Raw genomic sequence first — 230,686 nt, forward strand, 5'->3', positions numbered from 1 at the left:
ATCAACGTGAACGGTGGCGCGATCGCCATCGGCCACCCGATCGGCGCGTCCGGCTGCCGTATCCTGGTCACGCTGCTGCACGAGATGGCACGGCGCGACGCCAAGAAGGGCATCGCCTCCCTGTGCATCGGCGGCGGCATGGGCGTGGCGCTGACGATCGAGCGCTAAGCAGCTCCAGCCCCTCGGCTGATCAACCCAGTTCGAGGACCACCGGTTGGTGGTCCGACAGCTGGGTTTTTTCATCCACCATGAGTTGGCGCACGCGCGGTGCCAGGTCCTCGCTCAGGTAGAAAAAGTCGCAGCTGATCGGCTCCGGCCCGTAGCGCCGGTCGAACACCCGGAAGGTCGGCGCATGCGCGTCGCCGGCATGGGCCACGGTCCACGCATCGACCAGCCGCGTCGTGTCGTGCGGCCCCGCGGCCTGCAGCACGCGGTATTCCTCGTCCACCGTCTCGAAGTTGAAGTCGCCGCACAGCACGGCGCTGGCCGTGTGGCGCTTGTTCTGGAACGGGCCACCACTCTCGTCGTCCAGCGGCGGCTGCGCGGCATGGCCGCAGGCCTGGCGGTGCAGATCTACCAGCGCATGGGCCTGGGCCATGCGCTGGCGCTTCGAATAGAACTCCAGGTGCGTGGTCATGATGCGCACCGGGCCGAATGGCGCGGATACCGTCACGCTGGTGCACATGCGCGGCATGGAGCGCACGCCGCCATCGGCCGGCCAGGGCAGGGCGTGGTGCTGCACCTGCTCCACCTGCAATCGCGTGGCGACCAGGTTGCCAAAGCGCTGGCGCTGGCCGTCGCGGCCTCGCTCGTCGACCGCGGCGCCAAAGAACACCGCGAAGCCCGGCAGCAACGCGCGCACGCGCGCCACCTGGTCGAAGCCGGCATTGCCGGTCAGCCCCGCGTAGTCGATGGCCACCTCCTGCAGGCACAGCACGTCGGCATCGCACCAGGCTTGCGCATGCCGGATCACGCGGTCCACGTCGACCACGTCGTCCAGGCCGCAGAACCATTGCACGTTCCAGGTCAGGATCTTCATCGCGGCTCCATGGGTGGGCGCGCCAGTGTCGCATGCCACCGCCGGCCTCATGCTCGTCATGGGCGCGAAGCGATGCGTGCCAACTTCTCTGGATTGCGCACTGCATAGATCGCGACGATGCGCTCGCCATCCGACACGAACGCCTGGGCGGATTCCAGCACGCCGTCGACGTAGCGCAGCAGGCCGGGCTCGCCATTGACGGTGGCCGCTCGGTAGACCAGCCCATCGCCGAAGCGCCGCGTGCCCGCGAAGAACAGGTTGGCGATGCGGAACGCGCCGCGCAGCACCTTGCCGAACGAGGGCACCCGGCCGCCGCCGTCACCGACCAGTTCGGCGTTCTCGGCCAGCAGAGCCTGCATGGCATCGCGCTGGCCGCTGCGCGCGGCGGCGATGAAGCGTTCGAGCACGCGCCGGTGCGCCTCCCGCGGCACGGCAAAGCGCGGCTGCTCGCGCCGCACGCGCTCGGCGGCCCGGTGCACCAGCTGGCGGCAGGCCGCCTCGCTCTTGCCCAGCGTGGCGGCGATGTCGGCGTAGTCCTGGTCGAACACCTCGCGCAGCAGGTAGGCGGCGCGCTCCTCAGGTGCCAGGCGCTCCAGCACCCACATCAGCGCCACCGACAGCTCGCCAGCCTGCTCAGCCGCAGCCTCGGGCGTGTGCTCGTCCAGCTGCACCAGCGGCTCGGGCAGCCAGAAGCCCACGTAGGCCTCGCGCTCGACCTTGGCCGCGCGCAGCCGGTCGATCGCCAGCCGCGTGGCCACGGTGACGAGCCAGGCTTCGGCCGATGCCAGCGTGCCGTGTTCGGCCGCTTGCCAGCGCAGCCAGGTGTCCTGCACCAGGTCGTCGGCATCGGCGCGCGTGCCCAGCATGCGGTAGCCGATCGCGAACAGGCGCGGGCGCAGTGTGGTGAAGAGGTCGTCCGTGGCAATTGCCGTGTCGGCTGGGTCGGCGGGCAAGGGCTCAGTCCTCGTCGCGGTGCGTGGTGGCGATCACGTTGAAGTCGTCTGCCACGGCCACGAAGGCGTCCACGATGTCGGGATCAAAGTGCTTGCCCCGGCCCTCCACGACGATGCGGCATGACTCCTCGTGGCTGAAGGCCGGCTTGTACACGCGCTTGCTGATCAGCGCGTCGTAGACGTCGGCCAACGCCATGAGCCGCGCCGCGACCGGGATCGCGTCGCCGGCCAGGCCCAGCGGGTAGCCCGAGCCGTCCCATTTTTCCTGATGGCTGTACGCGATCTCCTTGGCCAGCGTCAGGAAGTCCACCCTCATGCCCAGGCGCTTCTCGGCGTCCTCGATCGCCGCACGCCCCAGCGTGGTGTGGCTCTTCATGATCTCGAATTCTTCGGGCGTGAGCTTGCCGGGTTTGAGCAGGATGTTGTCCGGGATGCCGACCTTGCCGATGTCGTGCAGCGGTGCCGACTTGTAGAGCAGCTCGATGCAGCGCTCGGTCAGGAACTTGGAGAAGCGGGCATGCGTGCGCAGTTGCTCGGCCAGCCGCCGCACGTAGAGCTGCGTGCGGCGGATGTGCGCGCCGGTCTCGTTGTCGCGCGTCTCGGCCAGCGAGGCCATGGCCATGATGGTCACGTCCTGCACCGCCTGCACCTCGGCCGTGCGCTTGGCGACCTCGCTCTCCAGGTAGGCGCTCTTGTCGCGCAGGAAGTCGGCGTTGGCCTTGAGCGTCAGGTGGGCATGCACGCGGGCCAGCACGATGGGCGGGCTGATCGGTTTGGTGATGTAGTCGGCCGCGCCCAGCTCCAGACCGCGCGTTTCGTCCTCCACCTCGGAGCGCGCGGTCAGGAAGATCACCGGGATATCGCGCGTGCGCGGCTCGGCCTTCAGCCGACGGCAGACCTCGTAACCGTCGATGTCCGGCATCATGATGTCCAGCAGGATCAGGTCGGGCGGAGTTTCTGAATTGGCGATGCGCAGGCCGCGCTCGCCGTGGTTGGCCACCTTGACCTTGTAGTGGTCCTTGAGCAGCGCGCTCATGAGCGACAGGTTGTCCGGCGTGTCGTCCACCACCAGCACGGTGGCCAATTTGGGCGGTTCGATCCAAGCGTCCATCATGCAGCTCCAGCGGTTTCGGCGTTGCGTGAGGTCCAGGCGATCACACGATTGCGCCCGGTCTTCTTCGCATGGTAGAGCGCCTGGTCCGCCAGGTCGATCAGGGCCGAGGGATCGGCCAGGTCGGGCGCGATCTCGGCCACGCCGAAACTCATGGTCACGCGCACGTCCGCATGCTCGCGCAGCGCGCTGCCCAGGTTGGCCTCCACGTCCTCGCGCAGGCGCTCGGCCACTTCACGCGCCTGCTCCAGTGTGCCGCCCGGCAGCACCACGCAGAACTCCTCGCCGCCGTAGCGGCCCACGAAGTCGTTCAGCCGCAGCCCGCGCAGCAGGGCTTTGGCCGCACCCTGGATCACGCGGTCGCCGCCGGCATGGCCGTAGCGGTCGTTGACCGACTTGAAGTGGTCGATGTCGCACATGATGCAGCTGATGGGCGTGCCCGCGGCGCGCGCCTCTGCAAAGCGCAGCTCGGCCTGCTGCATGAGCGAGCGGCGATTGAAGATGCCGGTCAGCGCGTCCCGCGTGGCCAGCAGCGTCAGCTCTTCGTTCTTGCGCTCGATCTCCGACTGCGAGGCCGATATTTCCTGCAGCGCCGCATGCAGCCGCTCGGTGCGCTCCTGCAGCTCCGTCACGTCCGAGAAGCTGGCCAGGCAGCCGCGCACGCGCCCTTCGTCACTGATCGGTGCGCAGTTCATGACCAGTTGGCGTTCGCGCTGCCCGGCGATGCGCGGGTCGCCGGCCAGCCGCAAGGGTACCTGCAGCACGGGCTGCTTGAGCTGCGCGGCGCGGCGCCAGGGCGGCGGCTGGCGTTGGTCCTCAGGCAGTGCAGCCAGCAACCAGGGCAGGCTGGCGGCATCGCGCCCCACCAGGGCCTGGGGCGCCTCGTTGTGCAGCAGGCTGAACGCCTGGTTGGCCAGCATCACGCGGCCTGCCGGGTCCAGCACCAGCACGCCTTCGGTCAACGTGTCGAACGCGGCACGCACGCGCTCGGGCACGGCGGCATTGGGATCTAGGTGGCGCAGCACGCGGCGCAGGTACAGCAGGTAGACCAGCAGGCCCATGCCCGCAAGGAACGCCAGCCAGCGCAGAAACGGCTGCTGCAGCCAGCCGGCCAGCGTGTGCGGCGCGATCGGCACGAAGGCCAGCTGCACCTCGCCCCAGGGCTGGTCGTTGAGCATCAGCGGCACGCGGATGTTGTCCACGGTGGAGGGCGCACCGGGCTCCAGACGCCACTGCGCCGCGTGCGCGCCCACCTGCCCCAGCGCGCGGCCCTGCGCGTCCAGCACGCGGGCCGACAGCAGCCGCGGCTCGCGTTGCTGCGTGTCGGCCAGCACGCGCTGCACCGTGGCGGCGCCCTCGGGGCCCGCGTTCAGGCCCGTAGCCAGCTGCTGGCCCAACGAGCGTGCCAGCTGCGCGTTGTAGCGGCGCACCAGGTCGCCGCGGTCCGTCGGGTAGCCCGTGAACATCTCGCCGACCAGAACCAGGGTCACGGTCAGCGACACCAGCCCCAGTGCGATGCGCACCGCCGGACTGGGCCTCCAGCGCCAGAACTTGTTCATGCTCGTCCTTCCATTACAGCGCGCCGTCAGCCGAGCGTGGCGCATCGCTGCCCTGCGTGTCCTTGCCATCATCGACCAAGGCCGGCGCCGTGTGTGGCTCACCGCGCACCCGCTGCCTGCGACGCGTGAGCACCGGCAGCGGATCGAAGGGCCTCCAGGCTGGCGAAGCGGCCAGCAGGCTGGCCACCAACGCACTGCCGCGGCTGGCCCAGAACACCGCGCCCAGCGAGATCACCAGCCCGCCAACCAGCACGTTGTCGACGTCGATGGCAGCACGCACCGCGCTGTCGCTGCTGCCGACCGGCTCGGCTGCCGTGATTCTCGCGCGCAGATGGCTGCCGTTGCCGACCACCGATGCCAGGCCCGCCGCGTCCGCAGCATCGCGCAGCAGCATTGCGAGCACGTCGTCGGCCCGCTCGTGCTGCAGCCGGCTGCTGTGCACGCTGGCCCAGTCCATGCGCTGCACGCGGGAGGCGCGCAGCGCGGCGTCGAAGGTCGAGCCGGCCAGCACCGCCGGGGCCGGCACCGTGCCCGGCGCGCGGTCTTGCAGGGCCCAGGCGCCGGTGCTGTCCGTGCCGTCGACGCCACCCGCTTTTTCAGGGCGACCGGTTCCACCGGCGCCACCGGTCCCGTCCAGCTCCGTGGCCCCGCCACCGCTGCCCAGGAGGGCCGGCAGCCGCACCGGGCCCAGCGGGCTGCCGGGCGCCACCGCGAGGGGCACGATGGTGACCGGCGCAATGGGGTCCGGCGGCAGGCCCGGCCCCAACGAGTCCCCGGGTTCCGCGATGACGGGGGGCAGCACCTGCACGTACACCATCTGCGTGGCGAACAGTGTGCCGTTGCTGGCGCGCACCAGCACCTCGTACCGGTTGTCGCGCCCTGCGTCGCGCGGCAGGTCGTAGCGTGGCGGGGCTGTGAAGCGCAGCGCGCCCGTTGCCGCGTCGATCTCGAACTGCGCGGCGTCGGCACCCCCGGCGATGCTGTAGGCCAGCGTGCGGCCCATCGGATCGGTGGCGGCCACGGTCGTGATCGGCACCTGCTCTTGCGCCACGTCCACGGTGCTGCTGTCCGCGGCGAACACCGGCGGCAGGTCGACGGGGTCCTGCCGCAGGCGCACGGCCACGCTGCGCACCAGCGTGCTCGCCGAGCCATCGGCGCTCGTGGCCTGGATGACGATGCCATGGCTGGCGGCCACGCGGCCGTCCAGCAGCCGGCCATCGGCCACGGTCACCACGCCGGTCGTGGCGTCGATGGTGAAGCGGCCACCGGCATCGTCCAGGAGCGTGTAGCGCACCGTGTTGTTCGTGCCGTCCGGGTCCACGGCATGGGCCGTGATGCCCACCGGCGTGCCGGTGGCGGCGCCCTCGGGCACGGTGTCGGCTGCCGGGTCCACGTCTGCCACCGGCCCGATCGCATGCTCGTTCGTGTCGGCCAGCACGATGGTGAAGCCGGCAGTGGAGAACGAGCCGTCGGCCGAGTCGGCGCGCACGGTGATCTGGTGGCTGGAGGCTGCCTCGTAGTCCAGCCGGCTGCCATCGGCCACCGTCACCACGCCGCTCACCGGGTCGATGGTGAAGCGGCCACCGGCATCGTCGTTCAGCGTGTAGCGCACGGTGCTGTTGGTGCCATCGGGGTCGACCGCATGCGCCGTGATGCCCACGGGCGTGCCGTTCGCTGGATGCTCGGCCACCGGCAGCCCGTTGCCGTTGTTGGTGCCCACCGTGCCGTAGACGCGGTTGCCCAGCAGGGCATTGCCCCGGGCGGCGCTGTCCTCGACCTGGATGCCGCTGGCGCCGCTGCCGCCCTGGTTGCTGAAGGCGACGAGGTTGCCCTCGCCCGCGCCGGTGCCGCCGATGAGGTTGTTGCTGCTGGCGCCCGACAAGCGGATGCCGTAGGTCTGCGCGCCCCAGTTGAGCGTTCCCGCCGCGTCGGTGCCGATGGTGTTGCCCTGCACGGTGTTGCCGCTGGACGCGATCAGGATGAGGCCCGTAGCGCCCGCGCCCGCGATGCGGTTGCCGGCGGCCGCCGTGCCGATGGTGTTGTTGTCGCTCTGCTCGACCCGGATGCCGCTGGACACCGTGCCGATGCGTGTCGTGCCGTCGCCACTCAGGCCCACCCAGTTGCCCAGCACCTGGTTGCCCGAGGCCGACGCCGAGACGAACGCGATCTCGATGCCGTAGAAGGTCCCGGCCACCACGTTGCGGTCGGCGGCCGCCGTGCCGCCGATGGTGTTGCTGGCGCCCTCGACCAGGATGCCGGTGTCCTCGATGGTGGTGGTGCCCACGCCGCCGCCGGGTGCGAGCCGGCCCACGTAGTTCCCGGCGATGGTGTTGCCGTTGGAGCCTGGCTGGATCCAGATGCCGCTGCTCAGCCCGTTGGTGATGACCAGGCCGCGGATGGTGCTGCCGCTGGCGCCGGGGGTCAGCGTCAGGATCTGGTTGTCCATGCCGTTGCCGTTGAGCACGATGGCCGGCCGGCTGCCGTTGGCGGCGAAGCTGTCGTCCGTGCTGCCGTCGATGACGACCGGGCGGGCGATCTCCGGCAGGGGCGAGCCGAGCGTGATCGTGTGGGTTCCCGTGCCGCTGATGCCGAACTCGATGCGCAACGCCTGCGCGCCCGCCGCCGTGTTGTTCACCGCGATGAGCGCCTCGCGCAGCGAGATGCGTCCGTCGCTGCCCTTGCTGTCGAGCAGCGCGAACACGCTGCTGGTGTCGCCATTGACCGTGTCCGCATTGGTGTCCACCACAAGGACCGCGCTGGTGGTCACGCGGCTGAGCGAGAACTCCGAGGTGTCGGTGAAGCTGGTGTAGCCGGCCACCGAGCGCGTGGCCGTGGCCGAGATCACATGGCCGACCGGCACGGCCGTGCCGGTCAGCACGGCCGAGAAGCTGGCGTTGCCCGAGCCGTCGGTGGCGACGTCCACGTAGCCCAGGTAGGTCTGACCCTCGCCGTAGCCGCTGGGGTCGGCCGCGGGCGAGGAGAAGAACTCCAGCCTGTAAAAACCGTTGGCATTGGTGTTCAGCGTGCCGGCCACCTGCACCAGACCGGCGCCGTCCGTGCGGGCCTGCGTCAACACCGGGTGGTTCTGCAGGTTGTTGGCGCCACTGTCACCGTCACCGGTGTCGTTGGCCGTGACGCCGTTGGTGCCCAGGTCGATGCCCAGCCCCCCGCTGCCGTAGATGCGGTTCGCGGAGAAGGTGTTGCGCACGACGCCCGCGTCGGAGGCGTTGATGCCGTCCGAGGAGGTGACGCTCTGCCCGCTGAAGGCGATCACGTTGCCTTCCACACGCGTGTCGGTCGCTGCCCCGGAGCCGGGGTCTTCCAGCAGCACGCCGTTTCCGAGCATGCCCCAGTTCGCCGTGCCGGCCAGGTCGGTGCCGATGCGGTTGCCCTGGATCAGCGTGCCGGTGGAGGGGCCGTCCACCTCGATGCCGGTGGAGGCGTTGGCGATCCAGTTGCCGGCGCCCGCACCGAGGCCGCCGATGACGTTGTTGTCCCCGCCGCCCAGTACGCCGATGCCGGTGGAGCCAGTGCCCGGCGCCGTCGTGCCGTCGGGCAGGACGCCGATCCAGTTGCCGCGCACGACATTGTTGTCGGCCGCCTCGAAGGTCATGCGGATCGCCGTGGAGCCCGCGTTGGTGATGACGTTGCGGTCCGCCAGGGTGTTGCCGCCGATGGTGTTGGACGACCCTTCGATCCAGATGCCGGACGCGCCCACGCCGGTGGCCAGCGCGGCGCCGTTGGCGCCCACGCCGCCGATGAAGTTGCCCGCGATGGTGTTGCTGTCCGATCCGGCCTGGATCAGGATGCCGCTTTGCTGGAAGTTGGTGATGACCAGGCCGCGGATGGTGCTGCCATCGGCCGTGCTGGAGAGCGTGAGGCCGTTGGCGTTGAGGTTGTTGCCATTGAGCACGATGGCCGGCCGGTTGCCGTTGGCAGCAAAGCTGTCGTCGGTGGTGGCGTCGAGGGTCACCCGGTCGGTGATGGTCGGCAGCGCGCTGGACAGGTTGATGGTGTGCACCCCCGTGCCCGGGATGTTGAAGGCGATGGTGTCGTCGACCGTGGTGGTGGCGTTGGAATCCAGGATCGCCTGGCGCAGCGAGCCGGCGCCGCTGTCGGCCGTGTTGGTCACGGTGTAGGTGGCCAGCAGCCCCTGCCATTGCGCCTGGGTCTGCAGGCCGAAGGCGAGCCGTGCCTCGATGGCGCCGGTCTGCATTTCCAGCGTCCAGTTGCCGCCCAGCGCGGCGGCGCCCGTCGCATCCTCGCTGGCTGCCACGTCGGCGCCCGTCAGCGCGGCCAGGCCCCGCACGAGCTCGCGCCCGTCGTCGGTGGATGCCACGTCGCAGCCATACAGCAGGATGTCGGCATCGCGGCCCAGACGGAGTCCCCAGGCCGCGATCTCGTCGGCGCGCTGCAGCAGCGCCGGCGAGTCGAGCGCCTGCCGCCCCAGCAGCAGCTGGCCGGCACCGCCATGGCTGACCAGGTGCAGCGCGGCCACGTCGTCGCGGCCGGCCAGCGCGGTGCCGATCGCAGTGATGGCGTCTTCGTCCGCGCCGATGCGGATGGTGTCGATCGTCCGCCCGTCGCCGGCCTGCGCCGCGAAGGCGGCGGCCAGCGCGTCTGCGTCCTGCACGCGCTCGTCGATGAACACCAGCTCGGTAGCGGCGCGCGGGTCCTGCGGGACCATCTGGTCGTGCTCGCGCTCCTCGGCCTGGTGCAGCAGGGGGGCAGCCAGCACCGCGCCCGGCGTATCAGCCGAGTAAAGGATGCGTCGCTCGATATCTTCTAGTTCTGGGCGCTGACGGGGGCTGTTCCTCTTCATGGACGGTGGCAGCGCGCTAGCGGGTCGCGGTGCCGGTGGGCGTGAGCGTGGCGGGCGCGGCGGCGCGCAGGCCTAGATCGACCTTGCAGCGCAGGCCGGCGGGCAGTGCATGGTCGGCGTTGGGCAGGTCCAGCCGCAGGCGGAAGGTGTTGCTGGCCGGGTCCAGCACCTGGTCGATCTGCGCGATGCGCGCGCTGCGCGGCGTGGTGCCGGCCAGCTCGGGCACCACCTGCACCTGCTGGCCCTGGCGCAGCTGGCCGAACAGCGTCGTGGGCGCGACCACTTCCACGCGCAGGTGGGCGATGGCGGCGATCTTCACCAGGGGCTTGTCCTCGAAACGCTCGCCCAGGTTGGCGTAGCGCTCGACGATCACGCCATCGAAGGGCGCGCGCAGCACGCGCTGGTCGGTCTGCGCGCTGGAGACGACCAGCTCGCGCGCCGCGGTGCGCAACGCGTCGCGGGCCTGGGCCAGGCGCTCGTTGGCCACCTTGTATTCCGCGTGGGCCTGCTCCACGGCCTGGGTGGAGACGAAGTTCTCTTCCTTCAACGAGCGTGCCCGATCCAGCCGCAACTGGGCCAGCTCGCGGCCGGCCTCGGCGCCGCGCAGCTCGGCCTCGCTCTGCGCGCGCGAGCGCACCAGGTCGGCGTTGGCGCGTTCCACGTCGGAGCGCAGCCGCGCGAGGATCTGGCCCTTGCGCACGGCGTCGCCGCGCTCGACCTCGAGTGTCTCGACCACGCCGATCACGGCGCTGCCGACATCGGCCACCTGCGAGGGCAGGATCAGGCAGGCCAGCGCCTGCATGGGGGGCGACGTGGCGGGCTGCTGCTGCGCGTCCACGGCCCAGGGCGCGGCGGCCAGCACCGCGCTGGCCAGGACGAGAGGGCGGCGCCGTGCGGCCGGTTCGTGCGGGCGCAGCGGAGGATGGGTGTGCATGGTGTCGACCTTCCTAACGCGAAGGGTTGAAGCTCAGGCTCGCGTCCATGGCGAGGTCCTGCTTGAACAGCTGGCGGCGCAGGCCGGACTGGCGCCGCTCGGCGAGGCGCTGGGCCAGGCGCAGCATGGCCAGCGCGAGGCGGGGCGACAGGGCCAGGCGGCCGCTGGCGTCGGGAGCGGGCGCCAGCACGCGCGCGGCGACGGCCAGGCCGGCCAGCAAGCGGCTGTCGGCGCCCGGGGTATGCAGCGCGAGCCAGACCTCGTGGCTGCCGGGCTGGCCCTGGCGCGCAGCGCGGCCCGCGAGCTGGCGGTCCAGCCGCTTGGAATCGTTGAGCTGGCAGCTCAGCACGTGCAGGCCGCCGGCGGCTTCGGCCGCCGCGTCCAGGCGGATGTCGGTGCCGCGGCCGGCCATGTTGGTGGCCACCGTGACCTGCGCGGCCCGGCCCGCGCAGGCCACGATGGCGGCCTCCTGCGCGTCCTGCCGCGCGTTGAGCACCTGGTGCGCGATGCCGGCCGCCTGCAGTGCCTCGGCCATGGCGAGCGAGCTCTCGACCGAGTCGCAGCCGATCAGCACGGGCCGGCCGGCGGCCACCAGCGCGGCCACGCGCGGCACGGCGGCGGCGCGGCGCGCGGCGTCGTCAGCGTAGACGCGCGTGGGCCAGGCGCTGGCCTGGCTGGGCAGGCGCAGGGGCACGCGCACCATGGCGCAGCCGTACAGCGCGCGCAGCTCGGCGCGGGCCTCGTACAGCGTGCCGCTCATGCCGCCCAGGCGGTGGTAGCGGCGAAAGAAGCGCTGGAAGGTGATCTGCGACAGCGTCTCGGTCTGCTTCTGGTGCGGCAAGCCCTCCTTGAGCGCGACCAGGGCATGCAGGCCGCGCGACCACTTGCGGCCGTCGGCGATGCGGCCGGTCAGCGCGTCGACGATGGCGATGTCGGCCGGGCGCTCGGTGGCGGGATCGGCCGGCTGCACCACGTAGTCGCGGTCGCGCTGCAGCAGGTGCTGCGCGGTCAGCGCCAGCGTGACGGTCTCGTCGCGGTGGCGCTCGTTCTTCCACAGCGGGCCGAGCGTGGTGGCCAGCCGCGTGAGGCGCGCGCGGCCGGCGGAGGTGAGCGCGATGCGGCGCGGCGTGCCGGTGATGGTGAAGTCGTGCCGCTGCGCGAGCCGGCCGGCCAGCGCGCGGGCCTGCCACAGGAAGGCGCGGGCGGCGCCGTCGTTCACCTCGCGCGAGAGGATCAAGGGCATCAGCGCTTCGTCGACCAGCACGCTGTCGGCCTCGTCGATCACTGCCATGCACAGGCCGCGCAGCACGGGCCGGCTTTCGGCGGGTGCGCTGAGTGCCAGCGCGCGGCGCTGCAGCGGCGCGCGCGCCGTGCCGTGGCTCAGGCGGTCGCGCAGGTAGTCGAACGCAGCCTCGCGCGCGGTGACGTAGACGACCGGTGCGGCGTAGGCGGCGCGGCGCGCGGGCTCCTTGTGCGAGCCGATCACGAAGGCCACGGCCAGGCCCAGGCGCGCATAGAGCGGGGCGAAGAGCTCGGCGTCGCGCTGCACCAGGTAGTCGTTGGAGGTGAGCACGTGCACCGGGATACCGGCCAGCGCGCCGACGCCGGCGGCCAGCGCGGCGGCCAGCGACTTGCCCTCGCCGGTGGCCATCTCGACCAGCTGGCCGTCCAGGATGGCCAACGCGGCCATGAGCTGCGTGGCGTAGGCCTGGCGGCCCAGCGTGCGCCGCCCGGCCTCGGCCACGTAGGCACAAGCCTGGTCGCGCGCGGCGCGCGCGAAGCCGCTGGCCAGCAGGGCGTCCTGCACCGAACCCAGCAGCGCGGAGAAGGCGCCATCGCTCAGGGCCTGCCACGCGGCGGCCTGGCGCCACATGGCGCCGGCCCGGCGCGGCAGGGCGCCGGGGCGCAGCGGCACCAGCGGTGCGCTGCGGCGCCAGCGCTTGCCACCCACGGGCTCGCTGCGCTCGGGGTAGCTGCCCCAGCGCAGGCCGGGGACGGGCAGGGTGGCAGAGGGCATGATCATGTCAGTGGCCCATGGCGCGACGCGCCGCCCGCAGCCCACGCACCTGCTCGCACGCAAAGACTCCCACGGCCGCGGAGCAGGCCATGCCAGCGGCCGCCGCGGAACGGGCTCCGCCCGGCCGCTGGCGGCGCCGCTGGAGGGGGATGGGATGGCGACACGAAGTGCGCCAGCCAAACGGAGTGGTCGTCATGTCGTTGGTGAGAAATGCCCGAGCAGCAGCTGCTGCAGGCCGCGCAGCGCCTGGCTGGCGATGGGGGCGGTGCCGTGGTCGAAGCGCACCAGCGCGCGCGCGCCGAAGCGTTCGCCGGCTGGCTGGTCCAGCGCGATGTCCATCACCACCACGGGCTGGCGCGGCGTGACGCCGTCCTTGTCGCCCGGGTCGGTGGGGATGTCGCCCCCGGCGAAGTCGCCCAGCGCCGCGCTCGGCAGGCGCGCCAGCGTGCCGGGCACCTGCAGCGCGATGCGGCCGGCATGCTCGCTGCGGTCGTCTTCCATCAGGCGCACGTGGATGTCGCCCTGGCGCGAGCGCACCAGGTCGGCCTGGCGCTGCGGCAGCGCCACGCGCACCACCTGCGCGGCCTCGGTGAGCAGGTAGCCGATGGACTCGCCGCGCTTGCGAAACTGGCCCAGGATTTCCTCGCCCGGCGGCAGCACCAGCACGCCGTCGGCCTGGGCGCGCACCTCGCGCAGCGCGAGTTTTTCGTCCACGCGGGCCAGCTCGGCCTGGCTGTAGGCCAGCTTCTCGCGCAGGTCGGGTGCCTCCTCGGGCGCGCTGGCGATGGCGTGGTACAGGCGCACGTCGGTTTCGGCCAGATCGCCGGCCAGGCTGGCGCGGCGCGCGACCAGGTGCTCGTCCTGCAGCACGGCGATCAGCGCGCCGGCCTGCACGCGCTGGCCGTCGGTGGCGGCCAGGCGCACAACGAAGCCCTCGGTGCCGGCGCGGATCTGCGCGTGCTCGGGCAGCCAGACGACGCCCTGGGCGACGCTCGTGAACGGCACGGGCAGCCAGGCCAGCAGCGCGAGCAACGCCAGGCCGACGCCGGCCACGCGCGCGTAGGCGCGGCCGCGTGCCTGCCCGTCCTGCAGGCCCCCGCGCATGGCCAGCAGCATGCGGCGCATCGGGAAGATGGTGTTGGCCGCCAGCATGAGGCCGCCCACGAAGACGCCCATCAGCGTGGAGATGCTGCCGATCCACAGCGCCACGACGATGCTCAGCACCAGCCGGTAGACCCAGGACGCAGGCGCGTACACGCGCAGCCACCAGCGTTCGCCGGGCAGCGGCTCGACGGGCACGCGCGCCGGCACGCCGAACAGCCGCCGGTTCAGGCCCTCGGCCCAGTAGCGGCCGCTGCGCGTGGCCAGGTTGCGCAGGTCCAGCAGGTCGCACAGCACGAAGTAGCCGTCGTAGCGCAGCAGCGGGTTGCCATTGGTCAGCAGCGTGGACAGGCCCGCCGTCAGCAGCACGATGAACGCCATGTCGCGCACCAGCCCGGGCTGCACGGCCAGCCACAGGGCCAGCGCGATGGCGGCGATCAGCAGCTCGGCCATGATGCCGGCCGCGCTGATCAGCGCGCGCTGGTAGCGGCTGCGCAGGCCGTCGGCGGCCGAGGCGTCGACGAACGGCACCGGGTTCAGCACGATCAGCGTGATGCCCGCGCTGTGCACGCGCCCGCCGTAGCGCATGAGCGCCAGGCCGTGCGCGGCCTCGTGCAACACTTTGATGAAGGGGTAGCTGAGCCAGCCCAGCAGCAGGTAGCCGGGCGAGTACAGCACCTTGTCGGCATAGGGCACGAGCGCATCCCAGTGCATGGCGGTGCCCAGCAGGCCGGCGCCCACGGCCAGCAGCCACAGCGCAAAGCCCAAGGGCGAGAACAGCACCGGCGCGAAGCGCCGCAGCGGCTCCAGCAGCCAGGACGGGTCGCCCAGCGGCAGGCGAAAGGCCATGGGGTTCACGCCGGTCAGGCGGCGCTTGCGGCGGCGCTTGTTCTGCGCGTGGAACAGGGCCTCGACATCGGGCGGAACGTCGAACTGCATGAGCCCGCGGCCGTGCAGCGCGACCAGCAGCTCGATGGCCTCGGTCTGCGACATGGCCTCCTCGGGATGGGCCTGCAGCACGGCGTCCCAGATCTGCTGCACCGTGGCCTGGCCGTCGCAGCGGCCCACGAAGGCATAGGCCGCGGTGTTCAGGCGCTGGGCGTTGTCGTTGGTCAGGTCGCGCAGCACGTAAAAGGGGGTACCGCGCTGCACCTGCAGATCGATCTGGACATGGCCGCGCAGTTGCGGCTTGAGCCCGGCCACGCGGTGCCAGCGCGGATTGAACAGCGAGGCCGGCGCGTCGGGCGTGCCGCGTTCGGCCGGGCGTGCGGGCCAGAGCTTCACAGCCAGCTCCACACGGCCAGGCGCAACCAGTCGGTCGCGCGGTGGAACCACACCCAGGCCAGCGGCGCCTGTCCGACGCCGATCTTGGCCACGCCCTGCAGGCCGGGGCGGATGCGCGCCGGGTCGGCCTGGATGTCGGCCTGCACATCGAACACGTTGCGGCCCTCGACGGCCTGCGCCATGGGCGTGATGCGCGTGACCGTGATCGGCAGCGCGTCCCAGGGCAGGGCCGACAGGGCCAGCGTGCCGGCCTGGCCGAGCCTGAGGTAGCGGATGTCGCGCTCGTCCACCTGCACCATCACGCGAAAGCGCTCGGGCGGCGTCAGCAGCAGCAGCGGCTTGCCGCGCTCCAGCGGTGCGCCCAGGGACTGCGTGAGGTCGCCCTCGACGACAAGGCCGGCGAACGGCGCGGTGATGCGCGTGCGCGCCAGCTCCGAGGAGACGAGGCCCAGGTGGGCGCGGGCCTCGTCGGCGCGCGCTAGGGCGATGACCATGGCCGAGCGGTCGGCACGCGCCAGCGCGGCGGCATAGGCGTTCTCCTGCTGGCTCAGGTCGCTGCTCCACTTGCGCTGCTGCAGCAGCAGGTCCTGGTCGGCCAGCTCGAGCAGCAACTGGCCGGCCTCGACCCGGTCGCCGGGCCGCACGTGCACGGCCTTGAGGAAGCCATCGGCCGGGGCCACCAGCGCGCGCTGCTCCTGGCCCTCGATGCGCGCCTGGCCGCCCACGCGGTGTTCCACCGGCACGGCCAGCACGCCGACGAGCGCCAGGGCGCCCACGCCCAGGCCCCAGGCCAGCCGAAGGTCATGGCCGTCGCGCAGGCGGCGCAGGCGGCGGCGCCAGGCGTCGCGCAACCGCCAGTGCAGCGGCGCGTCGCGCCGGTACATGAGGTGCAGCACCGGGCCGGCCAGGCTGACGTGGTTCTCCAGCTCCTCCACGATCGCGGCCAGGTGCTCGGGCGGCGTGGTCCATTCGCAGCACACGGCGCCCACGCACTGGCCCAGATGCACGATGGGCAGCGTGGCGACGGCGCCGCCACGCTCGCCGAGCAGGCGGCGGTGCGACTGGCGCAGCGCGGGCGGGCCGTCGGCCGGCCAGTGGATGGCCAGGCCTTGCTGCACGGCCTCGTCCATCGCGGCGGTCAGGTTGTTGTAGGCGGGCTGGTGCAGCTCGTCGTTGCTGCCGTGCGAGACCGCCACCAGCCGCACCAGATGGTTGTGCACGAAACCCACGCTGACCCGCGCACAGCCGCGCGCGTTGGCCAGCTCGCCGGCGAAGGCGGTGGCCGCTTCGTCCAGGCGTGCATGGGCCAGCACTGTCGCCTGAAGCGAAAGCGCCAGCGCTTGTGGATCGGCGATCCAGGACTTCATGCGGTGGCCTGTGTCGGTCAGCTGCCGGCACCGCCTGCGCTCGAGAGCGCCGCGCGGTCTTCGGCAAAAACTTCAGGCGAATCGGTGCGGGAACCCATGCAAAGCTCGCAACAGTGGGAAAAGCTTACAACGAACGCGCATATTCGGCTAGAAAAGGTGCCAATGTGGAGCGGCGGCCGCGCGATTTTTGATGATTTTTAGTGGGGGCCAGGCCGAGAAAAAGTGGGTGGCTTCCCTTCTGATGCGCGCACCACCGCCTGGACATTCGTTCGCAAGTAAGCAATGATTTCCCGACATAACCGTTCATAGGATGCGCGCATGCACGGACTCCGACACCTCAGGCTGTCAGCACGGTTGTCTGTGTTGATCGGCATCTTTGCGCTGGGCTTCATCGTCTCGGGCGCATGGGCGTTCAAGACGCTGGACACGCTGAAGGTGAACGGGCCGATCTACGAGCGCATCGTGCAGGGCAAGGACCTGATCGCCGACGTGCTGCCCCCGCCCGAGTACATCATCGAGTCCTACCTGGTGGCGCTGCAGCTGGCGCGTACGGCCGACGGGGCGCAGCAGGGCGCGCTGGCCGGCCGCATGCGCGCGCTCCAGGCCGATTTCGACGCGCGCAACGCGTTCTGGCAGAAGCAGGATCTCGATGCCCAGACGGCGCGCCTGCTTTTGACGGATGCGCACGCGCCGGCCCAGGCTTTCTACCGCGTGGCGCAAGAGCGGCTGCTGCCCGCCGTGCAGGCCGGCGATGCCCAGGCCGTGGGCGCGGCCTTGGCCCAGCTCGACGCGGCCTACGAGGCGCACCGCAAGGCCATCGACCAGCTGGTGGTGCTGGCCACGAAGCGCATCGCGCAGGACGAGCGCGAGGCCGCCGCCCTGATCCAGCGCGACAGCCTGCTGCTGCTGGCCCTCATGGCCGGGGCGCTGGCCGGTGCCGTGGTCGTGGCGCTGCTGGTGGCGCGCAGCATCACGGTGCCCCTGCGCGATGCCGTGCGCGTGGCGCAGGTCGTGGCCTCGGGCGTGCTGAACAGCCGCATCCACGTGCGCTACCCCGACGAGCCGGACCAGTTGCTGCAGGCCCTGAAGGACATGAACGGCAGCCTGCAGCGCATCGTGGGCGAGGTGTGCTCGGGGGTGGACAACATCGCCGCGGCGTCCAGCCAGATCGCGCAGGGCAACGACGACCTGTCGGCGCGCACCGAGCGCCAGGCCAGCGCGCTGCAGCAGACGGCCGCGGCCATGGAGCAGCTGACCAGCACGGTGCGCCAGAACGGCGACAACGCGCGCCACGCCAACCAGCTTGCGCAGTCGGCCTCGCAGGTGGCGCAGCGCGGCGGCCAGGTGGTCTCCGAAGTGGTCAGCACCATGGAGTCGATCAATGGCTCGTCCAGGAAGATCGTGGAGATCATCGGCACCATCGACGGCATCGCGTTCCAGACCAACATCCTGGCACTGAACGCGGCCGTGGAGGCGGCGCGCGCGGGCGAGCAGGGCCGGGGTTTCGCGGTCGTGGCGTCCGAGGTCCGCAGCCTGGCCCAGCGCTCGGCGCAGGCGGCCAAGGAGATCAAGACGCTGATCGGCGACTCGGTGCACAAGGTGGAGGCCGGCAGCGCGCTGGTGGCGCGGGCCGGCAGCACCATGGGCGAGATCGTGCAGAGCGTGCGGCGTGTCACCGACATCATGGGCGCCATCACGGCGGCCAGCGCCGAGCAGATCGCCGGGCTGGAGCAGATCAACACCGCCATCATGGAAATGGACGGCACCACGCAGCAGAACGCGGCGCTGGTGGAGCAGGCCGCCGCGGCGGCTGCGTCGCTGCGCACCGAGGCCCACAAGCAGGCCCGGGTGGTCAGCGTCTTCCAGCTCGACGACTCGGCCGGCGCGGCAGGCCCGGGTCTGCTGCTGCCGCATCCCGCATGACATCGTGACGCCAGGCGGCAGCGTTTCCGTGGGTCGCGCCGACCCGGCGCCGGGCGCGGGCGTCGACCGCCCTGCGCAGCGGCTCCCGCGCGCTGCCGGCCGCTGGGCGGCGGCGCTGGGCTGCCTGCTGCTGGGCCTGGTGGTGGCCGCGCTGCACCACCGCCATGTGCTGCAGGGCCTGCAGGCCGGGCTGCAACGCGACGCGCAGGTGCTGGCCGAGCAGGTGGAGAACCTCAGCACCGACGGCAAGGTCATGGGCAGCGCCATCCTGATGGGGCTGGTGGACCAGGAGATCAAGAAGCTGCTGGCTGGCGAGCGCGCACCCGACGACGCGGCGCTGAACGCGGCCTTTCAAGCCGTGATCGGCGAGTACCAGGCCGACAACGTGCTGGTGCTGGACGCCAAGGGCCGCACGCAGGCCTACGTGTCACGCGACCCCGGCGTGCGCGGGCTGGGGCGCGACCTGTCGGTGCGGCCGTATTTCCAGCGCGCGATCGCCGGCGAGGCCAACCTGTATCCGGCCGTGGGCAAGAACAGCGGCGAGCGCGGCATCTACCTGGCCGCGCCCGTGCGCGCGCGGCCCGATCCGCAGGCCGCCGTCGTCGGCGTGGTGGTCGTGAAGATCGGCCTGGAGCGGCTGGACACGATGCTGGCGCGCTACCCGCACGCGGCGCTGCTGGTCTCGCCCGACGGTGTGGTGTTCGGTGGCAACCGCCGGCCGTGGCTGCTGCAGCTGGCCGAGCCCATGGGCCCGGGCGCGCAGGACGCGCTGGTGCGCTCCGAGCAGTTCGGCGACCTCTTCACGCAGGGCACGCCGCAGCAGCTGCCGCTGCAATGGACCGGCGATGGCGCGCAGGGCATGGGCACGCAGTTCACGCTGGCTGAGGAGCCGCTGAACTGGCCGGGCACCGGTAAGGGCTGGCGGCTGTTGCTGCTGCGCGAGCGCACGCTGGCCGATGCCTGGCTGGCCAGCGCCGCGCTGGGGCTGGCCACCTTCGCGCTGGCCATGGCGTTCGGCACCTATGCGCTGCGCCGCCAGTCGCGCCGCCTGCGCAGGGCCCTGCAGCGCCGCGCCGATGTGGCACGCCTGCGCGGCATGCTGGAGGCCATGCCGCAGGGCGTGGCCGTGCTGGACGTGGACGGCGCCATCCTGTATGCCAACTCGGCGCTGGAGCGGCTGGCCGGCGCGCCCGCACAGGGCCTGGTCGGCATGCGGCTTCCGCAGCTGTTGGCGCTCGACGCCACGCCCGAGCAGCTGCTGGCCGACTGCCACGCTGCACCCGACCAGCTGGTAGAGACGCGGCTGCAGCCGATGGCCGGGCCGCCCGTGCCCGTGGGGCTGGCCGTGGCCAGCTTCGACGAGGGCGGCGAGCGCCACCTCGTGGCTTCGCTGCGCGACATCTCGGCGCGGCGCCGTGCACAGGACGCCGTGGCGCGCGAGCTCGCGTTCCAGCAGCGGCTGATCGACACGCTGCCCAACCCGCTGTTCCTCAAGGACGTGCAGGGCCGCTACACGCGGGTGAACCGGGCCTTCGAGCAGGCTTACGGCATGCGGCGCGAGGACCTGGTCGGCCGCACGGTGCTGGAACTGACGTCGCTGGACGCGGCCACGCGCGAGGCCATGCACCGGCAGGACATGCAGACCATCACGCAGGGCGACCTGTTCCATGGTCAGTTCACGAACCACTGGGCCGACGGGCAGCTGCACCAGACGCTGTTCTGGGGCCAGGGCATGACGGACGTGGACGGCCAGCCGGACGGCATGGTGGGCGTGGTCCTGGACATCACCGAGCAGGCCGAGGCGCGCGCCGCACTGGCCGAGCGCGAGCACCAGCTGCGCGACCTGCTGGAGTCGGCGCCCGGCACCGTCATCGTGACCGACGCATCGGGCCAGGTGCTGTTCCACAACCAGCATGCGTTGCAGATGTTCGGCATGGACGCGCAGGCGCTGACCACGCAGGGCATGGTCATGCGCTATGTCGACGTCGCGCAGCGTCGCGCGCTGCTGGAGCGGCTGGCGCGCGAAGGCCATGTGCGGGCCGCCGACGCCCAGATGCTGCGCGGCGACGGCACGCCGTTCTGGGCACAGCTCTCGCTGAGCCGCGGCACCTTCGGGCAGGTGCGCGGCGCGACCTTCGGCTGGGCCGTGGACGTCACCGAGCGCCGGCGCACGACCGAGATGCTGCAGATGGCCAAGGACGCGGCCGAGGCCGCCACGGCCGCCAAGTCGGGCTTTCTGGCCAACATGAGCCACGAGATCCGCACGCCCATGAACGCCATCATCGGCCTTGCCCACCTGGCGCTGCAGACCCGGCTGACGGAGCGGCAGCGCGACTACGTGCAGAAGGTGCACGAGGCAGCGCGCGCGCTGCTGGGCATCGTCAACGACATCCTGGACTTCTCCAAGATCGAGGCCGGCAAGCTGGTGATCGAGCAGGCCGACTTCGACCTGGACGCGCTGATGGCCCAGCTGGCCACGCTGACCGGCGAGAAGGCCGGCGACAAGCAGCTGGAGCTGCTGTTCGACATCGGCGAGGCGGTGCCGCGCCAGCTGCGTGGCGATGCGCTGCGCCTGGGCCAGGTGCTGACCAACCTGGTGACCAATGCCGTGAAGTTCACGGCCAGGGGCGAGATCGTGCTGCGCTGCCGGCACCGGGTGCTGGCCGGCGGCGCGCTGGTGCTGGACTTCAGCGTGCGCGACACCGGCATCGGCATGAAGCCCGAGCAGGTGGCGCGCCTGTTCGTGCCGTTCAGCCAGGCCGACGAGTCGACCACGCGCCGCTTCGGCGGCACCGGGCTGGGCCTGTCGATCTGCAAGCGGCTGATCGACGCCGCAGGCGGGCACATCGACGTGCAGAGCACGCTGGAGCAGGGCGCGCAGTTTTCATTCACCTGGCCCTGTGCGCCGGGCGGTGGCCCGCCGCCCGCGCTGCCCGTGGCCGGGCAGGGCCTGCGCGCGCTGGTGGTGGACGACCATGCCGCGGCCGGCGCCATCCTGGCCGGCGCGCTGGCGCGCAGGGGGATGCAGGTGGAGCGGGCCGCCGACGCGCAGGCGGCGCTGGCCGTGCTGCGCGGCGCACCCCTTGGCCTGGTGTTCACCGACCTGCACATGCCGGGCCTGGACGGGCTGGCGCTCACGCGCCAGATCAGGGCCGGTGGCGCGGCCGCGCCCAAGGTGGTGCTGGTGGCCGCGCAGGGCGACGACGCGCTGCGCCGTGCGGCCGCTGCCGCCGGGGCCAGCGCCGTGCTGCTCAAGCCCGTGACCGGTGCGGCGCTGGCGGCCGTGCTGGCGCCGCTGCTGGGCGAGGACGCCGGGCCGCTGCCCGCCGCGGCCCACGCGCCCGAGGCCGTGCCGCGGCTGGACGGGCTGCGCGTGCTGCTGGCCGAGGACAACGCGATCAACCAGCAGATCGCGGTGGAGCTCCTGCGCGCGGCCGGCGTCGCGGTCGAGGTGGTGGGCGATGGCCGCGCCTGCGTGCAGCGGCTGCTGGCGGCTGGGCCGCGCGCCTTCGACGTGGTGCTGATGGACCTGCAGATGCCGGTCATGGACGGCCACGGCGCGAACGCGTTGATCCGCGCCCAGGGCCGCTTCGATGCGCTGCCCATCGTCGCCATGACAGCGCACGCCATGGTCGAGGAACGCCAGCGCTGCCTGGACGAAGGCATGAACGACCACATCGCCAAACCCATCGACCCGGCGCAGCTGTACCGCACGCTGGCGCAGTGGGCGCCGCGCACGCCGCAACCGGCCACGCTGCCCGCCGCGGCGCTGCCGCCTGCTCCGGCTGCGGCACCGAGCGCCTGGCAGCAGCAGCTGGTGCAGCACGTGCCGGGCCTGGACGCCGCGGGCGCCCTGCGCCGCGTGCTGGGCCGCCAGCCCCTGTACGCGCAGCTGCTGCAGCACTACCTGGACACGCAGGGCCAGGCAGCCGAGGCCATCGACGCCGCGCTGGCGCAGGGCGACTGGGCCCAGGCCGAGCTGCTGGCCCACACGCTCAAGGGCGTGTCGGCCAACATCGGTGCCGACCGGGTCGCGGCCGAGGCTGGGCAGCTGGAGCAGGCGCTGCGCGCGCGGGCCGGCACCGACACCGCCGCCCTGGCCGCCGCGCTCGCGCCCGTGCTGCAGGGCCTGCGCCGCTTCCTGGGTGGTGCCGCGCAGGCGGCGCCGGCACTGGCGGCGGCCGGCCCGTCCGACGCGCAGGCCCGCGCCGGGCTGCAGCGCCTGTGCGAGATGCTCGAGAACATGGAGAGCGAGGCCCGCGAGCAACTCGAGCGCATGGAGCCCTGGCTGCGCGAGCAGCTCACGGCAGCCGAGATGCAGGCACTGTGGCGCCATGTGCGCCAGTACGACCTGGACGAGGCTCTGGCCCTGCTGCACGGGGCGCCCGGGCTCGCGCGCTGGCAGACCGGCGCGCAGGGCGTGGCAACGGCCGGGGCGCCCGGAAGCCCGTGAGCATGGCCCGCTCTGGTGCGCTGCCGGCGCCATCGGCCGATGGGGCGCAGCGTGGGCGCCGCGCGGCCTGGCTGCTGGCCCTGACTTGGCTGGCCCTGGTGGCCGCCTTCGTGTACTGGGCCTCGCAGCGCATCGTGCGCACCCATGTGGAGGTGGCGGCCGCCAGCGCCATGCACGATGCCGCCGCCACGGCCCGCGTGCTCGACCGCCTGTTCACCGAGATGGCCGGCGTGGCCGGCATGGTCTCGCGCCAGGCCGACGTGCACCAGGTGGCCGGCGGCAGCAGCGCGGCCGCGGCGCGCAAAGCGGGCGAGGACGCCACGGCGCGTGCGCTGGCGCTGCTGCGCGACGCGCAGGTGCGCGAGCTCAGCTTCTACCTGGACCGCGTGGCCGGCGATCTGCACTACGCGCGCATCTACGTGCTGGACCGCACGGGGCTGGCCGTGGCGGCGAGCAACTGGGGCCATGACAACAGCATGATCGGCGTCGACTACGGCGACCGCGCCTACTTCCAGGACGCCATGCGCGACGGCCTGGGCCGCCAGTTCGTGACCGGGCGCTCCAACGGCACGCCGGGCTTCGTGGTGGCCAGCCGGATCGCCCAGGCCGAGGGCGCCATGCCCGGCGTGGTGGCCGTCAAGTTCGATGCGGCGGACGTGGCGGCGTTCCTGGACACGCAGCAGGTCTCGCTGGTCGTGGACCGGCAAGGCCGCGTGGTCACCGCCTCGCACGCGGCCTGGGTCGATCGGCAGATCACGGCGCTGCTGCCCGCCACGGGGCCGTCCGATGCCGGCGCGCTGCCGAGCGGGCAGGGCGCATCGGCGCCGCTGCAGGCCAGCCGGCCGGCCTGGCCCGTGCATGCCGACCATTGGCAGATCGACGGCGCAGCCCATTTGGTGCGTGTGCAGGCGCTGGCCGAGCCGCACTACCGGCTGGTGACGCTGACGTCGCTGGAGCGGCTGCCCGGCATGCGGCGCCTGCATGCGCTGGTGGCTGCGCTGCTGGCGGTGTTCGGCCTGGCGGTCATGGCCGTGGCGACGCGCGTGCAGGCGCGGCGCCGGCTGCGCAGGCGCACGCGCGACCGGGCGGCGCAGTACCAGTCGGCCTTCATGCAGGCGCTCATCGACCGCATTCCGAACCCGATCTTCTACAAGGACGCGCGCGGTGCCTTCTCGGGCTGCAACAAGGCCTACGAGGAGGCTTTCGGCGTGACCTCGCAGGAACTGATCGGCAAGACCGTGCTCGACCTGGACTACGTGCCCGCAGCCCTGCGCGCCGACCTGCATGCCGAGCAGATGGCGCTGCTGGACAACGACGGCCGGCTCAGCCGCGAGGCGCAGTTCATGTATGCCGATGGCCGGCTGCGGACCACGCTGTTCTCGGTCAGCGCGATCCGCATGGGCGATGGCACCAGTGCCGGCCTCGTCGGCGCGATCGTGGACATCACGGCGCTGAAGGACGCGCAGCGTGACGTGCGCGACGCGACCGAGCGCCTGCAGGTGGCGCAGGATGCCGGCGGCATCGGCCTGTACGACCTGGACCTGGCCACCGGCACCGGCTACTGGACGCACGAGTTCGAGCGCCTGTACGGGCTGCCCGAGGGTGGCTTCGACGGCACGCTGGCGCACTGGATCTCGCTCCTGCATCCCGAGGACCAGGCCGCCACCGCCGACGCGGCAGCCGCCGTGCTGGCCGACCCGCAGCAAGGTGGCTACCACCTGGAGTTCCGCCGGCTGGAGCCGGACGGCGCGGTGCGCCATCTGCAGAGCATCGGCCGCGTGGCGCGCGCGCCCGACGGCACGGCGCTGCGCGTGATCGGTGTGAACATGGATGTGACGGCGCTGGTGGTCGCGCGCGACGCGGCCGGCGCGGCGAGCCAGGCCAAGAGCGACTTCCTGGCCAACATGAGCCACGAGATCCGCACGCCCATGAACGCGATCATCGGTATGTCGCACCTGGCGCTGCGCACCACGCTGACCGCGCAGCAGCGCGACTACCTGGCCAAGATCCAGCAGTCGGGCCAGCACCTGATGGGCATCCTCAACGACATCTTGGATTTCTCCAAGGTCGAGGCCGGCAAGCTGACGGTGGAGAGCATCCCGTTTGAACTGGATCGCGTGCTCGAGACCGTGGCCGGCGTGGTGGCCGACCGCGCCACGGCCAAGCGGCTGGAGCTGGTCTGCGACGTGGCGCCCGACGTGCCGCAGAACCTGCGCGGCGACCCGTTGCGGCTGGGGCAGATTCTCATCAACTACGTGAACAACGCGATCAAGTTCACCGAGGCCGGCGAGATCGGCATCGTGGTGCGCGTGGCTGCCTTCGACGCGGCCCCGCCGGGGGCAGGGGCCAGCGGCCACGAAGTGGTGCTGCGCTTCGAGGTTCGGGACACCGGCATCGGCGTGTCGCCCGAGCAGATGCAGCGCCTGTTCACGAGCTTCGAGCAGGCCGATACCTCCACCACGCGCCAGTACGGCGGCACCGGCTTGGGCCTGGCCATCAGCAAGCGGCTGGCCGCGCTCATGGGCGGCGAGGTCGGCGTGCACAGCCAGCCGGGCCAGGGCTCGACCTTCTGGTTCACGGCCAGGCTGGGCCTGGGCGAGCGGCGCGGCCGGCCGGTGCTGCCGCAGATCGACCTGCTCGGGCGGCGCGTGCTGGTCGTGGACGACAACCTGCATGCGGCCCAGGTGCTGGGCGAGCTGCTGGTCGCGCAGGCTTTCGAGGTGGGCATGGTGCACAGCGGCGCCGAGGCCGTGGCGCTGGTGCGCGATGCCGCGTCGGCCGGCGCACCCTACGACATCGTGATGCTGGACTGGCAGATGCCGGGCCTGGACGGCCTGCAGACCGCGGCCGGCATCCGCGCGCTGGGGCTGGCCGCGGTGCCGCAGATGGTGATCGTGACGGCCTACGGGCGCGAGGAGGTGATCCGCGGCGCGCAGGCGGCCGGCATCGACCACGTGATGCTCAAGCCGGTCAGCGCCTCGGTGCTGGTCGACACGCTGATGCGCGTGCTGGGCCAGGCGCAGCCCGCGGCAGCCGTTCCCGTGAGCGCCGACCCGGCGCGGCGCACGCAGGCCCTGCATGCGCTGGACCCGCTGCGCGGCGCGCGCATCCTGGTGGTGGAGGACAACGAGCTGAACCAGCAGGTGGCCTGCGAGCTGCTGCGCGACGCGGGCTTCGTGGTCGACCTGGCTGCCGACGGGCGCGAGGCCGTGGAGCGCGTGCGGGCCACGGTCGGCGCCATGCCTTACGACGTGGTGCTCATGGACATGCAGATGCCGGTCATGGACGGCCTGGGCGCCACGCGCGCGATCCGGCGCGACGGCCGCCATGCCGCGCTGCCCATCCTGGCCATGACGGCGAACGCCATGCAGGCGGACCGCCAGCGCTGCCAGGAGGCCGGCATGCAGGACTTCGTGGCCAAGCCGATCGAGCCCGACGCGCTGTGGCGCGCGCTGGCTACCTGGATCCGGCCGCGCCCCGGCCTGGGCGGGCCGATGGCAGACGCGGCGCCCGTGCCGGCCGACGGCGCCGGCCCGTTGCTGGCGCAGCCGGTGCCGGGACTGGACACGGCCGCAGGCCTGCGCCGCGTGATGGGCAAGCAGGCGCTGTACCTGGGGCTGCTCGGCAAGTTCCGCAGTGGGCAGCGCGACACGCCGGCCGCCGTGCGCCAGGCCCTGGCCACGGGCGACCGGGCAACGGCCGAGCGGCTGGCCCACACGCTCAAGGGCGTCGCCGGCAACATCGGCGCCGAGCCGCTGCAGCGCAGCGCTGGCGCACTGGAGGAGGCGCTGCGCGAAGGGGCGGGCAAGGCGCAGGTCGAGGCGCTGCTGGACGCCACAGCCGCGCTGCTGCAGGCCCTGCTTGCCCACCTGGACGCCCTGCCCGGGCTGGGCGACGCGGCGCCCGTCGGTGATGGGCAGGCGCTGGACCCGGCGGAAGAACGCGCGCTGCTGCTGCGTGTGGACGCCCTGCTGCGCGACAGCGATGCCGATGTGCAGGCCCTGGTGAGCAGCGAGGCGGCGGCGTTGCGACACGGCCTGGGTGGCGACTACGCCAGCCTGCGCGAAGCCGTCGACAACTATGAATTCGAGGCCGCAGCCGCGCTGGTGCGCGCCCGGCTGGACGCAATCTGATGCCGAAGTCGGCTTGCCTGGCGAGAGGGGCGATTCCTACACCGGCGAGGCTGGCGCGGGCTCAAGATCGAACTTCGATGCATCCCGACAAGGTGCTTTCTGGGAAGCGGATGCATCGTTTGGGCTGCCTATGGGCAGCCCTTTTTACGGCGTCACGGGACCGGCCGGCAAAACAGGCAGACGAGGACGATGGCGCTGATGGCGAGGATGACTTCCATGGCGTTCTCCTTCCTGGTGGGTGGGCAGGGCGGCAAGCATTGCAGCCCCTGACTTCAGCATAGGCCATGGGCCGCGCCCGGCTGTCGGACGGCGACCGCACGCCATGCCGTCTGCGGCGCTCTCTCAGCGAGCGCCGCAGACGGGGCAATGCGGCTGCCTGGCCACGCGCAGTGGCGTCCACTCCATCCCGCGCGCATCGAGCATCAGCAGCCTGCCCACCAGCGCCGAGCCCATGCCGGCCAGCAGCTTGATCGCCTCGGCCGCCTGCAAGCTGCCGACGATGCCCACCAGCGGCGCCAGCACGCCAAAGGTGGCGCAGCGGGTTTCCTCGAACTGGCTGTCGGGCGGGAACAGGCAGGCGTAGCAGGGCGAGGCGGCGTCGCGCGTGTCGAACACCGCGATCTGGCCGTCCAGACGGATGGCCGCGCCCGAGACCAGCGGCTTGCCGTGCTGCACGCAGGCCGCGTTCACGGCCTGGCGTGTGGCGAAGTTGTCGCAGCAGTCCAGCACCAGATCGGCGCCGGCCACCAGATCGGCCAGCAGGGCCGCGTCGGCGCGCTGCGTCACGGTGCGGACCACGACCTCGGGATTGATGGCCGCGATGGCGGCTTGCGCCGATTCCGTCTTGGGCTGGCCGACCCGTTCCATGTTGTGCGCGATCTGGCGCTGCAGGTTGGTCACGTCCACGCGGTCGTCGTCCACCAGCGTGATGCGCCCGACGCCGGCACCGGCCAGGTACAGCGCCACGGGCGAGCCCAGGCCGCCGGCGCCGACGATGAGCGCGTGGGCCGCCAGCAGGCGCTCCTGGCCTTCGATGCCGATCTCGTCGAGCAGGATGTGGCGCGAATAGCGCAGGAGCTGGTCGTCGGTCATGGGGCGATTGTGGAGCGCCCAAGAAAAAGCCCCGCGGTGCGGGGCTTGGTCTGGGGTAGCCTTGGCGGCTTAGTTTTCCTTCTTTTCCTCGGGCGGGCGCTCGACCTGGGTCTTGCTGATCAGCACCGGGCCGCCCTTGAGCCGGCTGATGGCCTGGGCAAGCTGGAAGTCCTTGTCGGAGCCGAATTCCGGCGGCCGGCGGTCGGCGTTGGGCTTCTTGGCCTCCTCTTCCAGGCGCTTGCGGGCCTCCTCCCGCGCGGCCTCGCGGGCAGGGTCCTTCTTTTCCTCGCCCTGGCCGCTCTGCAGGTGCTTTTCCAGGTCGGCCTCGCGCACGCGCAACGCGGCAAACGGGCTGCCTTCGGCCGTCTCGTCCACCATCACGTCGGGCACGATGCCCTTGGCCTGGATGGAGTTGCCGCTCGGCGTGTAGTAGCGGGCCGTGGTCAGCTTCAGGCCCGTGTCGGGGCCCAGCGGGCGCACGGTCTGCACCGAGCCCTTTCCGAAGGTCTGGCTGCCCATGATGGTGGCGCGCTTGTGGTCCTGCAGCGCGCCGGCCACGATCTCGCTGGCGGACGCCGAGCCTTCGTTGACCAGCACCACGATGGGCACGCTCTTCAGGGCTGCGGGCAGGCGCTTGAGCGGGTCGCTGCCGCCGCGGCGCAGGTAGTACTCGGGCGCGGCCTTGTAGGTGAACTTGCTGTCGGCCAGCTGGCCGTTGGTGGAGACGACGGTCACGTTCTCGGGCAGGAACGCGGCAGAGACGGCGACGGCCGCGTCGAGCAGGCCGCCCGGGTCGTTGCGCAGGTCCAGCACCAGGCCCTTGAGGTTGGGCTCCTGCTTGTAGATCTCGTCGACCTTGCGCGCGAAGTCGTCGACCGTGCGGTCCTGGAACTGGCTCAGGCGGATCCAGGCATAACCAGGCTCGACCACCTTGCCACGCACCGATTGGGTGCGGATTTCCTCGCGCGTGATGGTCACGGGGAAGGTGCGGCCCTCGTCCTTGCGGAAGATCGTGAGGTCGACCTTGGTGTTGGGCTCGCCGCGCATGCGCTTGACGGCGTCGTTCAGCGACAGGCCCTTGACGGCCGTGTCGTCGATCTTGGTGATCAGGTCGTTGGGCTTCAAGCCGGCGCGGAAGGCGGGCGAGCCTTCGATCGGCGAGACGACCTTGACCAGGCCGTCTTCCTGCGTGATCTCGATGCCCACGCCGACGAAGCGGCCGGTCGTGCCTTCGCGGAATTCCTTGAAGGACTTCTTGTCGAAGTACTGGGAATGCGGGTCCAGGCTGGCGACCATGCCGGAGATGGCGTCGCTGATGAGCTTTTTCTCGTCCACGGGCTCGACGTAGTCGCTCTTGACCATGCCGAACACGGCGGCGAGCTGCTGCAACTCTTCGAGCGGCAAGGGCGCCATGGCTCCACGGGCCACGGTCTGCAAGGACACCGTGGTCATGGCGCCGGCCAGGGCACCGGCAGCGACCCAGCCTGCGATCTTCAGTTTTTGACCCATTTCAACAATCCCTTGACCGTTTTCCAGATAGATGCGCATTGGAACCCGGCGGCGCGCGCCGGTTCCGTCCGATGAAGCAAATAAAAGACCAGCAGTTGCGGGCTTAGCCGGCTTTCTGGCCTTGTGCCGCCACGGCCGCCGCAGCGCGCGCTGCCGCCTCGGCGTCGCCCAGATAGTAGTGGCGGATGGGCTTGAGGTCGTCATCTAGCTCGTAAACCAGCGGAATTCCGTTGGGAATGTTCAGGCCCACGATGTCGCTGTCGGAGATGCCGTCCAGGTACTTGACCAGGGCGCGGATGGAATTGCCGTGCGCGGCCACGACCACGCGGCGGCCGGACTTGATGGCCGGGGCGATGGATTCGTTCCAGAACGGCATCACGCGCGCGACCGTGTCCTTCAGGCATTCGGTCAGCGGCACCTGCTCGGCCGGCAGCTTGGCGTAGCGGATGTCGCCGCGCTCGCTGCGTTCGTCGCTCGCTAGCAGTGCCGGCGGCGGCGTGTCGTAGCTGCGGCGCCAGACCAGGACCTGGTCGTCGCCGTACTGCTTGGCCGTCTCGGCCTTGTTCAAACCTTGCAGCGCACCGTAGTGGCGCTCGTTCAGGCGCCAGCTGTGCACCACGGGCAGCCAGGTGCGGTCCATCTCGTCCAGCACATGCCACAACGTGCGCGTGGCGCGCTTGAGCACGCTGGTGTAGGCCACGTCGAACTCGTAGCCTTCGGTGCGCAGCAGCTGGCCGGCATTCTTGGCCTGCGCGATGCCGGTGTCGGTCAGGTCCACGTCGGTCCAGCCGGTGAAGCGGTTTTCGAGGTTCCAGGTCGATTCGCCGTGGCGGATCAGGACAAGTTTGTGCATGGTGGTGGTCGGGTGAGGCGGCTGGCTGCGCATGCGCAGGGCCGTGGACAGGTGGCGGATAGGGGCTTGGCGGACCGCGCGAACGGCCGCACCGGGCGGCATTTTAAAATCCGCGCGCGCCGGGCCAGCCGGCCGGCGCCAACAACCCAAAGGCTTAGATGAATTTCGTGATCGACAACTGGATGCTGTTTGCCGTGGCACTGGTCTCCGGCGGCATGCTGCTGTGGCCCATGGTGTCCGGCGCGGCGGGTGCCTCGGCCCTGACGGCCAACGGCGCGGTGCAACTGATCAACCGCGAAAAGGCTGTGGTGGTGGACGTGCGCGAGGCCGAGGAATTCGCTGGTGGCCACATCGTCGGTGCCAAGAACGTGCCCGTGGCCCAACTCGAAGAGCGCCTGCCCGCAGTGGTGAAGAACAAGGGCCTGCCGCTGCTGCTGGTCTGCCCGACCGGCGCGCGCGCTAACAAGGCCGTCGCCGTCGCCAGGAAGCTGGGCTATGAGAAGGCCCAGGCCATCGGCGGTGGCATGAAGGGCTGGCGCGACGCCGGCCTGCCACTGGAGAAAGCATGATGCAGAACGTTCGCATGTACACCACGGCCGTGTGCCCCTATTGCATCCGCGCCAAGCAGATCCTCAAGAGCAAGGGCGTGGCGCAGATCGAAGAGATCCGCATCGACACCGACCCAGCGCAGCGCCAGCAGATGATGGAGATGACCGGCCGGCGCACCGTCCCGCAGATCTACATCGGCGACACGCATGTCGGCGGCTGCGACGACCTGATCGCGCTGGACGGGCGCGGCGGCCTCGTGCCCCTGCTGCAGGCGGCCTGACGGGTCACCCGCCAAGGCGATAATCGCCGGCTGACTTCCCCGCCCGCCGTGGACGATCCCGGCGGGCTTTGTTTTGACACCCGAAAGCATTCCATGGCCGAGACCCAAGACCCCGTGTTCCAGATCCAGCGCGTCTACCTGAAGGAGGTTTCGCTGGAGCAGCCCAATTCCCCGACCATCCTGCTGCAGCAGGAACAGCCATCGGTGGACATCCAGCTGGGCGTGGATGGCACCAACGTCGCCGATGGCATCTTCGAAGTGACCGTGACGGCCACCGTTCATACCCGCGTGGGCGACAAGACCATGTTCCTGGTCGAAGCCAAGCAGGCTGGCATCTTCGAGATCCGCAACCTGCCGCAGGAGCAGATGGGCCCCATCATGGGCATCGCCTGCCCGCAGATCGTCTACCCCTACCTGCGCGGCAACGTGGCCGACCTGATCCAGCGCGCCGGTTTCCCGCAGGTGCACCTGGCCGAGATCAATTTCCAGGCCATGTACGAGCAGCAGCAGGCACAGCAGGCCGCCGCCTCCAACGGCGCTGCGCCGGCCGCCATCCAGTAAGTCTTGGCCGCGGCCCAGTCCCCCGCGATGAAGATCGCCGTCCTGGGCGCCGGCGCCTGGGGCACGGCGCTGGCGGTCAATGCCAGCCGCCACCACCAGGTCACGCTGTGGGCGCGTGACGCAGCCCAGGTGGCGCAGCTGCGCACCGAGCGCGTGAATGCGCGCTACCTGCCGGGCACGGTGCTGCCGCCGTCGCTGGCGCTGCAGGACGGTGCATTGCCCGCCCTGTGCCAGGGCCAGGATCTGCTGGTCATCGCCACGCCCATGGCCGCGCTGCGCGCGATGCTGGGCACGCTGGTGCCCACCGGCGTGCCGCTGGCCTGGCTCTGCAAGGGGTTCGAGGCCGACGCCGGCCTGCTGGGCCATGAAATCCACCACGCTGTGGCCGCCGCGGGCCACGCCGGCTTCGGCGTGCTGAGCGGCCCCAGCTTCGCCCAGGAAGTCGCCGCCGGACAACCCACGGCATTGGTTGCAGCCAGCGCCGACGCGGCCGTGCGCGACCTGCTCGTGCGCGCTTTCCACGGGCCGGCCTTGCGTGTCTACAGCAGCGATGACGTTGTGGGCGTGGAGGTCGGCGGTGCCGTCAAGAACGTGCTGGCCATCGCCACCGGCCTGTGCGACGGCCTGGCGCTGGGCCTGAATGCGCGGGCCGCGCTGGTCACGCGCGGCCTGGCCGAGATGACGCGGCTCGGCGTGGCGCTGGGCGCGCGTGCCGAGACCTTCATGGGCTTGTCGGGACTGGGCGACCTGGTGCTGACGGCGACGGGCGACCTGAGCCGCAACCGCAAGGTCGGCCTGCTGCTGGCCCAGGGCCAGAGCCTGGCGCAGGCCGTGGCCTCGCTGGGCCATGTGGCCGAGGGCGTGTACAGCGCACGCACCGTGGTGCAGCGCGCGCGCGCACTCGGCGTGGCCATGCCGATCGCCGAGGGTGTGCTGGCCCTGCTGGACGGGCAGATGCGGCCCGACCAGGCCGTCGCCGCGCTGATGGGCCGCGAGCCAGCGGCCGACGGGATCTAGGGCCGCCTAGGCTGGCGTGTAGGCCAGGCGCACGTAGATCGGTGCGAAAGCCTCGGCCTGCACGATCTCGACCAGCGTTTCCTTGGCCAGCTCCAGCAGTGCGATGAAGGTCACCACCAGCACCGCCCCACCCTTGGCCGGGTTGAACAGCTCCTCGAACTCCACGAACTTGCGGCCTTGCAGGGTTTTGAGCACCTGGCTCATGTATTCGCGCACCGAGAGCTCCTCGCGCGTGATCTTGTGGTGCTGCACGAGCTTGGCCCGCTTCATGATGTCGCGCCACGCCTCCTGCAGGTCCGCCAGGTGCACCTCGGGAAAGCGGGGCTGCAGCGACTGCTCGATGGTGACCTGGGCCTTGAGGAAATCGCGGCCGAACTGCGGCAGCGCATTGAGCCGCGCGCCGGCCAGTTTCATCTGCTCGTATTCCAGCAGGCGCCGCACCAGTTCGGCGCGTGGGTCTTCGGGTTCCTCGCCCTCGGCCACCTTCTTGGGCGGCAGCAGCATGCGCGACTTGATCTCGATCAGCATCGCCGCCATGAGCAGGTATTCGGCCGCCAGCTCCAGGTTGCGGGTGCGGATCTCCTCCACATAGACCAGGTACTGGCGCGTGACGCCAGCCATGGGAATGTCGAGGATGTTGAAGTTCTGCTTGCGGATCAGGTAGAGCAGCAGGTCCAGCGGGCCTTCGAACGCTTCGAGGAAGACTTCCAGCGCGTCCGGCGGGATGTACAGGTCCTGCGGCATGGCGAACAGCGGTTCGCCGTACAGGCGTGCCAGGGCCACCTGGTCGACCACGTCGGGCATGGACGCACCCCGGCCCTCGGCCTGCAGCAGTTCGGAACTCACCCGGCCAGGCCCAGGCTCAGCTGTTGTCGGTCTGGTAGACGTAGGGCTTCTGGGGGACTTGCGCGCTGCGGTACTGCGACCAGGCGCTGCGGTCGACCGCCTTGTCCCACAGCAGGGCGCGGCCAGCGCGCTGGCGCGCTTCCATGTCCGGATGCTGCGACTTGAGCTGGTCGATGAACTGGGTGGCGTCGGACTGGTAGTCGGGGCGGCGGAAGATGGACATAGACTGGAACCTCTTGAATGCGCGAATTTTACGGGGGTGGCATGGTGCCTGGTTTTGGAAAGATGACGGCGCTGGCCAGCGCCCTGGTAGCGGCCCTGGTCTTGGCCGCCTGCGACCCGCAGCGCATCGACGCGCTGGAGGAGGGCGTGGCCACCGAGGCCGACGTGCGCAAGCAGTTCGGCGATCCCGAGAAAATCTGGGACGCCCCCGCCGGCGCCCGCACCTTCGAGTACAGCCGCCAGCCTGCCGGCCACCGCAACTACATGATCACCATCGGCCCCGACGGCAAGATGAGCGCGCTGCGCCAGGTGCTCACGCCGGAGAACTTCGCCAAGGTGCAGCCCGGCATGATGATGGAAGACGTGCGCAAGCTGCTGGGCAAGCCGATGAAGATCACGCCCTACGACCTCAAGCGCGAGGTGGTCTACGACTGGCGCTACCTGGATGCGCCCAACACCTCCATGGTGTTCAGCGTGGTGTTCAACAACGACTACCGCGTGCTGCGCACAGGCTCGGTGCTCGATCCGCAGGCGCCCGAGAACAGGGTGCATTAAGCCTCAGATCTCGGCCGAAGGGCGCTGCTGAGCCACCTCTTGGGCAAACCCCGAGCGCTCGAACACCTCGCGCGGCTGCGGCTGCAGCGCTTCCACGCGCAGCGTGCCGCCGCGGAGCAGCACGGCCTTGTGCAACTGGCGCAGCGCGTCCAGGCCCGAGGTGTCCAGCGACACGAGCTGCAGTGCATCCAGCACCACGGTGATGCCGCGCGGGCCGGACTCCACCTCCTGCACGGTGCGATCGATCTGCGCGACGGCACCGAAGAAGAGAGCGCCGAACAGCCGGTAGGTCACGACATCGCCCTCGTGCGACACCTGCTCGACGCGGAACAGCCCGCTCATGCGACGGATGAACAGGCCGCAGGCCAGCAGCAGGCCCACCTGCACGGCCACCGTCAGGTCGAACACCACGGTGAGGAAGAAGGTGCCCAGCATGAGCAGCTGGTAGTGGTGGCTGTAGCGCCGCAGGTGGGTGAACTCGCGCCACTCGCCCATGTTCCAGGCCACGTACAGCAGGATGCCGGCCAGCACCGCCAGCGGCACGTACAGCGCCAGCGGCGCGGCCACCAGGACCACGGCCAGCAGGGTCAGAGCGTGCACGATGCCGGCCACGGGCGAGGTGCCGCCCGAGCGCACGTTGGTGACCGTGCGCGCAATCGTGCCCGTGGCCGGCATGCCGCCGAAGAAGGGCGCGACCATGTTGGCCACGCCCTGGGCCATCAGCTCCTGGTTCGGATCGTGCCGCGGCAGGCCGGACATCTGGTCGGCCACGCGCGCGCACAGCAGCGACTCGATGGCGCCCAGCAACGCAATCGTCAGCGTTGGCGCCAGCAGCAGCTTGACCGTCTCCCACGAGAACGCCGGTAGCGCAAAGGCCGGTGCGCCCTGCGGAATGCTGCCGAAGCGCGAGCCGATGGTCTCCACCGGCAGCCGCAGCGCCCAGGCCAAAACGGTCAGCGACACCAGCGCGATGATGGGGCCGGGCATGCGCGAGGCCATGGTCAGCGCGCGCTGCTCCACCTTGGTGCTGGCCACGCTGTGCAGCACGGTGTGCACGGCGTGGTGCAGCCGCGAACGCTCGCGGAACAGCAGTGGCCAGACGAAAAGGCCCAGCAGGCATGTCGCGCCCAGGCCCAACGCGTACAGGTTCAGGCTGCCTGCATGCGTGCCGATGGCGTGGATCTGCGCGAAGAAGTCGGCCGGCATCCGGGCAATCGACAGGCCCAGCAGGTCCTTGATCTGCGACAAGGCAATCAGCACCGCGATGCCGTTCGTAAAGCCCACGACGATGCTGACCGGCACGTAGCGCACCAGCCGGCCCAGCCGGAACAGCCCCATCAGGAACAGCAGCACGCCGGCGCAGGCCGTGGAGATCAGCAGGTTGGCCAGCCCGTAGCGCTCCACGATGCCGTAGACGATCACGATGAAGGCACCCGCCGGCCCGCCGATCTGCACGTTGGAGCCGCCTAGCAGCGAGATCAGGAAGCCCGCGATGATGGCCGTCCAGATGCCGGCCTCCGGCTTGAGCCCCGAGGCAATCGCGAACGCCATGGCCAGCGGCAGCGCGACGATGCCCACCGTGACGCCGGCGCCCGCGTCCTTGACCAGCCGCTCGCGCGTGTAGCCCTTCAGCGCATCGATGGAACGGGGGTGGAAGCGCGCAAGCTGGATCGGTGGCTGCATGGGTGAATTGTGGACCCTGCCTGCTGGCCTCCTAGAAGGTGCGCCAGTACAAGCTCGCCGTGACAACGGTCACGCGCCAGACCTGTACCTATTGCTCGGGCGGCTGCGGCATCCTGATGTATTCGCTGGGCGATGGCTCCAAGAACGCCAAGCCCTCGGTCATCCACGTCGAGGGCGATCCGGATTACCCGGTGAACCGCGGCACGCTGTGCCCCAAGGGCGCGAGCCTGCTGGACTTCATCAACAGCCCGAACCGGCTGCGCAGGCCCCAGCTGCGCACGCCCGGCGCCAGCGCGTGGACCGACATCTCCTGGGACGACGCGCTGGACCGCATCGCCCCCTGATGAAGGACGACCGCGACGCCAACTTCGTCGAGCGCACGGCCGACGGCAAGCTGGTCAACCGCTGGACCAGCACCGGCATGCTGGCAGCCTCGGCCTGCAGCAGCGGAGCCGGTGACATCACCCACAAAGTGGCCCATAGCTGGGGCCTGCTCGCATTCGACAACCAGGCACGTGTTTGACACGGCCCGACGGTGGCAGGTCTTGCCCCGACGTTTGGCCGTGGAGCGATAACCAACCATTGGCTCGACATCAAGAATGCGGATGTGATTTTGATCATGGGCGGCAATGCCGGAGGCCCACCCCTGCGGCTTCAAATGGGTCACCGAAGCCAAGGCGCACGACAAGGCGCATTTCATGGTGGTGGACCCACGCTTCGACCGCGCGGCCTCGGTCGCGGATTTCTATGCGCCGATCCGCTCCGGCAGCGACATCGGTTTCCTGGGTGGGGTCATGCACTACCTGCTCAGCAACGACAAGATCCACCACGACTACGTGCGCAATGAGACGGACATCAGCTTCGTGTTGCGCGACGGCTTCAAGTTCGAGGACGGCTTCTACTCCGGCTACGACGCCGACAAGCGCACCTACGAGAAGACCAGTTGGGACCATGAGCTGGGCGCCGATGGCTTCGTGGTGACCGATGCCACGCTGGCACACCCGCGCTGCGTCTACCAGCTCATGAAGGCGCACTACAGCCGCTACACGCCCGAGGTCGTGGAGCGCATCTGCGGCACGCCCAAGGCCAAGTTCCTGCATGTGTGCGAGAGGCTCGCCAGCACGCCCGTGCCGGGCCGCCACCATCCTGTACGCGCTGGGCTGGACGCAGCATTCCACCGGCGCGCAGATGCTGCGCATCGGTGCCATGGTGCAACTGCTGCTGGGCATCATCAGCGTGGCTGGCGGCGGCATGAACGCGCTGCGCGGCCACTCCAACATCCAGGGCCTCACCGACCTGGGCCTGCTCTCGGCCAGCCTGCCCGGCTACCTGCCTGCGTGAAAACCTGCCCGACGGGCGCCATTGTGTTCGGCACCAAGCAGGCCATGAAGGACCATGCGGCCGAGCGCATCGAAGACCTGAAGGAGCGCGGCTTCGAACATGCCGGCCTGTACGACCCGGCCGGCGTGGGCGGCACGCACGTGATGTACGTGCTGCACCATGCGCACAAGCCTTCGCTGTACGCCGGCCTGCCCGACGCGCCGAAGATCAGCCCCATGGTGGCGGTGTGGAAGGGTCTGGACAAGCCCATCGCGCTGGCCGGCATCGCGCTCACGGCGCTGGCCGGCTTCTTCCACTATTCTGGCCTTCCTGGGGCTGGTGATCCGGTTCTGGCACCACAACTTCTTGGACATCACCGTTGGGCGATGGATGCGCCGGATGGGCGACGTGCTGCACAACCGCGAAGAGCGCCTGCCGCCCGTGGGCCGTTACAACGCCGGGCAGAAGCTGCTGTTCTGGGTGCTGCTCTTGAGCATGGCCGGCCAGCTGCTGACCGGCCTGGTGATGTGGCGCGCCTACTTCAGCCACCTGTTCCCCATCGGCATGCTGCATCTGGCTTCGCTGTTGCATGCCTTCTTCGGCTTCGTGCTCGTGTGCTCGATCATCGTGCACGTCTACGCCGCCACTGGATCAAGGTCTCGATGAAGGCCATGACGCAGGGAACGGTGAGCTACGCCTGGGCGCACAAGCACCACTCGGCCTGGCACCACGAGGTGGTCGAGCGCGAGCGCACACTGGCACGCGACGGCCGCGCGCCTTCGGCCTGAGCATTTTTCCTTCCCGATCGGCCATCCACTTGCAACGCATCCTCCAGCCCAGCGAGATCGAAGCACCCGACCGCACCAGCTTTCCGCGCGTGCTGCTGTCCGGCACCTTGCTGACGACCGCAGCGCTGATCGGCTGCGGCCAGCGCAACGACACGCCCGGGCCAGCCACACCAGCGTGCCGGCGCCGACGGCTGCAGCCTCGGCCGCGCCACCGGCCCACGACCCCAGCAACTTGAAGCCGCATCCGTCGGCGCCCGAGCCGGCAATGTGTCAGGGTGCCGGGGTGCTGTCTGGCAGCACGGCGTCGGCAGCGGCGCCCACGGCCTTGCCCGCGATGCGCACCGTGCCCACGGCCGCGTCTGCAGCCAGGCCGACGGCACCGACCCCCACGCTGACGACCGTGGACGCCAAGGTCACCACCGCGCAGCCGGTGAGCGCGCCAGCCGCGAAGAGCGTGACGCACAAGCGTGCGGCGCGGGCCGATGCCGTGCCTGGCCGGTGCGGCGACGAGGGGCGCAGGGCCATCAGTCCACCTGCGCGCCCGAAGCCTTCACGACCTTCTCGTACTTGGCCAATTCGGCCTTCATGAACGCGCCGAACTCGGCGGGCGTGTTGGCCACGGGCTCGGCCATCAGGCTGCCGAAGCGCTGACGCGTCTCGGGCGACTGCAGCGCCGCCACGAAGGCCTGGTTCAGCCGCGCGAGCACGTCGGGCGGCGTGCTGGCCGGCGCGACCAGGCCCCACCAGGTGTCGATCGCGAAGCCCTTGAGCGTGTCGGCCACGGGCGGCACGTCGGGCAGCGCGGGCGAGCGGGCGAGCGTCGTCACGGCGATCGCCTTGAGCTTGCCCGAGCGGATGTTGGGTGCGGCCGTTGCCAGGTTGTCGAAGTTGAAGTCGACCTGGCCCGACAGCAGCGCCAACTGCGCGGGGTTGCCGCCGTTGTAGGGGATGTGCAGCGCGAAGATGCCGGCCTGGGCCTTGAACATCTCGCCCGCCAGATGCCCCGCGCTGCCGTTGCCGCCCGAGGCGTAGTTCAGCTTGCCAGGGTTGGCCTTGGCGTAGGCGATGAGGTCGGCCAGGCTGTTGATCTGCAGACGCTGCGCCGTGTCGGCGTTCATGACCAGCACGTTGGGTACGCGCAGCATCTGCGTGACGGGCGCGAAGTCTCGGGCCGCGTCGTAGGGCATCTTGCGGTACAGCCAGGGGTTCACGGCGTGCGTGGCGGTCGCCGCGATGCCGATCGTCAGCCCGTCGGGCGCGGCCTTGGCCACCATGTCGGCGCCGATGTTGCCGCCCGCGCCCGGCTTGTTGTCGATGATCACCGTGCCGAGCTGGTCCTTCACGCGCTCGGCCAGCACGCGGGCCGTCACGTCGATGGGGCCGCCTGCTGCGTAGGGCACGATCAGGCGGATCGGCTTTTGCTGCGCAAGAGCGGGCAGGGCGGCCAGCGCGAGCGTGGCCAGCACGGTGGCGCGGCGCAGGGTGTCGGTCATGGCTGTGCCTTGTCGGCTTCGGTCGTGAACGCGTCGGCGAAGAATTCGTCCAGCGGCAGGCCGGCCTGGGCGGTGTAGGCGGCACGCGCCGAGTCCACCACGATGGGCGCGCCGCAGGCATAGACCTGGTAGCCCGACAGGTCGGCGATGTCGTCCAGCACGGCCTGGTGCACGAAGCCGGTGCGGCCCGTCCAGTTGTCCTCGGGCACGGCGTTGGAGACCACGGGTACGTAGCGCAGATTGGGCATGGCGGCCAGTTGCGCGCGCATCCAGTCGTCCATGTACAGGTCGCTGGGACGGCGGCCGCCCCAGTAGACCGTGGCCGGGCGAGCGATGTTCTTGAATTGCATCTGCTCGATCACGGCCTTGATGGGCGCGAAGCCCGTGCCCGAGGCCAGCAGCACCATGGGCTTGGTGGAGTCCTCGCGCAGGAAGAAGCTGCCGTAGGGGCCTTCGATGCGCAGGATCTCCTTCTCCTTCATGGCGCTGAACACGTGGTCCGTGAACTTGCCGCCCGGCATGTGGCGGATGTGCAGCTCCACGCTGGGGCCCACCGGCGGCGTGGCCGCGGGCTGGCCGCCCGCCAGGTGCGGCGCGTTGGCCATGGAGTAGCTGCGGCGCGCGCCGTCGCGCAGGATGAACTCGATGTACTGGCCCGCGTGGTAGCGCATGGCGTCGTTGGCCGGCAGCTGCAGGCGAACCAGCATCACGTCCTGCGATTTCTTCTCCAGGCTGATCACGCGCGAGGGCATGCGCTTGATCGGGTACGCGCTCTCGTCCGTCACCTGGCGCGATTCGAGCACCACGTCGGACAGCGGCACGCCGCAGCAGGTGAGGATGAGGCCGGCGGCTTCTTCCTCGGCCGACAGCGCCTTGCTCTGGTGCGGGCCATGCGCCACGCGGCCTTCGAGCATCTTGCATTTGCACGAGCCGCAGGCGCCATCCTTGCAGCCATAGGGCAGGCCAATGCCCTGGCGGATGCCGGCCGCCAGGATGGCCTCGCCGGCGGCAGCCTGGAAGGCGCGGCCGCTGGGCTGCACGGTGATCTGGAACTCCGGCGCGGCGGCCGTTGTGCTGTTCATCTTTGGGTATCCTCGAGGGCTTCTTGCCGCTTGTGGACCGGGATTTTGCCTTCAAACCAATCACCTCTCGGCGCGCTGCCTGCGCGGTTCCGCCGTGCCCGCCTGCTGATCGTGGGCTGTGGCGACGTCGGCCAGCGGGTGGCTGCCCGGCTGCCAGCGCATGTGCGCGTGCTGGCGCTGTCCTCGTCGGCAGATCGGCGCACGAGCCTGCGCGCGCAGGGCATGGTGCCGCTGCTCGGCAACCTGGACCACCCGGCCTCGCTGCGCCGCCTGGCCGGCCTGGCCGACCGCGTGCTGCACCTGGCGCCACCGCCCGGCGAGGGCCGCGACGACCCGCGCACGCGCGCGCTGGTCCAGGCCCTGCGCCGGCGCACACGTCCCCTGGCGCTGGTCTATGGCTCGACCAGCGGCGTCTATGGCGATTGCAGCGGTGAGCTGGTCGCCGAGACGCGGCTGCCCGCGCCGTGCACCGAGCGCGCGCACCGCCGCGTCGATGCCGAGGCGGCCGTGCGTTTCCTGGGCCGCGCCGGCGGCGTGCGGGCCAGCGTGCTGCGCATTCCGGGCATCTACGCGCCCGATCGCGAAGGCGGCACGCCACGCGAACGCCTGCTGCGCGGCACGCCCGTGCTGGCGGCGCCAGACGACGTCTACACCAACCACATCCACGCCAACGACCTGGCCAGGGCCTGCATCGCCGCACTGTGGCGCGGCAAGGCCCAGCGCGCGGTCAATGTCAGCGACGACACGGTGCTCAAGATGGGCGACTACTTCGACCTGGCCGCCGACTTGTACGGCCTGGCGCGGCCCCCGCGCGTGGCGCGCGATGCGGCGCGGGGCCAGCTGCCGCTGGGCGTGCTGAGCTTTATGTCGGAGTCGCGTCGGCTGGACAACGGTCGCATGAAGCGCGAGCTGCGGCTGGCGCTGCGCCATCCCACGGTGCGCGAGGGCCTGGCGCCCTGAAGCTCAAATCCCCGCGGGCTTGCGCATGGTGCTCATGCGGTCGACGGGCTTGACGGTGATGGCCTTGATTTCGGCGCCCTGCAGCACGGTCAGCTGCACTTCGGCGGTCGGGTCGGCGCGGTCCCAGAGCTTCTTGTAGAAGCCTTCCAGCGTTGTGACCTTGGTGCCGTCCACGGCCAGCACCACATCGCCGGCCTGCAGCCCGGCGGCCAGCGCCGGGCTCTGCTTGCTCACGCGCACCACCTGCACACGGCCGGATTGCTCGGCCGAGTTCAAGCCCAGCCACGGGCGGCGGCTCAGCGACGTGCTGCCCGTGCGCTGCAGTTCTGCAAGGATGGGCTTGAGCAGGTCGATCGGCACGAACATGTTGCCCGGCAGCTGGCGGTTCTCCCCCATGGCGTCCATGACGAACAGGCTGCCGATGCCCACCAGTTCGCCCTTCTGGTTGAACAGCGGCGCGCCGGAATGGTTGGCAATGGGCGGGCTCGTGAAGAGCGCGGCGTCGATGAAGTACTCCCAATACCCCGAGAACGCGCGCTTGCTCACGAGCTGGGTCATGGCGACGTCGGCCTCGGTGCCGCCGGCTGCGCCGGTGGCGGTCATCAACACGGTACCGGGCTCGATGTCGCGGTAGTTGCCCAGGGGGACGGCGGCGACGCCACGCAAGGGCAGCAGCGGCTGCAGCAGGCCGAAGCCCGTGGCCAGGTCATAGGCCACCGCCTTGGCCGGCAGCGTGCGCCCGTCCTGCGTCACGACCTGGATGTTCTCGGCCTCCAGCATCAGGTAGCCGATGGTCAGGATCAAGCCGTCCGGGCCGATCACCACGCCCGAGCCCTGGCGCTGCCGGCCCAAGGTCTCGACGGAGCTGCCGTCCGCGGACGCGTTGACCTGAATGCCGACGACGGCCGCGTTGGCGCGGCTCAGCGCGTCGATGGTCTGCTGCGCCGGTGGCGGTGCGGGAGTGGCCGCCCAGGCGATGCCGACGGCGAGCGCCCATGCCCCGATCAGGAGCGAGCGTGAGAAGGCTGTGATGTTGCGCACGATGGACTCCCGATGGTTGGAGGAGCAGACGTACGCAAAGAATGCGCCCGAAAGAAAGGCCCTGCAAGTGCCAGGGCCCTGGTCGAAAGCGATGCCGTGCGGCACCGCGGATCGTCAGCTCTTGAGCTGCAGGTACTTGCCGTAGGCGAACACGGAGTTCGGTGCGCTGACCACCGACGGACGCGCCTTGGGCTGCACCGCCGCGCGGCGGCGGCTGGGGCCGGCCTCGATCGAGACGCCCTTGGCGCGCTGCTCATCGGCCAGCTGACGCAGCGAAATGCCCTGCATGTAGTCCAGCATGCAGGCGCTCAGGCTGTCCCACAGTTCGCTGGCCATCTTCTGGTCTTCGTCCAGGCCGACCTGGTGCACGCCCTGGGCATCCTGGGCGGCCTGGTCGTCCACGGCCAGGATGATGTCCGCCACGCTCACGGCACTGGCTTTGCGCGCCAGCGTGTAGCCGCCGCCCGGGCCACGTGCGCTCTCGACCAGACCACAGCGGCGCAGCCGGCTGAACATCTGCTCCAGGTACGACAGAGAAATCTTTTGCCGCGCGCCGATGGCGGACAGCGTCACTGGTCCCAGATGTTCCCGCAATGCGACATCGATCATGGCGTTCACAGCGAAACGGCTCTTGGTAGTCAGTCGCATGGTGGGCTCCTTCTTGGTAGTGAAATTCTGGAAACAGAGGCTGACTCTAAACGCGATGACACTTCGCGTATATTCGTATTTAAGACAAAAATACTTCGATAAAAGCGATGGAACTTACAGATCGGTTGACCCAGCTGGCGGCTGGAGGTTCCATGAATTTCAAGCATTTGCGGTATTTCTGGGTCGTGGCGAAAGCCGGTGGCGTCATGCGCGCTGGCGAGCAGTTGCACACCACGCCGCAGACCTTGTCGGGCCAGATCAAGCTGTTCGAGGACTGGATCGGCCACAAGTTGTTTCGCAAGGTCGGCCGCCGGCTGGAGCTGACCGAGCAAGGTCGTGTCGCGCTCGACTACGCCGAGGAAATCTTCGCTTTGGGCGCGGCACTGGAGACGGCGGTGCGCCACAAGCGCGGCGAGCGGCGCACGCTGGACTTCCGTGTCGGCGTGGCCGATTCGGTGGCCAAGTCGGTGGTCTACCAGCTGCTGGAGCCGGCGCTGGACGGCCCGGAGCCGGTGCGCATGATCTGCCACGAAGGCAAGCACGACGAGCTGCTGGCGCAACTGGCCTTGCACCGCCTGGACCTGGTGATCGCCGACGAGCGCGTGTCCAGCAAGGTCAGCGTGCGCGCGTTCAACCATTCGCTGGGCCGCAGCCCGATGACCTTCTTTTGCTCCACGGCGCTGCGCGGCCGGCTGGAGGGCGCATTTCCGCAGTGCCTGGATGGCGCGCCGCTTCTGGTGCAGGGCTCGACGTCGTCCGTGCGGCGCCAGCTGGACCCCTGGCTGGTGCGGCACCGGTTGCGCCCGCGCATCGTGGGCGAATTCGACGACACGGCGCTCATGAACGCGTTCGGCCGGGAGGGGCGTGGCGTGTTCATGTCGCCCTCGGTGCTGGAGGCGCAGATCGCCGCCCAATACGGCGTCGAAGTGCTGGGCCGCAGCGATGAATTGGTCGAAGAGTTCTTCGCGATTTCGGTGGAGCGCCGGATCAGTCACCCGAGCGTGGCGGCCATCACGCGCGTCGCGCGCTCCAAGCTGTTCCACGCTTGAACTTGTCACTGTCGCGCCGCGTTGCGCTTGCGCGTGGCAGCAGCCTTTTTGGCCGATGCCGAGCGCTCTTCGGCCGACCGCGCAGCCGATGCACTGCCGCCGGCCTCGCCACCCTTGCGGGCCGGCGACTTGTCGACGGGATGACCGCGGCCCGATCCGCTCTTCTTGCCGCCGCCGGTCTCCTTGTTCACGGTCGCCCATGCGCGGCGCTCGGCTTCTTCGCTCGAGAGACCGCGCGCTTCATAGCCGCGCTCGATATGTTCGGCCTGGCGTTTTTGCTTGTCGGTGTACGAGGACTTGTCGCCGCGTGGCATGGCACTCTCCTGGATCATGGCTGCCAAGAGGTTAAAAGGCTCGCGCCTCGCGCCTGTAGGAAACGCATGACCCTGTGCGTAGGCATGCGTCCGCAATGCCGCGCTGCATCCCAAAACAAAAACGCCGACAGCTGTCAAGAACTGTCGGCGTCGTATCTGGTGCCCGGGGCCGGAATCGAACCGGCACACCTTTCGGTGGGGGATTTTGAGTCCCCTGCGTCTACCAATTTCACCACCCGGGCGGCGCGCAAAGCGAGCCGGAAATTATGGCACAGTCAAGCCCATGCAATACCCAACGATAGAAGACGCCATCGGACGTACGCCGCTCGTGGCGTTGCAGCGGATCGGTGCCGCCGACAACCAGGCGCGCGGCAATGTACTGCTGGGCAAACTGGAGGGCAACAACCCCGCGGGCTCGGTGAAGGACCGGCCTGCCGTCTCCATGATCCGGCGTGCCGAGGAGCGCGGGGAAATCAAGCCGGGCGACACGCTGATCGAGGCCACATCGGGCAACACCGGTATTGCGCTGGCCATGGCGGCGGCGATCAAGGGTTACCGCATGCTGCTGATCATGCCGGAGGATCTGTCGATCGAACGGGCCCAGACCATGAAGGCCTTCGGCGCAGAACTGCTGCTGACGCCCAAGAGCGGCGGCATGGAATACGCGCGCGACCTGGCCGAGCAAATGCAGCGTGACGGCAAGGGGCGCGTGCTCGACCAGTTCGCCAATGCCGACAACCCGCGCGTCCACTACGAGACCACGGGGCCGGAACTGTGGGCCGACACCAAGGGGCGCATCACCCATTTCGTGAGCGCCATGGGCACGACCGGCACCATCACCGGCGTCTCGCGCTTCCTGAAGGAGAAGAACCCGGCCATCCGCGTCATCGGCGCCCAGCCCAGCGAGGGCTCGCGCATCCCCGGCATCCGCAAGTGGCCGCAGGAATACATGCCCCGCATCTACGACGCCTCGATGGTCGACGAGACCGTGTCCGTCGGCCAGGACGATGCCGAGGAAATGTGCCGCCGCCTGGCGCGCGAAGAGGGCATCTTCGCGGGCATCTCCGCCGCCGGTGCCTGCTGGGTCGCGCAGCAGGTCGCGCAACGCGAGAAGAACGCGACAATCGTCTTCGTGGTCTGCGACCGGGGCGATCGCTATCTCTCCACGGGCGTGTTCCCTGCATGAGCGCGCCAGACTTCAAGTTCTGCCCGCATTGCGCGACTCCGCTGGCCTGGATCAGCCGGCTCGAAGACAGCGGCGAGACCGAGCGCCTGCGCTGCCCTGCCTGCAACTACACGCACTGGAACAATCCCACGCCCGTGCTGGCCGCGGTCATCGAATACGGCGGCCAGATTCTGCTGGCGCGCAACGCCGCCTGGCCCGGCAAGATGTACGCGCTGATCACCGGCTTCATGGAGGCCGGCGAGACGCCGCAGGAGGGCATCGCGCGCGAGATCAAGGAGGAGACGGCACTCGACGTGACGGCGCTGAACCTGATCGGCGTCTACGACTTCCAGCGCATGAACCAGGTCATCATCGCCTACCACGCCCAGGCCCAAGGCGAGGTGCGCCTGTCGCCCGAGCTCGTGGACTACCGGCTGTATGCGCCCGAAGATGTGCGCTGCTGGCCGGGTGGCACCGGTCAGGCCATGGCCGACTGGCTGCGTTCGCGTGGGCACACCCCCCAATATCTGAGCCGCTGAGCGAAACCTAGAATCGCGCGACCTGCAAGGAACACCATGGACATCCACAAAGAAATCGACACCCGCGGCCTGAACTGCCCGCTGCCCATCCTGAAGGCCAAGAAGGCCCTGGGCGAATTGCAAAGCGGCCAGTTGCTCAAGGTGGTGGCCACCGATGCCGGCTCGGTGCGCGACTTCCAGGCCTTCGCCAAGCAGACGGGCAACGAGCTCGTGGAGCAGCAGACCGCAGGCGCGGAATTCATCCACGTACTGCGCCGACGCTGAACGAGGCGGCGCCCAGAATGAAAAAAGCCGGGTCACCCCGGCTTTCGTGTCTCTGGCGCTGCGCGCTCAGATCTTCAGCGTCGACAGGTACTCGCGGAAGCCCTTGCTGACTTCGGGGTGCTGCAACGCAAGCTCCACGGTCGCTTCCAGAAAACCGTGCTTGCTGCCGCAGTCGAAGCGCTTGCCTTCGTACTGGTAGGCGTGGACGATTTCGGTGTTCAGCAGGCCGGCGATGCCATCGGTCAGCTGGATCTCGCCACCGGCGCCGCGCGGCTGATTGCGGATGTGGCCGAACACGGCCGGCGTCAGGATGTAGCGGCCAGCCACGCCCATGCGCGATGGCGCGGCTTCGGGCGCGGGCTTTTCCACCATATGGTTCACGCGCGTGAGCCGGCCGTCCTCGATGTCCTTGACCACTTCACCGGCAACGATGCCGTAGCGGCGCACCTGCTCCAGCGGCACTTCCTGCACGGCGATCATCGAGGTGCCCAGGCGGCTGAAGGCATCTGTCATCTGCGCCAGCACGGGCTTGCCGCCCTTGGGGCCGATCATCAAGTCGTCGGCCAGCAGCACGCCGAACGGCTCGTCGCCGACCAGGTGCTCGGCACACAGCACGGCGTGGCCCAGGCCCAGCGAACGCGGCTGGCGCACGAACGAGCAGAACATGTCGTCCGGCGACACGGACCGCACCAGGTCCAGCAGCTCTTTCTTGCCGGCGGTTTCCAGTTCGCTCTCCAGTTCGTAGGCCGTGTCGAAGTGGTCTTCGATCGCGCGCTTGTTACGCCCCGTCACGAAAATCATCTGCCGGATACCCGCTGCATACGCCTCTTCGACGGCGTACTGGATCAGCGGCTTGTCCACCACCGGCAGCATTTCCTTGGGCTGCGCCTTCGTGGCGGGGAGGAAACGCGTGCCGAGGCCGGCAACGGGGAACACGGCTTTTCTAACGGTCTTCTGGTAGCTGGACATGGGTCTGGGACTCTCTCTTCAATCAAAAAAGGGGTGCTTTGGGGGAAAGGCGGCAGTCTGGCAGAGTTGTTGCAAAACGTGTGCCATCGATCCCGCTCTGGGGCTGTCAGCCCAATCGTACAAGCTGGTCGTGAAGCCTTTGTAACGTGGCCGTGTAGTCCGCGACGCGCTTGCGTTCCTGGTCGATGACGGCCGGCGGTGCCTTGGCAACGAAGGCCTCGTTGCCCAGTTTGCCGTTGGCTTTCGCGATCTCGCCCTGCAGCCGTGCGACTTCCTTGCCCAGACGCAGCTTCTCGGCCGCCACGTCGATCTCCACGTACAGCGCCATGCGGGCCTCACCCACCACGGCCACCGGTGCCGCCTGGGCCGCGGCCTGCCAAGCCGTCTCATCGTCGAACACCTTGACCTCGCTGAGCTTGGCCAAGGCCTGCAGCACGGGCGCCGCAGCGCGCATGAAGTCGGCATCGCCCAGCACATACAGCGGCAGCCGCGTGGCCGGCGACACGTTCATCTCGCCGCGCAGGTTGCGGCAGCTATCGACCAGCGACTTGAGCTTGGCGACATGGGCGATGGCCCCCTCGTCGATCTTGCTGGGCTGGGCTTCTGGGTACTTGGCCACGCTCACGGACGCGCCGGGCAAGCCAGCCACGGGCGCGACCTTCTGCCACAGCGCCTCGGTGATGAAGGGGATGATGGGGTGCGCCAGCCGCAGGATGGCCTCCAGCGTGCGGATCAGCGTGCGGCGCGTGGCGCGCTGCTCGGCCTCGCTGCCGGTCTGGATCTGCACCTTGGCGATCTCCAGGTACCAGTCGCAGAACTCGTTCCAGACGAAGTCGTAGAGCGCGTTCGCCACGTTGTCCAGCCGGTACTCGGCAAAGCCCTTGGCGATGTCGGCTTCCACCTTCTGCAGGGCCGAGCTGATCCAGCGGTCCGCCTGGGAAAAGCGCATGTAGCCGTGGAACTCGCCGCCAGGCTGGCACTGTTCCTTGGTGTGTTCCTTGAGGCCGCAGTCCTGGCCCTCGCAATGCATGAGCACGAAGCGCGTGGCGTTCCAGAGCTTGTTGCAGAAGTTGCGGTAGCCCTCGCAGCGCTTGCTGTCAAAGTTGATGCTGCGGCCCAGCGAGGCCAGCGCCGCGAAGGTGAAGCGCAGTGCGTCGGCGCCGTAGGCCGGGATGCCTTCGGGGAATTCCTTCTCGGTGTTCTTGCGCACCTGGGGCGCGGTCTCGGGCTTGCGCAGGCCGGTGGTGCGCTTGTCGAGCAGCGGGGGCAGGGCGATGCCATCGATCAGGTCCACCGGGTCCAGCACGTTGCCTTCGGACTTGCTCATCTTCTTGCCCTGCGCGTCGCGCACCAGGCCGTGGATGTAGACATGCCTGAACGGCACGCGGCCCGTGAAGTGCGTCGTCATCATGATCATCCGGGCCACCCAGAAGAAGATGATGTCGTAGCCCGTCACCAGCACGGTGGAGGGCAGGTAGAGGTTGTAGTCGTCGGTGGGCGCGTCGGTCTGTTCGGGCCAGCCCATGGTCGAGAAGGGGACCAGCGCGGACGAGTACCAGGTGTCCAGCACGTCCTCGTCGCGGCGGAGCAGCTTGCCGGGCGCCTTGGCCTGTGCATTGGCTTCGCTGCGCGCCACGATCACGTTGCCGTCCTCGTCGTACCAGGCCGGAATCTGGTGGCCCCACCAGAGCTGACGGCTGATGCACCAGTCCTGGATGTTGTTCATCCACTGGTCATACGTGTTGACCCAGTTCTCGGGCACGAAGCGCACCTCGCCGCTCTTCACGGCGTCGATGGCTTTGGTGGCGATGCTCTTGCCGGTCGGGTCTTGATCGGACACCTTGGTCATGGCGACGAACCATTGGTCCGTCAGCATGGGCTCGACCACCTCGCCGGTGCGCGTGCAGACCGGCACGGTCAGCTTGTGCTTCTTGATCTCGACCATGGCGCCGATGGCTTCCAGGTCGGCCACGATGGCCTTGCGCGCCACGAAGCGGTTCAGGCCGCGGTACTTCTCGGGCGCCTCGTCGTTGATGGTGGCCTGCAGCGTCAGCACGCAGATCATGGGCAGCTTGTGGCGCTGGCCCACGGCGTAGTCGTTCACGTCATGCGCGGGCGTGACCTTCACCACGCCGGTGCCGAAGGCCTTGTCCACGTAGTCGTCGGCGATCACCGGGATCTCGCGGCCCACCAGCGGCAGCGTGACGGTCTTGCCGATCAGGTGCTGGTAGCGCTCGTCCTCGGGGTGCACCATCACGGCCACGTCGCCGAGCATGGTCTCCGGGCGCGTGGTGGCCACCGTCAGGCTGCCCGAGCCGTCGGTCAGCGGGTAGGCGATGTGCCACAGCGAGCCGTCTTTCTCTTCGCTCTCGACCTCCAGGTCGGACACGGCGGATTGCAGCTTCGGGTCCCAGTTGACCAGGCGCTTGCCGCGGTAGATGAGGCCTTGCTCGTACAGCTTCACGAAGGTGTCGGTCACCACCTTGGACAGTTTGTCGTCCATGGTGAAGTACTCGCGACTCCAGTCCACGCTGTCGCCCATGCGGCGCATTTGCGTGGTGATGGTGTTGCCCGACTGCTGCTTCCACTCCCACACCTTGGCGACGAAGTTCTTGCGGCCCAGGTCGTGGCGGCTGAGCTTGTGGTCCTGCAGCTGGCGCTCCACCACGATTTGCGTGGCGATGCCGGCGTGGTCGGTGCCCGGCACCCAGGCCGTGTTGAACCCGCGCATGCGGTGGTAGCGCGTGAGCGCGTCCATGATGGTCTGGTTGAACGCGTGGCCCATGTGCAGCGTGCCCGTGACGTTGGGCGGCGGCAGCTGGATGGCGAACGAGGGGGCTGCCGCATCGGGCTGGCCCGTCCCGCGGACGCCTGCGGCGCCCAGGCCGCGGCGCTCCCACTCGGGGCCCCAGTAGGCCTCGATGGCGGCGGGTTCGAAGGATTTGGACAGTTCGGCCAGGCCGGGTTGCAGGGGGGTGTCGCTCATGGGGGAATCCAGACGGAAGGCGGCGCCGGTGGCGGCGCTGCGGGGCGAGAACGCGAAGCGGGCGATTTTAGGCGGTCCGTGCGGTACGGCGCCCTGGGTGGAGCGGGTGGCCCAGGGGCAGCGGATCAGCGCGTCTCGCGCTTCTCGCCCTTGCCCAGATAGAACTTCTGCAGCAGCCGCTGCAGCGTGGTGCGCTCGCGTTCGGTCAGCCGGCCGGCCAGCTCGCTCTCCATCTCCACCACGATCTTCTCGGTCTCCTGCGCCAGTGCATGCCCGGCGTCGGTGAGGTGCAGGCCCACGGCGCGGCCGTCGCGCGGGTGCGGGCGGCGCTCGATCAGGCCGCGGCGATCGAGCGCGGCGATCAGGCTCACAAAGTTGGGCGGCAGGATGTCCAGCGTGGCGCACAGCTGGCGCGAGGTGGCGCCGGGGTTGTGCGCCAGCAGGGCCAGCACCGAGAAGTCGGCCTGCTTCAGGCCATAGGGCGCCATGCGCTCGAAGAACTCGGCGCCGATGGCAATCGAGGCGCGCCGGGCGTTGTAGCCGACCAGGGCCTCGAGCACGCTGGTGTCCAGCTGCTCGGGGCCGGGCGTGGCGGGAGAGGGCGTTGTTGTGTTCTTGGATGCTCGGGCCATGCCCGATTGTTGTCGTTCAGGCGGCACCGGCCAAGGCCACGGCTTCGCTGGCGCGTTTGACCATGGCCAGGCGCATGTCGAACTCGGGCAGCACCCAGCGGCGCAAGGCGGCGGCCGGTTGCGCCCAGCGGGCACCGTCAGGCGCCTTGGCCTCGATGCGGGCCCAGGACCAGGCCAGCAGCGCCAGCGCGGTCACGCGCAGGAAATCGTCGGCCACCTCATAGGCCAAAGCGGGCTGCGCCTTGGCGGCCAGCGCCACGCCGGTGGCCAGGTAGCGCAGCTGCGCCAGCCGGCGCTGGGCGTCGGCATCGTGGTCGCGCGAGGCGTCGAGTTCACTGCGCAGCTCCACCAGCATGGCGCTGAAGTCGGCGCCACCGTCGGGCAGCACCTTGCGCACCAGGAGGTCGATGGCCTGGATCTCGTTCGTGCCCTCGTAGACCATGGCCACGCGCACGTCGCGCAGGTTCTGCTCGATGCCCCACTCGCGCACGTAGCCGTGACCACCGAACACCTGCAGGCAGGCGCTGGCGCCGTCGAAGCCCTGCTGCGTGCAGGCGGCCTTGAGGACGGGCGTCACGAGGGCGCACCAGCGTTGCGCGCTGGCGCGGGCCTTGGGGTTGGCGTCATGGCGCGCCACGTCCAGCATCAGGCCCGTGCGGTAGGCCAGCAGCCGCGCGCCATCGATCCAGGCGCGTTGGGTGGCGAGGATGCGTGCGATGGCAGGGTGCTCGGCGATCAGGCTGGGCTCGGCGCCGGTGTGGCCGGGTGCCTTCATCTGGCGGCGCTCGGCGGCATACGCATCGGCCTTTTGCCAGGCTGCGTCCAGCAGGCCGATGCCCTGCAGCGCCACGTGCAGCCGCGCTGAATTCATCATCACGAACATCGCATGGAGGCCACGCCCGGGCTCGCCGACCAGCCAGCCCTGGGCATCCTCGAAGCGCATCGCGCAGGTGGGGCTGGCGTGCAGGCCCATCTTGTCCTCGATGCGGTCGCAGAACGCGGCGTTGCGCTGGCCGTTCGGCAGCTGCTTGGGCACCAGCGCCAACGAAAGGCCCTTGGGCCCGGGCGGCGCATCGGGCAGCCGGCACAGCACCAGGTGCACGATGTTGTCCGTCAGGTCGTGCTCGCCGCCGGAGATGAAGATCTTGCTGCCGCTCACGCGCAGCGAGCCATCGGCCTGCGGCACGGCGCGCGTGCGCACCAGGCCCAGGTCGCTGCCGGCGTGGGCCTCGGTCAGGCACATGGTGGCCAGCCATTGGCCGGTGGCGATCTCGTGCAGATACGCGGCCTTGAGCTCCGGGCTGCCGTGGTGCTTCAAGCAGTCGTAGGCGCCATGCAGCAGGCCAGGCGCCATCGTGAAGCCCTGGTTCGCGGCCGACAGCCATTCGTACAGCACGGCCTCCAGCACGGCTGGCAGGCCCTGGCCGCCATGGGCCTGGTCGGCCGACAGCGCGGGCCAGCCGGCCTGCTGGAAGGCTTGGTAGGCATCGCGGAAGCCCGGCGGCGTGGTGACGGTGCCGGCCTCGAAGCTGCAGCCGATCTCGTCGCCGCTGCGGTTCAACGGCGCGATCACGTCGGCCACGAACTTGCCGGCCTCGTCCAGCACCTGGCCTGCCAACGCGTCGTCGACCTCGGCGAAGGCAGGCAGTGTGCGCAGCTGGTCGCCCGCGCCCAGCACGCCGAGCAGGAAGCGGATGTCGTCGGGGCGGGGGCGGTAGTCCATGGCGGTGTGTCGTTACTTGCAGCTGAAACTGGCGGCGCTTTCGATGTCGCCGGTGCCGTTGTAGCGCGCGACCTGCGGGTAGGGGCACAGCGGGCGGGTGCGGGTGGGCGACCAGGCGGCGGGCACGTCGGCGTTCACGCCACCGGCATTGCCGGCGCCGCGCGCGTTGGCGATCACGCGGTCGGGCGCCACGCCCTTTTCGACCCAGTCGACCAAAGCCGTGACCATGTCGAACTGGTCGGTGGCCGGGCCGGCGCTGCAGTGGTTCATGCCGGGCACCAGGTAGAGCCGCGCAAAGTTGGCGGCGTTACCGCCGTTGGCGTTGCGCAGGCCGTCGTACCAGGCCGCCGTGTCGTCGGAGGAGAACACGCCGTCGGACGTGCCGTGGTAGACCATCATCTTGGCGCCGCGGTCCTTCAGGGCCGACAGGTTGGTCGGGTTCGGCGGCGTCATGAAGCTCAGCGACGACTCGGTGTAGGTCGCGTTGGTCGCGGCGATCTTGGGCGCGTCCGTGTCCATGTTGAACGCCAGCGCGAAGGCCTTGGTGTCCGTCAGGATGCTGGTCGGCGCGGGCGGCACCTGGAAGATGAAGCCCACGGCCACCGGGTCGCGCGCGGCGCCGATGGAGGACTGGAACTTCCAGCTCGCCCAGTTGGCCGAGGTGATGCCGGCGTCCCACGGGAAGCTGGCATACAGCGCGGTGCCGGCGCTGTTGCGTGCGCCGCGGAAGATGTTGGACAGAGCCGTCTTTTGCGCCGTGCTGATGCAGCTGCCGTCGCGCGCGCCGGTGCAGCTCGGCACGTCGCGCTCCAGCGAGAAGGCGCTCTGGCAGGCCTTGATGTCCTGCACCAGCCCGTCGGTGGCGCCATCCAGCGCGTCGCATTTCTCCAGCACCTTGGCCGCCACCAGTGCACGTTCCGCGGGCGTGAAGGAGGTGGCGATGTCCGCCGGGTCGCTGGCCACGCTGTTCAACTGCTGCGCACCGTAGAGCTGGGCCACGGCCGCCTTGGGCAGGTTGAAGCCGGGGTTGCCGGCCAGGATGCCGTCGTACTGGTCGGCATAGCGCGACGCGCCCACCATGGCGTGGCGCCCGCCATTGGAGCAACCCACCAGGTACGAGCGGTCGGGCTGCTTGCCGTAGGCAGTCTGGATCAGCGACTTGGCCATGGGTGTGAGCTTGCCCACGGCCTGGTAGCCGTAGTCCAGCCGGGCCTGCGGGTCCAGGCCGAACAGCGGGTTCTGCGCGCCGCTGTGGCCGGCGTCCGAGCTCAGCACGGCGAAGCCGTCGCGCAGGCCGTTGCTCAGCGCGCCGCCGCCGCCCTTGCCGCCCGAGGCGGTGCCGATGTTGCCGTCCGTACCGCCGTTGACCTGGTGGAAGAAGCGGCCGTTCCAGTTGTTCGGCAGCCGCATCTCGAATCCGATGGCGTAGGTCTGGCCGTCGACGGCGCTCACGCGCTCGAACATGCGGCCGGTCACGCGGCAATGCTCGGGCACGGCCTGGCCGGCCACCGTGAGCGTGCCGGCCGGCACCACGGTGGTGGCGGTGATCTGCGTGTTGGCCAGCGCCAGGCGGCTCACGAGATCGGCGCAGGCCTGCAACGTGGCCGGCTTGGCCTCGGCCAGCTGCGGCAGGTCGTCGTCCGAGCCGCCGCAGGCGCCCAGCAGCAGGGCAGGGGCCAATGCGGCCAGGATCAGCGTGGGGGTGTTCTTTGCCATGGTGTGTCTCCTCCGGTTGAACGAATCAGGACTCTGCGGTGAAGCCGATCTGCTTGACCAGCGGCCCCCAGCGCTCGTACTCGGCCTTCTGGTCGGCCACCATTTCCTGCGCCGTGCTGCCGTGTGCCACCAGGCCGACGATGGCCAGTGCATCGATGACGGTCTTGTCTTTCAGCGCCGCGTTGATGGCGGCGTTGGCGGCGGCCAGTGTGGCGGGCGGCGTCTTGGCCGGCGCGTAGAAGCCGAACCATTCCTCCGAGGTCACATCCGGGTAGCCCAGCTCGGTGAAGGTGGGCACGTCGGGCAGGAACGGCGAGCGCTTCTTGCCCGAGGTGGCCAGCACGCGCACACGGCCGGTCTTCATGTATTGCAGGTAGTCGCCGCTGGGGTTCATGGCCGCGGCGATCTGGCCGCCGACCAGGTCGGTGATGCTGGGCACGGTGCCGCGGTAGGGCACGTGCTTGAGGTCTACGCCGGCGCGGATGCCGAGCAGCGCGCCCAGCAGGTGGGGCATGGAGCCGGCGCCCGGCGAGCCGTAGCTGGCCTGGTTCGGGTTCGCCTTGGCCCAGGCCAGAAAGTCCTTCAGCGTCTTGACCTCGGCCGGCACGGCAGGGCCGACCGCCAGGCCGTGGAACATGATGGCGCCGATGGAGACCGGGGTCACATCCTCCTGCTTGTATGTGAGCTTGGGGTAGATGTAGGGGTAGACGGCCAGGGCCGACACCGGCGCCAGCGTCAGCACCGAGCCGTCGGCCACGGCGACTTTGAGCGACTCCACCGCGATGCGGCCGCCGGCGCCGGGCTTGTTCTCCACATAGCCTGGGTTCTTGCTGTAGGGCGTGCCGCCCAGCTTCTCGGCCACGCGGCGGGCCACGCTGTCGCCCGCGCTGCCGGCCGGGAAGCCGTACATGACCTTGACCTGGTCCAGCGCCTGCGCGAGCACGCTGAGCGGCGAGAGGGCGCCGAGCGCAGCAGCGCTGCCCAGGGCCTGGATGAAATGACGACGGTGTTGCATGCGGTTGTCTCCTCGGGGTGGGTGGTTCAGCGCGGGGCCATGCGCAGCGCGCCATCCAGCCGGATGACTTCGCCGTTCAGGTGGTTGTTGGTCACGATGTGGCAGGCCAGCTCGGCGAACTCCGAGGGCTTGCCCAACCGCGACGGGAAGGGGATGGACGCGGCCAGCGACTGCTGCACCGGCTCGGGCAGCTCCAGCAACAGCGGCGTGGCGAAGATGCCGGGCGCCACCGTGCACACCCGGATGCCGTGCTGCGCCAGGTCGCGCGCCATCGGCAGCGTCATGCCGACCAGCCCGCCCTTGGACGCGCTGTAAGCCTGCTGGCCCACCTGGCCGTCGTAGGCCGCCACCGAGGCGGTGAACATCATCACGCCACGCGCGCCGTCCTCCAGCGCTTCGAGCTTGGCGCAGCGCGCGGCGAACAGGCGGCTGATGTTGTAGGTGCCGATCAGGTTCACGCCGATGACCTTGGCGAAGTCTTCCAGCGGCGCGGCGCGGCCGTCCTTGCCGACGATGCGCTTGGCACCACCGATGCCGGCCACGTTCATGAGGATGCGGGCCGGGCCGTGGGCGGCAGCGGCAGCGTCGAGCGCAGCCTCCACGCTCGCGGTGTCGGCGATGTCGCAGGCGTGCGCCGTGCCGCCGATGTCGGCCGCGACTTTTTGCGCCAGCTCGCTGTTGCGGTCCAGCACCGCGACCCTGGCGCCCAGGCGCGCCAGTTCGCGTGCGACGGCCTCGCCCAGGCCCGATGCGCCGCCCGTGACGAGTGCTGACGTTCCTTCGATTTGCATGACGGTCTCCTTTATTGCGGCTTGAGGGTGAAGGGCAGCGTGTCTGCGTGCAGCGCCTGCACGGCCGCGTCGCGGTGCTTCAGCACGGCGCGCTGGTTGATCGAGCCCTTGTCGGTGACTTCGCCCTTGTCGATGGACGGGGGCTCGGCCACGAGCACCGCGCGCGCGATGCGGTTGGCGCTGCCGGTGGAGTCGGTCGCGAGCTTGTTCAGCACGCGCTGGAAGTGCCCCTGCACGGCCGGGCTTTCCAGCACCTGCTGCCACGGCGCATCGGCCGGCAGCCGCGCCAGTTCGCGCACGGCCTGCGTGCAGAAGATCAGCGCGCCGACCTCCTTGAGGTTGATGCCGGTCAGCACCGCGTCCTGCACATAAGGCGCCCCGTAGGCGGTGATCCTGGCGCGCATCGGCCCCACGCTGACGAAGGTGCCTGTGGCCAGCTTGAAGTCTTCGGCAATGCGGCCGTCGAATCGCAGGCCCAGATGGATGTTCTGCGGGTCGATCCAGTCCACCGCGTCGCCGGTCATGAAGAAGCCCTCTTCGTCGAAGGACTCGTGCGTCACGTCCGGCAGGCGCCAGTAGCCCGGCGTGACGTTGGGGCCGCGGTAGCGGATCTCGGTCTTGCCATCGGTGGGCACGAGCTTGATCTCCATGCCGGCGGTGGGCAGCCCCAGGTCGCCGGTGGCCACCTCGGGCCGCGTGATGTACAGGCCGAACGGGCCGGACTCGGTCATGCCCAGGCCCGTGCCCATCACCAGGCGCTCGCCGATCTCGGCCTCCTGGATGGTGTGCAGCTTGTCCCACACGGCCTGCGGCAGCGCCGCGCCGGCGTAGAAGAACATGCGTGCGCGCGACAGCAGGTTCTTGCGCAGCACCGCGTCGGTCTCCATCGCGTCGGCGATGTATTCGAAGCCGGTCGGCACGTTGAAGTAGACCGTGGGTGCGATCTCGCGCAGGTTGCGCAGCGTCTCGGCGATGCCGGAAGGCGTGGGCTTGCCGTCGTCGATGTACAGCGTGCCGCCGTTGTCCAGCACGATCCCCACGTTGTGGTTGCCGCCGAAGGTGTGGTTCCAGGGCAGCCAGTCGACCAGCACCGGCGGCTCCTCGCCCAGCGCGGGGATGGAGCTGCGCAGCTGTTGCTGGTTCGCGCACCACATGCGGTGCGTGTTGATGACGGCCTTGGGGTTCTTGGTGGAGCCCGAGGTGAAGAGGAACTTGGTGATCGTGCCGGGGTGGATGTTGGCCATGGCGGCGTCCACGGCCGGCGTCACTTCGGTGGCCAGCAGCTCGGCCAGCGTGGTGCTGGCGCGGTCTTGCAGCCGGCCCTCGCCGAGCACGACCTCGGTGTCGGCCGGCACCACGGCGGCGATCGCCTTGGCATAGCGTGCGTCGGCGGCGAACACCAGGCCCGGCGTCAGCGTGGCCATCACGTGGCGCAGCTTCTCGTAGTCCTTGCTCACCAGCGCGTAAGGCGTGGAGACGGGGCAGTGCGGCACGCCGGCCAGCAGCGCGCCGAAGGCAATGAGCGCGTGGTCGATGCCGTTCTCGGCCAGGATCGCGACCGGCCGCTCGGGCGACAGGCCGCGCGTGAGCAGCGCCTGCGCGATGGCGCGCGCCTTGGCCAGCATCTCGCGGTACGTCATGTGCACCCAGTCGCCGCGGCTGCCATCGGCGTTGCGCGCGCGCTGGGCGATGAACGTGCGGTCGGGCGCCACTTCGGCCCAGTGCACCAGGCGGTCCGTCATGCGGTGGGCGTAGGGCGGCAGCGGCGTCTCGGCGCTGAGGTAGGCCACGCCGCCTTCGCCCTCGCGCAGCACGCCGCGCGTGATGCCGAAAGCCAGCGGTCGGTACTTGGGTGTTGTCTCCGTCATGTCGTTCTCCTGGTGGTCGCCGGGGGTCAGTTCTTGCTGACCTTGGGCGCCTTGCCTTCGAGGAAGGCGCGCACGCGCTCCTTGGCGTCGGGGGCGTCCTGCACGATGCCCGCCATCAGCGCCTCGGTGAAGAAGCCGTGGTCGGCCGGCTGCTCGGCGATGCGCGGCAGCGCGTGCATGAGCGCGTAGTTGGTCAGCGGGGCGTTGGTGGCGATGCGCTTGGCCAGCTCCACCGCCTTGTCGAACGCCGTGCCTTCGGCCACCAGGTACTGCGCGAAGCCGGCGCGCTCGCCGTCTTCGGCGTTGTAGACGCGGCCGGTCATCATCATGTCGGTCATGCGCGCCACGCCGATCAGCTTGGGGATGCGCACCGAGCCGCCGCCGCCCACGAAGATGCCGCGCGTGCCTTCGGGCAAGGCGTAGAAGGTGGTGCTGTCCGCCACGCGGATGTGGGCCGCGCTGGCCAGCTCCAGCCCGCCGCCGACGACCGCGCCGTGCAGCGCCGCGACCACGGGCACCGGGCCGTGCTGCACGCATTCCAGCGCCTGGTGCCACATGCGCGAATGCATCACGCCCTGGCCGGCGTTGCGCTCCTTCAATTCCGACAGGTCGAGCCCGGCGCAGAAGTGCGGGCCGGCGCCGTCGATGACGACCGCGCGCACGCTCTCGGGCAGGTTCTGGAAGGTGTCGCGCAGCGCCAGGATCAGCGCGTCGTTCAAGGCATTGCGCTTGGCCGCGCGTTCCAGTCGAACGATGGCGATGTCGCCCTGGGTTTCGAAAGTGAGGTCGGGGTGGGTCATGATTGCGTCCTTGGGTTGGATCGATTATGGTTATGAAAAATAACCAAATCAAGCGCTCTGAGCGCCTCCAAAACCCCGTACTTACCCTGAGAGGAGACCTGAGTGGACTGCACCAACCTGATCGCCATCGACACCCACACGCACGCCGAAATCAGCTGCTGGAACCCGTTCGACAACTACGGCGAGGAATACGACCGCGCCGCCGACAAGTACTTCCGCTCCAGCCGCCGGCCCACCATCCAGGAGAGCATCGACTACTACCGCGAGCGCAAGATCGGCTTCGTGATGTTCGGCGTGGACGCCGAGTCGCAACTGGGCCGCCGCCGCATCCCCAACGAAGAGATCGCCGAGGCCGCGCAGCAGAACCCGGACATCATGATCGCCTTCGCCAGCATCGACCCGCACAAGGGCAGGATGGGCGCGCGCGAGGCGCGCCGGCTGGTGGAGGAGCACGGCGTGAAGGGCTTCAAGTTCCACCCCACCGTGCAGGGCTTCCACCCCTACGACAAGATGGCCTGGCCCATCTACGAGGTGATCGCCGAACGCAAGCTGCCCGCCATCTTCCACACCGGGCACAGCGGCATCGGCTCGGGCATGCGCTGCGGCGGCGGGCTGCGGCTGGAGTACAGCAACCCCATGCACTTGGACGACGTGGCGATCGATTTCCCCGACATGCAGATCGTCATGGCCCACCCCAGCTTCCCGTGGCAGGACGAGGCGCTGTCGGTGGCCACGCACAAGCCCAACGTGTGGATTGACCTGTCGGGCTGGAGCCCCAAGTACTTTCCCAAGCAGCTCATCCAATACGCCAACACGATGCTGAAGGACCGCGTGCTGTTCGCCAGCGACTGGCCGCTGATCTCGCCGGACCGCTGGCTTAAGGATTCGGAAGAGGCCGGCTTCAAGCCCGAGGTGATGCCGGGCATCCTCAAGGGCAATGCAATGCGCCTGCTGGGCCTGGGTGCATGAAGCCGCTTCATCTGGCCGCGCGACAGGGTTGACGTCCGCCGGCGCTGCAGGGCGGCAACGCGGCGACCACAAGCAGGCCGCGACGACGGCCACCACCGCAGTTCCGAGGCCTTGGTGATCGTGCCGCGCTGAGGCCGGCTCTGCATATGCAAGACATATGCAGACCCGTTGTTTCAGATATTTGATCTGCGGGAGAGGGCGCCCTAGCATCCGCGCTCCAACGATTTCCCGGAGACATCCATGCCCCGCCCCCTCCTGCGCGCCCTGGCGCTGCCCGCGCTGCTCGCCTGCGCCGCAGCGGCCCAGGCCGATCCCGTCAGCGTGCTGTTCGTCGGCAACAGCTACACCTTCGGCCGCGTCGACCCGGTCATGAGCTACAACGCTGCCAATGTGCGCGACCTCACGGCGCCGATGGCAGCGGCCAACCCCACCGGCAGCAACAGCTTCGAGCCCCACCCCTGGGGCGGCGTGGCCGGCATCTTCAAACAGTTCACGACGCAGGCGGGCCTGGACTACCAGGTGGCGCTGTCTACGCGCAACGCCGCCTCGCTGCGCGGTCATTTCCTCAACAGCAACCCGGCCGACTGGAACCTGCGCGGCAACATCGCGAGCCAGACCTGGAGCAAAGTCGTGCTGCAGGAGCAGAGCGACGAGGCACTGCCCAAACAGACGGGCCTGGCGTCCAACCCCGCGTACTTCAACGCCTACGTGAATGTCATCGAGAACTACCTGCACCAGGGCAACGCGTTGTCGTACCGCGAGCGCGAGCTGATCGGCGGCACCAATGCCGAATGCGCGCGCATCACCGGCGCGTCCGCCGGCACCTGCGGGCTGCTGCGCAACATCGAGGCCAACCCGAACGCCAGCGCCGATACGCAGGTCTACCTCTACCAGACCTGGGCACGCCCGAACCTCGTGAATGCGCCGTTCACCACAGTGACCGACCCTGTCACGGGCGAGGTGAGCTTCACGACCACGCCCGCCACGTCGTTCTACGGCTCGCTGCAGGCCATGACCGAGGACCTGCGCGATGCCTATGCCAAGGCCGCGGCGGACGCCGGTGCCGACGGCAGCGGCGGCGTTGTCGACGTGGCACCGGTCGGTGAGGCCTTCATGCTGGCCCTGGCGATGGGCGTGGCCACGGCCAACCACTATGCGCCCGACGCCGTGACCGATGGCCTGGTGGACCTGTGGTGGGACGACGGCACGCACGCCAGCAAGTTCGGCTCCTACCTCAGCGCACTGACGTTGTTCGGCACGCTGACCGGCCTGGACCCGGCCAGCCTGGGCGCCGCCGAAATCGCGGCGCGCGACCTGGGCATCGCCGTACCCGAAGCCGTGCTGCTGCAGCGTGTGGCCAGCCTCACGCTGGGCTTCGACCCGCAGCAAGTGCCCGAGCCCTCGGTGCTGGCGCTGTGGTTCACCGCCGCTGCCGCCGGGCTGGCGCTGCGGCGACGCCGCTCTTCTCGCGCCTGACGGCGAGTGGCTGGCCGCAAAGGCCTGGGTGGGCGGTGGCCATGCGGCCTGCAACATAATTTGCGCCGCACTTCACCCGCCCCATGCTGTTCCTGATTTCACCTGCCAAATCCCTCGACTACGACACCCCGCTGGGGCCCGTGCCCCACACCAAGCCGCTGTTCCCCGAGCAGGCGGCCGAGCTGATCGCTGTGCTCAAGGGCAAGACGCCTCAGCAGATTGCCGAACTCATGGACCTGTCCGACAGCCTGGCTGCGCTGAACGTGGCGCGCTACCAGGCCTACAGCCCGCGCATGACGGCGCGCAATTCGCGCCAGGCCGCGCTGGCCTTCGACGGTGATGTCTACGGCGGGCTGGACGCGCGCAGCCTGCCACTGGACGATCTGCGCTGGGCCCAGCGCCACCTGCGCATCCTGTCGGGCCTGTACGGCGTGCTGCGCCCGCTGGACCGCATGCAGCCCTACCGGCTGGAGATGGGCACGGCGCTGGCCAACGCGCAGGGCGCCAACCTGTACCAGTTCTGGGGCAGCCGCATCGCCGAATACCTGAACGGCGAACTGGCCGGCAGCAAGACGCCCGTCGTCGTGAACCTGGCCTCGCAGGAGTATTTCAAGTCGGTGGACCGCCAGGCCTTGCGCGCGCGGGTGGTCGAATGCCAGTTCGAGGACTACAAGAACGGGCAGTACAAGATCATCAGTTTCTTCGCCAAGCGCGCGCGCGGCCTGATGGCCCGCTATGCGATCGAGCACCGCATCAAGACGCCGGCCGGGTTGAAGGGTTTCAACGTGGACGGCTACGCCTTCGACGCCAAGGCCTCGGCGCCGGATCGCCTGGTGTTCCGGCGCCGCGCGGACTGATCTCAGAAAGGAGCACCATGGCCGCCAACACATCGTCGCAAAGCATCACGCCGCAGCTGCGGCAGTGGATTGTCGAGCAGGCGCAAGCCGGCCACGCGGCCGACGTGGTGCTCCAATCCATGCGCGATGCGGGCTGGGACGAGGACGTGGCCATCGAGGCCATGGAAACCAGCCTGCGCGACCACCTGGAGCAAGCCGCCAAGGCCGCCAGCCTGCCGCCGGCCGTGCCCGTGCCCGAGCCCGACCTGGCCGATGCCCCGCTGTACCTGGATGCCGGCGACCGCCGCGTGCATGTGCTGAGCATGCAGCGCGAGCCGCGTGTCGTGGTGTTCGGCAACCTGCTCAGCGACGAAGAGTGCGAAGCGTTGATCGAAGAGGCCCGCCCGCGCATGGCGCGCTCGCGCACCGTGGCCACCAAGACCGGCGGCGAAGAGATCAACGTGGACCGCACCAGCGATGGCATGTTCTTCCAGCGCGCCGAAACGCCCTTGATCGCGCGCATCGAGGACCGCATCGCCCGCCTGCTGCGCTGGCCGCTGGAAAACGGCGAAGGCCTGCAGATCCTGCACTACGGCCCCGGCACCGAATACAAGCCGCACTACGACTATTTCGACCCCGGCGAGCCCGGCACGCCCACCATCCTGCGCCGCGGCGGCCAGCGTGTCGGCACGCTTGTGATGTACCTGGGCGAGCCCGAGCAGGGCGGCGCCACGGTGTTCCCCGACATCCAGCTCGAAGTGGCGCCCAAGCGCGGCAACGCCGTGTTCTTCAGCTACGAGCGGCCACACCCGAGCACGCGCACGCTGCATGGCGGCGCGCCCGTGCTGCAGGGCGAAAAATGGATCGCCACCAAATGGCTGCGTGAACGTGAATTCGCATGACATCCCCTGACCAATCCCCCCTGGGCAAGGCCTCGGCCTACGCCGACCGGTACGACGCCTCGCTGCTGTTCCCGATCCCGCGCGCCGACAAGCGCGCCGAGCTGGGCATCCAGGGCGCCAGCCCCTTCTTCGGGGCCGACCTGTGGACGGCGTATGAGCTGAGCTGGCTCAACACGCGCGGCAAGCCCCAGGTGGCGCTGGCGCATTTCACCGTGCCCTGCGAGACGCCCAACATCATCGAGAGCAAATCGCTCAAGCTGTACCTGGGCAGCTTTTCCAACACGCCGTTCGAGTCGGTGGACGCCGTGCGTGCGCACCTGCGCACCGACCTGTCCGAGGCTGTATGGCGCGGCAGCGACCAGCCGGCCACCATCGGCGTGCGCGTGCTCGGCCCGGAGTTGTTCGACCGCGAGCCCGTGCACGAGCTCGACGGCCTGAGCCTGGACCGGCTGGACCTGGAATGCACGCACTACCAGCCCGCGCCCGAGCTGCTCACGGCGGCGTTCGACGAGGCGCCAGTCACCGAAGTGCTGACCTCCAATTTGCTCAAGAGCAACTGCCTGGTCACCGGCCAGCCCGATTGGGGCGCGGTCCAGGTAAGCTACAGCGGCCCGCAGATCGACCAGGCCGGCCTGTTGCGCTACATCGTTTCGTTCCGCAACCACAACGAGTTCCACGAGCAGTGCGTCGAACGCATGTTCATGGACATCTGGCGCCGCTGCCGCCCGGTCAAGCTGACGGTCTACGCGCGTTACACGCGGCGCGGCGGGCTGGACATCAACCCTTGGCGCACCAGCCACCCGGGCGCGGTGCCGGCGAATGTACGCACGGCGCGCCAATAGCGCACACGGTACACGGCGCCGGCGCCGGCCTACATCAAATGATGTTGGCGGCGCGGTGCGGGGTGGCTAACATCCTTCGCCCTTGTCAACCATCCGCAGATCGGTGATACGTTCCTTGCCTCATCCCGCCTCCGAAGCCCAAGAAGGCCGAGACCCGGTGCACGCCTTGCGTGACGCCACCCGATCCCTGCACCACCTGCTCGACAGCCAGCTGCCGCTGGCACGCCCCGATGCGGGCGTTGCCGACTACCTGTCCCATTTGCGCGTGCTGCGCGGCTGGCTGCTGGCATTGGCGCCGTTGCTGCAGCCCACCGGCTGGGGCCAGGGCTACCTGCAGGCGCTGGATGCCGACCTAGCCCAGGCCGGCGCAGTGGCTGCGCCCGTAACCGCCGCGGCGCCGGCCGACGACCCGGCCTTCGCGCTGGGCGTGGCCTATGTGGTCGAGGGCTCGCAACTCGGTGGCCAGGTGTTGCTGCGCCGGTTGCGCCAGTCCGGCGTGGACCACGGCCTGCGCTATCTGCAAGGCCGTGGCGAGGCGACCGGCGCGCATTGGGGCGCCTTCCTGAAAGCACTGCGCGCGCGGCTGACGCAGCCCGCCGAAATCGCCGCCGCCTGCCGCGGCGCCTGCTGGGCTTTCGAGGACCTGCTGGCGCGCATGCGCCGCGCGGGGCTGCTGGCGTGAGCGCCGTGTTCAAGGCGCCAGTCGGCCTGGACAACTGCGACCACGAGCCGATCCACATCCCGGGCCGCATCCAGTCGCACGGCGTGCTGGTGGCTTTCGACCTCGCGCAGCGCGTGAGCCACCGCAGTGCCAACGCCGAGGCACTGCTCGGGGCGTTGGCGCCGGCACTGGGCCAGCCACTGCAGGAGACCTGCTTTGCGGCCGATGCCGACATGCTGGAGCTGCTGCAGGAATGCTTCGCCGCCGAGGCCGGCGACGTCCAGCCCGCCGCCACCGAAGTGGAACTGGCCGGCCAGACCTTCGAGATGATCGGCCACCGTGTGGGCGACACCGTGCTCGCTGAACTGGAACTGCTCGCCCCCGATGCCGCCGGCTTCGCAGACGACGCCTTCAAGGGCCACCGCGCCCTGACGCGCATCAAGCGCCAGCGCACCGTGGATGACCTGCTGGCTGCCGCGGCGCAGGAGGTGCGCACGCTGACCGGCTTCGACCGCGTCATGGCCTACCGCTTCCGCCACGACGACAGCGGCGATGTCGTGGTCGAGGCCAAGGCCGACGCGCTGGAGCCGCTGGCCGGCCGCCGTTACCCCGCCGGCGACATCCCGGCCCAGGCGCGCCGCCTCTACACGCTGAACACGCTGCGCATCATCGTCGCGGTGGGCAGTGCATCCGTCCCCGTCGAAGCCCGCGCCGACGCCGCCGCCATGCCGCTGGACATGAGCCACAGCGTGCTGCGCGCCGTCTCGCCCGTGCACATCGAGTACCTGACCAACATGGGCGTGCAGGCGTCCATGAGCATTTCCATCGTCGTGCACGGCAAGCTGTGGGGCATGCTGGCCTGCCACCACATGTCGCCGCGCCACGTGCCCTACCGCGTGCGCTCGGCCTGCGACGTGCTGGCCCACATCCTGGCGGCCAACGTGCAGAGCGCGCTCGCCCGCGCCAGCGCGCACCGGCTGGAGGCGGCGGCCTCCGTGCGCGCCCGCGCCATCGAGGACGTGCTGCATGCCGATGACGGCGTGTTTGCGCTGCTGCCGGCGGCCGAGGCGCTGTACGGCATGTTCGAGGCCCATGGCCTGGTGCTGGCAGAGCAGGGCCGTATCGCGTCCGTCGGCGTTCCGGCCGAGGCGGCGCGCGAGCTGGTGCCCTGGTTGCAGGCCCAGCCCCAGGCGGCCTCCGGCCTGTACAGCCGCGCCTCGCTGGCGGGCCTGCCCCCCGGCTTGCAGGACGCGCTGGGCATCTGGTGCGGCTTTCTCGCGCTGCGCTTTTCCAGCGCAACGGCTGGCTGGCTGGTGCTGCTGCGCAAGGAGCAGGTCGAGACCATCGCCTGGGGCGGCAAGCCCGACAAGCATTACGACCACGGCCCCATGGGGCCGCGCCTCACGCCGCGCGGCAGCTTCGACGTCTGGAAGGAAACGGTGCGCGGCCAGTGCGTGCCCTGGAGCGAGACCGACCTGGAGATCGCCCACGCGCTGGTAGCCGACCTCATGCGCGCCAGCGTGGCGCGCAACGCCGAGCTGGACCGGGCCCGCAGCCATCTGCTGTCCATGCTGAGCGCCGGCATGGGCACGCCGGAGCAGCTCCAGGCGGCCTCCGTGCAGCAGGCCGGCGGGCGCATGCAGCGCTTCGTGGCCCAGGTGCTCGACGCGGCGCTGCTGCAAAAGGGCGAGGGCCTGGCGCTCAATGTGCAGCCCGTCGACCTGGGCCAGCTGCTGCACCGCATGCTGGACGAGGAGGCGGCCGCCCATCCGGCGCTGCGCTTCGTGCGCGAGATCCCGCGTGCGCTGCCGTTCGCGGGTGACGTGGCGCGGCTGCGCCAGCTGCTGGCCTGCCTGATCGGCAACGCGCGCCGCCATGGCGCGCCGGACGAGTCCGTGGTCGTGCAGCTGCAGCAGCAGGGCGATCTGGTGGTGCTGGAGATCAGCAACGTCGGCGCTGAGGTCGAGCCCGTCGCCGCCGACGTCATGTTCGACCCCTTCCGCGCCACGCCCACCGGCATCCGCGCCACGGCCGATGGCCTGGGCCTGGGCCTGTACATCGCGCGCCACATCGCGCGGGCGCACGGCGGCGACCTGGAATACGCCTACGCCGATCCCTATGTGCTGTTCACGCTGACGCTGCGCGCGGAGCCCGGCGCGGCCACATGAAGCGGGCGGTGCGCTGCAGCGCCTACGCAGGGGCCCCGCTTGCCACGGACCCCAGGCGCTGGCGGCGTGCTGTAGTGACAGCGCGATGAAAGCCCCGGCGGTATAAACCGCCGATGCCTTTCGCCCGCACGCTTCCCAATCCCATCGCGCGCCTGCAGGCCGCGGCCCAACCCCTGCAGACGCCCTGTGGCGACGGCCACATCCAATGGCACCGCTGGGGGCCGGCCGATGCCGGCCCGCGCGGCCCTGTCGTGCTGCTGCACGGCGGCAGCGGCAGCTGGACGCACTGGGTGCGCAACATCGACGCGCTAGTGGCGGCAGGCCGCCAGGTGCTGGCGCCCGATCTGCCGGGCTTTGGCGATTCGGCGGTGCCGCCCGGCGGCGGTGATGCCGACGCCGTGGCACCTGCGCTGGAGCAGGGCCTGCAGTTGCTGCTGGGCGCACAGGCCTGCGACCTCGTGGGCTTCTCGTTCGGCGGCCTCACGGCCGGCCTGCTGCTGGCCGAGCACCCGGCGCGCGCCACGCGCCTGGTCCTCGTCGGCGCGCCCGCCATGGGCGTCTCCGACGCCGGCCAGATCGCGCTGCGCGGCTGGCGCCATCTGCCCGATGCAGCCGCGCGCGAGGCCGTGCACCGGCACAACCTGGCCGTGCTCATGCTGCACAAGCCCGAGGCCATCGACGCGCTCGCGCTGGCGCTGCACGGCGCCAACGTGGAACGCGACCGCATGCAGCGCCGCCGCCTGGCGCGCACCGAGGCCCTGAAGAACGCGCTGCAGCGCGTGGCCTGCCCGGTGCACGCGATCTATGGCAACGAGGACGTGCTGTACGCGGGCCGCATGGAGGCGCTGGCGAAGGCCTTTGCCGAGTCGCCGCACTTCCAGGGCCTGACCTTGGTCGACGAGGCCGGGCATTGGGTGCAATATGAGCGGCCGGATGCCTTCGACGCCGCATTGCGCCAGGTCCTGGCCTGACCCATCGGGACGCCTCGCCATGTCCAGACCGGCCTCCAGCCTCGTTGGCGCATGCAGGCATGCGCAAGCCGGGCAGGGCGCGGTCGGCACACCCTGGACGGTCAGAACAGCTCGCCGTTGGCCGCCTCGATGGGCGGCTCGGCCGCCAGTTCGGCGGCCTTGCGCAGCGCGCCCACGCGCACTCCCAGCAGCCGCAGCCGGCGCTCCAGCGGCACGCGCTTCAAGCACTGGCCGGCGGCCTGGCGGATGGCCTTGGCGTCGGCCGTGAAGGTGGCCACGGTCTGGTCGCGCGTGGCGATCTTGAAGTCGTCGAAGCGCAACTTGATGCCGATGGTCTTGCCCACGTAGCCCTTGCGCTGCAGGTCGTCGGCGACCTTCTCGCACAGGTGCGTGAAGATGGCCGACAGCTCGGCCCGGTCGCGCACGGCATGCAGGTCGCGGTCGAACGTGGTTTCGCGGCTCATGGAGACGGGCTCGCTCTCGGTCACCACCGGCCGGCTGTCGCGGCCCCAGGCAGCCTCGTGCATCCACGCGCCATAGGACCTGCCGAAATGCTCGACCAGCCAGGCGCGGTCCTTGGCGGCCAGGTCGCCGATGGTCGACAGGCCCAGTGCCGCCAGCCTGGCCTCGGCCTTGGGGCCGATGCCGTTGATCTTGCGCGCCGCCAGCGGCCAGATGCGCGTCTGCAGGTCGGCCTCGTGCACGATGGAAATGCCGTTGGGCTTGTTGAACTCGCTGGCCATCTTGGCGATCAGCTTGTTCGGCGCCACGCCCAGCGAGCACGTCAGCCCGGTGCGCTCGAAGATGGCCTTCTGGATCAGCCGCGCCAGCACGCGCCCGCCCTCGCGCTGGCCGCCGGGCACCTCGGTGAAATCGATGTAGACCTCGTCCACGCCGCGGTCCTCCATCAGCGGGGCGATCTCCAAAATGGTGCTTTTGAACAGCCGCGAGAAGTGGCGGTATTGGTCGAAGTCCACCGGCAGCAGGATGGCCTGCGGGCATAGCTTGGCGGCCTTCATGAGGCCCATGGCCGAGCCCACGCCGAAGGCGCGTGCCGCGTAGGTGGCGGTGGTGATCACGCCACGGCCCGCGTAGTCGGCCAGGCGCGGGAACTGGTCCAGCGGCAGGTTCTCGCGCTGGGCCAGCACGCTGTCGGCCTGTCGCCGCCCACCGCCGATCACGACCGGCAGGCCCTTCAATTGCGGATAGCGCAGCAGCTCGACCGACGCGTAGAACGCGTCCATGTCGAGGTGGGCGATGCGGCGGATCGGGGCGGGAGCTGGTGGCGCAGGCACAGCGCTGTACTCAAAACACTGCACTTTCGCACAGTCTGAGCTCCTTGCGGGGCGCACGCAGGGGCTGGCCCTGCCAAGCTGCCGGTGCGCCCCCTTGTCGCGTTGCAGAAAGAGGGGCGCGGCGCAGCCGCCCGAAGGGTTCTTACCCCGCGGCGTTGATTTTTTCAATGAGTTCGCGCAGCACCGGCGTGGCACGGTCGTTGGGCACCTGGCAGGTGCCGGCCGCATGGTGGCCGCCGCCGCCGTACTGCAGCATCAGCTCGCCGACGTTGCAGCGGCTGCTGCGGTCCAGGATCGACTTGCCCGTGGCGAACACGGTGTTCTGCTTCTGCACGCCCCACATCGCGTGGATGGAGACCTTCACCTGCGGGAACAGCGCATAGATCATGAAGCGGTTGGTGGCCCAGATGGTTTCCTCGTTGCGCAGGTCCAGCACCACGACGCGGTTGTAGACCGTGCTGCAGCGGTCGATCTGCGCGCGTGCCTTGTCGGCATGCTCGCGGTACAGGTCGACGCGCTCGCGCACGTCGGGCAGATCGAGGATCTGCTCGATCACGTGGTCTCGGCAGTAGCGGATCAAATCCATCATCAGCGCGTAGTTGCTGATGCGGAAGTCGCGGAAGCGGCCCAGGCCCGTGCGCGCGTCCATCAGGTAGTTCAGCAGCACCCAGCCCGTGGGGTTCAGGATCTCGTCGCGCACGTACTGCGCCGAGTCGGCCTTGTCCACGGCATCCATCATCTCCACCGAGATCTGTGGGAAGCGCGCCGCGCCGCCGAAATGGTCGTAGACCACGCGCGCGGCCGACGGCGCGCTGGCATCGATCACATGGTTGGCCAGGCCGCTCTTGTTGCGCAGCGTCTCCGACAGGTGGTGGTCGAAGGCCATGTACGCGCCCGGCACATAGGGCAGGTTGGTCGTGATGTCGCGGTCCGTGATCTCGATCTTGCCGTCCTGCATGTCCTTGGGGTGGACGAACTTGATCTCGTCGATCATGTCCAGGGCGTTGAGCAGCACGGCGCAGACCAGGCCGTCGAAATCGCTGCGGGTGACGAGGCGGTACTTGGGGGACGGCATGAAAAACCTCCGGCTGGACTGGGCGCGCCATTTGTGCTGTATGGCGCGCAGAAGATTGGTTGGATTCGTCACGATGATGACACAGGAGTGCGTCGCTATGATCGTCCGACCCCCCTCGTACGGAGACAAACGCATGGCTGAGCTGGACCTTGTTGAAACGGCGCGACACCTGCTGGAGCCGCTGCGTGCGCAGTTCGACGCCACCGTGCGGGCCGTGGCAGGGCGCTGCAGCGCCGGGGGGCGGCTCGACCCGCGCGCACTGGATGCGCGCCAGGGCGTGTCCTACGAGCTGGCCTGGGCCAGCGCCGAGCTGCTGGCCTGCACCACGGTGCTGGGCAAGGTGGCGCCCGGCGCGCTGGACCGCGCGCTGGCCTTGCTGTTCGCCACCGAGTCCATCGCCAGCGTGCTGGCCCGGCTCGAGGCCGTGGCCGTGGACGAGGCGCTGGACCTGGCCGCGCTGCGCGCGCTGGGCGACACGCCCGCCTGGGCCGCGCTGCGCCGCGCCGCCGCCGGCCCCGAGGCGCTGGCGCGCACGGCACGCGCGCTGGCCGCATCCGACGGCGAGATCGGCCCCGTGCGGCTCAGCGAGGATGTGGCCATGGCCCAGCAGGCGTTTCGCCGCTTCGGCGCCGAAGTCGTCGCTGCGCTGGCGGCCCACATCCACCAGCACGACCTGACCGTGCCCGAGACGCTGCTCGGCCCGCTGCGCGAGATGGGCGTGTTCGGCCTGTCGATCCCGCAGGAATACGGCGGCAGCGCGCCGGGCAACCACGACGACACGGCCATGATGATCGCCGTGACCGAGGCCTTGTCCGAGGCCTCGCTGGGCGCGGCCGGCAGCCTCATCACACGGCCCGAGATCCTGTCGCGCGCCTTGCTGGCCGGCGGCACCGCGGCGCAGAAGGAGCATTGGCTGCCCCGGCTCGCGGCGGGTGAGCCGCTGTGCGCCATCGCCATGACCGAGCCCGACCACGGCTCGGACGTGGCCAGCCTGGCGCTCAAGGCCACGCGCGTGGCAGGCGGCTGGCAGCTCAACGGCGCCAAGACCTGGTGCACCTTCGCCGGCAAGGCCGGCTTGCTGATGGTGGTGGCGCGCACCGACCCCGACAAGGCCGCGGGCTACAAGGGCCTGTCCATCCTGCTGGTCGAAAAGCCATCGGACGACGCCCACGCCTTCGACTTCCGCCAGGACGGCGGCGGCCGGCTGCGCGGCCAGGCCATCCCGACCATCGGCTACCGCGGCATGCATTCGTATGAGCTCGCGTTCGAGGACGTCTTCGTGCCCGACAGCCATGTGCTGGGCGGCGAGGCCGGCCTGGGCAAGGGCTTTTACTTCAACATGGCCGGCATGGTCGGCGGCCGCATGCAGACTGCCGCGCGCGCCTCGGGCGTGATGCGCGCCGCCCTGCGCGCCGCGCTGCGCTACACGCAGGACCGCAAGGTGTTCGGCCAGCCGCTGATCGACTTCCCGCTCACGCAGTCCAAGCTGGCGCGCATGGCGGCGCGCTTCGCCGCGTGCCGGCAGACGGCCTACGCCGTCGGCGAGCGGCTGGAGGAGGGCCAGGGCCGCGTCGAGGCCGCGCAGATCAAGCTGCTGGCCTGCCGCTCGGCCGAGCTCCTCACGCGCGAGGCGCTGCAGTTGCACGGCGGCATGGGCTACGCCGAGGAGACGCCGGTCAGCCGCTACTTCGTCGACGCGCGCGTGCTGTCGATCTTCGAGGGCGCCGAGGAGACGCTGGCCCTCAAGGTCATCGCGCGCGGGCTGTTCGAGCAGGTGCTGGCTGCGTAGCGCCATGACGGCGCCAGCACGCCGCGCTGAACGGCGCTACGCGGCCCTGACCTCATCGAGCAGGTCAGGATGCCGGTCCAGCACCTTGAGCAGCTTGACCAAGGCCAGTGGTGGCTTGGTCTTGCCGTTCTCATAGCGCGAGAACGCATTGGCGCCGCCGCCGAAGATCTCTGCGGCTTCGCGTTGGTCCAGCGCTAGTTTCTTGCGTACGCCCGCGATGAACGACGGGTCGACGATGGCCGCGTTGACCTGCTTTTGGAAGGCGCGCATCTCGCGCATGACGCGGTCGGATTCGCTGGCGTCGAGGATGGACTCCGCGCAAGCCGGGCAGAAATCGCCAGTGACCGCCGCGATGACCGTCGTCTCGCCCTTGTAGCTGTATGGCAAGTCGCGCGTGTCGCCGACCAGTTCTGCCGCGCCGCATACAGGACATTTCATGTTCACAGCTCCTTGAACGAGACGATCAGCACATCGTCGATGGCGGCCAGTGTCAGCTTGGCTTCCCGTCGCTCAGGAAGACGTCGGAAAGCTGCCCGGCAGCAAGATTCTGCTGTCCACGTTCTGCAGATTCGTATGGCCGCAAAAGGCCATGGTCACGTCCAGTTCCTTGTGGATCATCTGCAAGGCCTTGGTCACGCCGGCCTCACCCATCGCGCCCAGGCCGTAGGCCATGGCGCGGCCGATCATGGTGCCGCGCGCGCCCAGGGCCCAGGCCTTGAGCACGTCCTGGCCGCTGCGAATGCCGCCGTCCATCCAGACCTCCAGCCGGTTGCCCACCGCATCGACGATGGCGGGCAGCGCGGCGATGGAGCTGGGCGCGCCGTCGAGCTGGCGCCCGCCGTGGTTGCTCACCACGATGGCATCGGCGCCGACGTCGGCGGCCAGCACGGCGTCTTCCGCGACCATGATGCCCTTCAGGATCAGCTTGCCGCCCCATTGCTTCTTGACCCATTCGATGTCGGCCCACGACAGGCTGGGGTCGAACTGCTCGTTGGTCCAGGCCGACAGCGAGCTCATGTCCGACACCCCCTTCACATGGCCGACCAGGTTGCGGAAGGTGCGGCGCTGGGTGCCGGCCATGCCCAGGCACCAGCGGGGCTTGGTCATGAGGTTCAGGATGTTCTTGAGCGTGGGCTTGGGTGGCGCCGTCAGGCCGTTCTTGATGTCCTTGTGGCGCTGGCCGATGACCTGTAGGTCCAGCGTCAGCACCAGCGCGCTGCAACGGGCGGCGCGGGCGCGCTCGATCATGTTGGCCATGGCCTGGCGGTCGCGCATCATGTAGAGCTGGAACCAGAACGGCGCCTGCGTGTGCTCGGCGATGTCCTCGATCGAGCAGATGCTCATGGTCGACAGCGTGAACGGGATGCCGAACTTCTCGGCCGCGCGCGCCGCGTGGATCTCGCCGTCGGCATGCTGCATGCCCGTGAGGCCGACCGGCGCGATGGCCACCGGCATCTTGGCCACCTGGCCGACCATGGTGGTGGCGGTGGTGCGGCCTTCCATGTTCACGGCCACGCGCTGGCGCAGCTTGATCCTCTGGAAATCGGCCTCGTTGGCCTTGTAGGTGCTCTCGGTCCAGGAGCCCGAATCGGCGTAGTCGTAGAACATGCGCGGCACGCGGCGCTCGGCCAGCACGCGCAGGTCTTCGACGGTCGTGATGATGGGCATCCTGCTTCTCCTGGGGGCTTCTTTTCGGGCCGCCATCCTAGCCCGCTTTGCCGTGCGGCAAGCTGAGCGTTTTTTGCGGCCGCTGCAATCGCGCTCACGCGCCACGGCAGGGGCGCTCACAGGCGGGCCGGCAGGGTCTCCAGCAGTTCGGCGGCGCGGTCCAGGTCGAACATCGCCAGGGCCGATTCCACCTGCGCGGCCTGCGCGGCCAGGCCCAGGCCGCGGAGCAGGTGCAACAGCTCAGGCAGCGTGGCGTCCGGATGGTCGCCGCTGCGCAGCGCGTGGATGGCCTGGCGCACCGACTCGGGCAGGGCCAGCGGCGCGGCGGCCCGGTCGAGCCGGTGCGGCCGTGGCTCCGGCTCCGCGGCCACGGCCTGCAGTGGGGCGGCCGCTGGCCGCAGCGCCTGCGCCGGCTGTGCATGGGCGGCGGGCGCCAGCGGCACGAGCACGCGGAAGCTGCTGCCCACGCCCGGTGTGCTCTGCACGCCCAGGCTGCCGCCCATGTGCCGCACCAGTTGCTGCGCGATCGTGATGCCCAGGCCCACGCCGCCGTAGCGCCGGCTCATCGACGGGTCGGCCTGCGTGAAGGCTTCGAAGATGCAGTCCTGCCGGTCGGGGGCGATGCCGATGCCGGTGTCGTGCACGGCCAGCAGCAGGCGGCCGTCCTGCGTCCCCAGCTGCAGGCGCACCGAGCCGCGCTCGGTGAACTTGACGGCGTTGTCCAGCAGCTTGTCCAGCACCTGGCGCAGGCGCGGCGCGTCGCCATGGAACCACTGCGGCAGCGACCGGTCGATGTCCAGCTGCAGCGCCAGGCCCCTTCTGTCCGCCAGCGGCCGCAGCGTCTGCACGGCATCGTGCGCCAACTCGTGCAGCGAGAAATCGCCGGCAGCCAGCGTCAACTGGCCGCGTTCGAGCTTGGCCATGTCCAGCACGTCGTTGACCAGCTTGAGCAAGGCCCGCGCGGCCTGGCGCACCTTGTAGACATGCTCGCGCTGCAACGCGTCCAGCGAAGTCTTCAGCACGATCTCGGAAAAGCCGATGATCGCGTTCAGCGGCGTGCGCACTTCGTGGCCCATGTTGGCCAGGAACAGGGTTTTGGACGCCGCCGCTTCCTCGGCCTGCTCCTTGGCATCGCGCAGCGCGATTTCCATGGCCTTGCGCTCGCTGATGTCGATGATCACGCCGTCCAGCCACACCACTTCGCCACTGGCGTTGCGCACGGCATTGCCCTGCTCCCAGGCCCAGAACTGCCGCCCGTCGCGGTGCACGGCGCGGTACTCCAGCGTGTAGCCCTGGCCCTGGGCGATCGTGTCCTGGATGCGCCGGTGCACCATGGCCTGGTCCTCCGCATGGATGAACTCGCGCAACAGCGTGGCCGAGGCCTGGTAGTCCGCCGGCCGCCAGCCCGACAGCTGCTCGATCACGTCGCTGATGAAGATCACGGTCCAGTTCTCGTCCGGCGTGCAACGGTAGGCCGCGCCGCGGATGCTGGCGATCAGCGAGCTGTACAGGTGCTCGCGCTCGTACAGCTGGTGCTCCAGCGCCTTGCGCTCGTCGATGCTCAGGAACGCGCCTTCGATGAAGACCCGGCCATCGTGCGTGCGGCGCAGGTCGCTGTGGCCGTGCACCCAGAAGCAGCGGCCGTCGCGGTGCAGCACCCGGCATTCGAAGCGCAGGCCAGTGCCCTCGCCGAGCGCCTGCCGCAGGCGGCCGCGCAGCGCATCCAGGTCCTCGGGGTGGACGATGTCGTCCAGCAGCTTGCCCTGTGCCGTGAACGCCTCGGCCGGCCAGCCGCACAGCTGCTCGATGGCGTCGCCGACGAACAGCACCGGGCCACCGACCCTGGCCTCGCAGCGGTAGGGCACGAGCGGCGATTTGTGCACTGCCGTGGCCAGCAGCTCGTGCCGGTCCTGCAGCTGCCTGAACTGGGCCCGCAGCGTGCTGGCCTCTTCGCGCGCACGGCGCAGGCGGCTGCGCTGGCTCCACCACAACCACGTGGTGACCAGCAATGCCGCAGCGATCAGCAGCGCGCCCCACAGCACAGCAGGGGCAAGCGCCGACCACTGCACAAGCGTGTCGGGCGACAAGGGCATGGGCAACCGGGGCGCTCGCTTAGGCGCAGCTGACGCTAATGGCGACCTGTATTGGTACGGAACACTATACAAATCCAGCAGTCTGGAAGCGAGGCGTATTTTTTGCGCGAAGCGATAAATATTTCACGTTTTGGACGCGCCCGCCGGCCGTCGCGCTGCGCGGGCGACGCCTTGCGCGATGGCGCCATCGGTCTCCGTCTATTGCTCTTGGGCGCCGTGGGTCACGGGCTGGGCCGCATGGTGGGCGGTGCCTCCATGCGCATCCAATGAAATTGAGGACTGGCTTCATGCCGTCCCGGTTGAGTATTCGCAGAGCGGTCAGCGCGCCTTGACGCCGGCCCCGCGCACTTCGATGCGAACCTGGTCCAGCACCGCGCCGCGCGCATCGACCAGCTGCAGCTGGTGCCGGCCCGGCCAGGGCAGCCAGGCGAGTTCTGCGCCCCGGCCCAGCGGCTTTCCGTCCAGGCGCCAGCGCGCGTCCGCCCCCTGCGCGCGCAGGCGCAGGCGCTGGTGGGTGGGCGGGATGTCCGGGTCCAGCGCCACGATGCTGCCGTCGACCGGCGCCAGGATGCGCGGGGTGGCGGCCCTGTCGGCGGCCTTGGCGGCCAGCGCGAACAGCGGCTGCGCGGTGCCGGCCAGGAACCATTCGCTGCGCGCGGCCTCCAGGTCGTCGCCGAAGCGCACGGCGGTTTGCTGCAGGCCGGGCGGCGCAGCCGGCGCGCGGCTGGGCTGCTGGCGGTGCAGGTGGTGCATGAGCGCGGCCCAGACCGGCGCTGCGCCGCTGGTGCCGCTCACATCGTGCATGGGCGCGCCGCCCGCGTTGCCGACCCACACGCCCACCGTGTAGCGCTGCGACCAGCCCACGGCCCAGTTGTCGCGCATGTCCTTGCTGGTGCCGGTTTTCACGGCTGTCCAGATGCGCGTGGCCAGCACGCTGTCGGTGCCGAACGTGGGCGCGCGCGCGTTGGGGTCGGACAGGATGTCGCCGACGATGAAGGCGGCGCGCGGGTCGATGCCGGGGGTGCCGATGGGCGGCTGGGCGCCGGTGCGCAGTGTGGTCGCGCCGTAGCGGCCTCCGTTGGCCAGCGTGCGGTAGGCGTTCGTCAGCGCCAGCAGCGAGACCTCGGCGCTGCCCAGCGCCAGGCTGAAGCCATAGTGGTCGCCGGCCCTGGCCAGCGGCAGGCCCAGCGCGCCCAGCTGGCGCGCGAACGCATCGGGCGAGACCATGACGAGTGTGCGCACGGCCGGCACGTTCAGCGAGGCCGCCAGCGCCGTGCGCACCGAGACCGGGCCCTTGAAGCGCCGGTCGTAGTTCTGCGGGATGTACAGGCCGCTGGCCGTGGGGATGTGGGTGGGTGCGTCGTCCAGCAGCGAGGCAGCGGTCAGGCGCCGCTCGGCGATGGCCTGGGCGTACAGGAAGGGCTTGAGCGTGGAGCCGGGCTGGCGCTGCGCCAGCACGCCATCGACCTCGGCCGCGCGGCTCAGTGCGCCGGACGAGCCGACCCAGGCGAGCACCTCGCCGCTGGCGTTGTCGAGCACGACGAGCGCGCCGTCTTCGACGTGGCGGCCATGCAGCTCGCGCAGGTGCTGCGACAGTGTCTGCACGGCGAAGCGCTGCAGGCCGGCGTCCAGGCTGCTGGTGACGCTCGGGCCGCCGGCGCCCTCCTTCAGCACCTGGCGCGCGGCATGCGGCGCGATGCCTTCGCTGGGTGCATGGGCGCGGCGCTGCAACGCGCCCAGCGTGAACAGCTCCAGGCCCTGGCAGTCACGCGCTTCGGTGCTGGCGCGCAGCACCTCGCAGGCCCGGCGCGCGACGACGCCGGGCGCCGCGTTCGGCCCGCGCACGAGCGCCGCGGCGACGGCCGCTTCGCGCGCATCCAGCCCATGCGCGGCCTTGCCGAACAGCGTGCGCGACAGCGCATCCAGCCCCACGATCTCGCCGCGGAACGGCACCAGGTTCAGGTAGGCCTCCAGGATCTGGTCCTTGCGCCAGTGGCGCTCCAGCCGCTGCGCGGCCACGGCCTGGCCCAGCTTCTGCGTGACCGTGCGCCCGCCCGGGCCCTGGCGCCAGTCCTCGTCCAGCAGGCCGGCCAGCTGCATGGTCAGCGTGGACGCGCCGCGCGTCCTGCTGTTCCACAGGTTGGCCCAGGCCGCAGCCGACACGGCGCGCCAGTCCACGCCGCTGTGCTGCCAGAACAGCCGGTCCTCGCTCATGACCATGGCCGTGCGCAGGGCGGGGGAGATGTCGGCCAGCGGCACCCAGGGGCCGCGGCGCACGGTGGCGTCTGTCCGCACGCGCTGCAGCAGCTCGCCGTCGCGCGCCAATACCAGGGTGTCGGAGGGGCGGTGGTCGGCGCGGACTTCGTGGTAGGTAGGCAGGGCGGCGGCGTGGGTGGAGGTCGCGCTGAGCACGATCACGACGTGAATCAGTCGCTGCCGAACATCCATCAGGCGTACCCGGCCTCTTGTTTGACGTCGCATCAGATGGTAGATAGCATGAGGCATACCATGCTCCTCGGGAGATCGACCATGCAACAGACAGCCAAGGTATTTGTGACCGGCCGCAGCCAGGCGGTGCGCTTGCCACGTGAGTTTCGGTTTGCGGAATCCGAAGTGTTCATTCGCCGCGACCCGTTGACGGGCGATGTCGTCCTGTCACGCAAGCCGGCGGATTGGCAGGGATTTCTGGATGCCGTCGCGCAGACGCCGGATGTGGACGACTTCCTCGCTGAACGCACGCAGACGCGCACACAGCGGGATCCTTTCGAGGGCTGGGCTGAATGAGCGCCATTCCCTCGGGCGGGTTGTACCTGTTGGACACCAACATCGTCAGCCATGTCATTCGAGCAAAGGACGCCAGCCTGCTGACTCGCCTTGGGCAGACGCCGATAGGCAGGGTCGCCATCTCCAGCGTGAGCTTGGCAGAACTGGAATACGGCTGGCAGCGCGTCGGGCGCCCGCAAGGGCTGCGCCGTCGCATCGACGAGTTCTTGCTGCGGGCCGACGTGCTGGTGTGGAACGACGGCGTTGCGAGGTGCTATGGCGAGGTCCGTGCCGCGTGGGAGGCACGGGGCGTGAGCCTCGCGGATCTGGACATGATGATCGCGGCGCACGCTGTGGCAACAGCCTCCGTTCTGGTGAGCCGAGACCGGGCCTTTCGACATGTGCCGGATCGACTGACCGTAGAGATTTGGTAGCGCGCCTTCAGAGGGCCCACGCCCCAACCTTCCAGAAGATGCAGCAGTTTTCACCATGTTTTGCGCCATCTCCAGATCACGATGAAAAGCGTCGAGGAACAACGCACTTCCTACCGCGCCTCCACCTTCACACGCGCATTCGGCAGCGCCCCGAACATCTCCGGCGCATACAAGGCCTCGACCCGCGTCGGCGGCAGCGCGAAGTCGCCCACGTTGTTGAGCCGCAGCGTGTAGACGGCCTTCATCGTGCCGCGTGGCAGGAAGTCGTAGTAGCCCCGGTAGGCCTCGAAGCTGCGTTCCTCGAACGCCGGCCAGCCGGCCGCGCCCTGGCGCTCGCCCTGGGTGGCGATGGCCGAGTCGCGGCCCAGGCCGCTGCCCAGGATGGTGGCGCCGCCGGGGATGGGGTCGCTCAGCACCACCCAGGTCATGTCGCTCGCGGCCGTGACTTCCAGCGTGACGCGCAGCACGTCGCCACGGCTGTACCTGCCCGCGACGGCCTGCTCGACGGGGGTGATGGTCTTGGCGATGCGGTACCCCGCGTCGAACGGCGCTTTCAGCGGCACGGCCGCCAGCGATTGCAGCGTGAGCCAGGGCTTGCCCGTGCCCTGCTGCGCCACCTCCACCGTGCCCATGCCGCCCGTGGGCCAGGGCAGGAAGGCGGTGTTGCCGCGCAGGGCGCCCGGCGCGGCTGGCGCGCCGAAGCCACCGGCCTGGTGCGGCGCGCCGCTGGCGTCCGTGCTCTGCACGCGCTCGACCTTGGCCCAGTCCACGCTGGCCGCGGCATCGCCCAGGCGCGCAGTCGTGACGCCCGCAACCGGCGTGGTTTCGAACTTCGCGGAGAACTTCTCCAGCGCCAGCCCGCCCCACAAGTTGGCCGTGGTGGTCTGCCAGGCGCCGCGTTGCTGGCGCGCGATGAAGCCGGCCGCCAGGCGGCCCATGTCGTCCTTCCACGCGGCGTCGTCCATCACGGCCAGCAGCAGGCGCGCGGCGTTCACGTCGCCGTTGACCATGAGCCACCACCACTGGTCGTCGCGCTCGGTGCTGAAGACCATCTTGGTGCCGCTGGTCGCGATGCGCGCGCGCAGCACCTGCTGGGCCTCGGCCAGCCGCTGCTCGCGCTGCGGCGCGTCGGCCACGCGCTTGAGGACGCTGAGCCAGTCGATCACGGCATGCGTGGGCCATTGGTTGGGCGCGACGGTGATGCTGGCCAGCATGCGGCCCTGGGCCCGGCCGCTACGCGACAGGGCTTCGAGCGCGGCCAGCTTGCGCACGTCGAGGTCGGCGCGCGGGCTCCAGAACTCGCGCTGCAAACGGCCTTCGACGAAGGCGACCAGGCCGTTCTCCATCTGCGTGCGCAAGGCCTCGGGCAGGGCGAAGGCCGGCTGCAGCGTTGAAGCTTCATGCGTGGCCGCCAGCAGGTAGGCCGTCAGCGTGTCGCTGCCGCGGTTGGCGCTGCCGTCTCGCGGTGGGAAGTAGTGCGCCAGGCCATCGCCGTCCAGATAGGTCGGCATCTGCGCGACCACGCCCTGCCAGCGCTTGGCATCGCGCAGGCCGATGGCCTTGCTGGTCTGCTGCTCCAGGCAGGAGTACGGGTAGTTGGCGAACCAGTCGCGCACGCCCGGCAGGCCTTCGGCCAGGCGCGGCTGCAGCGCGAGCTGCAGGCCGCCGCGTGCGCGGCCTTCGTTCGCCAGCGCGTCGGCCGGGGGCTGCACGGGCAGGCTGAACGGGCCGTCGAGCTGCACCAGCGTGGCCTGCTGCACGGTTAGCGGCACGGCGGGCAGGATGCGCTGGCTGGCCTTGAGCGCATCGCGGGCGCCGCTCGCCTGGTCCTTGGCCTCGATCTCCCACAGGATGGCCTCGGCGCGCGTCTGCGCGAGCTGCGCCGGGGCTGTCACGTCCCAGACCACTTCACGCGCTTCGCCGGCGGGAATGTCCACGGTCTGCGCGGGCAGCGTCAGCAGCGTGGCGCGTGGCGCCACGTCCACCTTCATGGCCTTGGTTGTCGTGTTGCGCAGGGTCAGCTGCGCGCGAAACTTGTCGTCCTCGCGCACCAGCGGCGGCAGGCCGCTGATGATCTGCAGGTCCTGCGTGGTGCGGATGCTGGCCTGGCCGGTGCCGAACAAGGCCGTGCCCGCATCGGCCACGGCGACGATCTTGAAGGTGGTCAGCGCGTCGTTGAGCGGCACGGTTACCACGGCTTGGCCGTTCGCATCCAGCACCACGCGCGGGTTCCACAGCAGCAGCGTGTCCAGCAGCTCGCGCGTCGCGCCGCGGCCACCGCCGCCGCCGGCCGGCACGGCTTTGCGGCCATAGTGCCGGCGGCCGATGATTTCCATCTGCGCCGTGGACGTCTCCACGCCCCAGGCGCGGCGCTGCAGCATGGCGGCAAGCAGGTTCCAGCTGTCGTTGGGCATCAGCTCCAGCAGCGCCTGGTCCACGGCGGCCAGCGCCACCTCGGCGTTGGCAGCGGGCTTGCCGTCGGGCAACGTGGCCTGGATCGTCACGCGGGCCTGGCCGCGCACCTGGTAGGTGGGCTGGTCGGCCGCGACCTTCACGTCGATCTGGTGCGCGCGCGTGCCCACGCGCAGCTCGGCCACGCCCAGGCGGAACGCGGGCTTGGACAGATCGACCAACGCGCTCGGCGCCACGTACTCGCGGCCCTCATGCCAGAACGCCGTCCACCACTCGCGCGGCGCCTTGTAGCCCCAGGTGAACAGCGAATACCAGGGCACCTCGCGCAGCCGGCCGCGCAGCACGAGCGCGCTCACGTAGACGTTCGGCCCCCAGCCTTCCTCGATCTTGAGTTCCAGCGTCGGGTCCTGCCCGTTCAGCTGCACCACGCGGTGCGACAGCACGCCTTCGCGCTCCACCGTGACCAGCGCGGTCGCGTAGCGGAACGGCATGCGCAGCTGCAGCCTGGCGGTCTCGCCCGGCGCATAGTCCTTCTTCTCGGGCAAGAGGTCGATGCGGTCGTGGTTCTCACCGCCGAACCACAGCTCGCCCTGGCGCGTGACGTAGACCGAGCTGGCCGCCTGCACGGCGAGGCCGGCGGCGTCCTTGGCCGTCACGACCAACTCGACCTCGCCGGCCTCGGCGAGTTTGGCCTCGCACAGCAGCAGGCCGCGCGCGTCGCTCTTGCCGCTGCACACGCTGCCCAGGTCCTTGCCCTCGCTCTTGTTGTCGTAGGTGTAGAAGCCGCCGACCATGCGCTTGCGGCTGGTGGTCACGATGCGCGCGATGGCCGTCACCTCCAGCGCCACGCCGGCCTGCGGCTTGCCGGCCAGGTCGAGCGCCAGCGCCTGGAAGCGGATCTTCTGCGCGCTGGAGACCCAGCCCTCGGTCTTGATGCCGGCTACCACGCCGGCCGGCCACACGGTGGCGGTGCTACGCAGCGTCTGCACCTCGCCGTTCGGGTCGGCGTAGGTCGCCTCCAGCAGCAGCTCCTGCGCGCGCGGCGCGGCGGGGATCTTGTCGATGGTCAGCTTGCCGGCGCCGCTGGCGTCCAGGTTCAGCGCCAGCTTGTCGGCGATGACGCGCGGGCCGCTCGTGGCCTCGGGCTCTTCCTCGTCTTCGTTCGAAGGGTTGGCGGCGCGGTCACGCGGCGGCGTGAAGCTGAACGCGTCGAAGCCGTCGAAGTGCAGCGCGCGGTCGCGCAGCAAGGCCGACACGCGCACCGGCAGGTTGGCCGCGCCGCCGCCCGACACATAGTTCACCTGCACGTTCGTCGGCACGCTTTCGGGCTTGACCAGCGGCCTGGCGTCTGCCGGCGCGATGCGGCCCTCCAGCACCGGCAGGCGGAATTCCTCGACGCGGAACTGGCCGGACGGCAGGCTGCGCGCGTCTCGTTCGCCGCCCTGCAGCAGCGCCACCTCGTAGGCGCCCAGCTTGGCAGCCGGCGGCAGCGCGAACTGGCTCTCGGCGCTCTGGCCGCCGGTGGCGGTCTTGCGCCAGGCCAGCGGCTGCGTGAACTGCTGGCCGCTGCCCACGTGCGTGATCTGCAGCCGCGTGGGGAACTGCTCGGGCAGGGCCAGGCCCTTGGCCGTCTCGGTGCGCAGCAGGTGCTTCATCGCCACCGTCTCGCCGGCGCGCAGCAGCGTGCGGTCGAAGATGGTGTGGGCGCGCAGGTCGGGGTTCGGATCCTGGCTGGTGGGCACGTCGAAGCGCCAGGGCTCGATGCCACGGTTCCAGTCGCTGAACGTGAAGGCCATGTCGTCCACGCCTTTCGCGTCGCGCGCGCGGGCCGTGACGAACCAGGATGGCGCGGTGTAGTCGTCGTCCCGGTCGTTGCAGGCGGGCGGCTGGGGCGACAGGCCGGCCAGCTGCACCACGCCCTGCGCGTCGGTCGTGCCGCTGGCCACCGGCTTGCCACGGCAGTCCGACACGGCCACGCGCGCGCCGGCCACGGGCTGGCCCTTGTCCAGCGTGGTCACCCAGGCGAGCGCGTTCTCGCGGCCCAGCTTGAAATGCACGCCCAAATTGGTCACCAGGGCCGAGCTGCGCACGACCATGGTCCGCTGCGGGCCGTAGCGCTCGTCCAGCAGCGCGGCGCCCAGGCGTTTGGAGCTGATCTCCAGCACGTGGAAGCCGGGCGTGAGCGGGATGCCCACCACCTCGAACAAGCGCGGGTCGGAGGTCGCGGGCTTGGGCAGGTCCATCGCCCGCACGCCGGCCTGGCCGGCCAGCAACGACAGCATGCGCGTCTGCACCCACTCGCGCTGATCGCTGTCGACGATGCGCGGCAGCGGTGTCGTGAGTTCGGCCGCGGCGCGCTTGCGCAGCACGGTGGCGTTGTCATAGCGCTGCAGTTTGCGGAACCAGGCCAGGATCTCGGCGTCGCTCTCGGGCCGCAGGTTGGCCACGCGCGCATCGGCCGCGATCGCCTTGGCGGCCAGCGGCAGTTGCGCTTCGACGTTGCGCAGCGTCACGGGCAGCATGGGCGGGCTGTCGGGCTCGGCGAAGCGCTCGACGATGCCGAAGGGCGCGGCGGCGAACTTGGCCAGCGGCGGCATCGCGCCCGTGGCCACCTGCAGCGGGTAGCTGTCGGCATTGGCCAGTGCGCGGCCGGCGTCGTCCTTGAAGTTGGCTGGCAGCACGATGCTGTGGTTGGCGCTCTCGGCAAACGGCGGGGCGAACTGCACGCCGGTGACCTGGGCGTCCTTGTCCTGCGCCTCGAACGTGGGCGCGACGGACTGGCTGCCCGTCTTGAGCCGTATCGCCTCGGCCAGCGCGCGCGGCACGGGCGCGTTGAACTGCAGCCGCAGCGGCCGGATCGGCAGGCAGGCCGCGTTCGCGTTCTCGCGCTCGCACGAGAAGCTGGCCGTGAACGGCTCGCGCACCTTGAAGTTGAAGCGCTTCTCCACGTTGTTGGCGATGCCGCTGGGCGTGGCCACGCCGGTGCCGAACACCAGCTGCACCTCGGCCGATGGCGGCAGGCGACGGTTGCAGGCCAGCGTCTGCACGGCCAGCGGTGCCTTGGCGGCTTCCTCGTCCAGGCGCCGGGCTTTTAGCAGCGCGGCGCGCTCGGCGCCCTCGACCAGCTTCACCGGCACGCGCTCGCCCAGTCCCTCGACCTGGCACCACACGTTGGCCTGCACGCTCGCCAGCGTGGCCGGGCCGTTGAGCCGCAGCACGAAATACTGCTCTTCGTCGATGGCGCCGCCATAGGGCCGGGTGTTGCGCACGAAAGGCCCGCCGGTGTTGAACGCAAAGCTGGTGTGCCCGGTGAGCGCCTGGTTCTGCGGCGACTGGAAGCCGGGGGCGGCGGCGATCGTGCAGCGCACGCCGGGCGGCAGGTCGTCCTGGAACTGCCAGACCCACTCGCGCGCGCTGTTCCAGCGGCCCGTGCCGCGGCCGGCGGCGTTGTCGCTGCAGCTGACGGTGGCGGGCGGCTTGGCGGCCGCATCGCCGGAGCGCACGGCGTCGGCATCGAAGCGCAGCACGACCTGGCGCACCTGGGCGACCTCGCCTTGCGGCGAGGCGTTGGTGATCTGCAGGGCCTGGGCGGCACTGGCCGCCGTGAGGGCCAGGACGGCGGTAAGAAAAAAAGAGGGGAAGGCCACGCGGGAGTCCTTTGCTGGACCCCGCAGGTTAGCCGACGCCGGGCGGCTCAGCCGGTCGTGCGCTTGCGCCCGCGCGCCTTCGCGGCCGGCTGGGCTTCACGCGCATCCGAGCTCGCCGCGATCAGCTGGTCGAGCATGATGTCCTGGTCGGTGCTGAGCTTGTGCGGGAACACGGGCACGATGGTGACGACCTGGTCGCCGCGCGCGCCGCGCCGCTCCTTCGGAAAGCCCTGGCCCTGCAGCAGATAGGTCTGCAGGTCGCGGTTCAATTGCAGCGTCTGCGCGCCGGCCAGCGTGGGCACCTGCACGGTGCGGTTGGCGATCCAGGCGAAGCCGTTCACGCGCACCTCGCAGCGCACCGTGCCGTCGTCGTGCAGCTGGAACAGCGCATGCGGCGCGATCTGCACCTGGATCTCCAGGTCGGCCGGGGCGCTGCCGGCGCGGGCGCGCCGCGCGTCCACGTGCAGCAGGTCGCCATCGCGCACGCCATGCGGGATGCGCACCTGCACCTCGTAGCTGACCTCGCACTTGCAGGCGCCATCGCAGGTGGGGCAGGTGCGCCGCGCGATGCCGCCGCCCAGGCAGGCTTCGCACTCGATGCGCACGCTGGGCCAGCCGAACCAGGCGGAGCGCTGCTGGATGGCGCCGGAGCCGCCGCAGCTGGCGCAGTTGCCGCCCAGCACCTGGTGGCCCGCGCCGTCGCAGGTGGTGCAGGTCTCGGTGAGCTTGCCGCGCACCGGCTTGATGCAGCCGGCAGCGGCCTCCTCCAGCGTCAGCTTGATCTTGCGGCGGATCGGCGGGCGCTGCGGGCCCGGGTCGGCCGCTGGCGGGGCGGCCGGCTCGGGTTCGGGCGCCACCGGCTCGGCCATGGCCTCTGGCTGCTGCCGTGCGCGGCGGATGGCTTCGAAGGCCTGGTTGATGCGCTGCACCTTGGCGACTGCGGCAGCGCTGGCGTTGCGGTCGGGGTGCCATTGCGACACCAGGCGCCGCCAGGCGGCCTTGACTTCTTGTTCGCTCGCATCGACGGGCAGGCCCAGTTCGGCAAAAGCGTGGTCGGTGATCAAAAAGGCGCTCCCTCGTGGCCAGCCACGCCGTGCAAGATGGCATCTCGTCGAGCGCCGGGCTGTGGGGCCAGATGGTAGTCGAAGCCTCCTTCGCCAAGCTGACGGCGAGCGCCCCTGGCCTGCGGCGCCGGCGGTGCGGCGGGAGGGGAATTGGGGTGGATTCCAGCGCTTTTTCAGCGCATCGCGCCGCGAGGTTGGCGGGCCTAATCACGGCTCGTTACATCAAGCAACATTCAGGGAACCTCCGATGCGAACCACAGCCGCACCGCTCAGCACCACACCGCCGGCCATCACCCGGGGCCAGCTCATCCGCGAACTCGCCGTCTTCGCCACGCCGCGCAACACGAGCGGCCTGCTGCTGCTGGCGCGCGACATGGCGCTGTACTGGGGCCTTTGGGCCGCCGTGCTGTTCGCGCCCGTGCTGGGCTTGAAGATCCTGGCCAGCGTGCTGCTGGGCGTGCGGCTCACGTCCATGTACACGCTGGCGCACGACGCCGCGCACCGCACGCTGTGCGCGAACGCCCGCCTGAACTGGGTCTGCGCGCTGCTGCTGGGCACGCCCTCGCTGCAGAACTACCGCATGTGGACGCATGACCACAACCACCTGCACCACCCGCTGACCAACGGCGAGCAGTACGACTTCTTCCGGCCGTACGCCAAGGCCGAATTCGACGCACTGCCCTGGCACGGCCGCCTGATGGAGCGCGTCTACCGCTCCTCGGGCATCGCCGGCCCGTTCCTGTACTGGACGCTGCGCTGGATCCCCACGCGCGTGTGGCCCAACGGCCGCACGCCAGTGGCGCACCGCGGCACGTCGATGCGCTACTCGGCGCTGCTGTTCAGCTTCCACGCCGGCATGGTGTCCTTCCTCGCGCTCGTGGCACCGCAGATCGCGCCGATCCAGGCCGGCACTGCCGTGCTGCTGGGCTGGGCCGTGCCGCTGGTCACGCATTTCTGGATCAGTAGCGTGACGCTGTACCTCATGCACACGCACCCCAACATCCCGTGGTTCAAGGGCGACTTCAAGCGCACCGGCGACTTCGCGCCCGAGCTGTGCTCCACCGTGCTGACCACGCCCGACTGGTTCAGCAAGATGGTCAACAACGTCTACTGCCACGCCGCCCACCATGCGCACCACGGCATTCCGAGCTACATGCTGCTGCCGGCGCAAAAGCGCATGAACGAACTGCTGGGCAACCGCCTGGTGGTGGAGCCGCTGTCGCTGTTCAAGGCCATGCGCACGATGAAGGCCTGCAAGCTGTACGACTTCGAGCGCCACCAGTGGCAGGACTTCGCGGGCCGCCCCACGGCCCGGCCCATCAACCTGTCGGCGCGCAATGCCACGCCCGAGCCGACCAGCGCGGCCCAGCCGCGCCGGCCCGCGCGCGGCGCCGTCACGGCGTAACAGGCTGCCCGCACCCGGCGGGCTTGTACACCCGCGTGGCCGAGGGCGGGAACTTGGCCAGCTTGCCAGCCGGGCGCCGCGGCCGCGCCACCAGTTCGCCGCCGCAGTTGGGGCACAGGCCGGCCAGGCGCTGGCTGGCGCAGTCCTCGCAGAAGGTGCATTCGAAGCTGCAGATGCGCGCCTCTGGGCTGTCCGGTGGCAGGTCGCGGTTGCAGCATTCGCAGCCGGGGCGCAGTTCGAGCATGTCGGTTCCTCAGGATCAGGTGGCGCGCAGGCAGACCACCAGGCCGGCGATCGGCTGGCGCTGGTCTTCGCGCAGGATGGTCGGCTGCAGATGCTCCACGCGCAGGCCGTGGGCCTCAGCCAGCGTGCGCAGATAGGGCTCGGCATGCGCGTAGCGCAGGCTGGGCCGCAGCACGAAGCCCGCGCCATCGTGCGATTCCACCGAGAACGCGAACACGCCGCCTGGCTCCAACACGCGCTGCACGCCGGCGAACACCGGCGCCAGGTCGCCCACGTAGATGAACACATCGGTCGCCACGACCAGGCCGTGGCGGCGCGGCGTGTTGCGCAGGTGCTCGGCGATGTCGGCCTGCACCAGCGCGTCGTAGCAGTGCCGCGCCTCGGCCCGCGCCAGCATCGTGGGCGACAGGTCCACGCCTTCCAGGTGGGCCGCCAGCGGGCGCAGCAGCGGGCCGCACAGGCCGGTGCCGCAGCCCAGGTCCAGCGCGGACGCGAGCGGCGCCGCGCACAAGGGCGCGGCGGCCTGCACCACCGCCTCGTGCGCGCGGTAGTGCAGCACGTCCAGCAGATGCGGCTCGAAGTCGTCGGCATAGTGGTCGAACAGGCCACGCACATAGGCGTCGGGCGCGGCCGCTGGCGCATCGCGACCGTCCAGCGCGGCCAGGAAGTAAGCGTTGAGTGCCGCATCGGCCCCCGCCGCGATGGCGCGCTCGAAAGCGTGGCGTGCGGCCTCGCGCTGGCCGGCGTCCTTGTGCAGCTGGCCCAGCAGGCTCCAGGCTTCGCCCAACGCCTGATCGAGCGTGACCGCACGCTGGTAGGCCGGCAAGGCTTCGGCATGGCGCTCCAGCGACTGCAGCGTCTGGCCCTGCAGCTGCCAGGCCGGGGCCAGGCCGGGGTGCTGCGCCAGCAGCGTCTGCAGCGCGGCCAGTGCCGCGTCGTGGCGGCGCAGGCGGTTCAGGCTCAGCGCCTGCTGGAAGCGCGCCGCCGCATGGCCGGCGTCCACGGCCAGCGCGCGCTCGAAGCTGGCCAGCGCCTGTGCCTCGCGTTCCAGCGCGGCCAGCGCCAGGCCGCGGTGGCACCAGGTGTCGGGCTGGTCGGGCTCGGCGGCCACGGCCTCGTCCAGCGGCGCCAGCGCATCGGCCGGCCGGCCCAGGCGCAGCCGTGCCACGCCCAGGTTCACCAGCACCGAGGGCCGGCCCGGCGCCAGTTGCAGCGCAGCCTCGAACTGGGTCTCGGCCGCGTCGGCGCGGTCCGATTCGAGCAGCTCCACCCCCTGCAGGAACAGGGCGCGGGCGCGGGCGAGGGCATCGGCAGGCTGGTTCATGGCGGCGCAGCATACCTGCCGCGCCTTGCGCCGGGCGGCCGACCCGCGCGAGGCCGGCATGCAGCGACGCGCCAGCCAGCCTGGGCAGCCCTGCTATCTGCCTCGGACCATGGCCAGGATCTTGCCGGCGTCCAGTGTGCGTGCCTTTTCCTGCATGGCGGGCAGGTAGCGGCCCTGCAGGCCCTGGCCTTCCTGCACCACGCTGGCGTAGGTGTCCTTGAGCATCTGCGTGGACAGCGTGCGGCCGCCTGCGTAGTAGCGCTTGGCCACATGCCCCAGCGCATAGGTGGAAGCGAAGCTCATGCCAGAGCTCACGGCCTGCTTGCCCACGCCGCCCAGCATGCCGCCACCGATGCGGCCCAGCAGGCCTCCCAGCAGCTTGCGCCCGGCCTGTTCCAGGTATTGCGACGTGAGGCCCACGCCGGCCGTGGCCAGGAAGTCCTTCACATGGCCGCTGTCCAGCTCGTAGCCGTGCGCCTTGCCGATGCCGTAGACCAGCTTCATCTGCAGCGGGATGATCGCCATGGTGGACAGGCTTTCGGGCAACAGCTCCAGCGCGCCGTTCAGGATCGCCGCGTTCAGGATGGTCTTGTCCAGCGCCGCATCGTCCACCGCGGGCCGGCCCGGGGCGGTGGCTGCCGGCAGCTCGGTGCCGAACGCAGCCGCGCCGCCCACCGCCATGGGTGCAGCAGCCATGGCCTCGGCCTGCTCGACGAAGCGGTCGGCGGTGGCGGGCTGCAGCCCCAGGGCGGTCTTGGCCTCGTCGAGGAAACGTTGCTCGGCCTGCGAATGCACGCCATCGGCATCGCACACGCACACGGCCATCTCGTAGGCCAGGAGGCGCGCATCGGGCGTCGTCAGCGCGCTGGCGACGTCGGCCAGTGTGACGCGCTTCATGAGCACGTCCTGGTACAGCGAGGGCAGATTCACGCCATCGGCATGCGACAGGTTGTCGGCAATGCGCTTGATCTCGGTGCGCTCGCGGTCGTGCTTGTCCCCGTCCGCGAATGCGGCCAGCAAGGAGAGGGACACGATGGCCCGGGTTTCGTTGGAAGACATGGGTTTCCTTGGGGAACATGGCGGCGCGCCATCGCAGCGCGCCCAGCACGAAAGATTACGTCAGGCCGCCTTCAGCGCGCTCAAGGCCTTGGCGACTGGATGGTGATCCACCGGGCGCACCAGGCGCTCGACCTCCCGCCCGTCTTGCAGAAACACCAGCGTGGGCCACAGCTTCACGCCGAAGGATCGGCCCAGCGGGCGGCCTCGGCCGTCGGCGATCTTCAGGTGCGTGACCTCGGGCTGCTCTTGGAGCGCACGCTCGATGGCCGGCTGCGCGGCGCGGCAAAAACCGCAGAACGCGTCACCGAATTCCAGCAGCACGGGGCCGCGCATGGCATCCACCTCGCTGCGGCTGGGCTCCGCGCTGGTGTAGGGCTTGGAGGACATGCGGCTTCTCAGCGTTCAGGCGGCGTCTCGTCGTCCTGCACACGCTCTGCGGCGGCCCTGCGCTCGGCGCCCTTGTGCGACTTGTCGGCCTCGCCGGAGGATTCCCACACCGCGTCGGTGATGGCCTTGCCGAGCGATTCGAGCGCGTTGTCCTTGTGCTGCGGTGCGCCGGTCGGCGGGGTCTGGGTGTCGGTGGCGCCGGCATGGGGCTTGGTGGTCATGTCGTTCTCCTGTTCTGGGTGTGGCGCGATGATCGGGCGGCGCGGTCCCGCCTGCAAGCCGCGCCGCCCGCAAGCCGCTGTCAGGCGGCTCCTACGCCTCAGCCGATGCGCACCGGCACGAAGATCTTGTCCTCGCCGCGCTGGATCAGCAGCGCCACCGACTTGCTGGACTTGGCCACGGCCGCGCGCACCTGCTCCACGCTGCTCACCGGCGTGCCGTTCACGGCCAGCAGCACATCGCCGGACTCCACGCCCGCGCGGGCCGCCGGGCCGGCCACGTCCTGCACCACGACACCGGCCGTGCCGGCTGCCTGCTGCTCGTTCGGTGCCAGCGGGCGCAGCGACAGGCCCAGCTTGCCCTGGGCGACTTCCTCCCCCTTGCTCGCCGCCGTCGTGGCCGGGCCCTTGGCACCGCCCAGCTTGGCGTTGATCTCGCGCGGGGCGCCCTGGCGCCAGACGTCCAGCCGCACCGTGTCGCCCGGCGCCGACAGGCCGATGGCGGCCGGCAGGTCGCCCGAGGACACGATGGGCTTGCCGTCCAGGCTGCGGATCACGTCGCCAGGCTGCAGGCCGGCCTGGTCGGCCGGGCCGCCCTTGTCCACGCTGGAGACCAGCGCACCTTCGGGCTTGTCCAGCTTGAAGGAGTCGGCCAGCGTCTGGTTCACCTCCTGCACGGCCACGCCCAGGCGCGCATGCTCCACCTTGCCGTGCGCCACGATCTGGTCCTTGATGCGGCCGGCCAGGTCGATCGGGATCGCGAACGACACGCCCTGGTAGCCACCCGTGCGGCTGTAGATCTGCGAGTTGATGCCCACCACCTCGCCGCGCGTGTTGAACAGCGGCCCGCCCGAGTTGCCGGGGTTCACGGCCACGTCGGTCTGGATGAAGGACACCGAGCTGTCGTCGGGCAGCGAGCGGCCCTTGGCGCTCACGACGCCGGCCGTCACCGTGTTCTCGAAGCCGAAGGGCGAGCCGATGGCCAGCACCCATTCGCCCACGCGCAGGTCCTCCGTGCGGCCGATCTTGACCACGGGCAGGTTCTTCGCCTCGATCTTGAGCACCGCGATGTCGGTCTTCGGGTCCTGGCCCAGCACCTTGGCCACGTATTCGCGGCGGTCGGTCAGCTTGACCGTGACCTCCTTGGCGCCGCGCACCACATGGGCGTTGGTCAGCACGATGCCGTCGGCGCTCACGATGAAGCCCGAGCCCTGGCCGCGCACGACCGGTGCCTCGCGCGGCACGCTGCGGCCCTGGCCCTGCCCGGGCTGCTGGAAGCGGCGGAAGAACTCGAAGAACGGGTCGTTGCCGAACGGGTCTTCGCGCTGGCCGCGCTGCGCCGTGCGCTCGTCTTGATCTGCGTCATCTCGCGTGCCGGTCACGCTGATGTTCACGACCGCCGGGCCGTACTGCGTGGTGATCTGCGAGAAGTCGGGCAGGCCCATGGGCGCCGCCGTGGCGGCCATGGCGATGGGCGCGGCGGCCTGCACGTGGTTGGACTGCACCAGCGAGACACCGGCACCGCCGATGACGCCCGCGGTGGCCAGCGCCAACACCAGGCGGACTTTCTTCACGGATTGGCGACCTAATGGGGTGTTCATGGCAGGCTTCCTTCGTTTGCGGTTGGGATGTCCGAAATAGTGCCTCGCCAGACTTAGACAGGACTTAAACGGAACGTTGCAAAAGCGCCGTGCCTGTCATAACTGCCAGTTGCCACTGCATGCCGCCGGCTGGTGCAATCGAAGCCGCCAGTGGGAGCAGCCTTTTTCACAGCCCCTTGCATTGCCCAAGGGCAGGACATGAACGAACAAGATCTACTGGAATTCGTCGACGACGCCGAGTCCACCCCCCCCGCAGACCATCGCGACCTCGCCCCGTGGCGAATCCTCGTCGTGGAGGACGACGCCGACGTGCACGAGAGCACCCGCTTCGGCCTGCGCGGCATGGAGATCGAGGGCCGGCCACTGCAATTGCTGCATGCCTATTCCGGCGCCCAGGCGCTGGGCCTGTTGGGCCGCGAAACCGACATCGCGGTGATCCTGCTCGACGTGGTGATGGAGACCGAAGAGGCCGGCCTGCAGACCGTGGAGCGCATCCGCGGCGAACTGGGGCTGGCGCATGTGCGCATCGTGCTGCGTACCGGCCAGCCCGGCCACGCGCCCGAGATCGAGACCATTCGGCGCTACGACATCAACGACTACAAGTCCAAGAGCGAATTGACGCGTGTCAAGCTCTACACGGCGCTCACCGCCTCGATCCGTTCCTACGACCAGCTGCTGCGGCTGGACAGCAGCCGCCGCGGGCTGGAGAAGATCATCGAGGCCAGCCACCACTTCCTGGCCGAGCAGGGCCTGCACGCCTTCGCCGGGCGCGTGATCACGCAGATCGCCAGCCTGGTCGGCGTGCAGCCCGACGGCCTGGTCTGCGCGTCGCGCCCGTCCGCCCGCGGCGACACGGCGGACTGCACCGTGATCGCCGCCGCAGGGTCGTTCGCGGCCCTGATGGGCGGCGGCATCGGCGACATCGGCGACCCGGTGGTGGCCGCCAGCGTGCAGCGCGCACTGGGCGAGCGCCGCAACCTCATCGAGGCCGGCCACCTGACGCTGTTCTTCGCGGGCCACGACGGCCACGACTTCGCCGCGTTCGTGCACATGCCCAGGCCGCTGCGTTCCGTCGATGCGCGGCTGCTGCAGGTGCTCTGCACCAACATCGCGCTGAGCGCGTCCAACATCGACCTGCTGGTGCGGCTGCGCGAGTACGCATTCATGGACCGCCTGCTCGGCCTGCCGAACCGCGTCGCGCTGATCCAGCACATCGAGCAGGCGCTGGCCGCGCACGCAGCCGGCGGCCACGTGCTTGCGCTGCTGGACATCGACCAGTTCGCCGAGACCAACGACATGTTCGGCCATGTCTATGGCGACATGCTGCTGGCTGCCATCGCGCGCCGCCTGGGCGACCACCTGCCGGCGGCCTGCCTGCTGGCGCGTGTGGCCGGCGACACCTTCGCCGTCTGGGGCTCGGCCGGCGTGGTCGAGCCGGTGCGCCTGGCAGCCCTGCTGGAGCAGCCGTTCGAGGTCGATGGCGTGAAGCGGCCCGTGTCGCTGTCCATGGGCCTGGCGCGCTGCGATGCCGGCGTGGGATCGGCACAGGAGCTCTACAAGAACGCGGCCATCGCGCTCAAGCAGGCCAAGGGCGGCGGCCAGGGCGGCGCGCAGTACTACACGGCCGAGGTCGGCTCGGCCACGCGCGAGCGCACACGGCTGCTGCACGGCCTGCAGCAGGCTTTCGTCCGCGACAGGCTGTTCGTGGTCTACCAGCCGCAGCTGGCGCTGGGCACGGGCCGTGCGGTCGGTGCCGAGGCGCTGCTGCGCTGGCGCACCGACGAGGGCCGGTTCGTCCCGCCGGCCCAGTTCATTCCGGTGGCCGAGCAGTCCGGCCTGATCGTGCCGATCGGCCACTGGGTGCTGCGCACCGCGCTGCTTGCCGCCGCGGGGCTGCGCGCGGCTGGCACACCGCTGCGCGTGGCGGTCAACGTCTCGCCGCTGCAGTTCGCGCAGCCGCAGTTCCTGGCCGAGGTCGACCAGGCGCTGGCCGATGCCCGGCTGCCACCGGATTGCCTGGTTGGGCATGCAGGTGCTGGCCGAGGGCGTGGAGACCGAGGCCCAGGCCGCCGCGCTGCGCCAGCTGGGCTGCAACGAGGTGCAGGGCTATCTGTACGGCAGGCCCATGGCGCTGGACGCCTTCACGGCCTGGCTCGGCGCACAGGGGCCTGCCTGCTGATGCGGGCTGCGCCTGCGTCGACGCCGCGCGTCTGGAGCCTGCGCAGCCACCTCTCGGCGTTGTTGCTCGTGACCATCGGCGTGACCGTCACGGTCGTCGCCCTGGCTGCGCTGCTCTGGAAAGTGCCGCAGACCGAGCGTGACAGCGTGCGCCAGCTGCGGCGCGAAACCGAGGAAGTCTCCAGCCGTCTGTGGCTGCTGCTGCGTGCGCGCCAGGCCCGGCTGGAGCTGTTGGCCGGCCGCGTGCGCGGGCGCTCGGCGGCGGCTGCCGACGCGCTGCTGGTGGAGAGCGTGGGCGCGGAGCGCGAGTTCCAGGCCCTGTACCTGCTGGCGTCGGACGGGCGCGTGCAGGCCGCTGCGCTGGCCGACGTGCTGCAGCTGCGCGACACCGACCTCGTGCAGGCCGACCTCTCCGCCAACGCGCTGTTCCGCGCCGCCCAGCAGCGCCACAGCGTGGTGTGGAGCGGCACCTACCGCTCCGCCCTGTCGGGCCTGAACACCGTGGGCGTCGCGCTGCGCCTGGCCAGCAACCAGGTGCTGGTCGGCGAGATCGCGCAGGCCGAGTTGCTGCGCACGCTGCAGTCGGCCGCCGGCCGGCATGCGGCCTCGATCTGGGTCGTCGACCAGGCCGGCGAGGTGATGGCCGACACCGACGACAGCCGCCATGTCGGCAAGATCAACCTGTACAACTGGCCTGTGCTGCAGGGCGTGCGCGACGGCGCCACGGTGCAGACCGAGGCCAGCCTGCTGGGCCGCGAGCTGCAGCTGGTGGCCACGCGCGCGCCCAGCCTGGGCTGGCTGGTGGTCGGCAACGTGCCCTCCGGCTGGGGGCACCCGCTGATCCGCGAGCTCGTGTTCAATGTCGTGGCCGCCTTCGTCGGCTGCCTGTCCATCGGGCTGCTGATGGCGCCCTTCTGGGCACGGCGCATGGGCCAGGACCTGCGGGACATCGTGGCCCGCGCGGCGCTCACGACCTCGGGCCAGGCGCAGGGCCGCTCCTGGCCGCGCGGCAGCGTCGACGAGTTCAACACGCTGTCGGCCGACCTGGAACAGGTGGCCGCCACGCTGCAGGAGCGCGAGCAGAAGTTCCTGGCCATCTTCAACGCCACGCCGGTGCCCATGGTGGTGACCGATGTCGCCAACGCGCTGCGCATCGTCGATGCCAACGACGCCTACTGCGCCGCGGTCCGCATCCGGCGCGAGGATGCGATCGGTCGCAACGGCCTGGAGCTCGGCCTCTTCAGTGCCGAGGGCTTTGCCACGCTGCCGGACTTTCGCCAGAGCGACAGCCTCGCGGGCGCCATCGACCTGCGGCGCGCCGATGGGCAGGTGCTCAGGGCCCATGTGTTCGGCCGCCGCGCGCGCCTGGAAGACGCGGACTGGATGGTCTGGGCCGTGATCGACACCGGCCCCATGCATGCGCTCGAAGCCGAGCTGTGCGCCCTGAACGAACAGCTCGAAGCCCGCGTGGAGCGCCGCACGCAGGCCTTGTCCGCATCGAACGCGCAGCTCACGCAGACGGTGGCGCAGCTGCAGGTCGCGCAGGACGAGCTCGTGCGCTCCGACAAGCTGGCCGCACTCGGCGCGCTGGTGGCCGGCGTCGCGCACGAGCTGAACACGCCACTGGGCAATGGCGTGATGGCCGTGAGCGCCATGGCCGACGCCGCCGCGCGCTTCGAGGCCGGCATGGCCGGCGGGCTGCGCCGTGCCGACCTGCACCAGCTGCTCGAAGGCGTGGCCCAGGGCGTGGACATCGCGCAGCGCAACCTGCGCCGCACGGCCGACCTGGTGCAGAGCTTCAAGCAGGTCGCGGTGGACCAGACCAGCGCGCAGCGGCGCAGCTTCGAGCTGGCCGAAGTCGTGCACGAGATGGTGGTGAGTCTGCGGCCCAGCCTGCACCGCACGGCTTACCGCATCGTGGTCGACGTGCCGGCCACCGGCCTGCGGCTGGACAGCTACCCCGGCGCGCTGGGCCAGACCATCGGCAACCTGATCCAGAACGCCGTGCTGCACGGCTTCGACGGCCGCTCCCACGGCACGGTCACGCTCACCGGCCTGCGCGATGCCGACGGCCGCATCCGCCTGCGCGTGCAGGACGACGGGGCAGGCATCGCGCCCGAGAACATCGACCGCGTCTTCGAGCCCTTCATGACCACGCGGCAGGGCCGCGGCGGCAGCGGCCTGGGCCTGCACATCAGCCGCAACGCCGTGCAGAGCCTGCTGGGCGGGCAGCTGCTGGTGCAGAGCGCGCCAGGGCAGGGCACGGCGTTCACGCTGGTGCTGCCCGATGTGGCGCCGCGCGCCGAGGGCGACGGCGGCGGCGTGGCCGGCGCGCCATGGGAGAGGGTGTGACCGCGGCTGCGCCCCGCCGCCGCACCGTGCTGCAAGGCGCGCTGGGGCTTGCCGTGGCGGGCTGCGGTGCGCCACGCGCGGCGCTGCGCATCGGCTTTCTCGGCGGGCTGTCGGACCGCGATGCGCACTTCAGCCGCGAAGCGCGCGACGGCGCCTTGCTCGCGATCGAGCAGGCCAATGCGGCCGGTGGCGTGCGCGGCCGCGCGCTGCAGCTCGTGGTGCAGGACCACGGCGGCCCCTTGCACGAGGCTGCGGCCGCGCGGCGCCTGATCGATGCACAGGTGGATGCGGTGGTCGGCCCCTACACCAGTGCCGTGGCCCTGCGCCTGCTGCCGCTGTTCAATGCCGCCCGCGTGCTGCTGCTCAGCCCCACGCTGTCGGCCGACAGCCTCATGCGCCGCGCCGATTACCTGGTGTGCCTCAACAGCTCCACGCGCGAAAGCGCCCAGGCGCTGGCGCAGCTGCTGCTCGCGCGCCGCTGGCGCAGCCTGACCGTGCTGCGCGACATGCGCAACGCCGAAGCCACGCGGCCCTGGAGCGAGGCTTTTGCCCAGGTCTTCGCCGCGGGCGGCGGCACGGTGGCGCAGCAGGTGGACTTCGGCGCCGACGGCCCGCCGGTGTTCGGCGACCTGGCGCAGCGCGCCCTGGCCGTGCCGGTCGATGGCCTGCTGCTGCTGGCCAGCAGCGCCGACACGGCCCGGCTGGCGCAGCAGGTCGCCCAGCGGGCGCGCGGCCTGCCGCTGGCCTCGACCAGCTGGGCGGCCAACCCCGACCTGATCGAGCTGGGCGGCCGGTCGGTCGAGGGGCTGGTGCTGGTGCAGGCCTTCGACGAGGCCGACCGTTCGCCGCGCTACCGCGCGCTGCACGCCGACTACCTGGCGCGCTTCGGCCTGGCGCCCAGCTTCGCCGCCGCCTCGTCCTTCGACGCGGTCATGGTGCTGGCCGCCGCTCTGCAGCGCGCCGCGCCGGGCGAGTCCGTGCGCGACGCCGTGCTGCGCCACGGCCCCTACCAGGGCGTGCAGCAGCTCCTGACCATCGACCGGTTCGGCGACACCCGGCGCGCCGTGGTGGCCAGCATCGTGCGCAACGGCCGTTTCGCGCCCCTGTGATGCGCTGGCCCCGCACCACCTGGCCGCTGGCCAGCCACCTGCTCGCCCTGCTGGGCGTCGCCATGCTGCTGACCTTCACGGTGGTGGCCGGCACGCTCGTGGCCTGGCGCGTGCCCGCCATCGAGCAGGAGGACCGCGAGGCGCTGCAGCGCGAGGCCGAGGACGTGAGCCGGCGCCTGGAATCCCTGCTCGGCACGGCCGAATCGCGCATCAGCCTGGCGCAGATGGCACTGGACGATGCGCCGCGCGACCAGGCCAGCCGCGTGCTGGCGCAGGAGGTGCGCAACAGCCTGGTGCTGGGCGCGCTGTACAGCGTCTCGGCGGACGGCGTGGTCACGGCCGCGGGCGTGGCGCCGGCCCATGCCGCCCGGCAGGGCGACCTGCTCGGCATGGACCTGTTGCACAACCCGCTGGTGCGCGCCCTGTCGAGCCGGGTCGGCGCCGTCTGGGACGGCCGCTACCTGTCACCGCTGACCGCGCTGCGCACGGTCGGCATGGGCCTGCGCGACCCGCTGGGCCGCGTGCTGCTTGCCGAGATGGAGTACGACGCCTACCTGAAGCTCGTGCTGGCCGCGGCCGGCAGCGACGTGGCGGCGTTCTGGATCGTCGACCGCAGCGGCGAGGTGATCGTGGACTCGGACAGCGCCGCCGTGCGCGGCCACGTGAACCTGCGCGGCTGGCCCCTGCTGCAGGCCGCGCTGCAGCAAAAGGTGGCGCTGCAGGAGATCACGCTGGACGGGCAGGCCGTGCTGGCCGCCGCCACTTATTCGAGAGCGCTGGACTGGTATTTGGTGACGCGCCGGCCGACCGGGCTGGACCACCCGCAGGTGCGCAACCTGCTGTCCTCGGTGGCGCTGTCGCTGGGCGCCTGCCTGCTGACGGGCGTCTTCGTGGCCATGTTCTGGGCCCGGCGGCTCGCGCGCCCGCTGCAGGCCATCGTCGCGCGGGCGCGCGCCACCGCCCAGTCGCGCCTGCCGGGTGTGCCGCTGGCGCCGGGCTCGGTGGCCGAACTCAACGCCCTGGCGCGCGAGCTGGACACCATGGCCGGCGCGATGCGCAAGCGCGAGCAACGTTTCCTCGCCATCTTCAATGCCGCGCCGATCCCGATGAGCGTGGCCGACGTGGGCAATGCCCTGCGGCTGCTGGACGTCAACGAGGCCTGGTGCCGCGACCTCAAGCGCCAGCGCGAGGACGCGCTGGGCCGCACCGGCATCGAGATCGGCCTGTGGTCCCTGGCCGAGCGCGACCGCTTCATGGCCGAGCGCCAGGGCGACAAGCTGCAGGGCGAGGCGCGCATCCGGTGCGGCGACGGCACGGCGCTGCAGATGCAGGTGTTCGGCCAGCGCGTGCGCCTGCCCAGCCAGGAGCTGCTGGTGTGGGCCACGGTGGACATCGGCCCGCTGCGCGCGCGCCAGACCGCCTTGCGCGAGCTGAACCAGGCGCTGGAGACGCGTGTCGTGCAGCGCACCGAGGCCCTGGCCGAAATCAACGCCGTGCTCGCGCGCAACGTGGAGCAGCTGCGCGCCGCGCAGGACGAACTGGTGCGCTCGGGCACCATGGCCGCGCTGGGTGGCCTGGTCGCCGGCGTGGCCCATGAGCTCAACACGCCACTGGGCAACAGCCTGATGGCCATCAGCGCGCTGGCCAGCGTGCAGCAGCGGCTGGAGGCCGCCATGGCCGGCGGGCTGCGGCGCGCGGACTTGCAGACCTACCTCGCTGGCCTGCGCGAAGGCACGGACATCGCGCTGCGCAACCTGCGGCGCGCGGCCGAGCTGGTGCAGAGCTTCAAGCAGGTGGCCGTGGACCAGACCAGCGCCAAGCGCCGGCCCTTCGCGTTGCACGAGGTGGTGCACGAGCTGGTGGCCAGCCTGCGGCCCAGCTACGCGCGCACCCCGTACCGCATCGAGGTGCAGGTGCCGGCCAGCGGCCTGGCGATGGACAGCTACCCCGGCGCGCTGGGCCAGGCGCTGGCGCACCTGGTGCACAACGCCATGCTGCATGCGTTCGAAGGCTGCGACCACGGCACCGTGCGCATCGATGCACGCCTTGCCGCGGACGGCGCTATCGTGCTGCGGGTCTGCGACGATGGCCGGGGCATCGCGCCCGACCTGCTGGACCGCATCTTCGACCCCTTCGTCACCACGCGCATGGGCCGCGGCGGCACGGGCCTGGGCCTGCACATCAGCCACAACGCCGTGGCCCAGCTGCTGGGCGGCACGCTGACGGTGCAGAGCGCGCCGGGCGAGGGCACCTGCTTTGCGCTGCGCATGCCGGCCAAGGCCCCGCGCACGCCGCGCAGCACGGGCTTCGGCGCGTTCGAACCAAGCGTTCACGCGCGCGCGCCATGACGATGGCCCGCGCGCCCTGCCACCGACCGTGCCGGCGTGCGCAGCGCCGCGTGGCGCTGGCCTTGGCCGGCACGGGCAGCGTGAAGGCGCGCCTGCATGAGCGCGCATCCATGGGCCGGCCGATGTCGCCAGCCCCTGGCGAACCTTCCATCTGTCGACCGCGATCGCTGCTGGTGCCACGGGCGCGCCAGCATCACGTCCCACCACGCCAACCCCTGCCTCGCACGGGCCACCTATGAACGACCAAGACCTGCTGGAATTCGTCGATGACGACGACGCCACCCCCGCGACCACGCGACCTGCGCGCGCGCCCTGGCGCATCCTCGTGGTGGACGACGACGAGGATGTGCACGAGAGCACGCGCTTCGGCGTGCGCGGCCTGGAGATCGACGGCCGGCCGCTGGAGCTGTTGCACGCGCACTCGGGTGCACAGGCCCTGGCCGTGCTGGCGCGCGAGCCCGACATCGCCGTGATCCTGCTGGACGTGGTGATGGAGACCGACGAGGCCGGCCTGCACACCGTGGAGCGCATCCGCGGCGAGCTGGGCATGGCGCATGTGCGCATCGTGCTGCGCACCGGGCAGCCCGGCCACGCACCCGAGATCGAGACCATCCAGCGCTACGACATCAACGACTACAAGACCAAGAGCGATCTCACGCGCGTGAAGCTCTACACGGCGCTGACCTCGGCGGTGCGCTCGTACGAGCAGCTGCGCCGGCTCGAGGACAGCCGGCGCGGGCTGGAGAAGATCATCGAGGCCAGCAACCAGCTGCTGGCCGCGCAGGGCCTGCGCGGCTTCGCCGACGGCGTGGTCATTCAGGTCGCCAGCCTGATCGGCGTGCCGCCCGAGGGCCTGGTCTGCGCCGCGCAGCGCCAGGCGGCCGGAACCGGGACGGCCGATGGCGTGGTCATCGGCGCCGCCGGTGCGTTCACGGGCCTGGTGGACCGCAGCATCGACGCGCTGCCCGACCCGCAGGTCACCGCCCAGCTGCGCCGTGCCCTGGCCGAGCAGCGCCACCTGCTGGAGCCGGGCCAGCTCACGCTGTTCTTTGCCGGCCACGAGGGCCACGACTTTGCTGCCTTCGTGCGCGCGGATGCACCGCTGCGCGAGGTGGACGCACGCCTGCTCGAGGTCTTCTGCACGAACATCGCCTTGAGCGCGTCCAACCTGGACCTGCTCGCGCGGCTGCGCCAGCACGCCTTCGTCGACCGGCTGCTGGGCCTGCCCAACCGCACGGCGATGATCCGGCACGTGAGCGAGGCCGGCAGCGACGGCCATGCGGCCGACCATGTGCTGGCGCTGCTGGACATCGACCAGTTCGCCGAGACCAACGACATGTTCGGCCATGTCTACGGCGACCAGCTGCTGGAGGCCATCGCGCGGCGCCTGACCGACGGCCTGCCGGCCGCCTGCTTCCTGGCACGCGTGGCGGGCGACACCTTCGGCGTCTGGGGCAGCGCCGCGGCCGTGCAGCCGGCGCGGCTGGCCGCCCTGCTGCAGCAGCCCTTCGAAATCACGGGCGTGGCGCGGCCGGTGTCGTTCTCCATGGGCTTCGTGCGCTGGGAGCAGGACACCGCAGGCGGGCAGGAGCTCTACAAGAACGCCTCGATCGCGCTCAAGCAGGCCAAGGCCGGTGGCCAGGGCGGGGCGCAGTACTACACGGCCGAGGTCGGCTCGGCCACGCGCGAGCGCACGCGGCTGCTGCACGGCCTGCAGCAAGCCTTCAACCGCGACAGGCTGTTCGTGGTCTACCAGCCGCAGCTGGCGCTGGGCACGGGCCGTGCGGTCGGTGCCGAGGCGCTGCTGCGTTGGCGCACCGACGAGGGCCGGTTCGTCTCGCCGGCCCAGTTCATTCCCGTGGCCGAGCAGTCCGGCCTGATCGTGCCCATCGGCCAGTGGGTGCTGCGCACGGCGCTGCGCGCGGCGGCGCGCCTGCGCGACGCGGGCACGCCGCTGCGCATGGCGGTCAACGTCTCGCCGCTGCAGTTCGCGCAGCCGCAGTTCCTGGCCGAGGTCGACCAGGCGCTGGCCGATGCCCGGCTGCCACCGGATTGCCTGGNTGGCGGTCAACGTCTCGCCGCTGCAGTTCGCGCAGCCGCAGTTCCTGGCCGAGGTCGACCAGGCGCTGGCCGATGCCCGGCTGCCACCGGATTGCCTGGAGCTGGAGATCACCGAGTCCGTGGCCGTGATGGGCCTGGAGCGTGTGGGCGCGCTGCTGCGGCAGATCAAGGCACGCGGCATCGCSGTGGCGATCGACGACTTCGGCACGGGCTTTTCCTCGCTGTCCTACCTGGACCGGCTGCCGGCCGACCGGCTCAAGATCGACCGCGCCTTCGTGTCGGCRCTGGACTCGGGCGACGCCGSSGCGCGCATCGCCGAGATGATCGTGCCGCTGGGCCAYCGGYTGGGCATGCAGGTGCTGGCCGAGGGCGTGGAGACCGAGGCCCAGGCCGCCGCGCTGCGCCAGCTGGGCTGCAACGAGGTGCAGGGCTATCTGTACGGCAGGCCCATGNTGGGCATGCAGGTGCTGGCCGAGGGCGTGGAGACCGAGGCCCAGGCCGCCGCGCTGCGCCAGCTGGGCTGCAACGAGGTGCAGGGCTATCTGTACGGCAGGCCCATGCCGTTCGATGAGTTCGGCGCCTGGCTGGCCACGAACGGGGCCGTGTGATGCGGGGGCACTGCACACGCCGGCGCGCCTGCGCGGCGCTCGTGGTGGCCGGGCTGGGCCTGGCGGGCTGCGGCCGCACGGCGCCGATCCGCATCGGCTTTCTCGCCGAGCTGACGGGCCGCACGGCGCGCTTCGGCGAGGACGGACGCAACGGCGTGATGCTGGCCGTGGAGCAGCGCAACCTGGCCGGCGGCGTGGCCGGGCGCCAGCTCGAACTGGTGGTGCAGGACCACGGCGCGCAGCTGGCGCAGGCCCTGCAGGCCCTGCAGGCGCTGCAGGGCGCGGGCGTGCAGGCCGTGATCGGCCCGTTCTCCAGCGATGTCGCGGTGCAGCTGCTGCCGCAGGCCGACGCCGCCCGGCTGCTGCTGCTGAGCCCCGTGGTCACGGCGGTGTCGCTGGCGGGCAAGGACGACCACCTCGTCCGGTTGAACCGCTCCACGCGCGAGAACGCGCGCGACCTGGCGCAGCTGTTGCACCAGCGCGGCCAGCGCCGGCTGAGCCTGGCGACCGACCTGCGCAACCGCGCCTACCACGTGGCCTGGCGTGACGACTTCCACGCCGCATTCACGGCCCTGGGCGGCGTGGTCGCGGCCGACGCCGAGTTCGGGCAGGGCGGTGCCGTCTCCTACGACGAGGTGATGCGTGCCATGCTGGCCGGTCGGCCCGATGGACTGGTCGCCATCTGCGCCAGCGTGGACGCCGCGCTGATCGCACAGCAGGCCTTCAAGCACCGGGCCGTGCTGCCCATGGCCACGCTGACCGCCAGCGACGCCCTGCTGGAACTGGGCGGCGAGGCCATCGAGGGCATCGTGGTGGTCCAGTCGCACGACCGGGCCAGCACGGCACCGGCCTACCTGGCCTTCCACCAGGCCTACGAGGCGCGCTTCGGCCGCGAGCCCAGCTACAGCGCCGTGGCCTCGTACGACGCGGTGACGGTGCTGGCGCAGGCCCTGGCCCAGGCCGGGCGCGACGAGCCGCTGCGCGACGCGGTGCTGCGCCTGCAGCCCTACCCGGGCCTGCAGCAGCCGATCCGTTTCGACCGCTTCGGCGACAGCTCTCGGGCAGCGCACTTCAGCACCGTGCGCAATGGGCGTTTCGAGCCGCTGTGATGCGTGCGGCCGGTGGGTGGGGTGTGTGGTCCTTGCGCAGCCATCTGTCGGCGCTGCTGCTGGTCAGCATGCTGCTGATGCTGTGCGTGGTCGGCAGCACCGTGCTGGCCTACCGCATCCCGCGGATCGAGCGCGAGGCCCAGGCCAGCCTGCAGCGCGAGGTGGCCGAGACCGGCGCGCGCGTGGAGCTGCTGCTGAGCGCGCAGCAGGAGCGGCTGGCGCTGCTGGCGGCGCTGCTCGACACCACGCCCGCGTCGCGCGCCGATGCGGTGCTGGACAAGGCCGTGCGCCATGGCGACCCGATGCGGGCCGTGTACTGGGTCTCGCCGCAGGGCCGCATCGTGGCGGCGGGCCTGCCCGACGGCGGGCCGGCCCGGCGCGCCAGCCTGCTGGGCAGCGACCTGTCGGCCAACGGGCTGTTCCGTGCGGCGTCCGCCGGCGCCGGCGCGGCCTGGAGCGGCCGCTACCAGTCGGTGCTGGCCGGCGACGTCCTGGCCGGCGTCGCGCGGCGCGACCGACGCGGCGGCGTGCTGATCGCCGAGGTGCCGCTCGACCTGCTGCTGCAGACGGTCGAGGTGGCGGCGGGCGCCGGCGCCGCGTCGGTCTGGGTCGTCGACCGCAACGGCGAGATCATTGCCGACACGGACGACGGGCGCGACGTGGGCAAGTTCAACATCCGCAGCTGGCCGCTGATGCAGGCGCTGCTGCGCGGGCGCGAGATCGACGGGCGCCAGCACTTCCAGGGCGCGGACTTCCGTGTGGCCTCGGTGCATTCCGCGGCGCTGGACTGGTACTTCGTCGGCCATGTGCCGCTGGGCCTGGCCAACCCCGAGGTGCGCGGCATGGTGCTGGCCGTGCTGGCCTCGATCGCCGGCTGCCTGGCCATCGGCCTGCTGATCGCGCCGGCCTGGGCGCGCACCATGGCGCGGCCGCTGCAGGGCATCGTCGCCCGGGCCGCGCAGACCATGGGCGGTGCGGCATCGGTGCAGGCCTGGCCGCGCGGGCGCGTGGCGGAGTTCAACCACCTGTCGGACAAGCTGACCGAGATGGCCCAGGCCCTGCACGAGCGCGAGCAGAGGTTCTCGGACATCTTCAATGCCTCGCCGGTGCCGATGGCGGTCAGCGACCTGCGCAACGCGTCGCGGCTGCTCTATGCCAACGACGCCTGGTGCAGCACGCTGATGCACCGGCGCGAGGACGCGCTGGGCCGCACCGGCCTGGAACTGGGCCTGTTCAGCGAAGCACAGCGCGATGCGTTGCGCCGCCAGGCCCAGCACGGCGACATGAAGATCGAGTTCGCGATGCGGCGCGGCGACGGCGCGCTGCTGCAGACGCAGACCTTCGGCCGCCGTGTGGCCGTGGGCGGGGAGGACTGGCTGATCTGGGCCAACGTCGACATCGGCCCGCTGCGCCGCGTCGAGCAGGCCCAGCGCGAGCTGAACCAGCAGCTCGAAGCCCGCGTGCGCCAGCGCACGGACGCGCTGGCCGCGGCCCACGACGCCCTGTCGGCCACCGTGGCGCAGCTGCGCGCGGCGCAGGACGAACTCGTGCGCTCGGAGAAGATGGCCGCGCTGGGCCAGCTCGTGGCCGGCGTGGCGCACGAGCTCAACACGCCGCTGGGCAATGGCGTGATGGCCGTCAGCGCCATGGCCGATGCCACGCGCCGGTTCCAGTCGGCGATGCAGGCCGGACTCAAGCGCACCGACCTGCGCGCGCTGGTGGACGGCGTGCAGCAGGGCGTGGACATCGCCGGGCGCAACCTGCACCGCGCGGCCGACCTGGTGCACAGCTTCAAGCAGGTGGCGGTGGACCAGACCAGCGCGCAGCGGCGCCGCTTCGCGCTGGGCGAGGTGGTGCACGAGATGGTGGTGAGCCTGCAGCCCAGCTTTGCGCGCAAGCCCTGGCGCATCGACGTGGACGTGCCGGCCACCGGCCTGCAGATGGACAGCTACCCCGGCGCGCTGGGCCAGGCCGTCGGCAACCTGATCCAGAACGCCGTGCTGCACGGCTTCGACGGGCGCGCGCATGGCACGGTGCGCATCACGGCCGGGCCGGCGCAAGAGGGCTGGGTCTGGCTGCGCGTGGCCGACGACGGGCGCGGCATCGCGGCAGAGCACATCGGGCGCATCTTCGAGCCCTTCATGACGACCAGGATGGGCCGCGGCGGCACCGGCCTGGGCCTGCACATCAGCTACAACGCCGTGGTCGACCTGCTGGGCGGCACGCTGACGGTGCACAGCACCGAGGGCCAGGGCGCCACGTTCGAGATGCGGCTGCCCCGGCTCGCACCCCTGACCGCGCCCGCCGTGGCGCCCGGCGCCGCATGACGCCGGGGGCCTGGCGCCTGCGCAGCCACCTGGCGGCCCTGCTGCTGGCCACCATGGGGCTGAACGTCGCCGTCATCGTCGTCACGGGCCTGCTGTGGCGGCTGCCCCAGCTCGAACGCGACAGCCAGCGCCAGGTGCGCCTGCACACGCATGACGTGGCCGCGCGGCTGGAGCTGCTGCTGGGCGCGCGCCAATCGCAGCTGGCCCTGCTGGCCGACGCGCTGCCAGGCGATGACGCGGCGCGCGACGGCGCGCTGCTGCAGGACCAGGTCGATGCGGTGGCCGATGCGGGCCGGGCCTTCCAGGCGCTGTACCTGCTGTCGCCAGCCGGCCAGGTGCGCGCACTCGGCCTGCCGCAGCCGGACCAGGGGCTGGCCGGGCGCGACCTGTCGGGCAGCGCGCTGGTGCGCGCCGTGCAGGCTGGCGGCCCGCTGGCCTGGAGCGCCGACCACCCGGCGCTGCAGTCCGGCGCCGCCACCTTGGGCCTGGCGCATCGGCGGGCAGACGGCCAGGTGCTGATCGGCGAGCTGCCCGAGGGCTTTGCCCAGGCGCTGCTGCATTCCGTGCCCGGCGACCCCGCCGCCGAGGTCTGGGTCGTGGACGCGGCCGGCACCGTGCTGGCCGATGCCGCGCAGGGCCGCTGGGTCGGCCAGGTGCTGGCGGCCGACGCACCGCTGTTGCATCCCGTGCGCGACGGCGGCGTGGCCCCCGGCGAGATCGTGGTCGACGGGCGTCGCTACTGGGCCGCCGCGGTGCCCGCCGCGCCGCTAGGCTGGTTCGTCATCGGGCGCACGCCGGCCGGCCTGCGCCACCCCGCGGTGCGCGAGCTGCTGCCCCATGCCGCCTCGGTGCTGGCAGCCTGCCTGCTCATGGGCATCGGCATCGCGTGGCTCTGGGCGCGCGGCATGGGCCGGCCGCTGCACGACATCCTGGCGCGTGCGGCACGCACCACGGCCGGCGCGGCGGGCGGGCGGCGCTGGCCGCGCGGCAGCGTGCGCGAGTTCAACGCCGTGTCGCGCGACCTGGAGGGCATGGCCGCGGCGCTGCAGGAGCGCGAGCAGAAGTTCCACGCGATCTTCAACGCGCTGCCGGTGCCCATGGTCGTGACCGACGCAGACCGCGAAGGGCGGGCCGTGCATGTCAACGATGCCTGGTGCAGCGCCTTGGGCTACCGGCGCGAGGACGTGCTGCAGCGCACGGGTGTGGAGATGGGCCTGTTCACGTCGCAGCAGCACGAGTGCATGCTGGCCGAACTGCGCGAGGACGGCGCCGCCTTCGAATTCGAGATGCGGCGCAGCGATGGCCAGGCCATGCAGTTGCGCTGCTCGGCCCGGCGCGTGCGCCTGCCCGGTGCGCACTGGTGGATCCTGGCCAGCGTGGACGTGACGCCGCTGCGCGCGATCGAGCGCGAGCTGCGCGAGCTCAACCAGCAGCTGGAGCAGCGCGTGGCGCGGCGCACGCAGGCCCTGACCGAGGCCAACGCGCACCTGGCGGGCAAGGTGGAGCAGCTGCGCCTGGCGCAGAACGAGCTGGTGCAGTCGGAAAAGCTGGCGGCGCTGGGCGCGCTGGTTGCCGGCGTGGCGCACGAGCTCAACACGCCGCTGGGCAACGGCGTGATGGCCGTCAGCGCCATGGCCGACGCGGCGCAGCGCTTTCGCGGCGCGGTGCAGGGCGGCGTGCGCCGGGCCGACCTGCGCCAGCTCATCGACAGCATGCAGCAGGGCATCGACATCGCGCAGCGCAACCTGCGCCGCGCCGCCGACCTGGTGCACAGCTTCAAGCAGGTGGCGGCGGACCAGACCACCTCCCGGCGCCGCCGGTTCGAGCTGGCCGAGGTGGTGCACGAGATGGTCGTGAGCCTGCGCCCGAGCTTCAGCCGCACGCCCTACCGCATCGAGACCGACGTGCCCGAGACCGGCCTGCTGCTGGACAGCTACCCCGGCGCGCTGGGCCAGACCATTGCCAACCTGATCCAGAACGCCGTGCTGCACGGCTTCGACGGGCGCGACCACGGCACGGTGCGCGTGTCGGCCGGCGCGGGCGCGGACGGCCAGGTCTGGCTGCGCGTGGCCGACGACGGCCGTGGCATCGCGCCCGAGCACATCGGCCGCATCTTCGAGCCCTTCATGACGACCAAGATGGGCCGTGGCGGCACCGGCCTGGGCCTGCACATCAGCTACAACGCCGTGGTCAACGTGCTGGGCGGCACCCTGACCGTGCACAGCGTGCCCGGCGAGAGCAGCTGCTTCATGCTGCGCCTGCCGAGCGAGGCGCCGCAGTCCGGCCTGGGGCCGCTGGAGCGTGGTGAATGAGTACGGCCCGGTTGTCCAAAGGCGCTCGCACCGCAGGGCAGGCCGGCCGCCCCTTGAACGTGCATATCTGGGGCCTGGCGAACCATGTGCGCGGGCTGCTGCTGGTGGCCATGCTGTCGAGCTTCGCGCTGGCCTGCGGCGCGCTGGTGTTGCACCGGATCCCGCTGATCGAGCAGCAGGACCGCGCGGCGCTGCAGCGCGAGGTCGACGCCATGGGCGAGCGCCTGGCGCTGCAGCAGCAGGCCGTGCAGGGCCGGGTCGGGCAACTGGCGCGGCTGCTGGCGCGCGTGCCGGCCGAGGCGGCGGACGGCTGGCTCGATGCGCGCGTCGACGACGACGCGCTGCTGCTGGCGCTGTACCACCTCGGGCCGGACGATCGCGTGCAGGCGCTGGGCCTGCCGCCGGCCTTGCGCGCCGGGCGCGACGCCTGGCGCGGCCGCGACCTGGCGCGTAGCCCCCTGCTGCAGGCGCTGGCTGCCGGCGCCGGCCTGGCCTGGGACGGGCGCCACCCGTCGCCCATCACCGGCGAGCCGCGCGTGGCCCTGGCCTTGCGCGACGCGCAGGGCGGGGTGCTGGTGGCCGAGATGCAGGCCGGTGCGCTGGTGCGGGGCGCAGCGCTGGCGGGGGGCACAGACGCCTCGCCGGCCTGGGTCGTCGACCCGGCCGGCGAGCTGCTGGTCGACACGCGCCCCGGCGCCGCCCCGCCGCCGCGGGACCTGTCCGCCTGGCGCGCAGCGGCCCGTGCGGCGCAGAGGGGCGCCGCGCCCTCGCTGCGCATGGACGGCCAGCGCTGGCAGGCGGCGATGGCCGAGTCCGCCACGCTGGGCTGGACCATCGTCGGCCGCGTGCCGGCCGGGCTGGACAACCTGCAGGTGCGCCGGCTGGTGGTCTACAACGGCCTGGCGCTGCTGGCCAGCCTGCTGGCCGGCCTGGCCCTGGCCTCCTGGTGGGCGTGGCGCATGGCCCGGCCGCTGCATGACACCGTGGCCCGGGCGCGCCGCGCCATGGCCGGCGACCTGCCGCTGCCGGCAGCCCGGCGCAGCAGCGTGGTCGAGTTCAACCAGCTGGCCCATGCGCTGGAGACCATGGCGCTGGCCCTGCACGCGCGCGAACTGCAGTGGAAAAGCATCTTCCACGCAGCGCCGCTGGCGATGGGCCTGAGCTACACGCGGCAGGGCATGCGCCTGCTGGACGTGAACGAGGCCTGGTGCCGCGAATACGGCTTCACGGCCGAGCAGGCGATCGGCCGCAGCCCTGTGCAGTTGGGCATGTTCGCCCAGCCGCCCACGCCCGAGGCAATGGACCGCGTCATCGCGGCCGGCCCCACGCGCACCCGGCTGCGCCTGCGGCGCCGCGACGGCCAGGAGCTGCAGGTCGTCATGTTCGGCCCGCATCCGGTGCCGGGCGCCGAACGCGAGGTGATCTGGGCCTCGATGGACATCGGCCCGCTGCGCCAGGCCGAGCAGACCGTGCGCGACCTGAACCAGCAGCTCGAGCAGCGCGTGGCCCAGCGCACCGAGGCGCTGGCGGCCTCCAACGCGGCGCTGGCGCGCACCGCGGAGCAGCTGCACCGCGCGCAGGACGAGCTCGTGCGGGCCGAGAAGATGGCCGGCCTGGGCGCACTGGTGGCCGGCATCGCGCACGAGCTGCACACGCCGCTGGGCAACGGCCTGCTGGCGGTCGGCAGCCTGGCCGGCGTGCTGGAGCGCTTCGCGCAGGCCACCGCGGCCGGGCTGCGCCGCGCCGACCTGCAGGACCTGCTGGCGGGCCTGGAGCAGGGCACGGAGATCGCCGTGCGCAGCCTGCGCCGCGCGGCCGACCTGGTGCAGAACTTCAAGCAGGTGGCGGTGGACCAGACCAGCGCGCAGCGGCGCCGCTTCGAGCTGCACGACCTGGTGCGCGACATGGCGGCCAGCCTGCGCCCGGGCCTGGCCGGCACGCCCTACACCATCGAGGTGGACGTGCCGGCGACCGGGCTGCAGCTGGACAGCTACCCCGGCGCGCTGGGCCAGGCGCTGGGCCAGCTGGTGCACAACGCGGTGCAGCACGGCTTCGACGGGCGCGACCACGGCTGCGTGCGGATCACGGGCGGGCCAGGTGCGCCGGGCCAGGTCTGGCTGCGCGTGGCCGACGATGGCCGCGGCATCGCGGCTGGCCGGCTGGCCCGCATCTTCGAGCCCTTCATCGGCGGCGCGCCCGGCCGCAACGGCACCGGCCTGGGCCTGTACGCCAGCGCCAACGCCGTGGCGACGCTGCTGGGCGGCAGCCTCACGGCCGACAGCACCGAGGGCCAGGGCAGCTGCTTCGAGCTGCGGCTGCCGACCGAGGCGCCGCACGCCGAGCCACCGACATGAACCGCCCCGGCCACACCGTCTGGCGCCTGCGCACCCATCTGTCGGCCCTGCTGGTCGTGGCCCTGCTGCTGAGCTTCGCCCTGGTGCTGGCCGGCCTGCTGGCCTACCGCGTGCCGCGCATCGAGGAGGAGAGCCGGCAGGCGCTGCTGCACGAGGTCGGCGAGATGCGCACGCGCGTGGAGCTGCAGGTGCTGCGCTACAGCAGCCGGCTGGCCCTGCTGGAGGACCTGGTCGACGACGGCCCGCCCGACCTGGCCCAGGCGACGCTGGACGCCGGCGTGGGCGACGGCAGCGTGTTGCGGGCGCTCTACCGCGCCTCGTCGCGGGGCCGCATCACGGCCGTGGGCCTGCCGCCCGCGCGGCAGGCGCAGCGCAGGGACCTGCTGGGCAACGACCTGTCGGGCAACCGCCTGTTCCGCGCGGTGACGACGGCCAGCAGCGGCGTGGCCTGGAGCGCCATGTACGCGTCGGTGCTGGACGGCGAGCCATCGGTGGCGCTGGCCCGGCGCGACGCGCATGGCGATGTGCTGGTGGCCGAATTGCCGGTGCAGGCGCTGCTGAGCGCGGTGCAGCTGGCCGCCGGGGCGAATGCCTCCGCCATCTGGGTGGTGGACCGCCATGGCGCGCTGCTGGCCGACACGCGCGGCGGGAAGGACATCGGCAGGCTGCATTTGCGGGACGGGCCGCTGATGCAGAGCCTGCGGCAAGGCGGCGGCGACGTGGAGCGCTTGCGGCTCGGCGACGCACGGTTCCGCGCGACGGTGTCGCATGCGCCGACGCTGGACTGGTTCTTCATCGGCCGCGTGCCCGTGGGCCTGGAGAACCCGGCGGTGCGCGACCTCGTGCTGCTTGCGGTCGCCGCGCTGGCCGGGGCGATGGGCATCGGCCTGCTCGTGGCGCCGGTCTGGGCCCAGCGGCTGGCGCGGCCTTTGCACTGCATCATCGAGCGCGCCGGCCGCAGCACCAGTGGCCAGGGCGCGGGCCTGCCGTGGCCGCGCGGTGCGGTGGCCGAGTTCAACCGGCTGTCGGGCGACCTGGAGGCCATGACCGGGCAGCTGCTCGCGCGCGAGCAGAAGTCGCAGGCCGTGTTCCACGCGGCACCCGTGCCCATGGTCGTGGCCGACGTGGACGACGACTACCGCCTGCTGGACGTGAACGAGGCCTGGTGCCGCGAGTTCCAGTACCGGCGCAGGAAGGTGCTGGGCCGCACCACGGCGGACATCGACCTGTGGGTGGACCGCAAAGCCCGGGTCGCGCTGCGCCAGAACGCCGAGCAGGGTCGCGTCATCGGCGATGCCCGGCTGCGTCGCCGCGACGGCACGGTGGTGCTGGTGCAACTGCACGGCCGCCTGGCCGTGCTGCACAGCGCGCGCTGGCTGATCTGGGCTGCCATCGACGTGGGGCCGCTGCGCCGCATCGAGCAGGACCTGCGCGAGCTGAACCAGCAGCTCGAGGCCCGTGTCGCCCAGCGCACCCAGGCCCTGGCCGCCTCCAACGACGCGCTGTCGCAGACCGTGGCGCAGCTGCGTGCCGCGCAGAACGAGCTGGTGCGCGCCGAGAAGATGGCCGCGTTGGGCAGCCTGGTGGCCGGCGTGGCGCACGAGCTGAACACGCCCCTGGGCAACGGCGTCATGGCCGTCAGCGCGGTGGCCGACGCCATGCGCGACTTCGGCGCGGCGACCCGGGCCGGCGTCACGCGCGCAGAGCTGCAGCGCCTGGTCGACAGCCTTGAGCAGGGCCTGGACATCGCCGGTCGCAACCTGCGCCGGGCGGCCGATCTGGTGCACAGCTTCAAGCAGGTGGCGGTGGACCAGACCAGCGCGCAGCGGCGCAGCTTCGAGCTGGGCGAAGTGGTGCGCGAGATCGTGGTCAGCCTGCGGCCGAGCTTCAGCCGCACGCCCTACCGCGTGGAGCTGGCCGTCCCCGAGGCAGGGCTGCGGCTGGACAGCTACCCGGGCGCGCTGGGCCAGGCCATCGCCAACCTGGTGCAGAACGCGGTGCTGCATGGCTTTGACGGCCGCGACCACGGCACGGTGACGCTGTCGGGCTGGCGCGACCCGGCCGACGGCCGCATCGTGCTGCGCGTGGCCGACGACGGGCGCGGCATCCCGGCGGCCGTGCTGCCGCGCATCTTCGACCCCTTCATGACCACGCGCATGGGCCGCGGCGGCACCGGGCTGGGCCTGCACATCAGCTACAACGCCGTGGCCAACCTGCTGGGCGGCACGCTGACCGTGCACAGCCAGGAGGGCCACGGCGCGGCGTTCGAGCTGCGCCTGCCGCCGCAGGCGCCGCGCGCCGAGGGCGCGGACGCAGCCGTGGCGGGTGGCGGACCAAACACGGTCTAATAGCGGGCTCACGCGACCGCGGCCGGGCACCAGCACGGCGCTGCGCGCATGTTGCAAACGCAAGGAGAAACGATATGGGCGCGCAATGGAAAGCCAAGGGCAAGGAGCTGGCGGCCAACGCCAAGGGCCGTTTGTTCAGCAAGCTGGCCAAGGACATCATGCTGGCGGCACGCAACGGTGCCGATCCCGCGAGCAACGCCAAGCTGCGGCTGGTGGTCGAGGCCGCGCGCAAGGTCTCCATGCCCAAGGACACGCTGGACCGCGCCATCAAGAAGGGCGCGGGCCTGACCGGCGAGGCCGTGCACTTCGAGCATGTGATCTACGAAGGCTTTGCGCCGCACCGCGTGCCGGTGATGGTGGAATGCCTGACGGACAACGTGAACCGCACGGCGCCCGAGATGCGCGTGCTGTTCCGCAAGGGGCACCTGGGCACATCGGGCTCGGTGTCCTGGGATTTCGACCATCTCGGCATGGTGGAGGCCGAGCCCGCCGCCAAGGATGCCGACCCCGAGCTGGCTGCGATCGAGGCCGGCGCGCAGGATTTCGAGCCCGGCCATGAAGAGGGCACGACGCTGTTCCTGACCGACCCGGCCGACCTGGACATCGTGAGCCGCGCACTGCCGGCCCAGGGCTTCACGGTGCTGTCGGCCAAGCTGGGCTACAAGGCCAAGAACCCGATCGCGCCGGACAGCCTGTCGGCCGCGGAGCTGGAAGAGGTGGAGGCCTTCCTGGCCGCCATCGACGCGAACGACGATGTGCAGAACCTGTTCGTGGGGCTGGGCAGCTAACAGCGGGGAATGGGCAGCGCGGGCAGCATGCGCTGCCACAGGCCGGTCCACACCGGCCAGTCGTGGCCGCCCGGCGCCGTGAACACCTGCTTGGCCGGCAAGGCGGGGCGCAGCTGCTCGGCGTTGTAGAAGAAGCGGTCGTCCAGGCCGTAGCCCAGCCACAGCGGCGGGGCCGAGGGGCCCGCCGTCTGCTGCTGCAGCCAGCGCCACAGGCCGGCGTCCAGGTCCTGCGCGAGCGGGGCGGGTGGGGCGCGCCAGGCGGCCAGCCCGCCCGCGTTCGCGATGTCCTTGGCAACGAGGTGCGTGCCCAGGTAGGGCGCCAGCACCACCAGCCCATCGACCTCGCCGGGCCGCGCCTCGGCGTACAGCATGGCGCCCAGGCCGCCGATCGAGATGCCGGCCAGCCAGACCTGCCGGTAGCCCTGGGCGCGCGCGGGCGCGACCACGTCGGCCTGCAGCCGGTCGACGATGCTGCGCTGGTGGTAGTAGCCCACGTGGGCATCGACCAGCAGCAGGTCGGCCGCGAGCCGTTGGGCGCGGACCGCGTCGATGAAGCCCTCGCGCTCGAATTCCTCGGGCAGCGAGTACGAGCCCGGCAGCAGCACCAGCAAGGTGTCGGCCCGGGCAGTGCACTGGGAAGGCATGGCGATGCTGCGCAGCGGCACGGTCGCCGGGCGCCAGGCCGCGCAGCCGGTCAGGAACAGCGCGCTGGCCAGCAGGGCGGCGGCCGGCTTCACGTGGTGACCTGCCGGGCCTGCAGGTCGGCGATCTCGGCCTGGCCATAGCCCAGCTCGCGCAACAGCGCGGCGCTGTGCTCGCCCGCGGTGGGCGGCTGCAGCCGGATGCCCAGGCGCTCGCCGTCCAACGTGAGCGGCAGCAGCGGCACGCGGGCCTCGCTGCCGTCGTTCATGCGCACCGGCGCGAGGCCACCGCTCTGGTTCAGGTGCGGGTCGTCGAACAGCTCCTGCGGCCTGGTGATCGGCGCGAAGGGCAACTCGTTCGCCTCGAACACGGCGGCCAGTTCGGCGGCCGTGCGCTCGGCCAGGTGCGAGCGCAGCATGGGCATCATCCACTCGCGCGCGCGCACGCGGTCGTTGTTGGTCTTGAGCCGCGGGTCGCTCAGCATCTCCTGCAGGCCGAAGGCGTTGCAGAAGATGGCCCACTGCTTGTCGCTCACGGCGGCCAGGAAGATCTGCTCGCCGTCCTTGACCGTGAACACGTCGTACACGCCCCAGGCCGAGATGCGGCTGGGCATGGGGTCGGCCGCGCGGCCCGTGGCGGCGAACTGCATCATGTGCTGCGCGACCAGGAACACGTTGTTCTCGAACAGCGCGGACTGCACCTCGCAGCCCTCGCCGGTCTGCTCGCGCTGGCGCAGCGCGGCCATGGCGCCGATGGCGCCGAACATGCCGCCCATGATGTCGTTCACGCTGGTGCCCGCGCGCAGCGGGTCGCCGGTGCGGCCGGTCATGTAGGCCAGGCCGCCCATCATCTGCACCACCTCGTCCAGCGCCGTGCGCTCCTCGTAGGGGCCGGGCAGAAAGCCCTTGTGGCTCACGTAGATGGCGCGCGGGTTGAGCTTGCGAATGCTGGCGTAGTCCAGCCCCAGCTTGGCCATGGTGCCGGGCTTGAAGTTCTCGCTCACGATGTCGGCCGTGGCCACCAGGCGCAGCGCGGCCTCGCGGCCCTCGGGCTGCTTCAGGTCCAGCGTGATGCTCTTCTTGTTGCGGTTGAAGGTGGGGAAGAAGCCCGCCCCCGAGCCCAGCAGCCGGCGCGTGCTGTCGCCCTCGATGGGCTCGACCTTGATGACCTCGGCGCCCAGGTCGCCCAGCAGCAGGCCGCAAGTGGGGCCCATGACCATGTGGGTGAATTCGACGACGCGGATGCCAGCGTAGGGCAGGGGTTTGTGTTGTTCAGACATGGCGTGTTGCTGGGGTAAAGCCTTTCGGCAGGCCGGCTTCCGGCGTCATGCCGTAGACCGGCTCGCCGGGCAGGCCGGCGATCAGGGGTGCGCGGGCCGCGATGAGTTGCTGGAGATCGATGCCGGTGCCGATGCCGCTGGCCTCGAACATGAAGACCAGGTCTTCCGTGACCACGTTGCCCGAGGCACCGGGCGCATACGGGCAGCCGCCCAGGCCGCCGAGCGAGGCGTCGAAGGTGCGCACGCCTTCCTCATAGGCCGCCAGGCAGTTGGCCAGGCCCAGGCCGCGCGTGTTGTGCATGTGGGCCGCGCCGGCATGCTCGCCCAGCTCGGCACGCAGCCGGCGGAACAATCGGCGCACCTGGGCCGGGTTGGCGTAGCCCACGGTGTCGGACAGGCCGGATTCGTCGGCACCGGCCTGCACGCACTGCACGGCCAGGGCGATGACCTCGTCCTCGGGCACCAGGCCCTGCAGCGTGCAGCCGAAGGCCGTGGAGATGCCGGCTTCGAGCTTCACGTGGGGTGCCCGTTCGCGGCACAACTCGGAAATGGCGCGCACCTCCTCGACCATCTCTTCGCGCGTCTTGCGCACGTTGGCCAGCGAGTGCGCGGCGCTGGCCGAGACGGGCATGGTCAGCTTGTGCACGCCGGCTGCGAGCGCGGCCTCGGCGCCGCGCCGGTTGGGCACCAGCGCCATCACGGTGAGGCCGGGCAGCGTGATCGCGTGGCGCACGACCTCGGCCGCGTCGGCCATCTGCGGCAGCAGTTTGGCGGGAACGAAGGAGGCGACCTCGATCTCGCGCACGCCGGCTGCGTGCAGCGCGTCGATCCAGCGCAGCTTGTCGGCCGTGGGCATCGTGGACTTGACCGATTGCAGGCCGTCGCGCGGGCCGACCTCGCTGATCAGCACGTCGGCAGTGGGGGTAGGTGTCATGGAGTGGAGGGTGTGGCGAACACGAGTGTGGCGCAGGTGCCGCCCAGGCGCGTGGAAGTGTCCAGCGACAGCGTGGCGCCATGGCGCTCGGCGATGGCGCGCGCGATCGGCAGGCCCAGGCCGCTGCCGGGGGCGGCGGCGTCGGCGCTGCGGTAGAAGCGTTCGAAGACGCGTTCGCGCTCGGCAGGCGCGATGCCGGGGCCGCTGTCATGCACCTCGATGCGGCCTGGGGCCAGCACCAGGTCGACGCGGCCCTGTTCGGGGCTGTACTTGAGCGCGTTGTCGAGCAGGTTGCGCAGCAGGATCAACAGGGCGTCGGCATCGCCGCGCGCCGGGGGCAGGTGGGCTTCATCGCCCACGATGTCCAGCCCCAGGTCGATGCCGCGCTCGCCGGCCTGGGGCAGCGCATCGGTGATGGCTTGGCGCGCGAGCGGCGCCAGCGCCAGGGGCGGGAGCAGGCCGGCCGGGGCCTCGGCCTGCTGGCGCGCCAGCACCAGCAGTTGCTGCATGAGCCGGATCGCGCGGTCGATGCCCTGCTGGAGCCGGCCCACGGCCACGGCGCGCGCGGCCTCGTCGCCGGCGCGTTCCAGCGCCTGCACCTGCAACTTGAGCGCGGTGAGCGGCGAGCGCAGCTCGTGTGCGGCGTTCGAGACGAAGGACTTCTGCGCCGTGAAGGCCTGGTCCAGCCGGCCGAACAGCAGGTTGATCTCGTCCACGAGCGGGCGCACCTCGTCGGGCAGGCCTTCGCCGGCCAGTGGCGCCAGGTCGTCGGCCGCGCGCAGTGCGACTTCGGCGCGCGCGCGTTCGAGCGGCGCCAGCGAACGGCTGATGCCCCACCAGGCCAGCAGCATCAAGATCGGCGCGATCACGGCCATGGGCAGCGTGGCGCGCAGCGCCAGCGCACGCGCGCGGGCCTGGCGCGCGTCCAGGTTCTGCGCGATCTGGATGGTCTGGAAGGGGGTCTGCACCGCGTAGACGCGGTAGTGCACGCCGCGCATCAGCGCATCGGAAAAGCCCAGCACCGCGCGCGGTGGCAGCGGCACGGGCGCGGAGCGGAACAGCTGCACGCCGTCCGGCCCCCAGATCTGGATCTGGTATTCCTCGCTGCCGTTGGACTCCAGCGAGGGCGGCGCCAGCGGCAGGCCGCCGCGCAGCGCGTGGGCCATCTGCTGCAGGTGGTAGTCGAACATCTCGTCGGCCTGCTGCACGGCGCTGCGCCAGGCCGTCATGGCCTGGATCGCGGCGGCCAGCACGATGGCGGTCATGATGAAGCCGAGCAGGCGCCTTCTGAGCGAGTGTGGCTGGCTCATGGCTTGGGCATCAGATAACCCAGGCCGCGCACGTTCTGGATCACGCCGGCGCCGAGCTTCTTGCGCAGCCCGTGGATGTAGACCTCGATGGCATTGCTGCTGATGTCGTCCTTCCAGCTGTAGAGCTTTTCCTCGAGCTGCGCGCGCGACAGCACCACGCCGGGGCGGCTCATGAGCGCCTCCAGCACGGCCCATTCGCGCGCCGACAGACTGACCGGCTGGCCGTCCTTGCTCGCCTCGTGCGTGACCGGGTTCAGCTCCAGCCCCTCGTAGCGCACGACCGGGTCGGCCCGGCCCGCGCTGCGCCGGATCAGCGCGCGGATGCGGGCCAGCAGCTCGTCGAGTTCATAGGGTTTGAGCACGTAGTCGTCGGCGCCGGCGTCCAGCCCGGCCACGCGCTGCGCCAGCGCGTCGCGCGCGGTGACGATGAGCACGGGCACCTTGTCGTGCCGCGCACGCAGGGCGCGCAGCACGTCCAGCCCATCGCGCCGCGGCAGGCCCAGGTCCAGGAGCACCAGGTCGTAGCGCTCCGTGCGCAGGGCCTGGTCGGCCATCTCGCCATCGCGCACCCAGTCCACGGCGAAGCGCTCGGCGCGCAGCACGTCGAGCACCGTCTCGCCGATCATGGTGTCGTCTTCGACCAGCAGCAATCGCATGCCGGTCATTATGGAAGTGGTGTCGCGGCACCGGCTGAAGCCGGGCTTAAGAGTCCGCCAAGGTTCGGCGAGCGCGAAGGGCCGGCAGCGGTACGTTTCAGGCACCGAGGGCATGATCTTTTGTCCACGAGACGGACGGCTTGACGCTTGATTTTGTATCAAAATAGCTGCAAGTTTCGGCTGGACCCAGGACCAGGCGGCGGGCTTGCATGGGTGAGCCGCCCGGTGTTCGCAGGAGGCTTTCGGATGCGTCATGACGCGACACGCGCGGACAGGCTGCCCTGGCTTGGCTGGGCAGCCGGTGGTGGACTGGCCGCGGCCCGGCATGGCCGCCCCCCATGAGGCGCGACCTGCTGTCCTGGCTTCGCGAAACCCGCATCGCCACCCGGCTGGCGTTGATGCTGGCCTGCATCGCCGTGGTGATGGTGAGCGCAGTGGCGTTCGGCGCCAAGAAGCTTCAGGACACCACGCTGCTGTTGACGCAGCTGGAGCAGCGCGAGTGGCGCGTCAGCGTGCTGGCCGGCAACTGGGCCGGGCTGGCCGAGGCCTTGTCGGTGCGGGTGTCGGCCAGCATGCGCCTGCCCGACGGGCCGCTGCGCGAGAACCTGTTGGCCGACACGGTGGCCGCAGAGGGCACCATTGCCACGCTGATCAGCACGCTGGAGGGCCTGGTGCACGACCCGCAGGTGATGCTGCACGTCGAGCAGGCCAAGGCGGCCAGCATCCGCTTTCGTGCCGTGCACCGCAAGCTGGAGGACCTCAAGCGCGTCGGCGAGTTCCTGGCCATCGACACGCTGTTGAACGGCGACTTCGAGAGCGCGCGGGGCGACTACATGATCGCCATCGACCGCCTGCGCACCGGTGCGGCCCTGCGCTCGCAGCAGGCCACGGCGCGCGCCAGCGAAGACACCCAGCGTGCCGCGCTGATCGCGGTGGCCTGGGTGGCGCTGTCCATCGTGGTGGCCACGCTGTCGGCCATCTGGCTGGCACGCTCGATCACCGAGCCGCTGCGGCGCCTGGCCGAGCAGGCCCGTGCCATGGCCCAGGGCGACCTGTCCGGCACGCTGGACCGGGCCTCGGGCGGCGAGACGGGCGAGGTGGAGCAGGCGCTGCACGGCATGCGCACCTCGCTGCGCGCGGTGGTCGAGCAGGTGCGCTCGTCCACCGAGATCGCCACCCAGGCCACGGTCAGCGCCGTGGGCAAGTCGCATGCGTTCGACACCGCGGCCACGCCGCACAACGCGCTGGCCGGCGCTGGCGACGTGGGCGCCATGGCGCGCGCCGTGCGCCAGCTGCAGCACTCGGCCCAGGTCATGGCCGACGTGAGCTGGGTCAAGGCCGGCGCGGCGGAAATGGCGCGCCAGCTGCAGGTGATCGAGGATGAGGCGGAGTTCGCGGCCACCTTCCTGGGGGCGCTGGTGCCGGCCTTCGGCGCCCAGGTCGCGGCGCTGTACGTGCGCGACCGCGGCGCCGACATCTACCGGCTCATGGGCGGTTATGGCCTGCCGGCCTGCGACGGCACGCCGCCGGCCTTTGCCGTGGGCGAGGGCCTGGTCGGCCAGTGCGCGCGCGAAGGGCGCGTGCTGGTGGTGGACGCCGTGCCGGTGCCGGCCCTGCGCGTGCGCTCCGGCCTCGTGGACGGCCCACCCGCCCATCTGCGGCTGGTGCCGCTGGCCGGGCGCGACGGACGCTGCCTGGCGGTGCTGGAACTGGCCAGCCTGGTGCCGCCGAGCCCGCGTGCGCTGGCGCTGGTGGAGGAGGTGCTGCCGGTGGCATCGATGAACCTGGACATTCTGGCCCGCAACGCCCACACGCGCCGCCTGCTGGACGAGACCACGCAGCAAAGCCAGGTGCTGCAGCAGCAGGCCCAGGCGCTGGAGCAGGCGCGTGCCCATGCCGAGGACGCGACGGCCGCCAAGAGCATGTTCCTGGCCAACATGAGCCACGAGATCCGCACGCCGATGAACGCCATCATCGGCATGTCCTACCTGTGCCTGAAGACCGAGCTGCAGGCGCGCCAGCGCGACTATGTCGAGAAGATCCACGGCGCGGGCACCTCGCTGCTGGGCATCATCAACGACATTCTGGACTTCTCCAAGATCGAGGCCAACAAGCTCAGCCTGGAGACGGTGGACTTCCGGCTCGACGAGGTGCTGGGCCAGATCGCCACGCTGCTGGCCCAGCGCGCCGAGGAGAAGGGCCTGGAGCTGCTGGTGCGCATCGCGCCGGACACGCCGCTGGGCCTGCGCGGCGACCCGCTGCGCCTGTCGCAGGTGCTCACCAACCTGATCAGCAATGCCATCAAGTTCACCGAGCGCGGGCAAGTCAAGGTCGACGTGGCCGTCGTGGCGCGCGAGGGCGAGCGCCTGCAGTTGCAGCTGGCGGTGAAGGACACGGGCATCGGCATGTCGCCCGAGCAGCTCGGCCGCCTGTTCGAGGCCTTCAGCCAGGCCGACGGCTCGACCACGCGCCGTTTCGGCGGCACGGGGCTGGGGCTGGCGATCGCCAGGCGCCTGGCCGAGCTGATGGGTGGCCAGCTCACCGTGGCCTCCACGGTCGGCGCCGGCACCGAGTTCAAGGCCACGGTGTGGGTGGCTCCGGGCGCTGCCCGGGCGGCGCCGGCCCTGCTGTCGGACGTGGCCGGGCTGCGTGTGCTGGTCATCGACGACAACCCGGACGCCGGGCTGATCCTGCACGAGCGGTTGCAGGACATGGGCATGCGGACCGAGACGGTTGGCGACGGCGCCACCGGGCTGGAGCGCCTGCGGCACGCTGAGGCCGCAGGCGATCCCTTCGCCATCGTCTTCGTCGACTGGCAGATGCCGGGCATGGACGGCATCGAGACGCTGCGCCGCCTGCGCACGCAGACGGCGCTGGTGCCGCGCATCGTCATGGTGACGGCGTTCAACCTGGAGGCCCTGCGCCCGCAAGCGCAGGAGGTGGGCGCCACGGCGTTGCTGTCCAAGCCGATCAACCCCTCGCAGCTCTGGGACACCCTGGTCGGCCTGGTGCGTGAGGAACCGGCGCGCAGCGCGCCGGCCGCCGGCCCGGCGCCCATGCCCATGCCCGTGCCCGTGCCCAGCCAGTTCACCGGCCTGCGCGTGCTGCTGGCCGAAGACAACGAGATCAACCAGCAGATCGCCGTCGAACTGGTGCAGTGCGTGGGCGCGCAGATCGAGGTGGCCGGCAACGGCCGCATCGCGCTGGACCGGCTGCTGGCCTGCGCGGACCCGGTGCCCTTCGACCTCGTGCTGATGGACCTGCAGATGCCGGAGATGGACGGCCACCAGGCCACGGCCGCGCTGCGCCGGCAGCCGCGCTTCGACCGGCTCCCCATCATCGCCATGACGGCGCACGCCATGCTGGAAGAGCGCGAGCGTTGCCTGCGTGCGGGCATGAACGATGTGATCACCAAGCCGGTCGACCCGGACGACCTGTACCGCACGCTGGCGCGCTGGTGGCCGGCGCCCGGTGCGCAGCGGCCGCTGGACGGGGCCGCGCCCGCGCAGGCCGGCGCGGCGGTGCTCGACGTGGACACCGGCCTGCGCCGCGTGAACCGCAACCGCGGCCTGTACGAGCGCACGCTGCGCCAGTTCCTCATGCGCTACGAGAACTTTGCAGACGACTTCGCGCGCACGCTGGCGGACGCGCCGGCCACTGCGCTGCGGGCCGCGCACACCCTCAAGGGCCTGGCCGGAACGGTCGGCGCCCTGCAGCTCGCCGACGCGGCAGAGCGGCTGGAGACCTGCCTGCCAGCGCATGCCGCCGACCTGGCGGTGCAAGCGCGTCTCGGCGAAGTCGGCCAGGCGTTGGCGCTGGCGCGCGCAGCGATCCGCGAAGCTTTGCCTGCATTGGCGAGCGCCGATGCCGATGCGGGCCCGCCGCGCGCCGCCACCCCGCCCGCCGCCGACATGCAGGCCACGCAGGACATGCGCGGGCGTCTGCGCATGCTGCTGGAGGCATCGGACCCGGAAGCCCTGAGCGTGCTGGAGCAGCATGGATCGGCGCTGCGCGTCGCGCTGGGCGCCCCCTATGCGGAACTCGTCCAGCTGGTGCAGGACTACGAATTCGAGGCCGCACTGGCCCTGTTGGCCCACGACGGCGTGGCGCTGCAGGCCGGTGCGGCCTGACAGGGGTGGCCAGCGTCAGCGCCGCTTGGCGCGCCGTTCCTCGGCCAGGATGTCGGCCAGCTCCGGGTCGGCGGCGTCGACGCAGCCCGCGCCGGCCATGGTCCAATCCTGGCCGTTGAAACGCGCCATGGGCCCGCTGTAGCTGGCGTTGTGGCGCTTGCCCTTGCCGATGTAGTAGGGGCGGCACAGCATGTCGCTCTCAAACTTGTCCACGCGGCGGAACGCGGCGTTGATGTTCGCGCGGTCCAGTTGGTCCGGCGGCAGCTTCAGCATGGCCTCGGTGGCCAGCCGCGCGGCCAGGTAGCCGCTTTGCGAGAAGGCGTTGCGGGCGATCGTCTTGGGCGCGTAGCGGTCCAGCACCTGCGTCCAGTTGCGCATGTCGGGGCCGTCGTGGTCCAGCGGGCGGAACTCCAGGTTGGCGTGGAAGGCGTCCTTCCAGTACGGGCCCAGCGCGCGTGCCACGTCCATGTTGTAGGCCGGCGCGGAGGATGCGAAGCGGATGCTGCGGCCCAGGTCCATGGCCTGGGCGGCCGCCATCATCGGCAGCAGGTGCGCCTTGTCCAGGTTCATCACGATCACGTCGGGCTTGCGGCTCACCGTCTTTTCCAGCACCTCGCGGGCGCTGAAGCCGCCGAGTTTGACCGTCACCACCTCGACCTCGATGCCCTGCTTGCGGCCCCAGTCCTGCACGCCCGAGCAGGCCCAGTCGCGCAGGCCGGGGATGTCGGGAATGATGCAGGCCATGCGCCTGGTCGGCCCCAGCCCGGCGGCGAACTGCCCGGCGATGGTCGCCGAGATCCGTGGCCCGGTGTTCAGCGGGGCGTAGGAGGACGAATGAAAGCACGTGCGCTCCACGCCGGCACCGCCGATCACCACGATGCCGGCATCGGCGTAGCGCTGCACGTTGGCCTGGCACTCGACGAAGCTGGAGCTGCCCACCATGGCCACGACCTGGCGCTGGTCCAGCAGCTGGGTGGCTGCGCTGGCAGCGATCTTGGGGTTCCACTGGTCGTCCATCACGATGTACTGCACCGGCCGGCCATGGATGCCGCCGTTGTCGTTGACGCACTGGAAGTACGCCGCCGCGGCCGTGCCGGCAATGCTGAAGTCGTCCGGGCCGGTCTTGCCGACGATGCTGCCGATGGGCAGCGGCGTACCGGTGGCGGGCTTGCCGGTGTTGGCGCCGCAGTCCAGGGCGTGGGCGCTCGGGCACAGGGCGGCCAGGGCCAGGGTGAGCGCGGCGGCGGCGCGTGGTGGACGGATGCGAAGGACCATGGGGTGACCTTTCGATGCGTTGGCTGACGTTGCGGCGACATGCTCGGGTGGCGGCACTCCTGGCTCAACCAGTCCTGGCCGGCAGGCGAGGCGTTGGCACGCGGCGGCCGGCCGCCGCATGCCAGCGCGGCTCAGGTGGGCGCGCGGCGCTGGCGCACTGCGTCGGCCAGCTGGCGCAGCACCGGCTCGGTTTGCGCCCAGCCGATGCAGGCGTCGGTGACCGAGACCCCGTAGCGCAGCGGCACGCCGGGCTGCAGGTCCTGCCGGCCTTCTTCCAGGTGGCTCTCGATCATGATGCCGGTGATGCGCCGGTCGCCGCCCGCGATGCGGCGCGCCACGTCTTCGGCCACGACGATCTGGCGCGCATGCTGCTTGGACGAATTGGCGTGCGAGCAGTCGACCATGAGCTGCTCGCGCAACCCGGCCTTCTTGAGCACGGCGCAGGCTGCGTCCACGTGCTCGGCGTCGTAGTTCGGGCCCTTGCTGCCGCCGCGCAGGATGGCGTGGCAGTCGGGGTTGCCGCGCGTCTCGAAGATGGCGGCCTGGCCCATCTTGGTCATGCCCATGAAGGCATGCGGCGCGCGCGCGGCCAGCATCGCGTCGGCCGCGATCTGCACGCCGCCGTCGGTGCCGTTCTTGAAGCCGATCGGGCAGCTGGAGCCCGATGCCAGTTGCCGGTGGCTCTGGCTCTCGGTGGTGCGCGCACCGATGGCGCCCCAGGCGATCAGGTCGGCGATGTACTGCGGGCTCAACAGGTCCAGGAACTCGTTGCCGCAGGGCAGGCCCAGCGCGCCCACGTCCAGCAGCAGCTCGCGCGCCTTGCGCAGCCCTTCGTTGATGCGGAAGCTGCCGTCCAGCCGCGGGTCGTTGATGTAGCCCTTCCAGCCCACTGTGGTGCGCGGCTTCTCGAAGTACACGCGCATGACCAGCAGCAGTTCCTTCTCGACCTTGGGCTGCAGCGCTTTCAGGTGCTGGGCATAGGCCATGGCCTGGCCGTGGTCGTGCACGGAGCAGGGGCCGGTCACCACGACGAGCCGGTCGTCGCGGCCGTGCAGGATATCGGCGATCTCGCGGCGGCTGCGCTCGACCAGGTCTTGCACGCCGGGCGGCACCGGCAGCTCGTCCAGCAGCAGGGCCGGCGAGATCAGGGGGCGCACGGCGGAGATGCGCACGTCGTCGATGCGGGTCGTGTCCTGCGTGCTGTCGCGCGAACCGGCTTCCTGGTCGCGGGTGGGGTCGTCGATGCGGGTCATGGTGGTGTCCGGTGCGCGTGGGGTGTGGGTTGTACTCTGTTCGTCCAGGCCGCGCAATTCGTGGCCCGGCGTCAGCCCAGCCGCGCGCGGTGCCGCGCGATCTGCGCCTTGACCTGGGCCGGCGCCGTGCCGCCCAGCGTGTTGCGAGCGTCCAGCGAGCCGCGCAGGCTCATCACGTCGAATACGTCCTTTTCGATGGAGGCATGGAAGCCCTGCAGCACAGACAGCGGCAGCTCCGACAGGTCGCAGGCATGCGACTGCGCCGCCTTCACCGCATGCGCCACGGTCTCGTGCGCATCGCGGAACGGCAGGCCCTTCTTGACCAGGTAGTCGGCCAGGTCGGTGGCCGTGGCGTAGCCGCGCGCGGCGGCTTGCTCCATGGCGGCGGGAACGACGGTGATGCCGCCCACCATCTCGGCGAAGATGCGCAGCGTGTCCTTCAAGGTGTCCACCGTGTCGAACAGCGGCTCCTTGTCTTCCTGGTTGTCCTTGTTGTAGGCCAGGGGCTGGCCCTTCATCAGCGTGATCAGGCCCATCAGGTGGCCGACCACGCGGCCGGTCTTGCCGCGCGCGAGTTCGGGCACGTCAGGGTTCTTCTTCTGCGGCATGATCGACGAGCCGGTGGTGAAGCGGTCGGCGATTTTGATGAAGCCGAAGTTCTGGCTCATCCACAGGATCAGCTCTTCCGAGAAGCGGCTGATGTGCACCATGGCCAGGCTGGCCGCGGCGGTGAATTCGATCGCGAAGTCGCGGTCGCTCACGGCGTCCAGGCTGTTCTGGCAGACCTCGTCCATGCCCAGCGTCCTGGCCACGCGTTCGCGGTCCAGCGGGTAGCTGGTGCCGGCCAGCGCGGCGGCGCCCAGCGGTAGCCGGTTCACGCGGCGGCGCACGTCGGCCATGCGCTCGGCGTCGCGCGCGAACATCTCCACGTAGGCCAGCATGTGGTGGCCGAAGCTCACGGGCTGGGCCACCTGCAGGTGCGTGAAGCCGGGCAGGATCACGTCCACGTTCTGCTCGGCGATGTCGACCAGGGCCTTTTGCAGGTCGGTCAGCAGCCCGGCGATCAGGTCGATCTCGCCGCGCAGCCACAGGCGCACGTCGGTGGCCACCTGGTCGTTGCGGCTGCGGCCGGTGTGCAGGCGCTTGCCGGCGTCGCCCACCAGCTGCGTGAGCCGCGCCTCGATGTTCAGGTGCACGTCTTCCAGGTCGAGTTTCCACTCGAACTGGCCGGCCTCGATCTCGGCCGTGATCTGCGCCATGCCTTTCTGGATGGAGGCGAGGTCTTCGGCCGAGATGACCTTCTGCGCGGCCAGCATGTCGGCATGTGCCAGGCTGCCGGCGATGTCGGCCTGCCACAGGCGCTTGTCGAAGAACACGCTGGAGGTGTAGCGCTTGACCAGGTCGCTCATGGGCTCGGAGAACAGCGCCGACCAGGCTTGGGATTTCTTGTCGAATTGGTTGTGTGACATGGGAAGCGGCCCGTGGACAGGGAGATCAGAAGGGGGCGCGGGCCCGCTGGCGGCGGGCGCATGGCCCAGGTGCGACGGGCTGCACCATAATCAAAAAACCGCCTGCAGCACGCGCATGAAGGATTCGCAAATTTTATCGGCCTTCCAGGAGCCTGCCCTGCCGCGTCGCCGCGTGCGCGCGCCAGCTGCGCTGGTGTTCGATGCCTGCAAGCCCGGCGTCGTGCTGCGCGCCGTGGTGTTCGTCGAGGCCGTGATGACGGTCGGCGCCATGTTCGGCACGGCCGACCCCCTGCAGTGGATGGAGCGCGTGGCGCTGCTCACGGCGGGCGCGCTGCCGGCCACGCTGCTGTGGCTGCTGGCGGCCTGCAGCGTCAAGCACCGCATGAGCCGGCTGGGCCGCAGGGCGCACTATCCGGTCGGTGTGGTGCTGGGCGTGCTGGCCGGCCTGGTGGCCTGCGCGCTGCTGGCCTCGCTGGGCCTGGCCGCCGAGCCGCCGTGGCTGGCCAGCGCATCGGCTGGGCTGCTGCTGTCGGTGCTGCTGGTGGCCGGGCTGGTGCTGCGCGCGCGCGGCCGCACGCCGGCGGCCACCGCAGCGCGCCTGTCGGAACTGCAGGCCCGGATCCGGCCGCATTTCCTGTTCAACACGCTGAACAGCGCCATCGCGCTGGTACGGGCCGAGCCGGCCCAGGCCGAGGCCTTGCTCGAGGACTTGGCGGATCTGTTCCGCCATGCGCTGGCGGACCCGGCCGAGGCCGTGAGCCTGGCACAGGAAATCTCGCTGGCTGAGCGCTACCTGGCCATCGAGCAGGTGCGCTTCGGCTCGCGGCTGCGCGTGCACTGGTCGCTGGACCCGGCGGCCGATCGCGCGCGACTGCCCCCGCTGCTGCTGCAGCCCCTCGTGGAGAACGCGGTCAAGCACGGCGTGGAGCCCAGCCCCGCCGGGGCCGAAGTGCACATCTCCAGCGAGCGCCGCGGCGCGACGGTGGTGATCAAGGTCGTCAACACGGTGCCGGCCGGGCAGGGCGCCAGCGGCCATGGCCTGGCGCTGGACAACGTGCGCAACCGGCTCGGACTGCTGCATGATGTGCAGGGCCAGTTCCAGGCGTCATTGCGGGGTGGCGTTTTCCAGGTACGCATCCAGGTGCCGGCATGAGGAGAAGCAAATGGCCTTGAAAGTGCTGATCGTCGACGACGAGCCGCTGGCGCGCATGCGGCTGCGCACGCTGCTGGGCGACTGCCATGCGCCTGCCGCGCTGGTCTGTGGCGAGGCCGGCAATGCGGCAGAGGCCTTGGCGCTGCTGCAACGCGAGGCCTTCGACGTGGCGCTGCTGGACATCCACATGCCCGGCAGCGACGGCCTGGTTCTGGCCAACAGCCTGCGCTCGCTTCCCGTGCCGCCGGCCGTGGTCTTCGTGACCGCCTATGCCCAGCACGCGCTGCAGGCCTTCGAGGTCGAGGCGACGGACTACCTCACCAAGCCGGTGCGGCTGCAGCGGCTGCAGCATGCCTTGCAGAAGGTGGAGCGCCAGCGCGGCCTGGCCAGCGCGCCCAGCCCGGCGGAGCCCGATGAAGTCATCCTGATCCAGGACCGCGGGCGCACCGAGCGCGTGCCGCTGTCGCAGGTGCTGTACCTGAAGGCCGAGCTCAAGTACGTGACCGTGCGCACGCTGGCGCGCAGCTACATCCTGGACGGAGCGCTCAGCGAACTGGAGACGCGGCACCCTGCGCAGTTCGTGCGCATCCACCGCAACGCGCTGGTGGCCCGGCGAGCCTTGCGCGCGCTGGAGAAGCACCACGACCCGGAAGAGGGCGACGGCTGGGCCGTGCGCCTGCATGGACTGGACGAGCCGCTGGCCGTATCGCGGCGCCAGCTCGCGGCGGTGCGCGAGGTGCTGGCGGCTTGAGCGGGCTGCGCGCGCAGGCCGGTGTCCTACACTGCCGCCCACTCGAAAGGGACGGCATATGAAGTGGAACGACATCGGCGTGGGCCGCAGGCTCTGGTTGGTGGTGCTGGGGCTGATGTTCACCATGCTGGCCATCGCGGCCTGGGCACAGCTGCATTCGGCGCGCGTCATGGACGAAGCGCTGCACACCCTCGCGACCTACGAATCCAGGATCTCCGATGCGTTGCGCTGGCGCGGCATGACCGAGACCGCGACCACGATGGTCGTGGGCAGCGCCGTCACCACCGACGCGAACCTGGCCGCGGCCTACGACACGCGCGTGAAGGCGTTGATCGCGCAGATCTCCACGGTGCAGCAGCGCATCGTCCAGGGTGCAACCGGCGCGCAGGACCAGGCAGCGTTGCAGGCCATCGCCGCGGAGCGCACGCGCGTGCTGGCGCTGACCGCGCGCGCCGGTGAGCTCAAGCAGGCCGGCGGCGATATGCAGGGCTTCGTCGCGCGCGAGTACCAGCCGGGCATCGCGGTCTACCTGAAGACGCTGGACGATTTCGTGGCGTTGCAGGAGCGCCAGCGCGACAGCGCCGTCCAGGCTGCTGCGGCGCAGCGGCGGACCGGCTCCTTCCTGGGCCTGGGCATCGTCGGCCTGGTGTTCGTGGCCGGCCTGGTGCTTGCCGCGGCGCTGGTGCGCTCCATCGTGCGCCCGTTGCAGAGCGCCGTGGCGGCTGCCAATGCGATCGCAGCGGGCGATCTCACGCTGACGCTGGAGGCGTCGCGGCGCGACGAGTTCGGCCGGCTGCTGGCCGCGCTGTCCACCATGACCGCCCGGCTGCGCCATCTGGTCGGCGATGTGCGCGACGGCGTGGATGCGGTGTCCACGGCCTCGGCGCAGATCGCCAGCGGCAACCAGGACCTGTCCTCGCGCACCGAGCAGGCCGCCTCCAGCCTGCAGCAGACAGCGGCCAGCATGGAGCAGCTGACGAGCACGGTGTCGCAGTCGGCTGACACCGCGCGCCAGGCCAACCAGCTGGTGGCCACGGCGGCGCAGGCCGCCACCCACGGCGGCGAGATCGTGAGCCAGGTGGTGCGCAGCATGCAGGACATCACGGAGTCGTCACGCAAGATCGCCGACATCATCGGCACCATCGACGCCATCGCGTTCCAGACCAACATCCTGGCCTTGAACGCGGCCGTGGAGGCCGCGCGCGCGGGCGAGCAGGGCCGCGGCTTCGCGGTCGTGGCCTCCGAGGTGCGTGCATTGGCAGGCCGCTCCGCGCAGGCCGCCAAGGAGATCAAGCAGCTGATCGGCGCGTCGGTGCAGACCGTGGAGTCGGGCTCGCAGCAGGTTGCGCACGCGGGCCGGTCCATGGGCGAGATCGTGTCCAGCGTGCGCCGTGTCAGCGACCTGATCGGCGAGATCAGCGCCTCGTCGACCGAGCAGCGCGACGGCATCGCGCAGGTCAACCACGCGGTGAACCACCTGGACCAGATGACGCAGCAGAACGCCGCGCTGGTCGAGGAGTCGGCCGCCGCGGCAACGGGGCTGCGCGACCAGGCGCAGCGCTTGTCGCAGGTGGTGGCGGTGTTCAACGTCGGCAGCATGGCCGTCGCCGCCCCGGCGGTTGCGCCACCGGCCCCGGTGGCGGCGCGCGCGCCCGCTGCGCCGCCGCGCGTGCCGGCCCGGCGGCCCGCGGCCGCGCCGCCGGGCGCACCCAGGATCGCGGCCAGGCGCGCGGCAGCCACGACCCAGGCGCCGGCGCTGCCCACGGGCCGGGTGCCCGCAGCGCCCAAGCCCAGGCCAGCCGGCCAGGGCAGCGATGGCGATTGGGAGAGCTTTTAGTCTTGGTGGATACGCCACCACCGCAGACGGCAGGCCAGGGCGCTCCGGCCCCTACGGCCCTTGCGCCACTGACCTCGATCCGCGGCATCGCCGCGCTGGCCGTGGTGCTGCTGCACATCAACGACACCTTCCGCCACGAGCATCTGGTGTTTTTGCGCGCCTTCGAGAACGGCTGGCTCGGCGTGGACCTGTTCTTCGTGCTCAGCGGTTTCATCATGGCGCATGTCTACACCCGCACGCCGGTACGTGGCCGGGCCGGTGCCTTCACGATCGCGTTCCTGCAGGCGCGGCTGGCGCGCATCTACCCGCTGCACCTGGCCACGTTGCTGGCGGCGTTGGCGCTGGTGCTGTGGCTGCCCGGCTTCGGGCCGCGTTACCCGACCTACTTCGGCGCCGGCTCCTTCGTGCTGAACCTGCTGCTGGTGCAGAACTGGGGCTTCATCGGCTCGTCCTGGAACATGGTGTCGTGGTCGATCAGCGCCGAGTGGTTCATGTACCTGTTGTTCCCGCTCATGCTGCTGGCCAGGCAGGCCCTGTGGCCGGCCTCGGAGCGGCGCGCCGCGGCCCTGGTGTTCGTGCTGATTGCCTGCACCCTGGGCCTGCACCATGCCGTGATCCTGGCGCGTGGCTGGAGCGACTACGGCGGCATGTCGGCCAGCGGCATGGTGCGGGTGTTCTTCGAGTTCGTGCTGGGCTTTCTGGTCTACCACGTGCGGGACCGGCTGCATCCGCGCCCAGGCGGCCTCGTGTTCGAGGTCTACGGCCTGGCGCTGTGGGCCGCGGTGCTGCTGGCCTTCCTCGACCGGCGCTACTGGTTCGTGTTCGTGCCGGCCGTGGCGATGCTGATCGCGACCTTGGGCAGCAACCGCGGCATCACGGCGCGGCTGTTGGGCCTGCGGCCCATGGTCTACCTTGGCGAGATCTCGTTCTCGCTCTACATGTGGCACTGGCTCGTGATCCAGGTGCACAACCTGCTGCGCGACCAGGGGCCGCTGGCGATCGACAGCCGCGTCGGCATCTACCTGCAGTGCCTGAGCATGGCGCTGCTGTCGCTGCTGCTGGCGGCGCTGTCGTACGCCTGGATCGAGAAGCCGGCCAGGGCCTGGATCAACCGGCGTGCAGCGCGGGCACGCGGCCAGCGCGTGACGGGCCGCGCCCAGGACATCAAGGCCTGAGAGCCCGGGGCGCTCAGCCCGCCATGCCTTCCACCAGGAAGCGCACGCGCCGGTTGCCCTGCCACTCGTCGGTCTCCAGCCGGAACGCCAGCACGGCGCGGTCGGGCAGCGGCTCGACGCGGCCGAACCAGATGCCGTCCACGGGCTGGCCCTGGTGCCTGAGCTTGAGCGCCAGGTGCTTCTCGCCGACCAGGCGTTGCGACACCACCTCGACCTCTTCGCTGAAGGTGGGCGCGGCGAAGCCCTGGCCCCAGACCTCGCGGTGCAGCGTGTCGACCATGTCGGCGCGCCGGTACTCGGGCGCCAGCGGGCCGTCGGTGTCCAGGCGGCGCGTGAGCGCGGCCTCGTCCAGCCACTCGGCGGCGATCTGGCGCAGGCCGGCATCGAATTCGGGCCAGCGCTCGGCGTTGACCGTGCAGCCGGCCGCCATGGCGTGGCCGCCGAAGCGCAGCAGCACGCCGGGGTGGCGCTTGGCCAGCAGGTCCAGCGCATCGCGCAGGTGGAAGCCGGGGATGGAGCGGCCCGAGCCCTTGAGCTCGCCTGCGTGGCCCGGCGCGCGCGAAGCGGCGAACACGAAGCTGGGGCGGTGCAGCCGGTCCTTCAGGCGCGAGGCGACGATGCCGACCACGCCCTCGTGGAAGTCGGCGTCGTAGACACAGATGGCGGGCGGTGCGTCCTCGTCCTCACCGAACAGCGACTCGGCGATCAGCATGGCCTGCTCGCGCATGTCGCCCTCGATGCTGCGGCGTTCGCGGTTGATGCCGTCCAGTGTGCGGGCGAGCTCCGTGGCGCGGCCCATGTCATCGGTCAGCAGGCACTCGATGCCCAGCGTCATGTCGGCCAGGCGGCCGGCGGCGTTGATGCGCGGGCCCAGCGCGAAGCCGAAATCGAAGGTCGTGGCCTGCGCCGCCTTGCGGCCGGCGGCCTCGAACAGCGCGGCGATGCCGGGCTGCACATGGCCGGCGCGGATGCGCTTGAGGCCCTGGGCGACCAGGCGACGGTTGTTGCTATCCAGCCGCACGACGTCGGCCACCGTGCCGAGCGCGACCAGCGGCAACAGGGCGTCGAGCTTGGGCTGCTGCTCGGCGCTGAAGGCACCGCGCGTGCGCAGCTCCGCGCGCAGCGCCAGCAGCACGTAGAACATCACGCCGACGCCGGCCATGGACTTGCTCTCGAAGCCGCAGCCGGGCTGGTTCGGGTTCACGATGACCTCGGCCTCGGGCAGCGTGGGGGCGGGCAGGTGGTGGTCGGTCACCAGCACCTGCAGGCCCAGCGCGCGTGCACGGGCCACGCCGTCGATGCTGGCAATGCCGTTGTCGACCGTCACCAGCAGGTCGGCGCCGCTGGCGTGCACGCGCTCGGCGATGGGCGCGGTCAGGCCGTAGCCATCGACCACGCGGTCGGGCACCAGGTAGGCCACATGGCGCGCGCCCAGCAGGCGCAGGCCGCGCACGGCGACGGCGCAGGCCGTGGCGCCGTCGCAGTCGTAGTCGGCCACGACGCAGATGCGCGCGTCGCGCGCGATGGCGTCGGCCAGCAGGCGCGCAGCCTCGGGTGTGCCCTTGAGGCCCGACGGTGGCAACAGGCGCGTGAGGCCGTTGTCGAGTTCGTCGAAGGCCTGCACGCCACGCGCGGCATACAGGCGGGCCAGCAGCGGGTGCACGCCGGCCTGCTCCAGCGCCCAGGCGGCGCGCGGCGGGATGTCACGGCAGGCGATCTTCACAGCGCGCCCAGCAGGTCGTGCAAGCGCGGTTTGCGCCACAGGCCGCCAAGGCGCGCGAGCGTAGAACGTGGCGCGCTGCGCCAGGTCTGCAGCGAGCGCGCGCCGCACAGCGTCAGCACCACCGGCTGGCCGGCGCGCAGGCGCGCCAGCAAGGGCGCGCAATGCTGTGCATCGACCTGCTGCCAGGCTGCGGCCCAGGCCTGCCAGTCTTCGCGCAGCGCGCTCGGGGCCAGGTCCTGCACCAGCATGGGCCGGGCTGCATCGCGCGGCGCCGTGGCCGGCAAGGCGCCGCAGCCGCTCAGCCACAGGGCGTTGACGGGCGGCAGGCCCTGGCCTTCGCGCTCGGTGTTGACGGGGTGGGTGTAGAGCAGCATCTGCATCTCGTTGAGCAGCCGGCGCAGCAAGGGGCTGGCCGGCATCCAGGGGTTGAGGTCGATGCCGGCCACGCGGGCCGGCGAGGCCGTGGCCAGGTCGCGGAACGCCTCGCCCTGCGCCAGCCAGCGGCCCTCGTCCAGGCCATGCAGCACGATGCCGTCTTCGGCGAAATAGGGCGCCATGCTCGCGGTCAGCGCCTGGGCCTGCGCAGGGGGCAGGGCCAGGCCTTCGGCGTCGGACAGGCGCACATCGTTCATGCCCACGTCGAAGTGGCAGGGCGTGAGCCAGCCCCAGGCGGCGCCTCGTGGCGCGAGACCGGACCGCGTGGCCTGCAGCGCGGCCCACGGGATGCGCCCGTCCGCCACGGCCAGGCCCATGGCCTGCGCGAGCGCGCGCTCGTCCGGCGTGTCGAAGGCTTCGTCGGGCAGGTGTTCGATGGGCCCGGGCGTCAGCGCTGCCAGCAGGGCGCCGAGCTGGGGCAGTGGCAGCGTCCGCAGCAGTTCGCGGGCTTCAAGGTTGGTGCTGCCGGCGTGGGCGATCAGCAAGGGGGCGGTGTCCGACATGGGGGCGATTGTCCGGGATGCCACAATTCGCGGTTTTCGCTCTTCGACGAGTCTGCACCCCCGTCTATGCAAGTCCCCTACGAACTGGCGGTCGGCTGGCGTTACACGCGTGCCGGCCGCGCGACGCGGCGCAACGGCTTCATCTCCTTCATCTCCGGTGTCTCCATGCTGGGCATCGCGCTCGGCGTGGCCGCGCTGATCATCGTGCTGTCGGTGATGAACGGCTTCCAGAAGGAAGTGCGCGACCGCATGCTGGGCGTGGTCTCGCACGTGGAGATCTACGCGCCGCAGGGCGCGGCTTTGCCGGACGTGAACCGCACGCTGGCCGAGGCGCGGGGCAATCCCGCGGTGGTGGGCGCTGCGCCGTTCATCGCGAGCCAGGCGCTGATCGCGCGCGGCGAAGACATGAAGGGCGCCATCGTGCGCGGCATCGATCCGGCCACCGAGGGCCAGGTGACGGACGTGGCCGGCGGCGACCGCGCGGCCACGATCGCCAGGCTCAAACCGGGCGAGTTCGGCATCGTGCTGGGCGTGGAACTGGCGCGCAGCCTGGGCGTGCGCGAGGGCGACCCGGTCACGCTGGTCTCGCCGTCCGGCCAGGTCACGCCGGCTGGCATCGTGCCGCGGCTCAAGCAGATGACCGTGGTCGGCATGTTCGACTCCGGCCACTACGAGTACGACTCGTCGTTGGCCATGCTGCACATCGAGGACGCGGCGCGCCTGTTCCGTCTGGAAGGGCCCACCGGCGTGCGGCTCAAGCTGCGGGACCTGCACCAGGCCCGCACGGTGGCGATGGAACTGGCGCGCAGCCTCTCGGGCGACCTCCTGATCCGCGACTGGACGCGGCAGAACCAGACCTGGTTCGCAGCCGTGCAGCTCGAAAAACGCATGATGTTCATCATCCTCACGCTGATCGTGGCCGTGGCTGCGTTCAACCTGGTCAGCACCCTGGTGATGACCGTGACCGACAAGCGCGCCGACATCGCCATCCTGCGCACGCTGGGCGCGAGCCCCCGCAGCATCATGGGCATCTTCATGGTGCAGGGCGCCATGGTCGGCGTGATCGGCACGCTGGCCGGCCTGGCCCTGGGCCTGGGCATCGCCTACAACATCGACGTCATCGTGCCGGCGCTGGAGAAGCTGTTCTCGGCCAGCTTCCTGCCGCGCGAGGTCTACCTGATCAACCGCATGCCCAGCGATCCGCAGCAGAGCGACATCATGCCGATCGCCGTCATTTCGCTGATCCTGGCATTTCTGGCCACCATCTACCCGAGCTGGCGTGCCAGCCGCGTGAACCCGGCCGAGGCGCTGCGTTATGAGTGACGTGCAAGCCACCGCGGCACCCGCTGTGCTGCAGGCCCGCGGCCTCACCAAGCGCTTCCACGAAGGCCGGCTTGACGTGACCGTGCTGCAGGGCGTGGACCTGGACGTGCATCCCGGCGAGACGCTGGCCATCGTGGGCGCCTCCGGCTCGGGCAAGAGCACCTTGTTGCACCTGCTGGGCGGGCTGGATGCGCCCACGGCCGGCACGGTGCAGCTGGCCGGCCAGGCACTGGCGTCATTGAGCCCTGCGGCCCAGGGCGAGCTGCGCAACCGCGAACTCGGCTTCGTCTACCAGTTCCACCACCTGTTGCCCGAGTTCAGTGCCCAGGACAACGTGGCCATGCCGCTGTGGATCCGTCGCGAGACCAAGGCCGCCGCGGCCGAGCGCGCCGCCGCCATCCTGGGCGAGGTGGGCCTGGCCGAGCGCATGGCGCACCGGCCGGCCGAGCTGTCCGGTGGTGAACGCCAGCGCGTGGCGATCGCGCGTGCGCTGGTGGCCTCGCCGCGCTGCGTGCTGGCCGACGAGCCGACCGGCAACCTGGACCGCGGCACGGCCGAGGCCGTGTTCGGCATGATGCTGCGGCTCGCGCGCGAGCATGGCACCGCCTTCATCGTGGTCACGCATGACGAGTCGCTGGCCGCGCGCTGCGGCCGCTTGTTGCGGCTGAACCGTGGCGTGCTGACCGAGGCGGGCCGCTGAGGCTGTCGTTCAGCGCTGGCGTGCAGCGGCCTGCAGGCCGGGCGTGGTGCCGAACAGCGCTTCGCGCGCTTCTTCGCTGAGCACGGGGGCGCGCAGTTCGCGGCCTAGCGCCAGGCCGCGTTGCACGCCGGGGCGCTGCATCACCCGCTCGCTCCAGTGCGCCACGTGGGGGTAGTCGGCCAGGTCGATCTGCTGTGCCTTGTGCAGGCGGATCCACGGCAGCACTGCGATGTCGGCGATGGAGAACGCCGCGCCGGCCACGTGCTGGCCTGTATGCGCCAGCTGCTTGTCGAGCACGCCATACAGCCTGCGCACTTCCTTGCCATAGCGGTCGATGGCGTATGGCACGTCCTCGGTCGCATATTGCAGAAAGTGCCCGTTCTGGCTGGCCATCGGGCCCAGGCCCCCGATTTGCCACATCAGCCACTGCATGACCTGGAGCCGCTCGACGCCTTCCGCAGGCAGGAACTTGCCTGACTTTTCAGCGAGATAGACGAGGATGGCGCCACTCTCGGTCACGGTGAGAGGGTCGCGGCCCGAAGGTGGCTCGTCGTCCACGATGGCCGGCATCTTGTGGTGCTGGTTGATCAGCGCCACGAACTCAGGGGTGAATTGCTCCCCACGCCCGATGTTGACCGGCACCATGCGATACGGCATGCCGCACTCCTCCAGCATGATGGAGATCTTCCAGCCGTGCGGCGTTGGCCAATAGTGCAGTTCGATCATCGGGTTCGATTGTGTACGCGATTGGATTTGGTGTTCGATTTTGCGCTGGGGGATACAAGTATTTCACTGTTCGAATTGCATTTGGTAGGACAAGTCCGCGCCAGCACGCGCATAAAACGCCATCCTCAGGCTCTGCTGCATTGCAATAGTTCCTGCCGGCCGGCTACTGCACAATGTTTCCATGGCTGACGACGTACGCGCCTTGCCCGGCACCGGACCACTGGTCCTCGATTCCCCCCACAGCGGCACCGTCTACCCCGACGACTTCGCCCATGCCTGCGACGCGGCCGTGTTGCGGCGGGCCGAGGACACGCATGTGGAAAAGCTGTACGACTTCGCGCCCGGCCTGGGTGTGGCCTGGATCGAGGCACTGTTCCCGCGCAGCTACCTGGACGCGAACCGCGACCTGACCGAGATCGACGAGACGCTGCTCGATGCGCCCTGGCCCGGCCCGATCGCGACCGATGCACGCGTGCTGTCCAAGGTGCGGCTGGGCAAGGGGCTGATCTGGCGCACCACCGACGAGGGCACGCCGTTGTATGCGCGCAAGCTCTCCGTGGCCGAAGTGGAGGAGCGCATCGACCGCTGCTGGCGCCCCTACCACGCAGCCGTGGCCCGGGCCATCGACGCCGCCCATGCGGCCCACGGCTACAGCATCCACATCAACTGCCATTCCATGCCGGCCGTGGCCTCGCGTTTCGCCACCGATTTCCCGGGGCTGGCGCATGCCGATTTCGTGGTCGGCGACCGCGACGGCAGCACGGCCGACCCGGCGCTGTCGCAGGCCATCGTGGCGCACCTGCGTCACCTGGGTTACGACGTGGCCTACAACCACCCGTACAAGGGCGTGGAACTGGTGCGCCGCTATGGTGACCCCGCGCGGCATCGCCACAGCATCCAGATCGAGATCAACCGCAAGCTCTACATGGACGAGCAGACGCTGGCGCTGCATGCCGGTGCGGTGCCCTTGAAGGCGCATCTGCGCGCGCTGGTCGAGATGCTGCTGGCCACCGACCCGAGGGCGCCGTGATGGACCGTGTCGACCTGGTCGTCATCGGTGCCGGCGTGGTCGGGCTGGCCGTGGCCCGCGCGCTGGCGCTGTCCCCGGCCTTCGCCGGGCGTGAGGCCATGGTGCTGGAAGCTGCCGACGCCATCGGCACCGGCACCAGCTCGCGCAACAGCGAAGTCATCCACGCCGGCATCTACTACGCCGCCGGTTCGCTCAAGGCGCAGCTGTGCGTGCGCGGCAAGCAGATGCTTTACGCGTACTGCGCAGAACGCGGCATCGCCCACAGCCCCTGCGGCAAGCTCATCGTCGCCACCGATACCGCGCAGATCGACCAGCTGCAAGGCATCATCGCCAAGGCGGCGGCCAACGGTGTGGACGATCTGGTGCTGCTGTCGGCGCAAGACGCGCGCGCCATGGAGCCGCAGCTGCGCTGCACGGCTGCGATCCATTCGCCAAGCACGGGCATCATCGACAGCCACGCGCTGATGCTGGCTCTGCAGGGCGATTTCGAGAACGCTGGCGGCCTTGTCGCGCTGAACACGCCGCTATCCCGTGCGCGCTGCACGGCCCAGGGCATCGTGCTCCAGATGCAGGACGGCACCGAGCTGCTGGCCGGCACGGTGGTCAATGCGGCGGGCCTGTCGGCGCAGGCTCTGGCACACCGCATCGACGGCCTGCCAGCGCGCCACGTGCCGCCCAGCCACTTCGCCAAGGGCAACTACTTCACGCTGTCGGGCCGCGCGCCGTTCTCGCGCCTGATCTACCCCGCGCCCGAGGCCGCCGGCCTAGGCGTGCACCTGACGCTGGACCTGGGCGGCCAGGCCAAGTTCGGCCCCGACGTGCAGTGGGTCACGTCGCCGGATGACCTGGTGGTGGACCCGCGCCGCGGCGATGCCTTCTATGCCGAGGTGCGCAAATACTGGCCCGGGCTGCCGGACGGCGCGCTGGTGCCGGGCTATGCCGGCATGCGCCCGAAGATCCAGGCGCCGCACGAGCCGGCGCGTGACTTCATGGTGCAGGGGCCTGCCGAACACGGCGTGGCCGGCCTGGTGAATCTGTTCGGCATCGAATCGCCGGGGCTCACGAGTTCGCTGGCCATCGGGGAGCGCGTGGCAGCGCTGCTGGCGACGCGCTGAGGGCTTCAGGAATCCGGCGGTGGATCCAGCGCCATCGGCACGGTGGGCTGGAAATCGACCGGGGCGTCGCTCTCCTTCGGCTGCTCCGCTGCCCGGTGGTTGCGCAGCAAGCGCAACTCGCCCGGAATGCCATAGCCAAAGCCCTGCCGGCTGCCGTCGCGCTGGTCGGCGAGCAGCTCGTCCAGGTAGTCGACGCAGCGCTCCTCCAGGCTCCACAGCGCCGCAATCTTGTTCACGACACGCGGATAGTGTTGCGCGCACTTGAACGGGCGGATCTCGCGGGGCAGGCTCTTGAGCCACAGCAACGTGAAGCTCTGCAGCTCGTCGTCGAGCAGCTGCGGCTTGCGCTTCCACTCGGTTGGCGCAGCGGCAGGGCCGCCCGTCGCAGGCGCAGGAGGCTTGGAAAACACCGGCTTGTTCATGGGTTGGCGTCAATGCGTGTGCGGGAACACGTGACGACCAGTGTAGTGTGCACACGCAGGGGCGTCTGTCGGCGGCGGGCGCGTGGCCATGCCTGGTGCTGCAGGCGCGGCATGCCGGGTGCTCAAGCGCTGCGCTGCACGCGCAGCAGGCTGAACATGCCGGCGCAGGTGGCCAGCGCGGCAGCCATGCCCAGCGCAATCTTGGCGCCGGCCCCGTGGCCGGCCTGCAGCGCCGGCACGCTGAACACGATGGCCAGCAGCACGGCGCCGATGCTCTGGCCCGTGAGCCGCGCCGTGCCCAGCATGCCGCTGGCGCCACCGGCACGGTGGGGCGGGGCCGAAGTCACGATCGTGTAGTTGTTGGGCGACTGGAACAGGGCGAAGCCGATGCCGCACAAGGCCATGCGCCAGGCGATGTCGGCGTTGTGCGGCGCTGCGGGCAGCATGGCGAGCAAGGCCAGGCCGCAGGCCATGGTCCACATGCCGATGGCGCCCAGCAGGCCAGCTGGCACGCGCCCGATCAGTCGGCCGGCGATGGGCGCCGTGACGATGCTGCCGAGCGGCCAGGCCGTGATCAGCAGGCCGGTGTCCACATGCGAGCGGCCATAGCCTTCGAGCAGCAGGAAGGGCAGGGCAATGTTGGACAACATCTGCGCCGCGAACGCCGTGACCGAGCTGCACATGGACAGCGCGAAGATGCGGATGCGCAGCAGGTCCACCGGGAACAGCGGCACGGCCTGGCCCAGCTGCCGGCGCACGTAGACCACGCCGATCGCAAGCCCGGCCAGCAGCAGGGCGGCGGCCATCGCCATGGCGCTGGCGCCGCCCGGCGCACCGGCGCGGGTGCCCAGCGTGTCCACGCCCAGGAAGATCAGCGCGAACATGGCCGCGTTCAGCAGCACGTCGAGCAGCGACAGGCCGTCGGCCTTCTGCGGGCCCGGCGGGTTCGACGGGAGCGCGCGCGCGCCCAGCACCAGCAGCGCGCCGGCCAGCGGCAGGTTGATGGCGAACAGCCAGGGCCAGCTGGCCACCGACAGCACCGCCGCCGCGACGCTGGGGCCGGCCACCGAGGCCACCGCCACGGTCATGGAGTTGATCGCGATGCCGCGGCCCAGCATGGCGCGCGGATAGGTCAGGCGCACCAGCGCCGAGTTCACGCCCATCACGCCGGCCGCGCCCATGCCCTGCACGGCGCGCGAGGCGACCAGCATGCCCATGCTGTCGGCCAGCACGCAGCCCAGCGAGCCCAGCAGCAGCACCGCCAGGCCCCACAGATAGACCTTGCGGTAGCCCAGCAGGTCGCCGAGCTTGGCGCAGGGCAGCAGCAGCGTCAGCACGCCGAGCTGGTAGGCGTTGACGATCCAGATCGCGTCCGAGGCCGGCCGCTGCAGGTCGCGCGCGATGCCGGGCAACGCGAGGTTCACGACCGTGGCGTCCAGCACCGAGATCGCGATGCCCAGCAGGATCACCGCCATCGCCCAGTAGCGAGCGGGTGTGGGCAGGCCGTCTGCGGGGGCAGGTGCGGCCATCAGGCCTTGCGGTCGCGGATGGCGATGGCCGCCTCACGCACCAGCGCCGGGCCCTGGTAGATCAGGCCGGTGTAGATCTGCACCAGGTCGGCGCCGGCTTCGATCTTGGTCAGCGCATCGCGCGCGCTGAGCACGCCGCCCACGCCGATGATGGGGAACTGCGACCCCAGCGCCTGGCGTAGCTGCGTGATCACGCGGTTGCTGGCGGCCAGCAGCGGTGCGCCCGACAGCCCGCCGGTTTCCTCGGCATGCTCCAGGCCTTGCACGCGGTCGCGCGCCAGCGTGGTGTTGGTGGCGATCAGGCCCCAGCCCAGGTTGTCGGCGGCGGCGTCCGCGGCGTGGTAGCGCTGCAGTGTGGCGGCGATCACGGCGACCTGGCCTTCGTCCAGGTCGGGCGCGATCTTCACGAACAGCGGCACGCGGCGCAGCACCTGGCGCCCGGCCGCGTCGGTCGTCGCGTGTTCGCGCGCCAGCAGCGCGCGGCGCTCGGCCAGCGCGCCCAGCAGTGCGTCCAGCGCGGCATCGGCCTGCAGCGTGCGCAGGTTCTGCGTGTTCGGGCTGGAGATGTTGATGGTCACGTAGTCGGCATGCGGGTAGACGCCGGCCAGGCCCGCCAGATAGTCGTCGGTCGCGCGCTCGGTCGGCGTGGCCGCATTCTTGCCAATGTTCAGGCCCAGCAGCAGGGGCTGGCCGGGCTGCTGGCGGAACCGGGCGCGCTGCACGTTGGCGATGAAGGCGTCCAGGCCTTCGTTGTTGAAGCCCAGCCGGTTGATCAGGGCCTGGGCGCGCGGCAGCCGGAACATGCGCGGCTTGGGGTTGCCAGGCTGGGCCTTGGGCGTGACGGTCCCGACCTCGACGAAGCCAAAGCCGAGCGCGCCCAGCGCGTCGATGCAGCGCGCGTTCTTGTCCAGGCCCGCGGCCAGGCCCACGCGGTTGGGGAAGGACAGGCCGGCGACAGTCACCGGGTCGGCGACGCGCTTGTCGCACCAGGCCCAGGCCAGCGGTGTGCCATGCATGGAGGCCAGCGCGCCCATGGTGGCCTCGTGCGCGGTTTCGGCGTCCAGGCCGAACAGGAATGGCCGGGCCAGGGCGTAGGTGAGCCGGGAAGGCAACAGGGGCATCGGATAATTCTCGGCTCGTTCAGACAACCGGCGGATTCTCCCAGATGACTTCTTCCTCACCCCTGTCCCAAGACCAGCTCAAGGCCCTGGTCGGCCGCGCCGCACTGGCCTACGTCGTGCCCGGCGAGATCCTGGGAGTCGGCACCGGCTCCACGGTGAACTGCTTCATCGATGCATTGGCCGATCTGCGCGACCGCATCCCGGGCGCCGTGTCCAGTTCCGAAGCCAGCACGGCGCGGCTCCAGGCGTTGGGCATCGCCGTGTTCGATGCGAATGCGGTCGGCGAGATCGCGGTCTACGTGGACGGTGCCGATGAGATCGACGGCGAAGGCCACATGGTCAAGGGCGGCGGCGCGGCGCTCACGCGCGAGAAGATCGTGGCCGCGCAGTCGCGCCGCTTCGTCTGCATCGCCGATGCGTCCAAGAAGGTCCCGGTGCTGGGGCGATTCCCGGTCCCGGTGGAGGTGGTGCCCATGGCTGCGCAACAGCTCGTGCGCCGGTTCGCGGCCATGGGCGGCACGGCCACGCTGCGCCTGCGCAAGGGCGAGGACCAGCCGCTGGTGACCGACAACGGCCAGCACATCCTGGACGTGGCGGGCCTGCAGATCGCCGACCCGGTGCGCTTCGAGACAGAGGTCAGCCAGTGGCCTGGCGTGGTGACGGTGGGCGTGTTCGCGCACCAGCGCGCCCAGGTCTGCCTGCTGGGCACGCCCGAGGGCGTGCGCACGCTGACGTTCTGAGCATGCGCGGCGGGCTCAGAACGTGATGCCGGCGGGGTTCGGGGGGGCAGGGGGCGGTGCTGGCGCGGCCTTGGCCGGTGCGGGTGGCGCCGTGGCCGAGGCGGGCGCCATGGGCGTGCGGACGGCGACCAGCGGCGTCGGTGCTGCAGGCCGGTACTGTGCCGGCAGCTGCGAGGTGCTGGGGTAGCCCGCGGCGTCCAGGAACTGGCTCCACTCGAGGTCAGAAAACCCCTTGAGCTGCTGGCCGCCGATGCTGCCGAACGGCAGGCTGGTGTCGCCGCTCAGGCGCCGCAGCGCCTCGATGTCGTCATTGCTGTTCACGGTTCGCTCGGTGAACGGCACACCGCGCGCCAGCAGCAACTGGCGTGCGCTGTCGCAGGGTGTGCAGTCCGCACCGGTGTACAGCGTCACCGGGAAGCGGTTGACCACCTGCTGCAGGGCATAGGGCAGGGCTGGCCCGGATGCGGAAGCGCTGCCCTGCGGGCTGGGCCGGGCCGTGGCCTGGCCGGCGGCAGTCGGTGGAGGCGGCCGGTCGGAGAAGGTCACGCGCCCGTCGGGGCCGACGCTGCGGTAAACCGTCTGTGCAGCCACGCTCCCGGCCACCAGCAGCAGCCCATGGCCCACCAGCAGGGCCAGCGTCTTCGGAGTCAGGCGCAGGTGCTGCATGCGGTCGCCCCCGTACGGTCAGGCCATGCCCTGGTGGCGCAACAGTGCGTCCAGGCTGGGCTCGCGGCCGCGGAAGGCTTTGAACGACTCCATTGCCGGCCGACTGCCGCCGGATTCGAGGATGGCCTCGCGGTATCTGCGGCCCGTCTCCACGCTGGGCAGGCCGTCGGGTCCGGCCGTCTCCTCGAACGCGGCGTAGGCGTCGGCACTCAGCACTTCGGCCCACTTGTAGCTGTAGTAGCCGGCCGCATAGCCGCCCGCGAAGATGTGGCTGAAGGTGTGGGCCGTGCGGCTGAACGCGGGGGCGGGCAGCACGGCCACTTCTTCGCGCACCTGGCGCAGGAGCGGCATGAAGTCGGCGTCCGGCGCGTGTTCGGTGTGCAGCAGCATGTCGAACAGCGAGAACTCGATCTGGCGCAGCGTCTGCATGCCGCTCTGGTAGTTCTTGCCGGCCAGCATCTTGTCGTACAGCGCGCGCGGCAGCGGCTCGCCGGTGTCCACGTGGGCGGTCATGTGGCGCAGCACATCCCATTCCCAGCAGAAGTTCTCCATGAACTGGCTGGGCAGCTCGACCGCGTCCCATTCGACGCCGCTGATGCCCGAGACGTCGTGCTCGTCGATCTGCGTCAGCATGTGTTGCAGGCCGTGGCCGAACTCATGGAACAGCGTGGTCACATCGTCGTGCGTGAGCAAGGGCGGCTTGCCGTCCACGCCGGCCGCGAAGTTGCAGACCAGCTGTGCGACGGGGGTCTGCAGCTGGCCGTCGTCGGGCCGCAGCCAGCGTGCGCGCACGTCGTCCATCCACGCGCCACCGCGCTTGCCGCTGCGGGCCGAGGGGTCCAGGTAGAACTGGCCGACCAATTGCGGCTCGCCGCCTGCCAGCGCGGCGGCGCGCTCGATCCGGTAGAACTCCACCGTGGGATGCCAGACCGGTGCGTAGTCGCGGCGGATCGTCACCTCGAACAGGGTCTCGACGATCTTGAACAGGCCGGCCAGCACCTTGGGCGCGGTGAAGTACTGCTTGACCTCCTGCTCGCTGAACGCGTAGCGCTGCTCCTTGAGCTGCTCGCCGACGTAGGCCCAGTCCCAGGGCTGCGGATCGGGCAGGTGCAGCGTGCTGGCCGCGAACGCGCGCAGGTCGGCCACGTCCTTTTCGGCGTAAGGCCGGGCGCGCCTGGCCAGATCGCGCAGGAAGCCGATGACCTGGGCCGGCGAGTCGGCCATCTTGGGCACGACCGACACCTCGCCGAAGTTGGCATAGCCCAGCAAACGAGCCTCTTCCTGGCGCAGGGCCAGGATCTCGCGGATCAAGGCGCTGTTGTCGAAGCGAATGCCGTCGCCCTCGGCCTGGTCGGAGGCGCGCGTGACGTAGGCGCGGTACAGGCGTTCGCGCAGTGCGCTGCTCCTGGCGAACTGCATGATGGGCAGGTACATGGGCAGCTTCAGCGTGAGCTTGAAGCCGGCCTTGTCTTCGGCCTCGGCAGCCTCGCGCGCGGCCTGGCGCACGTCGGGCGGCACGCCGTCCAGCTCGTCTTCGGTCGCGTAGTAGGCATAGGCGTCGGTCGCATCGAGCGCGTTTTCGCTGAACTTCTGCGCCAGCTCGGCCTGGCGCTCCTGGATCGCTGCAAAGCGCTCCTTGTCGGCCCCGGTCAGCTCGGCGCCGCTCAATACGAAGTTGCGCATGGCGTTGCGGTGGGCCTGGCGCTGCGCCGGGTTCAGGGCTGCGGTGTCGATGGCCTTGTACTTGGCGTATAGCCGTTCGTCCGCGCCCAGGCGCGTCCAGAACTCGGTGACGCGGGGCAGGGCTTCGTTGTAGGCCGCGCGCAGCTCAGGCGTGTCGGCCACGGCATTCAGGTGGCCGACGGCATTCCAGGCGCGGCCCAGGCGCTCGGTGGCGGTGTCGAGCACGCGCGCGATGCCGGTCCAGTCGGCTGGGAAGTCCGCTGCGGTGACCTGCTCCAGTGCGGCGTCGGCGTCGGCCAGCAGGGTATCCAGGGCCGGCGCCACATGCTCGGGGCGGATCTGGTCGAACAGCGGAAGGTCGGAGAACGAAAGGAGTGGGTTGGGCTGCATGCACCGCATTTTGCGGCAAGCATGCAAAACGCAAGCCGGTGGGGAAATCGCTCAGCGCTGCGCCATGCGCTCGGCGGCTTCCAGCGTGTTGACCAGCAACATGGTCACGGTCATCGGGCCGACGCCGCCCGGCACCGGCGTGATCCAGCCAGCGACTTCGCGCACACCTGCGAAGTCGACATCGCCACACAGCTTGCCTTCGTCGTTGCGGTTCATGCCCACGTCGATGACCACGGCACCGGGCTTGACCATGTCGGCCGTGAGCGTGTTGCGCCGGCCCACGGCCGCGACGACGACGTCTGCCTGGCGCGTGAACGCTGCGAGGTCGGCTGTCGCGCTGTGGCAGATGGTCACGGTCGCGTTCTTCTGCAGCAGCATCAAGGCCATGGGCTTGCCCACGTTGTTGCTGCGGCCGATCACGACGGCATGCTTGCCCTTGAGCTCGATGCCCGTGCTTTCCAGCAGCTTGATGCAGCCGTAGGGCGTGCACGACCAGAAGCCCGGCGTGCCCGTCATCAGCGCGCCGGCGCTGGCGACATGGAAACCGTCCACGTCCTTGGCCGGGGCGATGGCCTCGATGACTTTTTGCGCATCGATGTGCCTGGGCAACGGCAGCTGCACCAGGATGCCGTGGATGCTGGGGTCCTCGTTGAGCGCCGCCACGCGCGCCAGCAAATCCGCCTCCGACAGGCTCGCGTCGTAACGCTCCAGCACCGAGTGCAGTCCGGCCTGCTGGCAGGCTTCGACCTTCTTGCCCACATAGACCTGGCTCGCAGGGTCTTCGCCGACCAGCACGACGGCCAGGCCGGGCGTCACGCCGCGCGCCTTCAGCGCCTGGGTGCGCTCGGCCACTTCGGCGCGCAATTGCTTGGCCACGGCATTGCCGTCGATGAGTTGTGCAGTCATGTCGTTCTCCATGAGAAACGCCCGTCAACCGGAGGGTCGACGGGCGTGGTGGGTACGGGGTGGGTCAGGCTTTGGCCGGCTGCTGGCCGAGTGCGATCTTGAGCAGGTCGGCGACCGTGTTGGCATTCAGCTTTTCCATGATGTTGGCGCGGTGCGCCTCCACCGTCTTGATGCTGATGCCCAGGTCGTCGGCGATCTGCTTGTTGAGCCGGCCGGCCACGATGCGCTCGAGCACCTGGGTTTCGCGCGACGTCAGCTTGGACAGCAAGGCGCCGCGGCTGGCGGCTTGCTGGTAATCGGTGAAAGCGTCCTTGGCATGGTCCAGCATGCGCTCGACCAATTGCACGAGTTCTTCTTCCTTGAACGGCTTCTGGATGAAGTCCATCGCGCCCTTCTTCATCGTGTCCACCGCCATCGGCACGTCGCCATGGCCGGTGATGAAGACGATGGGCAAGGGCGACTTGCGCTCGATGAGTTTGTCCTGCAGCTCCAGGCCGCTCATGCCGCCCATGCGGATGTCGACGATCAGGCAGGCGACCTCACGCGCATCGAACCGGCTCAGGAACGACTCGGCCGACTCGAAACAGCGCACGCGATAGTCCTTGCCTTCCAGCAACCACTGGAGCGAATCGCGCACGGCTTCGTCGTCGTCGACGACATAGACAGTACCTTTTTTCGGAATCAAACTCATGCGGGTACTCCGGTGCTTTTGCTGGTGTTGGCTGGATTTGGCAGGGTGTTGGCCGCTTTTGCCAACGGAATCCAGAAAGAAAACCGGCATCCCATGCACTCTGGGCCATTGTAAATGTTCTCTGCCTGCATTCTTCCCAAGTGCGATTCGACGATGCTGCGGCACAGGTTGAGCCCGATGCCCATGCCATGCGCCTTGGTGGAGAAAAACGCCTCGAACAAATGTTCCATGACTTCAGGCGCCAGCCCGGTGCCCGTGTCGGTCACGGCGAACTCAATCCCCGGCGCATCCTCGACCTGCTTGGGTAGCACGCGCAACTCGATGTTGCGACGCTGCAGGGGTCGCTGCGCGGAATCGATGGCTTCGGCCGCGTTGCGCAGCAGGTTGATCAGCACCTGCTCGATCAGGATGGGGTCGACGATCAGGGGCGGCAGGCGTGCCGCCACGTAATGGCTGAGCCGCACGTTGCGGCGCCTCAGTTCGATGCCTGCCAGTTCCACTGATTCGTGGACGATGTCCTGCACGTTTGAGACCGTGCGATTCGGTTCGCTGCGTTTCACGAACGACTGGATGCGGTGAATGATCTGCCCCGCGCGCTGCGCCTGGCGCGCGGTCTTTTCGAGCGCTGCGAGCAGATCGTCATGCGCAATGCCGTTGCCCCGCAGGCGCGAGACCATGCCACTGCAGTAGTTGCTGATGGCGGCCAGCGGCTGGTTCAATTCGTGCGCCACGCTGGAGGCCATCTCGCCCATCGTGATCAGCCGGCTGGAGGTCTGGGCGCGCTCGGCCTGCGTCGCCGCCTGTTCCTCGGCGAGGCGGCGTGGCGTGATGTCGGTGGCGATCACCATCTGCACCAAGCGGCCGTCCACCCAGCTCAAATAACGCGCGCGCACTTCCAGCCACTTGCCGAGTTCGGGGGCGTGGATTTCCGCGCTTTCCGTTTCCCCGGTGGTCAGCGAATCGGTGGGCAGCCCGGCAAAGGCGTCGACATCGTCCAGCCCTTCTTCCACGGCCGGTGTGGGCGGCATGCCGGCGCGTGCCACCAGCATCTCGTGGCCACGCGTCTGGGCGCCGAACCACAGGCGGTACAGCTTGTTGGCGAACAGCAATTCCGGGCTGCCGAGCGGCGCCACCGAGACCGCGGCATCCAGGGCCTCGAGCACGGTGGTGAAGCGCTCGTACGACGCAGAGAGCTGCTCGCGGATGCGGTTGGGCTCCGTGATGTCGGTCATCGATGTCATCCAGCCGGTCTGCTTGCCCACGGCATCGATGAGCGGCGAGACGTACAGCCGTGCGTCGAACAACGAGCCGTCGCGCCGCTTCACGCGCACCTGGAAGCCCGAAGGCGTGCTGCGCCCGTTCAATTCGTCTTCGAGTCGGGCGATCAGGAACTCCAGGTCTTCCTCGGGCCAGTAGGGAAACGGCGCGGTGCGGCCCACGAGTTCGTTCTCGCTCCAGCCTGTCATCTGGCAAAAGGCTGCGTTCACATAGGTGATGCGGCCCTGCATGTCCAGCGCGCGCATGCCGGTCAGCATGGAGTTCTCCATTGCGCGGCGAAAGTTGGTCTCTGCAATCAGGGCCTGCTGCGCCTGTTGACGGCGACGCGTGTGGCTCCAGTTGCCTATCAGCATCCAAGCCGTCAGCACCGACAGCGCGCCGACCAGCCAGAACAGGCCGGTGCCGACCAGGCCCTGCGAGGTGCGGTAGGCCTGCGCACGCAACATCAGCCCGTTGCCGACCGGCGACACCGGCACTTCGTAATACTCGGCCTGGCTGGACCAGGGCAACAGCCGCGTGCCCGCCGGGGCCTGTGGCACGGCATTGCCTGCCAGGACGCGCCCATTCGCGGCGAGTAAGGCCACGGCGTATTTGTTCAACACCTCAGCCGGAACGCCGTGGCGTAGCAGCCCGTCCGGCGCGTACTCGGCCAGCACCACGCCCGAGAAGCGGCCGCGGTCCGTTAGCGGGATGTGCAGCTGCAGCAGCGGTGTCGCATCGTTGCTGCCCAGCGGCTGACCATAGACGGGCTGGTGCAGGTCGCGCGCCAGGCTGAAATTGGTTTCGGTCTCGCCGGGCAGCAGCACGTCGTCGACCAGGCGCATCAAAGGCGTGTGCAGGCTGGGCGTGGCGTAGCTGGTCTTGATACGGCGGCGTTCGTCGATCCAGGTGACGGCCTGCAGCTCCGGGTATTGCGCGATCAGCGACTGCGAGCGGCTGACAAACTCCTCGACGTCGATCTCCTCATTGCCGGCATCCCGCGCAACGCGCATCAGCTGTTCCTGGCGCTCCAGAAGGCGCAGGCGGATCTGCTGCTGCGCGTATTCCACGTCGCGCTTCACGGCTTCCTGTTCGCGGTCCATTTCTTCCAGCCGCAGATACAGGAACGACGAGGCGATCGCGGCCAGGAACAGCACCACCGCGACCAACGGCGCCAGTGCAGCAAATCGGTCCTGGCGATGCGGCGCCTGGCGCCGCCACCAAACGCGCCAACGCCCGGCCAGGCGGCTGGCGCCAGAGCTGTTCGGTGCGGTATTGGAAGGGGCGGGCGGCCTCATGGGCGGCAGTGTATGTGAGGGTTTGCAGCAGTTGCCGGCGTTGCCATTCCATGCGGGATTTGTTCACGCATTCCCCGTTCATATTTTCATAATGCGGAGTTGTAAATTGCTATTTGAAAATCGAAACATTTATGGGAAACTCCCGGACGGTCAAAAAACCCGTATCAAAATACCGCTGATCAATCCAAGGAGACCGCATGTCAGCCCAACCCCAGAACCTGTCTGGCGCCGCCGCGAACGACGCGAAGGACACGGACCACCAAGAGACCCGTGAATGGATGGACGCGCTGTCCGCGGTCATCGCCAGCGATGGTCCTGAGCGTGCGCACTTCCTCCTCGAGCAACTGCTCGAACACGCGCGCCAGAGCAGTGTTGACATGCCGTTCTCGGCCAACACCGGCTACGTGAACACCATCGAGCCCAGCCAGGAAGCCCGCAGCCCCGGCAACCTCGAGATCGAACAGCGCCTGCGTGCCTACATGCGCTGGAATGCCATGGCCATGGTGGTCAAGGCGAACCGCCACCATCCGCCCGAAGGCGGTGACCTGGGTGGCCACATCGGCTCATTCGCCTCGCTGGCCAGCATGTTCGGCGCCGGCTTCAACCACTTCTGGCAAGCCGAAAGCGAAAAGCACGGCGGCGACCTGCTGTACATCCAGGGCCACGTCTCGCCCGGCATCTACGCCCGCGCCTACCTCGAAGGCCGCCTGACCGAAGAGCAATTGCTGAACTTCCGCCAGGAAGTCGACGGCAAGGGCCTGTCGAGCTACCCGCACCCCAAGCTGATGCCGGAGTTCTGGCAGTTCCCCACCGTGTCCATGGGCCTGGGCCCGCTGATGGCCATCTACCAGGCCCGCTTCCTGAAATACCTGCACGCCCGCGGCATCGCCGACACGGCCAACCGCAAGGTCTGGGTGTTCTGTGGCGACGGCGAAATGGACGAAGTCGAATCGCTGGGCGCCATCGGCTTGGCCGCACGCGAGAAGCTCGACAACCTGGTCTTCGTCATCAACTGCAACCTGCAGCGCCTGGACGGCCCGGTGCGCGGCAACGGCAAGATCATCCAGGAGCTCGAAGGCGAGTTCCGCGGTTCCGGCTGGAACGTCATCAAGCTGATCTGGGGCAAGGGTTGGGACGCGCTCCTGGCCAAGGACCACGACGGCGCGCTGCGCGAACTGATGATGAACACGAACGACGGCGACTACCAGGCCATGAAGGCCAACGACGGCGCCTACGTCCGCAAGAACTTCTTCGGCCGTGACCCGCGCACCGCCAAGATGGTCGAGAACATGAGTGACGACGAGATCTGGGCGCTGCAGCGCGGCGGCCACGATTCGCAGAAGGTCTACGCCGCGTTCCACGCCGCGCAGAACCACCAGAACCAGCCCACCGTGCTGCTGGTCAAGACCGTCAAGGGCTTCGGCATGGGCAAGGTCGGTGAGGGCAAGAACAATGTCCACCAGACCAAGAAGCTGGCCGATGAGGACATCAAGGCCTTCCGCGATCGCTTCAACATCCCGGTGCCCGACAGCCAGCTGGCCGAGCTGCCGTTCTACAAGCCGGCCGACGACACCCCCGAGATGAAGTATCTGCACGAGCGCCGCAAGGCCCTGGGCGGTTACCTGCCGCACCGCCGGACCAAGGCCGATGAAAGTTTCACGGTTCCGCCGCTGGAAACCTTCAAGTCGGTGATCGAGCCCTCGGCCGAAGGCCGCGAGATCTCCACCACGCAGGCTTACGTGCGCTTCCTCACGCAACTGCTGCGCGACCAGGCCCTGGGCCCGCGCGTGGTGCCCATCCTGGTGGATGAAGCCCGCACCTTCGGCATGGAAGGCCTGTTCCGCCAGATCGGCATCTACAACCCCGCAGGCCAGCAGTACACCCCGGTCGACAAGGACCAGGTCATGTACTACAAGGAAGACAAGGCCGGCCAGATCCTGCAGGAAGGCATCAACGAAGCCGGCGGCATGGCCAGCTGGATCGCTGCGGCCACCAGCTACAGCACCAACAACCGCATCATGGTGCCGTTCTACGTGTACTACTCGATGTTCGGCTTCCAGCGCATCGGCGACCTGGCCTGGGCGGCCGGCGACATGCAGGCACGCGGCTTCCTGCTGGGCGGCACCTCGGGCCGCACCACGCTGAACGGTGAAGGTCTGCAGCACGAAGACGGCCACAGCCACATCCTGGCCGGCACGATTCCCAACTGCGTCAGCTACGACCCGACCTTCGCGCATGAAGTCGGCGTGATCCTGCACCATGGCCTCAAGCGCATGGTCGAGCGCCAGGAAAACGTCTACTACTACATCACGCTGCTGAACGAAAACTACCCCATGCCCGGCCTGCAGCCCGGCACCGAAGAGCAGATCATCAAGGGCATGTACCTGGCCAAGCAGGGCCCTGCCCTGGACGCCAAGGCGCCCACCGTCCAACTGCTGGGCAGCGGCACCATCCTGCGTGAAAGCTTCTTTGCGCAAGAGCTGCTGGAAAAGGACTGGGGCGTGTCTGCTTCCGTCTGGAGCTGCCCGAGCTTCAACGAACTGGCACGGGACGGCCAGGACGCCGACCGCTGGAACCTGCTGCACCCAACGGAAACGCCGCGCGTGCCCTTCGTGGGCCAGCAGCTGGCGGCCTCGACCGGCCCCGTGGTCGCGTCCACCGACTACATGAAGTCCTACGCCGAGCAGATCCGTCTGTTCATGCCCAAGGGCCGCAACTACAAGGTGCTGGGCACCGACGGCTTCGGCCGGAGCGACTTCCGCAGCAAGCTGCGCGAGCACTTCGAGATCAACCGCCATTACATCGTCGTGGCGGCACTCAAGGCCTTGAGCGAAGACGGCACCGTGCCTGTGGCCAAGGTGGCCGAGGCCATCAAGAAATACGGCATCAAGACCGACAAGGTCAACCCGCTGTACGCCTGACCCCACAACCACAACGAGCGAGACGAACAACATGGCATTGGTGGAAGTGCAAGTCCCCGACATCGGGGATTTCGATGAAGTGACGGTCATCGAAGTGATGGTGAAAGTGGGCGACACGGTCAAGGCCGAGCAATCGCTGATCACCGTCGAATCGGACAAGGCCTCGATGGAGATCCCATCCAGCGCCGCCGGCGTGGTCAAGGAGATCAAGGTCAAGATCGACGACAAGGTCAAGCAGGGCTCGCTGGTCCTGGTGCTGGAAGCTGCGGGTGATGCCGCCGCACCGGCGCCTGCCCCAGCGCCTGCTGCGGCCCCAGCCCCGGCGCCTGCGGCTGCGGCACCGGCTGCCGCGGCCCAGGCGCCAGCGCAGGGCGGCGGCGTGGTCGAAGTCCGCATCCCGGACATCGGCGACTTCAAGGACGTGGCCGTCATCGAAGTCATGGTCAAGCCCGGCGACAGCATCAAGCTGGAGCAGTCGCTGATCACCGTCGAATCGGACAAGGCGTCGATGGAGATCCCTTCGTCCGCCGCTGGCGTGCTAAAGGAACTCAAGGTCAAGGTCGGCGACACCGTCAACATCGGCGATCTGCTGGGCACGGTCGAGAGCGCAGGCGGCGCACCTGCCGCCGCGCCGGCCGCGGCCCCTGCGGCTGCCGCCCCCGCACCGGCCGCCAGGAGCGAGGCACCTGCCGCCGCGCCGGCTGCCGCAGCGCCCGCACCCGCTGCCGCCCACAACCCGACCACGGCCCCCACGGGCGCCATGCCGCACGCATCGCCCTCGGTGCGCAAGTTCGCCCGCGAACTCGGCGTGCCGCTGGCTGAGGTCAAGGGCTCCGGCCCCAAGGGCCGCATCACGCAGGACGACGTCCAGGCGTTCACCAAGTCCGTCATGAGCGGTGCTGTGCAGACCAAGGCCCAGGCTGCCAAGGCCCCGTCCGGCGGCGGCGGCGGTGGTGGCGACGGCGCGGGACTGGGCCTGATCCCGTGGCCCAAAGTCGACTTCACGAAGTTCGGCGAGATCGAGCGCAAGCCGATGGGCCGGATCAAGAAGATCAGCGGCGCCAACCTGCACCGCAACTGGGTCGTCATCCCGCACGTCACCAACCATGACGACGCCGACATCACCGACCTGGAAGCCTTCCGCGTCTCCACCAACAAGGAGAACGAGAAGTCGGGCGTCAAGGTCACGATGCTGGCCTTCCTGATCAAGGCATCCGTCGCCGCGCTCAAGAAGTTCCCCGAGTTCAACGCTTCGCTGGACGGCGAGGAACTGGTGCTCAAGAAGTACTTCCACATCGGTTTTGCGGCCGACACGCCGAATGGCCTGGTCGTGCCCGTGATCAAGGACGCCGACAAGAAGGGCGTGCTGCAGATCAGCACCGAGATGAACGAGCTGGCCAAGAAGGCACGCGACGGCAAGCTGGGCCCGGCCGACATGAGCGGCGCCTGCTTCACGATCAGCTCGCTGGGCGGCATCGGCGGGCGCTACTTCACGCCCATCATCAACGCGCCCGAAGTCGCGATCCTGGGCGTCTGCAAGAGCACCATCGAGCCCAAGTGGGACGGCAAGGCGTTTCAGCCGCGTCTGATGCTGCCGCTGTCGTTGTCGTGGGACCACCGCGTGATCGACGGCGCGGCCGCTGCGCGCTTCAACGCCTACCTGGGCCAGGTGCTCGGTGACTTCCGGCGCGTGATGCTCTGATCGCATGACGACCGTCGTTGTCGTGAAGAAGGCCGGTCAGGTCGCCATCGCGGCCGACACGCTGGTGACCTTTGGCGACACGCGTCTGACGCACCGCTTCGAGGACAACAGCAAGATCTTCAAGGTCGACACGCCGGCCGGCCCCACCTACGTGGGCATGGCCGGCACGGTGGCGCACTTCCCCGTGCTGCGCAAGGCCCTCACCGGCCTGCCGCCCGAGGAGCTGCGCCTGTCGAGCAAGGACGAAGTGTTCGAGACCTTCACGCGGCTGCACCCGATCCTGAAAGAGAAATTCTTTCTGCAGACCAAGGAAGACGACAGCGACCCCTACGAGTCCAGCCAGTTCAGCGTGGTCATGGCCAATGCCAGCGGCATCTACGGCCTGTACAGCTACCGCGAGGTGTTCGAGTTCAAGGAGTTCTGGGGCATCGGCTCGGGCCGCAGCTTCGCACTCGGCGCGATGCACGCGTCCTCGGGCCGCGTGAAGACCGCGCGTGAACTGGCGCTGATCGGCGTGGAGACCGGCTGCGAATTCGACAAGAACTCGGCCGGCCCGGCCGAGGTGTTCACGGTCAAGTTGAAGACATAGAAAGCGGCCCGGACGAACGGGCGGCCCATGGAGAAACAAATGGCAAATGTGGAAATCAAGGTTCCGGACATTGGCGACTTCGACGAAGTCGCGGTGATCGAAGTGCTGGTCAAGGTCGGCGACACGGTCAAGACCGAGCAGTCGCTGATCACGGTCGAGAGCGACAAGGCCTCGATGGAGATCCCGTCGAGCACGGGCGGCAAGGTCGTCGAGCTCAAGGTCGCCGTGGGCGACAAGGTCAAGGAAGGCTCGGTCATCATGGTGGTGGAGGCGGCCGGCGAGGCTGCCGCGGCAGCACCTGCCCCTGCGACTGCGCCTGCCAAGGCACCTGCACCCGCACCGGCACCCGCGGCTCCCGCACCCGCACCTCAAGCCGCCGGCAGCTTCAAGGGCACGGCAGACCTGGAATGCGACGTGCTGGTGCTCGGCGCCGGCCCCGGCGGCTATTCCGCCGCCTTCCGCGCGGCCGACCTGGGCCTCAAGACCGTGCTGGTCGAGCGCTACGCCACGCTGGGCGGCGTCTGCCTGAACGTGGGCTGCATCCCCTCCAAGGCCTTGCTGCACGTGGCCGCGGTGATGGACGAGGTCAAGCACTTCGCCGACCTGGGCGTGGAGTTCGCCCCGCCCAAGGTCGACCGCGCCAAGCTGCTCGCGCACAAGAACAAGGTGGTGGGCAAGCTCACCGGCGGCCTGACCGCCATGGCCAAGATGCGCAAGGTAACCACCGTGCGCGGCGTCGGCACCTTCCTGGATGCCTACCACCTGGAAGTGGACGAGACCTCCGGCACGAGCTGGGACACGACCGGCAAGAAGCAGGTCATCAAGTTCCGCAATTGCATCATCGCGGCCGGTTCGCAGTCGGTGAGCCTGCCCTTCATGCCCAAGGACGACCCGCGCGTGGTCGACTCCACGGGCGCGCTGGCGATGGGGACCGACCCCAAGCGCATGCTGGTGCTGGGCGGCGGAATCATCGGCCTGGAAATGGGCACGGTGTATTCCACGCTCGGCGCGCGGCTGGACGTGGTGGAGATGCTGGACGGCCTGATGCAAGGCGCCGACCGCGACCTGGTCAAGGTCTGGCAGAAGATGAACGCGCCGCGCTTCGACAACATCATGACCAGCACGAAGACTGTCGGCGCCGAAGCGACCAAGGACGGCATCAAGGTCATGTTCGAAGGCGCCAACGCGCCCAAGGAGCCGCAGGTCTACGACCTGGTGCTGCAGGCCGTGGGCCGCAGCCCCAACGGCAAGAAGATCGGCGCCGACAAGGCCGGCGTGGCCGTGACCGACCGCGGCTTCATCAACGTCGACATCCAGATGCGCACCAACGTGCCGCACATCTTCGCCATCGGCGACATCGTGGGCCAGCCCATGCTGGCGCACAAGGCGGTGCACGAGGCGCATGTGGCCGCCGAGGTCATCGCCGGTGAGCAAAAGGGCGACAAGGAACTGGCCAGCGCCGCGTTCAACGCGCGCGTGATCCCCAGCGTGGCCTACACCGACCCCGAGGTGGCCTGGGTCGGCCTCACGGAAGACCAGGCCAAGGCCGAAGGCATCAAGGTCAAGAAGGGCCACTTCCCGTGGTCGGCTTCGGGCCGGGCGATTGCCAATGGCCGCGACGAAGGCTTCACCAAGCTGCTGTTCGACGCCGAGACGCACCGCATCCTGGGCGGCGGCATCGTCGGCACGCATGCCGGCGACATGATCGGCGAGGTGGCCCTGGCCATCGAGATGGGCGCCGACGAGATCGACATCGGCAAGACCATCCACCCGCACCCCACGCTGGGCGAGAGCATCGGCATGGCGGCCGAGGTGGCGCATGGGACGTGTACGGACTTGCCGCCTGCGCGGAAGTAAGCACCGTCAAGCTGGCCATTGCTGAAAGGGCCCGGACTGGCAACGGTCCGGGCTTTTGTTTTGATGAAGTCGAGCCGATCACGATCGCTGTCGCGGAACTGGCGTGAAGTCGACTACTTCAACTCGACCTTGATCCCATCGGCCAGCACCGTGATGGCGCCGATCTCGTAGGTCTTCAAACCCACGGTCAGCTCCTCCTTCGTGAAGGTGCGCAGCGCCCGGCCCTGCAGCAGTTCTTGCGCGACCAGCCCGCCGATGCGCTGCAGGCGTTCGGCATTGCTGCCGGTCACACCCTGCAGCGTCAGCCGCTCGGCCTTGGGCTGGTCCAGCTGCAGGGCCCGCGTCGCCGGGTCGTAGCGCAGCGCGCTGCTGAGCGCCACCACCCCATCGACCACGCCGGCCGCCAGCAGCGGGCTGGTGATCGATAGCTGGGCCGTGATGGCCGCGCGGTTGGCTGCGGCATTCAGGCCCAGCTGCGGGTCGCGCAGCGCCACCGTGAAGATTTCGGCGTAGCGCTGCGCCAGCGGGAACTGCTTGGTGACGAGCGCCTGCAGCTCCGCATGGCTGGCTGTGTACTCGCTGGTCCAGAAATTGAAGCCGGCCAGCGCGCGCAGCGGCAGTGCGGCACCGAGCAAGGCAAGTGACAGATGGCGGCGTGAGAGGGCGGACATGCGGCGTTGCGAAGAGGCAGCCCGCCATTGTGGGGCGGCGCGTCAAACCCCGGCCGGGCCTGCGGTCTTGCGCTCAGGCCGCGCGCAGACGCCAGCGCACGGCCGCCAGTCCGATCAAAGTCAGCACCGCGAACCCCGCGCCTGCCAGAAAGGTGCCTTGGTGGCCCACCGCGTCCCACAGCGCCCCGGCGATCACGCTGGCCAGCAGCAGCGCCACGCCCGTCAACAGGTTGAACATGCCGAAGGCCGTGCCGCGCAGTTCGGCCGGTGCGTGGTCGGCGATCATGGCGTTGAACAGGCCCTGCGTGAAACCCATGTGCAGCCCCCACAGCGCCACGCCCAACGCCAGGCCCCAGGCGTCGCCAGCAAACGCCAGCACCAGATCGGCAGCGACCAGCAGCACCAGCCCGGCACTCAGCACGGCCGTGCGGCTCACGCGGTCGGACAGCGCGCCGGCCGGATAGGCCGACAGCGCATAGGCCACACCCATCACCACCAGCACGGCGGGTGCCCACATGAGCGGCAGGCCGACGGACTCCGCGCGCAGGATCAGGAAGGCCTCGCTGAAGCGCGCGAGCGTGAACACCGTGGCCACACCCACCACCCACCAGTAGGGCGTGCCCAGCCGGGCCAGCTCGCTGCGACTGAGCGGCGCGCGCACCTGGCGTGGCGCGACCACCTTGGGCTCGCGCACCGCGAACACCAGTACCGCCACGGCCAGGAAGGCCGGCACCACGGCGACCCAGAACACGGTCTGGAAGTTGTTCGCCGTCCACCACATCAGGCCCATGGCCAGCAGCGGGCCTGTGAAAGCGCCGATGGTGTCCAGCGTCTGGCGCAGGCCAAAGGCGGCGCCGCGCAGGTGCGCGGGCGCGATGTCGGCCACCAGCGCATCGCGCGGCGCACCGCGGATGCCCTTGCCCACGCGGTCGACGAAGCGCGCGCCCACCAGCCATTCCAGCGCGGGCGCCAGCGGGAACACCGGCTTGGTCAGCGCGCCCAGGCCGTAGCCCACCACGGCCAGCAGCTTGCGCTTGCCGAGCCGGTCGCTCAGCGCGCCCGAGAACACCTTGGTAATCGAGGCCGTGGCCTCGGCGATGCCTTCGATCAGCCCCACGGCCAGCACCGAGGTGCCCAGCACCGTCACCATGTACAGCGGCAGCAGCGCATGGATCATCTCGGAGGAGATGTCCATGAGCATGGAGACGAAGCCCAGCGCCCACACGCCGCCGGGGATGGCGCTGGAGCAAGCAGGTGTGGGCGGCTGGGAATCGGTGGTGGGCGTCGAAGGCACAGCGGTTTGTAGCGGCAAGCCGTGCAGTATCGATGACGGACTAATTGGCGCTGATCTTGCGCTCGCGCACGATGGCGCTCCACTTCGCGTCTTCCTGCTTCATGAACGCCGTCAGCTCGGCTCGCGTGGTCGGTTGCGGCGTCAGGCCGTGCTTCTCCAGCGCGTCCTTCACGCCCGGATCGTGCAGTACCTTCACGATCTCCAGGTTCCAGCGTTCCAGCAGCGGCGCGGGCGTCTTGCCGGGTGCCACGAAGGCGTACCAGTTCAAGGCCTCGAAGCCAGGGTAGCCAGACTCGGCCACCGTGGGAATGCTCGGCATGTAGGCCGGCCGCGCCAGCCCGGTCGTGGCCAGCGGCACCAGGCGGCCGCTCTCCACGTGCGGCAAGGCAGTGGGCGGTGCCGAAAAGTAGGAGGCAATGCGTTCGCCCAGCAAATCTTGCAGCGCTGGTGCGCCGCCCTTGTAGGGCACATGCACCATCTCCACCCCGGCGCGCTGGTTGAAGAGCTCGCCCGCCAGGTGCGATGCCGACCCGGCACCGGTGGAGGCGAAGTCCACCGCGTCGGGCTTCTTCTTCGCCAAGGCCACGAACTCGGCGAGGTTCTTCACGCCCAGGCCCTTGTGGGCGACCAGCACGTTCGGAAAGTTCACGCCGCCCGAGATCGCGGCGAGGTCCTTGAACGGGTCGTACGGCAGCTTCATGAGGTGCGGCGCAATCGTCAACGGGCCGATGGAGCCGAACAACAGCACCGAGCCGTCGGCTGCGGCGTTGGCCACGAACTGGTGGGCGATGTTGCCGCCCGCGCCGCCCTTGTTGTCCACCACGACCGCTTGGCCGATGTTATCGCCCAGCTTCTTGGCGATCAGCCGCGCGGCCGCGTCCGCAGCGCCGCCAGCCGCGAAGCCGACGACCAGCGTGACCGGCTTCTTGGGCGGAAAGTCCTGCGCCTGCGGGATGCCGCACAGCAGCAGCGTGGCGCCGGCCAGCGCGGTGGCGCGCAGCATGTGTCTTTTGTTCATCGTGGGCTCCTTGGTGTTGAATCAGTCGCTGCCCAAGCCGATGGGGTTGGGCTGGCGTTTCTCTACTGCATGGCGCAGCAGCGCGGCCGTGCGGAAGATGCCGTGGGCGAATTTGCCGTAGGGCAGGGTGGCGAACAGCGCCATCACGGCGCCCAGGTGCAGGCACAGTGCCAGCGCCAGGGCCGGCGTGCCGCGCGCCAGCCACAGCGCCAGGCCGCTGGCGCTGGTCAAGAACAGCAGCGCGATGAAGCCGCGGTCCATGGGCTTCTGTGCCGCATCGCCATGCTCAGGGTGGCGTCGCAGGTTCAGCCGCCACAGCCCGGCCGTGCCCACCATCAGGCTGATGCCGCCCACCACGCCCAGCAGCTTGGGCAGGCTGGGCAGTTCGTAGGGCGCCACCCAGCCGAAGGCGTAGTGGTAGAGCGTGGCCACACTGGTGGCTGCAAAGCACAGCATGAAGCCGTAGAACGTGAGGTGATGCATGCGCCTGCGTGCCAGCGTGTGGGCGTCGTCCTCGTTGTGGCAACCCTCGCCGTGGCCGCCGTCCAGGTACTTGAGGCGCAACACGGCGTCGGCCGCCTCGGCCGTGGCCGGCGGTGTCAGCGCCGCGCCGCTGGTGGCAGGCAGCACCTCGCGCCAGAAGCGGCGTACGCCCAGCGCCAGCGCCAGCGTGGCGAAGAGGAACACCGGCGCGAACAGGCCGACCAGCAGGTTGTGCGGAAAGATCGCATAGAAGCCGCCGGTGGGCGACGTGCGCCACAGTGCGGCAAGCCCCTGGCCCTGCAGCACCACGGCCAGCACCAGGAACAGCGCCAGGCCACCCGCCAGCGCCAGGGCCAGCGTGAGCCCGTTGCGCTGGTACAGCGCGCCCAGTGCCCTTGGCCAGGCGTAGTCGGCATAGGTCTGCCCGCGCACCTGGGCCATGGCCTGCGGCACGTTCACGGCGAACGCGTGCGGCGGCGCGTACTGGCAGGCGTGCAGGCAGGCGCCGCAGTTGTGGCACAGGTTGGCCAGGAAGTGGATGTCGGCCTTGCCGAACTCCAGCCGCCGCGTCATGGCCGGAAAGACCGCGCAGAAGCCCTCGCAGTAGCGGCAGGCATTACAGATCTGCATCTGGCGTGCCACCTCGGTCTCGGGCGGGCTCAACACGATCTCGCCGTCGGCCAGCGCGCTGGCATCGCGGACCAGGGCTTCAAGCGCCTGCATGCTGTGCTCCCAAGGCGGACTTGGCCGCGTTCGTTCCGGCAATGCGGCCGAAGGCCGTGCCGATGGACATGCCCACGCCCGCCGTGTAGCCCTTGCCCAGCACGTTGCCGGCCATCATTTCGCCGGCCACGAACAGGTTCTCGCTGGGCGCACCGGCAAAGCGCACGGCCGCGGTCTCGTCGGTCAGCAGGCCCAGGTAGGTGAAGGTCACGCCGGGCTTGAGCGCGTAGCCGTAGAACGGCGGCTTCACGATGGGCCGCGCCCAGTGCGTCTTGGCCGGCTGCACGCCTTCAGTGTGGCAATCGTCCAGCGCGGTGTGGTCGAACGTGCCGACGCGGCAGGCGGCGTTGTAGGCGTCCAGCGTCTGCATGAAGGCTGGCACGGGCAGGCCGAGTTGCTGCGCCAGTTCGGGCAGGCTGTCGGCTCGCACGCCGGGAAACACCGGCGGCATGAAGCGCCCGATGGCCTGGCTGTCGATGATGGAGAAGCCGACCTGCCCCGGCTGCTGCGCCACCAGTCGCCCCCAGATCGCGTAGCGCTTGGGCCAGAAGTCCTCGCCCTCGTCGTAGAAGCGTTCACCGTCGCGGTTCACCACGACGCCCAGCGACACGCAGTCGATGCGCGTGCAGATGCCGCCGTCGTACAGCGGCGCGCGCGCGTCGATGGCCACCATGTGGGCCTGCGTGGCGTCGCCAATGCGCTCGGCGCCGTGGTCCTCCAGCAGGTGCCGCAGCAGCACGCCCTGGTTGAAGCGCGTGCCGCGGATCAGGAAGTTGTCCGACGGCCATTCGCCGCGCGCGTTCTGGCCCCAGGCCTCGCGCAGCCAGTCGCGGTTCGATTCGAAGCCGCCGGCCGCCAGCACGCAGGCCCGCGCCGTGATGCGCTCACCCCGGCAGTGCGCGGCGATGAAGCGGCCGTCCTCGACCTCGATGCGGTCCACCGGTGCGTCGTAGCGCACCTGCACGCCCAGCCGCTCGGCACTGCGGTAGTAGGCGTTCACCAGCGCCTTGCCGCCGCCCATGAAGAACGCATTGGTGCGCGCCACATGCAGCGCGCCCGACAGCGGCGGCTGAAAGTGCACGCCGTGGCTGCGCATCCAGGGCCGGCAGCCCGACGATGCACGGATCACCAGCCGCGCCAGCGCCTCGTTGGTCAGGCCGCCGGTCACCTTCAGCAGGTCCTGCCAGAACTCTTCTTCGGGATAGGCCTCGACCAGCACGTCCTGCGGGGCGTCGTGCATGCAGCGCAGGTTGCGGGTATGGGCGGAATTGCCGCCGCGCCAGGGGCGGGGGGCGGCTTCCAGCAGCAGCACGCTGGCGCCGGCTTCGCGCGCCATCAGCGCGGCGCACAGCGCGGCATTGCCGCCGCCGATGACCAGGACATCGATCACTTCGGAGTCTCCTTGTGGGGTGCCGCGACTCTAGGGACGCGAGCGGCACCGCGACAGGCGGCCCCGGGAAACGGGTCTTCAGTTTTCGAGAAGGCGGGCGCCGGCCCAGCGGCCCGCCTGCACCAGCGTGCGCACGGTGTCGGCCAGCACCACGCGGGTGGCCAGCGCAGCCGGCGCGAGCTCGTCGTCCGACAGGCTGACCAGCAGGTTGCGCCGGCCCACGTGCTCGTCGGCGATGGCGTTGCTGGTCAGGCCGTCACCGGCCAGCCGGGCGATGGCGGCACCGGGCTGGATGGTGGCGCCCTCGCCGGCGCGCACCGCATCCATCAGCAGCGCCAGGCCGTCGATCTCGGCCACCACGCGGGGCCGCACGCCCACATGGGCGAAGGCGGCTTCCAGCGCGCTGCGCAGGCCGTGGCGTGCGCTGGGCAGGATCAGCGGCACGGTGGCCAGCTGCGCCAGCGTGATCTCCTGGCCGGCTGGCCAGGGCGCCTGCCCGCGCGCGGCGATGGCGAACAGCCGCTCGTCCAGCAGCGGCAGCATGCTGCAGCGCGGAGGCTGGCTGGTTTCGAACAGCATCGCCAGGTCCAGCTGGCGCGCCTGCAGCATGCCGGCCAGATGGCCCGACAGCGACTCGACCAGATGCAGCCGCACGTCCGGGTAGCGTGCCCGCATGGCCTGCATCAGCGGCACGCCCAGCACCGATGCCGTGGTCGGCGGCAGGCCCACGCTCACATGCCCGGCCAGCCGCGCCTGCTGCGCCGCACGCACGGCTTCGTCGGCATGGCGCAGCGTCAGCTGGGCCTGGTGCAGGAAGGCCACGCCGGCATCGGTGGGCAGCACGCCGGTGGAGCTGCGCTGCAGCAGCCGCGTGCTGAGTTCGCCCTCCAGCCGGCTGATCTGCTGGCTCAGCGCCGAGGTGACCACGCCGAGTTCCAGCGCAGCACGGCCCATGCTGCCCAACTCGCAGACTTTGACGAAGTAGCGCAGCTGGCGCAGTTCCATGGCAGTGGGTTCAGCGCGAGGTGATCGGCTCCAGCCCGGTCTTGGCGATGGCAGGCGCTGCGGCGGCCGAGCCGAGGTAGCGGATCAGTTCGCGTGCCGCCTCAGGTTGCTTCGCGGCCGTGGCAATGCCGGCCGAAAACACCGTCACGCGTTGCACCTCGGCCGGTAGCGGGCCGATGTAGTCGATGCCTTCGATCGGCAGCAGTTCGCTGACCTGCTGCAGCCCCAGCGCCGCCTCGCCACGCGCCACGATGGTGCCCACGCGTTCGGAGAGGATGCGCCGGCTCTTGGGCTTGACCTGTGCCTCAAGGCCCAGCGTTTTCAGCAGCTCGGTCTCGTAGTAGGTGCCGCTGGCGCTGGCCGAATACGCGATGGACGGCGCGGCCAGCAGCGTGCGCTTGAGCGCGTCGACCGTGCTGATGTCGGGCCGCGGCTCGCCCTTCTTCACGGCAAAGCCAATGGCCGAGCGCACCAGGTCGACCTGGCTGCCCGCGACCACCTTGCCGTCCTTCACCAGCGCGTCCAGCGCCGAGCGCGCGAGGATCACCACGTCGGCTGGCTCGCCGCGGTTGAGGCGGCTGGGGATGGAGTCGCTGGCCGCGCCCATGGAGGCGCCGTAGGCTGTCTGCACGCTGTGGCCGGTCTTCTTCTCGAACGCGGGCCGCAGGTCGTTGTAGGCGGCCGTGAAGCCGCCCGAGGTCATCACATGGATTTCGGTGCCGGCGGGCCGGCTGCCGGGGCCCGCGCAGGCCGTGAGCGCCAGGGCGGCAGCCAGCGCGAGCGCGCGGCGGCGGGTGAGTGAATGCAGCAGCGCCATGTCGTGTCTCCTTCGTCGTGATGGGTCGCGTGATCGTAGCCGTGGACGGGCCGCAGAATGGCGGCTCAGCCCTCACAACCAACGAGACCACCATGCCCGCTCCCTTCGTTTCCAAAGTCGCCACCCTCGCCGCCGCGGTGGCCCTGCTCGCCGCTGGCGCCGCGCAGGCGCAGAGCACCGCCCCGGTGCCGCCGGCCATCGACCAGGCCTACACGCAGCTCATGGCCGCGCCCGCCATCGCGCGGCTGCTCGACGCCGTCAAGGCCGACCACGAGCGCTCCATCGAAGACCTGAAGCTGCTGGTCGAGATCGAGGCGCCACCGTTCAAGGAACAGAGGCGGGCCGAGGCTTTCCTCGCGCGCATGAAGGCCCTGGGCCTGGCGGACGCGCGCATCGATGCCGAGGGCAACGTGGTGGGCCTGCGCAAGGGCACGGGCAACGGCCCCGAGCTGCTCGTCTCCGCGCACCTGGACACCGTGTTCCCCGCTGGTACCGACGTGAAGGTCAAGGAGCGTGACGGCAAGCTGTATGCGCCCGGCATCTCGGACGACACGCGTGCGCTGAGCGTGCTGCTGTCGTGGATCAAGGTGCTCAACGACCACCAGATCCAGACCGTGGGCGACCTCATGATCGTGGGCAACGTGGGCGAGGAGGAGCTGGGCAACCTGCGCGGCATGAAGGCGCTGTTCCGCGAGCACCTGGACATCGACGGCATGGTCGGCATCGAGCCCTCGGTCGACGGCACGGTGCTGACGCTGGGCACGGCCAGCCACCGCTACGAGTTCACGTTCAAGGGCCCGGGCGGCCACAGTTTCGCGGCCTTCGGCCAGGTGCCCAGCGCGATCCACGGCATGGGCCGCGCCATCGCCAAGATCGCCGAAGTGCAGACGCCGACCTTCCCCAAGACCACGTTCACCGTGGGCACGGTGGGCGGTGGCACCTCCGTCAACACCATCGCGCCGGACGCGCGCATGGCCGTGGACATCCGCTCCGACGCCATGGGCCCGCTGCTGGAGACCGAGAAGAAGATCCTGGCCGCCGTCGACGCGGCCGTGGTCGAGGAGAACAAGCGCTGGGGCGTGGACACGCTCACCGTGTCGAACAAGCTCATCGGCGACCGCCCCGGCGGCCAGACGCCGACCGACTCGCCCATCGTGCAGGCGGCCGTGCGTGCCAACGCGGGGTTCGGCCACAAGACCCTGTTCCGCGGCGCCAGTACCGACGCCAACGTGCCCATGTCGCTGGGCATCCCGGCCATCATCGTCGGCGGCGGTGGCAAGACCGGCGGCTTCCATGCGCTCAGCGAGTGGATCGATCTGACCGATGCCTGGAAGGGCGCGCAGAACTCGCTGGTGACCGTGTTGGGGCTGGTGGGCGTGCAGGGCGTCAGTGCGCCGGTGCTGGAGAAGCGGGCGCCGCGGGCGGCGGCGAAATAAGTTCACTGAAGCACCTTCGGCTTCGCCTGCGGTGCGAGCTTGCTTGGGGCGGCCCGGCGCTGCGCTCAAGGCCGCACAGCCGGCGTCTCCAGCGCCATGCCCTGGGCGCGCTGCATCAGGTACAGCTCCAGCTCCACGAGTTCGGCTGCGCCGAAGGGCGGTGCCTCGGCGCGCACACCCGTCATGCAGTTGCGCAGCCGCCGCTGCAGCGAGCCCATGCCCTGCCATTCGAGCCGGTACACGGGGTAGCCGGTCGGGTGCGCCTGCGGGATCGGGTTGCCGGCCAGCCGCTGGCCCGCCTGGCCGTCGTGGCACTGCGCGCACGACAGGTCGATCTGGCCGATGCGGCGTGCATAGACGGCCTGGCCGCGTTGCGTGAAGGGGGCCAGCCGGGCATCGTCCGGCGGCGCGATGGACAGGCCGCGCGACTGGTGGGCCACGTAAGTCTCCATGCTCAGCAGCGGCTGGCTCTCGGCCGCCCAGGGCGCGGCCTGCTGCTGCGACTGGCGGCATTGCTGGATGCGCTGGGAGAGGTTCAACGGCAGCTTGCTTGCCGCGTCGAACGCCGGGTAGCGCGCCGCCACGCCGCGCATGGACTGTGCGGCATCGCCATGGCAGGACATGCAGGACTTCTGGTCGCGCCCCGCTGGCGCGCGCCACAGCGCCTCGCCTTCGGCCACCCACAGCATGGCCGGGTTCTGGCTGTCGTCGCGCTGCATGGCCTGCGTGGCCGGGCCCATGTACGACAGGCCGGAGCGACGCGTGTCGGTCTGCGCCCACCCGGGTGCCAGCAGGCAGGCCAGCGCGAGCACGCCCCAGCGTTTCATGCGACGAGGTTCAACGCCACCGTCTGCGTCTGCGCGAAGCCGTTGTCGCCTTCCCAGCGAAAGGTCAGCGTGCCGCTGGCCTCGGCGCGCACGAAGAAGGCGACATAGGGGTTCGCCGCGACGGCCGGATGCAGCTCGGCGCTGAACACGGTCTTGCCGTCGAGCTGGCAGCTCAGGCGCCGGATGATGTCGCGCGGCACGGTCTGGCCGCCGTCGTTGACGCGGTAGCCGGTCTCCATAGGGTGGGCGATGGTGGTGCGCACCTCGAAGACTTCGCCGCGGCGCACCTGGGGCGGGATGTGGATCAGGGTTCTGGCCATGGGTTCTTCACTCGATGCAGGCGGCCAGCGTGACGATCACGTCGACCGTGTGTGACCAGGCCGTGCCGTCGCTCAGCAGCGCCACGGCCACCAGTTGCTGCGAGGTGGCGAGGCGGATGCGCGTGGAGGCCGCGGCGCGGGCCGCGTCGGGGCCGAAATGGAACACGACCACGTCGCGCTGCGGGTTGCGCTCGTTGAACAACGCGATGGACTTCACGTGGTCGGCGGCCGTCATCGGGCTGTCCACGCTCAGCGTCACGGGCACGGCATTGCCGTTCTCCACCAGCGTGGAGATGTCGAGCTTCACCTTGCCGGGCTGCGGCGCCCTGCCGCCCGCGAAGGCGTTCACGGCAGCGGCCAGGTCGCCCGTGGCGGCGCGGCCGGGCCGCACGAACACCAGCCCGGCGGCCAGGGCCAGCGTCGTTCTGCGCTGCAAGCTCATGCGTTCAGTCCTTCAAGGTCACGAGATACGCCACGACATCCTCGATCTGCTGCGCGTCCAGCAGAGGCTTGCCGCGCCAGGCCGCACCGACCTGCTGCAGGCCGTCCACGCGGTAGTAGGCCGGCATCAGGCTGCCAGGCATCAGGCGCTGCGGGTCCACCAGCCGCAGCCGCAGCTGGCCCGCGTTCCAGCGCGCGCCGGCACCGGCCAGGGTGGGCGCCAGGTCGCCCTGGAACCGTTCCTCGGCCATCGGCGCGGAATGGCACAGCAGGCACAGGCCCAGCTGCCGGTTCGCCACGATGGCGCGGCCACGCGCGGCGTCGCCCTGCTTGCCGCCCAGCGGCGCGGTGATCGCGTCGCCGACGACGGCATAGGGCGCGAGCGCCTGCGCGGGCGCCAGGGCCGGCAGCGCGGCCAGCAGCAGGGCAGGCCACCGCAGGGTCAAGCTTTCTTCAGGCTGTGGTTCTTGAGCGGCAGGTCGCGGATGCGCTTGCCGGTGGCCGCGAAGATCGCGTTCAGCACGGCCGGCGCTGCCACCGCGATGGTCGGCTCGCCCACGCCGCCCCAGAAGCCGCCCGAGGGCATGCTGATGGTCTCCACCGCCGGCATCTCGTCCATCTTGAGCACGGGGTAGGTGCTGAAGTTGTCCTGCTCAATGCGCCCGTCCTTCACCGTGCATTCGCCGTACAGCGCGGCCGACAGGCCGTAGGCGAACGAGCCCTCGACCTGCGCCTCGATCTGCTGCGGGTTCACCGCGTAGCCCGGGTCGGTGGCGGCCACGATGCGGTGGATCTTCAGCACGCCGTCGTCGCTGACCGACACCTCGGCGCACGCCGCCACATAGCTGCCGAAGCCCATGGTCTGCGCAAGGCCACGGAAGCGCCCGGCGGGCGCCGGCTTGCCCCAGCCGCCGCGCTCGGCCGCGGCGTTCAGCACGGCCAGGTGCTTGGGGTGGTTGGCCATCAACTTGCGGCGCAGCGCCAGCGGGTCTTGCTTGGTCGCGTGCGCGATCTCGTCGATGAAGCTTTCCAGGTAGATCGCGTTCTGGTTCAGGTTCACGCCGCGCCAGAAGCCCGGCGGCACATGCGGGTTGCGCATGGCATGGTCCACCAGCAAGTGCGGCACGCTGTAGCCAATGGAGGCCTCCGGCCCCGGCGCGTTGAGACCCTGGAACACCACTGGGTCGCGCCCGTCCTTGATGTTCTGCGGAAAGATGCCGGCCACGATGGACTGGCCCGAGATGCGCATGTGCAGCGCCTGCAGGTTGCCCTGCGCGTCCAGCCCGGCCGTGAGCTTGCATTGGGTGACGGGGTGGTACAGGCCGTGCTGCATGTCCTCTTCGCGCGACCAGATCATCTTGACCGGCACGCCGGGCATCTGCTTCGCAATCGCGACCGACTGGCGCACCCAGTCGTGCACCGCGCCGCGCCGGCCGAAGCCGCCGCCCAGGTGGAGCTTGTAGACCTCGCACTTCTCGGGCGGCAGGCCGGCGGCCTCGGCGGCTGCTGCCAGGGCGGCCTCGCCGTTTTGCGTGGGCGTCCAGACCTCGCAGCGCTCGGGCGTCCAGCGCGCCGTGGCGTTCATGGTCTCCATGGTCGCGTGGTTCTGGTGCGGGTAGCTGTAGACCGCCTCGATGCGGCGCGCGGCGCTGGCCAGTGCAGCCTTGGCGTCGCCATTGCTGTTGCCCACCACCGCCTGCTCGGCGGTCAGCCCGGCCTTCAGCACCTGGGCGAACTCGGCGCTGGTCGCCTTGGCATGCTCGCCGAGATCCCACTCGATGGGCAGCGCGTCCAGCGCGGTCTTGGCGCGCCACCAGGTGTCGGCCACCACGGCCACGGCGTTGTCGTTCACACGCAGCACCTTCTTGATGCCAGGGCGCTTCTCGATGGTGGCCGCGTCGAAGCTCTTGAGCTTGCCGCCGAACACCGGGCAGGCCTTGATGGATGCGTTCAGCATCCCGGGCATGGTCAGGTCCATGCCGTAGACCTGCTTGCCCGTCACCTTCTCGGCCGTGTCCAGCCGCGCCAGGCGCTTGCCGATCAGCGTCCAGTCCTTCGGGTCTTTCAAGGGCGCGTCGGCCGGTGGCGTGAGCTTGCCGGCGGCCACGGCGACCTTGCCGTAGGTGGTGCTGCGGCCCGAGGGCTGGTGCGTGATCACGCTCTTGGCCGCGCGGCATTCGGCCACCGGCACCTTCCAGCCGTCAGCGGCTGCCTGCACCAGCATCACGCGCGCGATGGCGCCGCCCTTGCGCACATAGTCGTGCGACTCGCGGATGCCGCGGCTGCCGCCGGTGGAGAAGTTGCCCCAGGCCCGCTTGCGCGCCAGGTTCTGGCCCGGCGTGGGGTATTCGGTCGTGACCTTGGCCCAGTCACATTCGAGCTCGTCGGCCACCAGCTGGGCCAGCCCGGTCAGCGTGCCCTGGCCCATCTCGGAGCGCGCGATGCGGATGACGATGGTGTCGTCCGGCTTCACCACGACCCAGGCGTTCACCTCGTCGGGCAGCGGCGTCTGTGCCAGGCCCTTGCGCGGGATGTGGAAGCCCACGACCAGCGCGCCGGCCGTGGCCGCAGTGCTGCCGAGGAAGCGGCGGCGGGTGGACATCAGGGCGCTCATGTCACGCTCCCGTCCACGTGCTGGATCGCCAGCGCCGCGCTCTTGGTGTTGCCGCCGGCCGCCACCACCTTGATCGCCGCACGCACGCGGTTGTAGGTGCCGCAGCGGCAGATGTTGGTCATGGCCTCGTTGATGTCCTGGTCGGTGGGCTGCGGCTTGGCCTTGAGCAGCGCCGCGGCGGCCATCACCATGCCGCACTGGCAGAAGCCGCACTGCGGCACGTCCAGCGCCACCCAGGCCTTTTGCACCGGGTGCGAGCCATCGGGCGACAAGCCCTCGATGGTCACGATCTTCTCGTTCGGCTCGATGGTGGAGACAGGCCGCACGCAACTGCGCGTGGGCACGCCGTCCAGGTGCACGGTGCAGGCCCCGCAGGCGGCGATGCCGCAGCCGTACTTGGTGCCGGTCAGCCCGAGCTGCTCGCGCAGCACCCACAGCAGTGGGGTGTCGGGTTCCACATCGACATCGCGTGCGACGCCGTTCACGTTCAGTTTCGCCATCGGGTGAGCTCCTGGTTCTTGTGGGGACAGAGGCCGCGGCAGTGCTGCACCGGCTCTGCGCGGCGCAGTATGCGCCGAATGTGTTGCCCGATGCACGCCCGTCGCAAAGCGCAGCACTACAGTGGGTCAATTGACAAGCGCCACGCAGGAGCCACGCAATGCCCGCCGAACGCACCCTCGACCGCCGCGCCTGGCTGCAACAAGCTGCCGCGGCTGCCACCACCCTGTGGCTGCCCCGCGCAGCCCGGAGCCAGCCGCGCCTCACGGACGACCCGTTCACGCTGGGCGTGGCCAGCGGCTCGCCGCGCGCCGATGGCGTGGTGCTGTGGACGCGGCTGCATCTGCCGGGCGCGGTGATCGGCAGCGACGCCGTCACGCTGCGCTGGGAAGTGGCCCACGACGAGGCCTTCACGCGCATCGCCCAGCGCGGCCAGGTGCAGGCGCTGCCCGACCTGGCCCACAGCGCGCATGCCGAAGTGCAAGGCCTGGCGCCCGACCGCTGGTACTTCTACCGCTTCATGGCCGGCGACGCCGTGAGCCCCACGGGCCGCACGCGCACGCTGCCCGCGGCTGACGCGCCCGTCACACGCCTGCGCCTGGCCTACGCCTCGTGCCAGCGCTGGGAGCACGGCTACTTCAGCGCCTACCGGCACATGGCAGAAGAAAACCTGGACCTCGTGCTGTTCCTGGGCGACTACATCTACGAATACCCGACGGCTGCGCAGCCCGTGCGCATCCCCTCCGGCGGCTGGGTGCTGACGCTGGACGACTACCGCCAGCGCTATGCGCTGCACAAGAGCGAGCCGGAACTGCAGCGCATGCACGCCGCCTGCCCCTGGCTCGTGACCTGGGACGACCACGAGGTGCAGAACGACTACGCCGGCAGCCATGTCGGTCAGGGCGGCCCGGCGGTGGCCGATTTCGCGGCCCGCCGCGCGGCCGCCTACCAGGCCTTCTACGAGCACATGCCCTTGCGTGCGAGCGTGCTCACGCGCGCATTCGCGGGCCTGGCCTCGGGAGCCGAGATGCGCATCCACGGCCAGCTGTCCTGGGGCCGGCTCGCATCGCTGATGCTGCTGGACGCGCGCCAGTTCAAGAGCGCCCAGGCCTGCACGCCCGAGGGCCGGCCCGGCTCGGCCACTCTCGACCCGCAGACGTGCGAGACCTGGGCCGACCCCGAACGCAGCATGCTCGGCACCGCGCAGGAGCAGTGGCTGGACCAGACGCTGGCCACCCAGGGCGCGGCCCATGTGTGGAACTTCGTCGGCCAGCAAAGCCTGCTGGGCCAGCGCGGCTTTCGCACCGCGTCGGGGCAGCGCCTGTGGAACGACGGATGGGACGGCTACGCCCCGGCTCGCCGCCGGCTGACCGATGCGCTGCAGCAGCACCGTGTGGCCAACCCGGTCTTCCTGGGCGGCGATGTGCACGAGAACTGGGTGGGCCATGTGAAGGCCGATTACGCCGATCCGGCCAGCGCCAGCGTGGGGGTGGAGTTCTGCGGCACCAGCATCACTGCGCGCGCATCTGCCAACCCACGCACGACCGAGGTGCTGGCGCAGAACCCGCATTTCGTGTTCGCCGACGCGCAGCGGCGCGGCTATGGGGTGGTCGAGTGCACGCCGCAGTTGCTGACGACGCGGTTGCGTGTGCTGGACGACGTGACCCGGCGCGACACGCAGGCCGAGACGCTGGCCAGTTTCGTGGTGGAGGCGGGCAGGGCGGTGGTGGAGCGGGCCTGAATCGGTTTCAGGTTTTGTCGTCCGTGCGCCGCCGCTTCTCGGCGCGCTGCTCGGCGATCAGTTCCACCGAGCCATCGGCGTTCTGCCGCTCCAGCCGCACGTTGAAGCCCCACAGCGTGGCCAGGTGGCGCAGCATGGTGGTGCTGGACTCGCCCAGCGGCCGGCGCTGGTGCGCGAAGTGGCGCACGGTGAGCGAGCGGTCCCCGCGCAGGTCCACGTTCCACACCTGCAAATTGGGCTCGCGGCTGCCCAGGTCGTATTGCTCCGAGAGCTGCCGGCGCAGCGCGCGGTAGCCGTTTTCGTCGTGGATGGCCTGGATCTCCAGCTTGCCGCGGCTGTCGTCGTCCAGCACCGAGAACAGGCGGAAGTCGCGCATCAGCTTGGGCGACAGGTACTGCGCAACGAAGCTCTCGTCCTTGAAGTTCTGCATGGCGAAGTCGAAGGTCTTGCGCCAGTCCGAGCCCGCGATCTCCGGGAACCACTCGCGGTCTTCGGCCGTCGGATCCTCGCAGATGCGGCGGATGTCGCGCCACATGGCAAAGCCCAGCGCGTACACGTTGATGCCCGAGAAATGCGGGCTGTTGTAGGCCGGCTGGTAGACCACGTTGGTGTGCGACTGCAAGAATTCCATCATGAAGCCGTCGCTGAGCCGGCCTTCGTCGTACAGCGTGTTGAGGATGGTGTAGTGCCAGTAGGTGGCCCAGCCCTCGTTCATCACCTGCGTCTGGCGTTGCGGATAGAAATACTGCCCCACCTTGCGCACGATGCGCACCACCTCGCGCTGCCAGGGCTCCAGCAGCGGCGCGTTCTTCTCGATGAAGTACAGCAGGTTTTCTTCCGGCTCCTTGGGGAAGCGCGCCTCCTGGGCGCGCTGCTCGGCCTCGGCCCGCGGCGGCAGCGTGCGCCACAGGTCGTTGACCTGGGCCTGCAGGTATTCCTCGCGCTCCTTCTGGCGCAGCGTTTCCTTTTCCAGCGACAGCTTGGGCGAGCGCTTGTAGCGGTCCACGCCCACGTTGGTCAGCGCGTGGCAGGCGTCGATGAGCCGCTCCACGGCCTCCACGCCGTGGCGCTCCTCGCACTGCGCGATGTAGTTCTTGGCGAACACCAGGTAGTCGACGATGGCGTCGGCGCTGGTCCACTGCTTGAACAGGTGGTTGCCCTTGAAGAACGAGTTGTGGCCGTAGGCCGCATGGGCGATCACCAGCGCCTGCATGGGCAAGGTGTTCTCGTCCATGAGGTAGGCGATGCAGGGGTTGGAGTTGATGACGATCTCGTACGCCAGCCCCATCTGCCCGCGCTTGTAGCGGTTTTCCGTCGCCAGGAAATGCTTGCCGAAGGACCAGTGGTGGTAGTAGACCGGCATGCCGATGGAGGCGTAGGCGTCCATCATCTGCTCGGCGCTGATCACCTCCAGCTGGTGCGGGTAGCAGTCCAGCCCGTAGCGGTGGGCGACCTGGCGAATGGCCTCGTCGTATTCCTCGATGGCCTCGAAGGTCCATTCGGAGCCTGCGGGCAGGGGCTTGGCGGTGGTCTTGGTCAGCATTTCAATGTTCCATGCCGCGGTTCGAATGGCCGCGGAGCAGGCCATGCCAGGGCACCCGCGGATCTGGCTCTGCCAGGCCGCTGGGTGCGCCCCCCCCCGCGTAGCAGAGGGGGGTTGGCGCAGCGCGCAGCGCGGAGACTGGGGGCAGTCATCTCAAGCCCGGCGTTTGAACAGTTCGCGGAACACCGGGTAGATGTCGGCGACCGTGGAAATGCGCTGCATCGCGAAATGCCCCTCGCGCTTGGCCTGCAGCTTCTCGTACTCTTCCCACAGATTCTGCGGCGGGCCGTCCGTGATCTCGATGTAGGCGAAATACTGCGTCAGATCCAGGATCTGGTTCTGCAGGATGTCGCGGCAACGCGGCGAATCGTCGTGCCAGTTGTCGCCGTCCGACGCCTGCGCGCCGTAGATGTTCCAGGTGGTGCTGGGGTAGCGCGCCACGATGATCTCGTGCATCAGCGTGAGCGCACTGCTCACCACCGTGCCGCCCGATTCGCGCGAGGTGAAGAAGTCGTCCTCGTTCACCTCGGTGGCCACCGTGTGGTGGCGGATGAACACCACCTCGATGTGCTCGTAGTTCCGGTTCAGGAACAGGTAGAGCAGCATGAAGAAGCGCTTGGCCACGTTCTTGCGGCCCTCGTCCATGGAGCCCGAGACGTCGAGCAGGCAGAACATCACGGCCTGCGTCGACGGCTTGGGTGTCTTCACGCGGTTGTTGTAGCGCAGGTCGAAGGTGTCCACGAAGGGCACGGCTTCGATCTTGGCGCGCAGCTTGGCGATCTCCTTGCGCACGCGTTCGACTTCCGGGTCGGTCTCGGGCACGGTCTCCATCAGCTCGGCCAGTTCCTTCTCAAGCGCGCGCAGTTGCGACGCGTATGGCCCGCCGATCGCGATGCGCCGGCCCGCGGCGCCGCGCATGGTGCGGGTCAGGTTCACGTTGGTCGGCACGCCGGTCTGCACGAAGCCGGCCCGCGTGCGCTTGTACTGCTCGATCTGGGCCAGCTGCTGCTTCACGAGATTGGGCAGCGCCATCTCGTCGAAGAAGATGTCCAGGAACTCGTCCTTGGTCAGCGTGAAGACGAAGTCGTCCAGGCTCTCGCCCTCGTTGCCGGCCTTGCCCTTGCCGCCACCCCCGCCGCCACCGCCCTTGGGCCGGTCGACCTGGTCGCCGCGGTTGAAGCGGTCGTTGCCGGGCCGCACGGCCTCCCATACGCCGCCTTGCCCGTGTTCGAACTGGGGCTCGTCGATGTCCTTGCCGGGGATGCCGATCTTCTCGCCATCGTCCAGGTTCTTCAGGCCGCGCTTGTTGATGGCATCGGCCACCGCCTTGCGGATCTGCCCCTTGAAGCGCTGGATGAAGCGGCTGCGATTGACGGAGCTCTTGTTCTTGCTGTCGTAACGTCGATCGACGATGCGCACGTTCATGCAGGTCCTCCGTTGCGACGCGACCTCAAGACGATTTGCGCACGCGCAGATACCACTCGCAGAGCAGGCGCACCTGCTTCTCGGTGTAGCCCTTGGTGATCATGCGGTCCACGAAGTCCTTGTGCTTCTTCTGCTCCTCGCCGCTGGCCTTGGCGTTGAACGAGATCACGGGCAGCAACTCCTCGGTGTTGGAGAACATCTTCTTCTCGATCACCGCGCGCAGCTTTTCGTAGGACGTCCAGGCCGGGTTCTTGCCATCCTGCCGGGCACGGGCGCGCAGCACGAAGTTGACCACCTCGTTGCGGAAGTCCTTGGGGTTGGAGATGCCCGCGGGCTTCTCGATCTTCTCGAGCTCGTCGTTCAGCGCGGCGCGGTCCAGGATCTCACCGGTGTTCGGGTCGCGGTACTCCTGATCCTGGATCCAGAAATCGGCATAGACCACGTAGCGGTCGAAGATGTTCTGGCCGTATTCGGAGTAGCTCTCCAGGTAGGAGGTCTGGATCTCCTTGCCGATGAATTCCGCGTAGCGCGGCGACAGGAACTCCTTGATGTAGCGCAGGTACTTCTCGCCGACCTCGGGTGGGAACTGCTCCTGCTCGATCTGCTGCTCCAGCACATACATCAGGTGCACCGGGTTGGCCGCCACCTCGCGGTGGTCGAAGTTGAACACCCGCGAGAGGATCTTGAACGCGAAGCGTGTGGAGAGCCCGATCATGCCCTCGTCGACGCCAGCGAAGTCGCGGTACTCCTGGAAGCTCTTGGCGCGCGGGTCCGTGTCCTTCAGGTTCTCACCGTCGTACACGCGCATCTTGGAGAAGATGGCCGAGTTCTCCGGCTCCTTCAAGCGCGACAGCACCGAGAACTGCGCCAGCATGCGCAAGGTGTCGGGCGCGCAGGGCGCCTGCGACAGCGAGGAGTTGACGACCAGCTTCTCGTAGATGTGGATCTCGTCCGACACGCGCAGGCAGTACGGCACCTTGACGATGTAGATCCGGTCGAGAAAGGCCTCGTTGTTGCGGTTGTTGCGGAAGGCCTGCCACTCGGCCTCGTTCGAGTGCGCCAGGATCAGGCCGTCGAACGGGATGGCGCCAAAGCCTTCCGTGCCCTTGTAGTTGCCTTCCTGCGTGGCCGTCAGCAGTGGGTGCAGCACCTTGATGGGCGCCTTGAACATTTCCACGAACTCGAGCACCCCGCGGTTGGACAGGCACAGGCCGCCCGAATAGGAGTACGCGTCCGGGTCGTCCTGCGAATACGTCTCCAGCTTGCGGATGTCGATCTTGCCGACCAGGGCCGAGATGTCCTGGTTGTTCTCGTCGCCCGGCTCGGTCTTGGACACGGCGATCTGCTTGAGCACCGAGGGCCGGATCTTCACCACACGGAACTTGGTGATGTCGCCGCCGAACTCCTGCAGCCGCTTCACGGCCCAGGGGCTCATGATGGTGGACAGGTAGCGGCGCGGGATCTTGTAGTCGTCTTCGAGCAGCTGCGCGTCTTCGGCCGGGTTGAACAACCCGAGCGGCGACTCGTGCACGGGCGAGCCCTTGATCGCGTAGAACGGCACCTTCTCGATCAGATACTTGAGCCGCTCGGCCAGCGAAGACTTGCCGCCGCCCACCGGCCCCAGCAGGTACAGCACCTGCTTCTTTTCTTCCAGGCCCTGGGCCGCATGGCGGAAGTACGAGACGATGCTCTCGATCACCTCTTCCATGCCGTACAGGTCGCGGAAGGCGGGGTACACGCGGATCATCTTGTTGGCGAAGATGCGCGACAGACGCGGGTCTGTGCGCGTGTCCACCAGCTCCGATTCGCCGATGGCCAGCAGCATGCGCTCTGCAACACTGGCGTAGGCGGTGGGGTCTGTCTTGCACAGCTCCAGGTATTCCTGGACTGACATTTCCTCTTCCTGGGCCGCCTCGAAGCGGTCTTGATAACGGGCAAAGATCGACATCGTTTCTCCTGTGATTTGGATACTGCTGTCTACGCTTTGAGTGGCGTTTCGCGAGAAGGTTTAAATCATCATAGCCCTTCCCCGAAAACGTTAAGCAACAAATATGCGCGGTGTTGCAGGGGATCCAGATCCCTTGGCGGCAAGGTCCGCGCAGGCCCTGCAGAATGACGTCCCCACGCCGACCGCGCGGTGCCTGCCCATCAGGGCTGCATGAGTTCCAGCAGCCTGTCCAGCCCGCCGGTTTCGATGGACACCATGGCCTGCTCGCGCACCTTGGGCTTGGCGTGGTAGGCCACCGACAGGCCGGCCTCGCCCATCATCGGCAGGTCGTTCGCGCCGTCGCCCACCGCGATCGTCTGGTTCGGCGCGATGCCCAGCAGCGAGGCCACTTCCAGCAGCGTGCGGCGCTTCTCGGCCCCGTCGCAGATGTCGCCCCAGGACTGCGTGACCACGCGGCCCGTGAGCTGGCCGTCGGCTTCCTCCAGCAGGTTGGAGCGCGCGAAATCGATGCCCAGGTCGGCCTTCACGCGGTTGGCGAAGAACGTGAAGCCGCCCGATACCAGCAACACCTTGAGGCCCGCGGCCTTGCAGGCGTCGACGAGTTCGCGCGCACCGGGGTTGAGCCGCAGGCGCTCGTCGTAGACCTGCTGCAGCGCCCGCACGGGCACGCCCTGCAACAGGGCCACGCGGCGTGTGAGGCTCTCCTTGAAGTCCTTGATCTCTCCGCGCATCGTGGCCTCGGTGATGGCCGCGACCTCGGCCTTCTTGCCGACGGCGTCTGCGATCTCGTCGATGCATTCGATGTTGATCAGCGTCGAGTCCATGTCGAACGCGATGAGCTTGAAGTCGGCCAGGCGCAGGCTGGGCGTGACGATGCGGACCGTGAGGCCAGGGGCGAAGGATGAGGCTGTCATGGGGGCTTGGAGGTTGAAGGGGTCAGGCGGCTTGCACGACGGGCTTGCCCAGATGGCGCAACACATCGCGCACCATCTGCGCCCGGTCCTTGGGCTCGGGCAGTTCGCGCTCGATGCGCAGCTTTTCGTTGCCTACCAGCTTGATGTGCTTGTTCTTCTGGATCAGCTCGATGATGCGCATGGGCTCGATCGGCGCGTCGGGCTTGAAGCTGATGTGCGTCACGCCCGGTGCGGCGTCGACCTTGACCACTCCATATGGGCGGGCCAGCACGCGCAGCCGGTGCACATCGATCAGTGTCTGCGCCTGCGGCGGCAGCTTGCCGAAGCGGTCGACGATTTCCTCCAGCAGGATGTCGACCTGGTCGGCGGTCTTCGCCGTGGCCAGCTTCTTGTAGAACGACAGGCGCAGGTGCACGTCGCCGCAGTAGTCGTCGGGCAGCAGGGCGGGCGCGTGCAGGTTGATCTCGGTGGTGACCGACAGCGGGGCCAGCAGGTCGGGCTCCTTGCCTTCCTTCAGGCTGCGCACGGCCTCGGCCAGCATCTCGTTGTAGAGCTGAAAGCCCACCTCCAGCATGTTGCCGCTCTGGTTCTCGCCCAGCACTTCGCCGGCACCGCGGATCTCCAGGTCGTGCATGGCGAGGTAGAAGCCTGAGCCCAGTTCTTCCATCTGCTGGATGGCTTCGAGCCGCTGCGATGCCTGCTTGGTCAGGCCCTCGATGTCCGGCACCATCAAGTAGGCGTAGGCCTGGTGGTGGCTGCGGCCCACGCGGCCGCGCAGCTGGTGCAGCTGAGCCAGGCCGAACTTGTCGGCACGGCTCATGACGATGGTGTTGGCCGTCGGCACGTCGATGCCGGTCTCGATGATGGTGGAGCACAGCAGGAGGTTGCTTCGCTGGGCGGTGAAGTCGCGCATCACGGCTTCCAGCTGGCGCTCGGGCATCTGGCCATGGGCGACGGCGATGCGCGCCTCGGGTAGCAGCTCCTCGAGCTTGGCGCGCCGGTTCTCGATGGTCTCGACCTCGTTGTGCAGGAAATAGACCTGGCCGCCGCGCTTCAACTCGCGCAGCACGGCCTCGCGGATCACGCCATTGCTCTCGCTGCGCACGAAGGTCTTGATGGCCAGCCGGCGCTGGGGTGCGGTGGCGATCACCGACAGGTCGCGCAGGCCCTCCAGCGCCATGCCCAGCGTGCGCGGAATCGGCGTGGCCGTCAGCGTGAGCACGTCGACCTCGGCGCGCATGGCCTTCATGGCCTCCTTGTGGCGCACGCCGAAACGGTGTTCCTCGTCGATGATGAGCAGGCCCAGCTGCTTGAACTTGACGGACGCGCTGAGCAGCTTGTGCGTGCCGACCACGATGTCCACGCTGCCGTCTTCCAGGCCCTTGGCCGCAGCCGTGATCTCCTTGCCGGAGCGGAAGCGGCTCATCTCGGCGATCTTGACCGGCCACTTGGCGAAGCGGTCGGTCAGCGTCTGGTAGTGCTGCTCGGCCAGCAGCGTGGTCGGCGCGAGGAAGGCCACCTGCCTGCCGCCCGTCACGGCAACGAAGGCGGCGCGCAGGGCGACCTCGGTCTTGCCGAAACCCACGTCGCCGCAGACCAGGCGGTCCATGGGCTGGGGCGAGATCATGTCCTGGATCACGGCATGGATGGCCGCGTTCTGGTCGGCCGTTTCGTCGAAGCCGAAGTCGTTGGCGAAGGTCTCGTAGTCCTGCGCCGCGAAGCGGAAGGCGTGGCCTTCGCGCGCAGCGCGGCGCGCGTAGATGTTCAGCAACTCGGCGGCCGCGTCGCGCACCTGTTCGGCAGCGCGGCGCTTGGCCTTGTCCCACTGGCCCGAGCCCAGCTTGTGCAGCGGCGCCTCGTCGGCGCTGACGCCGGTGTAGCGGCTGATCAGGTGCAGCTGGCTGACCGGCACGTAGAGCAGGGCCTTGTCGGCGTATTCCAGGTGCAGGAATTCCGAGCTGCCCTGGCCCAGGTCCAGGTTCACGAGCCCGCGGTACCGGCCGATGCCGTGCGCAGCGTGGACCACCGGGTCGCCGACGTTGAGCTCGGCCAGGTCCTTGATCAAGGCCTCGACGTCGCTGACCTGCTCCTGCTTGCGGCGCCGGCGCACGCCGGGGCCCGCGGCGAACAGCTCGGTCTCGGTCACGAAGTCGATGCCGGCCTCCAGCCAGGCGAAGCCCGCGCCGAGCGCTGCCGTGGCCATTCCCAGCTTCTCATCGCTGGCCTCGAAGTCGGCCAGGCTGTCGAACACCGGCGGCGCCAGCGCGCTGGCGCGCACGAAGTCCAGCAGGCTTTCGCGCCGGCCATCGGACTCGGCCAGCAGCAGCACGCGCTGCTGGGTGTTGCGCAGGTGGCCCGTCAGGCGCGCCAGCGGCTCGTCGGCGCCACGTACGACGGACAGGGCCGGCAGCGGCGCGAACTCGGCGTAGGGCGTGTCGTCCGCCCCCAAGGCCTGCGCGGGGCGCAGCGCCAACTGGGCATGCTGGTTGGACTGCGCGTAGAACTGTTCGCTGGACAGGAACAGCGCCTCGGGCGGCAGCACGGGGCGGTCCGGGTCGCCCTGCAGCAGGCGGTGGCGGTCGCGTGTGTCCTGCCAGAAGCGCTGGAACGCCGATTCCAGGTCGCCATGCAGGACCACGGTGGCGGCTTCGCCCAGGTAGTCGAACACGGTGGCGGTCTGCTCGAAAAACAGCGGCAGGTAGTACTCGATGCCGGCCGTGGCCACGCCGTTGCCCATGTCTTTGTAGATGCGGCTTCGCGTGGGGTCACCCTCCAGCAACTCGCGCCAGCGGCTGCGAAAGCGCGCGCGGCCTTCGTCGTCCATCGGGAATTCACGGCCCGGCAGCAGCCGGACCTCGGGCACCGGGTACAGGCTGCGCTGGCTGTCGGGGTCGAAGGTGCGGATGGAGTCGATCTCGTCGTCGAACAGGTCCACCCGGAAGGGCACGGCAGAGCCCATGGGGAACAGGTCGATCAATCCGCCGCGTACTGCGTACTCGCCCGGGCTCACGACCTGGGTCACATGGCTGTAGCCGGCCAGCGTGAGCTGGGACTTCAGCCGCGCCTCGTCCAGCTTCTGCTTGACCTTGAAATGGAAGGTCGTGCCGGCCAGGAAGCTGGGAGGCGCCACGCGGTACAGCGCCGTGGTCGCGGGCACCAGCACCACGTCGACACCGGCCTCGGGGTCGCGCCGCGCCGCGCCCGCGTACAGGCGCCACAGCGTGGCCAGGCGTTCGCTGATCAGGTCCTGGTGCGGCGAGAAGGTGTCGTAGGGCAGGGTCTCCCAGTCCGGGAACAGGCCGCAGCGCAGTTCGGGCGCAAAGAAGCGCATCTCTTCGAGCAGGCGCTGCGCGTCGTTGGCGTCCGAGGTCACGATGGCCGTCACGCGCTGGCCGGCCTTCTCGCGCAGGGCCAGGCGGGCCAGCAGCAGGGCGTCGGCCGAGCCGGGCGGGCGCGGCAGTGTGAAACGTTTGCCGGGAATGAGTTTGGGGAGATCCATGGGCGGCGCAAATGCAGGCATGTGGAAAAACCAAAACCCCCCGCCGGGCGAGGGCGGGGGGTGTGGCGATGCGGGGATTTTAGGCAAGGGCTGCAGGATGTGCAGACTCCTAGAATCGCGCCCTCATGAGCCCTGTTCCAGACCCCGGCGAGGCCGCGCCCGCGCCGCGCTTCTTCGCCCTGATTCCGTGTGCCGGCAGCGGCAGCCGCGCCCTGGCGCCAGGCGCCGTGTTGCCCAAGCAATACCAGGCGATTGCCGGCCAGCCCATGGTCATGCACACGCTGGCCGCGTTCGCCGGCGTGGGGCGCATCAGCGACGTGCTGGTCGTGGTGGCGCATGGCGACGATTTCTTCGAACACCACAGCGCGCCCTGCGTGGTGCGCGACAACGGCGGCGCCACGCGTGCGCAAAGCGTGCGCAACGGCCTGCACGACCTCTTCGAGCAGGGCGCGCGCGGGCACGACTGGGTGCTCGTGCACGACGCAGCGCGTTGCCTGATCACCCCCGGACAGATCGACGCGCTCATCGATGCCTGCGCGGGCGACGCGGTCGGCGGGCTGCTGGCGCACAAGCTGCCCGACACGTTGAAGCAGGAGGGCGCGCAGCCCGGCCGTGTGGCCGCCACCTTGCCACGTGCGGACAAGTGGCTGGCGCAAACGCCGCAGATGTTCCGCATCGACCTGCTGAGCCGGGCGCTGGACGCGGCACTGGCCGGCGACGCCGCCCAGGTCACGGACGAGGCCAGCGCCATCGAGGCCCAGGGCCTGGCACCGCTGCTGGTGCCGGGCAGCGCGCTCAATTTCAAGGTCACGTACCCGGAGGACTTCGCACTGGCGGAGCAGGTGCTGCGCGGCCGGCAGGAAGGAACGCCATGAAGATCCGCATCGGCGAAGGCTGGGACGTGCATGCGCTCGTGCCGGGCCGCCAACTCGTCATCGGCGGCGTGACGATCCCGCACCCCATGGGGCTGCTGGGCCATTCCGACGCTGACGTGCTGTTGCACGCGATCACCGACGCGCTGCTGGGCGCAGCCGCCCTGGGCGACATCGGCACGCATTTCTCCGACACCGACCCGCAGTTCTCGGGTGCCGATTCCATGGTGCTGCTGGCCGAGGCCGCGCGCCGCGTGGCGGCCAAGGGCTGGCGCATCGGGAACATCGACAGCACGGTGATCGCCCAGGCGCCCAAGCTGATGCCGCACATCCCGGCCATGCGCGCGGGCATCGCGCAGGCGTTGGGGCTGGAGCTCGACCAGATCAATATCAAGGCCAAGACAGCCGAGAAGCTCGGGCCCGTGGGCCAGGGCCAGAGCATCGAGGCTCGGGCGGCCGTGCTCCTGCAAGGCGCCTGAAGCTCAGCGCACCACGCGGTGCAGCTTGATGTGCGCGGCCAGCCCGCCTGAGCGCGTGTTGGTGAGCTGGAACACCCCGCCCATGCGCTGCACCGCGGTGTCGACGATGGACAACCCCAGGCCGGCGCCGGTGGCCTCGGTGCGCGCGGTGTCGCCGCGGAAGAAGGGCTTGGCCAGGTCGGCCAGCTGCGATTCGCTGACGCCGGGGCCGCGGTCGCGCACCTTCAGCAGTACCCACTCGTCGCGTGACTTGGCGGCGATGTCGATGTCGGCGACGCCGGTGCCGGGCGTCTTGCCATAGCGGCGCGCGTTCTCCAGCAGGTTGGAGATCACGCGTGCCAGCTCCGTCGCGTCGGCCATGACGACCAGCGGCTCGGAGATGCTGATCGTGATGCGGATGTCCTCGTGGTCGCGCACGGCGTAGCGGCAGGCCTCCACGACCTGGTTCAGCGACACGGGCTTGAGGTCGATGTGTTCCGGGCGGGCGTAGTCGAGGAACTTGTCGATGATCTTGTCCAGCTGCTCGATGTCGGCCACCATGTGCTGGCGTGCATCGAGGTCGCTGACGCTCATCTCGGTCTCCAGCCGCAGCCGCGCCAGCGGCGTGCGCAGGTCGTGCGAGATGCCGGCCAGCATCACCACGCGGTCGTTCTCGATCTTGGCCAGCCGCTGGGCCATGCGGTTGAACCCGATGTTGACTTCGCGGATCTCGCCCGTCACGCCGCCCTCGTCGAGCTGCCCTGCGTCGAAGTCACCCTCGCGCACGCGGCTGGTGGCGATCAGCAGGCGCTTGAGCGGCCGGTTGATGAGGCCGGCGATCAGCGCCGCACCGGCCAGCGAAATGGCTCCCGTAGTCAGCAGCCAGACCAGCCAGGTCTTGCCACCGGCGCTGCTGAAACGTTCGGCATCGATCTGCAGCCAGTTGGGGTCCCCGTTGATCGTGAAGCCGACCCACAGGCCAGCCTCGCCATTGACCGCCTGGGCGACCAGCGTGCCGGGGCCGAGCCGCGTCGCCAGCTCGGTCACGATGCGCCGGTTCAGCGCATCGTCGTCCAGCGGCTGGTAGCTGTCCTTGGGCTCACGCGGCGTGATGCGCACCCGTTCCTGCTCGGCCATCGCCTTGAGCAGGGACACTCGGGCGATGGGGTCGGCGTATTGCAGGGCCGCGCGCGACAGGTTGACCAGCGCGGCGATCTGCTGCGCGGTCTGCACGGCACGCGGTTCGAACTCCAGCGCACGCATGGTCTGCAACCAGGCCAGCATGCTGCCCAGCAGCAGCACGGCCAGAAGGATGAAGGTGCGCCAGAACAGGCTGACGGCGAGCAACGAGCGCGCCAGGCTTCGCTTGGGGGGGAGCAGCTCCAGCGGGGCCGGGCTGGTGGCGTCCGAAGGGTCGTCTGCGGGCCGGAAGTGGCTGGGCACGACCGCGCGTCAGTTCGCGCCGTCCGGCACGAACACGTAGCCCACGCCCCAGACCGTCTGGATGTAGCGCGGCGCTGTGGCGTCATGCTCCACGAGCTTGCGCAGGCGCGAGACCTGCACGTCCAGGCTGCGGTCGAAAGGCTCGAACTCCCGGCCGCGCGCGAGCAGCGCGAGCTTCTCGCGCGACAGCGGCTGGCGCGGGTGGCGCACGAGCGCCTTGAGCATGGCGAACTCGCCGGTGGTCAGCGGCAGCTCTTCGCCGTTCTTGCGCAGCGTGCGTGCGCCCATGTCGAACGCGAATGGACCGAAGGACGAGACTTCGTTGTCGGTGGAAGGTGCGCCGGGCGCCTCCTTCACCGGGCGGCGGCGCAGCACGGCGTGGATGCGGGCCAGCAACTCGCGTGGGTTGAAGGGCTTGCCCAGATAGTCGTCGGCACCCACTTCCAGGCCGACGATGCGGTCGATGTCCTCGCCCTTGGCCGTCAGCATGATGATGGGCGTGCGGTCGTTGGCAGCGCGCAGGCGGCGGCAGATCGACAGGCCGTCTTCGCCGGGCATCATGAGATCCAGCACGATCAGGTCGGCGGTCTCGCGCAGCATGATGCGGCTGAGCGCCTTGCCGTCTTCCGCAAGAATGACTTCGAAGCCCTCTTGCACCAGGTAGCGCCGCAGCAGGTCACGTATGCGAGAGTCGTCATCCACGACCAAAATCTTGTCAGGGCGGGAAGAGGTCTGGGTCATAGCGGCACGCGGGAATTTGTAACAGCGGGGATTTTGCAACGCACCCCAGCGGTTTTTGGAGAAAACCCCTGGCTCGGACACACTGTTACAAGTGAAGCCCGATTGTTTACGTCTCGGAGGTTTGTGTTGTTCACCATCGACTGTGTACCGGAATTGCCGGTCTGTTGTTCATTCATAAAGGTTGATCCCAATGCTCATGTCGCGCCTGTCCAAGACCCTCTTGCTGCCCGTCGGCGCTGCCGTGCTGCTGGCCGGCCCGCTGCAGGCCCAGACGCTCCCCGTGCCGCAGAACGTGGTGCAGCTCAGCGCGTCAGGCTCGGTCGAAGTGCCGCAGGACTTCCTCACGCTGGTGCTCAGCACGACGCGGGAGGCCGCGGATGCGGGAGCGGTGCAGACGCAGCTTAAGAGTGCCATTGATGCAGCGCTGGCCGAGGCGCGCAAGTCGGCCCAGCCGGGCCAGATGGATGTGCGCAGCGGCGCGTTCAGCCTGTACCCGCGCTACACCAAGGAAGGCAAGATCAGCACCTGGCAGGGCACGGCCGAGATCGTGCTGGAGGGCCGTGACTTCGGTCGCATCAGCACGACAGCCGGCCGGGTGCCCGCTTTGACGGTGAGCCAGGTCGACTTCAGCCTCAGCCGCGAACAGCGCACGCGCGTGGAGGCCCAGGCCCAGACCATGGCCATTGACAAGTTCAAGGCCAAGGCGGGCGAGATCGCACGCGCGTTCGGCTTTGCCGATTACAGCCTGCGCGAGGTCTCCGTCAACGCCGATGACGCCAATCCGCCGCGCCCGCGGATCATGGCCATGCAGGCCAAATCGGCATCGGCCGACATGGCAGGCGTGCCGGTGGAAGCGGGCAAGAGCACGGTGCAGGTCACGGTGTCCGGCGCTGTGCAGCTGAAGTAGGCGGCAGCAGCGGCGCGCCGCTGCAGCACCAATGGCCGTGGGCCTGCGCGGCCTATGGCGCATATACGCCAGTTCATGCCGCGTATCCCTTAGGATGGTCTGCACCGCGCCCGACCTTTCCACTGATACGCACCATGACAGATCCGGTCCTGCACCACGTCGTATGTCCCGGCCCCGCTGCCGCCGATGCAGGCGAGGGCGTGGCGCCCGCCGGGCACCGCATGGCTTATTGGCAGTGGGGCGATCCACGCCATCCGCATGTGCTGGTCTGCGTGCACGGCCTGTCGCGCCAGGGCCGTGACTTCGACACGCTGGCACGTGCGTTGGCGCCGCACATGCGCGTGGTCTGCCCCGACGTGGTCGGCCGTGGCCGCAGCGATTGGCTGGCAGATGCTCTCGGCTACCAGTTCCCGACCTATGTGGCCGACATGCTGGCCCTGCTGGCGCAACTGCAGGTCCAGGCGCCGATACAGGCCCTGGATTGGGTAGGCACCAGCATGGGCGGCCTGATCGGCATGATGGTCGCGGGGCATCCGGGCCTGCCACTGCCCGCGCCGGTGTGCCGGCTGGTGCTCAACGATGTCGGCCCGGTCGTGCAGTGGGAGGCGCTGCAACGCATCGGGACGTATTTGGGGCGCAGTGGGCGCTTCAGCTCGCTGCAGGAGGCGGCCGACGCGATGTGGGCTGTGTCCACGGGCTTTGGCCCGCACACGGCCGAGCAGTGGCTGGACTTGTCGCGGCACATGGTGCGGCCGGTGGCACCTGGAAATGCAAGCGGCGCGCTCGAACTGCACTACGACCCGCGCATCGCCGTGCCGCTCGGTGGACTCACGCAGGAAGCGGCCACGCAGGGTGAAGCCACGCTGTGGCAGCTCTACGACCAGATCCAGGCCCGCACCCTGCTGCTGCGGGGGGCTGATTCCGACCTGCTGTCCACGGCGACGGCTGCCGCCATGGTGCAGCGCGGCCCGCGGGCGCGGCTGGTCGAGTTTGCGGGTGTGGGCCATGCGCCGACGCTGGTCGCCGACGACCAGTTGCAGGCGGTGCGGGAGTTTCTGCACGATGCATGAGGCAAGGGAGCCGACATGAAAGTCTCCACGCTCCAGCCCCAGGTGGCGGAGCCGGTCAACGATCTCATCGCTGCCAGCGAACGTGGCCTGACGGACCAGGTCCATGCGCTGGCCCGTGCGCGGGCCTTCGCCGAACCGCTGATCGCCGAGGAAACGCTGGATTCCGGCGAGAACACGCTGGACCATGCGGACGCGGTCGCGTCGATCCTGCGCTCGGTGGGCGGCTCCGAGGCCATGCAGGCTGCCAGCTATCTGGTCCATGCCTGCGTGCACTTGAACCGGCCGCACGAGGTCATTGCCAAGGCCTTCGGTGAGAACTTCGCGGCGCTGGCGGTCGAGACCACGCAGCTGATGCGCGTGCAACGGCTGTCGCGCGGCGCACAGTCGTCGGCGCATCTGGTCGACGACCCGGCGGTGCAGACCGAGAACGTGCGCAAGATGCTGCTCGCCTTCTCGCGCGACCTGCGTGTGGTCATGCTGCGCCTGGCATCACGCCTGCAGACGCTGCGCTGGTGCGCGGCCAGCCGTACCGAGGTCAGCGAGCAGTTGGCTCGCGAGTCGCTGCAGGTGTTTGCACCGCTGGCCAACCGGCTCGGCATCTGGCAGATCAAATGGGAGATGGAAGACCTGTCCTTCCGCTTCCTGGAGCCTGCGACCTACAAGCAGGTCGCCAAACTGCTCGACGAGAAACGCATCGAGCGCGAAGCCGGCATCGAGCATTTGCGCGCTTCGCTGCAAAGCGAGCTGCGGGCCCAGGGTATCAATGCCACCGTGCAGGGGCGGCCCAAGCACATCTACAGCATCGTCAAGAAGATGCGCGGCAAGTCGCTGGACTTCGATCGCGTGTTCGACGTGCGTGCGCTGCGCGTGGTGGTGCCGACCGTACCCGAGTGCTACGCGGTATTGGGCTGGGTGCACGAGCGTTTCATCCCCGTGCCCGACGAGTTCGACGACTACATCGCCAAACCAAAGGGCAACGGCTACCAGTCGCTGCACACGGTGGTGCGCACGCGGCAGGAGGGCAGCGCGGGGCTGCCGATCGAGATCCAGATCCGCACGCAGGCCATGCATGACCATGCCGAGCACGGTGTGGCGGCGCACTGGGCCTACAAGGAGGCAGGCGCCAAGGGCTATGCCGGGGTGTCGGCCAGCGGAGCCTACGACGCCAAGATCGCCGTGCTGCGCCAGTTGCTGGCCTGGGAGCGCGATCTGTCGGGCGAGTTGCGCCCGCAAGGCCTGTCCGAGGACGGCCGTGTCGACCTGCTGACCGACCGTATCTACGTGTTGACGCCGGACGCTGCCGTGGTCGAGTTGCCTGCGGGCGCCACGCCAGTGGATTTCGCCTATTCGCTGCACACCAGCCTGGGCCACCGCTGCCGCGGTGCGCGCGTGGACGGCGTGATGGTGCCGCTCAACACGCCGCTGCAGAATGGGCAGACAGTGGAGATCACGGCGGCGAAAGAGGGTGGGCCGTCGCGTGACTGGCTCAATGCCGATCTGGGCTATCTCGCGAGTCACCGGGCCCGCGCCAAGGCCAGGGCCTGGTTCAACGCAGCAGCTGTGCATACCACCGTGGCGCGCGGGCGCGAGGCGGTCGAGAAGCTGTTGCAGCGCGAGGGCAAGACGGCGATCAGGTTGGAGGATCTGGCGTCGCAGCTGGGCTTCAAGTCGGCCGACGCGCTGTTCGAGGTTGTGGGCAAGGAGGAGTTCTCGCTGCGCACCATCGAGACTCTGCTGCGCCCGGCCGCGCCAGCGCCCTCGCAGAACGACGCGCCGCTGCTCAGGAAGTCGCGCGGGACCGACAAGGGTGGCGTGCTCGTAGTGGGCATCGACTCGCTGATGACGCAAATGGCGAAGTGCTGCAAGCCCGCACCAGGGGACCGCATCGTCGGCTTCGTCACACGCGGCAAGGGCGTGAGCATCCACCGCGCCGACTGCAGCAACCTGCGCGAGATGGCGGCGCGCAACGGCGAGCGCGTGATCGAGGTGGAGTGGGGGGCCGAGAGCAGGGGGGGTGGGTCGGTCTATCCGGTGGATGTCGCTGTCGAGGCGGCCGACCGGCAGGGCCTGTTGCGCGACATCTCCGAAGTCTTCACCAAGGAGCGCATGAACGTGACCGGCGTACAGACGCAATCGGTCAAGGGCACGGCCTGGATGACCTTCACCGTGGAGATCGCCGATTCCGCGCGCCTGGCCCGCGTGCTGGGCATCGTGGCCGAAGTGCCCGGTGTGCGTTCTGCGCGCCGCCGCTAATTGCGGCTTGAAAAGCTGACAAGATGAAAAAACTGTGGCTATAATCACGGTCTTTCGACAGGCGCGTAGCTCAGCTGGTTAGAGCACCACCTTGACATGGTGGGGGTCGTTGGTTCGAGTCCAATCGCGCCTACCATCGCTCGTTTCTCTGGTACCAGGGAGAAACATCACACAGCGATGGATTCATCTCCGTAAGCACCGGAAACAATCCTCAGGGTTATCCTTGGGCGGCCATCTGCTGACGGCTCTCTAGAATCTGCTGCAGCGCAGCGAAGCTGTACACATACCCCCGAAGGATCGCAGTGCAGACCAAGAAGCCCAGTGCCGAAAAACCGGCACAGCGCGTCATCAAGAAATACCCGAATCGGCGCCTCTATGACACGGACACTTCGACGTACATCACGTTGGCCGAAGTCAAGAAGCTGGTGATGGGCAGCCAGGCGCTTGTCGTACGCGATGCGAAGACGGGTGACGATCTGACGCGTTCCATCCTGCTGCAGATCATTCTGGAGGAAGAGGCCGGTGGCGCGCCCTTGTTTACGGAGCAGGCACTGGCCAACATCATCCGCTTCTACGGCAACACCATGCAAAGCTTCATCGGGCCCTACCTCGAGAAGAATATGCAGGCGTTCGTGGACATGCAGACCAAGCTCACCGAGCAGTCCAAAGGCATGTCGCCCGAGCTGTGGGCGCAGTTCCTAACCATGCAGTCGCCCATGATGCAGGGCATGATGGGCAGCTACGTAGAGCAATCCAAAAACGTCTTCGTGCAGATGCAGGAACAGATGCAGAAGCAGACCGAGCACCTGCTGGGCACCATAGGCGGCAAGCGCTGAGGCCTGTTCTGGCCATCACGGCGACAATAGCGCGATGACTGTTGTCGATCCCCCCACGAAAATTCCAAAGATCGGATTCGTCAGCCTTGGTTGTCCCAAGGCCTTGACCGACTCCGAACTGATCCTGACGCAATTGAGCGCCGAGGGTTACCAGACCGCCAAAACCTTCGAAGGCGCAGACCTGGTGATCGTCAACACTTGCGGCTTCATCGACGACGCCGTCAAGGAAAGCCTGGACACGATCGGCGAGGCGCTCGCAGACAATGGCCGCGTGATCGTGACCGGCTGCCTGGGTGCCAAAGCCGGGGCCGATGGCGGCAACCTGGTGCGGCAAATGCATCCCAGCGTGTTGGCGGTGACCGGCCCGCACGCAACGCAGGAGGTCATGGATGCGGTCCATGCCAACCTGCCTAAGCCGCACGACCCCTTCGTCGACCTGGTGCCGGCGCAAGGCATCAAGCTCACGCCCAAGCATTACGCCTACCTGAAGATCAGCGAGGGGTGCAACCACCGTTGTACGTTCTGCATCATCCCGTCCATGCGCGGCGACCTGGTGTCGCGGCCGATCGGCGATGTCCTGAACGAGGCGCGTGCCTTGTTCGAAGGAGGCGTCAAGGAGTTGCTGGTCATCAGCCAGGACACCTCGGCCTATGGTGTCGACGTCAAGTACCGCACGGGGTTCTGGAACGGCAAGCCGGTCCGTACGCGCATGCTGGAGCTGGTGCAGGCACTGGGCGATCTGGCTGAACCATTCGGCGCCTGGGTTCGGCTGCACTATGTGTACCCCTACCCCAGCGTGGACGAGATCATTCCGCTGATGGCCGCGGGCCGCGTGCTGCCGTATCTGGACGTACCGTTCCAGCACAGCCATCCGGATGTGCTGCGGCGCATGAAGAGGCCAGCCAGCGGAGAGAAGAATCTGGAGCGCTTGCAGCGCTGGCGCGAGGCGTGTCCGGAGCTGGTGATCCGCAGCACCTTCATCGCGGGTTTTCCGGGTGAGACCGAAAAAGAGTTTTCACACTTGCTCGACTTCGTGCGTGAGGCGCAGATCGACCGGGCGGGCTGCTTCGCCTACAGCCCTGTGGAGGGTGCGATCGCCAATGGCATCGCGCCGATGCTGCCAGCTGAACTGCGGGAAGAGCGGCGCGCGCGTTTCATGGAAGTCGCCGAGCAGGTGTCTGCCGCGCGCTTGCGCCGCCGCATCGGCGCGACCATGCAGGTTCTTGTGGATTCGGCACCGGCGCTCGGCCGCAAAGGTGGTGTCGGCCGCAGCTATGCGGACGCACCGGAGATCGACGGTAGCGTGCAGTTACTGCCGCCCGAGAAAATCAGCAAGACACTCAAGGTGGGTGAGTTCACGCGGGCCCGCATCGTGGGCGCGCAAGGTCACGATCTCGTGGCCGTGCCGGTGTGAGGATGGTGCGCGCACAAGCGCGTGCTGTCTGCGGCGCCTGCATTAACAAGCAGGCAACAAAAAAGCCGCTGATCTCTCAGCGGCCTGTTTGCCTATCTATCATTGGTGCCCAGGAAGGGACTCGAACCCCCACGATGTTACTCGCTAGTACCTGAAACTAGTGCGTCTACCAATTCCGCCACCTGGGCATTTCAGGAAAGAAAGCGATTCTATCATCAAAAATTCAATGCAAGCAACAAGTCTTCTTGAAGAGGTTGAAGGCACCGTTCAAGGCCATCGCGATGGCCATGGTTTCGTGCTCCGTGACGACGGCCAGTCGGACATCTATCTCCCCTCCAACGAGATGCGCGCCGTGCTGCACAAGGACCGCGTCAAAGCGCGTGTGGTGCGCCAGGACCGCAGGGGTAGGCCCGAGGGGCGGGTCGTGGAAATCATCGAGCGTCCGCCCCAGCCCATCATCGGCCGGCTATTGCAGGAAAGCGGTGTCTGGCTCGTCGCACCTGAAGACAAGCGCTATGGCCAGGACATCCTGATTCCCAAAGGCGCCACCGGTAGCGCGAAGAACGGCCAGGTCGTGGTGGTCGAGTTGACCGAGCCGCCTGCGCTGTATGGCCAGCCCGTGGGCCGTGTGAAGGAAGTGCTGGGCGAGGTGGACGACCCCGGCATGGAGATCGAGATCGCGGTGCGCAAGTACAGCGTGCCGCATCTGTTCTCCGACGCCTGCATCGCCCTCGCGCGCACCTTGCCCGACAAGGTACGGCCGCAGGACCGCAAGCACCGCGTCGACCTGACCGATGTGCCGCTGGTCACGATTGACGGTGAAGACGCACGTGACTTCGACGATGCCGTGTACTGCGAGCCGGCCAAGGTCGGCCGCGGCAATGGCTGGCGCCTGTTGGTCGCGATCGCCGATGTCAGCCACTACGTGGAGACCGGCTCGGCCATCGACGTTGACGCCTACGACCGCGCGACCAGCGTGTACTTTCCGCGGCGCGTGATCCCCATGCTGCCGGAGAAGCTGTCCAACGGCCTGTGCTCGCTCAATCCCGAGGTGGACCGGCTATGCATGGTCTGCGACATGCTGATCACGGGCAAGGGCGAGGTCCATGCCTACCAGTTTTACCCGGCAGTGATGTGGAGCCACGCCCGCTTCACCTACACCGAGGTGGCCGCCATCCTGGGCAACACCCGCGGCCCCGAAGCCATGCGCCGCAAGGACCGCGTGCCGGACCTGCTGCACCTGGCCGAGGTCTACCGCGCCCTGCTGGGGTCGCGCGAGAAGCGTGGTGCCGTGGACTTCGAGACGGTGGAGACGCAGATCGTGTGCGACGAGAACGGCCGCATCGAGAAGATCGTGCCGCGTGTGCGCAACGAAGCCCACCGCCTGATCGAGGAAGCCATGCTGGCGGCGAATGTTTGCAGCGCCGACTTCATCGCGCAGAACAAGCGCCCAGGCCTGTACCGCGTGCACGAAGGCCCCACGCCCGAGAAGAAGGACACGCTGCGCAACTACCTCAAGGCCATCGGCGCCGGCATCAGCATCACCGACGATCCGGAGCCCGCGGAATTCCAGGCGATCGCCAAGGCCACCAAGGACCGGCCGGATGCGCAGCAGATCCACACCATGCTGCTGCGCTCCATGCAGCAGGCGATCTACACGCCGACCAACAGCGGCCACTTCGGCCTGGCCTATGAGGCTTACACGCACTTCACGAGCCCGATCCGGCGCTATCCGGATCTGCTGGTGCACCGTGTCATCAAGTCGATCCTGCAACGCAGCAAGTACCAGTTGCCGGCCCTGCCCACGCCAGGCGAGGCGCACGCGAAACTGGCCAAGCGCCTGCAGAAGAACCAGACATCACGCCTGGACGGGCGCGTCGGCGAGCCGGAACACAAGCCGCGCAAAGTCAGCGCCGAAACCCTGGCCTGGGAGGCTGCGGGCCTGCATTGCAGCGCCAACGAGCGCCGGGCGGACGAGGCCAGCCGCGATGTCGAGGCCTGGCTCAAGTGCAAGTACATGCGTGAGCACCTGGGCGAGGAGTATGGCGGTGTCGTCACGGCCGCGACCACGTTCGGTATCTTTGTGACGCTGGACGCGATGTACGTCGAAGGGCTGGTGCACATCACGGAGTTGGGGGGCGAGTACTTCAAGTTCGACGAGGCGCGGCAGGAACTGCGCGGCGAGCGCACCGGCATCCGCTATGCCGTCGGCACGCGCGTCCGTGTGCAGGTCAGCCGCGTGGACCTGGATGGGCGCAAGATCGACTTCCGCTTGATCCGCGACGGCGAGGAACTGGTCACCAGGACCATGAAGGACAAGGGGATGCCGCGCGATACTGCGGAGCCCGGCGGGCGCGGTGAAGGCGGTCGCATGTCAGGCCGAAGGTCGGGCCAGCAGGCGCGCGAACATCAGGGCAGCGCCTTGACGCAGACCTTGAAGAGCGCGGGCAAGAAAGCTGCGGCGCAGAAGAAGGGTCGCAATCGGCGCTGAGGCTGCAAGCGCTCACCACCACATCAATCGAAACAGGAGATCAGACATGGCAACGAACGGAAAAGTGGCGATCGTGACGGGCGCCGGCACGGGCATCGGCAAGGCTGCAGCCATGGCGCTGTTGGCGGCAGGCTACCGGGTGGCGCTCGCGGGCCGTCGTCGCGAGCCGCTGGAAGAGGTGCGGGGTGCCTCGGGGGCTGGCGACAACGCCCTGGTCGTGCCGACGGACGTGGCCAAGCCGGACTCGGTGCGTGCCCTGTTCGACGCCACGGTCGAGGCCTTCGGCCGCGTCGATGTGCTGTTCAACAATGCGGGCGTCAATGCGCCCGGCATTCCGCTGGAGGACCTCACCCTGGAGCAGTGGCAGAACGTCGTCGACATCAATTTGACCGGCATGTTCCTGTGCACGCAGCAAGCCTTCCGCGTCATGAAGTCGCAGACGCCGCGCGGTGGCCGCATCATCAACAACGGTTCGATCTCGGCCACGACACCGCGCCCCAACTCGATCGCCTACACGTCGACCAAGCATGCTGTCGAGGGCATGACCAAGACTGCGTCGCTGGATGGGCGCAAGTACGACATCGCGGTCGGCCAGATCGATGTCGGCAATGCCGCGACCGAGATGGCGATGCGCATGGCCAAGGGGGTGCCGCAGGCCAATGGTGAGATCGCGGTGGAGCCGCTCATGGACGTGGCGATCGTCGGGCAGTCCGTGCTGTACATGGCCAATCTGCCGCTGGAGGCCAACGTGATGTTCCACACCGTGATGGCCACCAAGATGCCGTTCGCCGGCCGCGGCTGATCAGCCGGCTGCGCGCGCCAGCGCCGAGGCCGTCAAGACCTGTTGCGCGGGCCAGCGGTCTGCGGCCGCACCGTGCTGGAACACCGCACCGCAGGCTGCATCCTGCGGGCAAGCGCCAGCGGCCCAATATGCGGCCACCATGCCGGCCAGGACGTCGCCCGTCCCAGCCGTGGCGAGCCGCGCATTGCCGGTTGGAGTGATGCGTGGCGCCTGCCCAGGCGCTGCGACCACGGTGCCGGAGCCCTTCAGCACGACCACGGCGCCGAAGCGGTCGGCCAGTTGCTGTGCAGCAGCGAGGCGGTCAGCCTGCACCAGCGCAGTGGTCGTGCCAAGCAGCCGGGCGGCTTCGAGGGGATGGGGTGTCATCACGGTCGACGGGCCGCGCGCGTTGCGGGCGATCAGTTGCGCTTGCAGGCCGGCAGCCAGCGCCACGGCGTTCAGTGCGTCGGCATCCAGCACCAGTTGCGCCGCTTGCGCCAACGCCCGCGGCAGCACGGCAGCGATGTGCGTGCCGCCGCCGCAGCCGCAGACGAGGGCCAATTGGCGCAGATCCAGCGTCTCCGGCTCGCGCCACATGAGTTCGGGCCATTGCGCCGATTCACCGTGGGATGCCCCGCCCAACGGCGCGACATAGACGCGCCCTGCGCCGGCATGCAGCGCGGCTGCTGCGGCCAACACAGCTGCACCTCGCATGCCCGGTGCACCACCGATCACGGCGACATCGCCGTAACTGCCTTTGTGGCTGGCATGGGCACGCGCGGCCTGCGGAGGTGGCCCGGCGAGCCAGGCGCTGGCGGGTGTGACCTGCGCGCAGGCGCCCAGATCGTCGAACCACACCTTGCCCGCGAGATCGCGGCCATGGCCAGTGAACAGGCCAGGCTTGAGCGTCAGCAGGCTCAGCGTGTGGTCGGCGCGGACCGCGTGCCCATGGCGCGCACCGGTGTCGGCGTGCAGGCCCGTGGGCAGGTCGACGGCGAGCACGCGCGTGCCGCAGCGGCCGATGGCATCGATACAGTCCGCCATGGGCCCTTCGGCGGGGCGGCCGCCCAGGCCCAGCAGGGCATCGACGCACAGATCCTGCGGCCCCAACGCGCTGGGTGACGCGCTGCTGAATGCCACCCCGGCCGACCTGGCGCGTTGCAACGATGCGGCGGCGTCTGCCGGCAGATGTGCTGCATCGCCCAGCCACTGCACGACGGGTCGCCGTCCCCACTGCTGCAGGTGCGAGGCCGCCTCGAGCCCGTCGCCGCCGTTGTTGCCGGGGCCACAGGCGATCCAGACCGTGCGCGCGTGTGGCGCCAGCGCCAGTGCAAGCTGCGCCACCGCCAGTCCCGCACGTTGCATCAGCACATGCGGACCCGCTTCGGCGATGGCGTTGGCTTCCTGCTGTCGTGTCGCCGCCGTGTCGTGCAGGGGCCAGGCACGGTCTGGGGTGATGATCTGCATGCCGGCATTGTGCGTGCCGACCGCGCAGGATCACGACCGCAGGCGCGCGATGCCCAGGCCTTCGGAATCGATGTCTGGCGTGCGCCCCGCGATCTGGTCCGCGAGGACGCGGGCACTGCCGCAGCTCAGGGCCCAGCCGCTGGAGCCGTGGCCGACATTCAGCCAGACGCCGGGCACGCCGCTCGCCCCCAGTAGCGGCGGCCCGTCGGGCAGCATGGGGCGCGCGCCTTTCCAGGCCTGCACGCCGCTGGCCAGCTGCGCTGCGCCGGGGAACCAGTCGTGCAGCACTTTGTACAGCGTCTGGATGGACGCTTCGCGCTGGCGCCCAGGAGGCCCGCCCAGTTCGGCGCTGCCCGCCACGCGCACACGCTGGCCCAGGTGCGAGATCGCCACCTTGTAGCGTTCGTCCATGACGGCACTGCGTGGAGCGTTCAGCGGCTCGCGGATTGCGGCCGTGATCGAGTAACCGTGGACCGCCGCCATGGGAAGCGCCACACCCAGCGGCCGCAGCAGCCGGGACGATGCCACGCCTGCGCAGCACACCAGCGCGTCGAAGGCGTGCATCTCACCCGAACCCGCAAGCCGCAATTGGACCAGCGGCCCCGGCTGGATGGCATCGACGGCCGTGTTGAACAGGAAGACGACGCCCAGGCGCTGTGCCTCGCTCTTGAGCAGCATGCTGAACTGACGGCAGTTGCCCACCTCGTCGTCGGGCAGGTGGATTGCGCCATGGAAGTGCATATCGGGACTGAGGGCCGGCTCCACACGGCGCGTGGCCTGCGCATCCAGCCGCTCGAAGCGCACGCCCGCGTCGCGCAGCACCTGCAGCCCGGGCTCGACCAGCGCCGCGTCCTGATCTGAGCGCAGCAGCACGGTGTAGCCGTCGCTGCGGTCATAGGCCAGGCCCAGCTCATGCGTGAGCTTGTGCAACTGGTCGCGGCTGTAGAACGCCAGTCGCTGCATGCGGGCGCGGTTGGCCAGATAGACCTCCAGCTTGCAGGCCTTGAGCCAGCGCCACATCCAGGCCAGTTCATGCGGCCGCAACGGCAGGCCAATCTTGATCGGTGCATGGCGGCGCAGAAGGTAGCGCGCGACCTTGCCCGGCATTCCGGGGGCGGCCCATGGTGTCACGTAGCCCGGTGCGACGACTCCGGCGTTGGCAAAGCTGGTCTCCGCGGCGGCCGTGCTGTGGCGCTCGAACACCGTGACCTGGTGACCTTCCGCAGCCAGGGCATAGGCGGTGGTGATGCCGACGATGCCGGCGCCAACGATGGCAATGTTCATGGCTGGTGCGGGGAAGGGGCCAGTATTGGCCGGTGTGCTAGACTCGTCGGGTTTTGCTGATGGCCCCAGCTGTTGGGCTCATTCATCAAAACAATCGCAAACCAGCCCAACAAGGTGTTGCGCCGCTCTTGATTCACTCAACGAGCCGGCGCAAAACGGGCTGGATTTTAGACCCAACCTTCGGAGTTACCCCATGTCCGTCACCATGCGCGAAATGCTGGAAGCCGGTGTCCATTTCGGCCACCAAACCCGCTTCTGGAACCCCAAGATGGCCCCGTTCATCTTCGGCCATCGCAACAAGATCCACATCATCAACCTGGAAAAGTCGCTGCCGATGTTCCAGGCGGCTGCCAAGTTCGTGAGCCAGTTGACCGCCAACCGCGGCACCGTGCTGATGGTCGGCACCAAGCGTCAAGCGCGCGAAATCCTCGCTGGCGAAGCCCGCCGTGCCGGCGTGCCTTTCGTCGACCAGCGCTGGCTCGGCGGCATGCTGACCAACTTCAAGACGGTCAAGACCTCGATCAAGCGCCTGAAGGACATGAAGGCCCAGCAGGAAGCCGGGCTGGACAACATGAGCAAGAAGGAGCAGCTCATGTTCGCCCGGGAGATGGCCAAGCTGGAGAAGGACATCGGCGGCATCCAGGACATGGGTGCGCTGCCTGACGCAATCTTCGTGATCGACGTGGGCTTCCACAAGATCGCCATCGCCGAAGCCCGCAAGCTGGGCATCCCGCTGATCGGCGTCGTGGACTCCAACCACTCGCCCGAAGGCATCGACTATGTGATCCCTGGCAACGACGACTCGGCCAAGGCTGTGACGCTGTATGCGCGCGGCATCGCCGACGCCATCATCGAAGGCCGTAACAACGCCGGCAACGACGTGGTCAAGGCAGTGGCTGCCGAGAGCGGCGACGAATTCGTCGAAGTGAACGAGGCCGCGGCCTGATCGACTCCCGAGAACGCGCTCCGGCGCGATGAAAGAGGGGCTGCACGGCCCCTTTTCTCTTTCCAGTTTGTTTGTTGTTGAATCCCGAGACGGAGAATTGAAGATGGCTGCTATCACCGCAAGCATGGTTGCTGAACTGCGCGGCAAGACCGACGCACCGATGATGGAATGCAAGAAGGCGCTGACCGAAGCCGGTGGCGACATGGCCAAGGCAGAAGAGCTGCTTCGCGTGAAGCTGGGCAGCAAGGCTGGCAAGGCCGCCTCGCGCGTCACGGCCGAGGGCGTCGTCGTCAGCGCCGTGAACGGCACGGCCGGCGCGCTGCTGGAAGTCAACTGCGAAACCGACTTCGTGACCAAGAACGACAGCTTCCTGGCATTGGCTCAAGGCGCCGTCGATTTGATCGTGCAGCACAACCCCGCCGACATCGAGGCGCTGGGCGCGCTGGCCTACAGCCAGGACGGCTTCGGCCCCACGCTGGAAGATGTGCGCAAGGGCCTGATCGGCAAGATCGGCGAGAACATGAGCTTCCGCCGCTTCAAGCGCTACGCGGACGGCGGCAAGCTGGCTGGCTACCTGCACGGCACGCGCATCGGGGTACTGGTCGAGTACGAAGGCAGCGAGACGGCAGCCAAGGACGTCGCCATGCACGTGGCTGCGATGAAGCCCGTCGCGCTGACCAGCGCCGACGTGCCGGCCGAGCTGGTGCAGAAGGAACGTTCGGTCGCAGCGGCCAAGGCCGAGGAAGACAAGAGGATCGCCGAGGCCGCCGGCAAGCCCGTGCAGTCCGACGAGATCGTCGCCAAGCGCATCGAAGGCGGCGTGCAGAAGTACCTGAAGGAAGTCTCGCTGTACAACCAGTCCTTCGTGAAGAACGACAAGCAGACCGTCGAGCAGATGCTCAAGGCCGCCGACACCCAGGTCAAGTCGTTCACGCTTTATGTGGTGGGCGAGGGCATCGAGAAGAAGGTCGACGATTTCGCGGCCGAAGTGGCGGCCCAGGTCGCGGCCGCCAAGGGCGCCGCCTGAGGCCCGGTGCCTGCCGGCAGCGCGATCCGCGCATCCTGTCGGTGGGCCTTGCTAACATTCCACACCACCGCATCACCATAAGGGAAGTTCATGTCCGCTGCCATACCGGCCCATAAGCGCATCTTGCTGAAGCTGTCGGGCGAGGCGCTGATGGGGGACGACCAGTTCGGCATCAACCGCGACACCATCGTCCGCATGGTCGAGGAGGTTGCCGAGATCACCCGCATGGGTGTCGAGGTGGCTGTGGTGATCGGTGGCGGCAACATCTTCCGCGGCGTCGCCGGCGGAGCGGTCGGCATGGACCGAGCAACCGCCGACTACATGGGCATGCTGGCCACGGTCATGAACGCTCTGGCGCTGGCCGACACGATGAACAAGGCCGGCCTCGTGGCCCGTGTGATGTCCGCCATTGCCATCGACCAGGTGGTCGAGCCCTATGTGCGCCCCAAGGCGCTGCAATATCTGGAAGAAGGCAAGGTGGTGGTCTTCGCGGCCGGCACCGGCAACCCGTTCTTCACGACCGACACGGCTGCGGCTTTGCGCGGCGCGGAGATCGGCGCTGCGCTTGTGCTGAAGGCAACCAAGGTTGATGGCGTGTACACGGCCGACCCGAAGAAGGACCCGACCGCCACGCGCTACACCCGCCTGTCGTTCGACGAAGCCATCGCGAAGAACCTGGGCATCATGGACGCGACCGCATTCGCGCTGTGCCGCGACCAGAAGCTGCCGATCAAGGTGTTTTCGATCTTCAAGCATGGCGCGCTCAAGCGCGTGGTGCTTGGCGAGGACGAAGGCACTCTGGTGTATGCCTGATCCTGCGGCCGCGTGCGCCTGATGGCGCGGCGGCCCCCATGAGAAGTCGGAGAGAGCATGACAATCGCAGACATCAAGAGTACGACGGAAACACGCATGGGCCAGTCCCTGGCGTCGCTCCGGCACAACCTCACGCGCGTGCGCACCGGCCGCGCCAACCCCGCATTGCTCGACACGGTGCAGGTGGACTACTACGGCTCGCTGGTGCCTATCAGCCAGGTGGCCAATGTGTCGCTGCTCGACGCGCGCACGATCAGCGTTCAGCCCTGGGAGAAGGGAATGGGCGCCAAGATCGAGAAGGCCATTCGTGAGAGCGACCTGGGCCTGAACCCGGCGTCCATGGGTGAACTCATCCGCGTGCCGATGCCGATGATGACCGAGGAGCGGCGCAAGGAGCTGACCAAGGTGGTGCGCGGCGAGGGCGAGAACGCCAAGGTCGCCGTGCGCAACCTGCGCCGCGATGCCAACGAGGCCGTGAAGAAGCTGGTCAAGGACAAGCTGGCTTCGGAGGACGAGCAAAAGCGCGCCGAGGCCGACATCCAGAGGACGACGGACAAGCACATTGCCGAGGTCGACCAGATGGTGGCGGCCAAGGAGCAGGATCTGCTGGCGGTGTGATGCACACGGCCTGGTTGCTTCATTCCTTGCTGGCGCGGGGGCTTGGCGGGTGAGCGCCATCCCGCGCCACATCGCGATCGTGATGGATGGCAACGGCCGTTGGGCCACGCGCCGCTTTCTTCCGCGCGTCGCCGGCCATCGCCAGGGCGTCGAGTCGCTGCGTCGTTGCGTGCAGGCCTGTCTGGACCGCGACGTCCGCGTGCTGACGGTGTTCGCCTTTTCCTCCGAGAACTGGGACCGTCCGCAGGACGAGGTCTCCGGGCTGATGTCGCTCATGGTCGGCGTGCTGGCCAAGGAAGTCATGCCGCTCAAGGCCAACGGCGTGCGGCTGCACTTCGTCGGCGCATTGCATGCGCTTTCGGACAAGGTGCGTCGCGGTTTGGAGCAGGCGGAGCGCGATACGGCCGACAACAGCAAGCTGGTGCTCAACATCTGTTTCAACTACGGTGGTCGCTGGGACATCGCCCAGGCGGCCCAGCGTCTGGCCGAGGCCGGACAGCCCATCACCGAGGCCAGCCTGAACGAGGCGATGGCCCTGTCGCACGTGCCCGATCCGGATCTCGTGATCCGCACGGGCGGCGAGTTCCGCATCAGCAACTTCCTGCTGTGGCAATCGGCCTATTCCGAGTTCGTCTTCAGCGACAAGCTGTGGCCGGACTTCGACACGGCCGCGCTCGACGAGGCGATTGCCAGCTATGGCCGGCGCGAGCGCCGCTTCGGCAAGACGTCCGATCAGGTCGTTGCGGGCCGGGGCGCCTGAAGTCGCCCATGCTGCGCACCCGCATCATCACCGCGCTCGTCCTGCTGGCCGTCCTGCTGCCGGCGCTGTTCTATCCCGATCCCCGGCCGTTCTGCGTCGTCGCGTTGTTGATGATCGCCGGCGGCGTTTGGGAATGGGGCAGGCTCAATCAGCTCGGCCAGGGCGCTTCGGTCGCCCTGGCGCTGCTTGGCCTGGCGCTGTGCGCCGGGTCCTGGGCGGCCGGATGGCTGCAGCAGCCCGCTCTGGCGCTCTGGGCTCCGGTCGGCGCGGCATGGGTGCTCGTCGGGCTGTGGCTGATCCGGCGCGGGATCGCGGGCTGGGCGCCCATTCCGGTGGCCCTGCGCGTGGTGGGTGGCTTGCTCGCGCTGTGCCTCGCCTGGCTCGCGGTGGCGCAGGCGCGCGTCATCGGCATCAATTTCCTGCTGTCTGTGCTGACGCTGGTCTGGATGGCCGATGTCGGAGCCTACGCTGCCGGGCGCACTTTCGGCAAGCGCAAGCTCGCATCGGCCATCAGCCCGGGCAAGAGCTGGGAGGGGGTATACGGTGGCGTGGTGGGCGTGCTCTTGCTGGCCGCCTGCTGGATCTGGGCTGAAGGCGGCGCAGGCCACAGCCTGTACAGCCGCATCTGGGCCTTCGCGCCCTGGCTGCTGCCCTTGGCACTGCTGTTCCTGTGTGCCACCAGCGTGGTCGGCGATTTGATCGAGTCGCTGATCAAGCGCAGCGCAGGTGTCAAGGACAGCAGCGGCCTGCTGCCCGGCCACGGCGGTGTGCTGGACCGTGTCGATGCGCTGCTGCCCACGCTGCCACTGGCCCTGATGTTGTACTGCGTGGCGGCATGAGGCAGGCTCTGACGATTCTGGGTTCCACCGGCTCCGTCGGTGTGAACACGCTGGACGTGGTGGCGCGTCACCGCGACCGTTTCGAGGTCTTCGCGCTCACGGCAGCAACCCAGGTCGAGCCCATGCTGCGGCAATGCGCGGCAGTTCGACCGCGCTATGCCGTCATGGCCGACCCGCAGGCCGCGCGGCTGCTGGACCAGCGTGTACAGGCCGAAGGGCTGGCTGTCGAAGTGTTGGCTGGCCCAGCGGCGATTGCCGAGATGGCGTCGCATCCCGACGTGCATGCCGTGATGGCCGCCATCGTCGGGGCTGCAGGCCTGGCGCCCTGCCTTGCGGCTGCGCACGCCGGCAAGCGCGTGTTGCTGGCCAACAAGGAGGCCTTGGTCGTGGGCGGCGACGTGTTCCTGGCCGCCGTGCGCAGCGGTGGCGCCATGCTGTTGCCCATCGACAGCGAGCATTCGGCCGTGTTCCAGTCGCTTCCGGAGGATGCATCCACCTGGAGCGCCAGCATCGAGAAGATCATGCTGACCTCGTCGGGCGGCCCGTTCCGCACGCGCGACCCGGCCACGCTGCGCGATGTGACGCCGGATGAGGCCTGTGCGCACCCGAACTTCGCCATGGGGCGCAAGATCTCGGTCGACTCGGCCACGATGATGAACAAGGCGCTGGAGGTGATCGAGGCCAAGTACCTGTTCGGCGTCACGCCCGAGCAGATCGAAGTCGTGATCCATCCGCAGCAGATCATCCACTCCATGGTGCAGTTCCACGATGCGTCGGTCATGGCCCAATTGGGCACGCCCGATATGCGGGTCCCGATCGCCTACGGGCTGTCCTGGCCGCAACGCATCGAGAGTGGCACGGCCCGGCTCGATTTCTCGCGCATGGCGGCGATGACGTTCGAGGCACCGGACCCGGTGCGCTTTCCCTGCCTGCAGCTGGCCTGGGAGTCGTTGCGCGCGCCTTCCGGCACATGCGCCGTCCTGAACGCGGCCAACGAGGTCGGCGTGGCAGCTTTTCTCGCGCGGCGCATCCGCTTCGACCAGATCCATGCCTTGAACCTTGCAACTTTGGAGCAGGTGCAACCCTCCAAGCCGCAGTCGCTGGCCGACCTGCTGGCACTCGACGCACAGGTGCGTGCCGTCGCGGAACAATGCATTGCACGCTTGGCAGGCCAGTGACCCGGCCTTGAGAGGATTCTCATGTTGACCATCGTTGCCTTCGTCGTGGCCCTGGGCCTGCTGATCGCGGTGCACGAGTACGGCCACTACCGCGTGGCAGTGGCCTGTGGCGTCAAGGTACAGCGCTTCTCCATCGGATTTGGCAAGGTGTTGCTACGCTGGCAACCCAAGGGGTCGCCGACCGAGTTCGTCATCGGCGCCTTTCCGCTGGGTGGTTACGTCAAGATGCTGGATGAGCGCGAAGGGCCGGTCGCTCCCGAAGAGCGGCATCGCGCATTCAACACACAGACAGTCGGCAAACGTGCGGCCATCGTCGGCGCCGGGCCGGCTGCCAATCTGCTGTTGGCCGTGCTGCTGTACGCGGTGGTGAACTGGAGCGGCATCGACGAGCCGCGCGCCGTGCTCGCCAGCCCGATCACGGCGTCCATTGCCGAGCGCGCAGGGGTGCGTGGCGGTGAAGTGGTAACGCAGGCTGCCTGGGATGGCGATGAACTGCGCCCTGTGCGCTCTTTTGAGGAACTGCGCTGGCTGCTGACGCGTGGTGCGCTCGATGGCCACGACGTGCGGCTCGAGGTGGCTTCGGGTGCGCAGGGCCAACGACGCGAACTGCTGCTGCCGCTGGGGCAGATCGGCGCCCGTGACGCCGACGCCGGCCTGTTCCGCCGCATCGGCATCGTCGCACCCTGGACGCAGCCCGTCATCGGCGATGTGATGCCCGATGGCGCTGGTGCGGCCGCCGGCCTGCGCAGCGGCGACGTGGTGCGTGCCATCGGCGCGACCAGCATCGTCGACGGGCAGCAGCTGCGTGAAGCCATCCGCGCCTCGGTGCGCGGCGAGCAGGGCATGGCCCAGCGGTGGCGTGTCGAGCGCGATGGGCGGGCACTGGAACTGGATGTGACGCCGCAGCCGCAGCGCGAGGGCGAAGCTTGGATCGGCCGCATCGGTGCCTACGTCGGCGCACCTCCGGCCATGGTCACCGTGCACCACGGTCCTCTGGAAGGGCTATGGAACGGCGTCGTGCGGACCTGGGAGGTGTCGAGCCTGACGCTGCGCATGATGGGCCGCATGGTCATCGGTGAAGCCTCGCTCAAGAACCTCAGCGGCCCGCTCACGATCGCCGACTATGCCGGCAAGTCCGCCAGCCTTGGATTGACCCAGTACCTCGTGTTTTTGGCCTTGATCAGCGTGAGTCTCGGGGTGCTGAACCTGCTGCCGTTGCCGGTCCTCGATGGAGGGCACCTGATGTATTATCTTTGGGAGGCGGTGACGGGCAAAAGCGTGTCGGATGCGTGGATGGAACGCATGCAGCGCACAGGGGTCGCCCTGCTGCTCGTGATGATGTCCATCGCCTTGTTCAACGACGTGACGCGAATCTTCGGTTGACCTCTTTGCAGTGTGCTGCACGCCCAGCAGACGCCGTCAACCCTCAACTTTCATCCATGAAACACCACATGCATCGCTTTCGCACGCGCGCGGTCACCACGGCTCTGGCCCTCATGTTCGCGGCCAACACGGCCTGGGCGGTCGATCCGTTCCAGGTGCGCGACATCCGCATCGAGGGCCTGCAACGCGTCGAGCCCGGCACCGTGTTCGCATCCTTGCCGTTCCGTGTGGGTGACACCTATTCGGACGAACAGGGCAGTGCGGCGATCCGTTCGCTGTTCGGTCTGGGCCTGTTCACCGACGTGCGCATCCAGGTCAGCGGCGATGTGCTGGTCGTTGTGGTCGAAGAACGTCCCACCGTGGCCGACGTGGAATTCGTCGGCACCAAGGAATTCGACAAGGATGCCCTGAAGAAGTCCATGCGGGACGTGGGCCTGACCGAGGGTCGCCCGTTCGACAAGGCGCTGGCCGACCGCGCCGAGCAGGAACTCAAGCGCCAGTACATCAACCGCAGCCTCTATGGCGCCGAGGTCGTGACGACCGTCACGCCGATCGAGCGCAACCGCGTCAACCTGACCTTTACGATCACCGAGGGCGACCCGGCCAAGATCAAGGAGATCCGCATCGTCGGCAACAAGGCGTTCAGCGAGTCCACGCTGCGCAACCTGTTCGAGCTCGATACGGGCGGCTGGCTGAGCTGGTACACCAAGTCCGACCGCTACTCGCGTGCCAAGCTGAACGCCGACATCGAGACCCTGCGTTCCTACTACCTGACACGTGGCTACCTGGAGTTCCGGGTCGAAACCACGCAGGTGGCAATCTCGCCGGACAAGCAGGACATCGCCATCACGCTGAACATTACCGAGGGCGAACGCTACGTGGTGTCCAGCGTCCGCCTGGACGGGAACTACCTGGGCAAGGACGACGAGTTCAAGTCGCTGGTCACGATCAAGCCCGGCGAGGCCTACAACGCCGACCGCGTGGCAGAAACCACCAAGGCCTTTCGCGACAACTTCGGCAACTTCGGCTTCGCGTTCGCGAATGTCGAGGCGCGGCCCGAGATCGACCGCAGCAACAACAGCGTGGCCTTGCTGCTGGTGGCCGAGCCTTCGCGTCGCGCTTACGTGCGGCGCATCAACGTGGTGGGCAACACGCGCACGCGTGACGAGGTGATCCGCCGCGAGTTCCGGCAGTTCGAATCGTCCTGGTACGACGGCAACAAGATCCGGCTCTCGCGCGACCGGGTCGACCGGCTGGGATACTTCAAAGAAGTGAACATGGAGACGCAGGAGGTGCCTGGCATTGCCGACCAGGTCGACCTGCAGGTGGGCGTGGAAGAAAAGCCGACCGGCAGCCTGCAGCTGGGCGCCGGTTTCTCCAGCGCTGAAAAGCTGGCGCTTTCCTTTGGCATCAAGCAGGAAAACGCGTTCGGTTCGGGCAACTACCTGGGCCTGGACATCAACACCAGCAAGTTCAACCGCACGATCGTGCTGAACACAGTGGACCCGTACTTCACCACCGACGGTGTGTCCTTGTCGGTGGACTTATTCCACCGCAACTCCCGGCCGTACAACGACCAGGGTGGCAACTACCAGCTGGAAACCACGGGCGCGGGCCTGCGTTTCGGCGTGCCCTTCAGCGAGATCGACACCGTGTACTTCGGTGGCACGGTGGAGCGCACGACGATCAAGCCGGGCACCAACATCCCGGCTGCGTACCTGGCCTATGGCGACAAGTTCGGCTACACCAGTTACTCGTTCCCTCTGTCCATTGGCTGGGCGCGCGACAACCGCGACAGCACACTGGTGCCGACCACGGGCCGCATGCAAAAGCTCAATGCGGAACTGGGCGTCGCAGGCGACACCCGCTACCTGCGCAGCAGCTACCAGTATCAGCAGTACATCCCGCTGAACAAGCAGTACACGCTGGCATTCAACGGTGAGCTGGGCTATGGCAAGGGCCTGTCGGGCCGGCCGTTCCCGGTCTTCAAGAACTTCTATTCGGGCGGCCTGGGCTCGGTGCGTGGTTTCGAACAGGGCACGCTCGGTCCGCGTGACGTGACCGGCTCGGTCATTGGCGGTACCAAGAAGGTCACGTTGAACGCCGAGCTGCTGACTCCATTCCCCGGCGCCGGCAATGACCGCACGCTGCGCATGTTCGGTTTCGTCGACGTGGGCAACGTCTACGGCGAGGAGCAGAAGTTCGAGTTGAGCGATATGCGCGCCTCGGTCGGTATCGGTCTGAGCTGGATATCCCCTGTTGGCCCGCTGCGCTTGGCAATTGCCAATCCCGTGCGCAAATTTGCGGGCGATAGAATCCAAAAACTGCAATTCCAGATAGGTACGTCGTTTTGATGAAGAAACTTTTGCGTTCTTTCGGTCCGGCCCTGGCACTGAGCCTTGCAGCCCTGTGCGCCCCTGCGCAGGCGCAGGAGTTCCGGGTGGGCTTCGTCAACATCGATCGCCTGCTGCGTGAAGCGAATCCCGCCAAGATCGGCCAAGGCAAGCTCGAACAAGAATTCTCCAAGCGTGAGAAGGACTTGCTGGATGCTGGCAATGTGCTGAAGGCCGCCTCCGAAAAGTTCGAGCGTGAAGCGCCGACCCTGGCCGAGAGCCAGCGCGCGGCACGCCAGAAGCAGCTGGTCGACCAGGACCGCGATTTCCAGCGCAAGCGCCGCGAGTTCCAGGAAGACCTCAATTCGCGCAAGAACGAAGAGCTTCAGCAGGTCATCGAGAAGGCCAACCGCGTGATCAAGCAGGTGGCCGAAGCCGACAAGTACGACGCCATCCTGCAGGAAGCCGCGTACATCAATCCCAAGCACGACATCACCGACAAAGTCATCAAGGCTTTGAACGCGACCACGCCCGTCAAGTGACGGGTGTGCTGACCTGACGTGGCTCTGGATCTCGGCAGCATCGTCGACGCATTGGGTGGAGACCTGCACGGAGACCGGTCTGTGCGCATCGAGGGCCTCGCGGCATTGGCCACGGCCGGCCCGGGCCAGATCGCCTTCCTGGCCAATCTGAAACTGCAGTCGCAGCTCGCGCTTTCCACGGCCGCCTGCGTGATCGTGGGGCCGGCACTGCGCGAGGTGGCCCAGGCCCGCGGCGCGTGCATCGTGGCCGACGATCCCTACCTGTACTACGCACGCCTGACGCAGTTGTGGAAGCGCGCGCATGCCCCGGCGGTGCCTGCCGGCGTCCACCCCAGCGCCGTGGTCGACCCGGAGGCGGTCGTCGACCCCTCCGCCTGGATCGGCCCGCTGTGCGTGGTCGAGCGCGGTGTGCGCATCGGCGCCGGCACGGTGCTCAAGTCGCGCGTGACGATCGGTGAGCGCTGCACGGTCGGCGAGCGCTGCACGTTCGAGGCGGGTGCCGTGATCGGGTCTGATGGTTTCGGGTTTGCCCCTCACGCGGGACGCTGGGAAAAGATCGAGCAACTCGGCGCAGTGCGCATCGGCAACGATGTGGATGTCGGGGCCAACACCTGCATCGACCGCGGCACGCTCGGGGACACGGTGATCGAGGACGGCGTCAAGCTCGACAACTTGATCCAGATCGCGCACAACGTGCGCATCGGCAAGTATTCCGCGATGGCCGCCTGTTCAGCCATCGCCGGCAGCACCACCGTCGGCGAACACTGCACCATTGGCGGGGCCGTATCGATCGCGGGCCATATCGCGATTGCCGACCACGTGCACATCGGTGGCGGCGCGGCCGTCACGAACAACATCAAGAAGGCAGGTGCCTACGGCGGCATCTTCCCGCTCGATGAATTTGGAAAATGGGAAAAGGCTGCGGCCACCCTGCGACAGCTTCCCAGCCTGCGCGAACGTCTGCGGGCGTTGGAGCGGCTGGTGGCACAAGGCGATTGACACGACATGATGGACATCCACGAAATTCTGAAGAAGCTGCCGCACCGCTATCCCATCTTGCTGGTGGATCGCGTGCTGTCCCTGGAGAAGGACAAGTCCATCCAGGCGCTGAAGAACGTCTCCATCAACGAGCCGTATTTCGTCGGGCATTTCCCGAACCGGCCCGTGATGCCGGGCGTGTTGATGCTCGAAGCCATGGCGCAGGCGGCTGCCTTGCTGTCGTTCGCCAGCGCCGGCAAGCCGCTGGACGACAACACGATCTACTACTTCGCGGGCATCGACGCGGCGCGCTTCAAGCGGCCGGTGGAGCCGGGCGACCAGCTCATTCTGGATGTGGAACTGCTGCGCCAGAAGTCGGGCATCTACAAGTTCAAGGGCGTGGCGCGCGTGGCCGATGCCGTGGCCTGCGAGGCCGAGCTGATGTGCACGATGCGCACCATCGTTTGAGCTGGCCGCGTTGACGGAGAACGGCATGGCCCTCGTACACCCAAGCGCCGTCGTCGATCCCGGGGCGCAGATCGACGCCAGCGTCAGCATCGGCCCGTTCAGCGTCATCGGCCCGCATGTGCGCATCGGCGCGGGCAGCAGCGTCGGCCCGCACTGCGTGATCGAGGGCCACACGACGATCGGCCGCGACAACCGCATCTTCCAGTTCGCCTCCCTGGGCGCCGCGCCGCAGGACAAGAAGTACGCGGGCGAGCCGACTGAACTCGTGATCGGCGACCGCAACGTGATCCGCGAGTTCTGCACTTTCAACCTGGGGACGGTGCAGGACGCCGGCGTGACCCGCATCGGCGACGACAACTGGATCATGGCTTACGTGCACATCGCGCACGACTGCGTGGTCGGCAACCAGGTCACGATGGCGAACAATGCAACGCTGGCCGGCCATGTACAGGTCGGCGACTGGGCCACGGTGGGTGGCCTCGTGGGCGTGCTGCAACGCATGCGCATCGGCGCCCATGCGATGGTCGGATTCGCGAGCCATGTCAACAAGGATGTGCCGCCATTCATGGTGGTGGATGGCAACCCGCTCGAAGTGCGGGCCGTGAACCTCGTGGGCCTGCGCCGCCGCGACTTCTCGAACGCGCGCCTGTCGGCGATCCGCGAAATGCACAAGCTGCTGTACCGCCAGGGCCACACGCTAGACGAGGCCATGGTGGCCATTCTGGCGCTGGGCCAGGCCCAGCCCGACGCAGCAGCAGATGCCGCGCTGCTGCATGATTTCCTGAAAACCTCCGCCAGCGGCATTGCCCGCTGAGCCTGCGGCCATGGCCCATGCTCCCGCGCAGCGCTGCGCCATGGTGGCTGGCGAGGCCTCGGGCGACTTGCTGGCCTCGTTGCTGCTGGCGGCCATGCAGCAGCGCTGGCCTGCGCTTCAGGCGGCCGGCATCGGTGGCGCGGCCATGCGGGCGCAGGGCTTCGACGCCTGGTGGTCCAGCGAGCAACTCGCAGTGCGCGGTTACCTGGAGGTGTTGCCGCACCTGCGCAAGCTGCTGGCCATCCGCCGCGAACTCGGCGACCGGCTGCTGCGCGAGCGGCCCGACATCTTCATCGGCATCGACGCGCCTGATTTCAACTTCGGCCTGGAAGAGCGGCTGAAGAATGCCGGCATTCCGACCGTGCACTTCGTGAGCCCGTCGTTCTGGGCCTGGCGTGCAAAGAAGGTGGAAAAGCTCAAGCGCAGCGCCGACCATGTTCTGTGCATCTTTCCGTTCGAGCCGGCGCTGCTGGCCCGGCATGGGATCGACGCCACCTACGTCGGCCACCCGCTGGCCGGCGTGATTCCTCTGGTACCGGACCGCGCGGCTGCGCGCCAGGCGCTGGGACTGGACCAGGATGCGACGGTGGTTGCCATCCTTCCGGGCAGCCGCAGGTCCGAGGTCCAGCAGATGGCGGCGCGCTTCTTCGCGGCCGCCGAGATCTTGCTGCGTTCGCAGGGCGCGCTGCAGTTCGTGGTACCGGCCGTGCCAGCGCTGGAGGCCGAGATCCGGCGCCTGGCGCAGGCGACCAGCCTGGGCCCGCGCCTGCACATCGTCGCTGGTCAGTCCCATGCCGTGCTGGCGGCCTGCGACCTGGCCTTGGTCGCCAGTGGCACGGCCACGCTGGAGACTGCGCTGTTCAAGCGCCCGATGGTGATCGCGTACCACATGAACCGGCTGTCCTGGTATCTGATGCGCGGGCGCAACCTGCAGCCCTGGATCGGCCTGCCCAACATCCTGTGCCGCGACTTCGTCGTGCCCGAGCTCCTGCAGGACGCCGCCAGCCCCGAGGCCTTGGCGGCAGCGCTGGGCCGCTGGCTGGACCAGCGTCGGGCCGATCCGGAGACAATCGCCGACCTTGAACAACGATTCACCGCGCTGCATCTCGAACTGCGGCGCGACACAGCTTCCCTGGCCAGCGATGCCATCCAAAAGATTCTTGGTTCCTGAGCAGCAGGTGCTCGGCTGGGCCGCCCCGGGCCTGCTGGCCGGCGTGGACGAAGCCGGGCGCGGCCCTCTGGCCGGGCCGGTGGTGGCCGCCGCCGTGATCCTGGACGAACTGCAGCCCATCACCGGCCTGGCCGATTCCAAGGTGCTGACGCCGCAGCGGCGCGCGCAACTGGACGAAGAAATCCGCGCCAAGGCTCTGTGCTACGCCGTGGCACAGGCCTCGGTCGAGGAGATCGACCGGTTGAACATCCTGCAGGCCACGCTGCTGGCCATGCGGCGTGCCGTGCAGGGCCTGCGGCTCAAGCCTGCGCGCGTGCTGATCGACGGCAACCAGTTGCCGGTGCTGGACGTGCTGGCCGAGACCGTGGTGAAAGGCGATGCGCTGGTGCCGTCCATCTCGGCCGCTTCCATCCTGGCCAAGGTGCACCGCGACCGATGGTGCGCGCAGGTGCATGCCGATTTCCCGCACTACGGATTCCACGAACACAAGGGCTATGGCACGCCGGCCCATATGGAAGCCCTGCGCGTGCATGGCGCCTGCGCCTTGCACCGCCAGTCGTTCGCGCCGGTGCGGGCTGCCGGCATGGTGCAGGTGACGGTGGTCACGCCGGCAGGGCTGGGTCGATGAGCGCCCCGGGCGAGCCGACCGTCCTGCGCTCGCGCGAGAACAGCCTGTTCAAGGATCTGCGCCGGCTGGCGCAGGACAACAGCGCCTACCGCCAACAGGGCCGTGTGTGGATCGAAGGCGACCATCTGTGCCGGGCCGCCTTGGCGCGTGGCCTGCAGCCCGTGATGGCCGTGCTGGCCGAACGCTTCTTGCCAAGCGCGCCGGCACTGGGCTTGCCGCCCGGCCTGCGCCGTGTCGTCGTGGCCGATGCGCTGTGGACCCAGCTGAGTGCGCTGGAATCGCCGGCCGCCATGGGATTTGTATTGGACCTGCCCGCATCGACCGCGTTGGACCCGACCGCGCCCAGTGTCGTGCTGGACCGCGTGCAGGATGCCGGCAACGTCGGCTCCATCCTGCGCAGTGCTGGCGCGTTCGGCTACTGGCAGGTGCTCGCGCTCAAGGGCACGGCCGGGCTCTGGTCGCCCAAGGTGCTGCGCGCCGGCATGGGCGCGCATTTCGGCCTGCACCTGGTGGAGTCGCTGGAGCCCCAAGCCCTGTCTGCGCTGGCCGTGCCGCTGCTCGTGACCAGTTCGCATGCCGGCGACTTTCTGCATGCAGCAGGCGTGCCCTGGCCCTGTGCCTGGGCGTTCGGGCACGAAGGGCAGGGTGTCGGCCCGCAGGTCGAGGCGCTGGCCAAGGGCCGGGTGCGCATCGCCCAGCCCGGCGGCGAGGAGTCGCTGAACGTCGCTGCGGCGGCCGCCATCTGCCTCCATGCGGGGATGGGCCAGCGGCTATAATCAGCGGCTTTTTCGCCAATCCTCCGTACGCCTAGCGCGGCCAGCACCTCCCCGATAACAGCAACATCGAGAGCCAGCTCTCGAGCGCGTTTGGGCGTACCCGTCACCACCCGGAGAACCCAGTGCTTTTGTCCCTTCAGGGAACCGCCCCACACGCCATCCTGGCGCTCGCAGACGGCACGGTCTTTCTCGGCAACTCGATCGGTGCCGCCGGCACCACCGTCGGTGAAGTCGTGTTCAACACGGCCATGACCGGCTACCAGGAAATCCTGACCGATCCGAGCTACTGCCAGCAGATCGTCACGCTCACCTATCCGCACATCGGCAACTACGGCGTCAACGCCGAAGACGTCGAGGCCGAGAAGATCCACGCCGCCGGCCTGATCATCAAGGACCTGCCCCTGCTGGCTTCCAACTTCCGCCTGAACCAGACGCTGACCGAGTACCTGGTCGCCGGCAAGACCGTGGCCATCGCCGGCCTGGACACACGCAAGCTCACGCGCCACCTGCGCACCCAGGGCGCGCAGAACGGCGCCATCGTGGCGCTGGCTGCTGGCGCCACGGTAACGCAAGCCATGATCGACCAGGCCATCGCCGCCGCCAAGGCCGCGCCCAGCATGTCGGGCCTGGACCTGGCCCAGGTCGTCTCGGTGCGTGAAACCTACGAGTGGACCCAGACCGAGTGGAAGCTGGGCTCGGGCTACGGCGTGCAGATCACGCCCAGGTTCCATGTCGTGGCCTACGACTTCGGCGTCAAGAAGAACATCCTGCGCATGCTGGCCCAGCGCGGCGCGCGCATCACGGTGGTGCCGGCGCAGACGCCCGCGGCCGATGTGCTCAAGCTCAAGCCCGACGGCATCTTCCTGGCCAACGGCCCCGGCGACCCGGAGCCCTGCGACTACGCCATCGCCGCCACGCGCGAACTGATCGAGACCGGCATTCCCACCTTCGGCATCTGCCTGGGCCACCAGATCATGGCGTTGGCCTCCGGCGCCAGGACGTTCAAGATGAAGTTCGGCCACCACGGCGCGAACCACCCGGTGAAAGACCTGGACAACGGCCGCGTCTCCATCACGAGCCAGAACCACGGCTTCGCGGTGGACGAGAAGACGCTGCCGGCCAACCTGCGCCCCACCCACATCAGCCTGTTCGACAACACGCTGCAGGGCCTGGCCCGCACCGACAAGCCGGCCTTCTGCTTCCAGGGCCACCCGGAAGCCTCGCCCGGCCCGCACGACATCGGCTATTTGTTCGACCGCTTCACGCAACTCATGGACCAGCACAAGGCGGAGGGCAAGCATGCCTAAGCGCACAGACCTCAAGAGCATCCTCATCATCGGCGCCGGCCCCATCGTCATCGGCCAGGCCTGCGAATTCGATTACTCCGGCGTGCAGGCTTGCAAGGCGCTGCGCGAGGAGGGCTACAAGGTCATTCTGATCAACAGCAACCCCGCGACGATCATGACCGACCCGGCCACGGCCGACGTCACCTACATCGAGCCCATCACCTGGCAGACGGTCGAGAAGATCATCGCCAAGGAGCGCCCCGACGCCATCCTGCCGACCATGGGCGGCCAGACCGCGCTGAACTGCGCGCTGGACCTGTGGCGCAACGGCGTGCTCGACAAGTACAAGGTCGAGCTGATCGGCGCCACGCCCGAGGCCATCGACAAGGCCGAAGACCGGCTGAAGTTCAAGGACGCGATGACCAAGATCGGCCTGGGCTCGGCCCGCTCGGGCATCGCGCATTCCATGGACGAGGCCTGGGCCGTGCAGAAGAGCGTGGGCTTCCCGACCGTGATCCGGCCCAGCTTCACTCTGGGCGGCACGGGCGGTGGCATCGCCTACAACGCCGAAGAGTTCGAGATCATCTGCAAGCGCGGCCTGGAGGCCTCGCCCACCAGCGAACTGCTGATCGAAGAGTCCCTGCTCGGCTGGAAAGAGTACGAGATGGAGGTTGTGCGCGACAAGGCGGACAACTGCATCATCGTGTGCTCGATCGAAAACCTGGACCCGATGGGCGTGCACACGGGCGACTCCATCACCGTGGCCCCGGCGCAGACGCTGACCGACAAGGAATACCAGATCATGCGCAACGCCTCCCTGGCGGTGCTGCGCGAGATCGGCGTCGACACGGGCGGCTCCAACGTGCAGTTCTCGGTCAACCCGGCCGACGGCCGCATGATCGTGATCGAGATGAACCCGCGCGTGTCGCGCTCCTCGGCACTGGCCTCCAAGGCCACGGGCTTCCCGATCGCCAAGGTGGCGGCCAAGCTGGCCATCGGCTACACACTGGACGAGCTGCGCAACGACATCACGGGTGGCGCCACGCCGGCCAGCTTCGAGCCGAGCATCGACTACGTGGTGACCAAGATCCCGCGTTTCGCGTTCGAGAAATTCCCGACCGCCGACAGCCGCCTCACCACGCAGATGAAGAGCGTGGGCGAGGTCATGGCCATGGGCCGCACGTTCCAGGAAAGCTTCCAGAAGGCACTGCGCGGGCTGGAGGTCGGCGTGGACGGCATGAACGAGAAGACCACGGACCGCGAAGTGCTGGAGCGCGAGCTCGGCGCCCCCGGCCCTGACCGCATCTGGTACGTGGGCGACGCCTTCGCCTCGGGCTGGACGCTGGACGAAGTCCACGCCATCACCAAGATCGACAAGTGGTTCCTCGTGCAGATCCAGCAGATCATCAAGATCGAGCTGGAGCTGGATACCTTCACCGACGAGCATGGCGCCGCTGCACTGTCAAAGGTGACCGAACTGGAGATGCGTACCCTCAAGAAGAAGGGCTTCTCCGACCGTCGCCTGGCCAAGCTGCTCAAGACCACCGAGAAGGCCGTGCGCGACACGCGCCGCGGCCTGAATGTGCGCCCCGTCTACAAGCGCGTGGACACCTGCGCGGCCGAGTTCTCGACCGACACGGCCTACATGTATTCGACCTATGAAGACGAGTGCGAGGCCGAGCCGACGAACAAGAAGAAGATCATGGTGCTGGGCGGTGGCCCCAACCGCATCGGCCAGGGCATCGAGTTCGACTACTGCTGCGTGCACGCGGCGCTGGCGATGCGCGAGGACGGCTACGAGACCATCATGGTGAACTGCAATCCCGAGACCGTCTCGACCGACTACGACACCTCCGACCGCCTGTACTTCGAGCCGCTGACGCTGGAAGACGTGCTGGAGATCGTCGACAAGGAAAAGCCGCTCGGCGTGATCGTGCAGTACGGCGGCCAGACGCCGCTCAAGCTGGCGCTGGGCCTGGAAGCCGAAGGCGTGCCCATCATCGGCACCAGCCCCGACATGATCGATGCGGCCGAGGACCGCGAGCGCTTCCAGAAGCTGCTGCAGGACCTGAACCTGCGCCAGCCGCCGAACGCCACGGCCCGCGCCGAGCCCGAGGCCCTGGAAAAGGCCGCCGCGCTGGGCTACCCGCTGGTTGTGCGCCCCAGCTACGTGCTGGGCGGCCGCGCGATGGAGATCGTGCACGAGCAGCGCGACCTGGAGCGCTACATGCGCGAGGCCGTCAAGGTCAGCAACGATTCGCCGGTGCTGCTGGACCGCTTCCTCAGCGACGCGATCGAGTGCGACGTGGACGCCGTGCGCGATGCCACGGGCCGCGTGTTCATCGGCGGCGTGATGGAGCACATCGAGCAGGCTGGCGTGCACAGTGGTGACTCCGCCTGCTCGCTGCCGCCTTACTACCTGAGCAAGGCCACGGTGGACGAGCTCAAGCGCCAGACCGCGGCCATGGCCGAGGGCCTGAACGTGGTGGGCCTCATGAACGTGCAGTTCGCCATCCAGGAGAAGGATGGCCAGGACGTGATCTACGTGCTGGAAGTGAACCCGCGCGCCAGCCGCACCGTGCCCTTCGTGTCCAAGGCCACGGGCATCCAGCTCGCCAAGGTGGCGGCACGCTGCATGGCCGGCCAGTCGCTGGACAGCCAGGGCATCGGCGCCGAAGTCACCCCGCCGTACTTCAGCGTCAAGGAGGCCGTGTTCCCCTTCGTCAAGTTCCCGGGCGTGGACACCATCCTCGGCCCCGAGATGAAGTCCACCGGCGAAGTCATGGGTGTGGGCAAGACCTTTGGCGAGGCCTTTGTGAAGAGCCAGCTCGGCGCGGGCACCAAGCTGCCCCGCTCGGGTACGGCCTTCCTGACCGTCAAGAACGGTGACAAGCCGCGCGCTGTCGAGGTCGCGCGTGCGCTGGTGGCGCAGGGCTTCACGCTGGTCGCAACCAAGGGCACGGCCCAGGCCATCACGGCGGCGGGCGTGGCCTGCAAGACGGTGAACAAGGTCACCGAAGGCCGGCCGCACGTGGTCGACATGATCAAGAACAACGAGATCGCGCTGGTGATCCACACGGTGGAGGAGCGCCGCAACGCCATCTCCGACAGCCGTGCGATCCGCACGTCCTCGCTGCTGGCCCGCGTAACCACGTTCACGACGATCGCCGGTGCCGAGGCGGCCGTGGAAGGTATGCGCTACATGGACCAGATGGACGTCATCTCGGTCCAGGAAATGCACGCGCAACTGGCCGCCTGATCCGCGGCCACCGACTCGATTCACATTCGCCAGCGGCATAATCTGCCGCTTCAACACACCGCCGAACGGCAACGCTCGGCGGTTTGCTTTTGGGAGACCCAGAAATGCTCAACACCATCCCCGTGACCCGGCGTGGCGCCGAGGCGCTGAAGAACGAACTGCACCGCCTGAAGACGGTCGACCGGCCCTTCATCATCAATGCCATCGCCGAGGCGCGTGCGCAGGGTGACTTGTCCGAGAACGCCGACTACGACGCCGCGAAGGACCGCCAGGGCTTCATCGAAGGCCGCATCCAGGAGATCGAGGGCAAGCTGTCGGCGGCCCAGATCATCGACCCCGCCGAGGTCAATGCCGACGGCAAGGTGGTGTTCGGCGCCACCGTCGACCTCGAAGAGGAAGAGAGCGGCCAGCCCGTGACCTACCAGATCGTGGGCGAGGACGAAGCCGACCTGAAGCTGGGCCGCATCAACATCTCCAGCCCGATCGCACGCGCGCTGATCGGCAAGGAAGAGGGCGACGCCGCTGAAGTGCAGACGCCCGGCGGCACCAAGCGGTATGACATCGTGGCGGTGCGCTACATCTGAGCCTGCCCCTATGAAGGGCCGCCTGCCAGTGACGGTTGCCGCCCTTTGGTGGGGCAGCCTGACCACCATCTTCTGGGTGGTGCCCATGCTGTTCGCCCATCTGCCCAGCCCGGCGTTGGCCGGCGGCATGGCGGCGCGGCTGTTCAGCACGCAGACCTGGATCACGATTGCCTGCTGCATGTTGCTGTTGATGGCTTCGCGGCCGCGGCAGGACCCGCGTATGGCGCCCTGGGCGCGACCCGTGCTGGGCTTCGTGCTCGGCGGGCTGCTGCTGGCGCTGCTGGGGGAATTCGCGGTGTCGCCGCGCATCGTGGCGCGCGAGAATCTCAAGCTCTGGCACAGCCTGGGCAGCGGCATGCTGCTGCTGCAATGGGTCTGCGCCGGCGTGACGTTCTGGAAACTGGCGCTCCCTGCGCCCGCACAACAAGGAGACTGACCATGCCTGGACTGTTGCCCGACATCGATCCCGACGGCCTGCTGGAATTCTCGGTGGTCTACACCGACCGCGCGCTCAACCACATGTCCAAGCGCTTCACCGGCGTGATGCAGGACATCCTGGCAACGCTCAAGCAGGTCTACAACGCGCACACGGCCGTGCTGGTGCCCGGAAGCGGCACCTTCGGCATGGAGGCCGTGGCGCGCCAGTTCGCCAATCGCGAGAAGGTGCTGATCGTGCGCAACGGCTGGTTCAGCTACCGCTGGAGCCAGATCTTCGACGCGGGCGCCCTGGGTGGCGGTGCCGTGGTCTGCAAGGCGCGCCGCGTCGGTGAGGGTCCGCAGGCGCCGTGGCAGCCTGCCGCGGCCGAAGAGGTGGCGGCCGCGATCCGGGCCGAGCAGCCCAAGGTCGTCTTCATGCCGCATGTGGAGACGGCCAGCGGCATCATCCTGCCCGACGCCTACCTGCGCACCGTGACCGAAGCCGCCCACACCGTCGGCGCGCTGGTGGTGCTGGACTGCGTGGCCTCGGGCGCGATGTGGGTGGACATGCAGGCCACCGGCGTCGACGTGCTGATCTCCGCGCCGCAAAAGGGCTGGAGCAGCTCGCCCTGCTGCGCCATGGTGATGCTCAGCGCCCGTGCGCGCGATGCGATCGACGGCACGACCAGCAGCAGCTTCTCGTGCGACCTCAAGAAGTGGATGCAGATCGCCGAGGGCTACGAGAAGGGCCAGCACGCCTACCACACGACCATGCCCACCGATGCGCTGGTTCGCCTGCGCGAGGTGATGCTGGAGACGCGCGACTACGGCTTCGCCAAGGTACGCGAGGAGCAGATCGCCCTGGGCGCGAAGGTGCGTGCGCTGCTGGAGTCACGCGGCTTCCCCAGCGTGGCGGCCGAGGGCTACAAGGCGCCCGGCGTGGTCGTGAGCTACACCACCGACCCCGACATCCAGAACGGCAGGAAATTCCTGGCGGCCGGCTTGCAGACCGCGGCCGGCGTGCCACTGCAGTGCGACGAGCCCGCTGACTTCCGCACCTTCCGCATCGGCCTGTTCGGCCTGGAGAAGTGGCACCACGTGGACCGCACCGTGGGCCACCTGGCCACGGCGCTGGACCGGGTGGCGCCGCGCTGATCAGGCCACCGGCGCCACGTGGGCGATCAGCCGCCCCATGCGCCGGATCCAGTCCGAGGTCACGATGAACTGTGGCTTGTCCTTCTTCACGTAGGGCGCAATCTCCGGCGGGTTGTCGGCCGGGTAGGGCGAGGTGTCGTAGACATCGCCCACGTGCTTGCTGCGGTAGGCCGTGCCGGTGTAAGGGGTCGTCGGCCCGTCGCCGCGGTAGGGATTCACGATCTCGGGCACCGGTGCCGTCCAGTAGTTCTTCGTGCCCAGCTCGTCGATCAGGGTCGTGACCTCGGTCTCCGGGACGGCCGGCGTGGTCATCTTCGCGCCGGTGAAGAGATCGGCGAAGTCGACCTCGCGGATCGAGAAGTACTTGGGCAGGGCCGCGCCGCCCGTGGACTTCAGCGGTGAGCGCGCTGCCATTTCGGCCACGGCTGCATCGGTCATGCCGCTGAGCTCGGCGTAGCGCTTCTCCAGCCCGGCGATGTCGATCACACGGCCCGACGAATAGTGGCTGATGGTGTTCGTGATCTCCTTGTCGGCGTAGTAGGCCCCGTTGTGGATGTTCGATCCGTAGCGGTGGATGTACAGCGGCTCGTTGGTGCCGAGCTCGACAAAGGTCGGGTGCGTGCGGCCGCCCGCCAGCAGCGGGTTGACCTGCGCCGCATTGGCCGGCAGCGACACCGACTTGAGCCAGGCGATGGCCTCAGGGACGCGGGCCAGGTACTTGCGGTCGCCGGTCAGCGTGAAGTAATTGAAGAGCTGCTGCAGGTTGGTCTGGGTCGTGTGCGTGGCCAGCGAGCGGGGCTCGTAGCTGCGTGCACCGGCGGGTGACCCGCCCGCGCGTCCATTGGTCGTGCGCGACAGGTGCTGCAGGCTCCAGCCGGCCTGCGGCGCCGGTTGCTGCAGGCCGCGCATGCATTCCATGGCGCGCGTGATGGCATTCAGCACGTCGCTCCGCCCCAGGCTCAACATGCACATGGTCAGGAACTTGATGTTCTCGCCCATCACGTCGTCGTTGAAGGTCACGTGCAGCGTGTAGTCGCCGTCCTCCATGCCGGCCCGGGCACCCGCGGGTACCTGCTCGGGGTTGGGCAGTGGCATGGACGAGATGGCCGCAGGGTTGTGCGGGAAGCGCTGGGGCCAGCCGCCGCAGGCAATGCCGTATTCAGGGCCGAACTGCGCGCGCAGGATGAAATCGATGGCCTTGTTCAGCGGCTCGAGAAAACGCGCGTCCTTCTTCTCGACGTACATACGCAGCATCAGCTGCGAGGCCACGGCCGTGCCAGCGTCGTCGAAGGTGGCATTGCCGTAGTAGTGCTGGAACTCCTCCAGCCGCCAGCCGTTGGCGCCGATGGTGTCGTACCAGTGCTTGAGCGACTCTTCGCCGGCGAAGTCGTAGATGTAGTTCCAGCCGCCAGCGGGGTGCTGGGCCGCGACCACGGCCAGGGCCGTGCGCTCGGCGGCCTGGTAGAAGCGCTCGTCATCTGTCGCGTGGTAGGCGTCCAGGTAGACGTGGCCGACGGACGGTGTGCCGGGCGGCTGGATCCAGCACATCGTGCGCTTGGCCTCCATCTCGCCGAAGGTCTGCGTGAGGTCCGGCGAATACGACCACACATAGCCACCCCGGTAGGACACGGTTTCGTCCATGTAGGTGGCAGCACGCTTCAGCGCGTCGATGGCGCTTTGCTGCAGTGTGGGTGGCGCTTCTCCGTCACTTCCGCCTCCGCCGCCGCAGGCTGCCAGGGCCAGTGGCGACAGGGTGGCCAGCGCAAATTGTCTCCGTTGCATCATCTCTCCTCGTCTTTGGTTGTCTGACGACGAGAATTATGCGAGGGCCGTTTGCGTGATAGTTAAACGATTACCTAGGGTTTATTCGGAAATGAGTTGCCAAATGTTGCGGGCTGTTGTCCGATGACTCGCCTTGCAGTTGGCCATCATCCTTGGCGTTTCTTGATGCTGGTCGGCGGCTTCGGCTTGGCCCGCTTGACCTTGCCGCCGGGCGTCAGACGCTGGTTGCCCAGCACGCGCAGCATCTTCACCTCCGGACGCTGGCCGCCGCGCTTGCTGTACTTGAGCACTTTCACGTCACGCGGACCCGGCATGCGGTCTTCGTCCACTTCGCGTTCCTTGCCGGGCTCCGGCTTGGGCCGCCACAGCACCAGCAGCTTGCCGATGTGCTGGATGGGTGCGGCGCTGAGCTCGTCGCTCAAACTCTGGTACATGGCTTCGCGCGCGACGCGGTCGTCCGACAGCACCCGCACCTTGATCAGGCCGTGCGACTTGAGCGCGAGGTCGACCTCGCGGACGACGGCGGGCGTGAGGCCGTCGCCGCCCACCATGACCACGGGGTCGAGGTGGTGGGCTTCGGCGCGGTGTACCTTGCGCTGGGCAGGCGTGAGTTGAATCTGGGTCATGGCCGTATTATCCAAGGCAACATGAAAGTCAAAACGAAAAGCAAAAAGGTGAACAAGGCGTGGTTGAACGACCATGTCAACGACACCTACGTGAAGCTCGCGGCCAAGGACGGCTACCGCGCGCGCGCGGCCTATAAATTGAAGGAGATCGACGAGTCCCTGCACCTGCTGCGGCCCGGTCAGCTGGTGGTCGACCTGGGCTCTACGCCGGGGGCCTGGAGCCAGTACGTGCGGCGCAAGCTGTCACCGCGCACGGCCACCGGCGGCGGCGCGGCCGTCGGCGAACTGAACGGCACCATCATCGCGCTCGACCTGCTGCCCATGGACCCGGTCGAAGGCGTGCAATTCCTGCAGGGCGACTTTCGCGAGCCGGAAATGCTGGCGCAACTGCAGTTGGCGATGGACGGGCGGCTCGCGGACGTCGTGGTCTCCGACATGGCTCCCAACCTCTCGGGCATCGAGTCGGCCGATGCCGCACGCATCTCGCACTTGGTGGAACTGGCCGTGGACTTCGCCCAGGGTTACATGAAGCCCGAGGGTGCCCTGGTTGCCAAGGTGTTCCATGGCAGCGGCTACGCCGAACTGGTCAAGCTATTCAAGGAACGCTTTCGCACGGTCAAGCCCGTCAAGCCCAAGGCGTCGCGCGACAAGTCATCCGAAACCTTCCTGGTCGGCATCGGCATGAAGCCGGCCCACCCGCCACAAATCGCCTAAACCCTTGCTGCAGCTATGGCTGACGCGGCAGAAACCGGGCCTTGGCGATCTTGAAATGCCTAAAATGAGGCGCAAGTACGCCCCATGCCGTGCGCCGTACTGCTTACCGGAGTCCCCGCTTGAAGAATCCCTGGTTTTCCAAAGTTGCCGTCTGGCTCGTGATCGCCATGGTGCTGTTCACGGTGTTCAAACAGTTCGACACGCGCGCCACGGCGGGCTCCGGCTTCCTCGGCTATTCCGATTTCCTGGAGGAAGTGCGCAACAAACGCATCAAGTCGGCAACGATCCAGGAGGGCCAGGGAGGGACCGAGATCATCGGCGTAACCACCGATGACCGCCGTGTGCGGACCACCGCCACCTACCTGGACCGCGGCCTGGTCGGTGATCTCATCGCCAACAACGTCAAGTTCGACGTCAAGCCCCGCGAAGAAGGTTCGCTGCTCATGACCCTGCTGGTCAGCTGGGGCCCCATGCTCCTGTTGATCGGCGTCTGGGTGTACTTCATGCGCCAGATGCAGGGTGGCGGCAAGGGCGGTGCTTTCAGCTTCGGCAAAAGCAAGGCGCGCATGCTGGACGAGAACAACAATTCCGTGACGTTCGCCGATGTTGCCGGCTGCGACGAGGCCAAGGAAGAAGTCAAAGAGGTCGTCGACTTCCTGAAGGACCCGCAGAAGTTCCAGAAGCTGGGCGGACGCATTCCGCGCGGCCTGCTGTTGGTCGGCCCGCCGGGCACCGGCAAGACGTTGCTGGCCAAGTCGATCGCAGGCGAAGCGAAGGTGCCGTTCTTCAGCATCTCTGGCTCTGACTTCGTGGAAATGTTCGTCGGCGTGGGCGCGGCCCGCGTGCGCGACATGTTCGAGAACGCCAAGAAGAACGCCCCGTGCATCATCTTCATCGATGAAATCGACGCGGTCGGCCGCCAGCGTGGCGCAGGTCTGGGCGGCGGCAACGACGAGCGCGAGCAGACGCTGAACCAGATGCTGGTCGAGATGGACGGCTTCGAAACCAACCTGGGCGTCATCGTGGTCGCGGCGACCAACCGGCCCGACATCCTGGACGCAGCCTTGCTGCGCCCCGGTCGTTTCGACCGCCAGGTCTACGTGACGCTGCCCGACATCCGGGGCCGCGAGCAGATCCTGCACGTGCACATGCGCAAGGTGCCAGTGGCGCAGGACGTGAACGCCAGTGTGATTGCCCGCGGCACGCCCGGCATGTCGGGTGCCGACCTGGCCAACCTGTGCAATGAGGCTGCGCTGATGGCCGCACGTCGCAATGCACGGGTGGTCGAGATGCAGGACTTCGAGAAGGCCAAGGACAAGATCCTGATGGGCCCGGAGCGCAAGAGCATGGTCATGCCCGAGGAAGAGCGCCGCAACACGGCCTACCACGAGTCCGGCCACGCCCTGATCGGCAAGCTGCTGCCCAAGTGCGACCCGGTGCACAAGGTCACCGTGATCCCGCGTGGCCGCGCCCTGGGCGTGACCATGAGCCTGCCCGCGCAGGACCGCTACAGCTACGACAAGGAGTACATGCTGAGCCAGATCAGCATGCTGTTTGGTGGCCGCATCGCTGAAGAAGTGTTCATGCACCAGATGACCACGGGCGCATCGAATGACTTCGAGCGGGCCACCGCAATTGCCCGCGACATGGTCACGCGCTATGGCATGACCGACGCGCTGGGCCCCATGGTCTACGCCGAGAACGAAGGTGAAGTCTTCCTGGGCCGGTCGGTCACCAAGACGACGAACATGAGCGAGACCACGATGCAGAAGGTCGACGGCGAGGTGCGCCGGATCATCGACGAGCAGTACGCGCTGGCGCGGCGCCTGATCGAAGAGAACAGCGACAAGATGCACACCATGGCCAAGGCCTTGCTGGAATGGGAAACCATCGATACCGAGCAGATCGACGACATCATGGCCGGCCGGGAACCGCGCCCGCCCAAGGACTGGACGCCGCGCACGCCGACGGGCGGCAACAACGGTGGTGGCAGTGGTGGCGCGCCGGCCGTGAACCCGGAGCCTGCACCGACGGCCGCCTGAGCCAGTCGCGCAGATTCCTGGCAGACAATACGGGGCCTCAACGGCCCCGTATGCATTTGAAGCCCACGTACTGGCAGACATCCCGTTTCCGCATCGACCTGGATGCGCCCAAGGTCATGGGGATCGTCAATCTCACGCCCGATTCGTTCTCCGACGGTGGCCGCCTGGCCGGCCCCGTGGCCGCGCTGCGCCATTGCGAGCAACTGCTGGCCGCCGGTGCGCACATCCTGGATCTCGGTGCCGAATCGTCGCGGCCCGGCGCCGCCATGCTGCCCGTGGCGGACGAACTCGCGCGCCTGTTGCCGGTACTGCGCGATGCCACGGCGCTGGGCGTGCCCGTCTCCGTCGATACCTACAAGCCGCAGGTGATTCAGGCCGCTCTGGACCTGGGGGCCGACATCGTCAACGACATCTGGGCCCTGCGCTGGCACGACGCGGACGCAGGCGAGCCGCCCGGTGCTGCCGCCGCTGTGGTCGCGGCACATCCGGACTGCGGCGTCTGCCTCATGCACATGCACGGCGAGCCCGCCACCATGCAACGCGAGCCCATGCACGGCGACGTGCTGGCCGACGTGCAGGCCTTCCTCGCGCAGGCGGCTGCTCAGCTCGAAGCCCGCGGCGTTGCGCCGCAGCGTATCGTGCTCGACCCGGGCATCGGCTTCGGCAAGACCGTTGCGCAGAATTTCGCGCTGCTGCGCCACCAGCGCGAGCTGTCGGCAGCGCGCCATGCCTGGCTGGTCGGCTGGTCCCGCAAATCGTCGCTGGCAGCCGTCTCGGGCGGCCCCATGCAGGCACCGGCAGACCGTGTCACGGAAAGCGTGACCGCCGCGGTGCTGGCCGTCGAGCGGGGCGCACGCATCGTGCGCGTGCACGACGTGCGCGAGACCGTGGCGGCGCTGAACGTGTGGCATGCCGCCACCGCCCCTTGCCCATCGAACCCAAAAGAAAGCTCATCGACATGACACGTCAATACTTCGGCACCGACGGCATCCGCGGCACCGTGGGCGTTGCGCCCATCACGCCCGATTTCGTGCTGCGGCTGGCGCACTCCGTCGGCCGCGTGCTGCGCAGGACCGAGCACCGGCCCACGGTGCTGATCGGCAAGGACACACGCATCTCCGGCTACATGCTGGAAAGCGCGCTGGAGTCGGGCTTCAACTCGGCCGGCGTCGACGTGGTGCTCCTGGGGCCGCTGCCCACGCCCGGCGTGGCCTACCTCACGCGTGCGCAGCGCGCCAGCCTGGGCGTGGTCATCAGCGCCAGCCACAACCCCTTCGCCGACAACGGCATCAAGTTCTTCAGCGCGCAGGGCACGAAGCTGCCCGATCAGTGGGAGCGCGAGGTCGAGGCCGCGCTGGAGATGCCGCCGCAGTGGGCCGAGTCCGCCGACCTGGGCAAGACGCGCCGGCTCGAAGACGCGGCCGGCCGGTACATCGAGTTCTGCAAGAGCACCTTCCCGAGTGCACTGACCCTGAAGGGCCTGCGCATCGTGGTCGACGCCGCCCATGGTGCGGCCTACCAGATCGCGCCCCTGGTGTTCCACGAACTGGGCGCCGAGGTCATCTCCATCGGCTGCGCGCCCGATGGCATGAACATCAACGAGAAAGTCGGCGCCACCCACCCCCAGGCTTTGATCGAGCAGGTGCTTGCGCAGGGTGCCCATTTCGGCATCGCGCTGGACGGCGATGCCGACCGCCTGCAGTTGGTGGACGGCAACGGTCGCCTGTTCAACGGCGACGAGATCCTGTACCTGCTGGTCAAGGAGCGCCTGTCGCGCGGCGGCAGCCAGCAGAGCAAGCGGGCCGGCGACGCCGTGCCTGGCGTGGTCGGCACGCTGATGACCAACAAGGCGGTGGAGCTTGCCTTGCGCGCCAAGGGCGTCGACCTGGTGCGCGCCAAAGTCGGCGACCGCTACGTGCTCGAAGAAATGGAAAAGCGCGGCTGGCTGCTGGGCGGGGAGGGTTCGGGCCATTTGCTGACGCTGGACAAGCACACCACGGGCGACGGCCTGGTCAGCGCGCTCCAGGTGCTGCAGGTCTGCGTGCGCAGCCGCCAGAGCCTGTCCGAGGTGCTGGGCGACCTCACGCTGTTCCCGCAGGTGCTCATCAACGTGCGGCTGCAGCCCGGTCAGGACTGGAAGTCCAACACCGCGATGACGGCCGCCACGGCCGATGCCGAGCGCGAGCTGGGCGAGGACGGCCGCGTGCTGATCCGCGCCAGCGGCACCGAGCCCCTGGTACGCGTGATGGTCGAGGCGCGCGACGCCGACCAGGCACGCCGCTGCGCAGAGCGCATCGCCGCCACGCTGCGCTGAGCCGGGGGGCGCATGGGGCATCGGCAGGCTGTCACGCCGCCGCCATCTGGGCGACACGCAGCGGTCACGGCTGCTGCGCACACTGCTCCCAACGCACGGCCGCACTCCGCGCCGCGCCCCAGGAGCACCCCATGCAAGCCTTGCCAACGCCTGGGTTCGAACCGCTGCGCGGTCTGGACCTCACCGCCACCGCCGCCTCTCAGAACAGCGCGTCCAAGCTGCCCTCGGGCATCTGCGTCGCCTGGGCGCGCCACCAGGACGAAGTGCGCGAGGCCCAGCGCCTGCGCCACACGGTGTTCGCCGCCGAGATGGGCGCTCGGCTGCCCGGCCCGCTGCCCGGCCATGACATCGACCTGTTCGACGACTACTGCGAGCACCTGCTAGTGCGCGATGCGGCCACGCGCGCCGTCATCGGAACCTACCGCGTGCTCACGCCGGTGCAGGCCCGGCGCGTGGGCGGCTTCTACACCGAAGGCGAGTTCGACCTCACGCGGCTGCGCCATCTGCGCGGCCGCATGGTGGAGCTGGGCCGCAGCTGCGTGCACGCGGAGCGCCGCCACGGCGGCGTGATCATGGCGCTGTGGGGCGGACTCACGGAATTCATGTTGCGCAACCAACTCGACCTCATGATCGGCTGCGCCAGCATCGCGCTGCTGCACAACGGCGCGCCCAGCGGCGCCCCGGCCGCCAGCCTGTGGCGCCAGCTGCGCGCCACGCACCTGGCCCCCATCACCGAGCATGTGCGGCCGCGCCTGCCGCTGCCCGTGGAGCGGCTCGACGACAGCCTGGCCATCGAGCCACCGGCCCTGATCAAGGGCTATCTGCGACTGGGCGCCAAGGTGCTGGGGCCGCCGGCCTGGGATCCGGACTTCAACACCGCCGACCTGCCTATGCTGATGCGCCTGGCCGACATGCCGGCGCGCTACCGCCGCCACTTCGCGGCGGGGCGGCCCTGACATGCGTGCGGCGTTCGACGCGCTGGGCTTTTGGACCGACGTCGCGGCGCCAGACGCGGTGGGCGGCGACGACGCATCGGAAGGCGCGAACGCGCGCTACCGTGCCGTCTTCATCTCCGACCTGCACCTGGGCACGCCCGGCTGCCAGGCCGGCCCGCTGCTGGACTTCCTGAAGGCCTACCCGAGCCAGACCCTGTACCTGGTCGGCGACATCGTCGATGGCTGGCAGCTGCGCCGGCGCTGGTTCTGGCCGCAGGCCCACAACGACGTGGTGCAAAAGCTGCTGCGCCGTGCGCGCAAGGGCTGCAAGGTCGTGTTTGTGCCCGGCAACCACGATGAGTTTGCGCGCGGCTTTGCCGGCCACCATTTCGGCGGCATCGAGGTCTGCCACGAAGCCGTGCACACCACAGCGGACGGCCGCCAGCTATGGGTCGTGCACGGCGACCACTTCGACGCCGTGATCCAGTGCGCCAAATGGCTGGCCTACCTGGGCGACAACGCCTACGAACTGACGCTGCGGCTGAACCGCCACCTGAACAGCCTGCGCGCGCGCCTGGGCCTGCCGTACTGGTCGCTGTCGGCCTATCTCAAGCTCAAGGTCAAGAAGGCCCTGAACTACGTGACGGCCTTCGAGCAGGCCGTGGCGGCCGAGGCGCGCAAGCGCGGCTACCAGGGCGTGGTCTGCGGCCACATCCACCGCGCCGAGATGCGCGAGATCGACGGCACGCTGTATTGCAACGACGGCGACTGGGTGGAAAGCCTCACGGCGCTCGTCGAGCACCACGACGGCCGGCTGGAACTCGTGCAGTGGCACGGCGCACACCAGCATGCGCCACGCCGCGCTGCGGCGCCGGTCGTCGCCTGACCGGGCGGGCACAATCGCGCGGCCCGTCCGTCCTGTTGCCTGCATGCCATTCGATTCCCCCGCGCCGCGCGCGCCCCTGGCCATCCGCACCATGGGGGCTGGCGACCTGCCCGGCGTGCTGGCGATCCAGGCCGAGGCCTATGCCGGTGCCGCGTTCGCACCCGAACAGCCCGCCGTCTATACCGACCGCATGCGCGTCGCGCCTGACCTGTGCATCGTCGCGCTGAACCCCGCCGGCACGCTGTTGGGCTACCTGGTGTCCCATCCGTGGCACACAGGCGCGCCGCCCAGCCTGGACATCCGATTGCCGCCCTTGCCACCTGCCTGCGGCTGTTGGTACCTGCACGACTGCGCCGTGGCGCGCACCGCACATGGCGCCGGCGTCGCGGCGGCCCTCTACGACGCAGGCCGCACGCGTGCGCTGGCGCAAGGCCTGCGCACGGCCGCGCTGGTGGCCGTGGGCGGCGCGGCGGGCTACTGGGCCCGCCGGGGCTATGCGGTATGCCACCGGCCCGAGCTGGCCGACAAGCTCGCCGGATATGGCCAGGGCGCGCGCTACATGGCGCGCGAGCTCACTTGACCTGCTGGATGGTCTCGCCCTGGAGCAGGCCGAAGTCGCGGATGTTGTGGCCATGCCGGCGCCAGCCGCGCCAGGTGCGCATGGGGTGGCGCAGCGAGATCATGTAGTAGATGCCCTTGAACATGTTCAGCGCGCGCCGGTAGGGCGTCTTGCCGTAGATGTCGCCGGCCAGCACCGACATCAGCGCCTCCTTGCAGCGCATCGGGTTGGCCGGGTACATGAACATCTCGCGGATGGTCGGGTTGGTCACGCGGTAGATGAACCACGAATACTCGCGCGGGCCCTTGCGCATCATGGCCTCGAACGCGCGCCGCGCGGCCGGCAGCTCGGCCGGCTTGTCCAGTGCCTTGGCCACCAGTTCGGCGCCGTCGAAGGCGCTGTGCATGGCCAGGTACACGCCAGAGGAGAACATCGGGTCGATGAAGGCGAACGCATCGCCCAGCAGGATGTAGCGCTCGCCCGTGGCGTGCGTGCTGTTGTAGGCGAAGTTGCCGGTGGCGTGCACCGCGTCGTCCACCAGTTCAGCGTCCTTCAACCGGTCGGCCAGCTCCGGCGCCAGCGCGATGGTCTCCAGCAGGAACTGCTTGAGCGGCTTGTCGCCGCGCGACTTCAGGTAATAGGCCCAGGAGACGGCGCCCACGCTGGTCGTGCCGTCGGCCAGAGGGATGAACCAGAACCAGCCGTGCGGGAACCAGCAGATGCTGATGTTGCCCTCGCGCTTGCCCTTGAGCCGGCGCACGTTGCGAAAGTGGCCGAACAGCGCCGTGCTGTTGTGGTCGGGGTTCTTCTGCTTGC

Annotated in this window: 180 protein-coding genes, 3 tRNA genes and 5 pseudogenes (1 of these 188 cut by a window edge); 98 read left to right on the top strand and 90 right to left on the bottom strand. The window is 69.4% G+C overall.

Annotated elements, in window-relative coordinates; all coding sequences use genetic code 11:
- A pseudogene (locus ASF43_RS29820) lies at positions 1-168 on the top strand (acetyl-CoA C-acetyltransferase); the annotation flags it as partial.
- A gap of 22 nt (positions 169-190) precedes the next feature.
- Here the strand turns inward: ASF43_RS29820 and ASF43_RS11990 are convergent.
- The 9 genes from ASF43_RS11990 to ASF43_RS12030 form a co-directional block, all read right to left on the bottom strand.
- A complete protein-coding gene (locus ASF43_RS11990) occupies positions 191-1,039 on the bottom strand; it encodes an endonuclease/exonuclease/phosphatase family protein (RefSeq protein WP_056180969.1) in 849 nt (282 codons plus the stop codon).
- A gap of 56 nt (positions 1,040-1,095) precedes the next feature.
- Positions 1,096-1,992, bottom strand: coding sequence for an RNA polymerase sigma-70 factor (locus ASF43_RS11995; RefSeq protein WP_255358113.1), 897 nt, complete (start codon positions 1,990-1,992; stop codon positions 1,096-1,098).
- Between the two features lie 4 nt (positions 1,993-1,996).
- On the bottom strand, positions 1,997-3,103 hold the full coding sequence (locus ASF43_RS12000; RefSeq protein ID WP_235578234.1) for a two-component system response regulator: 1,107 nt from the start codon (positions 3,101-3,103) through the stop codon (positions 1,997-1,999).
- Positions 3,103-4,662: a diguanylate cyclase gene (locus tag ASF43_RS12005; protein ID WP_056180975.1), complete on the bottom strand. Its 1,560-nt coding sequence runs from the start codon at positions 4,660-4,662 to the stop codon at positions 3,103-3,105. The genes ASF43_RS12000 and ASF43_RS12005 overlap by 1 nt, the downstream gene beginning before the upstream one ends.
- Positions 4,663-4,675: 13 nt before the next feature.
- The gene (locus ASF43_RS12010; protein ID WP_056180978.1) at positions 4,676-9,400 is read right to left on the bottom strand and encodes a DUF4347 domain-containing protein; all 4,725 of its coding nucleotides are present in this window, start codon (positions 9,398-9,400) and stop codon (positions 4,676-4,678) included.
- 100 nt (positions 9,401-9,500) lie between these two features.
- The gene (locus ASF43_RS12015; protein ID WP_056180981.1) at positions 9,501-10,418 is read right to left on the bottom strand and encodes an efflux RND transporter periplasmic adaptor subunit; all 918 of its coding nucleotides are present in this window, start codon (positions 10,416-10,418) and stop codon (positions 9,501-9,503) included.
- A 13-nt stretch (positions 10,419-10,431) separates the two neighbouring features.
- Positions 10,432-12,435 carry a hypothetical protein gene (locus ASF43_RS12020; protein ID WP_162241802.1) on the bottom strand — a complete coding sequence of 668 codons (2,004 nt, stop codon included), beginning with the start codon at positions 12,433-12,435 and terminating at the stop codon, positions 10,432-10,434.
- A gap of 192 nt (positions 12,436-12,627) precedes the next feature.
- Complete coding sequence (locus ASF43_RS12025) at positions 12,628-14,820, bottom strand: biotin/lipoyl-binding protein (RefSeq protein WP_156373293.1); 2,193 nt, start codon at positions 14,818-14,820, stop codon at positions 12,628-12,630.
- Positions 14,817-16,187 carry an efflux RND transporter periplasmic adaptor subunit gene (locus tag ASF43_RS12030; RefSeq protein WP_056180990.1) on the bottom strand — a complete coding sequence of 457 codons (1,371 nt, stop codon included), beginning with the start codon at positions 16,185-16,187 and terminating at the stop codon, positions 14,817-14,819. The genes ASF43_RS12025 and ASF43_RS12030 overlap by 4 nt, the downstream gene beginning before the upstream one ends.
- A gap of 360 nt (positions 16,188-16,547) precedes the next feature.
- Here ASF43_RS12030 and ASF43_RS32105 point away from each other — a divergent pair, with 360 nt between their 5' ends.
- Genes ASF43_RS32105 through ASF43_RS12045 form a run of 3 tightly spaced genes read left to right on the top strand, consistent with a single transcriptional unit; the run spans position 16,548 to position 26,696 of the window.
- The gene (locus ASF43_RS32105) at positions 16,548-18,110 is read left to right on the top strand and encodes a methyl-accepting chemotaxis protein (protein WP_369803277.1); all 1,563 of its coding nucleotides are present in this window, start codon (positions 16,548-16,550) and stop codon (positions 18,108-18,110) included.
- Positions 18,111-18,138: 28 nt separating this feature from the next.
- The gene (locus ASF43_RS12040) at positions 18,139-22,563 is read left to right on the top strand and encodes a response regulator (protein ID WP_056180997.1); all 4,425 of its coding nucleotides are present in this window, start codon (positions 18,139-18,141) and stop codon (positions 22,561-22,563) included.
- A 2-nt stretch (positions 22,564-22,565) separates the two neighbouring features.
- A complete protein-coding gene (locus ASF43_RS12045) occupies positions 22,566-26,696 on the top strand; it encodes a response regulator (RefSeq protein ID WP_056181000.1) in 4,131 nt (1,376 codons plus the stop codon).
- Between the two features lie 342 nt (positions 26,697-27,038).
- On the opposite strand, the gene ASF43_RS12050 is transcribed toward ASF43_RS12045, so the two are convergent.
- From ASF43_RS12050 to gpmA, 3 genes are all read right to left on the bottom strand, one after another.
- Positions 27,039-27,788 (bottom strand): molybdopterin-synthase adenylyltransferase MoeB, encoded by a 750-nt coding sequence (locus ASF43_RS12050; protein WP_056181002.1) that lies wholly within the window; start codon positions 27,786-27,788, stop codon positions 27,039-27,041.
- A 69-nt stretch (positions 27,789-27,857) separates the two neighbouring features.
- Positions 27,858-29,297 carry a S41 family peptidase gene (locus tag ASF43_RS12055; protein WP_056181005.1) on the bottom strand — a complete coding sequence of 480 codons (1,440 nt, stop codon included), beginning with the start codon at positions 29,295-29,297 and terminating at the stop codon, positions 27,858-27,860.
- Positions 29,298-29,400: 103 nt separating this feature from the next.
- Positions 29,401-30,150 (bottom strand): 2,3-diphosphoglycerate-dependent phosphoglycerate mutase, encoded by a 750-nt coding sequence (gene gpmA, locus ASF43_RS12060; protein ID WP_056183318.1) that lies wholly within the window; start codon positions 30,148-30,150, stop codon positions 29,401-29,403.
- A gap of 158 nt (positions 30,151-30,308) precedes the next feature.
- On the opposite strand from gpmA, the gene ASF43_RS12065 reads away from it, so the two are divergent.
- The 4 genes from ASF43_RS12065 to ASF43_RS12080 all read left to right on the top strand — a co-directional run bounded on the left by ASF43_RS12065 (position 30,309) and on the right by ASF43_RS12080 (position 32,557).
- The gene (locus tag ASF43_RS12065) at positions 30,309-30,719 is read left to right on the top strand and encodes a rhodanese-like domain-containing protein (protein WP_056181008.1); all 411 of its coding nucleotides are present in this window, start codon (positions 30,309-30,311) and stop codon (positions 30,717-30,719) included.
- On the top strand, positions 30,719-30,979 hold the full coding sequence (gene grxC, locus ASF43_RS12070) for a glutaredoxin 3 (RefSeq protein WP_056181012.1): 261 nt from the start codon (positions 30,719-30,721) through the stop codon (positions 30,977-30,979). Before ASF43_RS12065 ends, grxC begins: the two co-directional genes overlap by 1 nt.
- Before the next feature lie 93 nt (positions 30,980-31,072).
- The gene (secB, locus tag ASF43_RS12075) at positions 31,073-31,540 is read left to right on the top strand and encodes a protein-export chaperone SecB (RefSeq protein ID WP_056181015.1); all 468 of its coding nucleotides are present in this window, start codon (positions 31,073-31,075) and stop codon (positions 31,538-31,540) included.
- 27 nt (positions 31,541-31,567) lie between these two features.
- Positions 31,568-32,557 carry an NAD(P)H-dependent glycerol-3-phosphate dehydrogenase gene (locus tag ASF43_RS12080; RefSeq protein ID WP_056181018.1) on the top strand — a complete coding sequence of 330 codons (990 nt, stop codon included), beginning with the start codon at positions 31,568-31,570 and terminating at the stop codon, positions 32,555-32,557.
- Positions 32,558-32,563: 6 nt separating this feature from the next.
- Here ASF43_RS12080 and ASF43_RS12085 read toward each other — a convergent pair whose 3' ends face one another.
- Both ASF43_RS12085 and ASF43_RS12090 read right to left on the bottom strand, forming a co-directional pair.
- On the bottom strand, positions 32,564-33,361 hold the full coding sequence (locus tag ASF43_RS12085; RefSeq protein ID WP_082497903.1) for a ScpA family protein: 798 nt from the start codon (positions 33,359-33,361) through the stop codon (positions 32,564-32,566).
- A 58-nt stretch (positions 33,362-33,419) separates the two neighbouring features.
- A complete protein-coding gene (locus ASF43_RS12090) occupies positions 33,420-33,626 on the bottom strand; it encodes a DUF3460 family protein (RefSeq protein WP_056181024.1) in 207 nt (68 codons plus the stop codon).
- A 17-nt stretch (positions 33,627-33,643) separates the two neighbouring features.
- Between ASF43_RS12090 and bamE the strand changes: the two genes are divergently transcribed.
- Positions 33,644-34,180, top strand: a complete 537-nt coding sequence (bamE, locus tag ASF43_RS12095) for an outer membrane protein assembly factor BamE (RefSeq protein ID WP_369803262.1) — start codon at positions 33,644-33,646, stop codon at positions 34,178-34,180.
- Positions 34,181-34,183: 3 nt separating this feature from the next.
- On the opposite strand, the gene ASF43_RS12100 is transcribed toward bamE, so the two are convergent.
- Positions 34,184-35,863 (bottom strand): SulP family inorganic anion transporter, encoded by a 1,680-nt coding sequence (locus ASF43_RS12100; protein WP_056181027.1) that lies wholly within the window; start codon positions 35,861-35,863, stop codon positions 34,184-34,186.
- Between the two features lie 35 nt (positions 35,864-35,898).
- Here ASF43_RS12100 and ASF43_RS30720 point away from each other — a divergent pair.
- The 4 genes and pseudogenes from ASF43_RS30720 to ASF43_RS31240 all read left to right on the top strand — a co-directional run.
- Positions 35,899-37,195: pseudogene (locus ASF43_RS30720) on the top strand (molybdopterin-dependent oxidoreductase); the annotation flags it as partial.
- A pseudogene (locus ASF43_RS31700) lies at positions 37,192-37,506 on the top strand (formate dehydrogenase N subunit beta transmembrane domain-containing protein); the annotation flags it as partial. The pseudogenes ASF43_RS30720 and ASF43_RS31700, both read left to right, overlap by 4 nt.
- Before the next feature lie 16 nt (positions 37,507-37,522).
- Complete coding sequence (locus ASF43_RS32260; RefSeq protein ID WP_200932513.1) at positions 37,523-37,849, top strand: cytochrome b/b6 domain-containing protein; 327 nt, start codon at positions 37,523-37,525, stop codon at positions 37,847-37,849.
- 151 nt (positions 37,850-38,000) lie between these two features.
- Positions 38,001-38,207 (top strand): hypothetical protein, encoded by a 207-nt coding sequence (locus ASF43_RS31240; protein WP_162241801.1) that lies wholly within the window; start codon positions 38,001-38,003, stop codon positions 38,205-38,207.
- 34 nt (positions 38,208-38,241) lie between these two features.
- On the opposite strand, the gene ASF43_RS12125 is transcribed toward ASF43_RS31240, so the two are convergent.
- The 3 genes from ASF43_RS12125 to ASF43_RS12135 are packed head-to-tail and all read right to left on the bottom strand — an operon-like array spanning position 38,242 to position 40,546.
- Complete coding sequence (locus tag ASF43_RS12125) at positions 38,242-38,496, bottom strand: hypothetical protein (RefSeq protein ID WP_235578235.1); 255 nt, start codon at positions 38,494-38,496, stop codon at positions 38,242-38,244.
- Positions 38,496-39,464, bottom strand: coding sequence for a tripartite tricarboxylate transporter substrate binding protein (locus ASF43_RS12130; protein ID WP_082497812.1), 969 nt, complete (start codon positions 39,462-39,464; stop codon positions 38,496-38,498). The genes ASF43_RS12125 and ASF43_RS12130 overlap by 1 nt, the downstream gene beginning before the upstream one ends.
- The gene (locus tag ASF43_RS12135; RefSeq protein WP_056181036.1) at positions 39,461-40,546 is read right to left on the bottom strand and encodes a CDP-6-deoxy-delta-3,4-glucoseen reductase; all 1,086 of its coding nucleotides are present in this window, start codon (positions 40,544-40,546) and stop codon (positions 39,461-39,463) included. The genes ASF43_RS12130 and ASF43_RS12135 overlap by 4 nt, the downstream gene beginning before the upstream one ends.
- 45 nt (positions 40,547-40,591) lie before the next feature.
- On the opposite strand from ASF43_RS12135, the gene ASF43_RS12140 reads away from it, so the two are divergent.
- Positions 40,592-41,506, top strand: a complete 915-nt coding sequence (locus tag ASF43_RS12140) for an NAD-dependent epimerase/dehydratase family protein (protein WP_056181039.1) — start codon at positions 40,592-40,594, stop codon at positions 41,504-41,506.
- 3 nt (positions 41,507-41,509) lie between these two features.
- On the opposite strand, the gene ASF43_RS12145 is transcribed toward ASF43_RS12140, so the two are convergent.
- Together ASF43_RS12145 and ASF43_RS12150 are read right to left on the bottom strand one after the other, a co-directional pair.
- The gene (locus ASF43_RS12145; RefSeq protein WP_235578236.1) at positions 41,510-42,547 is read right to left on the bottom strand and encodes a S1C family serine protease; all 1,038 of its coding nucleotides are present in this window, start codon (positions 42,545-42,547) and stop codon (positions 41,510-41,512) included.
- Positions 42,548-42,661: 114 nt separating this feature from the next.
- Positions 42,662-43,195 carry an Rrf2 family transcriptional regulator gene (locus ASF43_RS12150; protein ID WP_056181042.1) on the bottom strand — a complete coding sequence of 178 codons (534 nt, stop codon included), beginning with the start codon at positions 43,193-43,195 and terminating at the stop codon, positions 42,662-42,664.
- Between the two features lie 152 nt (positions 43,196-43,347).
- Here ASF43_RS12150 and nhaR point away from each other — a divergent pair, with 152 nt between their 5' ends.
- Entirely contained in the window at positions 43,348-44,244 is an 897-nt protein-coding gene (nhaR, locus tag ASF43_RS12155) for a transcriptional activator NhaR (RefSeq protein ID WP_056181044.1), read from the top strand.
- A gap of 5 nt (positions 44,245-44,249) precedes the next feature.
- Here the strand turns inward: nhaR and ASF43_RS12160 are convergent, their stop codons facing one another.
- Both ASF43_RS12160 and ASF43_RS12165 read right to left on the bottom strand, forming a co-directional pair.
- Positions 44,250-44,558, bottom strand: a complete 309-nt coding sequence (locus tag ASF43_RS12160) for a hypothetical protein (RefSeq protein WP_056183332.1) — start codon at positions 44,556-44,558, stop codon at positions 44,250-44,252.
- Positions 44,559-44,715: 157 nt separating this feature from the next.
- Positions 44,716-44,800 (bottom strand) — tRNA-Leu (locus ASF43_RS12165).
- 41 nt (positions 44,801-44,841) lie between these two features.
- Between ASF43_RS12165 and cysM the strand changes: the two genes are divergently transcribed.
- From cysM to ASF43_RS12180, 3 genes are read left to right on the top strand one after another with little or no spacing between them, the layout of a single operon-like run.
- Positions 44,842-45,744, top strand: coding sequence for a cysteine synthase CysM (gene cysM / locus ASF43_RS12170; protein ID WP_056181046.1), 903 nt, complete (start codon positions 44,842-44,844; stop codon positions 45,742-45,744).
- Positions 45,741-46,262: an NUDIX domain-containing protein gene (locus ASF43_RS12175; protein WP_056181048.1), complete on the top strand. Its 522-nt coding sequence runs from the start codon at positions 45,741-45,743 to the stop codon at positions 46,260-46,262. The genes cysM and ASF43_RS12175 overlap by 4 nt, the downstream gene beginning before the upstream one ends.
- 36 nt (positions 46,263-46,298) lie before the next feature.
- Positions 46,299-46,526: a sulfurtransferase TusA family protein gene (locus ASF43_RS12180; RefSeq protein WP_056181051.1), complete on the top strand. Its 228-nt coding sequence runs from the start codon at positions 46,299-46,301 to the stop codon at positions 46,524-46,526.
- 66 nt (positions 46,527-46,592) lie between these two features.
- On the opposite strand, the gene galU is transcribed toward ASF43_RS12180, so the two are convergent.
- From galU to ASF43_RS12225, 9 genes are all read right to left on the bottom strand, one after another.
- Positions 46,593-47,495: a UTP--glucose-1-phosphate uridylyltransferase GalU gene (gene galU, locus ASF43_RS12185; RefSeq protein WP_056181053.1), complete on the bottom strand. Its 903-nt coding sequence runs from the start codon at positions 47,493-47,495 to the stop codon at positions 46,593-46,595.
- Positions 47,496-47,601: 106 nt separating this feature from the next.
- A complete protein-coding gene (locus ASF43_RS12190; RefSeq protein WP_056181057.1) occupies positions 47,602-50,481 on the bottom strand; it encodes a valine--tRNA ligase in 2,880 nt (959 codons plus the stop codon).
- A gap of 125 nt (positions 50,482-50,606) precedes the next feature.
- The gene (locus ASF43_RS12195) at positions 50,607-51,113 is read right to left on the bottom strand and encodes a MarR family winged helix-turn-helix transcriptional regulator (protein ID WP_056181059.1); all 507 of its coding nucleotides are present in this window, start codon (positions 51,111-51,113) and stop codon (positions 50,607-50,609) included.
- 16 nt (positions 51,114-51,129) lie between these two features.
- A complete protein-coding gene (locus ASF43_RS12200) occupies positions 51,130-52,836 on the bottom strand; it encodes an acyl-CoA dehydrogenase family protein (protein WP_056181062.1) in 1,707 nt (568 codons plus the stop codon).
- Between the two features lie 12 nt (positions 52,837-52,848).
- Positions 52,849-54,552: a tannase/feruloyl esterase family alpha/beta hydrolase gene (locus tag ASF43_RS12205; protein ID WP_056181065.1), complete on the bottom strand. Its 1,704-nt coding sequence runs from the start codon at positions 54,550-54,552 to the stop codon at positions 52,849-52,851.
- A gap of 25 nt (positions 54,553-54,577) precedes the next feature.
- Positions 54,578-55,567, bottom strand: coding sequence for a tripartite tricarboxylate transporter substrate-binding protein (locus tag ASF43_RS12210; RefSeq protein ID WP_056181067.1), 990 nt, complete (start codon positions 55,565-55,567; stop codon positions 54,578-54,580).
- A gap of 26 nt (positions 55,568-55,593) precedes the next feature.
- On the bottom strand, positions 55,594-56,358 hold the full coding sequence (locus ASF43_RS12215) for an SDR family NAD(P)-dependent oxidoreductase (RefSeq protein WP_056181070.1): 765 nt from the start codon (positions 56,356-56,358) through the stop codon (positions 55,594-55,596).
- An 11-nt stretch (positions 56,359-56,369) separates the two neighbouring features.
- On the bottom strand, positions 56,370-58,226 hold the full coding sequence (locus tag ASF43_RS12220; protein ID WP_056181073.1) for a feruloyl-CoA synthase: 1,857 nt from the start codon (positions 58,224-58,226) through the stop codon (positions 56,370-56,372).
- A gap of 26 nt (positions 58,227-58,252) precedes the next feature.
- Positions 58,253-59,026, bottom strand: coding sequence for a crotonase/enoyl-CoA hydratase family protein (locus ASF43_RS12225; RefSeq protein ID WP_056181075.1), 774 nt, complete (start codon positions 59,024-59,026; stop codon positions 58,253-58,255).
- Positions 59,027-59,128: 102 nt separating this feature from the next.
- Between ASF43_RS12225 and ASF43_RS12230 the strand changes: the two genes are divergently transcribed.
- The 8 genes from ASF43_RS12230 (at position 59,129) to ASF43_RS12265 (ending at position 67,851) form a co-directional block, all read left to right on the top strand.
- On the top strand, positions 59,129-59,995 hold the full coding sequence (locus ASF43_RS12230; RefSeq protein WP_056181079.1) for an amidohydrolase family protein: 867 nt from the start codon (positions 59,129-59,131) through the stop codon (positions 59,993-59,995).
- Positions 59,996-60,235: 240 nt separating this feature from the next.
- Positions 60,236-61,471 carry a PEP-CTERM sorting domain-containing protein gene (locus ASF43_RS12235; protein WP_056181081.1) on the top strand — a complete coding sequence of 412 codons (1,236 nt, stop codon included), beginning with the start codon at positions 60,236-60,238 and terminating at the stop codon, positions 61,469-61,471.
- 83 nt (positions 61,472-61,554) lie between these two features.
- A complete protein-coding gene (gene yaaA / locus ASF43_RS12240) occupies positions 61,555-62,328 on the top strand; it encodes a peroxide stress protein YaaA (RefSeq protein WP_056181084.1) in 774 nt (257 codons plus the stop codon).
- Positions 62,329-62,345: 17 nt separating this feature from the next.
- Positions 62,346-63,209 carry a 2OG-Fe(II) oxygenase gene (locus ASF43_RS12245; protein ID WP_056181087.1) on the top strand — a complete coding sequence of 288 codons (864 nt, stop codon included), beginning with the start codon at positions 62,346-62,348 and terminating at the stop codon, positions 63,207-63,209.
- Complete coding sequence (queF, locus tag ASF43_RS12250; protein ID WP_056181091.1) at positions 63,206-64,051, top strand: NADPH-dependent 7-cyano-7-deazaguanine reductase QueF; 846 nt, start codon at positions 63,206-63,208, stop codon at positions 64,049-64,051. Before ASF43_RS12245 ends, queF begins: the two co-directional genes overlap by 4 nt.
- A 157-nt stretch (positions 64,052-64,208) precedes the next feature.
- Positions 64,209-64,733, top strand: coding sequence for a biliverdin-producing heme oxygenase (locus ASF43_RS12255; RefSeq protein WP_056181094.1), 525 nt, complete (start codon positions 64,209-64,211; stop codon positions 64,731-64,733).
- Positions 64,734-64,738: 5 nt separating this feature from the next.
- Complete coding sequence (locus ASF43_RS12260; protein WP_162241803.1) at positions 64,739-66,880, top strand: GAF domain-containing protein; 2,142 nt, start codon at positions 64,739-64,741, stop codon at positions 66,878-66,880.
- 113 nt (positions 66,881-66,993) lie between these two features.
- A complete protein-coding gene (locus ASF43_RS12265) occupies positions 66,994-67,851 on the top strand; it encodes an alpha/beta fold hydrolase (protein WP_056181100.1) in 858 nt (285 codons plus the stop codon).
- Between the two features lie 101 nt (positions 67,852-67,952).
- On the opposite strand, the gene ASF43_RS12270 is transcribed toward ASF43_RS12265, so the two are convergent.
- The gene (locus ASF43_RS12270) at positions 67,953-69,146 is read right to left on the bottom strand and encodes a DNA polymerase IV (protein WP_255358114.1); all 1,194 of its coding nucleotides are present in this window, start codon (positions 69,144-69,146) and stop codon (positions 67,953-67,955) included.
- A 142-nt stretch (positions 69,147-69,288) separates the two neighbouring features.
- A complete protein-coding gene (locus ASF43_RS12275) occupies positions 69,289-70,221 on the bottom strand; it encodes a hypothetical protein (RefSeq protein ID WP_056181108.1) in 933 nt (310 codons plus the stop codon).
- A 133-nt stretch (positions 70,222-70,354) separates the two neighbouring features.
- Here ASF43_RS12275 and ASF43_RS12280 point away from each other — a divergent pair, with 133 nt between their 5' ends.
- Entirely contained in the window at positions 70,355-72,010 is a 1,656-nt protein-coding gene (locus ASF43_RS12280) for an acyl-CoA dehydrogenase family protein (RefSeq protein WP_056181111.1), read from the top strand.
- Positions 72,011-72,046: 36 nt separating this feature from the next.
- On the opposite strand, the gene ASF43_RS12285 is transcribed toward ASF43_RS12280, so the two are convergent.
- The 4 genes from ASF43_RS12285 to pbpC form a co-directional block, all read right to left on the bottom strand.
- Positions 72,047-72,448 (bottom strand): type II toxin-antitoxin system MqsA family antitoxin, encoded by a 402-nt coding sequence (locus tag ASF43_RS12285; protein ID WP_056181114.1) that lies wholly within the window; start codon positions 72,446-72,448, stop codon positions 72,047-72,049.
- A 72-nt stretch (positions 72,449-72,520) separates the two neighbouring features.
- A complete protein-coding gene (locus tag ASF43_RS12290) occupies positions 72,521-73,678 on the bottom strand; it encodes an alpha-hydroxy acid oxidase (protein WP_056181117.1) in 1,158 nt (385 codons plus the stop codon).
- Between the two features lie 116 nt (positions 73,679-73,794).
- Entirely contained in the window at positions 73,795-75,771 is a 1,977-nt protein-coding gene (locus tag ASF43_RS12295) for a PAS domain-containing protein (protein ID WP_156373295.1), read from the bottom strand.
- Positions 75,772-76,089: 318 nt separating this feature from the next.
- Positions 76,090-78,219 carry a penicillin-binding protein 1C gene (gene pbpC, locus ASF43_RS12300; protein WP_056181121.1) on the bottom strand — a complete coding sequence of 710 codons (2,130 nt, stop codon included), beginning with the start codon at positions 78,217-78,219 and terminating at the stop codon, positions 76,090-76,092.
- Positions 78,220-78,300: 81 nt separating this feature from the next.
- Here pbpC and ASF43_RS12305 point away from each other — a divergent pair, with 81 nt between their 5' ends.
- A complete protein-coding gene (locus ASF43_RS12305) occupies positions 78,301-78,555 on the top strand; it encodes an antitoxin (protein WP_056183335.1) in 255 nt (84 codons plus the stop codon).
- Positions 78,552-78,968: a type II toxin-antitoxin system VapC family toxin gene (locus ASF43_RS12310; RefSeq protein WP_056181124.1), complete on the top strand. Its 417-nt coding sequence runs from the start codon at positions 78,552-78,554 to the stop codon at positions 78,966-78,968. The genes ASF43_RS12305 and ASF43_RS12310 overlap by 4 nt, the downstream gene beginning before the upstream one ends.
- Before the next feature lie 110 nt (positions 78,969-79,078).
- On the opposite strand, the gene ASF43_RS12315 is transcribed toward ASF43_RS12310, so the two are convergent.
- Both ASF43_RS12315 and ASF43_RS12320 read right to left on the bottom strand, forming a co-directional pair.
- Complete coding sequence (locus ASF43_RS12315) at positions 79,079-85,027, bottom strand: alpha-2-macroglobulin (protein WP_056181128.1); 5,949 nt, start codon at positions 85,025-85,027, stop codon at positions 79,079-79,081.
- A gap of 47 nt (positions 85,028-85,074) precedes the next feature.
- A complete protein-coding gene (locus tag ASF43_RS12320) occupies positions 85,075-86,091 on the bottom strand; it encodes a DnaJ C-terminal domain-containing protein (protein ID WP_056181131.1) in 1,017 nt (338 codons plus the stop codon).
- A 247-nt stretch (positions 86,092-86,338) separates the two neighbouring features.
- Here ASF43_RS12320 and ASF43_RS12325 point away from each other — a divergent pair, with 247 nt between their 5' ends.
- Complete coding sequence (locus ASF43_RS12325) at positions 86,339-87,496, top strand: fatty acid desaturase (RefSeq protein ID WP_056181134.1); 1,158 nt, start codon at positions 86,339-86,341, stop codon at positions 87,494-87,496.
- Here the strand turns inward: ASF43_RS12325 and ASF43_RS12330 are convergent.
- From ASF43_RS12330 to ASF43_RS12355, 6 genes are all read right to left on the bottom strand, one after another.
- Positions 87,486-87,740 carry a DUF1272 domain-containing protein gene (locus ASF43_RS12330; protein ID WP_056181137.1) on the bottom strand — a complete coding sequence of 85 codons (255 nt, stop codon included), beginning with the start codon at positions 87,738-87,740 and terminating at the stop codon, positions 87,486-87,488. The genes ASF43_RS12325 and ASF43_RS12330 overlap by 11 nt on opposite strands.
- 15 nt (positions 87,741-87,755) lie before the next feature.
- The gene (locus ASF43_RS12335; RefSeq protein WP_056181140.1) at positions 87,756-89,063 is read right to left on the bottom strand and encodes a tetratricopeptide repeat protein; all 1,308 of its coding nucleotides are present in this window, start codon (positions 89,061-89,063) and stop codon (positions 87,756-87,758) included.
- 93 nt (positions 89,064-89,156) lie between these two features.
- On the bottom strand, positions 89,157-90,122 hold the full coding sequence (locus tag ASF43_RS12340; protein WP_056181142.1) for a YcjF family protein: 966 nt from the start codon (positions 90,120-90,122) through the stop codon (positions 89,157-89,159).
- A 60-nt stretch (positions 90,123-90,182) separates the two neighbouring features.
- Entirely contained in the window at positions 90,183-90,509 is a 327-nt protein-coding gene (locus ASF43_RS12345; RefSeq protein ID WP_056181145.1) for a thioredoxin family protein, read from the bottom strand.
- 8 nt (positions 90,510-90,517) lie between these two features.
- A complete protein-coding gene (locus tag ASF43_RS12350) occupies positions 90,518-90,730 on the bottom strand; it encodes a hypothetical protein (RefSeq protein ID WP_056181149.1) in 213 nt (70 codons plus the stop codon).
- Positions 90,731-90,828: 98 nt separating this feature from the next.
- A complete protein-coding gene (locus ASF43_RS12355; RefSeq protein ID WP_056181152.1) occupies positions 90,829-92,328 on the bottom strand; it encodes a DegQ family serine endoprotease in 1,500 nt (499 codons plus the stop codon).
- Positions 92,329-92,781: 453 nt separating this feature from the next.
- On the opposite strand from ASF43_RS12355, the pseudogene ASF43_RS31705 reads away from it, so the two are divergent.
- The 14 genes and pseudogenes from ASF43_RS31705 to ASF43_RS12410 form a co-directional block, all read left to right on the top strand.
- Positions 92,782-94,288 (top strand): annotated as a pseudogene (locus ASF43_RS31705) (DUF3369 domain-containing protein); the annotation flags it as partial.
- A 66-nt stretch (positions 94,289-94,354) separates the two neighbouring features.
- On the top strand, positions 94,355-94,507 hold the full coding sequence (locus ASF43_RS31710) for an EAL domain-containing protein (protein WP_235578266.1): 153 nt from the start codon (positions 94,355-94,357) through the stop codon (positions 94,505-94,507).
- Positions 94,507-96,858, top strand: a complete 2,352-nt coding sequence (locus ASF43_RS32265) for an ATP-binding protein (protein ID WP_056181155.1) — start codon at positions 94,507-94,509, stop codon at positions 96,856-96,858. Before ASF43_RS31710 ends, ASF43_RS32265 begins: the two co-directional genes overlap by 1 nt.
- Entirely contained in the window at positions 96,855-97,967 is a 1,113-nt protein-coding gene (locus ASF43_RS12370) for an ABC transporter substrate-binding protein (protein ID WP_056181158.1), read from the top strand. The genes ASF43_RS32265 and ASF43_RS12370 overlap by 4 nt, the downstream gene beginning before the upstream one ends.
- Positions 97,967-100,315: an ATP-binding protein gene (locus tag ASF43_RS12375; RefSeq protein ID WP_056181160.1), complete on the top strand. Its 2,349-nt coding sequence runs from the start codon at positions 97,967-97,969 to the stop codon at positions 100,313-100,315. The genes ASF43_RS12370 and ASF43_RS12375 overlap by 1 nt, the downstream gene beginning before the upstream one ends.
- 547 nt (positions 100,316-100,862) lie before the next feature.
- Positions 100,863-102,375: DUF3369 domain-containing protein (locus ASF43_RS31720; RefSeq protein ID WP_235578268.1), on the top strand; the 1,513-nt coding region annotated here is incomplete at its 3' end.
- Between the two features lie 45 nt (positions 102,376-102,420).
- The coding region (locus ASF43_RS32270; RefSeq protein ID WP_369803278.1) for an EAL domain-containing protein at positions 102,421-102,828 on the top strand (408 nt) is incomplete at its 3' end.
- A 1-nt stretch (position 102,829) separates the two neighbouring features.
- Positions 102,830-102,984: pseudogene (locus ASF43_RS32275) on the top strand (EAL domain-containing protein); the annotation flags it as partial.
- The gene (locus tag ASF43_RS12385; protein WP_056181164.1) at positions 102,984-104,093 is read left to right on the top strand and encodes an ABC transporter substrate-binding protein; all 1,110 of its coding nucleotides are present in this window, start codon (positions 102,984-102,986) and stop codon (positions 104,091-104,093) included. The pseudogene ASF43_RS32275 and the gene ASF43_RS12385, both read left to right, overlap by 1 nt.
- On the top strand, positions 104,093-106,420 hold the full coding sequence (locus ASF43_RS12390; RefSeq protein WP_082497817.1) for an ATP-binding protein: 2,328 nt from the start codon (positions 104,093-104,095) through the stop codon (positions 106,418-106,420). The genes ASF43_RS12385 and ASF43_RS12390 overlap by 1 nt, the downstream gene beginning before the upstream one ends.
- Entirely contained in the window at positions 106,417-108,732 is a 2,316-nt protein-coding gene (locus ASF43_RS12395; protein WP_056181170.1) for an ATP-binding protein, read from the top strand. The genes ASF43_RS12390 and ASF43_RS12395 overlap by 4 nt, the downstream gene beginning before the upstream one ends.
- Positions 108,729-111,086, top strand: a complete 2,358-nt coding sequence (locus ASF43_RS12400; RefSeq protein ID WP_082497818.1) for an ATP-binding protein — start codon at positions 108,729-108,731, stop codon at positions 111,084-111,086. The genes ASF43_RS12395 and ASF43_RS12400 overlap by 4 nt, the downstream gene beginning before the upstream one ends.
- The gene (locus tag ASF43_RS12405; protein WP_056181176.1) at positions 111,083-113,434 is read left to right on the top strand and encodes an ATP-binding protein; all 2,352 of its coding nucleotides are present in this window, start codon (positions 111,083-111,085) and stop codon (positions 113,432-113,434) included. Before ASF43_RS12400 ends, ASF43_RS12405 begins: the two co-directional genes overlap by 4 nt.
- Positions 113,435-113,508: 74 nt before the next feature.
- A complete protein-coding gene (locus ASF43_RS12410; protein WP_056181178.1) occupies positions 113,509-114,222 on the top strand; it encodes a YebC/PmpR family DNA-binding transcriptional regulator in 714 nt (237 codons plus the stop codon).
- Here the strand turns inward: ASF43_RS12410 and ASF43_RS12415 are convergent.
- The 5 genes from ASF43_RS12415 to ASF43_RS12435 are packed head-to-tail and all read right to left on the bottom strand — an operon-like array spanning position 114,219 to position 119,043.
- Positions 114,219-114,959: an alpha/beta fold hydrolase gene (locus ASF43_RS12415; protein WP_056181184.1), complete on the bottom strand. Its 741-nt coding sequence runs from the start codon at positions 114,957-114,959 to the stop codon at positions 114,219-114,221. The two genes, ASF43_RS12410 and ASF43_RS12415, sit on opposite strands and share 4 nt — an antisense overlap.
- On the bottom strand, positions 114,956-116,143 hold the full coding sequence (locus tag ASF43_RS12420) for a CaiB/BaiF CoA-transferase family protein (protein ID WP_056181187.1): 1,188 nt from the start codon (positions 116,141-116,143) through the stop codon (positions 114,956-114,958). Before ASF43_RS12420 ends, ASF43_RS12415 begins: the two co-directional genes overlap by 4 nt.
- Complete coding sequence (locus ASF43_RS12425) at positions 116,136-117,077, bottom strand: hydroxymethylglutaryl-CoA lyase (protein WP_056181189.1); 942 nt, start codon at positions 117,075-117,077, stop codon at positions 116,136-116,138. The genes ASF43_RS12420 and ASF43_RS12425 overlap by 8 nt, the downstream gene beginning before the upstream one ends.
- Entirely contained in the window at positions 117,074-118,387 is a 1,314-nt protein-coding gene (locus ASF43_RS12430; protein WP_056181193.1) for an ATP-binding protein, read from the bottom strand. Before ASF43_RS12430 ends, ASF43_RS12425 begins: the two co-directional genes overlap by 4 nt.
- Positions 118,384-119,043, bottom strand: a complete 660-nt coding sequence (locus ASF43_RS12435) for a response regulator transcription factor (RefSeq protein ID WP_056183337.1) — start codon at positions 119,041-119,043, stop codon at positions 118,384-118,386. The genes ASF43_RS12430 and ASF43_RS12435 overlap by 4 nt, the downstream gene beginning before the upstream one ends.
- Positions 119,044-119,381: 338 nt before the next feature.
- Between ASF43_RS12435 and ASF43_RS12440 the strand changes: the two genes are divergently transcribed.
- A complete protein-coding gene (locus tag ASF43_RS12440; RefSeq protein ID WP_056181197.1) occupies positions 119,382-123,173 on the top strand; it encodes a response regulator in 3,792 nt (1,263 codons plus the stop codon).
- Between the two features lie 15 nt (positions 123,174-123,188).
- Here the strand turns inward: ASF43_RS12440 and ASF43_RS12445 are convergent, their stop codons facing one another.
- The 3 genes from ASF43_RS12445 to argH all read right to left on the bottom strand — a co-directional run bounded on the left by ASF43_RS12445 (position 123,189) and on the right by argH (position 127,170).
- Positions 123,189-124,448, bottom strand: coding sequence for an ABC transporter substrate-binding protein (locus tag ASF43_RS12445; protein ID WP_056181200.1), 1,260 nt, complete (start codon positions 124,446-124,448; stop codon positions 123,189-123,191).
- Between the two features lie 131 nt (positions 124,449-124,579).
- A complete protein-coding gene (locus ASF43_RS12450; protein WP_056181203.1) occupies positions 124,580-125,701 on the bottom strand; it encodes a 3-deoxy-7-phosphoheptulonate synthase in 1,122 nt (373 codons plus the stop codon).
- Between the two features lie 71 nt (positions 125,702-125,772).
- Positions 125,773-127,170: an argininosuccinate lyase gene (gene argH, locus ASF43_RS12455; RefSeq protein WP_056181206.1), complete on the bottom strand. Its 1,398-nt coding sequence runs from the start codon at positions 127,168-127,170 to the stop codon at positions 125,773-125,775.
- A gap of 115 nt (positions 127,171-127,285) precedes the next feature.
- On the opposite strand from argH, the gene ASF43_RS12460 reads away from it, so the two are divergent.
- From ASF43_RS12460 to ASF43_RS12475, 4 genes are read left to right on the top strand one after another with little or no spacing between them, the layout of a single operon-like run.
- A complete protein-coding gene (locus tag ASF43_RS12460) occupies positions 127,286-128,323 on the top strand; it encodes a sensor histidine kinase (RefSeq protein WP_056181208.1) in 1,038 nt (345 codons plus the stop codon).
- A 10-nt stretch (positions 128,324-128,333) separates the two neighbouring features.
- Positions 128,334-129,074 (top strand): LytTR family DNA-binding domain-containing protein, encoded by a 741-nt coding sequence (locus ASF43_RS12465; RefSeq protein ID WP_200932519.1) that lies wholly within the window; start codon positions 128,334-128,336, stop codon positions 129,072-129,074.
- A gap of 58 nt (positions 129,075-129,132) precedes the next feature.
- Entirely contained in the window at positions 129,133-130,911 is a 1,779-nt protein-coding gene (locus ASF43_RS12470; protein ID WP_056181211.1) for a methyl-accepting chemotaxis protein, read from the top strand.
- A 5-nt stretch (positions 130,912-130,916) separates the two neighbouring features.
- Positions 130,917-132,086, top strand: coding sequence for an acyltransferase (locus tag ASF43_RS12475; protein ID WP_162241804.1), 1,170 nt, complete (start codon positions 130,917-130,919; stop codon positions 132,084-132,086).
- Positions 132,087-132,099: 13 nt separating this feature from the next.
- Here the strand turns inward: ASF43_RS12475 and recJ are convergent, their stop codons facing one another.
- Together recJ and ASF43_RS12485 are read right to left on the bottom strand one after the other, a co-directional pair.
- Complete coding sequence (gene recJ, locus ASF43_RS12480) at positions 132,100-133,809, bottom strand: single-stranded-DNA-specific exonuclease RecJ (RefSeq protein WP_056181216.1); 1,710 nt, start codon at positions 133,807-133,809, stop codon at positions 132,100-132,102.
- Positions 133,806-134,747 (bottom strand): hypothetical protein, encoded by a 942-nt coding sequence (locus ASF43_RS12485; protein ID WP_056181219.1) that lies wholly within the window; start codon positions 134,745-134,747, stop codon positions 133,806-133,808. Before ASF43_RS12485 ends, recJ begins: the two co-directional genes overlap by 4 nt.
- A 66-nt stretch (positions 134,748-134,813) precedes the next feature.
- On the opposite strand from ASF43_RS12485, the gene ASF43_RS12490 reads away from it, so the two are divergent.
- Both ASF43_RS12490 and lolD read left to right on the top strand, forming a co-directional pair.
- Entirely contained in the window at positions 134,814-136,070 is a 1,257-nt protein-coding gene (locus ASF43_RS12490) for a lipoprotein-releasing ABC transporter permease subunit (RefSeq protein WP_056181224.1), read from the top strand.
- Positions 136,063-136,770: a lipoprotein-releasing ABC transporter ATP-binding protein LolD gene (lolD, locus tag ASF43_RS12495; RefSeq protein ID WP_056181227.1), complete on the top strand. Its 708-nt coding sequence runs from the start codon at positions 136,063-136,065 to the stop codon at positions 136,768-136,770. The genes ASF43_RS12490 and lolD overlap by 8 nt, the downstream gene beginning before the upstream one ends.
- 9 nt (positions 136,771-136,779) lie before the next feature.
- Here lolD and ASF43_RS12500 read toward each other — a convergent pair whose 3' ends face one another.
- Complete coding sequence (locus tag ASF43_RS12500) at positions 136,780-137,496, bottom strand: glutathione binding-like protein (protein ID WP_056181230.1); 717 nt, start codon at positions 137,494-137,496, stop codon at positions 136,780-136,782.
- A 181-nt stretch (positions 137,497-137,677) separates the two neighbouring features.
- Between ASF43_RS12500 and ASF43_RS12505 the strand changes: the two genes are divergently transcribed.
- Positions 137,678-138,526 (top strand): N-formylglutamate amidohydrolase, encoded by an 849-nt coding sequence (locus ASF43_RS12505; protein ID WP_056181234.1) that lies wholly within the window; start codon positions 137,678-137,680, stop codon positions 138,524-138,526.
- The gene (locus ASF43_RS12510) at positions 138,526-139,641 is read left to right on the top strand and encodes an NAD(P)/FAD-dependent oxidoreductase (RefSeq protein ID WP_056181236.1); all 1,116 of its coding nucleotides are present in this window, start codon (positions 138,526-138,528) and stop codon (positions 139,639-139,641) included. Before ASF43_RS12505 ends, ASF43_RS12510 begins: the two co-directional genes overlap by 1 nt.
- A gap of 5 nt (positions 139,642-139,646) precedes the next feature.
- On the opposite strand, the gene ASF43_RS12515 is transcribed toward ASF43_RS12510, so the two are convergent.
- The 3 genes from ASF43_RS12515 to ASF43_RS12525 all read right to left on the bottom strand — a co-directional run bounded on the left by ASF43_RS12515 (position 139,647) and on the right by ASF43_RS12525 (position 142,713).
- On the bottom strand, positions 139,647-140,063 hold the full coding sequence (locus ASF43_RS12515; protein ID WP_056181240.1) for a hypothetical protein: 417 nt from the start codon (positions 140,061-140,063) through the stop codon (positions 139,647-139,649).
- Between the two features lie 122 nt (positions 140,064-140,185).
- Complete coding sequence (locus ASF43_RS12520) at positions 140,186-141,592, bottom strand: MFS transporter (protein WP_056181243.1); 1,407 nt, start codon at positions 141,590-141,592, stop codon at positions 140,186-140,188.
- The gene (locus ASF43_RS12525) at positions 141,592-142,713 is read right to left on the bottom strand and encodes a quinone-dependent dihydroorotate dehydrogenase (RefSeq protein WP_056181246.1); all 1,122 of its coding nucleotides are present in this window, start codon (positions 142,711-142,713) and stop codon (positions 141,592-141,594) included. The genes ASF43_RS12520 and ASF43_RS12525 overlap by 1 nt, the downstream gene beginning before the upstream one ends.
- 44 nt (positions 142,714-142,757) lie before the next feature.
- Here ASF43_RS12525 and rpiA point away from each other — a divergent pair, with 44 nt between their 5' ends.
- Complete coding sequence (gene rpiA / locus ASF43_RS12530; RefSeq protein WP_056181248.1) at positions 142,758-143,453, top strand: ribose-5-phosphate isomerase RpiA; 696 nt, start codon at positions 142,758-142,760, stop codon at positions 143,451-143,453.
- 15 nt (positions 143,454-143,468) lie between these two features.
- On the opposite strand, the gene ASF43_RS12535 is transcribed toward rpiA, so the two are convergent.
- The 5 genes from ASF43_RS12535 to ASF43_RS12555 form a co-directional block, all read right to left on the bottom strand.
- Positions 143,469-144,119, bottom strand: coding sequence for a glutaredoxin family protein (locus tag ASF43_RS12535; protein ID WP_056181252.1), 651 nt, complete (start codon positions 144,117-144,119; stop codon positions 143,469-143,471).
- A gap of 18 nt (positions 144,120-144,137) precedes the next feature.
- A complete protein-coding gene (locus tag ASF43_RS12540) occupies positions 144,138-146,192 on the bottom strand; it encodes a M3 family metallopeptidase (RefSeq protein ID WP_056181255.1) in 2,055 nt (684 codons plus the stop codon).
- 51 nt (positions 146,193-146,243) lie between these two features.
- Positions 146,244-147,098 (bottom strand): bifunctional methylenetetrahydrofolate dehydrogenase/methenyltetrahydrofolate cyclohydrolase FolD, encoded by an 855-nt coding sequence (gene folD / locus ASF43_RS12545; protein WP_056183342.1) that lies wholly within the window; start codon positions 147,096-147,098, stop codon positions 146,244-146,246.
- A 64-nt stretch (positions 147,099-147,162) separates the two neighbouring features.
- Positions 147,163-147,789, bottom strand: a complete 627-nt coding sequence (locus ASF43_RS12550) for a response regulator transcription factor (RefSeq protein WP_056181258.1) — start codon at positions 147,787-147,789, stop codon at positions 147,163-147,165.
- Positions 147,786-150,344, bottom strand: coding sequence for a PAS domain-containing sensor histidine kinase (locus tag ASF43_RS12555; RefSeq protein ID WP_156373296.1), 2,559 nt, complete (start codon positions 150,342-150,344; stop codon positions 147,786-147,788). The genes ASF43_RS12550 and ASF43_RS12555 overlap by 4 nt, the downstream gene beginning before the upstream one ends.
- A 197-nt stretch (positions 150,345-150,541) precedes the next feature.
- Between ASF43_RS12555 and aceE the strand changes: the two genes are divergently transcribed.
- Genes aceE through lpdA form a run of 4 tightly spaced genes read left to right on the top strand, consistent with a single transcriptional unit; the run spans position 150,542 to position 157,413 of the window.
- Positions 150,542-153,265, top strand: a complete 2,724-nt coding sequence (aceE, locus tag ASF43_RS12560; RefSeq protein ID WP_056181264.1) for a pyruvate dehydrogenase (acetyl-transferring), homodimeric type — start codon at positions 150,542-150,544, stop codon at positions 153,263-153,265.
- Between the two features lie 31 nt (positions 153,266-153,296).
- Complete coding sequence (gene aceF / locus ASF43_RS12565; protein WP_056181267.1) at positions 153,297-154,967, top strand: dihydrolipoyllysine-residue acetyltransferase; 1,671 nt, start codon at positions 153,297-153,299, stop codon at positions 154,965-154,967.
- A gap of 4 nt (positions 154,968-154,971) precedes the next feature.
- A complete protein-coding gene (locus ASF43_RS12570; RefSeq protein ID WP_056181270.1) occupies positions 154,972-155,556 on the top strand; it encodes a hypothetical protein in 585 nt (194 codons plus the stop codon).
- A 39-nt stretch (positions 155,557-155,595) separates the two neighbouring features.
- A complete protein-coding gene (gene lpdA, locus ASF43_RS12575; RefSeq protein ID WP_056181275.1) occupies positions 155,596-157,413 on the top strand; it encodes a dihydrolipoyl dehydrogenase in 1,818 nt (605 codons plus the stop codon).
- 113 nt (positions 157,414-157,526) lie between these two features.
- Here lpdA and ASF43_RS12580 read toward each other — a convergent pair whose 3' ends face one another.
- The 7 genes from ASF43_RS12580 to ASF43_RS12610 form a co-directional block, all read right to left on the bottom strand.
- Positions 157,527-158,084, bottom strand: coding sequence for a DUF1439 domain-containing protein (locus ASF43_RS12580; RefSeq protein ID WP_056181278.1), 558 nt, complete (start codon positions 158,082-158,084; stop codon positions 157,527-157,529).
- A 73-nt stretch (positions 158,085-158,157) separates the two neighbouring features.
- Positions 158,158-159,285 carry an MFS transporter gene (locus ASF43_RS12585; RefSeq protein WP_082497907.1) on the bottom strand — a complete coding sequence of 376 codons (1,128 nt, stop codon included), beginning with the start codon at positions 159,283-159,285 and terminating at the stop codon, positions 158,158-158,160.
- A 133-nt stretch (positions 159,286-159,418) separates the two neighbouring features.
- Complete coding sequence (locus ASF43_RS12590) at positions 159,419-160,396, bottom strand: tripartite tricarboxylate transporter substrate binding protein (RefSeq protein WP_056181283.1); 978 nt, start codon at positions 160,394-160,396, stop codon at positions 159,419-159,421.
- A 21-nt stretch (positions 160,397-160,417) separates the two neighbouring features.
- Positions 160,418-161,602: a tricarballylate utilization 4Fe-4S protein TcuB gene (gene tcuB, locus ASF43_RS12595; RefSeq protein WP_056181285.1), complete on the bottom strand. Its 1,185-nt coding sequence runs from the start codon at positions 161,600-161,602 to the stop codon at positions 160,418-160,420.
- On the bottom strand, positions 161,589-162,992 hold the full coding sequence (gene tcuA, locus ASF43_RS12600; RefSeq protein ID WP_056181288.1) for an FAD-dependent tricarballylate dehydrogenase TcuA: 1,404 nt from the start codon (positions 162,990-162,992) through the stop codon (positions 161,589-161,591). The genes tcuB and tcuA overlap by 14 nt, the downstream gene beginning before the upstream one ends.
- 78 nt (positions 162,993-163,070) lie before the next feature.
- The gene (locus ASF43_RS12605) at positions 163,071-163,997 is read right to left on the bottom strand and encodes a LysR substrate-binding domain-containing protein (protein WP_056181290.1); all 927 of its coding nucleotides are present in this window, start codon (positions 163,995-163,997) and stop codon (positions 163,071-163,073) included.
- 10 nt (positions 163,998-164,007) lie between these two features.
- On the bottom strand, positions 164,008-164,814 hold the full coding sequence (locus tag ASF43_RS12610) for an extracellular solute-binding protein (RefSeq protein ID WP_056181293.1): 807 nt from the start codon (positions 164,812-164,814) through the stop codon (positions 164,008-164,010).
- 92 nt (positions 164,815-164,906) lie between these two features.
- Between ASF43_RS12610 and ASF43_RS12615 the strand changes: the two genes are divergently transcribed.
- Positions 164,907-166,250 carry a M20/M25/M40 family metallo-hydrolase gene (locus tag ASF43_RS12615; RefSeq protein ID WP_056183345.1) on the top strand — a complete coding sequence of 448 codons (1,344 nt, stop codon included), beginning with the start codon at positions 164,907-164,909 and terminating at the stop codon, positions 166,248-166,250.
- A gap of 65 nt (positions 166,251-166,315) precedes the next feature.
- On the opposite strand, the gene soxA is transcribed toward ASF43_RS12615, so the two are convergent.
- The 6 genes from soxA to ASF43_RS12645 are packed head-to-tail and all read right to left on the bottom strand — an operon-like array spanning position 166,316 to position 170,952.
- The gene (gene soxA / locus ASF43_RS12620) at positions 166,316-167,077 is read right to left on the bottom strand and encodes a sulfur oxidation c-type cytochrome SoxA (protein ID WP_056181296.1); all 762 of its coding nucleotides are present in this window, start codon (positions 167,075-167,077) and stop codon (positions 166,316-166,318) included.
- Positions 167,074-167,397, bottom strand: a complete 324-nt coding sequence (soxZ, locus tag ASF43_RS12625; protein ID WP_056181299.1) for a thiosulfate oxidation carrier complex protein SoxZ — start codon at positions 167,395-167,397, stop codon at positions 167,074-167,076. Before soxZ ends, soxA begins: the two co-directional genes overlap by 4 nt.
- 7 nt (positions 167,398-167,404) lie before the next feature.
- The gene (locus tag ASF43_RS12630; protein WP_056181302.1) at positions 167,405-167,839 is read right to left on the bottom strand and encodes a SoxY-related AACIE arm protein; all 435 of its coding nucleotides are present in this window, start codon (positions 167,837-167,839) and stop codon (positions 167,405-167,407) included.
- A gap of 4 nt (positions 167,840-167,843) precedes the next feature.
- A complete protein-coding gene (soxX, locus tag ASF43_RS12635) occupies positions 167,844-168,284 on the bottom strand; it encodes a sulfur oxidation c-type cytochrome SoxX (RefSeq protein WP_200932521.1) in 441 nt (146 codons plus the stop codon).
- Positions 168,281-170,452 (bottom strand): xanthine dehydrogenase family protein molybdopterin-binding subunit, encoded by a 2,172-nt coding sequence (locus ASF43_RS12640; RefSeq protein WP_056181305.1) that lies wholly within the window; start codon positions 170,450-170,452, stop codon positions 168,281-168,283. Before ASF43_RS12640 ends, soxX begins: the two co-directional genes overlap by 4 nt.
- Complete coding sequence (locus ASF43_RS12645; RefSeq protein WP_056181309.1) at positions 170,449-170,952, bottom strand: (2Fe-2S)-binding protein; 504 nt, start codon at positions 170,950-170,952, stop codon at positions 170,449-170,451. Before ASF43_RS12645 ends, ASF43_RS12640 begins: the two co-directional genes overlap by 4 nt.
- A gap of 158 nt (positions 170,953-171,110) precedes the next feature.
- On the opposite strand from ASF43_RS12645, the gene ASF43_RS12650 reads away from it, so the two are divergent.
- Positions 171,111-172,691: an alkaline phosphatase gene (locus ASF43_RS12650; RefSeq protein ID WP_056181312.1), complete on the top strand. Its 1,581-nt coding sequence runs from the start codon at positions 171,111-171,113 to the stop codon at positions 172,689-172,691.
- Positions 172,692-172,698: 7 nt separating this feature from the next.
- Here the strand turns inward: ASF43_RS12650 and ASF43_RS12655 are convergent, their stop codons facing one another.
- From ASF43_RS12655 to mfd, 5 genes are all read right to left on the bottom strand, one after another.
- The gene (locus ASF43_RS12655; RefSeq protein WP_056181315.1) at positions 172,699-174,234 is read right to left on the bottom strand and encodes a SpoVR family protein; all 1,536 of its coding nucleotides are present in this window, start codon (positions 174,232-174,234) and stop codon (positions 172,699-172,701) included.
- Positions 174,235-174,387: 153 nt separating this feature from the next.
- Positions 174,388-175,659 (bottom strand): YeaH/YhbH family protein, encoded by a 1,272-nt coding sequence (locus ASF43_RS12660; RefSeq protein ID WP_056181317.1) that lies wholly within the window; start codon positions 175,657-175,659, stop codon positions 174,388-174,390.
- A gap of 25 nt (positions 175,660-175,684) precedes the next feature.
- Positions 175,685-177,607, bottom strand: a complete 1,923-nt coding sequence (locus ASF43_RS12665) for a PrkA family serine protein kinase (protein ID WP_056181320.1) — start codon at positions 177,605-177,607, stop codon at positions 175,685-175,687.
- 200 nt (positions 177,608-177,807) lie between these two features.
- Positions 177,808-178,521, bottom strand: coding sequence for a phosphoserine phosphatase SerB (gene serB / locus ASF43_RS12670; protein WP_056181323.1), 714 nt, complete (start codon positions 178,519-178,521; stop codon positions 177,808-177,810).
- A gap of 22 nt (positions 178,522-178,543) precedes the next feature.
- Positions 178,544-182,020, bottom strand: a complete 3,477-nt coding sequence (gene mfd, locus ASF43_RS12675; RefSeq protein ID WP_056181327.1) for a transcription-repair coupling factor — start codon at positions 182,018-182,020, stop codon at positions 178,544-178,546.
- A gap of 125 nt (positions 182,021-182,145) precedes the next feature.
- Between mfd and ispD the strand changes: the two genes are divergently transcribed.
- Positions 182,146-182,895, top strand: a complete 750-nt coding sequence (ispD, locus tag ASF43_RS12680) for a 2-C-methyl-D-erythritol 4-phosphate cytidylyltransferase (protein WP_056181329.1) — start codon at positions 182,146-182,148, stop codon at positions 182,893-182,895.
- On the top strand, positions 182,892-183,371 hold the full coding sequence (gene ispF / locus ASF43_RS12685; RefSeq protein ID WP_056181332.1) for a 2-C-methyl-D-erythritol 2,4-cyclodiphosphate synthase: 480 nt from the start codon (positions 182,892-182,894) through the stop codon (positions 183,369-183,371). Before ispD ends, ispF begins: the two co-directional genes overlap by 4 nt.
- A 3-nt stretch (positions 183,372-183,374) precedes the next feature.
- Here ispF and ASF43_RS12690 read toward each other — a convergent pair whose 3' ends face one another.
- On the bottom strand, positions 183,375-184,793 hold the full coding sequence (locus ASF43_RS12690) for a sensor histidine kinase (RefSeq protein ID WP_056181335.1): 1,419 nt from the start codon (positions 184,791-184,793) through the stop codon (positions 183,375-183,377).
- Positions 184,794-184,802: 9 nt separating this feature from the next.
- Positions 184,803-185,534 carry a two-component system response regulator OmpR gene (ompR, locus tag ASF43_RS12695; RefSeq protein WP_056181338.1) on the bottom strand — a complete coding sequence of 244 codons (732 nt, stop codon included), beginning with the start codon at positions 185,532-185,534 and terminating at the stop codon, positions 184,803-184,805.
- 196 nt (positions 185,535-185,730) lie between these two features.
- On the opposite strand from ompR, the gene ASF43_RS12700 reads away from it, so the two are divergent.
- The 6 genes from ASF43_RS12700 to rimO all read left to right on the top strand — a co-directional run bounded on the left by ASF43_RS12700 (position 185,731) and on the right by rimO (position 192,014).
- Positions 185,731-186,441 (top strand): SIMPL domain-containing protein, encoded by a 711-nt coding sequence (locus ASF43_RS12700; protein WP_056183352.1) that lies wholly within the window; start codon positions 185,731-185,733, stop codon positions 186,439-186,441.
- A 134-nt stretch (positions 186,442-186,575) separates the two neighbouring features.
- Positions 186,576-187,511, top strand: a complete 936-nt coding sequence (locus ASF43_RS12705) for an alpha/beta fold hydrolase (RefSeq protein WP_056181340.1) — start codon at positions 186,576-186,578, stop codon at positions 187,509-187,511.
- A gap of 15 nt (positions 187,512-187,526) precedes the next feature.
- The gene (locus ASF43_RS12710; protein ID WP_056181343.1) at positions 187,527-189,764 is read left to right on the top strand and encodes a bifunctional (p)ppGpp synthetase/guanosine-3',5'-bis(diphosphate) 3'-pyrophosphohydrolase; all 2,238 of its coding nucleotides are present in this window, start codon (positions 187,527-187,529) and stop codon (positions 189,762-189,764) included.
- 59 nt (positions 189,765-189,823) lie between these two features.
- A tRNA-Val gene (locus ASF43_RS12715) sits at positions 189,824-189,900 on the top strand.
- Positions 189,901-190,039: 139 nt separating this feature from the next.
- On the top strand, positions 190,040-190,600 hold the full coding sequence (gene phaR, locus ASF43_RS12720; protein WP_056181345.1) for a polyhydroxyalkanoate synthesis repressor PhaR: 561 nt from the start codon (positions 190,040-190,042) through the stop codon (positions 190,598-190,600).
- 34 nt (positions 190,601-190,634) lie between these two features.
- A complete protein-coding gene (rimO, locus tag ASF43_RS12725; protein WP_056181350.1) occupies positions 190,635-192,014 on the top strand; it encodes a 30S ribosomal protein S12 methylthiotransferase RimO in 1,380 nt (459 codons plus the stop codon).
- Between the two features lie 103 nt (positions 192,015-192,117).
- Here rimO and ASF43_RS12730 read toward each other — a convergent pair.
- Positions 192,118-192,202 (bottom strand) — tRNA-Leu (locus ASF43_RS12730).
- A gap of 38 nt (positions 192,203-192,240) precedes the next feature.
- On the opposite strand from ASF43_RS12730, the gene rnr reads away from it, so the two are divergent.
- A complete protein-coding gene (rnr, locus tag ASF43_RS12735; RefSeq protein WP_056181352.1) occupies positions 192,241-194,505 on the top strand; it encodes a ribonuclease R in 2,265 nt (754 codons plus the stop codon).
- A gap of 46 nt (positions 194,506-194,551) precedes the next feature.
- Positions 194,552-195,307: an SDR family oxidoreductase gene (locus ASF43_RS12740; protein WP_056181355.1), complete on the top strand. Its 756-nt coding sequence runs from the start codon at positions 194,552-194,554 to the stop codon at positions 195,305-195,307.
- On the opposite strand, the gene ASF43_RS12745 is transcribed toward ASF43_RS12740, so the two are convergent.
- Both ASF43_RS12745 and ASF43_RS12750 read right to left on the bottom strand, forming a co-directional pair.
- A complete protein-coding gene (locus ASF43_RS12745; RefSeq protein ID WP_056181358.1) occupies positions 195,308-196,753 on the bottom strand; it encodes a bifunctional ADP-dependent NAD(P)H-hydrate dehydratase/NAD(P)H-hydrate epimerase in 1,446 nt (481 codons plus the stop codon).
- 30 nt (positions 196,754-196,783) lie between these two features.
- Positions 196,784-198,037 (bottom strand): D-amino acid dehydrogenase, encoded by a 1,254-nt coding sequence (locus ASF43_RS12750; protein WP_056181361.1) that lies wholly within the window; start codon positions 198,035-198,037, stop codon positions 196,784-196,786.
- A gap of 193 nt (positions 198,038-198,230) precedes the next feature.
- Here ASF43_RS12750 and rpsB point away from each other — a divergent pair, with 193 nt between their 5' ends.
- The 21 genes from rpsB to ASF43_RS12855 all read left to right on the top strand — a co-directional run bounded on the left by rpsB (position 198,231) and on the right by ASF43_RS12855 (position 220,012).
- Positions 198,231-198,983, top strand: a complete 753-nt coding sequence (gene rpsB / locus ASF43_RS12755) for a 30S ribosomal protein S2 (protein WP_056181364.1) — start codon at positions 198,231-198,233, stop codon at positions 198,981-198,983.
- A 103-nt stretch (positions 198,984-199,086) separates the two neighbouring features.
- The gene (gene tsf / locus ASF43_RS12760) at positions 199,087-200,010 is read left to right on the top strand and encodes a translation elongation factor Ts (protein ID WP_056183354.1); all 924 of its coding nucleotides are present in this window, start codon (positions 199,087-199,089) and stop codon (positions 200,008-200,010) included.
- 90 nt (positions 200,011-200,100) lie between these two features.
- Complete coding sequence (gene pyrH / locus ASF43_RS12765; protein WP_056181366.1) at positions 200,101-200,823, top strand: UMP kinase; 723 nt, start codon at positions 200,101-200,103, stop codon at positions 200,821-200,823.
- 57 nt (positions 200,824-200,880) lie between these two features.
- Positions 200,881-201,441 carry a ribosome recycling factor gene (gene frr, locus ASF43_RS12770; RefSeq protein WP_056181368.1) on the top strand — a complete coding sequence of 187 codons (561 nt, stop codon included), beginning with the start codon at positions 200,881-200,883 and terminating at the stop codon, positions 201,439-201,441.
- Between the two features lie 49 nt (positions 201,442-201,490).
- Entirely contained in the window at positions 201,491-202,201 is a 711-nt protein-coding gene (gene uppS / locus ASF43_RS12775; protein WP_255358115.1) for a polyprenyl diphosphate synthase, read from the top strand.
- A gap of 8 nt (positions 202,202-202,209) precedes the next feature.
- Complete coding sequence (locus ASF43_RS12780) at positions 202,210-203,040, top strand: phosphatidate cytidylyltransferase (RefSeq protein WP_056181371.1); 831 nt, start codon at positions 202,210-202,212, stop codon at positions 203,038-203,040.
- A complete protein-coding gene (ispC, locus tag ASF43_RS12785) occupies positions 203,037-204,218 on the top strand; it encodes a 1-deoxy-D-xylulose-5-phosphate reductoisomerase (protein ID WP_056181373.1) in 1,182 nt (393 codons plus the stop codon). The genes ASF43_RS12780 and ispC overlap by 4 nt, the downstream gene beginning before the upstream one ends.
- A 21-nt stretch (positions 204,219-204,239) precedes the next feature.
- The gene (rseP, locus tag ASF43_RS12790; RefSeq protein ID WP_056181376.1) at positions 204,240-205,601 is read left to right on the top strand and encodes an RIP metalloprotease RseP; all 1,362 of its coding nucleotides are present in this window, start codon (positions 204,240-204,242) and stop codon (positions 205,599-205,601) included.
- Positions 205,602-205,657: 56 nt separating this feature from the next.
- Positions 205,658-207,955, top strand: a complete 2,298-nt coding sequence (gene bamA, locus ASF43_RS12795) for an outer membrane protein assembly factor BamA (protein WP_056181379.1) — start codon at positions 205,658-205,660, stop codon at positions 207,953-207,955.
- A complete protein-coding gene (locus tag ASF43_RS12800) occupies positions 207,955-208,476 on the top strand; it encodes an OmpH family outer membrane protein (protein ID WP_056181380.1) in 522 nt (173 codons plus the stop codon). The genes bamA and ASF43_RS12800 overlap by 1 nt, the downstream gene beginning before the upstream one ends.
- A gap of 18 nt (positions 208,477-208,494) precedes the next feature.
- Positions 208,495-209,475 (top strand): UDP-3-O-(3-hydroxymyristoyl)glucosamine N-acyltransferase, encoded by a 981-nt coding sequence (gene lpxD, locus ASF43_RS12805; RefSeq protein WP_056181383.1) that lies wholly within the window; start codon positions 208,495-208,497, stop codon positions 209,473-209,475.
- A gap of 6 nt (positions 209,476-209,481) precedes the next feature.
- Complete coding sequence (gene fabZ, locus ASF43_RS12810) at positions 209,482-209,922, top strand: 3-hydroxyacyl-ACP dehydratase FabZ (RefSeq protein ID WP_056181386.1); 441 nt, start codon at positions 209,482-209,484, stop codon at positions 209,920-209,922.
- 25 nt (positions 209,923-209,947) lie between these two features.
- On the top strand, positions 209,948-210,736 hold the full coding sequence (lpxA, locus tag ASF43_RS12815; RefSeq protein ID WP_056183359.1) for an acyl-ACP--UDP-N-acetylglucosamine O-acyltransferase: 789 nt from the start codon (positions 209,948-209,950) through the stop codon (positions 210,734-210,736).
- Between the two features lie 10 nt (positions 210,737-210,746).
- Positions 210,747-211,907 carry a lipid-A-disaccharide synthase gene (gene lpxB / locus ASF43_RS12820; RefSeq protein WP_235578239.1) on the top strand — a complete coding sequence of 387 codons (1,161 nt, stop codon included), beginning with the start codon at positions 210,747-210,749 and terminating at the stop codon, positions 211,905-211,907.
- Complete coding sequence (gene rnhB / locus ASF43_RS12825; RefSeq protein WP_056181392.1) at positions 211,879-212,535, top strand: ribonuclease HII; 657 nt, start codon at positions 211,879-211,881, stop codon at positions 212,533-212,535. Before lpxB ends, rnhB begins: the two co-directional genes overlap by 29 nt.
- The gene (locus tag ASF43_RS12830; RefSeq protein WP_056181395.1) at positions 212,532-213,311 is read left to right on the top strand and encodes an RNA methyltransferase; all 780 of its coding nucleotides are present in this window, start codon (positions 212,532-212,534) and stop codon (positions 213,309-213,311) included. The genes rnhB and ASF43_RS12830 overlap by 4 nt, the downstream gene beginning before the upstream one ends.
- Before the next feature lie 122 nt (positions 213,312-213,433).
- Positions 213,434-214,618 (top strand): glutamine-hydrolyzing carbamoyl-phosphate synthase small subunit, encoded by a 1,185-nt coding sequence (gene carA, locus ASF43_RS12835; RefSeq protein WP_056181399.1) that lies wholly within the window; start codon positions 213,434-213,436, stop codon positions 214,616-214,618.
- Positions 214,611-217,856 carry a carbamoyl-phosphate synthase large subunit gene (gene carB / locus ASF43_RS12840; RefSeq protein WP_056181403.1) on the top strand — a complete coding sequence of 1,082 codons (3,246 nt, stop codon included), beginning with the start codon at positions 214,611-214,613 and terminating at the stop codon, positions 217,854-217,856. The genes carA and carB overlap by 8 nt, the downstream gene beginning before the upstream one ends.
- A 104-nt stretch (positions 217,857-217,960) precedes the next feature.
- Positions 217,961-218,440: a transcription elongation factor GreA gene (gene greA, locus ASF43_RS12845; RefSeq protein ID WP_056181404.1), complete on the top strand. Its 480-nt coding sequence runs from the start codon at positions 217,961-217,963 to the stop codon at positions 218,438-218,440.
- A gap of 10 nt (positions 218,441-218,450) precedes the next feature.
- A complete protein-coding gene (locus tag ASF43_RS12850; RefSeq protein ID WP_056181407.1) occupies positions 218,451-218,876 on the top strand; it encodes a DUF4149 domain-containing protein in 426 nt (141 codons plus the stop codon).
- A gap of 2 nt (positions 218,877-218,878) precedes the next feature.
- Positions 218,879-220,012: an aminotransferase class V-fold PLP-dependent enzyme gene (locus tag ASF43_RS12855; protein WP_056181410.1), complete on the top strand. Its 1,134-nt coding sequence runs from the start codon at positions 218,879-218,881 to the stop codon at positions 220,010-220,012.
- Here the strand turns inward: ASF43_RS12855 and ASF43_RS12860 are convergent, their stop codons facing one another.
- Together ASF43_RS12860 and ASF43_RS12865 are read right to left on the bottom strand one after the other, a co-directional pair.
- Positions 220,013-221,794, bottom strand: coding sequence for a pectate lyase (locus ASF43_RS12860; RefSeq protein WP_056183361.1), 1,782 nt, complete (start codon positions 221,792-221,794; stop codon positions 220,013-220,015). It abuts the gene before it with no gap.
- Positions 221,795-221,940: 146 nt separating this feature from the next.
- Positions 221,941-222,420, bottom strand: a complete 480-nt coding sequence (locus tag ASF43_RS12865; RefSeq protein ID WP_056181412.1) for a YhbY family RNA-binding protein — start codon at positions 222,418-222,420, stop codon at positions 221,941-221,943.
- 21 nt (positions 222,421-222,441) lie between these two features.
- On the opposite strand from ASF43_RS12865, the gene ASF43_RS12870 reads away from it, so the two are divergent.
- The 7 genes from ASF43_RS12870 to ASF43_RS12900 all read left to right on the top strand — a co-directional run bounded on the left by ASF43_RS12870 (position 222,442) and on the right by ASF43_RS12900 (position 229,891).
- Positions 222,442-223,134: an RlmE family RNA methyltransferase gene (locus ASF43_RS12870; RefSeq protein ID WP_056181416.1), complete on the top strand. Its 693-nt coding sequence runs from the start codon at positions 222,442-222,444 to the stop codon at positions 223,132-223,134.
- Between the two features lie 119 nt (positions 223,135-223,253).
- Positions 223,254-225,176, top strand: coding sequence for an ATP-dependent zinc metalloprotease FtsH (ftsH, locus tag ASF43_RS12875; RefSeq protein WP_056181420.1), 1,923 nt, complete (start codon positions 223,254-223,256; stop codon positions 225,174-225,176).
- A gap of 50 nt (positions 225,177-225,226) precedes the next feature.
- The gene (gene folP / locus ASF43_RS12880) at positions 225,227-226,138 is read left to right on the top strand and encodes a dihydropteroate synthase (protein ID WP_056181423.1); all 912 of its coding nucleotides are present in this window, start codon (positions 225,227-225,229) and stop codon (positions 226,136-226,138) included.
- Entirely contained in the window at positions 226,135-227,490 is a 1,356-nt protein-coding gene (gene glmM, locus ASF43_RS12885) for a phosphoglucosamine mutase (RefSeq protein WP_056181426.1), read from the top strand. Before folP ends, glmM begins: the two co-directional genes overlap by 4 nt.
- Positions 227,491-227,621: 131 nt before the next feature.
- On the top strand, positions 227,622-228,446 hold the full coding sequence (locus ASF43_RS12890; RefSeq protein ID WP_082497821.1) for a GNAT family N-acetyltransferase: 825 nt from the start codon (positions 227,622-227,624) through the stop codon (positions 228,444-228,446).
- Position 228,447: 1 nt separating this feature from the next.
- Positions 228,448-229,311, top strand: a complete 864-nt coding sequence (locus tag ASF43_RS12895; RefSeq protein WP_056181429.1) for a UDP-2,3-diacylglucosamine diphosphatase — start codon at positions 228,448-228,450, stop codon at positions 229,309-229,311.
- A 43-nt stretch (positions 229,312-229,354) separates the two neighbouring features.
- Complete coding sequence (locus tag ASF43_RS12900) at positions 229,355-229,891, top strand: GNAT family N-acetyltransferase (RefSeq protein WP_235578240.1); 537 nt, start codon at positions 229,355-229,357, stop codon at positions 229,889-229,891.
- Here the strand turns inward: ASF43_RS12900 and ASF43_RS12905 are convergent.
- Positions 229,884-230,686, bottom strand: the 3' portion of a protein-coding gene (locus tag ASF43_RS12905; RefSeq protein WP_056181432.1) for an NAD(P)/FAD-dependent oxidoreductase. Its footprint extends 562 nt past the window's final position; only the last 803 of its 1,365 coding nucleotides appear in the window; its start codon lies beyond the right edge, outside the window; the stop codon is at positions 229,884-229,886. The genes ASF43_RS12900 and ASF43_RS12905 overlap by 8 nt on opposite strands.

Source organism: Pseudorhodoferax sp. Leaf267 (assembly GCF_001422405.1).
Lineage (GTDB): Bacteria > Pseudomonadota > Gammaproteobacteria > Burkholderiales > Burkholderiaceae_C > Pseudorhodoferax.

Bases quoted from the DNA above. Each gene is read 5' to 3' on its own strand.
- ASF43_RS11990 (WP_056180969.1), bottom strand. From the start codon at position 1,039: ATGAAGATCCTGACCTGGAACGTGCAATGGTTCTGCGGCCTGGACGAC.
- ASF43_RS12000 (WP_235578234.1), bottom strand. From the start codon at position 3,103: ATGGACGCTTGGATCGAACCGCCCAAATTGGCCACCGTGCTGGTGGTG.
- ASF43_RS12005 (WP_056180975.1), bottom strand. From the start codon at position 4,662: ATGAACAAGTTCTGGCGCTGGAGGCCCAGTCCGGCGGTGCGCATCGCA.
- ASF43_RS12015 (WP_056180981.1), bottom strand. From the start codon at position 10,418: ATGCACACCCATCCTCCGCTGCGCCCGCACGAACCGGCCGCACGGCGC.
- ASF43_RS12020 (WP_162241802.1), bottom strand. From the start codon at position 12,435: ATGCCCTCTGCCACCCTGCCCGTCCCCGGCCTGCGCTGGGGCAGCTAC.
- ASF43_RS12030 (WP_056180990.1), bottom strand. From the start codon at position 16,187: ATGAAGTCCTGGATCGCCGATCCACAAGCGCTGGCGCTTTCGCTTCAG.
- ASF43_RS12045 (WP_056181000.1), top strand. From the start codon at position 22,566: ATGGCCCGCTCTGGTGCGCTGCCGGCGCCATCGGCCGATGGGGCGCAG.
- ASF43_RS12050 (WP_056181002.1), bottom strand. From the start codon at position 27,788: ATGACCGACGACCAGCTCCTGCGCTATTCGCGCCACATCCTGCTCGAC.
- ASF43_RS12055 (WP_056181005.1), bottom strand. From the start codon at position 29,297: ATGGGTCAAAAACTGAAGATCGCAGGCTGGGTCGCTGCCGGTGCCCTG.
- gpmA (WP_056183318.1), bottom strand. From the start codon at position 30,150: ATGCACAAACTTGTCCTGATCCGCCACGGCGAATCGACCTGGAACCTC.
- ASF43_RS12065 (WP_056181008.1), top strand. From the start codon at position 30,309: ATGAATTTCGTGATCGACAACTGGATGCTGTTTGCCGTGGCACTGGTC.
- grxC (WP_056181012.1), top strand. From the start codon at position 30,719: ATGCAGAACGTTCGCATGTACACCACGGCCGTGTGCCCCTATTGCATC.
- secB (WP_056181015.1), top strand. From the start codon at position 31,073: ATGGCCGAGACCCAAGACCCCGTGTTCCAGATCCAGCGCGTCTACCTG.
- ASF43_RS12080 (WP_056181018.1), top strand. From the start codon at position 31,568: ATGAAGATCGCCGTCCTGGGCGCCGGCGCCTGGGGCACGGCGCTGGCG.
- ASF43_RS12085 (WP_082497903.1), bottom strand. From the start codon at position 33,361: ATGCCCGACGTGGTCGACCAGGTGGCCCTGGCACGCCTGTACGGCGAA.
- ASF43_RS12090 (WP_056181024.1), bottom strand. From the start codon at position 33,626: ATGTCCATCTTCCGCCGCCCCGACTACCAGTCCGACGCCACCCAGTTC.
- bamE (WP_369803262.1), top strand. From the start codon at position 33,644: ATGCGCGAATTTTACGGGGGTGGCATGGTGCCTGGTTTTGGAAAGATG.
- ASF43_RS12100 (WP_056181027.1), bottom strand. From the start codon at position 35,863: ATGCAGCCACCGATCCAGCTTGCGCGCTTCCACCCCCGTTCCATCGAT.
- ASF43_RS12125 (WP_235578235.1), bottom strand. From the start codon at position 38,496: ATGGCCCTGCGCCCCTCGTCGCCGCACCGGCCAGGCACGGCATCGGCC.
- ASF43_RS12130 (WP_082497812.1), bottom strand. From the start codon at position 39,464: ATGACCGACACCCTGCGCCGCGCCACCGTGCTGGCCACGCTCGCGCTG.
- ASF43_RS12135 (WP_056181036.1), bottom strand. From the start codon at position 40,546: ATGAACAGCACAACGGCCGCCGCGCCGGAGTTCCAGATCACCGTGCAG.
- ASF43_RS12150 (WP_056181042.1), bottom strand. From the start codon at position 43,195: ATGCGACTGACTACCAAGAGCCGTTTCGCTGTGAACGCCATGATCGAT.
- nhaR (WP_056181044.1), top strand. From the start codon at position 43,348: ATGAATTTCAAGCATTTGCGGTATTTCTGGGTCGTGGCGAAAGCCGGT.
- ASF43_RS12160 (WP_056183332.1), bottom strand. From the start codon at position 44,558: ATGCCACGCGGCGACAAGTCCTCGTACACCGACAAGCAAAAACGCCAG.
- cysM (WP_056181046.1), top strand. From the start codon at position 44,842: ATGCAATACCCAACGATAGAAGACGCCATCGGACGTACGCCGCTCGTG.
- ASF43_RS12175 (WP_056181048.1), top strand. From the start codon at position 45,741: ATGAGCGCGCCAGACTTCAAGTTCTGCCCGCATTGCGCGACTCCGCTG.
- ASF43_RS12180 (WP_056181051.1), top strand. From the start codon at position 46,299: ATGGACATCCACAAAGAAATCGACACCCGCGGCCTGAACTGCCCGCTG.
- galU (WP_056181053.1), bottom strand. From the start codon at position 47,495: ATGTCCAGCTACCAGAAGACCGTTAGAAAAGCCGTGTTCCCCGTTGCC.
- ASF43_RS12190 (WP_056181057.1), bottom strand. From the start codon at position 50,481: ATGAGCGACACCCCCCTGCAACCCGGCCTGGCCGAACTGTCCAAATCC.
- ASF43_RS12195 (WP_056181059.1), bottom strand. From the start codon at position 51,113: ATGGCCCGAGCATCCAAGAACACAACAACGCCCTCTCCCGCCACGCCC.
- ASF43_RS12200 (WP_056181062.1), bottom strand. From the start codon at position 52,836: ATGGACTACCGCCCCCGCCCCGACGACATCCGCTTCCTGCTCGGCGTG.
- ASF43_RS12205 (WP_056181065.1), bottom strand. From the start codon at position 54,552: ATGGCAAAGAACACCCCCACGCTGATCCTGGCCGCATTGGCCCCTGCC.
- ASF43_RS12210 (WP_056181067.1), bottom strand. From the start codon at position 55,567: ATGCAACACCGTCGTCATTTCATCCAGGCCCTGGGCAGCGCTGCTGCG.
- ASF43_RS12215 (WP_056181070.1), bottom strand. From the start codon at position 56,358: ATGCAAATCGAAGGAACGTCAGCACTCGTCACGGGCGGCGCATCGGGC.
- ASF43_RS12220 (WP_056181073.1), bottom strand. From the start codon at position 58,226: ATGACGGAGACAACACCCAAGTACCGACCGCTGGCTTTCGGCATCACG.
- ASF43_RS12225 (WP_056181075.1), bottom strand. From the start codon at position 59,026: ATGACCCACCCCGACCTCACTTTCGAAACCCAGGGCGACATCGCCATC.
- ASF43_RS12235 (WP_056181081.1), top strand. From the start codon at position 60,236: ATGCCCCGCCCCCTCCTGCGCGCCCTGGCGCTGCCCGCGCTGCTCGCC.
- yaaA (WP_056181084.1), top strand. From the start codon at position 61,555: ATGCTGTTCCTGATTTCACCTGCCAAATCCCTCGACTACGACACCCCG.
- ASF43_RS12245 (WP_056181087.1), top strand. From the start codon at position 62,346: ATGGCCGCCAACACATCGTCGCAAAGCATCACGCCGCAGCTGCGGCAG.
- queF (WP_056181091.1), top strand. From the start codon at position 63,206: ATGACATCCCCTGACCAATCCCCCCTGGGCAAGGCCTCGGCCTACGCC.
- ASF43_RS12265 (WP_056181100.1), top strand. From the start codon at position 66,994: ATGCCTTTCGCCCGCACGCTTCCCAATCCCATCGCGCGCCTGCAGGCC.
- ASF43_RS12275 (WP_056181108.1), bottom strand. From the start codon at position 70,221: ATGCCGTCCCCCAAGTACCGCCTCGTCACCCGCAGCGATTTCGACGGC.
- ASF43_RS12280 (WP_056181111.1), top strand. From the start codon at position 70,355: ATGGCTGAGCTGGACCTTGTTGAAACGGCGCGACACCTGCTGGAGCCG.
- ASF43_RS12285 (WP_056181114.1), bottom strand. From the start codon at position 72,448: ATGAAATGTCCTGTATGCGGCGCGGCAGAACTGGTCGGCGACACGCGC.
- ASF43_RS12290 (WP_056181117.1), bottom strand. From the start codon at position 73,678: ATGCCCATCATCACGACCGTCGAAGACCTGCGCGTGCTGGCCGAGCGC.
- ASF43_RS12295 (WP_156373295.1), bottom strand. From the start codon at position 75,771: ATGCCCTTGTCGCCCGACACGCTTGTGCAGTGGTCGGCGCTTGCCCCT.
- pbpC (WP_056181121.1), bottom strand. From the start codon at position 78,219: ATGGATGTTCGGCAGCGACTGATTCACGTCGTGATCGTGCTCAGCGCG.
- ASF43_RS12305 (WP_056183335.1), top strand. From the start codon at position 78,301: ATGCAACAGACAGCCAAGGTATTTGTGACCGGCCGCAGCCAGGCGGTG.
- ASF43_RS12310 (WP_056181124.1), top strand. From the start codon at position 78,552: ATGAGCGCCATTCCCTCGGGCGGGTTGTACCTGTTGGACACCAACATC.
- ASF43_RS12325 (WP_056181134.1), top strand. From the start codon at position 86,339: ATGCGAACCACAGCCGCACCGCTCAGCACCACACCGCCGGCCATCACC.
- ASF43_RS12330 (WP_056181137.1), bottom strand. From the start codon at position 87,740: ATGCTCGAACTGCGCCCCGGCTGCGAATGCTGCAACCGCGACCTGCCA.
- ASF43_RS12335 (WP_056181140.1), bottom strand. From the start codon at position 89,063: ATGAACCAGCCTGCCGATGCCCTCGCCCGCGCCCGCGCCCTGTTCCTG.
- ASF43_RS12340 (WP_056181142.1), bottom strand. From the start codon at position 90,122: ATGTCTTCCAACGAAACCCGGGCCATCGTGTCCCTCTCCTTGCTGGCC.
- ASF43_RS12345 (WP_056181145.1), bottom strand. From the start codon at position 90,509: ATGTCCTCCAAGCCCTACACCAGCGCGGAGCCCAGCCGCAGCGAGGTG.
- ASF43_RS12350 (WP_056181149.1), bottom strand. From the start codon at position 90,730: ATGACCACCAAGCCCCATGCCGGCGCCACCGACACCCAGACCCCGCCG.
- ASF43_RS12355 (WP_056181152.1), bottom strand. From the start codon at position 92,328: ATGAACACCCCATTAGGTCGCCAATCCGTGAAGAAAGTCCGCCTGGTG.
- ASF43_RS31710 (WP_235578266.1), top strand. From the start codon at position 94,355: ATGCAGGTGCTGGCCGAGGGCGTGGAGACCGAGGCCCAGGCCGCCGCG.
- ASF43_RS32265 (WP_056181155.1), top strand. From the start codon at position 94,507: ATGCGGGCTGCGCCTGCGTCGACGCCGCGCGTCTGGAGCCTGCGCAGC.
- ASF43_RS12375 (WP_056181160.1), top strand. From the start codon at position 97,967: ATGCGCTGGCCCCGCACCACCTGGCCGCTGGCCAGCCACCTGCTCGCC.
- ASF43_RS12385 (WP_056181164.1), top strand. From the start codon at position 102,984: ATGCGGGGGCACTGCACACGCCGGCGCGCCTGCGCGGCGCTCGTGGTG.
- ASF43_RS12390 (WP_082497817.1), top strand. From the start codon at position 104,093: ATGCGTGCGGCCGGTGGGTGGGGTGTGTGGTCCTTGCGCAGCCATCTG.
- ASF43_RS12395 (WP_056181170.1), top strand. From the start codon at position 106,417: ATGACGCCGGGGGCCTGGCGCCTGCGCAGCCACCTGGCGGCCCTGCTG.
- ASF43_RS12400 (WP_082497818.1), top strand. From the start codon at position 108,729: ATGAGTACGGCCCGGTTGTCCAAAGGCGCTCGCACCGCAGGGCAGGCC.
- ASF43_RS12405 (WP_056181176.1), top strand. From the start codon at position 111,083: ATGAACCGCCCCGGCCACACCGTCTGGCGCCTGCGCACCCATCTGTCG.
- ASF43_RS12410 (WP_056181178.1), top strand. From the start codon at position 113,509: ATGGGCGCGCAATGGAAAGCCAAGGGCAAGGAGCTGGCGGCCAACGCC.
- ASF43_RS12420 (WP_056181187.1), bottom strand. From the start codon at position 116,143: ATGTCTGAACAACACAAACCCCTGCCCTACGCTGGCATCCGCGTCGTC.
- ASF43_RS12425 (WP_056181189.1), bottom strand. From the start codon at position 117,077: ATGACACCTACCCCCACTGCCGACGTGCTGATCAGCGAGGTCGGCCCG.
- ASF43_RS12430 (WP_056181193.1), bottom strand. From the start codon at position 118,387: ATGAGCCAGCCACACTCGCTCAGAAGGCGCCTGCTCGGCTTCATCATG.
- ASF43_RS12435 (WP_056183337.1), bottom strand. From the start codon at position 119,043: ATGCGATTGCTGCTGGTCGAAGACGACACCATGATCGGCGAGACGGTG.
- ASF43_RS12440 (WP_056181197.1), top strand. From the start codon at position 119,382: ATGAGGCGCGACCTGCTGTCCTGGCTTCGCGAAACCCGCATCGCCACC.
- ASF43_RS12445 (WP_056181200.1), bottom strand. From the start codon at position 124,448: ATGGTCCTTCGCATCCGTCCACCACGCGCCGCCGCCGCGCTCACCCTG.
- ASF43_RS12450 (WP_056181203.1), bottom strand. From the start codon at position 125,701: ATGACCCGCATCGACGACCCCACCCGCGACCAGGAAGCCGGTTCGCGC.
- argH (WP_056181206.1), bottom strand. From the start codon at position 127,170: ATGTCACACAACCAATTCGACAAGAAATCCCAAGCCTGGTCGGCGCTG.
- ASF43_RS12460 (WP_056181208.1), top strand. From the start codon at position 127,286: ATGAAGGATTCGCAAATTTTATCGGCCTTCCAGGAGCCTGCCCTGCCG.
- ASF43_RS12465 (WP_200932519.1), top strand. From the start codon at position 128,334: ATGGCCTTGAAAGTGCTGATCGTCGACGACGAGCCGCTGGCGCGCATG.
- ASF43_RS12470 (WP_056181211.1), top strand. From the start codon at position 129,133: ATGAAGTGGAACGACATCGGCGTGGGCCGCAGGCTCTGGTTGGTGGTG.
- ASF43_RS12485 (WP_056181219.1), bottom strand. From the start codon at position 134,747: ATGTCGGACACCGCCCCCTTGCTGATCGCCCACGCCGGCAGCACCAAC.
- ASF43_RS12490 (WP_056181224.1), top strand. From the start codon at position 134,814: ATGCAAGTCCCCTACGAACTGGCGGTCGGCTGGCGTTACACGCGTGCC.
- lolD (WP_056181227.1), top strand. From the start codon at position 136,063: ATGAGTGACGTGCAAGCCACCGCGGCACCCGCTGTGCTGCAGGCCCGC.
- ASF43_RS12500 (WP_056181230.1), bottom strand. From the start codon at position 137,496: ATGATCGAACTGCACTATTGGCCAACGCCGCACGGCTGGAAGATCTCC.
- ASF43_RS12505 (WP_056181234.1), top strand. From the start codon at position 137,678: ATGGCTGACGACGTACGCGCCTTGCCCGGCACCGGACCACTGGTCCTC.
- ASF43_RS12510 (WP_056181236.1), top strand. From the start codon at position 138,526: ATGGACCGTGTCGACCTGGTCGTCATCGGTGCCGGCGTGGTCGGGCTG.
- ASF43_RS12515 (WP_056181240.1), bottom strand. From the start codon at position 140,063: ATGAACAAGCCGGTGTTTTCCAAGCCTCCTGCGCCTGCGACGGGCGGC.
- ASF43_RS12520 (WP_056181243.1), bottom strand. From the start codon at position 141,592: ATGGCCGCACCTGCCCCCGCAGACGGCCTGCCCACACCCGCTCGCTAC.
- ASF43_RS12525 (WP_056181246.1), bottom strand. From the start codon at position 142,713: ATGCCCCTGTTGCCTTCCCGGCTCACCTACGCCCTGGCCCGGCCATTC.
- rpiA (WP_056181248.1), top strand. From the start codon at position 142,758: ATGACTTCTTCCTCACCCCTGTCCCAAGACCAGCTCAAGGCCCTGGTC.
- ASF43_RS12535 (WP_056181252.1), bottom strand. From the start codon at position 144,119: ATGCAGCACCTGCGCCTGACTCCGAAGACGCTGGCCCTGCTGGTGGGC.
- ASF43_RS12540 (WP_056181255.1), bottom strand. From the start codon at position 146,192: ATGCAGCCCAACCCACTCCTTTCGTTCTCCGACCTTCCGCTGTTCGAC.
- folD (WP_056183342.1), bottom strand. From the start codon at position 147,098: ATGACTGCACAACTCATCGACGGCAATGCCGTGGCCAAGCAATTGCGC.
- ASF43_RS12550 (WP_056181258.1), bottom strand. From the start codon at position 147,789: ATGAGTTTGATTCCGAAAAAAGGTACTGTCTATGTCGTCGACGACGAC.
- ASF43_RS12555 (WP_156373296.1), bottom strand. From the start codon at position 150,344: ATGAGGCCGCCCGCCCCTTCCAATACCGCACCGAACAGCTCTGGCGCC.
- aceE (WP_056181264.1), top strand. From the start codon at position 150,542: ATGTCAGCCCAACCCCAGAACCTGTCTGGCGCCGCCGCGAACGACGCG.
- aceF (WP_056181267.1), top strand. From the start codon at position 153,297: ATGGCATTGGTGGAAGTGCAAGTCCCCGACATCGGGGATTTCGATGAA.
- ASF43_RS12570 (WP_056181270.1), top strand. From the start codon at position 154,972: ATGACGACCGTCGTTGTCGTGAAGAAGGCCGGTCAGGTCGCCATCGCG.
- lpdA (WP_056181275.1), top strand. From the start codon at position 155,596: ATGGCAAATGTGGAAATCAAGGTTCCGGACATTGGCGACTTCGACGAA.
- ASF43_RS12580 (WP_056181278.1), bottom strand. From the start codon at position 158,084: ATGTCCGCCCTCTCACGCCGCCATCTGTCACTTGCCTTGCTCGGTGCC.
- ASF43_RS12585 (WP_082497907.1), bottom strand. From the start codon at position 159,285: ATGCTCATGGACATCTCCTCCGAGATGATCCATGCGCTGCTGCCGCTG.
- ASF43_RS12590 (WP_056181283.1), bottom strand. From the start codon at position 160,396: ATGAACAAAAGACACATGCTGCGCGCCACCGCGCTGGCCGGCGCCACG.
- tcuB (WP_056181285.1), bottom strand. From the start codon at position 161,602: ATGCAGGCGCTTGAAGCCCTGGTCCGCGATGCCAGCGCGCTGGCCGAC.
- ASF43_RS12605 (WP_056181290.1), bottom strand. From the start codon at position 163,997: ATGGAACTGCGCCAGCTGCGCTACTTCGTCAAAGTCTGCGAGTTGGGC.
- ASF43_RS12610 (WP_056181293.1), bottom strand. From the start codon at position 164,814: ATGGCGCTGCTGCATTCACTCACCCGCCGCCGCGCGCTCGCGCTGGCT.
- ASF43_RS12615 (WP_056183345.1), top strand. From the start codon at position 164,907: ATGCCCGCTCCCTTCGTTTCCAAAGTCGCCACCCTCGCCGCCGCGGTG.
- soxA (WP_056181296.1), bottom strand. From the start codon at position 167,077: ATGAAACGCTGGGGCGTGCTCGCGCTGGCCTGCCTGCTGGCACCCGGG.
- soxZ (WP_056181299.1), bottom strand. From the start codon at position 167,397: ATGGCCAGAACCCTGATCCACATCCCGCCCCAGGTGCGCCGCGGCGAA.
- ASF43_RS12630 (WP_056181302.1), bottom strand. From the start codon at position 167,839: ATGAGCTTGCAGCGCAGAACGACGCTGGCCCTGGCCGCCGGGCTGGTG.
- ASF43_RS12640 (WP_056181305.1), bottom strand. From the start codon at position 170,452: ATGAGCGCCCTGATGTCCACCCGCCGCCGCTTCCTCGGCAGCACTGCG.
- ASF43_RS12645 (WP_056181309.1), bottom strand. From the start codon at position 170,952: ATGGCGAAACTGAACGTGAACGGCGTCGCACGCGATGTCGATGTGGAA.
- ASF43_RS12650 (WP_056181312.1), top strand. From the start codon at position 171,111: ATGCCCGCCGAACGCACCCTCGACCGCCGCGCCTGGCTGCAACAAGCT.
- ASF43_RS12655 (WP_056181315.1), bottom strand. From the start codon at position 174,234: ATGCTGACCAAGACCACCGCCAAGCCCCTGCCCGCAGGCTCCGAATGG.
- ASF43_RS12660 (WP_056181317.1), bottom strand. From the start codon at position 175,659: ATGAACGTGCGCATCGTCGATCGACGTTACGACAGCAAGAACAAGAGC.
- ASF43_RS12665 (WP_056181320.1), bottom strand. From the start codon at position 177,607: ATGTCGATCTTTGCCCGTTATCAAGACCGCTTCGAGGCGGCCCAGGAA.
- serB (WP_056181323.1), bottom strand. From the start codon at position 178,521: ATGACAGCCTCATCCTTCGCCCCTGGCCTCACGGTCCGCATCGTCACG.
- mfd (WP_056181327.1), bottom strand. From the start codon at position 182,020: ATGGATCTCCCCAAACTCATTCCCGGCAAACGTTTCACACTGCCGCGC.
- ispD (WP_056181329.1), top strand. From the start codon at position 182,146: ATGAGCCCTGTTCCAGACCCCGGCGAGGCCGCGCCCGCGCCGCGCTTC.
- ispF (WP_056181332.1), top strand. From the start codon at position 182,892: ATGAAGATCCGCATCGGCGAAGGCTGGGACGTGCATGCGCTCGTGCCG.
- ompR (WP_056181338.1), bottom strand. From the start codon at position 185,534: ATGACCCAGACCTCTTCCCGCCCTGACAAGATTTTGGTCGTGGATGAC.
- ASF43_RS12700 (WP_056183352.1), top strand. From the start codon at position 185,731: ATGTCGCGCCTGTCCAAGACCCTCTTGCTGCCCGTCGGCGCTGCCGTG.
- ASF43_RS12705 (WP_056181340.1), top strand. From the start codon at position 186,576: ATGACAGATCCGGTCCTGCACCACGTCGTATGTCCCGGCCCCGCTGCC.
- ASF43_RS12710 (WP_056181343.1), top strand. From the start codon at position 187,527: ATGAAAGTCTCCACGCTCCAGCCCCAGGTGGCGGAGCCGGTCAACGAT.
- rimO (WP_056181350.1), top strand. From the start codon at position 190,635: ATGACTGTTGTCGATCCCCCCACGAAAATTCCAAAGATCGGATTCGTC.
- rnr (WP_056181352.1), top strand. From the start codon at position 192,241: ATGCAAGCAACAAGTCTTCTTGAAGAGGTTGAAGGCACCGTTCAAGGC.
- ASF43_RS12740 (WP_056181355.1), top strand. From the start codon at position 194,552: ATGGCAACGAACGGAAAAGTGGCGATCGTGACGGGCGCCGGCACGGGC.
- ASF43_RS12745 (WP_056181358.1), bottom strand. From the start codon at position 196,753: ATGCAGATCATCACCCCAGACCGTGCCTGGCCCCTGCACGACACGGCG.
- ASF43_RS12750 (WP_056181361.1), bottom strand. From the start codon at position 198,037: ATGAACATTGCCATCGTTGGCGCCGGCATCGTCGGCATCACCACCGCC.
- rpsB (WP_056181364.1), top strand. From the start codon at position 198,231: ATGTCCGTCACCATGCGCGAAATGCTGGAAGCCGGTGTCCATTTCGGC.
- tsf (WP_056183354.1), top strand. From the start codon at position 199,087: ATGGCTGCTATCACCGCAAGCATGGTTGCTGAACTGCGCGGCAAGACC.
- pyrH (WP_056181366.1), top strand. From the start codon at position 200,101: ATGTCCGCTGCCATACCGGCCCATAAGCGCATCTTGCTGAAGCTGTCG.
- frr (WP_056181368.1), top strand. From the start codon at position 200,881: ATGACAATCGCAGACATCAAGAGTACGACGGAAACACGCATGGGCCAG.
- ASF43_RS12780 (WP_056181371.1), top strand. From the start codon at position 202,210: ATGCTGCGCACCCGCATCATCACCGCGCTCGTCCTGCTGGCCGTCCTG.
- ispC (WP_056181373.1), top strand. From the start codon at position 203,037: ATGAGGCAGGCTCTGACGATTCTGGGTTCCACCGGCTCCGTCGGTGTG.
- rseP (WP_056181376.1), top strand. From the start codon at position 204,240: ATGTTGACCATCGTTGCCTTCGTCGTGGCCCTGGGCCTGCTGATCGCG.
- bamA (WP_056181379.1), top strand. From the start codon at position 205,658: ATGAAACACCACATGCATCGCTTTCGCACGCGCGCGGTCACCACGGCT.
- ASF43_RS12800 (WP_056181380.1), top strand. From the start codon at position 207,955: ATGAAGAAACTTTTGCGTTCTTTCGGTCCGGCCCTGGCACTGAGCCTT.
- fabZ (WP_056181386.1), top strand. From the start codon at position 209,482: ATGATGGACATCCACGAAATTCTGAAGAAGCTGCCGCACCGCTATCCC.
- lpxA (WP_056183359.1), top strand. From the start codon at position 209,948: ATGGCCCTCGTACACCCAAGCGCCGTCGTCGATCCCGGGGCGCAGATC.
- lpxB (WP_235578239.1), top strand. From the start codon at position 210,747: ATGGCCCATGCTCCCGCGCAGCGCTGCGCCATGGTGGCTGGCGAGGCC.
- rnhB (WP_056181392.1), top strand. From the start codon at position 211,879: ATGCCATCCAAAAGATTCTTGGTTCCTGAGCAGCAGGTGCTCGGCTGG.
- ASF43_RS12830 (WP_056181395.1), top strand. From the start codon at position 212,532: ATGAGCGCCCCGGGCGAGCCGACCGTCCTGCGCTCGCGCGAGAACAGC.
- carB (WP_056181403.1), top strand. From the start codon at position 214,611: ATGCCTAAGCGCACAGACCTCAAGAGCATCCTCATCATCGGCGCCGGC.
- greA (WP_056181404.1), top strand. From the start codon at position 217,961: ATGCTCAACACCATCCCCGTGACCCGGCGTGGCGCCGAGGCGCTGAAG.
- ASF43_RS12850 (WP_056181407.1), top strand. From the start codon at position 218,451: ATGAAGGGCCGCCTGCCAGTGACGGTTGCCGCCCTTTGGTGGGGCAGC.
- ASF43_RS12855 (WP_056181410.1), top strand. From the start codon at position 218,879: ATGCCTGGACTGTTGCCCGACATCGATCCCGACGGCCTGCTGGAATTC.
- ASF43_RS12860 (WP_056183361.1), bottom strand. From the start codon at position 221,794: ATGCAACGGAGACAATTTGCGCTGGCCACCCTGTCGCCACTGGCCCTG.
- ASF43_RS12865 (WP_056181412.1), bottom strand. From the start codon at position 222,420: ATGACCCAGATTCAACTCACGCCTGCCCAGCGCAAGGTACACCGCGCC.
- ASF43_RS12870 (WP_056181416.1), top strand. From the start codon at position 222,442: ATGAAAGTCAAAACGAAAAGCAAAAAGGTGAACAAGGCGTGGTTGAAC.
- folP (WP_056181423.1), top strand. From the start codon at position 225,227: ATGCATTTGAAGCCCACGTACTGGCAGACATCCCGTTTCCGCATCGAC.
- glmM (WP_056181426.1), top strand. From the start codon at position 226,135: ATGACACGTCAATACTTCGGCACCGACGGCATCCGCGGCACCGTGGGC.
- ASF43_RS12890 (WP_082497821.1), top strand. From the start codon at position 227,622: ATGCAAGCCTTGCCAACGCCTGGGTTCGAACCGCTGCGCGGTCTGGAC.
- ASF43_RS12895 (WP_056181429.1), top strand. From the start codon at position 228,448: ATGCGTGCGGCGTTCGACGCGCTGGGCTTTTGGACCGACGTCGCGGCG.
- ASF43_RS12900 (WP_235578240.1), top strand. From the start codon at position 229,355: ATGCCATTCGATTCCCCCGCGCCGCGCGCGCCCCTGGCCATCCGCACC.